This is a genomic window from Pseudomonas sp. GL_135, from assembly GCF_057834665.1.
This window is the reverse complement of the sequence record NZ_CM174408.1, coordinates 4823014-5053699: the sequence shown is the minus strand read 5'-3', so window position 1 is coordinate 5053699 and position 230686 is coordinate 4823014. Positions and strand designations below refer to the sequence as shown.

Sequence of the window (230686 nt, the reverse complement as noted above, 5' to 3'; positions counted from 1 at the left end):
CGGCTGGCGGTCTGGTGGACGTAAGCATCGAAGTCGATGACCTGCGTGTGCGGAGCGGCCTGGTAGATTTTACCCGCCGCCACGAGCGCATCTTCCAGTGCCACCATTTGCTGACGCTGCTCGGCCGATGCCCGCAGGAACCAATCCGGAGTGTGCAGCCGTTGCTCGGAGAGCATGACGTCAACGCGCGCGGACACCAGTGTACGCAAGCCACTGTTGTAATCGGGGAGGGTTGCGTAGCTGAGCCATCCCTGAGCAGGCGCCGGCTTTTCGCTTAAATCATGCAACTGGTCTTTCAGGGCGTCCCTTCTGTTCGCGGTGATCTGTCCCAGCAGGAAGTGGCTCATGTCGGCGGATCGGCTCCAGCTCACAAGCTCGCCAAGCAACTGACGTTCGTTGTCGAAGCGCTGAAAATGCTGATGCCGAGGGCTGTCCGGGGTGAACATCAGCAGTCCGTCCGGCAGACCCGATGCATCGAGCTTGCGCAATAGCAGCACGCTGCTCAAGGTGTCATGGCCATTCAGCTTGATCTGCTGCACGGCAACGGCCGGATTTCGCGGCGCGACGGTATCTGGGTTCAGCGACTCGATGAGCGCCAGGTCCGAGGCCTGGATATGGCCTTGCAGCTCGGCTCCACGGGCCTGCGCGATGAGCTGATGGTGCATCGCTTCGCTCATCAGGCGCTGAGTGGTTGGCGAGCCGAGGGCCTGGCGTTGCGCAGGGGCGAAACGGCTTCGCAAGTCCAGCTCGTTGATGACATGGGCGAGGTAGGCCGGGGTCAGCCCGCTGTGTTCGGGCTCAAGCGGCTGGTCAGCGTAGGTGATATGGCTTTGGGTCTGGAAGGCCGAATGCTGCGCCGTGTCGCCCGGATGCAGGCCGTACAGTGCCAGTTGCGTCAGTGATCGGCTGACGGTGTAGGTTTCAGCCGTCATTGGCAGAGCGCGTTCGGTGCTGATCAGGACATGATCGGGATTGATATCAATGCCCAGCTCATTGGCCAGCCGCGTACGGAGATGGCTTCGCGCGAACTGTTCCGGCGACGCGGCGCTGTCCATTACGCTCAGCAAGGCACTGCGTGCGCGCTCGTAATCCATCATCCCGGCCGCGTATCGCTCGCGCTGTTCGGCGCTGGCCATTTCCAGCCAGTCGGGGCGTGCGCGGCGCTCGTCGCGGCCGGCGCGACGATCCTGCGCAGCGGCAACAGCACTGTCTGGGCCCCAGGATTTCGGCTGGCGGAGCAGGTCTTCGAGTCGCGTCTGGAGGGTTTGAGTCGATAGGCCGGGCGCCGCCTCGAACAGCTCGTCGATGTCCACACGCTGCTTTGCCAGCAAGCGATCAAAGACGTGATCGTAGGGCGAACCTTTGATGGGGATGAGCTGGAAGTCCGAAGGGGTCGACGGCTCCAGAAACACGTCGCCGCCGGAGGCAATTTCGAGCCAGGCGTCGCGCGTGCTGTCTTGCATCAAGCGCAGCAAAGGCAGGCGCAGGAATGGGTGATTGACGCGACGGGCGAGTTCTTGCTGCAAATCCGCGTTTGACACAAAGCCTTCTACGGCCTGTCCGGGCAACCAGAGCAAGGTCTGCCCCGGTTGAGCGGTTGCAACAAGCGCCCCGGCCAGTTCGACACCACGCTGTGCATCGAGTCGAAGTTCAAGCGCGCTGAATACGACGTGCTCCTGGGCATCCATGCCCGGCAGACAGCGCCCATAGTCGCGGTGCAGTTCGCCTTCTTCGATGTTCAGCAGCAGGTCATCGCGAAGGGTCAATTCGAGGCAGGTCACGAAGAGCTCGCGCCGCGAAATCTCACGCGCGCTCGCCTCGCCCCAGAAGCGGGTGATTGCCGAGTGCAAAAGCGCTTTCCGGGCTGGGTTCACTGGCTGTGGCGGGGTATTGAGATACGCCTCTGCATCCGGAAGATGCTGGAGCTCGGCGTCGAGTACGGTCGTCAGCGTTGTCAGCCGATCAAGCGCAGGCGGGTTGGGTGAAAATGTTTCCATGGCGTACAGCATTCCTGAGTGATCTCCGCGCAATGAGGTTGCGCGAGAGCGGGCAAGCAGCCCGATGATTCGTTGAGCGATCAATCAATCAGAACGCCAGGGCGCGTGGTGCCAAATAGTTAACGCACGAGGTGAGGCGCAAACGTGTAGGACCGGCCTCAGCCGGGAAGGCGTCATTCGCCACGCCGCAAGATTGAGGGCGCTCACACTGGCCTCTTCCCGGCTAAAGCCGGTCCCACCGAGGCATGGCGCGGCACTTCATTCCCTGCGACCACTTCCAGAGCCATTACGCTATAATCCCGCCCTTTAGCTGTCTGCCGCCTTTGCGCCAGACACACCTTATTTGTCAGGCGCGTGATGCCTGCATGCAGACTTAAGAGGCTAGACCCTAGTGGCATTGACGATCCTTGGCCTGTCCGGCGCCCTTAGCCATGATCCTTCCGCAGCCCTTTACATCGACGGCAAGCTGGTTGCTGCGGCCGAAGAAGAGCGTTTCGTTCGCGACAAGCATGCCAAGAACCGCATGCCCTATGAATCAGCGAAGTTCTGCCTCGAACAAGCAGGCATCAAGCCTTCGGATGTCGATGTCGTCGCCATTCCTTTCGCACCCATCAGCCTGTTCGGCGAAGCGCGCTGGCACTACGCCAAACGCTATTGGTATGCACCGGACCGCGCCCTCGACGCGATTCTGATGGGCAACCGCCGCTACAAGCGCTATCGCAACAAAATCGTCTGGTGCCTGGAGCAGCTGGGTTTTGATCCGAAAAAGATCAAAATCGAGCCTGTCGAGCACCACCTGGCCCACGCCTCCAGCGCTTACCATTGCTCCGGTTTTCAGGAGAAAACCGCGATCCTCGGGATCGACGGCAAGGGTGAGTACGCCACTACCTTCTTCGGCTATGGCGAAAACGGCAAGATCCACAAGATCAAGGAATTCTTCGATCCGGATTCCCTCGGTGGCCTGTATGGCGCAATCACCGAATTCCTCGGCTTCGAGATGCTCGACGGCGAATTCAAAGTCATGGGCATGGCGCCTTACGGCGACGCGACCAAATACGATTTCTCGCGCCTGGCCACCTTTGAAAACGGCGAACTGGTGATCAACACCGAATACGCCAACGTCATCGGCCTGCGTCGTTACAAAGAGAAGGGCAAAGGCTTCTACTTCTCGCCGAAACTGATCGAGTGGCTGGGTCCCAAGCGCGAAGGCGATATCGCCGACGAGCCGTACATCCATTACGCCGCCAGCATGCAGGCGCTGTTCGAGAAACTGTCGCTGCAGATGATCGACCACTATCTGGGTGACATCCTCAAGGAAACCGGCAAGCTCGCCTTCGCCGGCGGCTGTGCGCTGAACGTCAAACTGAACCAGAAGATCATCGCCCGGCCTGACGTCAAAGAGCTGTTCGTTCAGCCAGCGTCGGGTGATGCCGGCACTGCTGTCGGCGCCGCCGCCTACGTTTCCCACGCGCGTGGCGTGCCGGTCGAGAAGATGGAGCACGTCTACCTCGGCCCGTCCTACAGCAACGAGGACGTTATCGCTGCCTGCGCCCGCCACCCGAGCAAGCCGGCCTGGCGCCAGATCGACAACACCCCCGAGCGCATCGCCAAAATCATGGTCGAGGGCAACCCGGTCGCCTGGTTCCAGGGGCGCATGGAATTTGGTCCTCGCGCCCTCGGTGGTCGTTCGATCATCGGCTGTCCGAGCATTGCCGGCGTTGCCGATCGCATCAACCATCAGATCAAGTTCCGCGAGCGCTGGAGGCCTTTCTGCCCGTCGATGCTCGACACCGTCGCCCCTCAGATGATCAAGATCGATCACCCGGCGCCGTTCATGACCTTCACCTTCGAAGTGGCTGAAGAGTGGAAAACCCGTGTGCCGGAAGTCGTCCATGAAGACGGTACCTCCCGCGCCCAGGTGCTCAAGCGCGAATACAATCCGCGTTACTACGACATGATGAAGGCGCTCGAAAACCTGACGGGCAACGGCGTTTCGCTCAATACTTCGCTTAACCGCCGCGGCGAGCCGATGATTTGCTCGCCGACCGATGCGTTGAACATGTTCTTCGGCTCTGACCTCGAGTACCTGATCATGGAAGACATCCTGGTAGTCAAAGACGGCGTGGAAGGGTCTGGACTTGACTGAAACACTGATCAGCGTCGTCATTCCCGCATACAACTATGCCCACTCCCTGCGTCGCGCAGTGGATTCGGTATTGGCGCAAATCGACGACGCTGCTGCTGATCTATTGGTGATAGATGACGGTTCAACCGACGATACATTAGAGGTGCTCGCGAGGCTTTCGGCTGAGAACCCCGGGCGCTTTCGGGTACTGCACAAGCTCAATGGTGGCTTGTCATCAGTGCGCAATCTCGGGATAGAAGAAGCCACGGGTCGATACCTCGTGTTTCTTGACGCAGACGATGAAATGGCGCCCGGCGCATTGGCGGGGATTACCCGTCATATCGCACGCCACCCCGACACTCATTTAGTGATCGGCGCGCACTGGTCGGTATTCGTCGATGGCCGACGCAGTTTGCAGGTTGCCAGGCCACTACCGGCGACTGCGCGACAGAGAGTCAAAGGCTACTTGCTGGACAAGACAATCTCCATTTCAAACGGTGCCTGTGCCATGCATCGTGACGTCTTTGCGCCGGGTAACTATCCTGAGCATCTGCGTAATGTCGAAGATCTTCCCGTCTTCGCTCAGGTCTTGGCCCGCTTTCCTTGCACGGTGCTGGATCAGCCGCTGGCGTTCATTCACAAACACCCCGACAGCATGCGTCATGACTTGCGTCAGAGCCTTGCGGCCGGCGCCGTGCAAGTGGTGTGCGAGGTGTTCTCGGCCCAGCGGATGCCCGTTGAGTTTCACGACCTGCGTCAGGCATTCATGGCGCAGCGTTGCCTTTCATTGTTTCGCGACTGTTATTCCCACGGCGAGTACACGCTGGCCAGGAAGTTTTATTTCATGGCGTTGAAGGCGCACTGGCGTACGTTCGCGCGCTGGTCATATACACGCAAAGCCTTGCGTTCGTTGTTTCGATAACCGGTTTCAGTTTTGCGCATGTAGCTGAGGAAAGGTAATGAAAGCGGCAGTTGTTAAAACCGGCGCCCATGTCTCTGGGTGGGTCCGCGAGCATCCGGTTCGGCTGGCATTCCTGGGCAGCATCCTCCTTTCGTTGATTGCAGTCCTGGGCACCGCAACAGTCGGCCGTGACGCAGCCCTGTACATCGATACCGCGCAACGAGTCGCCGAGCACGGCACTCAAGCTGCCTGGCAATCCTTTGACTGGCCGTGGTTCTCCCTCCTGCTGGCCGGCACCCACAGCGTGCTGCACCTGCCTCTGGAACTGAGCGCCTACCTCTGGTGTGGCCTTTTCTTCGCCGGCGTCAGCGCTTTGATGGTGGATTGTGTTCGTCAGCGTTCGGCAGCGCTCGCCCCTTGGGCCTGCCTGGTGATGCTGGCGATGCCAGCCGTTAACTCGTTTCGCAACGACATCATTCGTGAATGCGGGTTCTGGTTTTTCTGCACGCTTGCGATCTGGCTCGCACTGCGTTGGGATGCCCGTGGCGGCTGGCTGCGCGCAGCTTTTGTCCACGTGGCTATCCTCTGCGCCATGCTGTTCCGGCTTGAGGCACTGCTGCTGATTCCGGCATTGGCGCTCTGGCAATTGCCGAGATTAAGGGATAGCGCCAGCCGCAAGCAGGTGTTTCAGTTTGCACTGCTGCCAGCGCTTGGCTTAATCGCGGTCGCGGTCTCAGGCGCGTTCCTGTCCGGACGTCTGATGATCTATCTGGATATGCTCAATCCCCACACTGTCCTGGCGTCCTTTGATCTGCTGTCGAACCAGTTTGCCAACTCGCTGATCAACAAGTATTCGCAGGATGAAGCGGGACGCATCATTTTCTTCGGCATCCTGGCCTCCATGCTGATCACTTTCGTCAAACTGATGGGCCCCTTCGCGTTGCCGTTCGTGCTGCGCAGGAACTGGGGCGTGCTGAGTGCATACTGGCGCGATTATCGGCCGTTCGCGTGGGCGGCGCTGCTCTACCTGATCGTGCTGGTGCTGTTTTATGTCAAAGAGCAGTTCATGAACAGCCGCTACATGAGCTTTCTGAGTCTGCTTTTTGTGCCGTTGATGGCAATGGGATTGGCATCGTTTGTTGGGCAGTTCCCGCGCCTCGGCAAGGCGCTTGTCGTTGTAGCGCTGCTCGTGATGCTCTCAAACGTGATAACGACCGGTGCCGGGAAGACCCATTACGTGGAGGCAGGCCGCTGGATGTCGACCCACGTCGAGGCGAGCGCTCCGGCCTTCTTTGACGACGGGCGCATCAGCTATTACGCCGGCCGAGGTTATGTGATTCCTGGATTGACTCGGGAGCAAGCGATGTCCCCGCAGCACGCGGACGAGTATCAATACTTCCTCATCGACGCCAAAGGGAACGAGCCATGGCTCGTCGAGTGGCTAGAAGCACGCCATCTCAGGGTGTTGGCGCACTTTGCCAATCGCAAGGGCGCAACCGTTCTGGCTATCGGTCGATAGGGGCGGTCAGTAACAGTTGCAGGCGCTCGGTCATCGTCGACTGTCTGTCAGTCGGCATACCCTGGGTATAACCCTGCAAAAACGCCGCGCCCTGATCACTGCCAAGCAGCCACTGCTTGTCCTGTTCGTAACGTAACAGGTGGGCGAAGTTGCGCAGGCGCTTGCTGTCACTCATCGCGAGTTTCTGGCAGCGCAGGTCCGCGATGTCGATCAAGCCGAGTTCATTGGCCGGCGTGAGCACTACGTTCCCCAGGTGCAGCGAGCGAAAGTAAACGCCGCGATCGTGCAGGTGAGCGATAAACGTACCCAGCTCAGCCCGCAGCGGCGCGCTTTCACCGTGCTCTTTCAGTACCTGGCGGATGGTCAGGCCGGGCAACGGCGTGTAGCGCACGGCATCGCGGCTGATGCTGGCAATTCGGTAAGTGGCGATAACGTCGGGGCAGGGAATGCCGCGCTTCTTGAGGGCGTCGATGTTGTCGGCGAAGCGTTGCGCATAGGGGAACAGCAAGGCCGAGCTGATCAGGCGCTTGCGGCGGAACAGTTTGAGAATGGTGCCGTCCTCAAGCAACAGAACCTTGTCCCCGGATCCGTCCGCTTCGAGCACGGTGGCGTTTTCTCGCAAGGCCAGATAGGCGCTGTGTTCCATTGGGTGCATCGGCATACTTACCTGAACAAATGCGGCATGTTACCCGAGTCGGCCCCGCTTGGGTCGCGGCAGGGGTCGACAAATATGGGTTGTGCTACCATGCCCGCCTAATTTTTTCGTGCGGATTCCCATGAGCAGTCCTGATCCTCAAGCTAAAACGACCCTGGCGATTTACTTTCGTCTATTGACCTATGTGCGGCCGTACATCGGCCTTTTCTGCTTGAGTATTGTCGGCTTTCTTATCTTTGCATCCACCCAGCCGATGCTCGCCTATATCCTCAAATACTTCGTTGATGGCCTGGCCAATCCCGAAGCCAGTCTGTTCCCCGGCAACCCTTATATTGGCCATCTGCAGTTGCTGCAGGCGGTACCGCTGATGATCGTGCTCATCGCAGCTTGGCAAGGTGCCGGCTCGTATCTGGGCAACTTCTTCCTGGCCCGTGTCTCCCTCGGGCTGGTGCATGACCTGCGTGTCGTGCTGTTCAATAAACTGCTCACGCTGCCCAACCGCTTCTTCGACAACAGCAACTCCGGGCACCTGATCTCGCGCATTACCTTCAACGTGACCATGGTCACCGGCGCTGCCACTGACGCGATCAAGGTCGTGATTCGCGAAGGCATGACGGTCATCTTCCTGTTTGGCGCGCTGCTGTGGATGAACTGGAAACTAACCCTGGTGATGCTGGCGATACTGCCGCTCATCGCGGTCATGGTGAACAGCACCAGCAAGAAGTTTCGCAAACAGAGCAAGAAGATTCAGGTGGCCATGGGCGACGTCACCCACGTGGCGTCCGAGACCATTCACGGCTACCGGGTAGTCCGCAGCTTTGGCGGCGAAGACTACGAAAAGGCCCGCTTCGAAAAGGCCAGCCGCAGCAACACCAAAAAGCAGTTGGCGATGACCAAGACCGGCGCGGTTTACACGCCGATGCTGCAGTTGGTGACTTACAGCGGCATGGCTATTGTGATGTTTCTCGTCCTTTATCTGCGCGGCGATTCCTCGGCGGGCGATCTGGTGGCCTACATCACCATGGCCGGCCTGCTGCCCAAGCCGATCCGTCAGTTGTCTGAAGTCAGTTCGACTATCCAGAAAGGCGTCGCCGGTGCTGAAAGCATTTTCGAGCAACTGGACGAACCGACTGAACAGGACCTGGGCACCGTAGAGCGCGACAAGGTTTCCGGCCGTCTGGAGGTCAAAAACCTTACGTTCACCTACCCGGGGACGGAAAAGCGGGTGCTCAACGACGTCAGTTTTGTCGCCGAAGCCGGCCAGATGGTCGCGCTGGTGGGGCGCTCCGGCAGCGGCAAATCTACTTTGGCGAGCCTGATTCCGCGTTTCTACGATCACGTGCAGGGCCAGATCCTCCTTGATGGCGTCGAAACTCAGGACTACACCCTGCGCAGCCTGCGTCGTCAGATCGCGCTGGTGAATCAGAACGTCACCCTGTTCAACGACACCATCGCCAACAACATCGCGTATGGCGATCTGGCGGGCGTGCCGCTGGAAGAGATCAAGAAAGCCTCGGCCGATGCTTATTCCGACGAGTTCATCGACAAGTTGCCTCAGCAGTACCAGACCCTTGTCGGCGAGAACGGCGTGCTGCTGTCCGGCGGCCAGCGTCAGCGTCTGGCGATTGCCCGCGCGCTGCTGAAAAACGCGCCGCTGCTGATTCTCGACGAAGCCACCTCGGCGCTGGACACTGAATCCGAGCGCCATATCCAGAAAGCGTTGGAGAAGGTCATGCAGGGCCGTACCACGCTGGTGATCGCCCACCGCCTGAGCACCATCGAAAAAGCCGACGTCATTCTGGTGATGGACGAAGGCCGCATCGTCGAGCGCGGCTCCCATGAGGAGCTGCTGTCGCAGAACGGTTACTACACACGCCTGCACGCCAAACAGTTCGAAGAAGACGAGCCTGCCGAAATCGACCGGGCAGTCGATGCATGCTGAGTCACTTGCGCGCATGGCGTGAGCGAGGCTGGACCCCGATCGATGCAACGACCTACGCCACCGCGTGGCAGCAGTTCGGCGGCAGCGTTGCCACGCATCCGCACGTGATCGAGCGTCTGGCCGGGCTGGCTGACATTCCGGTTCGGTATCTGGGGTGGCTGCAAGACGGCAACGTTGTCGCTGCCGTTGCCTGCTGGGGCCGGGATCTGGCGCTGGCCAAGAAAGTGCTCAAGCAGCGTGATCGGCGGGTGTTCGATCTGGGCAACGCGGAAATCATTTTGCCGATCGCCCCGGGCGTGACAGTGCCGGTGCGCCAGCGCATGGGCTATGTGTCCGAGTTGAACGCCAATCAGATCGACACCCTCAAGCCGCAAGCCGAGAGCCTGGCGATCGCCCGCGCGCCTGAGGACTATTCCAAAAAATTCCGCTACAACCAGCGCCGTGAGCAGCGTTTGCTTGAGGAGGCGGGCGGGGTCGTGCAGCCGATGCTGGATTTCACCTCCGAGGAACAAGCCCGCATTTACTCCGGCCTGTTTCATGCGCGCTGGGGCTTCGACGTGCCGGGCAAGGATCACCTGGTCAACGTGTTCGAGCTGATGCGCGAGTTCATGACCGGCTCGATGATCCTGCTGGAGGGCAAGCCCATCGCCGCTCAGGTCCTGTACAGGGTCGAGTCGCCGCACTGGGTGTCCGTCGAGTACATCAATGGCGGTGTCGATCCGGCCCACCAGGCGTTGAGCGCCGGCAGCGTGCTGAGCTTCGTCAACACCCAGAATGCCTGGGCCGATGCGAGGGCGGTGAACAAGCCGTTGCGCTATTCCTTCGGCCGCTCTGATCGCGAATACAAAGATCGCTGGTGCCAGACGGTGCCTGTCTACAAGGTTGGATGACATGTCCGGGCGCAAGCAGCAGCTTCTGAAAAGACATCGGCGCAACAAGCGTCTGGCGCTGATCATCGGTCTGGTGCTGCTGATCGGCATTGGTATCTGGGTCGCGTGGTGGCTGGTGCCGTTGCTGATCGTCGCCGCCTGGATCGCCCACGAAGCCTGGTTCTCCGATCATCTGTTTTATTCGCCCAAGAGCGATTACCACTATCAGTTTCCCGACGCGGCCCAGGCGCAGCCGGTATCTGTCGTCAACGGCATGCTGCAACTGAGCGAGCCGTTGGGCGAGGGCGAAACCTTGCTGCTGGAGCTCGATTTGCGCAGCACCTGGCTGGGTCGCTGGTTGGACCCGTATGTGTTGGCAGGTGACGATCGCCAGGATTTCGAGCGGGGTTTTGCCGGGCGTCGCTATGTGAACCTCACCGGTCAGCGAGACGTGGTCGCAGACAGCACGCTGCGCCTGAAAGGCGGGTTCTGCCGCATCTCCAGCGCCGCGCGTCTGTACGTGCTGAGCAACCCGGATTACCGCCAGCAACGGTTGATGATCCTTGCGCCCCACGCGGACGACGCCGAGCTGGCAGCGTTTGGCCTGTACAGCCAGGCCGCCGATTGCAGCATCGTCACCCTGACTCAGGGCGAAATCGAGGCCGAACGCTACGAACAATTGGGGATGAACCGCGCCGATGCTGCGCGGCTTAAGGGGCGCCTGCGCACCTGGGACAGCCTGGCGATTCCGCTGTGGGGCGGTGTGCCCCAGAGCCAATGCGTGCAACTGGGTTACTACTGCCTGCAACTGCCGGCCATGGCCCAGTCGCCGGACCAGCCGTTTGGTTCTCGCGATTCGGCAGAGACCGACATCCGCAGTGCGCGGCAGTACAACCCTTTGCCGTTGCCGGGGGATCAGGACGGCGCGCCCACCTGGAACAATCTTGTGGCCGATCTCGCGGCGCTGCTCGACGCTTATCGGCCTGACGTGATCGTCATGCCGCACCCGGAACTCGACCCTCACGCCGACCACATCGCCACGACTCAAGCGCTGTATGAGGCGGTAAACAGAAGCGCACATACGCCCCAGGTGGCGCTGTTCTACGCCAACCACCTGCACGACAACGATCGCTGGCCCATGGGGCTGGCCGGTAAAGGTGTCGCCCTGCCGCCATTCGTTGAAGCACCGTCGGTTGATCAGCTCTGGAGTACGTCGCTCAGTTCGGACGTGCAGCTTGATAAGGCCATGGCGCTGGGGATGCAGCATGACCTACAGGGCCTGCCACCCCTGAAGAAGCGCCTGCGTCGGCAGATTCAACGCTGGCTGGCCGGTCGCGAATGGCCGCTGACGGGAGACGACGAATTCTTCCGCAAGGCCGTGCGCCGGCATGAGGTGTTCTGGGTCCGCCGCTTTCCGCGCCCCTGATGGCTCCAGTCGACACACCGTTTGTTGCACCCTTTGAAGCGCCATTTGAAGCGCTGTTTTAAGCACTAAGGGATTCGAGGCCAACCGGCCAGCCAGCGCTGATCGCTGTGCTAAGATTCCGTCCTTGTCCATTTCTGCCACGGGTTGTTCGATGAAGTTGTCCATGCCGCGTTTTGATCAGGCTCAAGTGTTAGTTGTCGGCGACGTCATGCTCGACCGCTATTGGCACGGTGGCACTTCCAGAATCTCCCCTGAAGCGCCGGTTCCGGTGGTCAAAGTCGACCAGATCGAAGACCGTCCGGGCGGTGCTGCCAACGTGGCGTTGAACATTGCAGCGCTGGGCGCCAAGGCGTCCCTGGTCGGTGTCACCGGCACCGACGAAGCCGCTGACAGCCTGAGCAACAGCCTCAAGGCCGCTGGTGTCACCGCTTGCTTTCAACGCATCGCCCACCAGCCCACCATCGTCAAATTGCGCGTCATGAGCCGGCACCAGCAGCTCCTGCGTATCGACTTCGAAGAACCCTTCGCCACCGACCCCGACGCCCTGAGTCGTGAGGTCGATGCTTTGCTCGACGGCATCAAAGTGCTGGTCCTGTCCGATTACGGCAAAGGTGCACTGAAGAACCATCAAGTCCTGATCAAGGCAGCCCGGGACCGTGGTATCCCCGTGCTGGCCGACCCCAAGGGCAAAGACTTCGCGATCTATCGCGGCGCCAGTCTGATCACCCCCAACCTCAGTGAATTCGAAGCGATCGTTGGCCACTGCGTCGACGAGGCAGAGCTGGTCGCCAAAGGCGCCGCGCTGATGAAGGACCTTGATCTCGGTGCGCTGCTGGTCACCCGTGGCGAACACGGCATGACGCTGTTGCGCCCGGACCAGCCGACGCTGCACCTTCCGGCCCGCGCCCGGGAAGTCTTCGACGTGACCGGCGCCGGCGACACGGTTATTTCCACCCTGGCCGCGGCCATCGCAGCGGGTGAGGAATTGCCTCACGCCGTCGCCCTGGCGAACCTTGCAGCGGGCATCGTCGTAGGCAAGCTTGGTACTGCCGCGATCAGCGCGCCCGAATTGCGTCGCGCCATCCAGCGTGCCGAGGGTTCCGAGCGCGGCGTGCTAACGCTCGATCAGTTGCTGCTTGCCATCGACGACGCCCGTGCCCACAAAGAAACCATCGTCTTCACCAACGGCTGCTTCGACATCCTCCACGCCGGCCATGTCACCTACCTGGAGCAGGCCCGCGCGCAGGGCGATCGTCTGATCGTGGCGGTCAATGACGATGCGTCGGTGAGTCGCCTGAAAGGTCCGGGCCGCCCGATCAACAGCGTTGATCGGCGCATGGCCGTGCTGGCCGGTCTGGGCGCTGTGGATTGGGTCATCAGCTTCCCGGAAGGTACCCCGGAAAACCTTCTGGCCCATGTGCGTCCGGACGTGCTGGTGAAAGGCGGGGACTACTCGGTTGACCAGGTCGTCGGCGCTGACATCGTCGCCTCTTATGGTGGCACCGTGAAAGTGCTGGGACTGGTTGCCAACAGCTCGACGACAGCCATCGTCGACAAGATCCGCAGCCAAGACTGATCCGACGCCCGCAGCGCAGAGTGGCACCCCTTGCCGCTGCCATTTTTGTATTCGCAGTTCGGTATATGAACGTATGAAAGTCATGTTACTGGTGATGGATGAACAGCGCGTCATACTGGACGGTTTGTACGAGACCGTGCGGCAGCATTGCGACGACTGCGTCATCTTTCGCCTGAGCAAGCAACAGCAGCTGAATCTCGGGCCATTTCTCGCCTCGGTCGACTATCAGCGCTACGACCGGGTGGTGATCTTCTCCCGGGTCAAACGGCTTGCTCGCCAGCGCGCGGTGCTCAAATGCATTCCGGGGCTGATTTTTCTTGAGCACGATGCTTATCAGAACTACATGGACGCCAGCAAATACCACGGCATGTATTCACGCTTGTACCGGCAGCTACCGTGGAGTCGCGCACTGGTTTCCGGTGCGGTGGTTGCGCGGCGTATGCGCGGCGAAGGCCTTGATGCGGTGTTCGTGTCCAAGGGGTACGACCAGGAAATGCTGCGCAACCTCGGCCAGCCCCGGGACATTCCGGTGGGCTTTCTGGGCAGCCTGAAAAGCCGCGAATATTCACAACGTAAACAGCTGGTGGAAAACCTTGCGCAGCGCGCCGGCATGCTGGTGACGCGCACGGCCTCTGGCGCCGAATACCTCGAAACCCTCAATCGCATCAGGATTTTCGTCAGTGCCGACATCGGCATGGGCGAGTTCATGATCAAGAACTTCGAAGCCATGGCCTGCGGTTGCGTGCTGCTCGCATGGAGTCAGGGCGAAGAGGACGAGCTGCTGGGTTTCGAAGAGGGGCGCAATGTCATGTTCTATCGCTCCGAAGACGAAGCCGTCGAGAAGATCCGCTTGCTGCAGAGCGATCCCGAGCTTGCCGCGCGCATCGCCAGCGAAGGGCAAAGATTCGCCGAAGAACGCTATGCCTTTGCCCGCGTGGGTCGCGATCTGGCCGATGAAATTCAGCGGCCTATGCGCCCGTGGCAACGTCCATCCGCGCTGATCCGAGCCTGGGTCAAGTTACGCCATGGCATGCAGGTGCCGGCCTGATGACGTTACCGTCGGACCACGACCTTATCGCGCCGAATGAACCCTTTGTATTGCCGGGCGCCGATCAGGACGCGTTCGGCGCGCTTCCCGCTGCACTGCGCCAGTGCCTGGCGAACGCTTCACGGGTCATCCTGATCGCCAACAATCCAGCCATCACCCCAGCCGATTTCGATGCCTTGGGCGTAGGTGCTGACGATGTGGTGGTCAGTTTCAATCTGTGCACCAAGGCCGCTCTGCTGAAGCCAGAAAGCGTCAACCTGTTCGTCCACGGCTTCAATGCGCCGGACCGTTACTTCTTCGGCCTGCCCGCAACCGCTGAGGTGCAAAGGTTCGCTGCCCAGCCCGGCGCGCGCTGTTTCACGCTGTTGGTGGGCTGTGCCGTGCCGCTTTGCCCCTTGCCTGACGTTGCGCTGTACTGGGACCGCATCCCGCTGCCCGCGCTGGCCGAGCATTACCCGGTCGACCGCCCCAACGGCAAACGTTTCGTCGGGCCCTCCACGGGGTTCAACGTGCTGGTGCTGCTCGACTGGCTGCGCGCCCATTCCGGTTACCGCTACAGGCTCATGACCCTGGGCTTTTCCAACGAAGCCGGCAAGCTCTGGGGCGGCCACGCCTGGGACTATGAGCGCGACTGGCTGCTGGGCGCAGACGTCGAAGTGATCGCCCTCAAGTCCCGCAGTTGGTGGCGCAAGCTGCTATTTAGCAAATGAACGAGGCCGTCCGCCGCTAGCGCGCGCATGTACAGGCGCATCGCCATTGATCCCGGAGAGTTTGTCAGTGCTGAACATTGCGGTCGCGTTTTTTGGTATCCCGCGCAACTCGGAAATCTGTTTTCCCTCCATCGAGGAAAACATCCTTGGCCAGTTGCCGAAGGGCAGCAACGTCAAATGCTTTTACCATCTCTACAAGATCGACGAAGTGCACAACCAGCGTTCGGCGGAGAAGGGCGAGCTCAAAGCGCAGAATTACGACGTTTTCCAGCCAATGACAGGGGTTCTCGAATCCACTGAAGGCGTGCTGGATCGCTGGGATTTCGAGCGGGTCAAGACGATGGGCGACACATGGGGGGACGAGCACGTTTCCCTGCGCAACCTGATCTATCAGCTCAATTCCCTGCACACCGTGACGGGCATGATGGAGTCGTTCGATCCAGACTTCGTGGTGTTTGTGCGTCCGGACAATTTCTTCCATTCGCCGTTGCCGGGTTATGTCTTTCATTCGCCTCAAGTCCGGCGGCTGAATGCCTATATCCCGGACTGGCAGTGGTGGGGCGGGCTGAATGACCGCTTCGCCATTTGTGGCCGCGACGTCTACCGGGCCTATGGCAAGCGGATTGAGCGCATCTTCGAATTCTGCGAGGCGACGGGCCGTAAGCTGCACTCGGAGCGATTGCTCAAATACGCGCTACTTAAGGCAGATGCCCGGGTGTGCACGCTGCCGACCACTGCCTCACGAGTGCGCATCACCGGTGCCTTCGCCGAGGAGTCGTTCTCACCGAAGCGCGGGATGGGCAAACGCGAAAACCGCTATTTCCACTTCTTCGCCCGGCTGCGCACCTGGCGTGACAAACGCCTCACCGAGAAGGGCTAAGCAGCGGCTATTTGTGCAGGCCGCTGCGAACCAGTCTGACCAGCCGCCGTGCCTTGATTCGCAGCTTGGTCAGACCTGACTTGGGCTTCTTCTTCGGCGTCAGGCCCTGCTGCACCAGCCAGTCCTGCCAGCGAATTCGCTCCTCGCGCACCACCCAACCTTCTTGCGGAGCGAAGCTTTCGGCCAGATAAAGCCCTCGCGTCCCGGCGGGCGAAAGCTTGTCGTTCTTCAGGGTGTACAGCTCGGGCAGGGGCGAGCCGTTTTCCAGCGGCATCAGGTACAGATCCGGTTTGCTGCGATTGAGGCGCGCCACCAGCTCGTTGTTCTCCAGGCTCTCATCGACGTGGAACAGGCTCAGCGGACGAGCCTCTTTCGGCACCTCCAGGCGCATGTCGTAGATCAACTGCAATGACGCGGTCGGTAAGTGCACGTAGGCGCGGGGACTTTCAATCAGGGTCAGGCTGCCGCAGCGTACCGGGAGCGCCGCGCCGGACAGCGGCGTGAGGCGAAAGGGCATCGCTTCGCGGTAATGCAGTGCTGCCGCGTAGGGGGCTGGCAGCCAGGTTTCATTGAAACGCCCGCCGAGCCAGCCCTGGGGCGTCTCGATCAGGCATTCCTCGGCGACTTCCTGCACTGCCGTGTGCAACGGCAGGTTGAGTTCGTGGGCGGGCACGTAGCCGGAAATCAGCTTGAGCACCACATCGCCACGGTCCTGACGGCGCTGGCGAACCAGCACCCAGTAATCGCGGTTCTGCCAGCGCAGGGTCAGCCGCACCGAGACGCCGAGGTTGGCCAGTTCGGTGGAGAACCGCTCGCTGTTCTCCACGTCGATCTTGCGACGCCGGGCCAAGGTCTGGGTGAAATTCAGCGGCATCCCGATGCTCTGGTAGGTCAGGCTTTCGGGGGTGGCTTCGACGAATAACGGCAGGGTCTTGAAGTTGCTGGGGTTTTTCCGAATCAGGGTTCGCGGCATATCGGCTCCTTCTTGCGTTGGGGTCGGCCGTACGTCTCAGGGCTGACGACGGATCACGGCAGCGGCGGTTGCCACGTTATGGGCCAGATGCAGCGGATTGATGGTGCCGACGATAGCACCGGTGACGCCGGGGTGGTCAAACAGCAACTCGAAACTGGCACGCACAGGGTCGACACCGGGGCTCAGGCAAACGTGCCCGCTGGCCAGCGCTTTTTTGACCAATACCCCTTTGCCGTGTGCAGCAGCGTAGTCGAGGACCGGTTTTTCGCCCTGTTCGTTGAGGTTGTACGTGACCATCGCGCAGTCGCCGCCCTGCAAGGCCTGCAGCCCGCCTTCGACGGTTTTGCCGGAGAAGCCGAATCCGCGAATCTTGCCCTCGCGCTTGAGCGCGTCCAGCGTTTGATAGACGGCGCAATCGTTGAGCACGTGCAGGTCGTTGCCGTCGGAATGCACCAGCACCAGATCGATGAAGTCGGTTTCCAGGCGCCGAAGGCTGCGCTCCACCGACAGGCGCGTGTGGGCGGCGCTGAAATCGTGGCGAGACTGGCCCGCTTCAAATTCTTCGCCGACTTTGCTGACGATCACCCAGTCCTTGCGCTGCCCGCGCAGCAGCGGGCCGAGGCGCTCTTCGCTGCGCCCGTACGCCGGGGCGGTGTCGATCAGGTTGATGCCCAGATCCCGCGCCAACTTCAGCAGCATCTGCGCTTCGGCGTCGTCGGGAATGGTGAAGCCATTGGGGTACTTCACGCCCTGATCGCGGCCCAGCTTCACCGTGCCCAGGCCCAAGGGGGAAACGTTGATGCCGAGGGTGCCAAGCGGCCGATGCAAATCGTGCAGAGTCTTCATGGCAGCAGTTGATCCCAGACAGGAATGGCCAGTGGCGGCTTGGGGAAGTCAGTGTGCGGTGGTTGCGGCGTGGGGTGGATGTCATCCCGGGACAACGACGCCAGCACGCGATCGGCGAAGTCGGGCGCGAGCGCCAGCTTGGTGGGCCAGCCGACCAGTAACCGGCCCTGCTCGTCGACAAAGGCATTGTCCGGACGAACCAGACCGCTTTGCTGAGGCTCGGCGCGGTCCACGCGCAAGGTTGCAAACTGCGCCTGACTGAGGTCGACCCAGGGCAGCAGGTTCGCAAGTTCTTTTTTCGCGGCGGCGATCTGTTCGGCGGGATTGCGGGCAACACCTTCGGCTTCGGCGATGTCGCCGCCCAAGTACCAGACCCACTGGCCGTCGGCCGCCGGGTGGGTCGTGACAGTGATTCGCGGCTTCGGCCCGCCACCCAGGCAATGGGCGTACAGCGGTTTGAGCGTCGGGCCCTTCACCAGCACCATGTGCAGCGGCCGGCGTTGCATGGCCGGCTGGCTCACGTTCAGCGCCTTGAGCAGATCGGCCATGCCTTCGCCGGCACTGAGCACCACTCGCTGGGCGTGGATGTCGCGGCCGTCAACGCACAGGCCGACCAGTTCGCCGTCATGGCGCAGCGGCTCAATGTTCTGACCCGCCAGCAGGCTGTCGCCCGCCAACTCCGCCAGTTTTTTCACCAGGCTGGGGATGTCGATAACCAGCTCGGCCAAACGGTACACCTTGCCTTTGAAGCGCGGATCCTGAAGCGCAGGTGGCAGGTCGCTGCCCTTGACCTGATCAACGCGCCCGCGCACGGCTTTGCTGGCGAAGAAGCTGGTGAGATTGCCGGCGATGGTGCCGGGCGACCACAGGTAGTGAGCTTCGGACAGCAGGCGTACGCCCGACAGGTTCAGCTCGCCTTTACCGGCCAGGGCCTCACGCCAGCGACGAGGCATGTCGGCGATGGCTTCGGACGCACCGGACAGCGCGCCGTGCAACGCGTACTTGGCGCCGCCGTGAATGATCCCCTGGGATTTGAATGTCTGGCCGCCACCGAGGCTGGCCTTTTCCACCACCACCGTCGAAAAGCCCTGATGCCGCAGCCGCGCGTTGAGCCAGAGACCGGCAACGCCCGCGCCGACAATCAGGACGTCAGTGGAAATAGCAGATGACATGGGCACCTCAAATGGCGAAACGAATGCCGGCATTATAGGGGAAGGCACTTTTCCGTAACCCCCTTAATGACCGGCCGTCTTCGAGAACAGCTGGATGACCACGACACCTGCGACGATCAGACCCATGCCGGCGATGGCAGGCAGATCCAGTTTCTGGCCGTAGATAAACAGCGCGGCGATGCTGACCATGACGATGCCCATGCCCGCCCACACGGCGTATGCCACGCCAACCGGGATGGTGCGCACCACCAGCGTGAGCATCCAGAACGCAATGCCGTAACCGACGATCACCAGCAGCAGCGGGATCGGCGTGCTCAGGCCTTTGACGGCTTTCATGGACACGGTGCCGATGACCTCGGCACAGATGGCGATGGCCAGCAGGTAGTACGCAGACATGGTGTCGCTCCTTTTCAATGGCCGTCATTAAAGCGGCTTACCCGGCGTGTAACAACCGAACCCCCATGTGGGGAGTGGTGGTGGCTGGCGGAATGCGCCGGCCAAGATATGTGCGAAGCTCGATGGAAATCTGACAGCAATTGGCTGATAAACTCCGCGCCCATGAATAGAACCCTCTATAGCATCCTGTTTCATCTCGGCCTCCCTTTGATCGCCCTGCGCCTGCGGCTGCGTTCGCGCAAGGCCCCGGCCTACGCGCAACGGGTCGGTGAGCGCTTCGCCATGGGCTTGCCTGCCATGCATCGCGGCGGGATCTGGGTACATGCGGTGTCGGTGGGCGAGAGCATCGCCGCAGCGCCGATGATTCGTGCCTTGCTGGCCCGCTATCCGCAACTGCCGATCATCATCACCTGCATGACGCCGACCGGCTCGGAGCGCATTCAGTCGCTGTTCGCCAACGAGCCGCGCGTCCAGCATTGCTATTTGCCCTACGACTTTCCGTGGGCAGCCGGGCGGTTTCTCGATCACATCCAGCCGAAGATCGGCGTGATCATGGAAACCGAGCTGTGGCCCAATCACATTCACCAGTGTGCGAAACGCGGCATTCCAACGGTGCTGGCGAACGCACGACTGTCGGAGCGTTCCGCTCGTGGCTACGGACGCTTCGCCGGGTTGACTCGGCCAATGCTCGCCGAGATGAGCCTGATTGCCGTGCAGACCGAAACCGAGGCCCAGCGCTTCCGTGATCTGGGCGCTCGGCCCGAGTGCGTCACTGTGACGGGCTCGATCAAGTTTGACCTGACCATTGATCCGCAATTGCTGGAGCGTGCCGCTCAGCAGCGTGAGCAATGGCAGACCTTGCAGCGTCCGGTCTGGATTGCCGCCAGTACCCATGCGGGCGAAGACGAGGTGGTATTGGCGGCCCATCGCACTGTGATGGAGACCCATCCCGATGCGCTGTTGATCCTCGTGCCCCGCCACCCCGAGCGGTTCAATAGCGTGTTTGAGCTGAGCCAGCAGCAAGGATTCGCCAGCGTTCGTCGTTCGACGGCCGAGCCGGTGACGCCGCAAGCCTCGGTTCTGGTGGGCGACACCATGGGCGAGTTGCTATTTCTGTATGCGCTGGCCGACATCGCCTTTGTCGGCGGCAGCCTGGTGCCTAATGGTGGCCATAACCTGCTGGAGCCAGCGGCGCTGGATAAGCCCGTTCTCAGCGGTCCGCACCTGTTCAACTTCCTCGAAATCGCCGCAATGCTGCGTCATGCCGGCGCGCTGAAGGAAGTCAGTGATGCGACCGCACTGGCCGCGACGGTGCGTGACTTGATCGACCATCCCGCGAAAGCAAAGGCGATGGCCGATGCCGGATTGGCCGTGATAAAGGCCAATCAGGGGGCGTTGCAGAGGTTGCTGGATGGGATCGGGCGGTTGTTGGGCTGATTGATGCACCGCCGTCCGCGTTCAATGGATAGGCACGACATTTATAAAAACCGGCAATCCGGCTTTCATCAACTGTGCCGACACCTCCGTGGTGTCTGCCGACAGACCAACTGTGGGACCGACCGGGGTGGCGCTCCACCTTGCTCGGGAAGAGGCAGGTACATCCGCCAAATCTTCAGCGGCTGGAATATCGTCTTCGTGAGCAAGCTCACTCCCACAAGTACGTCATTCACCACGCTACTGCGCGGTTTCAGGGCACAGCTCACTGACTACGAATCAAGCGCAGTAATTCCCCTTTCAATGCATTACATCCTTTCAGTGAATCCGCTCACCGCTCCGTCGGCCGCTCAAAATTCTTCGCCGCTTCTTTCGCCAGATCCGGCGGCAGGAAGTCTTTGTCCGGGTTGTAATCGGCTTTCAGGAAGCGCGACAGATCCTGCAAATCCCCAGGGCTCAGCGTGCCGGCGGCTTGTTTCAGGCGCAGGTTGTCGAGGATGTAGTCGTAACGGGTGTTGTTGTAGTCGCGCACCGACGCGTACAGCTGGCGCTGTGCATCGAGCACGTCGACGATGTTGCGCGTCCCCACCTGATAACCGATCTCCGTCGCTTCCAACGCGCTCTGGTTGGAGATGATCGACTGTTTGCGCGCCTGCACCTGCTCGACATCAGTGTTCACCGCGCGGTGCAGGTTGCGGGTGTTTTCCACCACCTGACGGCGCAGGCCTTCACGTTGCTGCTCGCTTTGACCAAGACGGGCATAAGCTTCGCGGACCTGGGAACTGGTCAGCCCGCCGCTGTAAATCGGGATGTTCACCTGCAGGCCGATGGTGCGTTGCTCGACGCTGCCGTGGAAACTCTGGCCGGTGTAGTTGGGGTTGGTGAAACCCAGCGGATCGTTGTCGCCTTTCTCGTACTGCGCCACCGCATCGACGGTAGGCGCGTGGCCTGCCTTGCGCTGACGCAGGGTTTCTTCCGCGGCGCTGACGGCGTAGTTGCTGGCCAGCAAATTCAGGTTCTGCTGCGTTGCCGTGTCGACCCAGGCTTTCGCGTCGTTGGGTGTGGGCGCGAGCACCGGCAAGGTGTGCACGATGCCTTCGATGGAGTTGTAATCGCGGTTGGTCAGGGTGATCAGCGCCTGAAAGGCGTCATCGACCTGGCGCTTGGCGACGATCCGCGCAGCGCGGGCGGTGTCGTAGCTGGCTTGCGCCTGAAGCACATCGGTCTTGTCCGACAGGCCGACATCGAAGCGTTCATTGGCTTGATCAAGCTGGCGCTTGAAGGCCGCTTCCTCTGCCTTGGTCGAGGCCAGATTGTCCTGTGCGCGGAGCACGGCGAAGTAGTCTTCGGCACTTTGCAGAATCAGGTTCTGCTCGGTGGCCGAGAGCTGCAGAATGGCCTGCTCGTTGACGTCCTTCGCGGCTTTGAGCTGGAACCAGCGGTCAGCGCGGAAGATCGGCTGACTCAACGTCGCGCGATAGACCGTGCCGCTGCGGCTGATAACGGCCGAGGGCTGGTCGATCGATGTGCGGGTGTCATTGATGTCGGCGCCACCGGAGATGTTCGGCAGCAGGCCGGCGCGTGCCTGAGGCACGATTTCCTTCTGCGCGTCGTAGCTGGCGCGGGCTGCCGCCAGGTCGGCGTTATTGTTGACCGCTTCCTGATACACACTGACCAAACCGGTCCTGGTGGGCAGCGGCATGTCTGCTGCCCCGGCCATCGCACTCGAAGCACACGACACGGCAATGGCCAGTGAAAGTTTGCGCAGCATAGACATTCCCTAGTAATTCAAACGGTATGAAGACGGTGACGTTGCGTCCGATCCAGATGGCTTTGGCGACGCGTAGCGAGTGTAGTTCCAGCGGGTAGGGACAACAATCGGGCAAATCAGCCATTTAACGCGCGTTTGAATTTGACGCTTGGCGTTGGGCCTGCGCCGCGACTAGACTGACGCCGTTCTTGTCGGGGTGCCTTGATATGAGGCTGAGATCGGATAATCCGGATCCCGTTGAACCTGATCAGGTTAACGCCTGCGTAGGGAACAAGATTTCTCGTCTCCCGGCGAGTCCTCTTGAGTGTCGTCCGGGGTCGTCTTTGTTCAAAATCTGAACAGTCCGTGCCTCTTCGATTCTCAGCATCCATGCCGTCTCAGGGTGCATCCGTCCGTATTCATCAGGCTCAAGCTCCGACAATTCATTCCGCTGCTGGATGATGTCTGGAGAGCCCGTGATGAGTACAACACTAAAAAACGCCAATCTGAGTGAATCCGCCCAAGTCGATTCGGGGTCGGTTCAACCGTTTACCCGCTCGCAGAAAATCTATGTTCAGGGCTCGCGTCCTGACATCCGTGTGCCCATGCGTGAGATCAGCCTGGACGTCACGCCTACAGGGTTCTCTGGAACAAACAGCGGCGGCGAGTTCAACGCACCGGTCTGCGTGTACGACACCTCCGGCCCGTACACCGACCCGAACGTCATCATCGACGTGCGCAAAGGCCTGGCCGACGTGCGTTCGGCATGGATCGAGTCCCGCGCCGACACCGAACGCCTGCCGGGACTGACCTCGAACTTCGGCCAGCAGCGCTTGGCCGATGCCGAGTTGACCAAGCTGCGTTTTGCCCACGTGCGCAATCCGCGTCGGGCAAAGGCGGGCTCCAACGTCAGCCAGATGCACTACGCGCGTCAGGGCATCATCACGGCCGAGATGGAATACGTCGCCATCCGCGAAAACATGAAGCTGCAGGAAGCCCGCGCCGCCGGTCTGCTCACCCAGCAGCATCCCGGCCAGAGCTTCGGTGCGAGCATTCCGAAAGAGATCACCCCCGAGTTCGTGCGCGAAGAAATCGCCCGTGGCCGCGCAATCATCCCCGCCAACATCAACCACGTTGAGCTTGAACCGATGATCATCGGGCGCAACTTTCTGGTGAAGATCAACGGCAACATCGGCAACAGCGCGCTGGGCTCGTCCATCGAAGAAGAAGTGGCGAAACTGACCTGGGGCATTCGCTGGGGTTCGGACACGGTCATGGACCTGTCCACCGGCAAGCATATTCATGAAACCCGCGAGTGGATCATTCGCAATTCGCCGGTGCCCATCGGCACCGTGCCGATCTATCAGGCGCTGGAAAAGGTCGGTGGCGCCGCCGAAGACCTGACCTGGGAGCTGTTCCGCGACACGCTGATCGAACAGGCGGAGCAGGGGGTCGACTATTTCACCATCCACGCCGGCGTGCTGTTGCGTTACGTGCCGCTGACCGCCAAGCGCGTGACCGGGATCGTCAGCCGCGGCGGTTCGATAATGGCCAAGTGGTGCCTGGCCCATCACCAGGAAAACTTCCTCTACACCCACTTCGACGATATTTGCGAAATCATGAAGGCCTATGACGTCAGCTTCTCCCTCGGCGACGGGCTGCGCCCGGGCTCGATTGCCGACGCCAACGACGAAGCGCAGTTCGGTGAGCTGGAAACCCTCGGCGAGCTGACCAAGATCGCCTGGAAACACGACGTGCAATGCATGATCGAAGGCCCGGGCCACGTGCCGATGCAGTTGATCAAAGAGAACATGGACAAGCAGCTGGAGTGCTGCGACGAGGCGCCGTTCTACACCCTCGGCCCACTGACCACCGACATCGCGCCGGGTTACGACCACATCACGTCGGGCATTGGCGCGGCCATGATCGGTTGGTTTGGCTGCGCGATGCTCTGCTACGTCACGCCCAAGGAACACTTGGGATTGCCGAACAAGGACGACGTCAAGACCGGGATCATTACCTACAAGATCGCCGCCCACGCAGCGGACCTCGCGAAAGGTCATCCCGGTGCCCAGATTCGCGACAACGCCCTGAGCAAGGCACGGTTTGAATTCCGCTGGGAAGACCAGTTCAACCTCGGGCTGGACCCGGACACCGCGCGCGCCTACCACGACGAGACGCTGCCGAAAGACTCGGCCAAGGTCGCGCATTTCTGCTCCATGTGCGGGCCGAAATTCTGCTCGATGAAAATCACCCAGGAAGTGCGCGAATACGCCGCCAACCAGAAGATCAGCGCGGTAGACGTGTCGGTGGACCAAGGCATGCGCGAGCAGGCCGAGCGGTTCAGGCAGGAAGGCAGTCAGCTTTATAAAAAGGTCTGAGCGATAAGCGGCAAGTCACAAGCTGCAAGGAAAAGCAGGCGGCGATCGTTCCCACGCTCTGCGGGGTAATGCCGCCCCTGACGCTCTGCGTCACTTAGGACGCAGAGCGTCCAGGCATGCGTGCTCACGCAGAGCGTGGGTACGATCAACCATAAGTTTCAGCGAGACACAAACGTGAACACACCCGGCACCTATTCACCCGACGCCCCCGTGCCCGCTGCCAAGCGGGTTTTTGGCGGGCGCGATCTTTTCTCTCTGTGGTTTTCCCTCGGCATCGGCCTCATGGTCCTGCAGACCGGCGCGTTACTGGCGCCGGGGCTGGGCATGTCCGGCTCCATGCTGGCGATTCTTCTTGGCACGCTGGTCGGCGTCTTGCTGCTCGCTGCTGTTGGCGTCATTGGCAGCGACACGGGTCTGTCGTCGATGGCGGCGCTCAAGCTTAGCCTCGGCAGCAAGGGCGCAGGCGTTCCGGCGATCCTCAATCTGCTGCAACTGGTGGGCTGGGGCTCGTTCGAAATCATCGTCATGCGCGACGCCGCCAGCCTGTTAGGCGCGGGCGCTTTCTCCGAAGGCAGCCTCTGGGCCAGCCCGATGCTCTGGACAATCGTGTTCGGCGCCCTTGCGACCTTGCTGGCCGTGAGTGGTCCGTTGGCCTTCGTCCGGCAAATCCTGCGCAAATGGGGCATCTGGCTGCTCTTGGCCGCGTGCGCCTGGCTAACGTTCAACTTGTTCAGCAAGGCTGATTTGACGGCGCTGTGGTCACGCGCGGGCGACGGTTCGATGCCATTTGCCGTGGGCTTCGACATTGCCATCGCCATGCCGCTGTCGTGGCTGCCGCTGATTGCTGACTATTCCCGCTTTGGCAAGCGCGCCGCCGGCGTGTTCGGCGGCACCGCGCTGGGCTTCTTGATCGGAAATGTCTGGCTGATGGCCCTTGGCGTGGCGTACACCCTGGCCTTCGCGCCGAGCGGTGAAGCCAATGCGCTGTTGCTGGCGCTCGCGAGTGCGGGAATGGGCATTCCGTTGCTGCTGATCCTGCTGGATGAGTCGGAAAATGCGTTCGCCGACATTCACTCCGCTGCCGTGTCGAGCGGCCTTCTGCTGAAGGCCAGAGTCGAGCACCTGGCGCTGGCCATCGGCATCATCTGCACGCTGATCGCCTGCTTTGCGCCGCTGGCGCAGTACCAGAACTTCCTGCTGATGATCGCTTCGGTGTTCGCGCCGCTGTTCGGCGTGGTGCTGGTGGATCACTTCATCCTGCGCCGCCGCCGCCGCCGTCACGGCATTGCGACTGCGGGCTTGCGCTGGATGACGCTACTGGCCTGGATCGGCGGGATTTTTACCTACCATCTGCTGGCGAACCTGTATCCGGACATCGGTGCAACGCTGCCAGCGCTGGTTGTCGCTGGCGTGTTACAGCTGACATTCAATAAGGCAATCAGCTCCGGCCAGGAAACAGCTCAGGCTTGATGATGCCGTTCAGCTGCGGATACGGGATCTTCAGCTCGATGTGGCCCATGGCGTAAGGGGCGATGGTTGTCACCGGGTACTTGAGAATCACCGCACCGTACGTCAGGGCGATGTTTGAAGTTTGCTTGAATGCCCACATGTTCTGGAACTCGGTGTCCTTGTCCAGCTTGCTGCTGATCAGCCAGGCCTGATGCGCCAGACGGGCCTTGTCCCAGAAGGCAGCTTCCTGACCCGGGACCAGCATGTCGGCCAGTGTCAGTACGCGCTGCTGCTGGCGGGAGTAGTTGATGAACGCGCGACCCGGATTACCCTGGCCGCTGCCGGAATCAACGTAGCTGGACAGTTCGACGACCACGATTCCGTCATGCTGCTCACGTACCTTGGCCTGAAGGTAGCTGCTGTTGCGCGCTGGCGCTCGGCTCAGGTATTGCTCCTGATACGCCTTCAGTGTCGGCGGCACCGGACCATCGCTGTCGCTGCGGGTCAGTTGCAGCAGCGTGCGCTGGACGATCTCGTCAAGCTTCGGCTCGTCGGGGAAATGCACGGTGTCGATGTTCACCAGCGGGCAATCATCGGTGGTGCAGCCGGGCTTGATCAGCTCGGAGGCGTCACGCTGAACGGTCAGCGGACTGCGCAGATTGGGTTGGAACAGGCTTTGGCAGGCGCCCAAAATCAGGGCCACGCAGGCCAGTGAAATGATCTTCAGAAAAGACATGTTGATCCTTGGCATCGGCATAAGGGGGCGTCACGTGGGAGGTAACGGCAACGTCCTTCGACTGTGGGTGGCGCAATCAGTTCGCCATCGGGCGGATTAGAGTGCTTTCCCCGGCAGTCGTCTACCCCGATGACCGGTTTTGCGAATTCAAAGGGCTGCATCCCGCACCACAGCGCGTTAGGATGGGCCCGGACACAGTGCTCAAGCAGTGAGAAATCTATGACGGATAGCAGCAGATCAACACCGACGAAGCACGAAATTACACACCGTGAGACCTGCTTCAAGGGGTTTTACCAGCTCGACCGTCTTCAGTTGCGCCATGAGTTGTTCGCGGGCGGCATGGGCCCGGAAATCAAGCGCGAGCTGTTCGTTCGCCATGATGCGGTGTGCGTGCTGCCCTACGACGCCAAACGCGATGAAGTGGTGCTCATCGAGCAGTTCCGCGTCGGCGTTATCGGCAAGCACGACAACCCATGGCTGATTGAAATGGTCGCCGGCCTGATCGATAAAAAAGAGGAGCCCGAAGAGGTTGCTCACCGCGAGGCACAAGAGGAAGCTGGGCTAACGTTCAACGCCCTTTGGCCGATCACCAAATACTTTCCATCGCCGGGCGGCAGCAACGAGTTCGTGCATCTGTACCTGGGAAAATGCGACAGCGAGGGGGCAGGTGGGTTGCACGGTCTGGTAGAAGAGGCCGAGGACATCCGGGTCTCGGTCTGGTCATTCGACGATGCGATGCAAGCCGTCAAGGACGGGCGCATCGTCAACGCCGCAACTATCATTGCAATGCAGTGGCTGGCGCTCAATCGCGCCGAAGTAAGGGGGCTATGGTCGTGAATCTTCTGCGCGAGCGCTATCGTGTCGACCTCGCCGGGCTGCAAGCCGCCTGCGAGGCGAACTACGCGCGCTTGATGCGTTTGCTGCCCGATATGCGCAATCAACAACGCTCACGACGTGTCGCCGTCACCCAAGGCGACCAGATGCTGGGCGTGCTGGCGGTCGAGGTCATCCTCGATTGCCCCTACACCACCACGCTGCAAGTCCGTCAGGAACACAGCCTGCCCTGGCTGCCAGTGCCCGTGCTCGAAGTGCAGGTCTACCACGACGCGCGCATGGCCGAAGTCATCGGCGCCGAACATGCACGCCGCTTTCAGGGTATCTATCCCTATCCCAATGCCGACATGCACCAGCCCGATGAAAAGGCCCAGCTCAATGTGTTTCTGGGTGAATGGCTGAGCCATTGCCTGGCCTGCGGGCATGAGTTTGAAGCGGTACGCTGATCTAATCCCTTCACCGCTTATGTTGCTGTAGGCAACGTCCGAAGGGCATTTCTGAAAATTCGCTTCTTCACGGCTTTGCCCTTTTCATAATGTTTTCCTGAGGTTAGGTTCTGCCGACTTAACTTTCAGGAAGAAAACATGAGCTATATAGGCGTCCATCTCGAGGTCTGTGGGGTGATCCCCTTCAATTGGGATCATACGTCCTTGGTTGTGGTAAGCGGCGATGGCCCAAATGTCTGCGGCCACGCTTTGATCAAGGTCGGCTTTTACTATTTCCATATTGCAGGGCTAGCGTCCAGACCGTACTTCATGCCGGAGCAGGGTTATAGGCGCTACCTGGATGAATCAGGGAAAACCGAATTATTCAGCCGCCCTGTTTACCTACCCGACCCAGAGGGAGCAGAGCGCAAGTTGAATGAGCTGAGTGTGGATCCGTGGTACTGGTTTGGTATCCCAAACAACTGCGTCAGCTTTGTCGAAGAACTCTTTTCCGCAGGCGGAGCCGATGAGTCAATTCTGAGCAATTGTCCGGTCCGGTGGCGATGAAACTGCGGCAGCTGATTTTTTGGAGCGTTCGGCTGACAGGTAGTTGTGCCGGTGCAATTCTTGGCTTCTACCTTCCTATGTCGCTCATGGTCGCATTCCTTGAAATCGGCTACGAACAAGCGCTCCCATGGTTACTACTGAGCGCGGTAGGTGGTCTGTTTGCAGGAGGCTTTGCTGTGGGCAAACTGCTCAGAGTGCATCGCAAGCGCTGACGCATGCCAGCCGAATGTTCCAAATGGTATACACCACTCATTTCCAGGTTTGCCGCCGCACCGATCTCACACCATAATCCGGCCACATCCGCTCAAGGAGATGGCCATTGTCGAGCCCATCCTCTCATTCCTCATCCGTGCTGGTCGTCCAATTGACCGACAGCCATCTGTTCGCCGAAGCGGACGGCGCGCTGCTGGGCATGCCCACGCGCGCCAGTCTCGATGCGGTTGTTGAACGTGTGCTCGGCGAGCAGCCGGCGATCGATCTGGTGCTGGCGACCGGCGATTTGTCTCAGGACGGCACGGTTGAGTCGTATCAGGCGTTCCGCGACGCGAGTAATCGGCTGAGTGCCCCCACGCGTTGGATTCCGGGGAATCACGACGAGTTGAGGGAGATGGCGATTGCCGCGCAGAACAGCGACTTTCTGGAGCCCGTCGTTGACATCGGGCACTGGCGGATCACGATGCTGGATTCCGCTGTTTCCGGGTCTGTTCCCGGTTATCTGCAAGACGGCCAGCTTCAGCTGCTCGCCCAGGCCTTGAGCGAAGCGCCGGAGCGGCATCATCTGGTGTGTCTGCATCATCACCCGGTGCCTATCGGGGCGGCGTGGATGGAGCCCATCGGTTTGCGCAATCCCGAGGCGCTGTTTGCTGTGCTGGAGCGGTTTCCCCAGGTGCGTGCGGTGCTGTGGGGGCACGTGCATCAGGAATTCGATCAGCTTCGCAACGGCGTGCGGCTAATGGCGTCGCCTTCAACCTGCATTCAGTTCGCGCCGAACAGCGTGGATTTCGGCCTGGATGACCTCGCGCCGGGCTACCGCTGGTTGCGTCTTCACGACGACGGCCGGATCGACACCGGTGTTTCGCGCATCGCCCCTGACCTATTTGACGTCGACATCAATGGCGCGGGCTATTGAAAGACATTTCCTTAATGCGCAGCGATTCATCAACAGGCGAGTCTTCGCGCAGTTGACCCTGTAAACTGCGTGGCTTTGCCCTGATGAGCGCCGACAGGCCAGCCCGTCCGGGATGTATCGATTGCCGTTTGGGAGGCAACTGCGTGAACCAGGATCAATCGACGCTTCTTTATATTCACGGCCTGAACAGCTCGGCCCAGTCGCAGAAAGCCACGCAGCTGACGACGCTGATGGCGCGTCTGGGTCTGAGCGAATACTTGCGCGTGCCCGAGCTTCATCACCATCCGCGTCAGGCGCTGGTTCAACTGGAGGCCGCGATCGAGGAGCTCGGTCGGCCGCTGCTGGTAGGCAGCTCGCTCGGCGGCTACTATGCGACTCACCTGGCTGAGCGCCACGGCCTCAAGGCTGTGCTGATCAACCCGGCGGTCAATCCGCATCAGCTCTTCGATGGTTTTCTCGGCACCCAACAAAACCTTTATACCGGCGAGAGCTGGGAGCTCACGCACGACCACGTGACGGCTCTGGCCGAGCTGGAAGTGCCTGCTCCACAGGATCCGCAGCGGATTCAGGTGTGGCTGCAAACGGGCGACGAGACGCTGGATTACCGCCGTGCCCAGAGCTTCTATCGGGCCTGTGCATTGCGCATCGAAGCGGGTGGCGATCACGGGTTTCAGGGTTTCGCTGCAAAGATGCCAGCGCTGTTGAGCTTCGCCGGGTTCGCGCCCGCATTGCTCCAGGGCGTCGACCTGACCAGGCTCTGACCCGGGCCATTGCTGCAATAGATCTGTAGAACATTCTTGTAGAACACCCTTTTAGAACATTGACACTCCGAAATTTCATGAACGACTTGATGACGAGACCCCATGGCCAATCCCAGCGCTAGCTCTTATAACGCAGACGCCATCGAAGTCCTCTCGGGCCTCGACCCGGTCCGCAAACGGCCGGGCATGTACACCGACACCTCACGGCCCAACCACTTGGCGCAGGAAGTCATCGACAACAGCGTCGACGAAGCGCTGGCAGGCCACGCTCGCTCCGTGCAGGTCATTCTGCATGCCGACAATTCGCTGGAAGTCTCCGACGACGGCCGCGGCATGCCCGTGGACATCCACCCGGAAGAGGGCGTATCGGGCGTCGAGCTGATCCTCACCAAGCTCCACGCCGGCGGCAAGTTCTCCAACAAGAACTACCAGTTCTCCGGCGGCCTTCACGGCGTCGGGATTTCCGTGGTCAACGCGCTCTCGACCCAGGTACGGGTACGGGTCAAACGCGATGGCAATGAATATGAGATGACTTTTGCCGACGGCTACAAGGCCAGCGAACTGGCGGTGATTGGCACCGTCGGCAAGCGCAATACCGGCACCAGCGTGTACTTCGCGCCGGACCCCAAATACTTCGACACCCCGAAATTCTCGGTCAGCCGCCTCAAGCACGTGCTCAAGGCCAAGGCCGTGCTGTGCCCGGGTTTGCTGGTCAGTTTCGAGGACAAAGGCACCGGCGAAAAAGTCGAGTGGCATTACGAAGACGGCCTGCGCTCGTACCTGCAGGATTCGGTGTCTGACTTTCTGCGCCTGCCCGATGAGCCGTTCTGTGGCGTATTCGCAGGCAACAAAGAGGCCGTCGACTGGGCGCTGCTGTGGTTGCCTGAGGGCGGCGACAGCGTTCAGGAAAGCTACGTCAACCTGATCCCGACCGCCCAGGGCGGCACCCACGTCAATGGGCTGCGTCAGGGCCTGCTGGACGCGATGCGTGACTTCTGCGAGTTCCGTAACTTGCTGCCGCGCGGCGTGAAGCTGGCGCCCGAAGACGTCTGGGAGCGCATCGCTTTCGTGCTGTCGATGAAGATGCAAGAGCCACAGTTCTCCGGCCAGACCAAAGAGCGGCTGTCGTCCCGTGAGGCGGCAGCGTTCGTCTCCGGTGTGGTCAAGGATGCCTTCAGCCTGTGGCTCAACGCGCACCCGGAAATGGGCATGCAACTGGCCGAACTGGCGATCAGCAACGCCGGCCGTCGTCTCAAGGCCAGCAAGAAGGTTGAGCGCAAACGCATCACGTCAGGTCCGGCACTGCCGGGCAAACTGGCGGATTGCGCGGGTCAGGACCCGATGCGCTCCGAACTGTTTCTGGTCGAGGGTGACTCTGCAGGCGGCTCCGCCAAGCAGGCTCGGGACAAGGAATTTCAAGCGATCCTCCCGTTGCGCGGGAAGATCCTGAACACTTGGGAAGTCGACGGCGGCGAAGTGCTCGCCAGCCAGGAAGTGCACAACATCGCCGTGGCGATCGGGGTTGATCCGGGCGCCGCGGACATGAGCCAGCTGCGCTACGGCAAAATCTGCATCCTCGCCGACGCCGACTCCGACGGCCTGCACATCGCGACGCTGCTGTGCGCCTTGTTCGTCCAGCATTTCCGCCCGCTGGTGGATGCGGGTCACGTCTATGTCGCCATGCCGCCGCTGTACCGCATCGACCTGGGCAAGGACATTTATTACGCCCTGGACGAAGCCGAGCGCGACGGCATCCTCGACCGGCTCGTGGCCGAGAAGAAACGCGGCAAGCCCCAAGTCACCCGATTCAAAGGTCTGGGTGAGATGAACCCGCCGCAGTTGCGCGAAACCACCATGGACCCGAACACCCGTCGCCTGGTGCAGTTGACCCTGGATGACTTCGCAGCCACATCGGAAATGATGGACATGCTGCTGGCCAAGAAACGCGCAGGCGACCGCAAGAGCTGGCTCGAATCCAAGGGCAATCTGGCCGAGGTGCTGGTCTGATGCGGGGTTGGTTTGCAGCGCTGTTGTTGATCGCCACGCCTGCTTTCGCTGCGCCGTTGCCCGAGCTCAAGCTGCTGTCGGAGCACCCGGTCGACGACATGATCGGCGGCAACCTGTCCGGGCTCGCGTCCTGCAATGGCGTGCTGTGGACCGTTTCGGATCGCGACGACACGCTGCTCTATAGCCTCGACACCTCGGCAACGGTCTGGAAAGCCAAGGCGCAGACGCTGCAAATCCCGCCGATCCCGGACAGCGGCCTTTCCGCGACCCTGCGCAACATGGCCAAGGCCTCGGCGCTGATCCGGGGCGGCGATCTGGATTTCGAAGGCGTGAGTTGCGACGCGGCGGGCAACCGTTACATCGTCAGCGAAGCCTATGCCGCCGTCCTGAAAGTGCCGGTTGAAGGCGCGCCGGTCTGGCTGGACCTGCCCAGAAAAGTCATTGAGGAAGCGCAGTCGGCCGGGATGTTGCAGCATTTCAACGCCATCTTCGAAGGCATCGCGGTCAATCCGGGAGGCGATCAACTATGGCTCGCCGCCGAGCGTGACAAGCGTGGCCTGTTGACCGCCAGGCTCGGCAAGGACGGCTGGGCCTGTGACGCCAGCTGCATTCTGCGGGTCGAGTCCGGCAATGATATTTTGCCGCCCGAGTTGGGTGGCAAACCCGTCTCCAAGGACTTTGCCGACATCTCGCTGTACAAGGGCAAGCTGTACACCCTGGAGCGCGCGGCTTACCGAATCTGCCGCCGCACGCTGGCGACCGGTCAGCTGGAAGCCTGCTGGTCGTTCGCCAAAGAGGCACTTCAGCCCAACCGACTGTATGACCAGAAATACGGCCTGACCGAAGCGCTGATCGTCGACGAAAAAGGCGCATGGGTGGGCACGGACAACAACTTCGGTGTCCGCGCCGATGGCGAAAAACGTCCCGTCGTCTGGCGGTTTGCCCCGCCCGAGGGTGGCTGGAGCGGCAAGCCTTGACCCAGGGCCCCCCCGGCAAACGCGCCGGGCGGCTGATGCTGATCATCGCCTGGGCGGCGGCGCTGTTTCTGGCGACGCGGTTTTTTGGCGAGTGGGAGCAGCGTCAGGAAAATCCGAATACCATCGTCGCCTCCGAACACGGAGACGGTTACGTCGAGGTGAAACTGGCGAGCAATCGTGACGGACATTTCGTCATGACCGGGCAGATCAATACCCGCCCTGTGCAGTTTATGCTCGACACCGGTGCGACCAATGTCGCCGTGCCGGAGAGCGTCGCGCAGACGCTGCGCCTTGAGCGGGGCGAGCGCGTTCAGGTGAGCACGGCCAACGGACGCACCGATGCATTCCGGACCACCCTGCAACGGTTGCAGATTGGCGACATCGTTCTGAACAACGTGCGCGCCCTGGTGGTGCCCGGTCTGGACGGTGAACAGGTGCTGCTGGGCATGAGCGCCGTGAAACAACTCGAATTCACACAGCGCGGCGGCACATTGCTGCTGCGCCAGACGACAAAATGATGAGGCCCGCATGAGCGACTCCCTTGACCTCAGCCTGGATGGCGTAGAACGCCGATCGCTGGCTGACTTCACCGAACAGGCCTATCTCAACTATTCCATGTACGTGATCATGGACCGGGCATTGCCGCATATCGGTGATGGCCTGAAGCCCGTGCAGCGACGCATTGTCTACGCGATGAGCGAGCTGGGCCTGGACGCCGATGCCAAGCACAAGAAATCGGCGCGTACCGTCGGTGACGTGCTCGGCAAGTTCCACCCCCACGGCGACTCGGCCTGCTACGAAGCGATGGTGCTGATGGCGCAACCCTTCAGCTATCGCTACACACTGGTCGACGGCCAGGGCAACTGGGGTGCCCCGGACGATCCCAAGTCATTCGCGGCCATGCGCTACACCGAGGCGCGACTGTCACGTTACTCCGAAGTACTGCTTTCCGAGCTGGGACAGGGCACCGCGGACTGGGTGCCGAACTTCGACGGCACGCTGGACGAGCCTGCTGTTTTGCCGGCGCGCCTGCCGAACATCCTGCTCAACGGCACTACCGGCATCGCTGTCGGCATGGCCACCGACGTACCGCCGCACAACCTGCGGGAGGTCGCTACAGCCTGCGTGCGTTTGCTCGATGAGCCCAAAGCAACGGTCGAACAGCTCTGTGAGCACATTCAAGGCCCGGACTACCCGACCGAAGCGGAAATCATCACGCCCCGCGCCGACCTGCTGAAAATGTACGAAACCGGCAAGGGCTCGGTGCGTATGCGCGCCGTGTACCACATCGAAGACGGCGACATCATCGTCACCGCGCTGCCGCATCAGGTGTCCGGTGCCAAGGTGCTGGAGCAGATCGCGGCGATGATGCAGGCCAAGCCGTCCAAAGCGCCGCAGATCGCTGACCTGCGTGACGAATCCGACCACGAAAACCCGTGCCGGATCGTGATCATCCCGGGTGCCCGCAAGCATTTCGACCACGATGCGCTGATGCAGCACCTGTTCGCCAGCACTGAGCTGGAGTCGAGCTACAGGGTCAACATCAACATCATTGGCCTGGACGGCAAGCCGCAGCTGAAAAACCTGCGCGCATTGCTGGTCGAGTGGCTGGCGTTCCGGGTGCAGACCGTGCGTCGTCGCCTGCAATTCCGCCTCGACAAGGTTGAGCGTCGCTTGCACCTGTTGGACGGTTTGTTGATCGCTTACCTCAACCTGGATGAAGTGATCCACATCATCCGCACCGAAGAGCACCCGAAAGCCGCGCTGATCGCTCGTTTCGCCCTGAGCGAAATCCAGGCTGACTACATTCTCGACACCCGTTTGCGTCAGTTGGCGCGACTGGAAGAAATGAAGCTGCGTGCCGAGCAGGATGAATTGCTCAAGGAACAAGCCAAGCTGCAAGCCCTGCTGGGCAGCGAGGCCAAGCTGAAGAAACTGGTACGCACCGAGCTGATCAAGGATGCCGAAACCTATGGCGACGACCGCCGTTCGCCTATCGTCGAGCGCGCCGAAGCCAAAGCCCTGACCGAACACGATCTGCTGCCGAACGAGAAAGTGACGGTCGTGCTATCGGAAAAAGGCTGGGTTCGTTCCGCCAAAGGTCATGAAATCGATGCCACCGGGCTCTCTTATAAGGCCGGGGATGGCTTCAAGGCCCTGGCGCCGGGTCGTTCCAACCAGTTTGCGGTGTTTATCGACTCCACCGGTCGCAGTTATTCGGTGCCGTCGCACACCTTGCCATCGGCCCGTGGCCAAGGCGAACCACTGACCGGTCGTCTGACGCCGCCGCCCGGTGCGACATTCGAATGCGTGCTGTTGCCCGAAGATGACGCGCTGTACGTGGTTGCGTCCGATGCCGGCTACGGTTTCGTGGTCAAGGGTGAAGACCTGCAGGCTAAGAACAAAGCAGGCAAGGCGTTGTTGAGCCTGCCGGCCGGGGCCAAGGTGATCCTGCCGCGTCCGGTGCCGGATCGTGAACACAACTGGCTCGCCGCCGTGACCACCGAAGGCCGTTTGCTGGTGTTCAAAATCAGCGATCTTCCGCAGTTGGGCAAGGGCAAAGGCAACAAGATCATTGGCATTCCGGGCGAGCGCGTTGCCAGTCGAGAAGAGTACGTGACCGACCTGGCCGTTGTTCCTGACGGTGCCACGCTGGTGCTGCAGGCCGGCAAACGCAACCTGTCGCTCAAACCCGACGACCTGGAGCATTACAAAGGCGAACGCGGACGACGGGGCAACAAACTTCCGCGTGGATTCCAGCGCGTCGATGCACTGTTGGTGGAAACCGCAGGCTAAAGCGGTTGGTTTGGCGGTCGCTCTTCGTTTCGTCACGAGAGCGACGCAGAATCGCTGGAGTCAACGCGCATATTCACGGATGATATGACGTCCTCCGGCGCCGCCATGGCGGAATGCCTTCATGTTTTCAAAGTATTTAGCAGCGTGGACGCGTTACACGGCGTCCACTTGGACGGGATGATGAATTTTCTACGTGTTCCCTGTGTTCTGTTGTTGACCGGCGTTCTGGGTTTGGCCGGGTGCAGCGTTCATCAGCCCACGTCGCTCTATCAACTGGACAGCGGCGATCCTGGGCAACCGAAACACAGCGGCGGGGTCGCCGTTGTGCTGGGGCCTGTGACAGTTGCCGACTATCTGCAACGTGAAACATTATTGCAGCGCCAACCCGATGGCAGCCTCAAGGCATCCACCGATGGTCGCTGGGCTGGCAGCCTGTCTGCTGACATCGATCAACTGCTTCTGCGCCAACTGGCCTGGAAACTCGACAGTCAACGTGTGGTCATGGCCCCCGCAGCGGCCAGCTTCACGCCGGATGCCCAGGTGGTGCTATCCATCACTCGTCTGGATTCGGGCGAGAAGCAGCCAGCGGTACTGGATGCACAGTGGCGTTTGCTCGACCGGCGCGGAAACGTTCGCGACAGCAAGCTGATCCATCTGGAAGAACCGCACGCAGGCTCTTCAGCTGCACAGGTCAGGGCGCAAGGGATTTTGCTGCAGCGCCTGGCGGACAAGCTGAGCGTGGCCGTCAAGCCAATCGCCAATCAACCCTGGGTGGCGGATGTGCCTAAAAAGGCCACAGCGCCGGCGAAAACCCGCACCGATCAGGACAAGCCCAAGATCCCGATGGCATCACCGATCCGCACCGATCTTGAAGTGTTCCGCTTCTAAGATTGGCCCACAAAAAAGCCCGCAGCAATGCGGGCTTTTTTGTGGGTGACGCTTAGGCCTTGCGCGCCTCGTGCATGCGCGCCAGTTGGCGTTCCAGCATCGATGGGTACGGCTCCATCAGACGCTCGACACAGCTTGCACCTTCCGGGCTTGCAATCGGGCGGATGCGGGCGCGCTGGCGGATGGTCGGGTCTTCGCTGATCTTGCGCTCCACCAACAGCAGATTGCGGCTGTGCTGCGACAGTGCCAGGGCGTCCTGCGCGGTTTCAGTCAGCAGCAGATCGATCTGGTTCATGCCGTGCAAGCCTTCGCCCAGCGTCAGGCCCAGCTGCAATTGCAGGGTAATGCCACTGTCAGCGACTTCGATCTGCAACGCGTGGCTCAATGCGCGCAGCAACTCGCCGCAGCAGATCGCATTGGTCAGGTAGTCATCGCCGCTGTCCTGAGTGCTGAAAACCATCAGTGAACTGCCATCGTTCAAGGTGTGCAGCTCGCTGTCATAAAGAGACGCGGCCTGATCAATGCAGTCACGATAGCGCTCGAGCAGCTCGGTCAGGCGTGTGCGCGGCAGACGGCGCAGTTGCTCCTGCGAACCCAGCTGCACGGCCAGCACGGCGCTGTACTGCGGCTGCGATGGAACGACCGGAAGGATCGGACGCGGTGCGGGTTTTGGTGCGGCAGGGGAGTGGTCGCGAAGGTCCGCAAACGGATCCTCTTCGTCTTCCTCATCTTCCTCGGCGGCGATGCGTCGTGCCGGGATCACCGTGGCGCGCGGCTTTGGCACGTCATCGAAGTCAGGGTCGCTCAGGTCACTGCTGTCGAACTCCGGCGAAGCGTCTTCCTCGTCCTCGACCTGTGCAGGCTCGGGAATGGGCGCCGGTTCCGGTTCTGGCGGCGCGTAGGAAGTCTTCAACTGACGCGCCAGATCGCCGATCTCGTCCTGACGATCAGTGGCCGGCGTGTACGGATCTATGTAGCGCAGCCACATGCGCAGCTGCAGCATCGGCGTGGAGATATGACGCCCAAGGCGCAGACTCAAGGCGAGTGCCAGTGCCAGCAGGATACCGGCAAGAATCGCCATGCTCTGCAAGCTGATGGTCAGCGGCTGTTGGAACTGGGCCATGTCCAGGCTGATACGCAGCGTGCCGGCGACCACATCCTGGAAGGTGATCTTGATCTCGTAGAGACCTTCCGCCTCACCCAGCAAGCCATTCTTCGGACGCTGACCGGCTTCGGCAAGAATGCGGTTGTCGGGGCTATAAATAGCCGCGTGGGCCACCAGCGGATTCTTCACCAGATTGCCCAGCAGCACATTGAGGCTGAGGATGTCGTTGGACACCAGCAATTCGGTGGCGGACGTGGCGGTCTGCGTGGTCAGGGCTTGCCCCAATGCGTCGGCCTGTTCGTGCATGGCTTGCTTGAATTGCAAACCCATGACGCAGGCGTAGATCACCAGAGCCAGCGCGACGAGGATCACGTTATGGCTGGCGATGCGCAAAGCAATCGGTACACGTCGATGACGCAATGCCCGGAAGATCAGCAAGAAGAAATTATCGGTTTTTACTGGCGTGGGCCGGTTCACTGAGCACGGCTCTCGTGGTGAAGTTGGGGCGCAGTATAGCGAGCGACCCTGTGGCGGCAAAGCGCTGGCTGTGCCCGGCGGTCACTGAAAGTGCGTAGAATGCGGTTTTTTTCCACTGCGGGGGTGCGCCTTGCGCGAAATCGTCCTGATAAACATCACCGGTGAAGACCGTCCGGGTCTCACTGCGGCCATCACCGGTGTGCTGGCCCAAGGCGGCGTGAACATTCTCGACATCGGTCAGGCGGTGATTCACGACGCGCTGTCATTCGGCCTTCTGGTCGATATCCCCGACACCGAAGCAGGCGCGGCAGTGCGCCAGAACGTCCAAGCGACAGTCGACCAACTGGGACAGCAAGTGCGCTTTACCCACGTGTCAGAAGCTGATTATCAGCACTGGGTCGACGGCCAGGGCAAGGCGCGGCATATCGTAACGCTGCTGACCCGCAAGGTCACCGCCGAGCAACTGCAGACGGTCAGCGCGATCACTGCCAAGTATGGCTTGAACATCGACCGCATCGACCGTCTTTCCGGGCGTATGCCGCTCGACATGCCCACCGAGAAGAGCAAGGGTTGCATCGAGTTTTCCGTGCGCGGCGAGCCAGTCGATCCTCAGCAGATGCAGGCCGAATTCCTCCATGTTGCCCAGGAGCTGAACGTCGATATCGCGTTCCAGCAGGATTCACTGTTCCGCCGCAACCGTCGTCTGGCGGTGTTCGACATGGATTCGACGCTGATCGAAGCCGAGGTCATCGACGAACTGGCCAAAGCCCACGGCGTCGGTGAGCGCGTATCGGAAATCACCGAGCGCGCCATGCGTGGCGAACTGGATTTCCGCGCCAGTTTCAAAGAGCGACTGGCGCTGCTCAAAGGCCTGGATGTGAAGGTGCTGGACGAGATCGGCGCATCGTTGCGTTTGACGGAAGGCGCTGAAACGCTGTTCGCCGAACTCAAGCGGCTGGGTTACAAGACCGCGATCCTGTCGGGCGGTTTTACGTACTTCGCTCGCCAGCTGCAGGCCAAACTGGGCATCGACTACATCTTCGCCAACGAGCTGGAGGTGGTAGACGGCAAGTGCACGGGTAACGCGATCGAGCCGATTGTCGACGCCCAGCGCAAGGCCGATCTGTTACGCGAGCTCGCCGGCAAGGAAGGGTTGAGTCTGGAGCAGACGATCGCAGTGGGCGATGGCGCCAATGACTTGCCGATGCTCGCGATAGCCGGACTGGGTGTGGCGTTTCGTGCCAAGCCGCTGGTCAAGCAGTCGGCGAAGCAGGCCATCTCCACGTTGGGTCTGGATGGCGTGCTGTATTTGCTGGGATTCCGCGACCGGGAAGGGCGCAGCGCTTAAAAGCGTGGACGTTGAGGCATCTGCAAGGGATGCCTCGATGGCTTACAGCACCGTCCACAGCGAGTCGAATTCCTGCTCAGGGCCCCCGCCGTCTGGCGCGGCGGCCTTTTTCGGCCCCTCAAGAATCTGATACTCAAACTGGTTGTAGCTGCCCGTCGTCGCACGGCGATTGCTCAGGCTCGCGCGTCGCTGTTCGCCACTGGTATTGATCAGCACCTTTGAGCCATCCTCGAACGGCAGCCTGGGTGCGATCACCGTTGCGGGTACATCGATGGCGCGAACTTCCGGCAACAGCAGCGCGCGCAAAAACTGACTGCTCTGCTCAGCGCGTGTCAGCTGCATGCCGCAGGCCTGGGCGAAGGGCGCGATCAGTTCAACGCCCATCTGCATGCCACCGCCACGGACCTGCCGCACCCAGCGCACCACTGCGATGCTCCAGCCGTGGCCATGGTCCTGAATGCCGATCATCTCACCGGCCTGAAGTTGGTCAGGTACTTCTTTCGGCCAGGCGAGACAGTAGCCGCCAGGGCTGTGATTGACGATATGCAGGGCGTACGTCGGGAAACTCTTTTGCCCGTCGGACGCTGCATTGCCTTCAGCGTCATCGCGTTTGTATTCGATTTCCTCGAACGGCAGCATGGTGTTCGATGTGCCATCGCGTTGCGCGTCCGCTGTTTGCGCCCATGGATCGTGCTTCGCCGGTTTGAGGGGCTGCAGCGTGTATTCAGCCACTCGGGACAGGGTCGACATTTGCAGCAGGTCGCTGAAGGACTGCTGGCCGCCGACGTAATAGTGCAAAGCGCTCATGCCCACGCAAACGGTCACGGTCCCTTGCCCTGGCGTGCGCTGAAACGCGCGTTCCGACACATCGCCCCAAGCGGCCGCGAGGTGTTGCAGGACGTCGATGGACAACCCTGCCGGGACTTTCAGCGCAAACTTGGGGCGCTCTTCGACGGCTGTTTCGGTGTAGCGCTCCAGTGCAGCCGACAGAGGGCGGGGGTCGATGCCGAGCAAATTCGGGCGCTGATTGTCGTCGTACAGTGCGGCGTAGCGCGGCGCCGTGTCCGTGCCTGGCGACACCGCGTACAGGCTGTCGCTGGTCAGCGGCTGCTGCAGCGTGACCATCGCGCTCCACGCATCCAGCGCCTCGGCCAGCTTGCCGATGTTGTGCTGGCGCATCTGATTGCAGCGCGAACAGCCCATCAGCAGCGCAACCGTGTACGTCTGTTCCACGCTCATCGCCTGGGTGTTGTGGGCGAGGCTGTCGGCAACCGGCACGTTCTGCAATTGATGCTGGCGGGCGATCTGGTAGATCTGATGCATCTCCAGCCACAGGCCGTCCTGCACCGGGCAGTAAAGCTGGTTGGCGCGGATAAGCGGGCCGTTCAGGCAGCTGAGTGCGCGCTGAAGGGCAGTGGTCAGCAAGCTGATGCGATCCTTGGTGAGCTTTACGGCGACTCGCGCGATGATCTGTTTGTAGCCAATGGCAAGGTGGTTCTGCAGGGCCTGGCACAGGTTGGCGACCTTGCGCGGACGCTCTTCGAGAACGACCGACTGGTTCAGGAAGTGACGCTCCAAGTGCTTGCACACGAAAAAGACTTCCGGGCGAAGCAGTTCAAGGAGCTGCATGCGGTTGTCGCTGGGGGTGAGCAACTGGTTCAGCTCGCCGAGCCCTTGATAGAGCTGGCGTGCCATTTCACCGAGATTGGCCTTGGGCAGCGTGGCGATCCAGCGCTTCATGTCTTTTGGCGTCGCGTCACAGAACGACAGGCTCGACTGCGTCGGCACAGGTGCGCGCAACAACAGTGGGAGGCTTAAATAACTCATGTGACAGGCAAACTCCAACAAACACAGGCCTGAACGGCGGCGTCGAACTCTAGGTCAAGGACCCTCGCCGAGCGAAAAAAGCACGTTTACGTCCACTGAAAGCGAAGTTTCCTACAGCACTGACAGGGGACTCTAGCAGCATCCTGCAACTGTCGCAGTCTGGGACGGTGTACTCCGGCCAGACGCAGCATCCTGAGTGAGGCGTGATAACGCGACTGTCGATGACAGTTCGCGCCAGAAAAACAGCATCACGCCCCTCAGGTATGAGTTAAGGCAAGAATCAGGCCTGCAATGGCAGCGCGAGGCCCTGACCCATCTGAACGGGCGAACCGGCGGCCAGCAGTTCGGACCATTTCACCTGGTTTGGTCCGAACAGCACGATGGCCGTGGAGCCCAGTTTGAAGCGACCCAGCTCGGCGCCTTTGTCCAGGTGGATGGGTGCGCGCGCTGCTTCGTCGTAGCGGAAAGTCTTGAGCTCGCGCTTGTACGGCGTGACCAGGCCCGCCCACACGGTTTCGATCGAGGCAACGATCATGGCGCCGACCAGCACGACGGCCATAGGACCGCGCTCGGTGTCGAACAGGCACACGACGCGTTCGTTACGGGCGAACAGCTCCGGCACGTTTTCCGCCGTGGTCTGGTTCACCGAGAACAAACGGCCCGGTACGTACACCATTTCGCGCAGGGTGCCGGCGAGCGGCATGTGGACGCGGTGATAATCCTTTGGCGACAGGTAAACCGTCGCGAACTCGCCACCCATGAACGGCGCGGACAGACGCGCATCGCCGCCCAGCAGCTCCAGCACGCTGTAGCTGTGGCCTTTAGCCTGGAAAATTCGGCCGTGTTCGATCGGGCCCAGCTGGCTGACCGCACCGTCCGCAGGGCAGAGGATCGCGCCCGGTGTCGCGTCCAGGGGGCGAGCGCCCGGCTTGAGGGCACGGGTGAAGAAGTCATTGAAGTGCTGATATCCCGTGATGTCCTCGACCTGAGCTTGGGACATGTCGACCTGATAGCGGCGCGCAAACCATTGGGTAAACGTGTTTTTGAACCAGCGAACGCGGCATTCGGCCACGCAGCCCGCCAGTTGCGACAGCAAATGATGGGGAAGCAGATACTGGAAAAGGATAAATAGACGCTGTTTCATCAAAATTCCTAAAACGTTTGAAAAAGGGAATACGGATCGACGCGACGTGGGCGCCGATTTTATTTTTCGACCGGGGTGTCCGGATGGTTGCCCCACTCGCCCCACGAGCCTGCATAGCCCTTGACCCTCGGGTAACCCAGCGCCTTGGCCACCAGATAGGTGAAGCCCGAGCGATGATGGGTCTGGCAGTGGGTAATGATTTCTTTCTCCGGGGTAATGCCCAGGTTTTCAAGGATCTGCGGCATGTCCTTGCGGATGCGCAGGTTGCGCGCCTGATCCATGCCGGCGGTCCATTCGAAGTTCACGGCACCGGGAATGTGGCCTCCCTTCGCAGCGACGACTTTTTCGCCTGAGTACTCCGTAGGCGCTCGCGCATCCCAGATCGCCAGGTCAGCGGCGCCCAGGCGGCTTTGCAGGTATTCGCGTGTAGCGGTGGGCTCATCGTGCAAGGTCAGCGAAACCGGACCGCCGACGGCTTTTGGCACCTCTGTCGACAGTGGCAGGCCCTCGGCTTGCCAGGCGAGCAGGCCGCCGTCGATATAGTGATACTTTTTGTGTCCGATGACGTCCAGCAGCCAGATGAACCGGCCGGCCCAGCCACCGCCTTCGTCGTCGTAGACCACGTACACAGCGTCGGGATTGTGCCCCAGTTCGCCGAACAGCGCTTCGAGCTGCGTGTGCGAGGGCAGCAGCCCCGGCGCAGGCGGCAGGCCCAATTGCGTACGTTTCGGATCGACGAATCGCGCGCCGGGAATGTGGCCGGCCTCATAGCGGGCCGGGCTGGTCAGGTCGACCAGGATAAGCTCTGGCGCGCTGAGGCGTGCTTGCAGGTCTGCGGGCTCGATGACCAGCGGCAAGCTTGAAAAGGCAGACATCTAGCGTCTCCGGATCGCGAAAAGGTTGCGAATTGTAGCTCAGCCGTCAGCCATTGCGATGGCTAAAGGTGGTGAGTGCTTTCTCGATGCACTGGCCGGTTTTGCCGAAAGCCTGGACGGAAACTTCGGAAAACGGTCCGCCGCCCTGATCGGCCATCACCATCATCACCACGCGTCCATTACTGGTGAGCGAGCGGATCAACAGATTTTCGCCGCTGAACAAATTGCGCAGTTGCGCCGGGAGCAACGCAGAAAACTGGGCGTTGTTGGCCGGCGTCACGCGCAACTGCGTTGGCTGGGCTAACAGACGTTGCAACACAGTGCTGTCCTTGTAGGGGACCAGCAGCGCAGCGGCCGACTTGTCTACACCCGCGATCTGATGCACACGCAGGCTGTCGGTCTTGCGATCGGTCATCAACAGCACCACCCGCTGCATGCCTGCCGCCACCAGCGCATCCCGGGCGCAGGTGGTCAGGTGCATCGCGTTGATGAAAATGCCGGGTTCTTTCAGCAGATCGGCGCAGTGCTTGCGCCACAGCTGCAAGGCATCGGGCGATGGCGGCGGGGCGGGCAACAGGCCTTTATGAACCCGACGGCTATTCCACGGCCAGAGCAACGCCTGCGCCGGGTGCCAGATATCCGGGCCGGAATGCTGGCGAGCGCTGGCCGCCGCGTTCTGATGAACCTGCTGCTGAAGCTCGTCGAGTGGCTGCTGCAGGTACAGGCTGGTCAATAGCTGCCAGCGCAGACTATGCGGCGTGTCCCAGGCCTGGTGCGCCGATAGCGCGAGACCGTTGGCCAGCAGAATTGTATTCGCGGGCTGGTTCAGCCAGCGCCGCAGCGGGAGGTCGGCGTCGAGTTGCTGTTGCTGCTTGAGCGGATCGTCGTTGCTGTGGGCAATGCGCAGCACGCTTACCAGACTGCGTTGCTGTGAAGTCAGCAGTTCGTAACCCTGGGTCACCCAGACCGGCAGGCGCCAATGCTGTGCCAGCCCCAGACACAAATCCACCAGCCGCGCGCCAAACAGCGTGTTTTCCACAGTCTTCGCGCACTCACCCTTGTGGATAACCCGCAACTCCCACGCTTCCAGCAATGTGGGGTGCGCCAGCGCCATCGGCCAGAGCGGCGACAGAAACAGCAGGCTGCCCAGATGGATGTCCTGCCACAGCCGGGCCAGTTGATTGGCGAACAAGCCGTAAGCCTGTTGCATGGCGTGTTGACTGATCAGCTGTATTTGACGCAACGCCACCGGAATATCCCGTGCATCGACGCAAGGTAGCCGCGCCAGCAGCGCTTCAGTGCGCGCCAGACCCAATCGGTTGATGGCGACTTCCAGACTCTCCGCAGTCTGAGCGGTGGCGGGGCTGTTCAAGTTGGCTTCGCGCAATACATTGAGCACCAGCGCCGGGCTGTCCTGCATGAGGTCGGCAATATCGCGCAGCGAGCGGCGGCTATCGGTCAAGGCCGCCTGCACGCGTTTATACGCCACGGCGGGCACCGGCAAGGCGATGCCGTCGAGCTGCTTTATCCAGGTATCGAGGGTGCGCGGAACAGGGAGCGAAGAAGCTTTATCTGATTGCATTCACAACACCCGTACGGCTGGGAGGTTTTGATCAATGTAGGGTACTGGCATCATGCTGGCCCTCATGGACGCAACGTCCTGGGCCATGCATCGATCAGCATTTTCCTGTGATCTGACTATAGTCTGGCGCATTCATGCCGATAAGCAGGACAAGAGTTTCAAGCGCTTCTCGCACAATGACCATGAACCCGACTCAGTAAGTATTTTCTACCTATGGCAAAAATTATCGGCATCATCGTCGTTTTCGCGAGCGTTCTCGGCGGATACGTACTGTCCCACGGTCAGATCGCTGCGTTGATCCAGCCTTTCGAGGTCATGATCATCGGCGGTGCGGCGCTGGGTGCATTCCTGCAAGCCAACCCGGGCTATATGACCATGCTGGTCATCAAGAAGTCTTTGAAGATGTTCAGCACCCGGTTCACCCACGGCTACTACCTCGAAGTGCTGGGCCTGGTCTACGAGATCCTCAACAAAAGTCGTCGCGAAGGCATGATGGCCATCGAAGGCGACATCGAAGAGCCCGAGAACAGCCCGATCTTCGCTAAATACCCTGGCGTGCTCAAAGATACCCGCATGATCGCCTTCATCTGCGATTACCTGCGCATCATGTCCTCCGGCAACATGGCGCCCCACGAGCTGGAAGGCTTGTTCGACATGGAATTGCTGAGCATGAAAGAAGAGCTTGAGCACCCTTCCCACGCAGTGACCGGTGTCGCCGATGCCATGCCGGGCTTCGGTATCGTTGCTGCAGTATTGGGTATCGTCGTGACCATGGCCTCCCTGGGTTCCGGCGACAAGGCAGCGATCGGCATGCACGTAGGTGCTGCTCTGGTGGGTACGTTCTTCGGTATTCTCGCGGCTTACGGTTTCTTTGGCCCGTTGGCCACTTCCCTGGCCCACGACGCCAAGGAAGAAATGAACGTCTATGAATCGATCAAGGCGTCGCTCGTAGCGTCGGCGTCCGGCGTGCCGCCTTCGCTGGCCGTGGAGTTCGGTCGCAAGGTTCTCTATCCGGCCCATCGCCCCAGCTTCAGCGAGCTGGAACAAGCTGTTCGCGGTCGTTGATCCATGGAAAATAATCAGCCAATCATCATCAAGCGCGTAAAGCGCTACGGCGGAGGGCATCACGGCGGCGCCTGGAAAATCGCATTTGCCGACTTCGCGACGGCGATGATGGCGTTCTTCCTGGTGCTTTGGCTGATGTCGTCGGCCACGCCCGAACAATTGATCGCCATCGCCGGCTATTTCAAGGACCCTGTGGGGTTCTCCGACAGTGGCTCGCCCTATGTGATTGATCTGGGGGGGTCGCCGGAAATGTCCCCTGACCAGACGCTGAACCCGGAGGTGAAATCCACGCCTGCGCCGGATCGCGTGCCGGTCGACGCTGATCAGCAGGACGCCGCCGCCGAGCAGGTTGAGCAGGACCGTCTGGAGATGCTGTTGCAAGAGTTGCAGACCAAGATCAACGAGAATCCGCAACTGGCAAAATTCAAGGACCAGATTCTGTTCGAGATCACTCAGGACGGATTGCGTATCCAGATCACGGACGCCGAAAACCGCCCGATGTTCGACATCGGCAGTGCGAAGCTCAAACCGTATTTTGAAGACATCTTGCTGGCCATGGCCGACACCATTAAAGCGGTGCCGAACAAAGTCAGCATCAGTGGTCACACCGACGCGACGCCTTTTGTCGGCAACAACGGCTTCGGCAACTGGGAGCTGTCGTCGGGTCGGGCGAACGCCGCTCGCCGGGCGTTGCTCGCGGGAGGGTATCCGGATCAGCAGGTGGCGCGCGTAGTGGGTTATGCGTCTTCGGCACTGTATGACAAGGAGCACCCGCAAAATCCGATCAATCGTCGCATCGACATTGTGGTGATGACCAAGAAAGCGCAGCAGCGTATCGAGGGTGCGCAGAATTCAGGTGAAGCACCGCAAACGCCGGATGCACCGGGAGCCGCTTCGCCAGCGCCAGCGCCTGTGCCTGGCGCTGCCGGACCGGCCAACCCGCCGGGGGCATCGACCTCCACACCTGCAGTTGATCCGCAGGCTTACGCCCAGCCCCACGAGATTCGGCAGAAGCTGAACATCTTCGATCAGGGCCAGCTGAAGATCGACGAAACAAAGAACTGATACTGGGTTGCAGACACGAAAACGCCGCGATGATCGCGGCGTTTTTGTTTGCGCAGTTCAAGCGCTGGGACCGCAGTCAGCCGGGAAGGCCTAAATCGGATTGGCCACTACCGCTGAATCAGTAACTGCTTTCCGGCAAGCTCGCGATGATCGAGCGATAGCTGTTCATGCGCTGCTGCTGCACGCGGCCGTCTGCCAGGCCCTGCAACAAGGCACAACCGGGTTCGCGGTCATGTTTGCAGTCGCGAAAGCGGCATCGGCCGAGCAGATCGTTGAATTCGATAAAGCCCGCTTCGACGTCGGCACGGCTGACGTGGCCGAGGCCGAATTCGCGAATGCCCGGAGAGTCGATCAGGTCGCCGCCGCGCGGGAAGTGAAACAGGCGCGCAGTGGTGGTGGTATGCGTGCCTTGGCCCGAATACTCCGACAGCGGCCCGACGCGGGTGCCGACTTCCGGCAGCAGGCTGTTGACCAGCGAGGATTTACCGACGCCGGACTGACCGACGAACACGCTGATGTGGCCATCCAGCTGGTCCTGCAACTGCTGCATACCGTCGCCGTGGTGGGCCGACACTTCCAGCACCGGATAACCCAGCGTGCGATAAACGGCCAGCAGCGCATTGAGCGCAGGCGCGTTTTGATCGTCGATCAAGTCAAACTTGTTCAACAGCAACAGCGGACGAATCCCCGCGTGCTCAGCGGCAACCAGATAACGATCAATCAGGTTGGCGTGGGGCTCGGGCATCGGTGCGAAAACGATGACGATCAAATCAACGTTGGCGGCGACCGGCTTCAACTGGCCTCTGCTGTCCGGGCGGCTCAGCTCGGTATCGCGGGGCAACTGCGCAACGATGACGCCGATGCCCTGATTGCCGGCGCGCCAGACGACACGGTCGCCGGTCACCAGCGCGGGCAGGTTGGCGCGCAAGTGGCAGCGGAAAACCTGGCCCTGCAGCTCGCCGTCCTGCGCTTCGACTTCTACCTGCACGCCAAAGTGCGCGATAACCAGGCCCGTTTGCTCGGGGCCGAGATCGCCGCCTTCCAGCGTTTCGAGAGCGGTTGATTCACGTTTGGCGGCACGCGCTGCGCGTTCGCCCTGAATCTTTTCGATGCGCCAGTTCTGGCGGCGATTGAGTTGGCGTTTGGCCATGGGTGTTCAGTGTTCCGTTTGAAGACGCATAAAGGTGCTGATTTGATAAAGCGCGGGCGAGTCTAGCACGCCCGGGTGGGCTAAACTGCGCGCCAACGCTGAGGAGCCGACATATGCAGAACAAACAGAATCTGATCTGGATCGACCTGGAAATGACCGGTCTGGACCCTGATAACGACGTCATCATCGAGATGGCAACCATCATCACCGACAGCGAGCTCAACACCTTGGCCGAAGGCCCGGTCATTGCGGTTCACCAGAGCGACGAGCTTCTGAACGGCATGGACGAATGGAACACCCGTCAGCACGGTGGCTCCGGCCTGACTCAGCGCGTGCGCGAAAGCAAAATCTCCAACGACGAAGCTGAGGCCATGACGCTTGAGTTCATCAAGCAGTGGGTGCCCGAGCGCAGTTCGCCTATCTGCGGCAACAGCATCTGCCAGGACCGTCGCTTCCTGTACAAGCGCATGCCGACACTGGAAAACTATTTCCACTACCGCAACCTCGACGTTTCAACTCTTAAGGAACTGGCCGCACGCTGGTCGCCGGATCTCAAGTTCAAGAAGGGCAGCACGCACCTGGCGCTGGACGATATCCGTGAGTCGATTGCCGAACTGCGCTTTTACCGCGAGCATTTCATCAAGTCTTGATGAAAGGACGCCGGCGGCCGAGCACGGTCGCCTGGAGAGGGCGCAGGGCTAAACGCTCTCTGTTGGTGCCTGGGTCGAGTGGTTAGACTGCGCCCCTTTCTCGCAGGGACTGCCGCCATGTTGTTGATGCTCTACTTGATCGCTATTACGGCCGAAGCGATGACCGGCGCGCTGTCCGCCGGCCGTCGCGGCATGGACTGGTTCGGCGTGGTGCTGATCGCGTGCATCACGGCGTTGGGCGGCGGATCGGTTCGCGACGTGCTGCTGGGGCATTACCCGCTGACGTGGGTCAAGCACCCGGAGTATCTGATCCTCACCAGCGTCGCGGCGCTGGTGACGATTTTCATCGCTCCGCTGATGCGTCATCTGCGCTCACTGTTTCTGGTGCTCGATGCATTGGGGTTGGTGGCGTTCACACTGATCGGCTGCATGACCGCGCTGGACATGGGCCTGAGCATGACCGTCGCCGCCGTGAGCGGGGTGATTACGGGCGTGTTTGGCGGGATCCTGCGGGACATTTTCTGCAACGACATCCCTCTCATCTTCCGCCGTGAGCTGTATGCCAGCGTGTCGTTTGCCGCCGCGTGGTGTTTTTTGCTGTGTCAGTACGCCGGCTTGCCGGTGGAGCAGGGCACGCTGATCACGCTGTTTGGCGGGTTGTTGCTGCGGTTGCTGGCGATTCGGTTTCGCTGGGAAATGCCCAAGTTTGTTTACAAGGACGGGCATTGAGCCGGCGCGCTATGACGGCAAACGCGCTGCGGACCTGGCTTCATGTTGCCGCAGCGCCCATTCCACATGTTCACGCACCATCTCTGACGGATGCTCCAGCCGTGCCTTCAGCGCTTCGATCACCGCAATGGTAGACGGCGCGTTGCCCAGTCCCACGGCCAGATTTCTCAACCAGCGCTCATACCCGGCACGCCGCAATGGTGAGCCTTCGGTGTTGTTCAGGAATGTCGTTTCATCCCACAAAAACAGCGTCGTCAATTCGGCGTTATCAAGACCGTGGCGGGGTTTGAAGTCTGTTTGATCGGTCGGACGGGCGAAGCGATTCCACGGACAGACGATCTGACAGTCATCACAGCCGAACACCCGATTGCCGATCAGCGGGCGCAAGTCTTCGGGGATCGACGTCTTCAACTCGATGGTCAGGTAGGAAATGCACTTGCGCGCATCCAGCACGTAGGGCCCGACGAACGCATTGGTCGGGCATACGTCAAGGCACGCCGTGCAGCGCCCGCAATGCTCGGTGGTGTGTGGCGCGTCCACCGGCAGCGGCAGGTCGACAAACAGCTCACTGAGGAAGAAATAACTGCCGGCCTTGCGATTGAGCACCAGGGTGTTTTTGCCGATCCAGCCCAGCCCAGCCTGTTCGGCGATGGCCTTTTCCAGCACCGGTGCGCTGTCGACGAATGCGCGAAACCCGAAAGGCCCGATCGCCTGCTGAATGCGCTCCGCGAGTTGCTGCACGCGCTTGCGGATCAGCTTGTGGTAATCACGGCCCAGCGCGTAACGGGACACGTAGGCTTTCTCGGGCTGCCCCAGTAACTGAGCCATCTGCGTGTCGCCGGGCAGATAGTCCATGCGCAACGACACCACGCGCAACGTTCCTGGCACCAGCTCGTCCGGGTGCGAACGTTTGCTGCCATGCGCTGCCATATAGTCCATCTCGCCGTGATACCCGGCGTCGAGCCAGCGCTCCAGGTGCTGCTCGTGCTCAGCCAGGTCCAGTCCCGAGATCCCGACTTGCTGAAAGCCGAGCTCGCGCCCCCATGCCTTGATCGATTGGGCAAGGTCTGTCAGCCCGGCTGCCGTTAAAGGCACTGAGGCTGTGGATGGATCTACAGTTATCGCGGACATGCAAAGAGGACACCGGGGCGCAGGTGCGTATAATTCTGCCAGACATCGGAGCCCAAAGACGCATGTTGCACAGCAAACCCTCATTTCCCGACGCACTGTACAGCGCTGCCCAAGTGCGCGACCTCGACGCGCGCCTCATTGCCGCCGGCACACCCGGCTTCGAGCTGATGCAGCGCGCCGCCCATGCCGCATGGCGGGCAATACGCCGCCGCTGGCCCGAGGGCAGGCAACTGACCGTGATGGCCGGTCGCGGCAATAACGCTGGCGACGGCTATCTCATTGCTGCGCTTGCCCGGCGTGCCGGCTGGCACGTTATCGTGTTGGCCGTGGGTGATAGCGATGCGCTAGCCGGCGATGCCCGCTCCGCCTATGAAGAGGCGGTTGCTGCCAACGTCGATATCCAGCCATGGCAACAGCAGGCGCTGGACGGCATTGTCATCGACGCGCTGCTGGGGACCGGACTGACGGGCGACGTGCGCGCGCCTTATGCTGCGGCCATTGACGCCATCAACGACAGTGGATTGCCGGTCGTGGCCGTCGATCTCCCTTCCGGATTGTGCGCGGATACGGGGCGAACCCTCGGTTGCGCAGTCCGCGCCGATCTGACCGTCACCTTTATCGGCCTCAAGGTCGGGCTGTTCACCGGCGATGCGCCCGAGCGGGTGGGCGAGTTGGTGTTCGATGACCTGCAGGCGGACGCCGAGCTCATTCGGCAGACCCCTATCAGCGTCAAACGGCTGGACACTTTCAACCTGCCCACTTTGGCGCCTCGCTCACGCACGGCGCACAAGGGCATGTTCGGCCGCGTGCTGGTGGTGGGCGGCGATCGGGGCTTCGGCGGCGCTGCGTTGCTTGCCACCGAAAGCACGCTGCGCACCGGCGCCGGCATGGTCACGCTGGCAACACGGCCGGAACATGTCAGCGCCGCGCTGACGCGCTTTCCCGAAGTCATGAGCGCCGGCATCAGCTCGGCCAATCAGCTCCGCGCGTTGATCGAGCCCGCGTCGGTACTGGTCGTCGGTCCGGGCCTCGGCCAGCACAGTTGGGGGAAAAGCCTGTTGTCCGCGGCTGCCAACGCACCGTTGCCGCAGGTATGGGATGCCGACGCGTTGAATGAGCTGGCGACCGGCGCGGTGCAATTGCCCGAGGGCTGCGTGATCACCCCGCACCCTGGCGAAGCCGCGCGGCTGCTGGGCACCGACACCAAACAGATTCAGGCCGATCGTCCGACTGCGGCGCGGGCGCTGGCTAAAAAATTCAATGCCGTGTGCGTTTTAAAAGGCAGCGGCAGCCTGATCGCCAACCCTGCCGGTGACCTCGCACTGGCCGATCACGGCCATCCGGCGATGGCCACCGGCGGGCTGGGCGATGTGTTATCGGGTGTCATCGGCGCCTTGATGGCGCAAAAGATGAGCGCCTACGACGCTGCCTGTCTGGGCGTCTGGCTGCACGCCCTCGCCGGTGAGCAATGCGGCGCCAGCGGGCGAGGGCTCGTTGCCGCTGATCTGATTCCTGCTATTCGCCAGCTTCTGGAGGAGCACCAACCGTGTCTGAGCTAACTCTGAAGCTCATGGGTGAAGAGGCCATGACCCATTTCGGCGCACGCATAGCCCAAGTAACTGAAAGCAATGGGATTATTTTTCTGGAGGGCGATCTGGGGGCGGGTAAGACCACCCTGTCCCGAGGGATCATTCGCGGCCTTGGGCATACTGGCGCGGTAAAAAGTCCGACGTTTACGCTGGTAGAACCTTACGAAATTGGGAGAAACCGCGCGTATCACTTTGATCTCTACCGACTTGTTGACCCAGAAGAGCTAGAATTCCTCGGCATCCGGGACTATTTCGAAGGCGATGCCCTTTGTCTCATCGAATGGCCCAATCTGGGTGCAGGCTTTTTGCCAAAGCCTGACCTGATCATTACCATAAGGCCGCTCGATGAAGGTCGAGCGTTGACGCTGAGCCCGAAAAGCTCGCGTGGCGAGATGTGGTGTGCAGCTTTGGCGCCTTCGTTTAAATAGACATTCAATAGATATGGGGTTTGGTATGCGCATGCGCGCGCTGGTTACTGTGATTGGACTGCTGCTGGCGACACTGGCTGTCGACGCGTTGGCCGCTTCACAGGTACGAAGTGTCCGCTTATGGCGTGCTCCGGATAACACTCGACTGGTTTTCGACCTGTCTGGCCCCGTTCAGCACAGTGTCTTCACGCTGCAGTCCCCTGATCGTCTGGTCATCGACATCAACGGCGCCACCCTGGGCGGCGCGTTAAATGTGCCGACGGCCAACACGCCAATCACCAGCATGCGCTCGGCGCAACGCACACCTGACGACCTGCGCGTGGTCATCGACCTAAAAAAGGCGGTGACGCCCAAGAGCTTCACCCTCGCGCCGAACCAGCAATACGGCAACCGTCTGGTGGTCGACCTTTACGACAACGCCGCCGATGCCAATCCTCCGCCGTCTGTTGCCGATACCCCGGCCACCGCCGCGCCTGCGACGCCGGCGGTGGTGCCGATCAGTCCGTCCAAGCCTGAGATCAAACTCACCCCTGTGCCAAACGGCAAGCGCGACATCGTCGTCGTTATTGATGCCGGTCACGGCGGTGAAGACCCGGGCGCGTCCGGCGGCCGTGGTGAGAAAGAAAAGAACGTCGTGCTCGCGATTGCCAAGGAGCTTCAGCGCCAGATCAATGGCGAAAAGGGCTATCGCGCTGAATTGACCCGTACCGGCGATTACTTCATCCCGCTGCGTAAGCGCACGGAAATCGCGCGCGCCAAGGGGGCTGACCTGTTCGTGTCCATCCATGCCGACGCCGCGCCTTCATCGGCGGCCTTCGGGGCTTCTGTGTTTGCCTTGTCCGAGCGCGGCGCAACCTCGGAGACAGCACGCTGGCTGGCGGACAGTGAAAACCGTTCCGACTTGATCGGTGGCGCCGGGGCCGTGAGCCTCGATGACAAAGACCGCATGCTCGCTGGCGTACTGCTCGATCTATCGATGACTGCGTCGCTGACCTCAAGCCTGAACGTCGGCCAGAAGGTGCTGACCAACATCGGCCGCGTGACCTCGCTGCACAAGTCTCGCGTTGAACAGGCCGGCTTTATGGTGCTGAAGTCGCCGGATATTCCTTCGATTCTGGTTGAGACCGGTTTTATCTCCAACGCGGCGGAAGCGAACAAGCTGGAAGGCGCAAGTCACCAGCAGGCGCTGGCGCGCTCCATCACCGCGGGCGTGAAGCAGTTCTTTCAGCAGAATCCGCCCCAAGGCACCTACATCGCCTGGCTACGGGACAACGGCAAGCTGGCCATGGGTGCCCGTGAGCACACGGTCCGCCCCGGCGAATCGCTCAGCATGATCGCGGCGCGCTACGACATGACCATGCCAATGCTGCGTACAGCCAATCATCTAAGCTCTGACGAATTGAAAGTCGGCCAGCAATTGAGAATCCCCAGCGCAGAACTGGCAGGTGAGCCGTGACCGACCTGTTGCTCGGTGATCAGGAACTGGATGTCAGCGTAATCTCCGATATACCTGCGGCAGAAGCCGCGCGTATCCAGCTGTTGAGCCCGCGGCTTGCCAACCAGATTGCAGCGGGCGAGGTCGTCGAACGGCCTGCGTCGGTGATCAAAGAGCTGCTCGAGAACAGCCTTGATTCCGGCGCGCGTCGCATCGATGTCGACGTTGAACAGGCCGGCATCAAGCTGCTCCGTGTTCGCGACGACGGCGGCGGCATTTCTTCGGATGACCTGCCCCTGGCGCTGGCCCGACATGCCACCAGCAAGATCCGCGATCTGGAAGACCTTGAGCGAGTCATGAGCCTTGGCTTTCGGGGCGAGGCGCTGGCGTCGATTAGCTCGGTGGCCCGTTTGACCCTGACATCGCGCACACGCGACGCTGATCAGGCGTGGCAGGTCGAGACCGAAGGCCGCGACATGGCTTCTCGGGTTCAGCCCGCTGCGCACCCGGTCGGCACCTCCGTGGAAGTCCGCGACCTGTTCTTCAACACCCCGGCGCGACGCAAGTTTCTCAAAGCCGAGAAAACCGAGTTCGATCATCTCCAGGAAGTAATCAAGCGCATGGCGCTGGCGCGTTTCGACGTGGCCTTTCATTTGCGCCACAACGGCAAGACCGTCCTGAGCCTGCACGAAGCTCGCGACGACGTTTCGCGCGCGAGAAGGGTGTCGGCCATTTGCGGGCCCGGTTTTCTGGAGCAGGCGCTGCCGATCGAGGTCGAGCGCAACGGGTTGAGGTTGTGGGGGTGGGTGGGACTGCCGACGTTCTCGCGCAGCCAGGCCGATTTGCAGTATTTCTTCGTCAACGGCCGTGCGGTGCGCGACAAGCTGGTTGCCCACGCGGTGCGTCAGGCTTACCGCGACGTGCTGTTCAACGGCCGACATCCGACCTTCGTGCTGTTTTTTGAAGTCGATCCGGCGGTCGTCGACGTTAACGTCCATCCGACCAAGCACGAAGTTCGGTTCCGCGACGGACGCATGGTGCACGATTTTCTCTACGGCACCCTGCATCGGGCCCTCGGTGATGTGCGACCTGAAGATCAGCTCGCTGGCACCACATCGGTCACCGCGCTGGTGCGCCCAACTGGCCCGGATGCCGGCGAGTTCGGGCCCCAGGGCGAAATGCGTCTGGCCAATAACGTGCTGGAAACACCACAGGGTCAGGCCTGGAGTCCGCCCGCCGGATCTGCGCCCGGCTCTGGCAGTGGTGCGGGTTACCAATATCAATACACGCCGCGGCCGTCGTCGGTGCTTCCGGCTGAAGAGGCGCGTGCCGCTTACACCGAATTCTTTGCCCCGCTGCCCGGCGCGCAGTCTCCGGCGGGCGCAGTTATGGTTTCGTTGCCCGAATCTCAGGGCGACGTTCCGCCTTTGGGTTATGCCCTCGCTCAGCTCAAGGGCATTTATATCCTCGCGGAAAACGCCCACGGCCTGGTGCTGGTGGACATGCACGCGGCCCATGAGCGAATCATGTATGAGCGCTTGAAAATAGCCATGGCCAGTGAAGGCCTGAGCGGTCAGCCGCTGCTGGTGCCGGAGTCCATTGCGGTCAGCCAGCGTGAGGCCGACTGCGCCGAGGAACATATGGCGACTTTCCAGCAGCTGGGCTTCGAATTGCAGCGCCTCGGCCCCGAGACTCTCGCGATCCGGCAGATCCCCGCGCTGCTCAAACAGGCTGAGGCGAATCGACTGGTCCACGACGTGCTGGGCGATCTGATGGAGTACGGCACCAGCGATCGCGTTCAAGCGCACATGAATGAACTGCTCGGAACCATGGCGTGCCACGGCGCGATTCGCGCCAATCGCCGGCTGGCCATTCCGGAAATGAACGGCCTGCTGCGTGACATGGAAAACACCGAGCGCAGCGGTCAATGCAACCATGGACGTCCCACCTGGACCCAGCTGGGTCTGGATGATCTGGACAAACTGTTCCTGCGCGGTCGCTGATGAGTGCGCTTCCTCCCGCCATCTTTCTGATGGGGCCCACCGCCGCCGGGAAAACCGATCTCGCCATCGAACTGACCAAAGTGCTGCCGTGTGAGCTGATCAGTGTGGATTCCGCGCTGGTTTATCGGGGCATGGACATCGGCACCGCCAAGCCATCAAAGGCGCTGCTGGACGCGTATCCGCACCGTCTCATCGATATCCTCGACCCGAGCCAGAGCTACTCTGCAGCGGATTTTCGAACCGATGCCTTGCAGGCCATGGCGGAAATTACTGCCCGGGGAAAAATTCCCCTGCTGGTGGGCGGCACGATGTTGTATTTCAAGGCTCTACTGGAAGGCCTGGCCGACATGCCCGCGGCGGATGCTGAGGTTCGGGCGCAAATTGAAGCACAAGCGGCCAGTCAGGGTTGGAAGGCGTTGCATGATGAGCTCGCGAGCATCGATCCGGTGTCGGCAGCGAGAATTCACCCCAACGATCCTCAGCGGCTGGTTCGCGCGCTGGAAGTCTTTCGGGTGAGCGGAATGAGCATGACCGCGCACCGTGAACAACAAAGTGCGCAAAGTGCTCAAGCGAGCGCTTCGGGGCGTCATCAATTGCCCTATACTGTCGCAAATCTCGCGATCGCACCGACGGATCGCAAGGTGCTCCACGACCGAATTGCTGTGCGTTTCAGGCAAATGCTTGATGAAGGATTCGTTGAAGAAGTCGTAGCGCTACGTTCGAGGGGTGATCTGCACTCGAATTTACCGTCTATAAGAGCTGTAGGGTATCGCCAGGTCTGGGATCATCTGGACGGCAAGCTGACTTGGGATGAAATGCAGGAGCGCGGCATCATTGCCACGCGCCAGTTGGCCAAGAGGCAGTTCACCTGGTTACGCAGTTGGCAGGATTTGCACTGGTTGGACAGCCTGGCTTGCGACAATCTGCCGCGCGCCTTGAAATACCTGGGGTCGGTCTCCATATTGAGCTGAGTCCTTGCAATAGCCGTCTATCCTTGGGGGATAGCCTTCGGGAGGTAGCGGCCCAAGCCAATGTTTTCGAATTTATTCTATTGATCCTTAAAGGAGTGCGGCACATGTCAAAAGGGCATTCGCTACAAGACCCTTACCTGAACACTTTGCGTAAAGAAAAGGTTGGGGTTTCGATCTACCTGGTAAACGGTATCAAGCTGCAAGGCACCATCGAATCCTTTGACCAGTTCGTTATTTTGCTGAAGAACACTGTCAGCCAAATGGTCTACAAACACGCCATCTCGACTGTCGTTCCCGTTCGCCCGATTCGTCTGCCTAGCGCTACCGAATCCGAGCAGGCTGACGCCGAGCCAGGTAACGCCTGATAGGAGTCTGCTTTGTTCTTTGAGCGCCACAGTGGTGGTGAGCGGGCGATACTCGTTCACTTGGATGGTCAGGACCCTGAGGCGCGCGAAGATCCGCAGGAGTTCAGGGAGCTGGCGGTGTCGGCTGGCGCCGACATTGTCTCGTTCGTCAACGTGCCAAGGCATCGGCCAACGGCCAAGTATCTGGTAGGCAGCGGCAAGGTCGAGGAATTACGCGACCTGGTCAAAACCGAAAAGTCAGATATCGTCATCTTCAATCATGTCCTTACACCCAGTCAGGAACGTAACCTCGAACGTGTTTTCGAGTGTCGCGTGCTTGATCGTACGGGCCTGATTCTCGACATCTTCGCCCAACGGGCACGCACCCATGAAGGCAAGCTGCAGGTCGAACTGGCCCAGCTTGAGCACATGAGTACGCGGCTGGTACGTGGCTGGACTCACCTTGAGCGTCAGGGCGGCGGTATCGGTCTGCGCGGTCCGGGTGAAACCCAGCTCGAGACGGACCGACGCCTGTTGCGGGTACGCTTGCGTCAGATCAAGGGCCGGCTCCAAAAAGTCCGCAGTCAGCGTGATCAGGCCCGTCGTGGCCGCTCCCGCGCTGACATCCCTACGGTTTCGATCGTTGGCTACACCAACGCCGGCAAGTCAACGCTGTTCAATGCGGTGACCGACTCCGACGTCTACGCGGCCGATCAGCTGTTCGCAACCCTTGACCCGACCCTGCGCCGCCTTGAACTCAAAGACCTTGGGCCGATTGTGCTGGCTGATACGGTGGGTTTCATCCGCCATTTGCCGCATAAGCTGGTCGAGGCCTTTCGGGCTACGCTCGAAGAGTCAAGCAACTCCGATCTGCTCTTGCATGTGATCGACGCTCATGAGCCCGATCGCCTCGAGCAGATCGAGCAGGTCATGGTGGTGCTGGGCGAGATTGGGGCCCAGGACTTGCCGATGCTCGAGGTGTATAACAAACTCGATCTGCTCGAAGGAGTTGAGCCGCAGATTCAACGCGATGCCGACGGCAAGCCGCAGCGGGTCTGGGTCTCTGCCCGTGACGGGCGCGGTCTGGATTTGCTCAAGCAAGCCATCGCCGAAGTGTTGGGCAATGACCTCTTTGTGGGGACGCTGCGCCTCACGCAGGAGTTCGCCCGGTTGCGTGCCCAGTTTTTCAATCTGGGTGCGGTGCAGAGCGAAGAGCATGACGAAGAAGGCCAGAGTCTTCTGGCTGTACGGTTACCCCGAGTTGAATTCAATCGCCTGGTGAGTCGCGAAGGACTGCAGCCGCTGGAATTCATCGAGCAACACACTTTGCAATAAAAGCCTGACAAAGCGGTTGTACCGCTTCGACGGGCATTCTGTAGCATTGGTCGGCGCGCCGTGGGCGCGTCTTTGCTTTATCAGATGGAGAGCGCTATGGCTTGGAATGAGCCGGGTGGCAACTCGAATAATCAGGATCCTTGGGGTGGTAAGCGCAAGGGCGGCGACCGCAAGGGGCCACCGGATCTCGACGAGGCCTTCCGTAAGCTGCAGGAAAGCCTGAATGGGTTGTTCGGTGGTGGTAAAAAACGCAGTGGCGATGGTGGCGGCAGCGGCGGTGGATCGAGCAAGGGCGGTGGCCTCGGCCTGCTCGGCATCGGTCTGGTCGTGCTGCTCGCCATCTGGCTGTACAACGCAATTTATGTGGTCGACGAACAGGAGCAGGCCGTTGTGCTGCGCTTCGGCAAGTACTACGAAACCGTCGGGCCGGGTCTGAACATCTATTTCCCGCCGTTCGATCGCAAGTACCTCGAAAACGTGACCCGTGAACGTGCGTACAGCAAGCAGGGCCAGATGCTCACCGAAGACGAGAACATCGTCGAAGTGCCACTGACTGTGCAGTACAAGATCACCAATCTGCAGGATTTCGTGCTGAACGTTGATCAGCCCGAAGTCAGCCTCCAGCACGCAACCGAAAGTGCCTTGCGCCATGTGGTCGGTTCGACCGCCATGGATCAGGTGCTGACTGAAGGTCGTGAGTTGATGGCCAGCGAAATCAAGGAGCGGTTGCAGCGCTTCCTCGATACCTATCGCACCGGTATCACCGTGACTCAGGTCAACGTGCAGAGTGCTGCGGCGCCGCGCGAAGTCCAGGAAGCGTTCGATGACGTGATCCGCGCCCGTGAAGACGAGCAGCGCTCACGCAACCAGGCTGAAACCTATGCAAACGGTGTAATCCCGGAAGCGCGCGGTCAAGCTCAGCGTATCGTCGAAGACGCCAACGGTTATCGTGACGAAGTGGTCTCCCGGGCCAAGGGTGAGGCGGATCGCTTTACCAAGCTGGTTGCCGAGTACCGTAAAGCGCCGGAAGTCACGCGTGAGCGTCTGTATCTGGACACCATGCAGGAAGTCTTCAGCAACACCAGCAAGGTGCTCGTGACTGGCGAGAAAGGTCAGAACAACCTTCTTTATCTGCCGTTGGACAAAATGATCGATAGCAGCCGTAACGGTTCCAGCTCTTCTGCCACTGGCGGCGCTGCCGCTGCACCGGCAGATCCGGGCTCGCGGGCAGCGGACATGCAACAACAACGCGACACGCGCACTAGGGAGACTCGCTGATGAGCAATAAATCTCTGGTTGCCCTGATTGTCTGCGTCGTGTTGGCCGTGGTCGCATGGAACAGCTTTTACATCGTCGCCCAGACCGAGCGCGCGGTGCTGCTTCAATTCGGTCGCGTGGTTCAAGCGGATGTTTCGCCGGGCCTGCACGTGAAGATTCCTTACGTGAATCAGGTGCGCAAGTTCGATGGTCGGTTGATGACCCTGGATGCGCCGACTCAGCGTTTCCTGACGCTGGAAAAGAAAGCCGTGATGGTTGATGCCTATGCCAAGTGGCGCGTGAAGGACGCTGAGCGTTTCTACACCGCGACATCAGGTCTGAAGCAAATCGCCGATGAGCGTCTCTCCCGTCGTCTCGAGTCCGGTCTGCGTGACCAGTTCGGTAAGCGCACGCTGCACGAGGTGGTTTCGGGTGAGCGTGACGCGTTGATGGCTGACATCACTGCGTCGCTCAACACCATGGCTGGCAAAGAGCTGGGCATCGAAGTTGTCGATGTTCGGGTCAAGGCTATCGATCTGCCGAAGGAAGTGAACCGCAGCGTGTTCGAGCGCATGAGCACCGAACGTGAGCGTGAAGCTCGTGAGCACCGCGCCAAGGGTAACGAGTTGGCGGAGGGCATCCGTGCCGACGCCGATCGTCAGCGTCGCGTTCTGTTGGCTGAAGCCTATCGCGAGTCTGAAGAGGCACGCGGTGATGGGGATGCTCAAGCGTCTGCGATCTACTCCAAGGCCTACGGTCAGGATCAGGAGTTCTACGCGTTTTACCGTAGCCTGCGCGCCTACCGTGAAAGCTTCGCTAACAAAAGCGACGTGATGGTGCTGGACCCAGGCAGCGAGTTCTTCCGCTACCTGCAAAAATCCAAGCCGTAATCGCATCGGCACCTGATCACTCCGCCGGGCGGCAAAACAGCCCGTCGGGGTGATCGCGCGACAAAACGTGTGTATGATGCGGCAGCCGGGAAATTCCCGGCTTTTTTGCGTCTGCACGATTGATTGGCCGTGGCGTGTTCCGTGCGCGGCAGTTTTTTCGAGGACGGTGTTCACGATGGTGCGGCGCATCGGGCAGGGGGGCACTCCCTTGCACTGCGTCCGCAGAATGCTGTCTGCTTCACTCAAGGCTTGCCCAAGGGCTGGCCGCCCGGATCATAGGGGAAAGGCGTAATGGCAACGGTTGACCGCTGGCTGCTGCCGGATGGCATCGAAGAAGTACTGCCGCCGGAAGCTGCGCGCATTGAAGTCGCGCGTCGTCAGGTGCTGGATCTGTTTCAGAGCTGGGGCTACGAGTTTGTCGTGACCCCGCACATCGAATACCTCGAATCACTGCTCACCGGTGCGGGCCAGGATCTGGATCTGCGCACCTTCAAAGTGGTCGACCCGCAATCGGGGCGGCAGATGGGTTTCCGCGCGGACATCACGCCGCAGGTCGCCCGCATCGACGCCCACACCCTGCGTCGCGAAGGCCCAAGCCGTCTCTGCTACGCTGGCAGCGTGCTGCATGCCCAGCCGCGTGCGCTGTCGTCCTCGCGCAGCCCGATCCAGCTGGGCGCCGAGCTGTACGGCGACGCAAGCCCAAGCAGCGACGTCGAAGTCATCAGCCTCATGCTGGCAATGCTGCAACTGGCTGATGTGCCGGACGTCCATATGGACCTTGGCCACGTCGGGATTTACCGCGGTCTTGCCCGCGCTGCCGGGTTGTCCGGTGAAGTCGAGCAACAGCTGTTTGATGCACTGCAGCGCAAAGCCATCGACGAGGTCATAGCATTGACCGAAGGTCTGCCGGCCGATCTGGCCAGCATGCTGCGCGCGCTGGTGGATCTGTGTGGCGACCGTACCGTGCTGGCACAGGCCCGCGACCGTCTGGCGAATGCGCCGGCGCCGGTCATCGAAGCGCTGGACGATCTGCTGGAAATCGCCGAACGTCTGTCGGCACGGTTTCCTGAGCTACCGTTGTACTTTGACCTTGGCGAGCTGCGCGGCTACCACTACCACACTGGTGTGGTGTTTGCGGTTTTCGTTCCGGGTGTTGGTCAGTCGATTGCCCAGGGCGGTCGGTACGATGACATTGGTGCCGACTTCGGTCGCGCGCGCCCGGCGACGGGGTTTTCCACCGATTTGAAAACCCTGGTGACACGCGGTCAGGCGCAGATCGAGCTACCGTCTGGCGGTATCTGGATGCCGGACAGTACTGATGCAGCGCTGTGGCAAAAGGTCTGTCAGCTGCGCGCAGAAGGTCAGCGTGTGGTTCAGGCCTTGCCAGGCCAACCGGTTTCAGCGGCGCAAGACGCTGACTGCGATCGGCAATTGATTCAGCAGGGCGAGCGTTGGCAGGTAATGCCGCTGGCCTCTTGAGTTTCCCCGCCGGCCGCTGCCGGCACCAAGTTTGCGCGAATGAGGACAAGTGTTATGGGTAAGAATGTCGTAGTCCTGGGCACCCAATGGGGTGATGAGGGCAAAGGCAAGATCGTTGATCTGCTGACCGAACATGCAACCGCGGTAGTGCGCTATCAAGGTGGCCACAACGCTGGCCACACACTGGTCATCGACGGCGAAAAAACCGTCCTGCACCTGATTCCGTCCGGCGTCCTGCGCGAAGGCGTGCAGTGCCTGATCGGCAACGGTGTGGTCGTCGCGCCTGATGCACTGATGCGCGAAATCACCAAGCTGGAAGAGAAGGGCATTCCGGTGCGCGAGCGTCTGCGCATCAGCCCGTCCTGCCCACTGATCCTGTCCTATCACGTGGCCCTTGATCAGGCCCGCGAAAAAGCCCGTGGCGAGCACAAGATCGGCACGACCGGTCGCGGCATCGGCCCGGCTTACGAAGACAAGGTTGCGCGTCGTGGCCTGCGCATTGGTGATCTGTTCCACCGCGAGCGCTTCGCCGCCAAGCTGGGCGAACTGCTGGATTACCACAACTTCGTCCTGGTCAATTACTACAAAGAGCCAGCGATCGACTTCCAGAAGACACTCGACGAGTGCATGGAATACGCCGAGCTGCTCAAGCCGATGATGCTCGACGTGACCGCCACGCTGCACGAAATGCGTCGCGCCGGCAAAGACATCATGTTCGAAGGTGCCCAGGGTTCGCTGCTGGACATCGACCACGGTACCTACCCGTACGTCACCAGTTCGAACACCACTGCGGGCGGCATCGCCACTGGTTCGGGCATGGGCCCGATGTACCTGGATTACATCCTTGGCATCACCAAGGCCTACACCACTCGCGTGGGTTCGGGTCCGTTCCCGACTGAGCTGTTCGACGACGTCGGCGCGTTCCTGGCCAAGCGTGGTCACGAGTTCGGTGCAACTACCGGGCGTGCGCGCCGCTGTGGCTGGTTCGACGCCGTTATCCTGCGTCGCGCCATCGACGTCAACAGCATCTCGGGCATCTGCCTGACCAAGCTGGACGTGCTGGACGGTCTCGAGACCATCAACATCTGCGTGGGCTACAAGAACGAGAACGGTGCAGTGATCGACGCCCCGACCGACGCCGACAGCTACATCGGCCTGGAGCCGGTGTACGAAGAAGTGCCGGGCTGGTCCGAGTCGACCCTGGGTGCCAAGACCCTGGAAGAGCTGCCTGCCAACGCTCGCGCTTACATCAAGCGCCTTGAAGAGCTGGTCGGCGCACCGATCGACATTATTTCGACGGGCCCTGACCGCAACGAGACGATCGTTCTGCGTCATCCGTTCGATTGATAAGTCGTTGAAACACAAACAAAGGGTCGCCTCGGCGGCCCTTTGTTTTGCGCCCTGAAAACTGCCGGGCACTGCGGCACGACCCTTGCTGTGATTCCACGTATAAAACGATGCCAGCATTTTAGTGGCGTGTGTTGTGGGGGAATTCCTGTGTCGGCTGTTACTTCTCTTCTACGCAGTCGCTTGCTGCGACCCGTATTCATTGCTCTTGGTATCGCCCTTCTGGTGCAGGTGCTGGTTGCCGTCGCCCTCACTCGGAGCACCGTCACTGCGCTTGAGGCTGAGCTGGCGGCGCGGCTGAGTGTAGATTCGCAACACTTGACAGGCGAGCTGGAGCAGGCGAGCCGCGACGTAACGTCCAGCCTGGACAGTCTTTCGCAAAATACACGTCAGCGCTTGAGCGCCGGCCTGTCGACGCGTCTGAAAGATGAACAGAAGCAACTGCGTGCGACGCTGGAGAAAGACCTCCAGGATTCAGCGACGGACATGGCCGAGCTATTGGCGGCTGTCGCGCCACGGGCGATGTGGGATGGCGATACGCCGACGCTGTCGGAGTTCGCGCGCCGTGCGCAACGCAATCCGAACGTGCTGTTCGTGGTCTATGACGATGCTCAGGGCGAACACCTGACGCGTTACCTGAACCGTGAGAACGAATCGGTCAAGGCGCTGCTGGCGAAAGGCGAAGGCGAGCGCGCCATGGATAAGGTCCTGAATGCGGCGCGCAAAGACCCTTCGGTGTACTACGTCGAAGCGTCGATCAGCCCCAATGGTGTCGAAATCGGCAAAGTCCGCATGGGCGTATCTACCGGGTCGGTGGAAGAGAATCTGGCGGCGCTGGACAAGCGCTTCGTTGCGTTGATCGGCAGCGGTGATCAACTGGTCTCTGAAAGCCTGGGCGGCGCTGCGGCGGAGAGCTCTGCCGCATTGCGCTCGCGTCTGCAGACGGCGCAATCGTCGGCCACTGCGATGGCGACCAATACCAGCTCCGCTGTGCAGGAGGCCGCGACCACGCTGCGCTGGAGAATCGGTGTCGGGCTGTCTCTGGTGGGGCTCGGCGTGCTGGTGGCGTTGGCCATCGTGCTGGGGCGCCGCGTTGTACTGCGCTTGCAGTTGCTCAACCGTGCGCTGGACGATCTGGCGGCAGGCGAAGGCGATTTGACCAAGCGCGTCAAACTCAACAGCAACGATGAGATAGGCGACATGGCCGCGGCTGTAAACCGCTTCGTTGACAAGTTGCAGCCGATTGTTCGAGAAGCGGGAGATGTGGCGCAGCAGACGGGCGTCGAGATTGGCGCCATGAGCAAGCGCAATGCGGGTGCCGGCGCTGCAGCCGAGTTGCAGCGCGATGAGGTGGCTGCCAGCCTTCAAGCGCTGGCGCAAATGGCTGACGAGGCGCAGGCCGAGAGCCAGGCGATGCAGGCAGCATTGCGGCAGGTGGTGGACATTCGCCAGGCGACCGATGAAAACACGCGCACCTCCAATCAGGTGGGCAGTTTGATCGAGGCGCTGGCCGGGCAGGTGGAGACGGGTGCCCAGGTCATCGAGCGGCTGGCGCAGCAAAGCCAGCAGATCGAAGTGGTGCTGGAAGTGATCCATGGCATCGCCGAGCAAACCAACCTGCTTGCCCTCAACGCTGCCATTGAGGCAGCGCGCGCCGGCGAAACCGGTCGGGGTTTCGCGGTTGTCGCCGATGAGGTGCGCGCGTTGGCGAGCAAGACGCAAAGCTCAACGGGCGATATCCAGGAGCATATCGCCAAGCTGCAGTCCGGGGCGCGCGAAGCAGTGGCAACGATTGGTCTTGCCGGGCGTCAGGCAAAGGAAGGGCTCGCGGTGCTGAAGGACAGCGCTCGGCTGCAGCAATCGGTGCAGGTGTCTGTCGAGCAGGTGCATGCGGCGATTGGCCTGGCGACCCGAGCGGCAGAACATCAGGCTCAGGGCGCGCAAGCGGTGCGGGGGCGTGTAGAAGTCATTCACGCTCAAGCCGAGAAGGCTGCCCAGGCCGTGGTCGAGACGACCGCCAGCGGCAAGACGTTGGACAGGCTCGCCGCGCAGCTCAAAGCCAGTCTCGGGCAGTTCCGCGCCTAGGCACCTGCACGGATGGGGGTTATTGCAGCCCCCCGGAAAACAAAAAAACCGAGCACTTGGCTCGGTTTTGTTTGTTTGGTGCCCAGAAGAAGACTCGAACTTCCACGACCTTGCGGTCACCAGCACCTGAAGCTGGCGTGTCTACCAATTTCACCATCTGGGCATGGCGCTGATTTAATTAGATTTTTCGCGGGAGTGCAACTGAATTTTTGAATTTGTTGGAGGCGCGGCGGGGGATGCATTTGCAGCGAGGGGCAGGGTACGAGAAGTGATCTACGCTAACCGATATTTTTACTACGCTTGACTTTTCAAACCACAAAATGCACAAAACCGAGCCTAAGCTCGGTTTCGTTGAATTGGTGCCCAGAAGAAGACTCGAACTTCCACGACCTTGCGGTCACCAGCACCTGAAGCTGGCGTGTCTACCAATTTCACCATCTGGGCAGTTCGTTGATTTCATTCGATATTTCGTTTGATTTCAACTACAACTTGGCAGTGCCGTCGTTGTGGGGCGCATCTTACGGAGGAGATTGAGGGCTGTAAAGCCCCCGTGCGAAAATAATTTGAAATAGCGAAAAGCCCCAGCAAATGCTGTCTTCGCGTTTCAATCTGGTATATGCCAAACTAATTACATACAGATAAGGTGAATTCATTCTAATGGCCGATTGGCAGTCCCTCGATCCCGAGGCCGCTCGTGAAGCGGAAAAATACGAAAACCCCATCCCTAGCCGTGAGCTGATTCTGGCGCACCTCTCCGAGCGCGGTTCGCCTGCTGCCCGGGAGCAGTTGGTGGAAGAGTTTGGCCTGACGACTGAAGATCAGATCGAGGCCTTGCGGCGTCGGCTCCGTGCCATGGAGCGCGATGCCCAATTGATTTACACACGCCGTGGCACGTACGCACCGGTCGACAAGCTGGACCTCATCCTGGGTCGCATCAGCGGTCACCGTGACGGCTTTGGTTTCCTGGTCCCGGATGATGGCTCCGACGACTTGTTCATGAGCCCTGCGCAGATGCGTCTGGTGTTCGACGGTGACCGCGCACTGGCGCGCGTCTCGGGTCTGGACCGTCGCGGTCGACGCGAAGGCGTGATTGTCGAAGTCATTTCCCGCGCGCACGAAACCGTAGTGGGTCGCTATTTTGAAGAAAGCGGCATCGGTTTCGTTCAGCCGGACAATCCAAAAATCCAGCAAGAAGTGTTGATCACCCCTGGCCGTAACAACGGCGCCAAGGTCGGTCAGTTCGTCGAGGTGAAAATCACCCACTGGCCCACCCCGCGTTTCCAGCCGCAGGGCGACGTGGTTGAGGTGGTGGGCAATTACATGGCGCCCGGCATGGAGATCGATGTTGCGCTGCGTACCTACGACATTCCTCACGTCTGGCCAGAGGCAGTGCTCAAAGAAGCCGCGAAGCTGAAGCCGGAAGTGGAGGAGAAGGACAAGGAAAACCGCGTCGATCTGCGCCACCTTCCATTCGTCACCATCGACGGTGAAGACGCCCGCGACTTCGACGATGCTGTTTTCTGCGAAGCCAAGCCCGGCAAGCTGCGCCTGTTCTCCGGCGGCTGGAAGCTCTATGTGGCGATCGCCGACGTATCAAGCTACGTGAAGCTCGGCTCGGCGCTCGACGCTGAGTCTCAGGTGCGCGGCAACTCCGTGTATTTCCCTGAGCGCGTGATCCCGATGCTTCCTGAGCAGCTGTCCAACGGGCTGTGCTCGCTGAATCCGCTGGTTGATCGTCTGGCAATGGTTTGCGAGATGACTATCTCCAAAACCGGCGAGATGACCGACTACGTTTTCTACGAAGCCGTGATCCACTCCCATGCACGCCTGACCTACAACAAGGTCAGCTCGATGCTGGAGCATCCCAAAGCCGCCGAAGCCAAGCAGCTGCGCGAGCAGTATGGCGACGTCGTGCCGCACCTGAAGCAGCTTTATGCGCTGTACAAAGTGCTGTTGGGCGCCCGGCATGTTCGCGGTGCCATCGATTTTGAAACCCAGGAAACCCGGATCATTTTCGGCACCGAGCGCAAAATCGCCGAGATCCGTCCGACCACTCGAAACGATGCGCACAAGCTGATTGAAGAATGCATGCTCGCTGCGAACGTGGCGACTGCTGCGTTTCTCAAGAAGCACGAGATCCCTGCGCTGTACCGCGTCCACGACGGTCCGCCGCCTGAGCGCCTGGAAAAGCTGCGTGCCTTCCTCGGCGAGTTGGGTCTTTCCCTGCACAAGGGCAAAGACGGCCCGACGCCGAAGGACTATCAGGCGCTGCTCGAAACCATCAAGGACCGTCCGGATTACCACCTGATCCAGACCGTTATGCTGCGTTCGTTGAGCCAGGCGGTGTACAGCTCGGATAACCATGGCCACTTTGGTTTGAATTACGAGGCGTACACCCACTTCACCTCGCCGATTCGTCGCTACCCGGACTTGCTGACTCACCGCGCGATCCGCAGTGTGATCCGCTCCAAGCAGGAAACACCGCACGTTCGCCGTGCTGGCGCCGCAGCGATTCCGAAAGCCCGCATTTACCCATACGACGAAGCGATGCTTGAGCAACTTGGCGAACAGTGCTCGATGAGCGAGCGCCGTGCCGATGAGGCAACCCGCGACGTCACGAACTGGCTGAAATGCGAGTTCATGAAGGACCGCGTTGGCGAGTCGTTCCCGGGCGTGATCACAGCTGTCACCGGCTTTGGTCTGTTCGTCGAGCTGACCGATATCTACGTTGAAGGCCTGGTGCACGTCACCGCATTGCCGGGTGACTACTACCACTTCGATCCGGTCCATCATCGCCTGGCCGGCGAGCGCACAGGCCGTAGCTTTCGCTTGGGCGACACCGTTGAAGTACGCGTCATGCGTGTTGATCTTGACGAGCGCAAGATCGATTTCGAAATGTCCGAGAAAACCACCAGCGCGCCGATCGGCCGTAAGCGTCGGACGTCCGAGCCTGCCGCGGCAGAGAAGGGCAAGGATTCCAAGGAATCGTCGTCTGCTTCCAAGTCCGGTCGCCGCACTGCGAAAGAGTCTGTTGCCGAGGCTTATCGGCCTGGTGATGCGGCTGCCAAGAACGCAGAAGTGCGCAAAAGTCGTGAAATGAAAAAAGCCCTGCTGACTGAAGCCAAGGGTGGTAGCAAGGCATCGTCGGGAAAGTCGACGAGTGATGCCGCTGGCGCTTCCGGTAAAACCAGCAAACATCGCAAGGGCTCGTCCAAGTCGGGTTCGGCCTCTGCTTCAGGCGGTGGTAGCGTGCGCAAACCTAAGGCCAAGTCATGAGTCAGCTGGAAAAAATCTACGGTGTTCATGCTGTGGAGGCGCTGTTGCGTCATCACCCCAAGCGGGTCAAGCAGATCTGGCTGGCTGAAGGGCGCAGTGATCCGCGCGTTCAGGTCCTCATCGAGCTTGCCTCGCAGAACCGCGTGTCGGTGGGGCAAGCCGAGCGCCGCGAAATGGATGCCTGGGTAGAAGGTGTTCACCAGGGCGTGGTAGCGGATGTCAGCCCGAGCCAGGTCTGGGGCGAGGCGATGCTCGACGAACTGCTCGACCGTACTGAAGGTCCGCCACTGATCCTGGTTCTGGATGGCGTCACCGACCCCCATAACCTCGGCGCATGTCTACGGACGGCCGATGCAGCCGGTGCTCTGGCGGTGATTGTGCCCAAGGACAAGTCTGCGACATTGACGCCGACCGTTCGGAAAGTGGCATGCGGTGCAGCGGAGGTCATTCCTCTCGTCGCCGTGACCAACCTGGCGCGCACGCTGGAAAAACTCCAGCAACGTGGGCTGTGGGTCGTCGGCACTGCGGGTGAGGCCGAGCAGGAGTTGTATCAGCAGGATCTGACGGGCCCGACCATCCTGATCATGGGCGCCGAAGGCAAAGGCATGCGCCGCCTGACCCGCGAGCATTGCGACTACCTGGTGCGCCTGCCAATGGCTGGCAGCGTCAGTAGCCTCAACGTCTCGGTCGCGACAGGCGTCTGCCTGTTCGAAGCCCTGCGCCAACGCGCAGCTGCCAAGAAGTAGCTGTCAGTGGCAAGCTGCAAGCCTCAAGCTCGAGCCAATCACGCTCCGGCTTGTAGCTTGTAGCTTGTAGCTTGTAGCTTGTAGCTTGTAGCTTGTAGCTTGTAGCTTGTAGCTTGTAGCTTGTCGCCATTGTTCAAATATTCACCAATCTCCTTGCGCCCCTCCGACCCCTTCTCTACAATTGCGCCCCTTGCTGTCATGGCAGGCGCTCATGTGCCTGTCCCTGTGCAAGATAAACCAGTGTTATTCACTCCTTGTCTGACCGCTTTGGCGGCAGGCTACAACCCGTAAGGAGCATTCATGCGTCATTACGAAATCATCTTTCTGGTTCACCCGGACCAGAGCGAGCAAGTCGGCGGCATGGTAGAGCGTTACACCAAGCTGATCGAAGAAGACGGCGGCAAGATCCACCGTCTGGAAGATTGGGGCCGTCGTCAACTGGCCTATGCAATCAACAATGTTCACAAGGCTCACTACGTGATGCTGAACGTTGAGTGCACTGGCAAGGCTCTGGCCGAGCTGGAAGACAACTTCCGTTACAACGATGCCGTGATCCGTAACCTTGTCATCCGTCGCGACGAAGCTGTTACTGGCCAGTCCGAAATGCTCAAGGCTGAAGAAAACCGCAGTGAGCGCCGTGAGCGTCGCGACCGTCCTGAGCACTCCGACGCCGATGGCGCCGATGGTGATGACAGCGACAACAGCGATAACGCTGACGAGTAATCCACGGACCTTTTGAGGAGCCCATTACATGGCACGTTTCTTCCGTCGTCGTAAATTCTGCCGCTTCACAGCTGAAAATGTGAAGGAGATCGATTACAAAGATCTCAACACCCTGAAAGCCTACGTATCTGAAACCGGCAAGATCGTTCCTAGCCGCATTACTGGTACCAAAGCTCGTTATCAGCGTCAGCTGGCTACCGCTATCAAGCGCGCCCGCTTCCTGGCCCTGTTGGCCTACACCGACAGCCACGGCCGCTGAGACCAGGTAGTCGACAAACGCAGTAAGGGATAGATCGCATGCGCGCCATGGCTGAATTCATCATGCGCGGCCGCATGCAGGCCACTCTCGTAGTGGTTGGATGTGCGGCATTGCCGCTGTTGTTCTGGTTGAGTGCTGCTGCAGGTTGCCTTGTGCTCCTGCGGCGCGGGATGAGTGACGCGTTAGGCGTCCTTGCCTGGGCTCTGCTGCCGGCTTTGGTCTGGTGGTATTTCGGTGAACCCCGCACCCTGATGGTGTTGCTGGGTTCCTGGGGGTTGGCCGCCGTGTTGCGTGCCAGCGAGTCCTGGGTCCGCGTGCTGCTGGTCAGCGTGGCGGTTGGATTGTTGTATGCAGTGGTTCTGGGCGCAGTGTTTCGCGAGCCCATCGAAGCCATGGCGGGGGAGTTGCAAAAGCTCCTGCCCCACGTCTTCGGTGATGTCTACCAGCAGATGTCGGTAGAAGAGCGAGCGCGTCTGGGGGCACTGATTACTCCCGTCCTCAATGGCCTGATTGCAGCGTTGTTGCAGATCGTCAGCGTGGTATGCCTGCTCCTTGGGCGGTACTGGCAGGCGTTGTTGTATAACCCGGGCGGTTTCGGACGCGAATTTCGCAGCCTGAAACTCCCGCGGGCACCGATGCTGGTGCTGCTGGTGTGCATGTTGGTGGGGCCGAATTTCGGTCCTCAACTGGCGATGCTGACACCGTTGTGCAGCGTGCCGCTCATGTTCGCGGGGCTGGCCCTGATTCACGGTCTGGTGGCTGCAAAGCGCCTGGCACGGTTCTGGCTGGTAGGGTTGTACGTCACGCTACTGCTGTTCATGCAGCTGATCTATCCGTTGCTGGTGGTGTTTGCCATTGTCGACAGCCTGATTGATTTTCGCGGCCGTCTGGCGTCGAAAGACGCTGATAACGGTTCTGCGAACGGTGAAGGTTAAAGTTAAGAGGTTTTACCAAATGGAACTCATCCTGCTGGAAAAAGTCGCCAACCTGGGCAACCTGGGCGATAAAGTAAACGTTAAGGCTGGCTACGGTCGTAACTTCCTGCTGCCTTTCGGCAAAGCAACCGCTGCAACCGCTGCCAACGTGGCCGCGTTTGAAGAGCGTCGTGCAGAGCTGGAAAAAGCTGCCGCCGAGAAGAAAGCGTCTGCTGAAACTCGTGCTGCTCAACTGGCTGAGCTGGAAGTGACTATCACTGCCACCGCTGGTGACGAAGGCAAGCTGTTCGGTTCGATCGGTACTCACGACATCGCTGACGCACTGACCGCCTCTGGCGTTGAAGTGGCCAAGTCTGAAGTTCGTCTGCCGAACGGCACCATCCGTAACGTTGGCGAATACGACGTAGCCGTGCACCTGCACAGCGACGTTGAAGCTACCGTACGCGTTGTTGTTGTAGCTGCTTAAGCAGTATGGTTTCTGCGCTTCGGTGCAGAAGTCTGACTGGCTGATGACTCGCTCCTCGGTCGGTTAGCATTGGGCACGTTCCTGTTCGCAGGTCGTGCCCTTTGTCATTTCTGAGTATCCTGATTCAACCCCCTGATTTCCGTGTGGCCATGAACGACATCTCCGCTCCCGAGCAATATGACCTGCAAACCGCTGCCCTGAAGGTGCCGCCGCATTCCATTGAGGCCGAACAGGCCGTGCTCGGTGGTCTGATGCTGGACAACAATGCCTGGGAGCGCGTGCTTGATCAGGTGTCGGATGGCGATTTCTATCGTCATGACCACCGTCTGATATTCCGCGCCATTGCCAAGCTGGCGGATCAGAACCAGCCGATCGACGTCGTGACCCTGGCAGAGCAGCTCGACAAGGAAGGCCAGACTTCACAAGTCGGAGGCCTCGGTTACCTGTCTGAGCTGGCGAAGAACATCCCGTCTGTCGCGAACATCAAGGCCTATGCCCAGATCGTTCGTCAGCGCGCGACGCTGCGCCAGTTGATCGGCATCAGCACCGAGATCGCTGACAGTGCATTCAACCCGGAAGGGCGTACCGCCGAAGAAATTCTTGACGAGGCCGAACGGCAGATCTTCCAGATCGCCGAGGCGCGGCCCAAGACAGGCGGCCCGGTCAGCGTCAACGACCTGCTGACCCGGGCGATTGACCGCATTGATACGCTGTTCAACATCGGCGACGGTATTACTGGCCTTTCCACTGGCTATGCCGACCTGGATGAAAAAACCAGCGGTCTGCAGCAGTCTGACCTGATCATCGTGGCGGGCCGTCCGTCGATGGGTAAGACCACCTTCGCGATGAACCTTGTGGAAAACGCGGTGCTGCGCAGCGACAAGGTGGTGCTGGTCTACTCGCTGGAGATGCCAGGCGAATCGCTGATCATGCGTATGCTGTCGTCGCTGGGCCGTATCGACCAGACCAAGGTGCGTTCCGGTCAGCTCGATGACGATGACTGGCCGCGTCTCACATCGGCGGTCAATCTGCTCAACGATCGAAAGCTGTTCATCGACGACACGGCCGGCATCAGCCCCTCCGAGATGCGAGCGCGTACGCGGCGTCTGGTCCGCGAGCACGGCGATATCGGCCTGATCATGATCGACTACCTGCAATTGATGCAGATTCCTGGCTCCAGCGGCGATAACCGGACGAACGAGATTTCCGAAATCTCCCGTTCCCTGAAAGCGCTCGCCAAGGAATTCAATTGCCCGGTGGTTGCGCTCTCCCAGCTCAACCGCTCCCTCGAACAGCGTCCCAACAAGCGCCCGGTGAACTCCGACTTGCGGGAATCCGGAGCGATCGAGCAGGACGCCGACGTCATCATGTTCGTGTACCGGGATGAGGTGTACCACCCCGAGACCGAGCACAAGGGCATCGCCGAAATCATCATAGGCAAGCAGCGGAACGGCCCGATCGGTTTCATTCGGCTGGCGTTTATCGGCAAGTACACCCGCTTCGAGAACCTCGCGCCGGGTAGCTACAACTTTGATGATGATGAATAAGTAGGGCTCTGGACCGGGACTTTGATGCCGGAAAGGCACCAGAGTCCAGAGTCATGCCGATCATTAATCCGACTACTGTCGTCGGACTTGATCAAAATTTGTGCTATTCTCCGCGACCGCGAATTTCCAAGCGAAAGTCGCCCCCTGACACGAACACTGGTCATCGATATGCAAGCAGCCAAGCCGTTATTTGACTATCCGAAGTACTGGGCCGAATGTTTCGGACCAGCGCCTTTCCTGCCCATGAGCCGGGAAGAAATGGATCAGCTTGGCTGGGATTCCTGCGACATCATCATTGTCACGGGTGACGCCTATGTCGATCACCCTTCGTTTGGCATGGCGATCATCGGCCGGCTGTTGGAGTCCCAAGGCTTCCGCGTCGGGATCATTGCGCAGCCTGACTGGAAGTCAAAAGACGACTTCATGAAGCTCGGCGAGCCGAACCTGTTCTTCGGCGTCGCGGCCGGCAACATGGATTCGATGATCAACCGTTACACCGCCGACAAAAAGATCCGCTCCGATGACGCCTACACCCCAGGCGGCATGGCGGGCAAGCGTCCGGATCGTGCGAGTCTGGTCTACAGCCAGCGCTGCAAGGAAGCCTACAAGAACGTGCCGATCGTTCTGGGTGGCATCGAAGCATCGCTGCGCCGCATCGCTCACTATGACTACTGGCAGGACAAGGTTCGCAATTCGATCCTGATCGACGCCTGCGCTGACATCCTGCTGTACGGCAACGCCGAGCGGGCCATTGTCGAGGTTGCTACCCGTCTGTCCTATGGCGAAACGATCGAAAGCATCACTGACGTGCGCGGCACGGCATTCATTCGTCGTGATACGCCGGAAGGCTGGTACGAAGTCGACTCTACGCGTATTGACCGTCCAGGCAAGATCGACAAGATCATCAACCCGTACGTGAACACTCAAGACACCCAGGCCTGTGCCATCGAGCAGGAAAAGGGTGACGTCGAGGATCCGAACGAAGCGAAGGTCGTGCAGATCCTGGCGAGCCCGCGCATGACCCGCGACAAGACGGTCATCCGTCTGCCGTCGATGGAGAAAGTGCGTGGGGACGCGGTTCTGTATGCTCACGCCAACCGCGTGCTGCACCTGGAAACCAACCCCGGCAACGCCCGCGCGTTGGTTCAGAAGCACGGCGAGGTGGACGTCTGGTTTAACCCGCCGCCGATTCCGATGACCACCGAAGAAATGGACTACGTGTTCGGCATGCCTTACGCGCGCATTCCGCACCCTGTGTACGGCAAGGAGAAGATTCCGGCCTACGACATGATCCGTTTCTCGGTGAACATCATGCGCGGGTGCTTCGGCGGCTGTACGTTCTGCTCGATCACCGAGCATGAAGGCCGGATCATTCAGAACCGTTCCCATGATTCGATCATCCGCGAGATCGAAGAAATCCGTGACAAGGTCCCCGGCTTCACCGGCGTGATCTCCGACCTTGGCGGTCCGACGGCGAACATGTATCGCATCGCCTGCAAGAGTCCGGAAATCGAGTCCGCGTGCCGCAAGCCGTCCTGCGTGTTCCCGGGTATCTGCCCGAACCTGAACACGGATCACTCGGCATTGATTCAGCTTTACCGCAGTGCCCGTGAACTGCCCGGCGTGAAGAAAATTCTGATCGCGTCCGGTCTGCGTTACGACCTTGCGGTGGAATCGCCCGAGTACGTCAAGGAACTGGTGACCCACCACGTCGGGGGTTACCTGAAGATTGCGCCTGAGCACACCGAAGAAGGTCCGCTCAACCAGATGATGAAGCCGGGCATTGGCAGCTACGACAAGTTCAAGCGCATGTTCGAGAAGTACTCCAAGGAAGCGGGCAAAGAGCAGTACCTGATTCCTTACTTCATCGCGGCCCACCCCGGCACGACTGACGAGGACATGATGAACCTCGCGTTGTGGCTCAAGGGCAACGGCTTCCGCGCGGATCAGGTGCAGGCGTTCTATCCGTCGCCGATGGCCAGTGCGACGGCCATGTACCACTCTGGCAAGAACCCGCTGCGCAAGGTCACGTACAAGAGCGATTCGGTCACCATCGTCAAGAGCGAAGAGCAGCGCCGTCTGCACAAGGCGTTCCTGCGCTATCACGATCCGAAGGGCTGGCCGATGCTGCGTGAGGCACTGGAGCGTATGGGCCGTGCCGATCTGATCGGACCGGGCAAGCATCAGCTGATTCCGCTGCATCAGCCGGAAACCGACACCTATCAGAGCGCGCGCCGCAAGAACTCGACGCCGGCTGGTAGCCACAAGGTTGCCAGGACCACCAAGATCCTGACGCAGCACACCGGCTTGCCTCAGCGCGCAAGCGACGGCAGCAAGCCTTGGGACAAGCGCGAAGAGGCCAAGGCTGCGGCGGCTGCTCGTAACAAGCAGGCTGCCAAGGATCGTTCGGATGCGGCCAAACCCGGCAAAGGCAAGAAGCCTTCGCGCCAGCCGGTTTTCCCACGGTAAGGTCCCGCGCTAAGCGACACCGAACAACAAAACGCCAGCTTTCGAGCTGGCGTTTTGCATTCCAGTGCAAATAACCCCACCCGCCTCATTTCCGTGCGACCCTTGCACCATTCGTTGAAGCGGGCGCGATTTTGGTGCTGTGCTTGGCTGAACATGCTACCTCCAGGCCGGAGGCGCCTGATTTGCCGGGGTGGCATAAGTCTTGCGCAGCTCCGTTACCGTCCAGGCTCGCAGGAGGCACGCCGTGTCGATTCAAATTGCCTTGCACCATGTCACGCATTACCGCTACGAACGCGCGGTAGAGCTGGGGCCGCAAATCGTCCGCTTGCGCCCGGCGGCTCACAGCCGTACGCGGGTATTGTCGTATTCGCTGAAAGTCCTTCCTGAAAACCACTTCATTAACTGGCAGCAGGACCCGCAGGGTAATTACCTGGCGCGGTTGGTGTTCCCGGAAAAGACCAGCGAGCTCCGCATCGAAGTGGACCTGGTCGCCGAAATAGCAGTGTTCAATCCCTTCGACTTCTTCCTTGAGCCCTACGCCGAGAAGATCCCGTTCACCTATGCCCGCGAAGAGCATCACGAGCTGCAGCCCTATCTGGAAAAGCTGCCGCTGACCCCAAGGTTTCAGGCGTACCTGGACAGCATCGACCGCACGCCGATTCCGGCGATCGACTTTTTGGTCGGCCTTAATCAGCGTCTGGCCAACGATATCGGTTACCTGATCCGCATGGAACCGGGCATTCAGACGCCTGAATACACCCTCGAAAACGCTTCTGGTTCCTGCCGTGATTCGGCGTGGCTGCTCGTGCAGTTGCTGCGTCATCTGGGGCTGGCTGCGCGGTTTGTGTCCGGGTATTTGATTCAGCTCAAGGCTGATGTCAAAGCGCTGGATGGACCCTCCGGCACCGACGTCGATTTCACTGACTTGCACGCCTGGTGTGAGGTGTATCTGCCGGGCGCTGGCTGGGTGGGCCTTGACGCGACGTCCGGCTTGTTTGCCGGTGAGGGGCACATTCCGCTGGCGTGCAGCCCCGAGCCGTCTTCGGCGGCGCCGATCAGTGGCATGGTCGAGCCCTGCAACACCGAGTTCACCCACAAGATGTCTGTGGAGCGTATCTGGGAGGCGCCGCGCGTCACCAAGCCGTATACCGAAGAGCAGTGGCAGGACATTCAGGCGCTGGGCCGGCAAATCGATAACGACCTGATGGTACACGACGTGCGCCTGACCATGGGTGGCGAGCCGACCTTTGTGTCCATCGACGACCGTGATGGTGATGAATGGAACACCGCCGCACTGGGTCCGAAGAAGCGCCTGCTCTCGGCCGAGTTGTATCAACGCATGCGGGACCATTACGCGCCCCAGGGCATCGTTCATTTCGGTCAGGGCAAGTGGTATCCCGGCGAGCAACTGCCGCGATGGTCACTGAACTGCTTCTGGCGCCGAGATGGACAGCCCGTGTGGCGCAACAATGCGCTGGTCGCTGACGAAACCCGGGACTACGGAGCCGACAGCGAGATGGCGGGCAGTTTCCTGCGCAGCGTGGCCGAGCGGCTGAAGCTGCCGACGCGCTACGTTTTCCCGGCTTACGAAGACCGTTTCTATTACCTGTGGCGTGAGGGCGCGCTGCCCAAAAATGTCAGCGCCGAAGCCTCGCGCCTTGAAGACCCCCTTGAACGTGCGCGCCTGCGCAACGTGTTTTCCCAAGGGCTGGACACCATCATTGGCCACGTTCTGCCACTGGCGCGAACCGCTGCCGACGATCAATGGCAGAGTGGTCGCTGGTACCTGCGCGACGAGCATTGCCGTTTGGTGCCGGGGGATTCCGCGCTGGGCTATCGCTTGCCGCTGGCCTCGCAGCCGTGGGTCAAAGCGGCCGAGTACCCCTACATCCATCCGACCGACCACAACCAGGCATTTGCCGAGTTGCCCGACCGAGACGAGGTTGAGTCGCGACTGGACAGCCTGGCAGAGCAGGGCGATCCGGGCGTCGACCGCGAACCCGAGATCGACGAGTCCGCTGATTGGCTGACCCGCACCGCATTGAGCGCCGAAGCGCGGGGCGGACGGTTGTATCTGTTCATGCCGCCGCTGCAATCCCTTGAGGCCTATCTGGAACTGGTCGCCGCCATCGAAGCGACGGCTGAAGACATGCGCTGCCCGGTGTTGCTGGAAGGGTACGAGCCGCCGAGCGATCCGCGTCTGGCGAACTTCCGCATCACCCCGGATCCGGGCGTGATCGAAGTGAACGTACAGCCGTCCTCCACATGGGACGAGTTGGTCGAGCGCACAGAGTTTCTCTACGAGCAGGCGCGCCTGACTCGGCTGACCACCGAGAAATTCATGATCGATGGGCGCCACACCGGCACCGGCGGCGGCAACCATTTTGTCCTCGGTGGCGCGACGCCGGGCGATTCGCCCTTCCTGCGTCGGTCGGACCTGCTGCGCAGCCTGTTGAGCTACTGGCATAACCACCCGTCGCTGTCCTACCTGTTCTCCGGATTGTTCATCGGGCCGACCTCACAAGCACCGCGTGTCGACGAAGCACGCAACGACTCGTTGTACGAGCTGGAAATCGCCTTTTCACAAATGCCCAAGCCGGGCGAAGAATGCGCGCCGTGGCTGGTGGACCGGCTGCTGCGCAACCTGCTGATCGACGTGACCGGCAACACCCACCGCGCGGAATTCTGCATCGACAAGCTGTATTCGCCCGATGGTGCTACTGGCCGGTTGGGCCTGCTGGAGCTGCGCGCGTTCGAGATGCCGCCGCACGCCCGGATGAGCCTGGCGCAACAGCTGTTGCTGCGGGCACTGGTCGCGCGGTTCTGGCGCGAGCCTTATGCACCGGCGAAACTGGCGCGCTGGGGCACCGAGCTGCACGACCGCTTCATGCTGCCGCACTTCATCCAGCAGGATTTCGCAGACGTCATCGCCGAGCTCAACAGCGCCGGTTATCCCGTGCGCGCGGAGTGGTTCGCGGCGCATCTGGAGTTTCGCTTCCCAAAGGTTGGCGACTACGCCGTCAGCGGCATCGAGCTGGAACTGCGTCAAGCGCTGGAGCCGTGGCACGTGCTGGGCGAGGAGGGTGCAGCGGGTGGCGCGGTTCGGTATGTGGACTCGTCACTTGAGCGCTTGCAGCTGAAGGTCACCGGCCTGCCGCCGCAGCGTTACATGCTCACCTGCAACGGCGTGCCGGTACCCCTGCGACCGACCGGGCGCGTGGGGGAATTCGTCGCAGGGGTACGTTTCCGCGCCTGGCAGCCGACCAATGCCTTGCAGCCGACGATCCCTGTTCATGCGCCGCTGGTCTTCGACATCCTAGACACCTGGATGCAGCGCTCGCTGGGGGGCTGCGAGTACCATGTCGCCCACCCTGGCGGGCGCAATTACGAAACCCTGCCGGTGAACGCCAATGAGGCGGAAAGCCGACGTCTGGCGCGGTTCTTCCGGGTCGGCCACAGCCCCGGCAAACTGCAGGTTCCTGCACTGACCCTCAACGATGAACTGCCGATGACCCTGGATTTACGCCTGCATCGGTAGCCGCGCCGGCGACCTGACGTGAGATCAGGTCGCCGCGCCGCACGTATAAAACGTGGAAAGCGGCGCCTGCGTGTCATGTTGTCTGCGCTACTCTGAGCGCAGTTGATTCGAGTCCCTTTGTTGTCTGCCGAGCCTTCCATGCCTGACCTGCTTGACCACTATCCGCTCACCCCGGGTACCTACCACGAGATGCTGGATGCCAGCGGCGCCGTTCGGCCCCATTGGCAGCGTTTATACGAGCATCTCCAGCGCAGCACACCTGCGCAGCTGATCCAGCGTCAGGCGCTGCTCGCCCGGCAGATTCAGGAAAACGGCGTCACCTACAACGTCTACGCCGACCCCAAGGGTGCCGATCGGCCCTGGGAACTGGACATGCTGCCCCATGTGATTCCAATGGAAGAATGGCAGCCATTGGCGGCCGGCATCGCCCAGCGCGCGCGTCTGCTCAATGCCGTGCTGGCCGATCTCTACGGCCCGCAGGAACTGATCGCCGAAGGTCTGCTGCCATCGGAACTGGTGTTCGGCCACAACAATTTTCTCTGGCCATGCCAGGGCGTAAAGCCGCCTGAAGGCACTTTTCTGCATGTGTACGCGGTTGACCTGGCGCGCACGCCCGATGGCCGCTGGTGGGTGACCGCCGACCGGACTCAGGCGCCGTCGGGTGCCGGTTATGCGCTGGAAAGCCGTCTGATCGTGTCGCGGGCATTCCCCGAGCTGTACCGGGATCTGCAGGTCCAGCACCTCTCGAATTTCTTTCGGTCGCTGCAGGAAACCCTCGCGCGTCAGGCACCGACCAGCCACGAAGCCCCGTTGGTGGTGTTGCTGACGCCCGGGCGTTTCAACGAGAGCTATTTCGAGCATCTTTATCTGGCCGGTCAGCTGGGCTATCCACTGGTGGAAGGCAGCGACCTGACCGTACGCGACGCCACGGTGTACCTGAAAACCCTCAGCGGCCTGCGTCGTGTACACGCGATCATGCGCCGTCTGGACGACGACTTCTGCGATCCGCTGGAGCTGCGCACGGATTCGGCGCTGGGCGTGCCGGGCCTGCTGCAAGCCGTGCGTCAGGGCCGGGTGCTGGTCGCCAATGCCCTTGGCAGCGGCGTGCTGGAATCGCCCGGGTTGCTCGGGTTTCTGCCAAAGATCAACGAACACCTGTTTGGCGAAGAGCTGCTGCTGCCGTCGATCGCCACATGGTGGTGCGGTGAGCCGCCGGTGCTGGCGCAGGCGCTGGAGAAGATGCCCGAGCTGCTCATCAAGCCTGCGTTCCCGTCCCAGAGTTTCGCTCCGGTGTTCGGCCGTGACCTCAGCGACGAACAGCGCAAGGCCCTGGCCGCGCGCATGCAGGCCCGGCCTTATGCCTACGTCGCGCAGGAACTGGCGCAGTTGTCCCACGCGCCGGTCTGGCAGGGCGAGGACCGTCAGCTGCAGCCCCGCGCCATCGGTATGCGCGTGTACGCAGTGGCGACGGCCGATGGCTATCGCGTCCTGCCGGGCGGATTGACCCGTGTGGCCGCCGACGCCGACGCGGACGTGGTGTCGATGCAGCGCGGCGGGGCGAGTAAGGACACCTGGATTCTCGGCGAGCGCCCACTGGGCAGCGAACCGTGGAAAAACCGCCACTCGCTGGGGGTGCACGACCTGATTCGTCGCGACCCGTATCTGCCGTCGCGTGTGGTGGAAAACCTGTTCTGGTTCGGCCGCTACTGCGAGCGCTGCGACAACAGCGCGCGCCTGCTGCGGATCATGCTCACGCGCTATGTCGACGGCGATGATCCGGTCGCCTTGCAAGCAGCGGTCGAGCTGGCCGAGCGACTTAATTTGCTTCCTCTCAAAGACGAAGAGGAGCCGCGCGAGCTACATGAACGTCTGCTTGAAGCGTTGTTGGGTGACGACTGGCCGTTCAGCCTGCGCTCCAACTTGCAGCGCTTGCAGTGGGCGGCGTCCCAAGTGCGCGGCAAGTTGTCCCGCGAGAACTGGCAGGCGCTGGTGGAATTGCAGCGCGAAGCCATGAATCTAGAAACCGAGAGCCCTGATTTCGGCGAGCTGCTGGACTTTCTCAACCGCCTGGTGATGTCACTGGCGGCGCTGTCCGGTTTCGCCCTGGACGACATGACCCGCGACGAGGGCTGGCGCTTCTTGATGATCGGGCGGCGCATCGAGCGCTTGCAGTTTCTCTGTACGACGCTGGCAGCATTCCTGCGCAGCGAGGCAGTGTTTCATCAGGACGCCCTGGACGGGCTCCTGGAACTGGGCAACAGCGGCATCACTTACCTCTCGCGTTATCTGGCCCTGCCGCAGCTGATCCCGGTGCTCGACCTGTTGGTGCTGGACGATCAGAACCCCCACGCGGTGTTGTTTCAGCTCAAGTTGGTGGCCCGCTCAGTGAAACGCATGAATGAGGATTTCGGCGTGCCTCAGGACAACGGCCTCACGGCGCTCATTCAGCGGCTGGCGGTGTTCGATCTGGGTTGCCTGGAAGATGGGCTGTTCGGTGAGAGCAGCGTCAAGGCAGCGTTGGACGGCTTGGCGGATCTGCTGCAGACCATCGGCGACACCAGCGGCCATGTTTCTGACCGGCTTGCGCTGCGTCATTTTGCCCACGTCGACGATGTCAGTCAGCGCACGGTGTCGGTCTGATGAACAGTGCCCATTATCAGATCCTCCACGACACGCACTACAAATACGACAGCCCGGTATCCCTGGCCCAGCAGCTTGCCCATCTGTGGCCGCGGCGCAGTCCCTGGCAGCGTTGCCTGGAGCAGCACCTGATCATCAGCCCGACGCCCACCATGCGCCGCGATGAGCTGGACGTGTTTGGCAATCCGCTGACGCGCCTGGCATTCGAACGCCCGCACGATGAGCTTCAGGTCAACGCGCGCCTGCGTATTGAAGTGCTGGAACGGCCGCGGCTGGATTTCAATGCTTCCGCTTCCTGGGATGAGGCGCAGCATCGGCTGACCTATAGCGCTTCGAGAATGGCGCCAGACATCCTTGAGGCCTGTCGCTATCGATTCGAATCCCCGTACGTTCACCTGAAGCAGACGTTCGTCGAGTTTTCCGCCAGCTGCTTTCCCGCCGGGCGGCCGATGCTGCTGTGCGCGCAGGCGCTGATGGAGAAGATATTCGAAGAATTCACCTTTGATGGCGAGGCGACTCAAGTGGCCACGCCGCTGGTGGAGGTGCTGGAAACCCGCCGTGGCGTCTGTCAGGACTTCGCTCACCTGATGCTGGCGTGCGTACGCTCGCGCGGTCTGGCTGCGCGGTATGTCAGCGGCTATCTGCTCACCCAGCCGCCGCCCGGGCAGCCACGGCTGATTGGTGCCGATGCCTCACACGCATGGGTGTCGGTGTTCTGTCCGGTGCTGGGTTGGGTGGATTTCGATCCGACCAACAACGTTCAGCCTGCGCTTGAGCACATCAGTCTGGCGTGGGGGAGGGATTTTTCGGACGTGTCGCCGTTGCGGGGGGTGATTCTGGGAGGCGGGAGCCACGACCCGGAAGTGCGCGTGACGGTAATGCCGATTGCGAAATAGGCGGATGAAGACGCCGTTGGGGGAGGTGAGCACGCGCGCCATGTCGTGCGAGCAGGATTGTCAGCCAATGGATGGATCACGGTAAAAGCCTCGTCGGGAGCAAGCTCACGCCTACAGGCTTTCGCGTTCATCCATCCCATTGCGCTGAATCAGACGATCACTCGGCAGGCTTTTCTTCAGCGGAGCCTTTTACTTCGACGGAGTCTTCAGCTTCGGTAGCGCCTTCAGCGTTTTCGCCGTCTACGGCTGCACCTTCTCCAGCCTCTGCTTCAGCCTTCTCGGCCTGCTTGCGCTGTGCTTTTTCCTCTTTCTTTTGCTCTTTGGCCAGATCACGTTGGCGTTTGGCGAAGGAATAGTTGGGTTTGGCCATGGGCAGTCCTCGAGGCAGACGATAAGTCAGCACATTCTGCCTGAGAATGGTGCAAAACCGGCGTGGTATTTTTCCTCACCCGGTCATCGATGCCGGTCAGTCCCCCGGCATTACAGGTCTCAGCCGTTGGAAACAGCGCGTTGATAGACGCCGTAAGCCTGGCTGGCGCGGTCGTAACTACCCGATGCGCCACAGGCGTAAGCGGCAAGCAGGCTGCGGAAAATGCTGGAAAGTTGCATGGGATCGTCCTGAAGGTGGGTGACAGGGCGATCTTATGCAGCCATCTTAGCGCTGACTGTTTGATTGTCTCGATGGCCCTGATAGAGGCCGCGCAGAGATGACCGGCAATAACGGTCGTTGAATTGTTCTAATTCAGGGCTGTCCTTGTATACGAAATCAAAGGCTACCCCACCTGGAGACGCACCATGATTCGCAAGCTTGTCGCTGCATCCGTTCTGACTTTGGCCAGTGGGCACCTGCTGGCGGCCGAATGCTCGGTTGAGGTCGATTCCACCGATCAAATGACGTTCACCACCAAGGCCATTGAAATCGATAAGAGCTGCAAGCAGTTCACCGTCAACCTGAAACACTCCGGCAGCCTGCCGAAGGCAGTCATGGGCCACAACGTGGTCATCAGCAAATACGATGACATGTCGCAGATCGCCACTGACGGCATGAGCGTTGGCATCGATAAGGATTATCTGAAGGACGGTGACACGCGCGTCATTGCCCACACCAAAGTCATCGGCGGAGGCGAGTCGGATTCGGTCACCTTCGACGTCTCCAAACTGGACCCGGCCGAGAAATACGGCTTCTTCTGCTCCTTCCCCGGCCACATCGGCATGATGAAAGGCACTGTCACGCTGAAGTGATCACTGGGCCTGCTTCGAGTCTGTCATCTTGAAGATGCCTTGGGCGTTGCTGCTGTCGAAGTTGAGATCGATCTTGCCGTTGTCAGGGTCGATCTTGCGCTGAATGAATTCGACAAATGAGCCCGGCACCTTGTGCGCCACGACGACACCCTCGGCATTCAGCAGCCCTCGACTCACCGTGCAGGCCTTGTACGCGGTCTGCATGACCCTGCCCGAACCTGACACCTCGATGCTGTCCTTCATCGGCCGCTCGCGCCGATTCTGTTCGGTAACCGTCGCTTCCAGATCCACCACCCGATCCGTCAGGTGATTGAAGCTGTTGCCTTCGGTGGCGATCCACGCCATTTCCGCGCTTTCGCTCAGCAGTTGGCGATAGTCATCTTCCCGAACGACGCCGTGCTGGCGGTCAAATGCTCGATACAGCGCCGGCAGCAGACGGGTGGCTTCGGCGACGCTGCAATGCCGGGTGGTGCGCAGGCGATTGAGGATGCTCAGGTCTTCAGGACTCAACGGGTCGCGGCTGGAACCGACGACACGGCTGACCGCCTCTTGGAATGACTGACTGAGTCGGCCGGGGTGCAGCTCGGAAACGAAGAACTGCGCGATGTCTTCCGGCAGGTCCATCTGGCGATAGCCCCAGCCGGTCATGTTCAGTTTGGTCAGCGGGTAAGTGCGCACATCGGTGAAGCCCAGCGGCTCCAGCAGGCGCGAGAAGGCCTGACGCCCGCGTGGCAATTCGCCGTTGTCCGCCCAATCGACGGTGCGAATGGCGCCATGGTCGAACACCACCTTGCGGCCGCCCTCGAATTGCTCGTCCACATAGCGAAGCCCATCGGGTACGGCCTCTACCAGCTTGTGGAACAGGCAGAGGTTTAACGCTTCGGCCAGCCAGGCCCGATGGACCGCCTCGTCAGACCAAGAGAAACCACCCAATGCTTGTGGCACCTCGACGCGATGTTCGAGCCACGCCGCAGCGGGCTGGCCAACGGTGGACGCAACGAGGGAGAAGAGGCCTTGGAAAGCAGTCATGGATAGCGGCTCTGAGCGGGGAAGTCAGAGCGCTATGTAAGCCGTGATGACGAGCGCCATCAAGCGAAAAGAAATAACGGGTTCATTCCGTTTTTGAATGCAGCGCGTTTGCCGCCCGATGAATTTTTTATGCAAAACCCATCGGACGCATTCGTTGCTACGCGTTATGGCGCGTACGGCAGATCCCGTTTGTGCTGGGTCTTGCGGTAGGTGCTGACAATAATCTCGGCGGTTTCCTGCTTTACCGGTTCGCCGTGGAGGAAGGCGTCGATCTCGGCGTAGCTGATGCCGTGGGCCGCTTCGTCGGGTTTGCCGGGGACCAGTTCTTCGAGGTCGGCGGTGGGGACTTTCTCGACCAGGTTGTGCGGCGCGCCGAAGCTGCGCGCGATTGCGCGGACCTGGTTCTTCACCAGACCGCTTAACGGCGCCAGGTCGCAAGCGCCGTCGCCGAACTTGGTGTAGAACCCCATGACCGCTTCAGCCGCATGGTCGGTGCCGATGACCAGACCGCCTTTTACGCCGGCAATGGCGTACTGAGCGACCATCCGCGCCCGGGCCTTGATGTTGCCCTTGACGAAATCCACGGCACTGGCGGCCTGGCCTTCGAAGGCTTTGATCTGATCAACCAGCCCTTTCACCGAGGGCGCGATGTCCACTGTGTGGCGCTCGTCCGGGTTGATGAAATCCACCGATGCCGTGGCTTCATGTTCGTCGTGCTGGATGTGATACGGCAGGCGCACGGCGATGAAGGTGTAGGCATCGTCGCCTGTACTTTCACGCAGCTCGCGGATGGCGCGCTGGGCCATCAAACCCGCTGTCAGCGAATCCACGCCGCCACTGATGCCCAGTACAAGCACTTTCAGGCGGGCGTTATTCAGGCAGTCCTTGATGAATTGCACGCGGCGGCTGACTTCCGCCTGCAGCGCTCCGTCATTGGCGAAAGGCGGCTGGACGTTGAGCTGCCGGGCGATCTCGCGCTGTACGTCTTGCATGATTGACTCCTTGAGCAAAAAAGGAATGGCATGGAAAAGAGGCGGCGGTCGGTGCTCGACTCAGGATGGCACCTTGAATACGTGGAGCAGGTAGGACACGAACTCCGGGTCCTTGCATTGGGTTTTGCCGGGCTCGTCGGAAATCTTGGCGACGGGCTGGCCGGCGCAGGCGGTCATTTTCAGCACGATGCTCATTGGCTGGATCCCCGGGATGTCGGCGGTCAGGTTGGTGCCAATCCCGAAACTGACGTTGATGCGACCACGCAGCGCGCGGAATATTTCCAGCGCCTTCGGCAGGTTCAGGCCATCAGAGAACACCAGCGTCTTGCTCATCGGCTCAATGCCCAGCTTCTGATAGTGCCTGATGCATTTTTCGGCCCACTGCACAGGATCGCCCGAGTCGTGGCGCAGGCCGTCGAAGAGTTTGGCGAAGAACAGGTCGAAGTCGCCGAGGAAGGCATCGGTGGTGATGCAGTCTGTCAGCGCAATACCCAGCAGGCCGCGGTATTCGCGCACCCAGCAATCGAGCGCGGCAATCTGGCTGTCAATCAGGCGCGGGCCAAGTTGCTGATGGGCCATGATCCATTCGTGGGCCATGGTACCGAGGGGTTTAAGGTCGAATTTGCGCGCCAGGTGCACGTTGCTGGTGCCGACGAACTGGCCGGGGAAATCCTTTTTCAACACCGAAACGACGTCCTCCTGCACCGCGTAGGAGAAGCGCCGGCGCGTGCCGAAGTCAGCCACTTTCAATTCCGCCAGTTCGTCGGCAGTGGCGGTTGCATTCAGCCAGTCGAATTTGCGGCACAGCTGGTCGCGGGCCTGACTGAGCAGGGTTTCGGGGTTGCGATGGCGATTGCGGACTTCGCTGACGATGGCCAGGACAGGCACTTCGAAGAGGATCACGTGCAGCCAGGGGCCTGAAAGGCGGATGCACAGTTCGTCGTTTTCAATGGTGGTCTGGACGTAGCGCAGGTTGAAGCGGAACAGCCCGAGGAAACGCAGGAAGTCGGGCTTCATGAAGTTGATGCGTTCCAGGAAACCGGTCTCCTCGACGCTCAGCGACAGTTCGCAGAGCTGCTCGATCTGATGGCGGATTTCGGTCAGGTACGGCCGGAGATCTTCACCGTTGCGGCAGCGAAACTCCCACTCCACTTCGACGTTGGGGTAGTTGTGCAGCACGGCCTGCATCATGCTCAGCTTATAGAGGTCGGTATCGAGCAGGTTCTGCACGATGCGGTCCGCGAAAGCGCTCTCACTCATTGTGTCGCTCCAGCCAGCAGCGGCCGCCAAGGTGCGGCCCGGGATTCAATTGGGTGTCGCATACAACCTTGCGGTAGCGCTGTGGCGGTACGTCCGGTTTGTTATTGACGATGGCCGACATAATGCCAGTCGTCGTGGGAGAGGGGCAGAAATGTTTCAGCGACTGACCGAGTGCATCCCGTTGGAACGGCTGGAACTCCAGCTGTAGGGCTGGCCTGAACTCCAATTGTGGGACTGGCTTTAGCCGGGAATGCGTCGGTGGTCACGCCGCAGAGTAATGGTGAGCAACCGGGCCTCTTCCCGGCTAAAGCCGGTCCCACTAAAAGCCTCGCGTGTACCCAGTGGGGCTGGCTAGACCTCAATCGTGGGATCGCGTGCACTTGTAGGACTGGCTTTAGCCGGGACGCTTTCACTGCGGCGTGGGCTCGTTGAGCTGTTCGAGCATCCACTCCACAAACACGCGAATCTTTGGCACTTCGGCCGCGTGCTCCGGGTAGGCCAGGTAATAGGCGTCCTGGCTCGGCAATGCGTGGGGCCAGGGGATGATCAGTTTGCCGTCCGCCAGCTCTTCTTCCACCAGAAACCGGGGCAGCAGCGCGACGCCGCAACCCACTTGCGCCGCACGAATACACATATAGATCGTCTCGAAGCGGGGGCCGTGATAGCTGTGTTCGGTCTGGTAGCCCTGACTTTCGAACCAGTCATGCCAGGCCTGGGGACGATGCGCGTTTTGCAGCAGGACCAGATCGGTCAGTTGCGTAGGATCGGTGAAGGGCTCTTTGGGCACGCTGCCGGGTGCGCATACCGGCACTAGCTCTTCACTGAACAGCTTCACGCTCTCCGCACCGGGTCGGGCGCCGCCGCCGAAATAGAACGACAGGTCGCAGCGGCTCTGCGCCAGGTCATCGCTCTCCTGTTCGTTGACCAGATCCAGATGAATGTGCGGATGACGCAAGCGCCAGCCCTTCAGCCGCGGCACTAGCCAGCGGGCGCCGAAGGTCGAGGGTGTCGACACGCGCAAGACTTCGGTTTCGCCACCGTAGGAACGCAGGAAGTGCGTCGACATTTCCATCTGCGAGAGCACTTTGCGCACTTCGCCCAGGTACAGCGCGCCGGCTGGCGTCAATTGCAGGCGCCGACGAACCCTTCGAAACAACAGGTGCTGCACCAATTCTTCCAGCTGGGCGACCTGCTTGCTGACGGCGCTCTGGGTGAGGTTCAGCTCCTCGGCCGCGCGGGTGAAACTCAGGTGACGGGTCACCGCTTCAAAACATTGCAGCGCGGTGACCGACGGGAGATGGCGTTTGCTCAGCATAATCGGCTCGTTCAGCATCAGCATGAAAAAACGGAATGATATCTCGCTTAATCGTCGTTTGTTGCAGTGTCGCCGGCCAGCTATTACTAGAGGCTGACGAAATAACCAGTATTTGGCATTCCGCTTTCGCGCTTACGATCAGTTTCAGGAGAAATCATGCTCAACGACCTGCTTACCCGACTCGGTGTCGATGCCGCGCTTTATCAAGAGGGCGACAAGCCTGTTCACACGCCGATCGATGGCAGCCAGGTTGCGTCGGTGAACTGGGAAAGCGCCGCTGAAGTCGAGCAGCGCATCACCCGTGCCGACCACGCCTTCGAAGCTTGGCGCAAAGTGCCGGCGCCCCGTCGCGGCGAGCTGATCCGCCTGTTTGGCGAAGCGCTGCGCAAGCACAAGGCCGACCTGGGCGAGCTGGTGTCGTGGGAGGCCGGCAAGATCACTCAGGAAGGGCTGGGTGAAGTGCAGGAAATGATCGACATCTGCGACTTCGCCGTCGGCCTGTCGCGCCAGATGTATGGCCTGACCATCGCCTCAGAGCGCCCGGGCCACCACATGCGTGAAACCTGGCACCCGCTGGGCGTCATCGGCGTCATCAGCGCGTTCAACTTCCCGGTGGCGGTCTGGTCGTGGAACACCGCGTTGGCGCTGGTCTGCGGTAACTCGGTGATCTGGAAACCGTCGGAAAAGACCCCGCTGACTGCGCTGGCGTGCCAGGCGCTTTTCGATAAGGTGGCCGCTGAATTTTCCGACGCCCCGCAGTACCTCACCCAATGCATCGTCGGCGGCCGCGAAGCGGGTGAGGCGTTGGTCGATGACGTCCGCGTCGCGTTGATCAGCGCCACGGGCAGCACGCGCATGGGTCGCGAAGTGGCGCCAAAACTCGCTGCACGCTTCGCCCGCAGCATTCTGGAGCTGGGCGGCAACAACGCGATGATTCTGACCCCAAGTGCCGATCTGGATTTGGCCGTACGCGCGGTGCTGTTCAGCGCTGTCGGCACGGCCGGTCAGCGTTGCACCACCCTGCGCCGTTTGATCGCGCATTCGTCCGTGAAGGCCGAGTTCGTCGAGCGCCTGAAAGCGGCCTACGCCAAAGTGCGCATCGGGCATCCGCTGGAAGGCAATCTGGTCGGTCCGCTGATCGACAAGCAAAGCTACGAAAACATGCAGGAAGCGCTGGAGCAGGCGTTGAGCGAAGGCGGCAAGGTGTTTGGTGGCAAGCGCCAGTTGCAGGAGAAATTCCCGAACGCTTATTACGTCTCGCCGGCCATCGTCGAGATGCCGGAGCAGAGCGATGTGGTGCGCAGCGAAACCTTCGCGCCGATTCTGTACGTGGCGGGCTACGAGGAATTCAGCGAGGCGGTGCGCCTGAATAACGATGTGCCCCAAGGTTTGTCGTCCTGCATCTTTACCACCGACGTGCGCGAGGCCGAGCAGTTCATTTCGGCGTTGGGCAGCGATTGCGGCATTGCCAACGTCAATATTGGCCCGAGTGGTGCAGAGATTGGTGGTGCGTTCGGTGGCGAAAAAGAAACCGGCGGCGGTCGCGAGTCCGGCTCGGACTCTTGGAAAGGCTACATGCGTCGCCAGACTGCCACGGTGAACTACTCCCGCGAACTGCCGCTGGCGCAGGGTATTACGTTTGATTGATGCCATCTGTTCGAGCGCGTTCTGACAGATGATCGTGCCCACGCTCTGTGTGGGTACGCATCCCCAGGCGCTCTGCGCCCGGTTTCTGTGACGCGGAGCGTCATCGGCTGCATTACCACGCGGAGCGTGGGAACGATCAGCGTGGGAACAATCAGGTCTGGCTGTCTCTTTCCGAGGTTTTGCGATGCCGTTACGCGAAGAATGTCTGTGGGAAACGCTGACGCCGCAAAGGCCCGAAGCGCCTGCGTTGAGCGGGGAAGTGACGGTCGATGTGTGCGTCATCGGCGCAGGCATCACGGGTTTGTCGGCGGCCATTCATCTGCTTGAGCAGGGCAGGACGGTCGCGGTTGTTGAAGCCCATCGCACCGGGCAGGGTGGGTCCGGCCGGAACGTAGGACTGGTCAACGCGGGCCTGTGGATTCCGCCTGACGAAATCGAAGCCGGCTTCGGCGAAAAAGTCGGCAGCCAGCTCAACACCATGCTCGGCAATGCGCCGTCACTGGTGTTCAGCCTGATCGAAAAATACGCCATCGACTGCCAGGCGACGCGCAAAGGCACACTGCACATGGCCCACAACGCCAAAGGCGAGCAGGACTTGCGCAGCCGTGAAGAGCAATGGAAACGTCGCGGCGCGCCTGTGGAATTGCTCACCGGCAAAGCCTGCCAGGAAGCGACCGGCACCACCGAGATTACCTCCGCTTTACTCGATCACCGGGCGGGCACCATCAACCCGATGGCCTACACCAGCGGGCTGGCGGCGGCCGTCACGCAATTGGGTGGCCAGCGTTTCGATCACTCGCCGGTCAAACGCCTTGAGCGACAAGGCGCGCGGTGGTGCGTGGTCACCGAAAACGGCGCGGTGCTTGCCGAGCAAGTCGTCATCGCCTCCAACGCCTACACCGAGGGCGAGTGGACCGAGCTTCGGCGAAACTTCTTCCCCGGCTACTACTATCAAGTGGCCTCGGCGCCCTTGGCCGAAGACGCGGCGCAGCAGATCTTACCGGGCGGGCAGGGCTCCTGGGACACGCGGCAAGTGCTCAGCAGCATTCGTCGCGATGCCGATGGCCGACTGTTGCTGGGCAGTCTGGGCAACGGCAATCAGAAGCCCGGCTGGTTTCTCAAGGCGTGGGCTGATCGGGTGCAGCAGCATTATTTCCCGTACCTCAAACCGGTTGAGTGGGAATGCACGTGGACCGGCTGCATCGCGTTCACACCCGATCACCTGCTGCGAATGTTCGAGCCTGCACCAGGACTGGTCGCTGTCACCGGTTACAACGGCCGGGGCAACACCACAGGGACAGTCGTTGGCAAAGCTTTCGCCGATTATCTGTGCAGCGGCAACGCCAGTGTCCTACCCATCCCCTTTGCGCGAATGCAGCCGCTGGCGGCCGTCGGACTGCGCAGCTCTTTGTACGAGGCTGGCTTCTCGCTATACCATGCGGGCCAATGCCTCAGAATCGTGATCTGAGAAGAATTCTCTCTCCAAAACAACGCTTTCTCCTACATCCACTACCCTCAAATGGTGCGGCCCGTAGCGGAACCGCACCGACGGTGTGCAGTTCGGTGACGCGTGCTGTTACAACAGGGTTGTACAGGTGCGGATGAAGCGGTTGCGCGCCCGTGTCGCCAGGGTTGCTCTTTTGAAGTCGTGAGGTTGCACCTTGCGCGGTTTAGACGGTTGCACGCCCTATGAAAAAGGGCAGAAATCAGTCGGATAGCAACAAAACGACCAGTTTCTCAAGAATAAAAAACCGATGGCACGCCACTTGCTCGCAGCAGCTCTGTGGTCGCAGTGCTAATTAAAAAACCCAGGAGCACCAACTCATGTCGCAGACGTTCTACAGAAAAGGCTTTCTCGCACTCGCAGTGGCTACTGCCCTGGGTGCGGCTTCATTTGCACAGGCAGCCGACATCAAGATCGGCGTTGCGGGTCCGATGACGGGCGCCAACGCCTCGTTTGGCGAGCAATACATGAAGGGCGCTCAAGCAGCTGCCGATGCCATCAACGCTGCGGGCGGCGTCAACGGCGATAAGATCGTCCTGACCGCCTACGACGATGCGTGCGAACCGAAACAGGCCGTTGCCGTTGCCAACAAGGCCGCGTCCGACAAAGTTGCCGGCGTTGTCGGTCACTTCTGCTCCTCCTCGACCATTCCTGCTTCGGAAGTCTATGACGAAGCCGGCATCATCGCGATCACCCCTGGCTCCACCAACCCGACCGTGACCGAGCGCGGCCTGAGCGCCATGTTCCGTATGTGCGGCCGTGACGATCAGCAAGGCATCGTGGCCGGCGACTACATCGTCGACGTGCTCAAGGGCAAGAAAATTGCCGTCATCAACGACAAAGACACCTACGGCAAAGGCCTGGCAGACGCCACCGCCAAGCAGCTGACCGCTCGCGGCGTGAAGCCGGTGCTGGAAGAAGGTCTGACCCGTGGCGAGAAAGACTTCAGCGCCCTGGTCACCAAGATCCGCTCCGTTGGCGCTGACGTCGTTTACTTCGGCGGCCTGCACCCGGAAGCCGGTCCACTGGTCCGCCAACTGCGTGAGCAAGGCCTGAAAGACGTCAAGTTCATGTCCGACGACGGCGTTGTGACCGACGAGCTGGTGACCACCGCTGGCGGCGCGCAATACGTCGATGGCGTGTACATGACCTTCGGCGCCGACCCGCGCATGCTGCCAGACAGCAAGGCCGTGGTTGAGCAGTTCCGCAAATCCGGCTACGAGCCAGAAGGCTATACCCTCTACGCTTACGCTTCGGTTCAGGCCCTGGCCGCTGGCTTCAACGGCGCCAAGTCGAACAAAGGCGAAGACGCTGCCAAGTTCCTCAAGGCTCACCCGGTCAAAACCGTCATGGGCGAGAAAGCCTGGGACACCAAGGGCGACCTGAAAGTCTCTGACTACGTGGTTTACCAGTGGGACAAGGACGGCAAATACCACCAGCTCGAAAAGCAGAAGTGAGTTGAGCGCTTAGTCGGATCTGCTGTTTCCCGGGGGTGAGCCGGGAAACAGCCTGATCCGGTAATCGGCGCTGTCTGACGGCGGCGCCGGATTTCTTCTGTTGCCACTGTGTGCGCCGCTCTATTCCTCACGAGGGAATGGTCGCGCGCGCCAGGTCGGCCTTTCAAGTTCGTGAGCGTGCGTGATGGACGGTATTTTCCTGCAGCAAATGGTCAACGGCCTGACACTGGGCTCGGTCTATGGCCTGATCGCCATCGGTTACACGATGGTCTACGGCATCATCGGCATGATCAACTTCGCCCACGGCGACGTTTACATGATCTCCGCCTACCTCGCAGCCATCGGTCTCGCCGTGCTGTCGTTCTTCGGCGTTGAGTCATTCCCCTTTCTGATTCTCGGCACACTGATCTTCACCATTGTGGTGACCGGTGTGTACGGCTTCGTCATCGAGCGAGTGGCGTACAAACCGCTGCGTAACTCGACCCGGCTGGCGCCGCTGATCAGTGCGATCGGCATCTCCCTGATTCTGCAGAACTACGCGCAGATCGCTCAGGGCCCACGCCAGCAAGGCGTACCGACCCTGCTCGAAGGCGCCATGCGCTTCGATGTCGGCAGCGGTTTCGTACAGATCACCTACACCAAAATCTTCATTCTGATCGCCGCCTTCGTCGGCATGGGCGTACTGACCTACATCATCAAGTACACCAAGCTGGGCCGGATGTGCCGCGCCACGCAGCAGGATCGCAAGATGGCCTCGATTCTGGGCATTAACACCGACCGAGTCATTTCCTACGTGTTCGTCATTGGCGCGGCCATGGCGGCACTGGCTGGCGTGCTGATCACCATGAACTACGGCACATTCGACTTCTTCGCCGGCTTCGTCATTGGCATCAAGGCGTTCACCGCAGCGGTACTCGGCGGCATTGGTTCGTTGCCGGGCGCCATGCTCGGCGGGCTGATCCTCGGGGTTGCCGAGTCGCAGTTCTCCGGTTTGATCAATTCCGACTACAAAGACGTGTTCAGTTTCGGCCTGCTGGTAGTGATTCTGATCTTCCGTCCCCAAGGCCTGCTGGGTCGCCCACTCGTGGCGAAGGTATAACCATGTCTGCACCTACTAAACCCATTGATATCAAACAAAGCCTGATCGACGCGGTGATCGCCGGCTTGCTGGCGCTGATCGTGTTCGGTCCGATCGTCGGCATCGTGCTGGACGGCTATGGCTTCAACCTGCAGCCAGGACGCGTGGCCGTGCTGGTGGGCGTGGTCGTTGTCGGTCGTTTCTTCATGAGCCTGTTCCTGCAGACACCAAAAGGCGTGGCCATTGCCCAAAGTTTTGAAAGCTCGGGCTCCGGCGTGCACGTGCTGCCGCCGGGGTACAAGACGCGGCTGCGCTTTATCATTCCGCTGATGATCCTGATCGCGGTGATCTTCCCGATCTTCGCCGACAAGTACGTGCTGACCGTGGTGATCCTCGGCCTGATCTACGTGTTGCTGGGCCTGGGCCTTAATATCGTGGTGGGCCTCGCCGGTCTGCTCGATCTGGGGTACGTGGCCTTCTATGCAATCGGCGCATACGGCCTGGCGCTGGGTTATCAGTATCTGGGCCTGGGGTTCTGGTCGGCGCTGCCGCTGGCAGCGATTGCGGCGGCGCTTGCCGGGTGCATCCTCGGCTTTCCAGTGCTGCGCATGCATGGGGATTACTTGGCGATCGTGACCTTGGGCTTCGGCGAGATCATTCGTCTGGTGCTCAACAACTGGCTGTCGTTCACCGGCGGACCCAACGGCGTGGCAGTGCCTTCGCCGACCTTTTTCGGCCTGGAATTCGGGCGTCGTGCAAAAGACGGCGGCATCCCGATCCACGAGTATTTCGGCTTCGAATACAACCCGGATCTGAAATTCATCTTCATCTATACCGTGCTGTTCCTGGTCGTGCTGGCTGTGCTGTACGTCAAGCACCGCCTGACCCGTATGCCGGTCGGCCGCGCGTGGGAAGCCCTGCGTGAAGACGAAATCGCCTGCCGCTCCATGGGCCTGAATCACGTGCTGGTCAAGCTGTCGGCCTTCACCATCGGCGCGTCGACGGCCGGTCTGGCAGGGGTGTTCTTCGCCAGCTATCAAGGCTTCGTCAACCCGACCTCGTTCACCTTCTTCGAGTCGGCGCTGATCCTCGCCATCGTCGTGCTGGGCGGTATGGGCTCGACCGTCGGTGTGGTCATCGCGGCATTCGTGCTGACGGTCGCACCGGAACTGCTGCGCAGCTTCGCGGAGTATCGCGTTTTGCTGTTCGGCATCCTCATGGTGCTGATGATGATCTGGCGTCCCCGTGGCCTGATCCGCATCAGCCGTACCGGTGTGCAGCCACGCAAAGGCGTGCTGGCCAAAGTGGAGGGCGCGTGATGAGCGACGAAATCGTTCTGTCCGTCGAAAACCTGATGATGCACTTCGGCGGCATCAAGGCCCTCAGCGACGTCAGCCTGCAAGTGCGGCGCAACTCGATCTTTGCCCTGATCGGCCCGAACGGCGCCGGCAAGACCACCGTGTTCAACTGCTTGACCGGCTTCTACAAAGCCACCGGCGGGCGTATCGAGCTCAATGCGCGAGGCAAGAAAACCAACGTCATTCAGTTGCTCGGCGAGCAATTTCGCGCCGCGGACTTCGCGTCGCCGAAGCGCTTCGGCAGCCGGCTGTACTACAAAATGTTTGGCGGCACCCACCTGGTAAACCGTGCAGGGCTGGCGCGTACCTTCCAGAACATTCGCCTGTTCAAGGAAATGTCCGTCGTCGAGAACCTGCTGGTCGCACAGCACATGTGGGTCAACCGCAACATGCTCGCCGGCATCCTCAACACCAAGGCCTATCGCAAGGCCGAAGACGACGCCATGAGCACCGCGTTCTACTGGCTCGAAGTGGTGGATCTGGTGGACTGCGCCAACCGTCTGGCCGGTGAGCTTTCCTACGGCCAGCAACGCCGTCTGGAGATCGCGCGGGCGATGTGCACGCGTCCGCAGGTCATCTGCCTGGACGAGCCGGCAGCTGGTTTGAACCCACAGGAAACCGAGGCGCTGAGCGGCATGATTCGCCACCTGCGCGACGATCACGACATGACCATCGTCCTGATCGAACACGACATGGGCATGGTCATGGGCATTTCCGACGACATCGTCGTGCTCGACCACGGCAACGTGATCGCCAAAGGCAAACCGGAGCAGATCCGCAACGATCCGAAAGTGATCGCGGCGTATCTGGGCGCAGATGAAGAGGAGTTGGTATGAGTAAGCCGATCCTCGAACTGAAAGAGATCGATGTGTATTACGGGCCGATCCAGGCCCTCAAGAAAGTCTCGATGCACATTGATGAGGGCGAGACGGTCAGCCTGATCGGCTCCAACGGCGCGGGCAAGTCCACGCTGCTGATGTCGATCTTCGGCCAGCCGCGCGCGGCCAGTGGCCAGATCATCTATCAGGGCACTGACATCACCCACAAGTCGTCCCACTACATCGCGTCCAACGGTATCGCTCAGTCGCCGGAAGGCCGTCGCGTGTTCCCGGACATGTCAGTGGAAGAAAACCTGATGATGGGCACTATCCCCATTGGCGACAAACATGCCAGCGAAGACATGCAGCGTATGTTCGAGATGTTCCCGCGGCTCAAGGAGCGTCGCAATCAGCGGGCGATGACTATGTCCGGCGGCGAACAGCAGATGCTCGCCATCGCACGTGCGCTGATGAGCCGTCCCAAGTTGCTGCTGCTGGACGAGCCGAGCCTGGGTCTGGCGCCGATCATCGTTAAACAGATCTTCGCGACGCTCCGTGAGCTGGCGCAGACCGGCATGACGATCTTCCTGGTCGAGCAGAACGCCAACCATGCGCTGAAGCTGTCGGACCGTGCTTACGTGATGGTCAACGGCGAGATTCGCCTGACGGGCACGGGTAAGGAATTGCTCACCAATGAGGAGGTCAGGAACGCCTATCTTGGCGGGCACTGATTCCTGATCACTGTTGTAAAAACACGCCCCGGGTGGATAACTTCCGGGGCTTTTTTATGGCATAGCCGAATTGTGGAAAACAATTTTGGAGAGCAGTGAAAACGCGACATATAGCCGCTGCAAATCGCTGTTTTGTCACGCTTTTGACTTGTTCAGTTTTACTGTGGAAGTGACTGTGAATAAGTTGGGAGCAGCTAGCTGGAGGCCTTTATTTGCGGGGCTTACAGCCTGTTGATCAATATTTGATCAGTTGTTTCGGCCGGTATTTTAATGGGGTTTGTCAACGTTCTTGTGGCTGTTTTTTTATACAGTCTTTATCAGGCGCCTGCCTGTGGATAAGTCTGTGTGCAACCGTTGGAAAGACCGCCGCAGGTAGCGCAATCTGTGGCCTCGGACGTGCATTCCTGTCCATGCACCCAAGTCTTGCGCGAAGTCGACGGCAGATGGCCCATGACCGGTCAAGTAAAAACATCGTTCAAGTTGCCCACACGTCCCGTATGCCGGGACTCTTGGCGTTTTGAGTTGCCCCCAGAAAAAGGTTGCCTGACTGTGGATAAGGTGGGCAAAAGTGTCTGTAGGCCAGACGGTATAAGGCTTTGGAGCAGTTGGTTGTTTTTTATACAGAAAAGCAGTTGTATGACGATGTTGCTGATGGTGCTTGATCCCGGCCTGTCTGCGCGGGCATTCTCCAGAACCTTCCTACACGCAACGCTGCTTGCGTGACATTCCCGCTTGGCTTGATAAGCCCGCATCGTTAGTCAGGAGAAAGAAATGACCTCTACCGTATTCATTACCGGGGCCACTTCCGGGTTTGGCGAAGCCTGCGCCCGTCGTTTTGCAGAGGCGGGCTGGTCGCTGGTGCTGACCGGTCGCCGTGAAGACCGCTTGCAGGCGCTGAGCGCCGAACTGTCGAAGCAGACCAAGGTGCACACGCTGACGCTGGACGTGCGCGATCGCGCAGGCGTGGAGCGCGCTGTGGAAAGCCTGCCGGCGGAGTTCGCGAAGATCCGCGGCCTGATCAACAACGCGGGTCTGGCGCTGGGGATCGATCCTGCACCCAAGTGCGATCTGGATGACTGGGACACCATGATCGACACCAACATCAAAGGGCTGGTGTACACGACGCGCACGCTGCTTTCGCGTCTGATCGCTTACGGCCGCGGTGCCAGCATCGTCAACCTCGGCTCGGTAGCGGGGAATTATCCGTACCCGGGCGGTAACGTTTACGGCGGCACTAAAGCATTCGTCGGACAGTTCTCGCTGAACCTGCGCAACGACCTGGTCGGCACCGGCGTACGCGTGACCAACCTTGAACCGGGGTTGTGCGAGAGCGAGTTCTCGCTGGTGCGTTTCGGTGGCGATCAGGCCAAGTACGATGCGACCTATGCAGGTGCAGAACCTATCCAGCCTCAGGACATTGCCGACACCATTTTCTGGATCATGAACACGCCGGCCCACGTCAACGTCAACAGCCTGGAACTGATGCCCGTGAGCCAGACCTGGGCCGGGTTCGCGATTGATCGCAGTCGTGGTGAGAAGTAAATAGTTTCACTGGTGTTGATCGTTCCCACGCGCCGCGTCGGGACGATCATTGCCGGGCTGAGTAAGGCGCAGAATCAGGTGCCGAACGCGATCAAATTGTGGGAGTGAGCTTGCTCACGAAGACGGCATTTCAACCGCTGAATCTTTAGCGGATGTACCTACCCATTCGCGAACAAGCCCGCTCCCACCGTTCGTTTATCTGCGGGAAGATCGGAGGCCGCATTTTGGCGGCTGCCAGTGAGTAGACATTCCAGGAAAATCAGATCAGCCGCTGAAGTACTCGGCCAGCCCGATGTAGCAGGTCGCCAGGTGATACGGCGTCGTCGACGGCATGTCGCTGCGGCTGATCTGCCCCTGGCTGTCGAGGCACTCGTTCCAGCCGGTGGGGTGCAGGAACTGCGCTTGCAGCGCCTTCAACTGACGCGCCAGCAGGTGCTCGCTATCAGGCCGCAAGGTCAACGCGCGCAGGTATTCCGCCTGGGCCCAGATGCGCTGCGTGCCGTCTTTCACCGAACCGTCCACTTCCAGCATTGCCGCCACGGCGCCAGTGGTGTGATCGACGCCCTGTGCCTCGGCGTGGGCGAACGCAGTCTCCAGCGAACGGTAAAGCGGCGTGCCCCGCAGACGCGCGGACGACGCCAGCAAGTAGAACCACTCAAACTGATGACCCGGTTCGGACCAGTTATCCACAGCGTCCAGCGGTTTCTCCAGCATTACCCCGTGTTCGACATCCACAAAACGTCGCTGCATGCCTTCCACCAGCGCATCCAGCGCCGCCTGCGTGTCAGCGTCATCACGTACGGCCAGCGTGCCGAGAAATGCTTCGGCCAGGTGCATCAGCGGGTTTTGCAGCGGGCCGGCGTTCAGCGAAGTCCAATCCTCGGCCAGCACGGACTCATACAGGCCATCGCCATCGGCGAAGCGTTCGGCGACCACGTTCAGCCCGGCGTTGAGCACTGATTCCACCAACGGCTCGCGGACCTTGCCCCAGTAATGCGCGCAGGCAAAAACGATGAACGCGTGGGTGTAGAGATCCTTGCGACGGTCCAGCGGCGAGCCCTGTGGATCGATGCTGTAGAACCAGCCGCCGTGCTCGGCATCGTGAAAATGCTGTTGCAACGAACGAAACAGCGCAGCCGCGCGGGTGGCGGCGTCGGGCACGTCAGGGTGATCGATCAGACTTGAAAACAGAAACAGCTGACGCGCACAGGCCATGGCCCGGTAGCGCTGGGGCGGCAGAGGCCGATGCTGAGCGTCGACCGCCTCGAACGGCAGCGCCATCTCGGCATTCCATCCCGGGCCCTGCCACAACGGCACGACCACGCGCATGAAGTGCTGCTGCAGCTCAGTGAACAGGGCGGACAGTTCAGACTTGGCGGTGGGAAGGGAAGCGTCAGGCATTGGATGGCGTCACGGCAGTGGCAAATTGCGCGACATGGTAGCAGGAGGTGAGGCGGGCGGGGCAGCGGGGATCGATTGATCCCCGCTCGAGCGCAGCAGACGCTGACTTACCCCGCGAATAACCAGACGCCGGTGGCGGCCGAGAGTGCGCCTGCGATCCGAACAACCGGCGCCGCCGCTGTCGGCAGAAACCGCACCACGGCGTAACCCGCCGCATGCAGCGCCGCGGTCGCGCCGACGAATCCGAGCGCATAGCCCCACGGGCTCGACATCTCCGGCAGTTCCAGACCATGGGCCACGCCGTGGAACAGCGCAAACAGCGCCGTCGCCGCCACGGCCACGAACAGCGGCGGACGCACCGCCAGTGCCACCGCCAGGCCCAACGCAAACACCGAAGCAGCAATCCCGCTTTCCAGTGCAGGCAGTTCCAGGCCTTCAAATCCGAGCAAGCCGCCGAGCAGCATGGTGCCGACGAATGTGCACGGCAGCGCCCAGCGCGCGGCGCCTTTTTGCTGTGCAGCCCACAGCCCGACAGCGATCATCGCCAGCAGGTGATCGATGCCGCCCAAGGGATGGCTGATGCCGGCCACAAGACCGCTTTCATCGTGGCCGGGGTGAGCGAAGGCGATTGCCGGTACGAGGAGCAGCGCCAACGCGCCGAATACTTTTTTGCCGTTCATGAATGAATTCCTTGAGTCCTGTGGAGGTACGAATCAGGCAGCAGTCAGCAGGCCCTGACGCTCGATGAACGAAATAATCTGCTCCAGGCCGTGACCGGTTTTCTGGTTGCTGAACACGAACGGCTTGTCGCCGCGCATCTTCTTCGTATCGCGGTCCATCATCTCCAGCGATGCCCCCACCAGCGGCGCGAGGTCGATCTTGTTGATCACCAGCAGATCGGATTTGCAAATGCCGGGTCCGCCCTTGCGCGGCAGCTTGTCGCCTGCCGACACGTCGATCACGTAAATGGTGAGGTCCGACAGCTCCGGACTGAACGTGGCGGACAGGTTGTCGCCACCGGATTCGACGATGATCAGGTCCAGCCCCTCGAAGCGACGATTAAGCTGGTCGACGGCTTCCAGATTGATCGAAGCGTCTTCGCGAATCGCCGTGTGCGGGCAACCGCCGGTTTCCACGCCGATGATGCGCTCGGGTGCCAGGGCTTCGTTGCGCACCAGAAAGTCGGCGTCTTCACGGGTGTAGATATCGTTGGTGACCACTGCCAGGTTGTAGCGATCGCGCAGGGCCAGGCACAACGCGAGGGTCAGCGCGGTTTTGCCGGAACCGACCGGACCGCCGATGCCGACGCGTAAAGGTTGGCTGTTCATTCGTTCTCTCCGTTAAGCATGTTGTGCGGTTCAAGGTGCTGCGCCGATGGCGGCCACCTCATGATCGGAACAGGCGGCTGTACTGCCGCTCATGGTTCATGCTCGCCAGCGCCAGACCAAATGGCGCGCTGCCGATGTGGTCAGGGTTCAGTGCAGTTGCGTGTTGCTGGGCGTTCTGCAGCAACGGCAATAATTCGCTGGTGAGGCGCTGCGCGGCTTGCTGCCCCAGCGGGAGGGTCTTCATCAGCACTGCCAACTGATTTTCCAGCCAGCTCCAGAGCCAGGCGGCGAGGGCGTCCTGAGGCCCGATCTGCCAGGCTCGCGCAGCCAGTGCCCAACCCAGCGCCAGATGTGGCTCGCCCACACGCTGCAGGAAGTCCCGCGCGGGCTGATCCATTTCCGGCAGGCCGTTGAGCAGTTGCTGCAGCGAATAGCCCATCTGTCGGCTTTCCAGGTGCAACTCACGGGTCTCGCGGCTGGCGCGGTGTGCCTCGCTCAATTGCAGCAAGGCCACCCAGTCGTTTTGGGCAGCCGCCGTGCAGTGCGCCAGTAAAAGCGGCGCTTCGAATCGCGCGAGGTTGAGCAGCAATTGATCGCCGATCCAGCGGGCGGCGCTGGCCGAATCGTGGACAGTCGATTGCTCAACCGCCATTTCCAGGCCCTGGGAATAGCTGTAGCCGCCGATTGGCAGCTGGGGGCTCGCCAGACGCAGCAGCGCCCAGGCCGCATTCACGTGCGTACGCCAAACTGATGAATGCGTGGGGCGTAGTTGAAGTCTTCCTCTCCGGCGCGGGAGTGATGATGGCCGCCACCGTAGGCGCCGTGCTCGGGCTGGAAGGGCGCTTCGAGGGATTCGGTGGTGGCGCCCAGTTGATCAAGCATGGCTTTGAGCACGTAGTCGTCGAGCAGGCGCAGCCAGCCATCACCCACTTGCAGCGCCACATGGCGGTTGCCCAGGTGATACGCCGCGCGGGTGAGCTCGAACGCGCTGCTGCACGTCACGTGCAGCAGCTGCTCAGGGCGCGCGCAGACGCGGACGATTCGGCCGTCTTCAGCCTTGAGAAAGTCGCCGTCACGCAACGGCGGCTGACCCCGCTCGAGGAAAAGCCCCACGTCTTCGCCCTCGGCACTGAAACAGCGCAGTCGGCTTTTGCTGCGCGCCTCAAATATCAAATGCAGTTCTGCGGCCCATTCAGCCTGAGGTTCGGTCCGTTGATGAATCACCAGCATCAGAAAGCTTCCAGCAATGTGCGATGCAAGGTGCTAGAGCAAGTGGCTTGCCAACAGGCACGCAGGACAGAAATTGCCAGAATACGGTGCAGTCAGGGGAGGGCTGATCGCGGGGATGCGATTTATCGGTGCGCCGGTTGTGGCGATGCACCGCCGTGGTGCGGGGATGCGCTGATCAGAGCCTGACGCAGCGCCCTGACGCAGCGCCCTGAAGCTTCGCGATTCACTCGGTACTGCCCAAGCCCTGCCAGCGCTTGGCGCCAATGAAAATGAAGCGAAGCTGCTGGGTTATTTTCGCCCGGGGAGTGAGGTGCTTGGCCAGGGCCGGGGGCGGCGGGTCGATCAGTTCCGGAAGCATGGCGAACACGCTCTTCACCACCAGGTCGGCCATGACCGAGAGGTCGTCGGTGTTCAGGTGCTGGAATTTGGGCATCGATGCCAGGTCGGTCGCGAGGTCGGCGATGATGCCTTCGCGCAGCGCGCCGAGTGCCTGGCGGACTTTGAGCGAGCCGCCGTATTGCTCGCGCGCCAGAAACAGAAACTGCGAGCGGTTGGCAGCGACCACATCCAGAAAGATGCGGATAGACGCGTCGATGATGCCGCTGTCGATGTTGTGGTTGTGGCGCACGCGGCGGATGGTTTCGCGGAAGGTTTGGCCAACTTCACTGACCAGCGCCAGGCCCAGGTGGTCCATGTCATCGAAATGCCGATAGAAACCGGTGGGCACGATGCCGGCGGTTTTCGCCACTTCGCGCAGGCTCAGACTGCCGAAACCCCGCCCGCTCTCCATCAGGCCCCGGGCTGCATCAAGCAGGGCGTGGCGGGTCTGCTGTTTCTGTTCGGCACGGGGCAGCATGGGGCGTGTATCTGATGAAGGCATGGGTCGCAACTTTAGCAAATGCGTTTGCGTGACGTCGAACCCGGTTTTGCGTCGGGCAATAAAAAGCCCGGCGATCAGGGCCGGGCTGTTCTCATGCTCATGCCGGCAGATTGAGGTCGCTCAAACCGGCTCTTCCCGGCTAAAGCCGTCCCACTAATCAAGCGCCGCGTTGTTTCCGTAGGACTGGCTTTAGCCGGGAAGCTTTTGATCCCAGCGGGTCTCGTTCAGGAAACGCGCTGATACTGCTGAATGAGCCGATCCGGCCCGTTGTCGGCGACGCGCTGGTATTGATTGATCAAGCGATCCGGGCCGTCCTGCGCAACGGTCGGCAAACCGGAATGCTGCGTCGCCTTCGCCTCGCCGAGGATCGCTTGTTCGCTGGCAGGCATCGCGAACGCACTCGAGGCAATTAGGGAAAGGGTCAGGGCAATCAATTGGCGTTTCATGGAAGGATGCTCGGGTGTAAAGGGTTGTGTGAACGTGCTGCCGATTTTACCCCTGCCCCCTCGATAAAGAAGTTCAGCGGGCTGATGGTGACCATCGACAGAAATGATGCGAATTACGACCCCTTGCACGGCGGGCCTTTCAACGTGTTTCAGGTCGATCGCTGAGCCCGTCTGGACGTACGGTATGGGCAGGGGGCGGAACTTTTCTGACCCTGAATACAGATTTCATCAAACCCACGCGGGTTTTCTTAGTCGAACCGTTACGACGTACGAGACGCGCCCTGGACGGCGCGTCGGTTTTGGGGAGACAACGCAATGACGCGAGGCCGTAAAATCTTTGCCTGGACAGCCGCAATCCTGCTGCTGTTGCTGGTGATTCTGATCATTGTGATCGCGACTTTCGACTGGAACCGGCTCAAGCCGACCATCAACGAGAAGGTGTCTGCCGAACTGCATCGCCCCTTTGCCATCAACGGCAATCTGGCCGTGAGCTGGCACCGTGAGCCGGATGAAGGCGGCTGGCGCGCCTGGGTGCCGTGGCCGCACATGTCGGCGGAAGACATCGCACTGGGCAACCCGGAATGGTCGAAGACGCCGCAGATGGTCACGCTTAAACGCGTCGATCTGCGCTTGTCTCCCTTGCCATTGCTCGCCCACCGCGTCGTCATTCCGCGCATCAACCTGACCGAGCCCAATGCGAAAATCGAGCGTCTGGCCGATGGCCGCGCCAACTGGGTGTTTGATCTGCCCAAGAGCGATCCGAACGCCGAGCCATCGAGCTGGGTGATCGACATCGGCACGATCGGATTCGATAGAGGCTTCGTGAGCTACAACGACCAGAAGATCAACACGGCCGTGGATGTCGTTATTGAGATGCTGGGCAAGCCGATTCCGTACAGCGACATTGTCGGCAGTAGCGAGGCGAAGAAGGTCCAGGACAAGGGCGCTTCGGCGCAGGACTACGCCTTCGGCTTCACCGCCAAGGGCCAATATCACGGCCAGAAACTCAACGGCAGCGGCAAGGTGGGTGGGCTGCTGGCGTTGAAAGACGCAGCTTTGCCATTCCCGGTGCAGGCGGACGTCAGTGCAGGGGCCTTGCGTGTTGCCGTCGCGGGCACCGTGACCGATCCGCAGAATCTGGGAGAACTGGACCTGCGCCTGAAACTCTCCGGCGACAGCCTCAGCAATCTGTATCCGCTGACGGGCGTCACTTTGCCGGATTCCCCGCCGTACTCCACTGATGGCCGTCTGATCGCCAAACTGCACGACCCTGCGGGTGCGTCGTTCCAGTACAAGGGCTTCAACGGCAAGATCGGCGACAGCGATATCCATGGCGACCTGGGCTTTATCGCCAGCGAACCCCGTCCCAAGCTCACCGGCGCGCTGGTGTCCAATCAGTTGCTGATGGCGGACCTCAAGCCGCTGATCGGCGCCGACTCCAATGCCGAGCAGAAAACCCGGGGCGGCGAGAGCAAGCAACCCTCGGACAAAGTGCTGCCGGTTGAGGAGTTCAAGACCGATCGCTGGGCGGCCATGGACGCCGATGTAGAGTTCACTGGCAAGCGCATCGTGCAGAGCGCCGACCTGCCGTTCACCGACCTTTATACCCATGTGGTGCTTAACGACGGCGTGTTGAGCCTGGAGCCTCTGCGTTTCGGTGTGGCGGGTGGCAAGCTCGACGCGGATATCAAGCTCAACGGTCACACCCAGCCACTGGAAGGACGCGCAAAGCTGTCGGCACGCGGCTTCAAGCTCAAGCAATTGTTCCCGACCTTCGAACCGATGAAGACCAGCTTTGGCGAGCTAAACGGTGACGCGGACCTCAGCGGTCGTGGCAATTCGGTGGCAGCGTTGCTGGGCACGTCCAACGGCGAGCTGAAGATGCTGATCAACGACGGCGCCGTCAGCCGTGGCCTGATGGAGATTGCGGGGCTGAACGTTGGCAATTACGTCGTAGGCAAGCTGTTCGGCGACAAGGACGTGAAGATCAACTGTGCGGCCACCGATGTCGGCTTCAAGGACGGCTTGGCGAGCACCAAGGTGTTTGTGTTCGATACCGAGAACGCGATCATTTACGTCGATGGCACGGCGAACCTGAAGACCGAGCAACTGGACATGAAGGTGACGCCGGAGTCCAAAGGCTTCCGGGTCTTCTCCCTGCGTTCGCCACTGTATGTGCGCGGGCCGTTCAGCAAGCCCAATGCGGGTGTCGAGTCAGGTCCGCTGTTGCTGCGCGGCGCGGGCATGGTGCTATTGGGAGCGGCCGTCGGACCTGCGGCGGGATTGCTGGCACTCGTAGCGCCCAGCAGCGGGGATGCGCCTAACCAGTGCACCGCATTGCTGGAGCAGATGCGCTCGGGCAAAGCGCCGAAGACGGTGAAATAAGTACGGCAGATGATTCCGCGCCATAGTCCGCTCGTGTAGGAGTGAGCTTGCTCGCGAAGACTGCATTCCAGACACATGAGATGTCCGGGGTGTACTGGCCTCTTCGCGAGCAAGCTCACTCCCACCCTTCCAGCGGCACGCCCGGGATATCGAGTCAACCAGTGCCCTGTGGGAGCAAGTTTGCTCGCGAATGAACCCTTGAATCCTACACATCCCGCCTGAAAGTCACCCACAAAAAAGCCAGGGCATGAGCCCTGGCTTTTTGCATTGCGTGGTGCGTATCAGAGGCCGTCGAGCAGGTCCGCCATGTCGTCGGCATGCTCTTCTTCCTGCGCCAGGATCTCTTCGAAGATGCGGCGGGTGGTCGGGTCTTGGTCGCCGATGTACTGAATGATTTCGCGGTAGCTGTCGATTGCGATGCGCTCGGCGACCAGGTCTTCAGTGATCATCTCTTTCAGCGTGTTACCGGCCACATACTGCGCATGTGAGTTCTGGCTCAGCAGGTCCGGGTTGAATTCCGGCTCGCCGCCCAGTTGCACGATGCGCTCGGCCAGCTTGTCTGCGTGTTCGAGTTCTTGATTGGCGTGTTCCAGAAACTCATCCGCCGCAGCGTGGGACTTGATGCCCTTGGCCATGAAGTAGTGACGCTTGTAACGCAGGGTGCAGACCAGTTCAGTCGCGAGCGACGAGTTCAGCAAACGCAGGACCTCTTCACGGTCAGCGTTATAGCTTTCAGTGACGGCGCCGTCTTCGACGTTTTTGCGCGCGCGCTCTCGCAGGGTAGCGACGTCGGTCATTGGGTGCAGATTGATCATCAGATTTCTCCAGGGCTTTTACGGTTTTTTCCGTCGCGCTCTGTTGCGCCATGCATAGAGCAGGCGCCCGGCAGGATCGGGTCTTAAGGTGTGAGTGGTGGGAACTGGCAAAAGTTTGATTTTTGTTCGAGGACTTTTTGACGCGGGGGGCAGGTTGTCGCTGGAGCCGGGAAGGGGTCCCTTACACCGGACCGCCCGCGTTCATAGCCATACCAGGCATCCTTGCGATGCCCCGGCGCTCGTGATCGCGGGCGGGATCAACCATTCAAACGAATGGCATCAGATCACATGGCGCGTTCGTTGGTGTCACGCTGCTCGCAGGTCATGAAACCCTTGCTGTTGACGCGGCCATTGTTGTCGAAGGTAACGTAGTAAGCCTGCTGATGGCCTTCGCGATTCAGCACGTAGTTGTTGCAGGTGCCTGGGTGGGCGCGACGCTGAACAGTCGTTGATGGCGTACCGCCGATGGTCAGGACTTGTTCCTTGGTCATGCCTTCTTCAACTTGCTTGACCAGCGGCTCATTGCGATAGGTCGCGTAATCAACCGGGTTCGGCAGGGTGGTCGATGCACAACCAGCCAATGCGGCCATGGAAATCACTACTGCCAGGGATTGCTTGAACATTCGAATCGCTCCGCGAAAAGGCCATTGTTGGCCCGTTGCTGTTAGGAGCGTTGAAGTGGCAAAAGAGTTCGATCAAATTGATGGCGATGGGGCATTACCGTTGGTTGTCATGTTCCATGAATGTTTCCCGGCTACCGTCACCTGACTGCCTTGATCAACGATACCCCCCAGGAATCGCCTCTCTCATGCCGCAAGAACAGGCCACGCGTTACCCGATCGTCCTGGTGCCGGGATTAATGGGTTTCGTGAAGTTGGTGATCTATCCCTATTGGTTTGGCATCGTACCGGCGCTGCGTCGGGGCGGCGCGCAGGTGATTCCGGTTATGGTCTCGGCGGTGAATTCCACCGAGATTCGCGGAGAGCAACTGCTGGCCCGCGTCGAAGAAATCCTCGCGCAAACCGGCGCGGCCAAGGTCAACCTGATCGGTCACAGTCAGGGTGCGCTGACCATTCGGTATGTCGCGGGCGTTCGTCCGGACCTGGTCGCCTCAGTCACCTCAATCGCCGGGCCCAATCATGGTTCCGAACTGGCCGATTACTTCGAGGAGCATTACCCGGCCCATACCATGAAAGGGCGTGCGGTCAACGCTGCCATTCGTCTCACGACCCTCATCACCAGCCTGCTCGACACCGGTTATCGCGGCTCGCGCCTGCCGGTGGATGTCAACGCCGCGCACCATTCGCTGACCACCAGCGGCGTAGCGCGCTTCAACCGGCTGTTCCCGCAAGGACTCCCTGAACACTGGGGCGCGGAGGGCGATGAAGAGGTCAACGGCGTGCGCTATTACTCGTGGTCCGGGACACTGCAATCAGGACGCACCAACCGGGGCAAAAACCTCTTCGATACGTCAAATCTCACCTGCCGAATATTTGCTCGCACGTTCACGAAAGAGCGAGGTCAATCTGATGGCATGGTCGGGAGATTCAGTTCTCACCTGGGCAAAGTCATCGGTGACGACTACCCCCTCGACCATTTCGACATCGTCAACCAGCACTTCGGTCTGGTGGGCAAGGGAGCCGATCCCGTGGGGTTGTTCCTTGAACATGCCGTGCGCCTCAAAGCCGCCGGTCTTTGACTTATTTGGCCGTAGTTCGTGATCTGTCGACCCGTGAGGTCGCGTAGGAAGTGATGCGATGAGCGATAAAGAGCTTTATGAAATCGAGTACACGCTGGCCGGTGAGCACCATGTCGATCTGATTGAAAACCTCGACGTGCCAATCATCGAGGTCGTGCACGAGCTGGCGCTCAAGCACAACGTAGCCGTTGAAGATGATCCGTTCGATACCGGTGAAGACACCATCGGTCTGCCCCACGTGCTGGGCATTACCGATGTGTCGATTCACGCTGCTGAGGACCACGACAAGGCCTGACGGTCGGGTTCATCCGACGGGCAGGTTTAACGGATCGCGGCCTTGCGCAGCGGTGTGGTCCAGCGTTCTGCCAGGATCACTCCGCCCAGCGTCAGGGCACCGCCGATGAAGTGATACGACGCCAGCTGCTCGCCCAGCGCGAGTGCGGCAACCAGCGCCGTCAAGATCGGCACCAGGTTGAAAAACAACGTGGTACGACTTGGCCCGAGGATGGAAATCGCTTTCATCCACAGCAACGGCGCGAGCATTGAAGTCGGAATACACGCATAGAGCACCAACGGAATGTTGCTCGCGTTCAAACCGGTTTTCGGTGAAATCACGAACAGCGGGAACAGCGCAATGATCGCCACCAGAATCTGCAGATACAGCAGCTGCAACGGCGGCATGCGCAACTGCCATTTCTTCAGCAGCGTGCTGTAGGTCGCATACGCCAGCGTCGCGACAAGCATCATGACATCGCCCACGTTGATGCCATGGGCAACCAGCAAGCTCCAGCTCCCCTGCGACACCACCCACAACACACCGGCGAATGACACGAATGCGCCGACCAGCGCGCCGGCTGTCAGCCGTGTGCCAAGGCTGGCGATCGACATGCCCAGAGTCATCACCGGCACCAGCGACAGAATGATGCCCATGTTCGTGGCTGTGGTGATGTTCGCCGCGTAATACGCCAGGCTCTGATAAATCGCCATGCCCAGCACGCCAAGCACCACGACTTTGCCAATAATCGGCCTGATTTTCGCTCGATTGCGCAGCACGGGGCCGAGCAAAAACGGTGTGAACAGCAAGCCCGCCAACAGCCAGCGATAAAAGCCGATCTCGGCCGGGAAAATACGCCCAGCGGCGGCTTTGGTGATGACGTTGTTGCCCGCCCAGATCATGACGGTGAGCAGTGGATAGAGGTATTGCATGAGCGGACCGGCTGTTAAATGAGGCGCCATTATCGGCCTGCCAGTCCGCACGTCCAGCGTACGCTGCGCATTTGCAGAAATATGCAGCAACATTCTTTGGCTACACTGGCTTTAGAGCCATGCCGGTGCGTGGCGCTTCCGGAGAAAACCGATGACGATGCTGCGTATTCCTCTGCTGGTGATGGGCTTGTTGTTGAGCGCCCAGGGTTTTGCCGCTACCGCGCAACAAAACAAGATGACCACCTGTAACGCCGATGCCTCGGCAAAATCGCTGAAGGGCGATGAGCGCAAGGCATTCATGAGCACCTGTTTAAAGGCCGCGCCTGCGCCTGTTGCGACCCAGCAGGAGAAGATGAAAACCTGCAACGCCACGGCCAGCACTCAGGCGCTCAAGGGCGATGCACGCAAGGCCTTCATGAGCGATTGTCTTAAAAAGAAATAATTTTCCGAGCCAATGGCGGGCGTCGCCTTCCGGCGCCAGCCCCTGCACTTTCAGCGATTGCGGCCGATGATCTGGGCTGCAATCGCAGCCTCCTCACGCTTGAGCTCTCAAGGGCTTTCGCGTCGCTGGTTCTCCACTCAGAACGCTGGCAGACTGCCCATCCTTCACGCCGCTCGTTTTGAGGCTGTATGCCAACGTTTACGCCCCGTCAAGTCTATCTGGCCAGTTGCATTCTCGTGTTCGGCGGGTTGCTGCTGGTGCTGCCGCTCAACCTTCTGCCCAGTCTGCTGGCGGGTTTGCTGGTGTATGAACTGGTCGACATGCTCACCCCGCAGCTGCAACGGCTGATTGCCGGCGAGCGTGCGCGGTGGCTGGCGGTGGCATTGCTGGGCACTCTGGTGGTGACCGTGTTGGCGTTGCTGTTTGCCGGCGCGATCAGTTTTTTGCTGCACGAAGCGGAAAACCCCGGCGCGTCGCTGGATAAATTCATGATTCTGGTGGACCGCGCCCGCGGTCAGCTGCCGCCTTTCATCGACAACTACCTGCCGGCCAGTGCCACCGAGTTTCAGGTGTCGCTCAGCGCTTGGCTGACCAAGCACCTGGGCGAGCTGCAACTGCTCGGCAAAGGCGCGGCGCACATGTTCGTCACCCTGCTGATCGGCATGGTGCTGGGCGCGATCATCGCCCTGCAGCGCATCCCCGATGTCACCAAGCGCAAGCCATTGGCGGCGGCGCTGTTCGAGCGTCTGCACCTGCTGAGTCAGGCCTTCCGTAATATCGTTTTCGCGCAAATCAAGATCTCGCTCCTGAACACGGCGTTTACCTCGATCTTTCTGGCGGTGATCCTGCCGCTGTGTGGCGTGCATTTGCCGCTGACCAAAACCCTGATCGTGCTGACCTTCCTGCTGGGCCTGCTTCCGGTGGTCGGGAATCTGATGTCCAACACGCTGATTTTTATCGTCGGCATGTCGTTGTCGATCTGGGTGGCGATGGCGGCGTTGGGGTATCTGATCGTGATCCACAAGGTCGAGTATTTCCTCAACGCACGGATTGTCGGCGGGCAGATCAGCGCCAAGTCATGGGAATTGCTGCTGGCGATGCTGATCTTCGAAGCCGCCTTCGGCCTGCCGGGGGTAGTGGCTGGACCGATTTATTACGCGTACCTGAAGAGCGAACTGCGCCGGGCGGAATTGGTATAGCGACTGCTGCTCAACAAGGTGTGCCCCCTTTTCACGGCTGCACGCGGTGTTTTTGTGGGACCGGCTTCAGCCGGGAAGAGGCCTTCATGAACTCCCTCGTTTTCGCGGCGTAACACCCGACGCATTCCCGGCTAAAGCCGGTCCCACTAAGTGCACGCGGTCAGTAGGACCGGCTTCAGCCGGGAAGAGGCCGGTTTGAACACCACAGAATTTGCGGCGTGACATCTGACGCCTTCCCGGCTGAAGCCGGTCCCACTAAGGGCATGCGGTCCTGAGGGCAAGACAGCTGCAAATCAGCCGTAGCGCTTTTTCGCTTCGATCGCCAGGCCGCTGCCGATGCTGCCGAAGATGTTGCCTTCGACGTGGCGGGCCTTGGGCAGCATTGCGGCAACGCTGTTGCGCAGGGCCGGGATGCCGCTGGAACCGCCGGTGAAGAACACGGTGTCGACATCGGTGACGCCAACCCCTGCCAGATTCAGCAGGTTCGTCACGCTGCCGCGCACGCGTTCGAGCAATGCATCGATGGACGATTCGAATAATTGACGAGTGAGGTCGACGCTCAGGCCAGGCTCCACGCGGTCCATCGACACCAGACGGCGGTCCGCTTCGGTCAGCTGGATCTTCGTCTCTTCCACTTCCATCGCCAGCCAGTGACCGGCGCGTTGCTCGATCAGCTTGAACAACCGGTCGATGCCCTGGGTGTCTTCGATGTCATAACGCATGCTACCCAGCGCCAGTTGCGACTTTTGCGAATACACCGAGTTGATCGTGTGCCAGGTCGCCAGGTTCATGTGCGTGCTGGTCGGCATGTACGCGCCGCTTTTCATCCGGCTGCCATAACCAAACAGCGGCATCACGCCCTGCAGGCTCAGTTGCTTGTCAAAGTCGGTACCGCCAATGTGCACGCCACCGGTGGCAAGGATGTCGCTATGACGGTCATCGATCAGACGACGTTCCGGCGACAGACGCACCAGCGAGAAGTCCGACGTACCGCCGCCGATGTCGACGATCAGCACCAGCTCTTCACGGTCCAGCGTCGACTCGTAGTCAAACGCCGCTGCAATCGGCTCGAACTGGAAAGAAACGTCCTTGAAGCCGATCTTGCGTGCGACGTCGGCCAGTGTGTCTTCGGCTTCCTGATCGGCGGCAGCGTCGTCATCGACGAAATGCACCGGGCGGCCCAGCACGACTTGCTCGAAGGAGTGGCCGGCAGCGGCTTCGGCGCGCTTTTTCAGTTCGCCGATGAACAGCCCGAGCAAGTCCTTGAACGGCATCGCCGTACCCAGCACGCTGGTGTCGTGCTTGATCAGCTTGGAACCCAGCAGGCTCTTGAGCGAGCGCATCAGACGGCCTTCGTAGCCCTCGAGGTATTCGTGAAGGGCGAGGCGACCGTAAACCGGGCGGCGCTCTTCAATGTTGAAAAACACCACCGAAGGCAGCGTGATCTTGTCGTCTTCCAGGGCGATCAGCGTTTCCACTCCAGGGCGTAGCCAGCCGACCGTGGAGTTGGACGTGCCGAAGTCGATGCCAAGGGCACGGGCCGGGGATGGAGTGCTCATCTGCTTTGCATACCAGTCAAAAAACGGCCGCGCAGTGTATGCGAGTGCGCGCCGGATGCGTAGCGCGAAACGTCGGTTTATCGCCCGCCCGGCATCTATTTCGCGCGCGTGTCTTGAACTGCGGCCCCGAGCCCCAATCTAGCAGGCAACTCTTAATGCTTTTGGCCGGTCTGGACAGCGTCTCATTTCGCGCGACTGCGTGCCGATAACCTTGCAACGTTCAACGCAGCCAGCGTTCACCTGTGAAACGCGGTGCGAACTGGGCTGGATATTCCAGAATTGGGTGACCGTCACATGGACTTCAAAGACTATTACAAGATCCTTGGCGTAGAGCCGACGGCGGACGAGAAGACAATCAAGACCGCCTATCGCAAGCTCGCGCGCAAGTATCACCCCGACGTCAGCAAAGAGCCTGGCGCGGAAGACAAATTCAAAGAAGCCTCCGAAGCGTATGAAGCGCTCAGCGATCCTGAAAAACGTGCCGAATACGACGAGATCCGCAAATACGGCAGTCAGGGCCGGTTCCAGCCGCCGCCTGGCTGGCAGGGCCGCGGTGGTGCGGGCGCAGGGCCGGGCTTTGGTGGCGGTGGCTTCGAGGACGGCGATTTCTCCGATTTCTTCAGTTCCATTTTCGGCAATCGCGGGGGTCAGCAAGGCGGTCGGGGTCAGAGCCCGGGGCGTCGAGGGCAGGACGTGGAGATGGAACTGGCGGTGTTTCTGGAGGAGACGCTCTCCAGCGAGTCCAAGCAGATCAGCTTCAAGGTGCCGCAACACAGCGCCAACGGCCAGCGCATGGCGGACATTACCAAGACGCTGAACGTGAAAATCCCGGCGGGCGTCACCGATGGCGAGCGCATCCGCCTCAAGGGGCAGGGCGCTCCCGGGGTGGCCGGCGGCGAGAAGGGCGATCTGTATCTGATCATCCGTCTGGCGCCGCACCCGATGTTCGACGTCGAGGGCCATGACCTGATCATCACGGTGCCGATCGCGCCCTGGGAAGCGGCGCTCGGCACCAAGGTGGCCGTACCGACGCTGACCGGCAAGATCAACCTGACCATCCGTCCTGACAGTCAGAACGGGCAGCGGCTGCGGGTCAAAGGCAACGGTCTGTTGAACAAGCAGGGCCAGCGCGGCGATCTGTACGCGCAGCTCAAAATTGTCATGCCCAAATCCACCGATGAGGCGACCAAAGCGCTGTGGGAGAAGCTGGCCGCGCAGGCCGCGTTTGATCCGAGGGCTCAATGGAGTAACTGATCATGAGCAACACCCTGGTCATCGACATGCAGGAGTTCTGTCAGGTGGTTGATTTGCCGGCCGCCTTCGTCATCGAGATTGTCGAACACGGCATTCTCGAACCCCAGGGAAGACAGCCGGACGAATGGCTGTTCGACAGTGCTGCGCTGTCGATCGCCAGGCGTGCGGTTAAATTGCATCACGAATTGCAGCTCGAATGGGACGGCGTCGCCCTGGCGCTCAACCTGCTGGAAGAGCTTGAACACGTGAGAGCGGAAAACCGCATGCTCAGGCAGCGATTGGGGCGGTTTCTCGAGTGAAGGGCGGCCACAGGAAGTTTGCGGAGCCGGCCTGGCGCCTGCTATCAGGGATCGGATCGACTCGCTGATTTTCCTGCTGACCACGAACCTGTGGGAGCGAGCTTGCTCGCGAAGAGGCCTTCTCATTCGTTACATCTTCGGCGGCAGGACTGCCGCCTTCGTGAGCAAGCTCACTCCCACAAGTGCTGCGTTTCTGCCAGATAGCGATCTTCCTGCTGACGACGTCATTGTGGGAGTGAGCTTGCTCACGAATAGGCCCTTCCATCCGCTACATCTTCGGCAGCAGGGATGCAGTCTTCGTGAGCAAGCTCACTCCCACAAGTGCTGAGTTTCTGCCAGATAGCGATCTTCCTGCTGACGACGTCATTGTGGGAGCGAGCTTGCTCGCGAAGAGGCCTTCTCATTCGTTACATCTTCGGCGGCAGGACTGCCGCCTTCGTGAGCAAGCTCACTCCCACAGGTATCGAGCGCCCCTGCAACAGCGCGGTGTTTGGCGGATTTCGCGCAGTCGCTTGCTAGCCTTTCTTCGGCAATTCCACGGTAAACGTCGTGCCGTCTCCGACATTCGACACAACAGTGATGCTGCCATCATGGGCGTTCACCACTTCTTTCACGATGAACAGCCCCAGGCCCAGGCTGGTGGACGGGTTGTGAATGCCGGCTTTTTCGTTGGCCGAGCGCACCAGCGGGTCGAATATGCTGCCGATGGCTTCCTCCGCGATAGGCTCGCCGCCGTTGTGCACCGAGAGGCTCACATGGTTTTCGCTGCCGGTGAGCCTCACGGTGACCTGTCGCGTCGCCGCGCCATGCTGCAATGCATTGCCAATCAGGTTCTGCAGTAACTGCGCGATACGTGCCTGATCCCATTCGCCCCGGGTGTCACCGGTGCTGGTGAACACTGCGTTGCAATCGGGTTGCCCCGCCGTGGCTGCATCAATGGCTTCGCGACAGGCCAGGGTCATCTCCATCGGCTTGCGCTCGACCGGCAAGGTGACGCCAAGGCGACTGCGCACGAATTCCAGCAAGTCGCTGATCATCGTCCCCATTAACAGGCTGCTGCTCTTGATACGCTTGATGTAAGCAAGATCGGCCTCTGCCAGCGTGGTCTTGCGCATCAGCACTTCGGACGACATGCCGATGGCCTGCAAGGGGGCACGCAGGTCGTGACCGAGAATGGCGAGAAAGATGTCCCGCGACCGTGTCACGCGATCAGCGTAGGCGGCAGTCGACTCGGCCAGGGCTTCATCGATGGCCTCATTGAAGCGGATCATATCGGTGATGTGACTGGTCTTCGGCTCGATATGGCTTTCTGCCCAAAAGCGCACCACCGTGGCCCGAAGGTGGCGGAATTCAGACGTCATCTGCACCAGATCAAACCCGACGATATGCCGCAGCTCGCCATGGCTGGAGGCGGCCTGATCAAGTGTCGGGGTTTTGCCGATGTCTTCGCCCTGAGCCTTGGCGATGCGCTCGGCTTTGGTCTGGGCGGTGTTCATGTCACGCGCCGCCGCGAGGAGGATCGCCTCGGCATGGTCGCGCAGCTCCATTGAACTCATCTGGGCGGCTGCGGGCGTCAGCGTGGCCGCAAACCGTTCCCACTCATCGACGATGCGATCCACATTCTGAACGATGAAGTCCGAAAGACGCATGGGGAACTACCTTGCTGGCGTGGCGCTGAATGAGAGCGCGCATAGTACCGCCATGTTGTTGCAGGAAACATCACGGATTTGCCTGCGCTTCCTTAAAGCGTCGGCCTGCCGTCCAGTTGGAGCAATGTCGGGCAGCAAACACAGCCATGTGGAGTGAGCGGGCTCTGGAAGACGCCTTTTCAGCCGCTGAGAGAGATGGCGGATGCACCACCTCCTTCGCCAGCAAGCTCGCTCCCGCAAGACATTGAGTTCTGCGCTTAAAACAGAAAATACCGCTGCGCCATCGGCAGCACGTCGGCCGGTTCGCACCACAGCAGCACACCGTCGGCCTTGACCTGATAGGTCTGCGGGTCGACGTCGATGTTCGGCAGGTAGTCGTTGTGGATAAGGTCGGCCTTGGTCACATTGCGGCAGCCCTTGACCACGCCTATCTGTTTCTTCAGGCCCAACTGCTCCGGAACACCCGCATCGAATGCCGCCTGGCTGATGAACGTCAGGCTGCTGGCATGCAATGAGCTGCCGTAGCTGGCGAACATCGGGCGGTAGTGAACCGGTTGTGGCGTGGGGATCGAGGCATTGGCGTCACCCATCAGGCTGGCAGCAATAGAGCCGCCCTTGAGGATCAGCGTCGGTTTCACGCCAAAGAATGCCGGTCGCCAGAGCACCAGGTCCGCCCATTTGCCCACTTCGACCGAACCCACTTCGTGGCTGATGCCGTGGGTGATCGCCGGATTGATGGTGTATTTGGCGATGTAGCGCTTGGCGCGGAAGTTGTCGTTGCCTTCGCCGTCACCCGGCAATGCCCCACGCTGACGCTTCATTTTGTCGGCCGTCTGCCAGGTGCGCATGATCACTTCGCCGACGCGGCCCATGGCCTGGCTGTCGGAGCTGAGCATCGAGAACGCCCCCAAATCGTGAAGGATGTCCTCGGCGGCGATCGTTTCGCGGCGGATGCGGCTTTCGGCGAACGCGACGTCTTCGGCGATGCTCGGGTCCAAGTGATGGCAGACCATCAGCATGTCCAGGTGTTCGTCGATGGTGTTGCGGGTGAACGGCCGGGTCGGGTTGGTCGAACTTGGCAGCACGTTGGGGAAGCCACACGCCTTGATAATGTCCGGCGCATGACCGCCACCGGCCCCTTCGGTGTGGTAGGTGTGGATCGTGCGGTTCTTGAACGCCGCCAGGGTGGTTTCGACGAAGCCGGATTCGTTCAGGGTGTCGGTATGGATCGCCACCTGCACGTCGTACTGATCGGCGACGCTCAGGCAGTTGTCGATGGCCGCGGGCGTGGTGCCCCAGTCTTCGTGCAGTTTGAGACCGATGGCGCCGGCCTTGACCTGCTCGATCAGCGGCTCTGGCAGGCTGACGTTGCCCTTGCCGGTAAAGCCGATGTTCATGGGAAACGCTTCGGCGGCCTGCAGCATGCGCATCATGTGCCACTTGCCGGGCGTGACCGTGGTTGCGTTGGTCCCCGTCGCGGGGCCGGTGCCGCCGCCGATCATGGTGGTGACGCCGCTCATCAGCGCTTCTTCGATCTGCTGCGGGCAGATGAAGTGGATGTGGGTGTCGACGCCGCCGGCGGTGAGGATCATGCCTTCGCCGGCGATGACTTCGGTAGCGGCGCCGATGGCGATGGTCACGCCGGGCTGGATGTCCGGGTTGCCGGCCTTGCCGATGGCCGCGATGCGCCCGTCCTTGAGGCCGACGTCGGCTTTTACGATGCCCCAATGATCGACGATCAGCGCGTTGGTGATCAGCGTGTCGACCACTTCCGCGGCCACGCCCTGGCCCTGGCCCATGCCGTCACGAATGACCTTGCCGCCGCCGAACTTCACTTCCTCGCCATAGACGGTGAAATCCTGCTCGACCTCGATCCACAGCTCGGTGTCGGCCAGCCGCACACGGTCGCCGACAGTGGGGCCGAACATGTCGGCGTAGGCTTGTCTGGAAATTTTCATGGCGATTCCTTGAATTCATAGATCGCTGATCGTTCCCACGCTCTGCGTGGTAACGCCTCGCTGGACGCTCTGCGTCCGATGTGTGACGCGGAGCGTCAGGGGCTGCATTCCCACGCAGAGCGTGGGAACGATCATGGGCGGGCAGTCGCGCGCCACATAAAAGCAGCCTTACAAATCCCCCATCACCCGCCCGGCAAACCCGAAAACCCGCCGCAACCCGGCCAGGTCCACCAGTTCCACTTCCCGCGCCTGCCCCGGCTCGAAGCGCACGGCGGTGCCGGCCGGGATGTTCAGGCGCATGCCCCGGCTGGCGGCGCGGTCGAAGGTCAGGGCGTCGTTGGTCTCGAAAAAATGAAAGTGCGAGCCGACCTGAATCGGCCGGTCGCCGCTGTTGGCGACGCTGAGGGTGATGGTGCGGCGACCGGCGTTGAGCTCGATCTCGCCGGGCTGGATCTGGTATTCACCAGGAATCATGCGCTCTTCCTCGACAGTAACTTGTAGTAAATGGCCGTGGCCTTGTATTCGCCGTCGGGGTTGCACGCGTAGTCCGGCAGCAGGCCAGACAGCTCGTAACCCAGTGCGCGATAGAAGTCTTCCGCATCGGAGCCTGCCAGCGTGTCCAGAAACAACAGCCCGCGCTGATGCTGCTGCGCTGCCTGTTCCACGGCGGTCATCAACTGCGTCGCCAGCCCGCGCCGACGCGCCTGACTGAGCACCAGCAATTTCTGCACCTCGGCGCGGTTCAGGCCATTGGCCTTCTGGCACAGCGCCAGTTGCACCGTGGCCAGCACCTGGTTTTCTTCTGCCACCACCCACAACAGCACATTGCCTCGCTCGACTTCAGCCTTGACGCCGTCCCACCACGTGGCGGCCTCTTCAGCGTCGAGATCGGCCATGAAGCCAACCGAGGCCCCGTGGTGTACGGCGTCCAGCAACAGCGCCACAAGACCTGAGCGGTAGTGCGCGAAGCTTTCTGACGTGACACGGCGTAAGTGGGCGGCATTCATGGGCGAAATCCTTTCAGAATGAACATTCAGGCGACAGGCGTGATGCCGGGCGCTTGCGACGGTGGAGCAGAGGCGCCGGGCGACAGGTCCAGCTGCATAAAAGTCAGGTCCAGCCAGCGACCGAACTTGGTGCCGACCTGAGGCATTTGCCCGGTAGTGATGAACCCCTCGCGCGCGTGCAGGTGAATCGACGCCGCGTTTCCGCTTTCGATGGCCGCGACCATCATGTGCTTGTCGCAGGCACGGGCGCGTTCGATCAGCGCTTTCATCAGCAGCGGACCCAGGCCGTTGCCGCGTTGATCGGCACGCACGTAAACCGAGTGCTCGACGGTGTGGCGAAACCCTTCGAACGGCCGCCAGTCGCCGAACGACGAATAGCCCAGCACCTGATTGTCGGCATCGACCGTCACCAGAATCGGGTACGCCTGGGCCTGGCGCGCAGCGAACCAGGTTTCGCGGTTGGCAAGATCCACCGGCTGCTCGTTCCAGATCGCCGTAGTGTTGAGCACGGCGTCGTTGTAGATGGCCAGCACGGCTGGCATGTCAGTCAGCAGTGCGTCACGAATCGAATAGGTCATGTTCGTTTCCACGTGTTCCTGTGTGGCTGTTTCAGTGGACATCTCAGGTTCAATGGGCAGCTCAGGCGATGGGCTGATGCACGGTGACCAGCTTGGTGCCATCCGGAAAGGTGGCCTCAACCTGGATTTCCGGGATCATTTCCGGGATGCCTTCCATCACTTGGTCACGGGTCAGCAGGGTGGTGCCGTAGTGCATCAGGTCGGCAACGGTCTGGCCGTCCCGCGCACCTTCCAGCAAGGCGGCGGAAATAAAGGCCATCGCTTCCGGGTAATTGAGCTTCACACCGCGTGCCAGCCGCCGCTCGGCGACCAGACCTGCGGTGAAGATCAGCATCTTGTCTTTTTCGCGTGGGGTCAGATCCATGGGTTTTGTCCGTTTCAAATAACTGAATGAGTCAGCGCTGCAATGTATTCGTAGGAGTGTGCCGAGGGCGCGGATCGGGCAACGCGGCCCATCATGTACTCCAAATTCTCGGCGCCACCGCTTCCCGGCCCAGCAGGGCAGGGCGCAGCAGTTTCCATAATTCGATCAGCCAGGCCCGCGCGTGCAGTGCTTCGTCTGCCAGACAGCGGGCGATGATCAGGCCGGGCAACTGGCTCAGGTCGCCGCGCACGGGTGAATGCTCCGCCAGCTCGCGGCAGCGCTCCATCAATACAGCGTCGATTTCTCCGGTCACGATCAGCGTCGCGAACACTGGCTTGCCGTCCAGGCCGATGGGCGAATCCAGCAAGCCGTCATTGCCGACGATGCGCTGGCGCTCGTGCCACAGCAGGCTGCCGTCACGCCGAATGTCCAGATGCGCCTGAAAATGCCCCTGATCAAAACGCTCGCCGCTGGCCGGCCGGCCCAGTGCAACCACGTCCCAGTAGAACAGCCGGGCGTCGCCTTCCAGATCGATCCGCGTGGTCAGTTCAGCCTTGGCCTCGCTGAATACGATGCTCTCCTGCGGCAGCCACTCCAACGTGCCGCCTGCAGCGACCTTGATGTCCAGCTGTTGATAAGCCGGCCCTGCCGCGCGGTACCACTTCGCGGCGCCGGGGCTGGTCAGTTGCGCCCAGGCATTGGCGCCGACGCTGGCGCTGATGTCCAGACGATCGCCGCCGGCAATGCCGCCCGGCGGGTGAACGATGATGTGCTGGCAGACCTGCGGGCCTTCGGCGTAAAGATGCTTTTGCACCCGCAACGGACCTTTGTGGCGTCGCTGGGTCGGGCGCGTACTGTCGCCGAAACGCCCATACGCCAGCTCCAGCTCGGCATGCCAGCTGGGGGTGAACAGGGCGGTGTGGGCAGGAAGATTCATAAGTCGATTATCGTTTTATCGAAGGTCAGTACCTTAGCTGATCGGCGCATTAATTAAATGGTGACCAGACCCCGAACGCCTTCGGCCTCCATGTTTTCGCCGCGCCCCTGCTGCACGATCTCGCCGCGGGACATGACGATGTACTGATCCGCCAGCTCGGCGGCAAAGTCGTAGAACTGCTCGACCAGCAGGATCGCCATGTCACCCCGGGCCGCGAGCTTTTTGATCACCGCGCCGATTTCCTTGATCACCGAGGGCTGAATGCCTTCAGTGGGCTCGTCGAGAATCAGCAGGCGGGGGCGACTGGCCAGGGCGCGACCGATCGCCAGTTGCTGTTGCTGGCCGCCGGACAAGTCACCGCCGCGCCGATGCTTCATCTGCAGCAACACCGGGAACAGCTCGTAAATGAAGGCCGGAACTTCCTTGGCCTCTGAGCCCGGGAACCGCGACAGGCCCATCAACAGGTTTTCTTCAACGGTCAGTCGGCCGAAAATCTCCCGGCCCTGGGGCACGTAGGCGATCCCGGAATGCACGCGCTGGTGAGGCTTGAAGCCGGTGATCGGCTTGCCGTCCCACTGCACCACGCCTTCTTTGGCCGGTAGCAGCCCCATCAGCACCTTCAACAGCGTGGTCTTGCCCACGCCGTTACGACCGAGCAGGCACGTGACCTCGCCGATTTTTACGTCAAACGACAGGCCTCGGAGGATGTGGCTGCCGCCGTAGAATTGATGGAGCTTTTCGACTTGGAGCATGGCCAGTTTCTCAAGAAATCCTATGATCGTTCCCACGCTCTGCGTGGTAACGCCGCATCAGACGCTCTGCGTCTGCCTGGTGACGCGGAGCGTCATCGGATGCATTCCCACGCGGAGCGTGGGAACGATCATCGCGAGCAAGCTCACTCCTGCAAGGGGAGCGCATTACCGCCCCAGATACACCTCAATCACCCGTTCATCCGCCTGCACGTCTTCCAGCGATCCTTCCGCCAGCACGCTGCCCTGGTGCAGCACGGTGACGTGGTCGGCGATGGTGCCGACGAAGCCCATGTCGTGCTCGACCACCATCAGCGAGTGTTTGCCGGCCAGGCGCTTGAACAGCTCGGCGGTGAATTCGGTTTCGGCGTCGGTCATGCCAGCGACGGGCTCATCGAGCAGCAGCAGTTGCGGGTCCTGGACCAGCAACATGCCGATCTCCAGAAACTGCTTCTGACCGTGGGACAACAGCCCGGCGGGGCGCGCCATCGATGCCGTCAGGCGAATGGTTTCCAGCACCTCGTCGATGCGGTCGCGCTGTTCGCCATTGAGCTTCGCCCGCAGGCTGGCCCATACCGACTTGTCGGTCTTCTGCGCCAGCTCCAGGTTCTCGAACACGCTCAGCGCTTCGAACACCGTGGGCTTCTGGAACTTGCGGCCTATGCCGGCCTGGGCGATCTGCACTTCGCTCATCTTGGTCAGGTCGAGGGTTTCGCCGAACCAAGCCTTGCCGTGACTGGGGCGGGTCTTGCCGGTGATCACGTCCATCAGCGTGGTCTTGCCCGCGCCATTGGGGCCGATGATGCAACGCAGCTCGCCGACGCGGATGTACAGATTCAGATCATTGAGAGCCTTGAAGCCGTCGAAGCTGACGCTGATGTCTTCCAGGGTCAGGATGGTGCCGTGCAGGGTGTTCAGCCCCTTGCCCGCGGCCTGTCCGAGACCGATGGCGTCGCGGCTGGTGCCGGCATCGCTGTTCGGGTCGAGCACTGGATCGAATGCGGGCGTCGGAGTGCTTTTCATTGGTCGCCCCTTTTCTTGATCAGACCGATCACGCCTTTGGGCAGGTACAGCGTCACCACGATGAACAGCGCGCCGAGGAAGAACAGCCAGTATTCAGGGAAAGCCACGGTGAACCAGCTCTTCATGCCATTGACCACACCGGCGCCGAGCAGCGGGCCGATCAGCGTGCCGCGACCGCCCAAGGCGACCCAGACGGCCGCTTCAATAGAGTTGGTCGGCGACATTTCGCTGGGGTTGATGATGCCCACCTGCGGCACGTACAACGCCCCGGCCAGGCCGCACAGCACGGCGCTCAACACCCACACGAACAGCTTGAAGCCGCGCGGGTCGTAGCCGCAGAACATCAGGCGGTTTTCGGCGTCACGCACGGCGGTCAACACGCGCCCGAACTTGCTACGCGCCAGACGCCAGCCGACGAACAGGCTGCCCGCGAGCAACGCTACCGTGAGCAGAAACAACACCGCGCGGGTGCCCTGGGAGGTGATGCTGAAACCCAGAATGCTGCGAAAGTTGGTGAAGCCGTTGTTGCCGCCGAAGCCGGTTTCGTTGCGGAAGAACAGCAGCATGCCGGCGAAGGTCAGGGCCTGGGTCATGATCGAGAAATACACGCCCTTGATCCGCGAGCGGAAGGCGAAGAAGCCGAACACTAGCGCCAGCAACCCCGGCGCCAGCACCACCAGGCACATGGCCCAGAGGAAATGCTGCGTGCCGACCCAGTACCACGGCAGTTCGGTCCACGACAGAAAGGTCATGAACGCCGGCAGGCTATCGCCCGACGCCTCGCGCATCAGGTACATGCCCATCGCGTAGCCGCCCAGGGCGAAGAACAGCCCGTGGCCCAGGGACAGCAGACCGGCGTAACCCCAGACCAGATCCAGTGCCAGCGCAACGATCGCGTAGCAGAGGATTTTGCCTACCAGGGTCAGCGTGTAGGCCGAGACTTGCAGACTGTTGCTTTCGGGCAGCAGGGAGAGCAGCGGCAAAGCGATCAGCAGGGCAAGGATCACCACGCCGACCGCGACCGTAACTTGGGTGCCGACGCGTTGCGCGGCAGTGACCATCAGTGGCTGATTCATCAGTCGATCACCCGTCCTTTGAGTGCGAAGAGGCCTTGCGGACGTTTCTGAATGAACAGAATGATCAGCGCCAGGATCAGGATCTTGCCCAGTACGGCGCCGATCTGCGGTTCGAGAATCTTGTTGGCGATGCCCAGCCCGAAGGCCGCCGTGACGCTGCCGGCCAGTTGACCGACGCCGCCGAGCACGACCACGAGGAAGGAGTCGATGATGTAGCTCTGGCCCAGGTCAGGACCGACGTTGCCGATCTGGCTCAGCGCCACGCCACCCAGCCCGGCGATCCCCGAGCCTAACCCGAAGGCCATCATGTCGATGCGCCCGGTGGGCACGCCGCAACAGGCGGCCATGTTGCGGTTCTGAGTGACGGCGCGCACGTTCAGGCCCAGGCGGGTTTTGTTCAGCAGCAGCCAGGTCAGCACAACGACGAACAGCGCAAAGGCGATGATGACGATGCGGTTCCAGGGCAGCACGAGATTGGGCAGCACTTGAATGCCGCCCGACAACCATTCCGGGTTCGCCACTTCGACGTTCTGCGCGCCGAACACCACGCGAATCAGCTGAATCAGCATCAGGCTGATGCCCCATGTTGCCAGCAGGGTTTCCAGCGGGCGACCGTACAAATGGCGAATGACCGTGCGCTCCAGCGCCATGCCGATGCAGGCGGTGACGAAAAACGCGATCGGCAGCGCCACCAGCGGATAAAACTCAAGGGCGCCGGGGGCGTAGCGCTGGAACATCATTTGGACGACGTAGGTGGCGTAGGCGCCGAGCATCAGCATCTCGCCGTGGGCCATGTTGATCACGCCGAGCAGGCCGAAGGTGATCGCCAGTCCCAGCGCCGCCAGCAGCAGAATCGAACCGAGTGACAGGCCGGCGAAGGCTTGCCCGAGGACCTCGCCGAACATCAATTTGCGTTTGACCTGAGCCAGACTCGTCTCCGCCGCCAGACGCACGCTGGGGTCAGTTTCGACGTTGGGTTCGAGCAGGGTTTCGAGACGGGTGCGGGCCAGCGGATCACCGGTTTCACCGAGGAGACGCACCGCAGCGAGGCGCACGGTGGGGCTGACGTCGACCAGCTGCAGGTTGGCCAGCGCCAGGTTCAGCGCCGAGTGAACGCTGTCGTCCTGCTCGCTCGCCACTTGTTGCACCAGCAAGGGCAACTGCGCCGGGCGGGCGCTTTTTTGCAGGATTTGCGCGGCGGCCAGGCGAACCTTGGGGTCGGCAGCGAGCAACTGATGGCTTGCGAGCGCGGTGTTGATCAGGCCGCGAAGGCGGTTGTTCAGGCTGATGGCTTGGGGCGCATCGGGATTGGGGGCATCGGCCAGCGCGGGAGCGTCGGGGTCGACGGCGATGAAGCTGTCGCCGTTCTGGATGAACGCCCGGTTGCTGCTGTCGGCAGCGACGCGACCATCCTGAAGGGCCACCAGCAGTTCGACGCGCGCCGGGTCAGGCCTGGCGGCCCAGGTTTCCAGCAGTTGGGCGCGCGCGGAGGAGTCGGCCGCGACAAAGTCGCCGGCATCGCTGGCGTGGGCGGCAAAGGGCAGCCACAGGCACAGCGCGAGAAAAAGGTGGTGGAAGTATCTGGGCATATCATCGGCCTTGGTGTCGGCGTGCAGCGAAGAAACCGCGTTGAGTCATTCGCGAGCAAGCTCGCTCCCACAGGTGCTGATCCGGCTTTGATCGTTCCCACGTTCTGCGTGGTGACGCAGCCCCGGACCCTCCCGCGTCATCCCGTCACGGACGCGGAGCATCCAGAGCGCCATTCCCACGCGGAGCGCGGGAACGATCAGGGTCAGGGATAGGTTCAGCCGGAACATTTCAGCCGACCGTTTACCCTGTGTCGCTTAGTTGCTCTTCACCGCATAGTCAGGCTTTTTGTCGTTGCCCGGAATGAACGGACTCCAAGGCTGGGCACGAATCGGCTCTTTGGTCTGCCAGACCACGTTGAACTGACCGTCGGCCTTGATCTCGCCGATCATCACCGGCTTGTGCAAGTGGTGGTTGGTCTTGTCCATGGTCAGGGTGAAGCCCGACGGCGCGGCGAAGGTCTGGCCGGCCATGGCTTCGCGGACTTTATCCACATCGGTGGACTTGGCTTTCTCGACCGCTTGGGCCCACATGTGGATACCCACGTACGTGGCTTCCATCGGGTCGTTGGTCACGGCCTTGTCGGCGTTCGGCAGGTTGTGCGCCTTGGCGTAGGCCTTCCAGTCGGCGACGAACTTGGTGTTGACGGGGTTCTTCACCGATTCGAAGTAGTTCCACGCCGCCAGGTTGCCCACCAGCGGTTTGGTGTCGACGCCGCGCAGTTCTTCTTCGCCGACCGAGAACGCCACCACCGGTACGTCGGTGGCTTTCAGGCCCTGATTGCCCAGCTCTTTGTAGAACGGCACGTTGGAGTCGCCGTTGACCGTGGAGATCACCGCCGTCTTGCCGCCTGCCGCGAACTTCTTGATGTTCGACACGATGGTCTGGTAATCGCTGTGACCGAACGGGGTATAGACCTCTTCGATGTCCTTGTCCGCGACACCTTTGGAGTGCAGGAAGGAGCGCAGAATCTTGTTGGTGGTGCGCGGGTAGACGTAGTCGGTGCCCAGCAGGAAGAAGCGCTTGGCCGCGCCGCCGTCTTCGCTCATCAGGTATTCAACCGCAGGAATGGCCTGCTGGTTAGGCGCGGCGCCGGTGTAGAACACGTTCGGCGACATCTCTTCGCCTTCGTACTGCACCGGGTAGAACAGCAGGCCGTTCAGCTCCTCGAAGACCGGCAACACCGACTTGCGCGACACCGAGGTCCAGCAACCGAACACCACGGCCACCTTGTCCTGGGTCAGCAACTGTCGACCCTTTTCCGCAAACAGCGGCCAGTTAGACGCCGGGTCGACCACCACCGGCTCCAGCATCTTGCCGTTGACGCCGCCCTTGGCGTTGATTTCATCAATGGTCATCAGCGCCATGTCCTTGAGCGACGTCTCGGAGATGGCCATGGTGCCGGACAAAGAATGCAGAATGCCGACCTTGATGGTCTCGGCCGCTTGAGCGGTCCAGGTCAAACCCATCGCTGCGATCGATGCAGACAAAGTGAACGCTTTCAGCAAACTACGACGCTTCATTGGCTAGCTCCATTCTTTGATTTTTTTAGATGACGGCTGTTGGCGGTGCAGAGTTGAGTCTGCTTAGGCTTTAGCAAACGCTGGGCCAAGGCTGCTTACGTCGCAAAATGGAATGAAAACGTCGCCTGCAACGGGCGCCGCGCACCAACGTGGATCGGTGTACGGCGGCTGGTGCGTCCTGCGCGCTCAAGTGGTGCGACACCGTTCGGTGCCGCGGGGTGGGGGTTGAGGCACCCGGATAACGCGGCTATCTCACGAAAAGCTCGCGCTCCCCGGTAAATAGATCAAAGGTTTCGTACACCATCGTGTCCGGCGCGGTGAAGTAGGCAAACGCTTGTCCGTTCACTTCGTGTAATGCCCTGAGTTGCAGGCGGGTGCCGGGCGGGATAGCGACGTGGTCGGCAAGAAAGCCCGAGAACATGTTCTTCTTCGGTACAGACGGCGCAAAGATCAGAAACACTGGATGCGTATTGCTCGGTGCCTGGTCCGTCACGAATGCGTCAAGGCTCCATCGCACGGCATTTCCCCGGCTGATGGAAGCCGACTGCACCCCCGCGTCGACAAACACCGCACCCAGCTCGCGGCGCAGCTGCTGCAGACCCTCGTCCGTGATGCGCGCGGCACGAAACGCATCGCCTTTCCAGGACCGCAGGCGGTAGAACTGGTTGAGAAACGCTTTCGTCTTGGGCGTTCGCGCTCCGCTTCTCAGGAGTTGGTTGATCTCTGCAGAACCGCCTTCTATGTAGTCCAACAAGTCGGGGTACAGCTCTGCTCGCGCTCGCTCGGCCAAGGCCAGGAACCGGGGTTCATCAAGGGATGGCTCAACGAGGGTGATGCCTTCAGACGGGAACGGCCATCCGGTGAGCAACAGCCTCAGCTCACGCCGGGCCTGTCGATCGGCCTGCGGGCTCAGGCGAGCGAACGGCTGCGAAAGTTTCCTCCAGCTACCGGCGCTTGATCGCACGACGTACTCGTCTTCATGGATCAGCAGCGCGGGGTCCCGAGGATGGAGGCGATACAGGCGAGACCGTCCGAACAGGTTGAAGCGTCGACTCACGTAACCCGTTTCGGAACCGAGGGTAATCTCGGTGAATTTATTCGGGTCCAGCCGCGTGATCATGCCGGACTCGGCAAAGTAGGGCGCTCCGGCGGGGGACATCAGATAGCCGATCTGCACCTGTCCACCGCGTCCGGTGCGACGGACCAAATGCGGACGTTTTATCATCCCCAGTTGACGGCCCTTCAAGGCCGCACCACCTGCCCTGCCGAGACCCGCCGTCAGCAAATAACCGGCGGCGTCGAGGAATTCCTGTGCGGCACCGTCCCAGTCATTTTCGTTCACTTTCTGAAAGCCGCTCCAGGCATTCGCCAGTCCCATTCCGAGGGCGAGGGGAATCATGATCGGGGCGGGCAACAGCAACAGCGACACGCTCACGGCCATGTCGAAGTTTTGCCAGCGGGACCCGCCATCGCCGGGCGGGGTCAGCAGCGATTTCGCCTGCTCTTTCAATTGGCGGATCCTGACGGCGAAATACTCGTCCAACAGATCGCCCTTCTGCGGCACAAACACCACGGGGTGCGTCAAGTGGGACGGAACGGGAACCGGCCCCGGCAGCGACGTCAGTACGTCAGGGAGACGCCAGTGCTTGAGCCACTCCTCATAATCGAGCATCTGCCGAGCCTGGCGCCTGTCCGACAGGGGCAGCAGCCTCGCCATGTAGGATTTGTACGTGTCGTGTTCCAGAAAAGTCTGTGTGAGGTGGAACATGCTATTGAAGGCGCGGAACACCACGTTATCTGGCGCATTGAGGGTGCAAAGGGCCAGAGGCCCCTTGTCGAATCTGCCGGCCGGGGCAATCAGCATGACGTCCGGGATCTTGACCCCACCGATGTGCAGTAATCGTACTTCGATGCTGACCCCGTCCACCTTCTGACGCTGCTCCGAATCGGGGCCGTCCAGTGCCGCTTTGATCCAGCGCAGACGATTCTCGGGAAATCCGTTGAGCTGACTCTCCCTATACGCCATGCCCAGTCGTGCCAACAGCAACTCGCGGTGCTGTTGCTTCAACTGCACAGCGTACTCGGAGTGATCAAGGTGTTCGGCAAGGTAGTCATCCAGCCGCTTTGGAATCTCGATTCGCGCCAGTAGTTCTTTCACGAACGCCTCTGAGAGTCCCGGTATCGCTACACCGTGTTCGTCTGCAACCCGCAACTCGCTGGCATCCTGAGCTGTCGCCCGCAGCGTGTTGTCGTGGGCCAGTGCGTGCAGCGAGAAGGTCTGCGAGTGAGTCTCGGTTTCCAGCACGGTGATAGGGTAAAAGCGCGCCGGGATGGGCTGGTGGAACATCGCCGTTACCAGAATCTGTCGGGACGACAGTTGAATGTTTTTCTCTGCCAGTGCGGCGGTGACCGTTGCATCGACGTATGCGGTGATGACGTGGGCGCTGTCAGCTTGCGGCGTGTTGAAGTGGTCCAGGCTGATGCGCCGAATGGACTGGATAGACTGAGCGTAAGCCGTCGCATCGCGGGTCCATTCGACCTGCTGCTCCGCACTCATTTTTCCCCACCAGTCGGGCATCTGCTCGCGGACCACATCACAGTCCAGCTGTTGCTCGATGCGGTGGTTATCGAACAGTTGATCCGATGCCATCAAGTCTAGAATGAGGCGCTGAAAGGACGGTGGATTGAGACTCAGGGACTGAGCGATGTTCACCGCGTGATCGAAATCTGCCTTCTGTTTGATGACCTGCGAGGTCAGCAGCAGGCTCATGAAATTATTGCCCAGCTTTTGCAAGCCCCAGCGTATGGGGGGCTGCTCACTGTCAGGATTGGGAAGCGCCATCGCGACAACGTCGTCCAGCCTGAGATGGCCCAGCAATTGGCGGCGTTGAGCCGTGTCGGCAAGCCGACGGGTGAGGGTGTCGGTGAGCTGATGCACTGAATCGAAACGTTCCAGACTGCCGGCAGGGGTGTAAAGAACGACCTCGCCGACTGACTCGTCGTCGGTTGCCGGCACCTGATCGGTGCGTTGCTCGGTGATCACAAATGCCCCGGTCAGGGGAAAAAGCGCAGTAGAGCTCGTCCCCAGCCACAGGTTGAACACGTCGTGTTTCTGCAGGGGATCAGCCGAGGTGTCCATGCCGTAATCCAGTGTGGCGTTGAGCATGCTGAACAGATGCGGACGAAATTCGCCTTTTTCGACCCGCATCTGGCCTTCCAGCCTGAGCAGTTTGACCCGGTCCGCGAGGAAATCCTCACGCCGGGTTTTTCCGGAGGGCTGAACCTCTGCCCAGTGATCCGAGAGTGTTTGTTTATAGCGATCGGGCAGATCTTGCGCGACGGCTGCATAAAGAGCAGCCAGTGCGTCGCGGTCCAGCCCGCCAATGGGGGACGTTTCAGGCAAAGGAAACTCAGTGGTGTAGAGCCCGGCAGTCACGACGTTCTGCCACTGAAAGTACCCGGTGAAGTGCGCTGTCAGGCTGGCAAGCAGCGGGCTGTGGGTGGTGACTTCCGTGACACCGGATTCAATGCTTCGCTCCTGGCAGACAAGCCATGCACTGGCGTAATCAAACGCGAGCTCGGGGTGTCTCAGGCGAAGGCATTCAGTGAGCGTCTGCTCCAGGGCCTGGTTGAAATCGGGAAGGGTGTAAATCGTCAAGGCAGGGCTGTCGACGTCGAGCAGGGGTGTAGCGGTAACGTTCGTGGAATTCATGGCGCCTGTTCATATACATGAGGGATGACTCGCAGAACCGACGGGTTCGGCGACTCGTTTCATGTAGTCAAGGCGTGAGGCGTGCGTCTGTAGGTGGGGACAGCTCTGGACGCGAAGGAAACGCAACCAGGCAGGTAGGATTTTTCGCGGAGGAGGTGGGCATTTAATGAACAGAAAAAACAGGTGCGGAACCTGGAACCCGAAATGAGGAGGAATTCATCACTAAACCACCCAAAGAGGGTTCCAGGCCCCGCGAGACGCAATCTAAGCTGTTGTTGCTGTTTTGGCAAAGCGCGAACGCACTATTCGATCGAGCAGCCACACCGCCAGCATTGAAACGCCCACCAGCGGAAACGCGAGGCCCAGCAGGATCATCACTACTGTTGCAGTTTTCCAGCGCGGCAGATCATGACGCAACGGCGGAACACCGAAGCCGTTTTGCGGGCGACGCTTCCACCAGATCACGATTCCGCTCACCGAACTCAGCAGCACCATCAGGCAAATGAACAGAATCAGCAGTTGGTTTACCCAGCCGTACATTTTGCCTTCGTGCAGCATCACGCCCAGCTCGGTGGCTTTGGACACGGTGCTGTAATCGCTGTAACGCACATCCGCCAGCACTTTGCCGGTGTACTGATCGACATGCAGCGTGGCGTCGTTGCGCGGGTCATCGGCGAACACGGAAACGGTGAACACGCCGTCAGCCGTCTTCGGTTGGGTGATGCTGTAGCCCGGTTCGACATTGCGCGCCCTGGCGATGTCCACCACTTGCTGAAGGGAAATGCCCGGCGCCGCAGGAGCGCTGGACATGTGCGCGTGATTCATGTGCTCGGCATGATCCCCCGTCGACACCGGCATCGGTGTGTTTTCCATGGCCCACGGAACCGTCTGCACACTGGCACTGTTCAAGGCGCCAGCCTGTTTGTCCGACGTGGGCACGTCATTCCACATGGCCGCCGGAAAGGTGTTCCAGACATCGGCGTAGACCTTTCCCCACATGCCGGTCCAGGTCATGCCGCTCAGCAGCATGAACAACAGCGCCACCGACCCCCAGAATCCGGTCACCGCGTGCAGGTCACGCCAGAGAAGGCGACCTCGCGCACTGACGCGAGGCCAGAGCACGCCGGCCGGTGATCGACCTCGCGGCCACCACAGATACACACCTGAAACCACCAACACGATGCCCCAGCCGGCGGCCAGTTCCACCAGCCGGTCGCCGACCGTTCCGATCATCAGTTCTCCGTGCAATTCGCGCGCGATGGCTTGCAGGTTTTGCTTGGCGTCCTGAGTGCCAAGCACTGTGCCGCTGTACGGATCGATAAATACGTTCACCTCGCGGCCGTCATTTTTGACCACGAACTGCGCGCTGCCCTCGGCATTCAGCGGCGGCAGGTATTTGCTCACCTGGGCCTGCGGATAAGCCGTCAGCACGCGCTTTTGCAAATCATCGGCGCTGAGTGAGTGATGAGCGGGTTTGACCGTCAGCAGGTCGCTGTACATCAGCGCGTCAAGCTGCGGCTTGAACAGGTAGATGATCCCGGTGACCGCCAGCAGGATCATGAATGGCGCGACGAACAGGCCGGCATAGAAATGCCATCGCCACGCCAGGTTGTAGAAAGACACATTCGGTTTGGACATGGTGCAACGCTCCCGTCAAGGAAACACGGCGCAACCCGCGTACGGCCATAAAGCCGTCAGCGGGTCGATTAAATTGGGTATTCAGGCGACTGACGGGAAGGGCGGTGCGCGACTGCGGGCGTTGAGGAAGACGCTGCGCTGGGCGTGGCCGAGTTGGGTGGCCTCGTTGTAGAAGTCAGCGGGTCTCGGCGGGACGGGCGCCAGGACGGCCACGGTTTTGGTCAGCGCCGGGCAGCTGAACAGCAGCGTGCAATACCCGCACTTGGCCCAGATGACGTGGTCGACGCCGGCGCTTTGCCCGGCCTTGGCGTGGCCGCTGTGGTCGCCTGCGCCCATGTCCATCAACGCCGACATGTCCATTTCGCCATGCATCGACATGGAAGTCGGCGCGGGCATCGCCATGCCGCTGTGATGCTCCATGGGCATGGATTGCGAGATCAGCGGGCCGATGAAGATCATCAGCATGGCGAACAGGCTCAGCCAGGCGCCCTGCGGATGACGAGGGGCGGGGGCGGATCTGGCGCGGGTCGCGGGCAGGCGGTTCAAGTGGAGTGGTGTCGGTATTTAGCGGGTCAGTGGGCGTGGGCCGGAGCGGCAGCAACCGGTGGTTGTTTCAGTACCACGACGTCAACGGTCAGGTCGCCCGCTTTTTGAAAGTGCAGGGTCAGCGGGAAGGTCTGTCCGTCGATAAGTCGGGTGCGGTCTTTCAGATCCAGCAGCATGACGTGATAGGCCATGGGGGCGAAGGTCACGGTGCCACCGGCGGGGATATTCACCGTTTCGACGTGCTGCATCTTCATCAGGCCGTCCTGGCTCACGTGTTGATGCAACTGGGCGGCACCGGCGATGGGGCTGTCGACCGCTTCCAGACTGTCGGCGTCAGGACCGTTGTTGGTGATCACAAAATAGGCCGCGACGGTGGGCGCGTTGGGCGGCAGCGCCATGGACCATGGCTGCGCGACGGTCAGTTGCCCCTTGGTGTAATCCTGCGCTTCAACGAAACCGGCTGGCAGCGCGAGGGCGATCAGCAGGAGGATTTTGTTCAGCATCTACGCAGGTCTCCGGTTCATTCAGGTACGCGACGGCACGATCGGGACATCAGACCTTGGGCGATGCGTGAGGATTACGGTCAGGCCAGTGCTGACGGGGTGCCGCGCGCAGCACCAGCACCGCGACAGGGAAACGTACCGGCTCGACCAGGGCGAACAGTCCGAAACCGATGCGAGTCGGCACTGCAACCAATGGCGTGGCGTGTGTGCAGCAGGCGCAGTGCTGCATGAATGCGATGTCGGGGTGATAGGGCGATTGTCTGTCGATGACTTCAACGGGCGTCATGGCCAGTGGTGACGCGGCGCCAGTGCAGGCGCTTCCCCAGACCAGCCGCTCACCCTCGGGGCGCGGCATGGTGGGTGTCATCGGCATCGCCAGTACGCCGAACAGCAACGCGAAACAGGCCACCCAGGCAAAGGCCCGGCGCCGCTTCTGCGTGATGATTTGATCTTGTTGTTTTTTCATGTCGGCCATTTAGCCTGATCGGCCGCCAGATGTAAAAAGCCCGCCCGCGACGTTATGTCGCGCGGCGGGTTTGGTTCAGTCAGGGTTCAGCAGGGGTTCAGGCGGTGGAGGCGTGGAGTTTCAGGCCAAGGGCTTTGATGACTTTCATGATGGTGGCGAATTCGGGGTTGCCGCCTCTGCCTAATGCCTTGTACAGACTTTCGCGGCCTAAACCCGTGTCGCGTGCAATCTGCGTCATCCCATATGCGCGCGCAATGTCTTTCAGGGCCAGTCGGACTAGCATGCCGTCACCGGTGTCCTCATCGAGACAGGCATCGAGATAGCCCGCCATGTCTTCAACCGTCTCCAAGTATTCCGCTGCGTCGAACGGTTTGAATTCTTCTTTCATCATTGTTCCCTTGCCGTGAGCCGCTCCGCAAAACACACGGGAAGGTATACCGGAGAGCACATTTCCGATGTCAGGCGAGTCAGACGGTGGAAGTCGGACCGATCCGCAAACCCGGACGATTTTCACGGCATCTTTGGCAGGCGTCAGCCAACGTCCCGCAACGCATCCAGCACCTCGCCCACACTCCACAACGCCCGATCCACCTCCGGCAGCACCGGCCGTTTCAACACCAGCACCGGCACCCCGCGCTGCCGTGCCACTTCCAGCTTCGGCTCGGTCGCCGTGCTGCCGCTGTTCTTGCTGATGAGGACATCAATGTTGCGAGTCTCGAACAGCTCGCGCTCTTCTTCGAGAAGAAAAGGCCCACGCGCGCCGATGACTTCACAGCGTTCATTGCCGGGGTAAATGTCCAGGGCCCGTAGCGTCCAGAACTGATGGGGTGGAATCTCGTGCAGATGCTGCAAAGGCTCGCGGCCCAGGGTAAACAGGGGGCGCTGAAAGGGGGCGAGGGCGGCGATCAGTTCTGCCCAGTCCGCGACTTCGCGCCAGTCATCGTCCGGCCCTGCCTGCCACGCGGGGCGACGCAATGCCCAGCAGGGGACACCGGTCATCTTTGAAGCAGCCACTGCGTTCTGGCTGATCTGCGCAGCGTAAGGGTGAGTCGCATCCAGGATCAGATCGATGCCTGTCTGCTGTACGAAGTTTGCCAACCCTTGAGCGCCGCCGAACCCGCCGACACGGACTTCGCAGCGCAAGTCGGTGGGCACGCGGCCCACGCCTGCCAGGCTGTAAATATGCTGAGGGCCAAGTGTGCGGGCGATCGCCAGTGCTTCGGTGACGCCGCCGAGTAACAACACGCGTTTTATGGTGTGTGGTCTCAAATGAAGCCTCCTGCGTGGCCGACAATCCCGCCCTGTCGGTCGATGGCAAAGACCTCGACCTGAACCTGTGTCGGCACCACGCTGCGGGCGAAATTCAGCGCGTGCTGACACACCGCATCACCCAGCGCGATGCCGACGGCCGAGGCCATGGCCAGCGCTTGCTGACTGGTGTTGGCCTCGCAGATGTTTTGCTGCAGCTCGGCGTCAGCGCCCACGTCGGCAGCCCATCGCGCGAGCTGATCCAGATCAATGCTGGAGTGGCGGCTGTGCAGGTCCATGTGGCCCGCTGCGAGCTTGCTGATCTTGCCGAAGCCGCCGCAGACGCTGAGCCGCTCCACCGGGGTTTTGCGCAAGTGCTTGAGGACGGCGCCGACAAAATCCCCCATCTCGATCAGTGCGATGTCGGGGATTTGATACACCCGACGCATCGTGTCTTCGCTGGCGTTGCCGGTGCAGGCGGCGATGTGCTGGTAACCGTTGGTGCGGGCGACGTCGATGCCCTGGTGAATCGACGCGATGTACGCCGCGCAGGAGAAGGGTCGGACGATGCCGCTGGTGCCCAGAATCGACAGGCCGCCGAGAATTCCCAGCCGAGGGTTCATGGTTTTCAGCGCCAGCGCGCTGCCGTTTTCGACGCAAACCGTCACTTCAAACCCGCCGCTATAGCCGACGTCTTGGGCCAGTTGTGTGAGGTGTTCGGCCATCATCCTGCGCGGCACCGGATTGATCGCAGGCTCGCCAACCCCCAGCACCAGACCCGGTCGGGTGACGGTACCGACGCCTTCGCCCGCCACAAACCGCACGCCGGGCTCCGGGATCAGCCTGACTTGTGCAGACACCAGCGCGCCGTGGGTCACGTCCGGGTCATCCCCGGCATCCTTGAGCGTGCCGGCCTCGGCGCCGCCCGCAATCAGGCGGCAGAATTCCAGGCGCATCTGCACGCACTTGCCTTTGGGCAGCGTGATTTCGATCGCATCGTTGGTTTCGCCGGCCAGCAACAGGCGCGCAGCAGCGAGGGACGTCGCCGTGGCGCAGCTGCCGGTGGTCAAGCCGCTGCGCAGTGGAGCGGGTTGTTCGGCGGTTTCGTCGCGCATCAGGGTTTGATCGCTTCGAGCAGGGTGATCGGCAGCGCCTGACGCCAGGTATCAAACTCGCCCAGCGGTTTGGCGTGGGCCAGATGAATGCGGGTCAGTTCACCGCCGTATTGCTCGCGCCAGTTCACCAGCATCGCCTCGCTTTGCAGCGTGACGGCATTGGCCACCAGTCGACCGCCCGAGCGCAGGTTTTGCCAGCACGCGTGCAGCACACCTTCGCGCGTCACGCCGCCGCCGATGAAGATGGCATCCGGTTGCTCAAGGCCCTCAAGCGCATCGGGCGCACGTCCACGAATCAGTTGCAGGCCGGGCACGCCCAGCGCATCCCGGTTGAATTCGATCAAGTGCTGCCGGCTCTCATCGGCCTCGACAGCGATGGCGCGGCAGGTCGGGTGCGCGCGCATCCACTCGATGCCGATGGAGCCGCATCCCGCGCCCACGTCCCACAGCAATTCTCCGGGAACGGGCGCGAGGCGAGCCAAGGTAATCGCGCGCACGTCGCGTTTGGTGAGCTGACCGTCATGCCGAAACGCCTCGTCCGGCAGACCGCCGAGTGGCGACAGACGCAGTGCATCAGGCTGGGCGCGGCATTCAATGGCGACCAGGTTCAGCGCAGCGATATCTGTGGCGTTCCACTCGCCGGCGGTGCCTTCGATCTGTCGCTCGGCGCTGCCGCCCAAGTGTTCGAGGACGCTCATACGGCTCGGGCCAAAGCCGCGGTCGCGGAGCTGCGCCGCGATGGCCGCCGGGCTGGAGCCGTCGTTGCTCAGCACCAGCAGGCGCAGCCCGTTTTGCAGGTGGGCATTCAACGCGGCGACGGGACGGGCAACGACTGACAGCGTTACCACGTCCTGCAACGCCCAACCCAGACGGGCCGCCGCCAGCGAATAAGAAGAGGGCGCGGGAATTACCCGCATCTCAGCGAGGGGGACGTGTTTCGACAGGCTTGCGCCGACGCCGAACAACATGGGATCGCCGCTGGCCAGCACGCAGACCGAGGCGCCGCGTTGTTCCAGCACCGGGCTCAGGGAAAACGGGCTCGGCCACTGGCGCTGCTCGGCCTGGATGCACGGCGGCAGCAAGGCCAGCTGCCGTGCGCCGCCGAACACCTGCCGCGCCTGCAACAGCGCGTGCCGAGCGTTTCGGCCCAGACCTTTGTAGCCGTCCTCACCGATTCCCACGACTGTCAGCCACGGTGACATGAATTGCCCTCCACCAAATACGTGCGACAGGCCTGTCATATCGGCCCGTGAAAGTGGCCGGCATGATACCGCGCTGGCGGGCCCGGTTCGTATGGCTTTATGAATCCGACAGACCGTCTTTTCATGCCCGCCGCCAAAGCAGGCATAATACGACCCCTGTAACTTTTCGTTTCTCTACGCGTCCGCCCGTTCGCACCAGGTGACCCATTGACCGAGCCGTTGTCCGCTCGCCCGTCCGCTACGCCCATTCGCCCCTCGGCTTGTCCGGGGTTGCTGCGTATCGTCCCGGCGCTGGATGGCGGGATCTGCCGGATCAAGCTGCCGGGCGGGGTGCTTTCAGCGGATCAGGCGCTGGCCGTGGCAAGTGCCGCCGAGCGGTTCGCAGGTGGCGTGATCGAGGCGACCAATCGCGGCAATCTGCAGATTCGCGGCATCGGCGCCGACCACGACGGGCTGATTGCCAGCCTGCTCGATGCCGGTCTGGGGCCGAGCAACCCGGCCAGCGACGACGTACGAAACTTGATGCTCAGCCCGACCGCAGGCATTGATCCGCAGCAACTGCTGGATGTGCGTCCGCTGGCCGGGCAGATTCTGCATTCCCTTGAGCACCACCCGCGTTTCCATGAACTGTCGCCCAAGTTCGCGCTGTCGCTGGATGGCGGTGAGGGATTGGCGATGCTTGAGCATCCCCATGATCTCTGGCTGTCCGCGTTGCAGGTCGACGGCCAGACGCTGCTGGGATTTGGGCTGGCGGGCTGTCCGGCTAGCGATTCCCCGGTGGCTGCGGTGGCGCCGGATGCAGCGCACGCATTGGTCGTTGCGGTACTGGAAACCTTCCTGGCTCTCGCTCGCCCCGATCAGGCGCGCATGCGCGATCTCCTGAAGGAAATGCCCGTCGCCCGATTCCTCGAACACATCGCCCCACGTTTGCCGCAGCGACTGGTGGTTGATCGAAAAGTAACCGACTGGCGGCGCGCGCCTGTACGGTCTTTTGCGCACATCGGCACGTATTCCCAGGCATCCGCCGGCATCGTGGCGGTGGGCGCGGCCGTGCCGTTAGGGCGTTTGCGGCCGTCCATGTTGCGTGAAGCCGCCCGATTGGCGACTGCGTTTGGCGACGGTCAGTTGTGCATGACCCCTTGGCAAAGCCTGATGTTGCGAAATGTCCCGACAGCCAAGTCGGCAGCCGTGATGGATGGCTTGAGCAACGCGGGCTTGCTCGTCGATGCTGCTCAGTCGCTGTCGAAAATCGTGGCCTGCACCGGCTCCGCGGCCTGCGCAAAAGGCTTGGCCGACACCAAGGCCGACGGGCTGCGTCTGGCCGCATTGCTGCAAGAAAACGCCGTCAGCCGCGCAGTGCATCTGACCGGCTGCGTGCGTTCATGCGCCGCTGCGCACGTGATGCCGGTGACCTTGCTGGCAGCGTCGCCCGGTCGGTACGACCTTTATTTTCGTCATGCAGGAATGTCCGGGTTCGGCGATCTGCATGCACGTGACCTCACTATTGAAGCAGTCGGCGCGTTGTTGACCGCCGACTCACGGAGCAACACCCATGATTGATTACATCCGCGACGGCCAGGAGATCTACCGCAACTCCTTCGCGATCATTCGTGCCGAAGCCCGGCTCGATTCCATCCCGGCCGACCTGGAAAAACTCGCCGTACGGGTGATTCATGCCTGCGGCATGGTCGATGCCGTCGAAGGCCTGCGCTTTTCGCCCGGTGCAGGCACGGCAGGTCGCCGCGCGCTGGCCGCCGGTGCGCCGATTCTGTGTGATGCGCACATGGTGGCCGAAGGGGTCACGCGCACGCGCCTGCCCGCCAACAACCAAGTGATCTGCACCCTGAAAAACGAGCGTGTGCCCGAGATGGCCCGTGAGCTGGGCAACACCCGCTCGGCGGCGGCGCTGGAGCTCTGGCGCCCGCACCTGGAAGGGGCGGTTGTGGTGATCGGCAACGCACCGACTGCGCTGTTCTATCTGCTGGAAATGCTCGACGCCGGCGCGCCGAAACCTGCGCTGATCCTGGGTTTCCCGGTGGGTTTCGTCGGCGCCGCTGAATCCAAGGACATGCTCGCTGCCGACAGTCGCGGCGTGCCTTACGTGATCATGCAGGGCCGTCGCGGTGGCAGCGCCATGGCTGCCGCGGCGGTCAACTCACTCGCCACGGAGATCGAATGATGGCACCACGCGGTCGTCTGATTGGCCTGGGCGTGGGGCCGGGTGATCCGGAACTCATTACCGTCAAGGCGCTGCGCCTGCTGCGAGAGTCGCCGGTGGTCGCGTACTTCGTCGCCAAGGGCAAGAAGGGCAACGCGTTCGGCATCATCGAAGGCCATTTGCAGCAGGCTCAGACGCTGATGCCGCTGGTGTACCCGGTGACCACCGAGGCGTTGCCGGTTCACATGTCTTACGAGCAAGTGATCAGCGATTTCTACGACCGCAGCAGCGCCGAAGTGGCGGCGCATCTGGACGCCGGACGCGACGTGGCGGTGATCTGCGAAGGCGACCCGATGTTCTATGGGTCCTACATGTATCTGCACGATCGTCTCGCTGATCGCTACGACGCCGAAGTGATTCCCGGTGTCTGTTCGATGCTCGGCGGCGCGTCGGTGCTGGGTGCGCCGCTGGTGTACCGCAATCAGAGCCTGTCGGTGCTGTCCGGCGTGTTGTCTGCCGAAGAGCTGAAACGCAAGCTTCAGGATGCCGACGCTGCGGTGATCATGAAGCTGGGGCGCAACCTGCCGAAAGTGCGTCAGGTGCTGGTTGAAACCGGGCTGGCGGATCGCGCGCTGTACGTCGAGCGCGCGACCATGGCCAATCAGAAGATCGTGCCGCTGGCCGAGGTTGACCCGATGTCGTCGCCCTATTTCTCGCTGATCATTGTCCCCGGCGAACGGTGGCAAGGCTGATGGGCACAACCAACATCAAGGCCCCGGCGATTGTCATTCTGGGCAAAGGCGCGCTGGCGACCGCGCAACGTATCCAGCAGATGTACCCCCAAGCGCTGATTTACGGGCTGGCCGGACGCGTCGAAGACGCCGACCGCAGCTACTCGGAATTTGGCGCGACGCTGCGCCAGTTGTATCAGCAAGACACGCCGATCATCGCGTTGTGCGCAGCGGGCATCGTCATTCGCACGCTGGCGCCGGTGCTGCTGGAAAAGGGCGTCGAGCCGCCGGTCCTGGCCGTCGCTGAAGATGGCAGCGCAGTCGTGCCGCTGCTGGGAGGACTGGGGGGCGTTAATGTGATGGCCCGGGAAATCGCGGCCGCGCTGAACACTGCAGCGGCTATTACCACCAGCGGCGAGTTGCGTTTCGGCACCTGCCTGCTCAATCCGCCTGCTGGCTATGCGTTGGGCGATCTGGAGCTGGGCAAGCGCTTCGTCAGCGACTTGCTGTCGGGTGAAAGCGTGCGCGTCGAGGGCGCGGCGCCGTGGTTGGCGCAAGCGCAGTTGCCTGAGGATGATCAGGCGCAGTTGACGATCCACGTCGGCTATGCCGAGCGAGAGCTCAGCGACCACGAATTGCTGATCTACCCACGCAACGTGCTGGTGGCGCTGAGCGGGGATCTGGCCGATTCCGGCGAGGCAGTGGCCGATGCCGTGAAAGCTGCACTGCATGATTCGCGCATTGCCGTGCAGGCGCTGGGCTGCCTGCTGGCCAGCAAGGCCGAAATGGCCAATCGTTCGCTGCACGCGGCTGCCGAATCACTGGGCGTTGCGCTGCGTTTCACCGCCGGCGGTACTCCTGCGGAAATGACCCAGCAGGTATTGCCGCAGCTGTTGCCACCGCTCACCCCGGCGGCGGGCATCGCCATTGCCGTCGCGCCGCAACCTTTGGATATTTCACACATCGGCTGTGCACGGGGGCGGCTGGCGGTCATCGGCCTTGGTCCGGGCGCTACCGACTTCATGATTCCCGCCGTAAAGGCCGAGCTGGCACGCGCAAACGACGTGCTCGGCTACGAGACTTACGTGCGCATGGCCGGGCCGTTCCGCGCCGACCAAGTGTTGCACTGCACCGACAACCGCGAAGAAATGCTGCGCGCCCGGCACGCCTTCGAGCTGGCCGCTGAAGGCCGTTCGGTGGTGGTGGTTTCATCGGGCGACCCCGGCGTATTCGCCATGGCTGCTGCGGTGCTGGAAGCGCTGCACGAATCGGATAATCCCGACTGGCACCGGGTGGACTTGCACATACTGCCGGGCGTGTCGGCATCGCTGGCAACCGCAGCGCTGGCGGGGGCGCCGTTGGGCCACGACTTCTGCGTCATGTCCCTGTCGGACAACCTCAAGCCCTGGGAGATCATCGAGAAGCGCCTGGATCTCGCTTGTCAGGCCGACCTGGCCCTGGCGTTCTACAACCCGATCTCGCGCTCCCGCCCATGGCAGTTGGGGCGTGCGCTGGAAATCGTCCGCCAGCATCGCAGCCCGGAAACCCCGGTGACCCTGGGACGTGATGTGGGTCGGCCGGCGCAGACGTTGCGGGTTATCACCCTTGGCGAGCTGAAGCCGGAACACGTCGACATGCGCACGATGGTGCTGGTGGGGTCGTCGTTGACCTGTGTGTTCCCGCGCGCCAATGGTGAGCCGTGGGTCTACACGCCGCGCTGGTATGGCGCCAAGCCAGCTTGAGCGAGGGTTCGGTTTGCGCTGTGGGATTTGTCTCATAGCTGACGCAGACCAATCAGCCAGTCGATGGCGAAACCGATCCAGCCGCTTGCAGAAGCGTCAGGCGGGAGACGACTGTGCGCGTCGCCCGCTTCTGCAGCTTCCCATGGCGCCTTTCCTAACCCTTTGCTTTGATTGAATTTTGCTTCTCCCAGGCTTAGGGCACGGTGCAGCCGCTCCGTATCAACACTTGTCTGAATGTGCCGAACCGTCTCCCGTACCACGGGTGGCGCGCCGGGAAATGTTCGTTAATCTCGGAGGTGTCCACGACGGACCTACCCATCAGTTAAAGGATTGACGAATGAAACACGAAACAAGCATGACCTCCGCTGAACGTACCGCTTTCATCAACCATTGCGAGGTGGACAACTGCACCCACTCGTTGATCGAGCACGTCTCGGCAATGGATGTCCCGGTGCCACGCCTGCTGGAAGAGCCGGGCCAGGCTGCAGTTGTAGGCAGCAACTTGTTGGCCTTCGCAGAGGGCGTTTCGCGGCAGAACAAAGAAGACGTCATGGACTCCCTTCTGTTCGCGACGCTGGTCGCCAACAAAGCGTTCAACCCGGAGAAGCAAAGCGAGCAGTGGTACAAGCAGTACAACGATGTGTTGACGGCGCTGGGCTGGTTTTCCACCAACTGGAGGTACAGTCGCTATTACTCGACGCACCGTCGATTCAGCATGGAGCAAGCGGGGCTTGAGATCATCTCTTCCGCCATCGCAGCCGCGGCGCTGCCAGGTCCCGCTTCCGTCGCCATGTTGAAAGTCGCGGGTGATGCCGTGGCCGCGCTGAAGGCTCAGGAAAAACCGCTGCGAATTTTCGAGCGTCAGACCAAGACCCACCGTGGCGCGAATTTCCGCATCGGCGCCTGTTCCGAATCCAGCGACGGCACTGTCAATCTGGCAATGGGTGCGGTCAGTTTCTCCACCGATTCGGCCGTCACCAACGTCCTCTTCTGGGAATGGAACAGTGCTGAAGTCACCGCTTTCCGGGGTGAGAACCATCTGGTGCTGGACACACGCCTCTACGCGTCACTGCGTACACAGATCCGGCAGCGTTTGAACAAGAGCGCCTCCGCCGCCATCGAGGAATTCGAGATTTGATCAGTTGGCAGGAGGCGCTCGTCGCCTCCTTCTCAAGGAGATGTGCCATGCATCAGGGAATGATCGAAACGCAGGTCAGCGCAGGATGCTTGTTGTTCATGCACCGTGCCTGCACTGATCTACAGAAAAGTGACGCAGCTGATTGCGCACTCTATGCACAGCTTGCAGCGACCAAAAAACACCCCCGCTTCGCAGCATCCTCCGCGTGGAGCGACACCTGGCTGGCTGCCTTCATCCGCTTCGGCTGGGCGCTGAACACCCATGAAACGCTGAGTTGCACAGCGCTGGAGCTCGGGCCGGGTTCGGTGTGGACATGGGTGAAGAGCAACTGGCCGCTTTTCATGCCCAACGACATGTTGGTTGACGGAGAGTCTGTCCTGAAGCGCTCATTCTCAAGCCAGCCCATTCAGCCAGCGGTCGAACTGCTTGCCGGTCATGCGCTTGAACCGATCGTTCCGAAATCCGGCGATGTGCAACGTGGGCAGAAGGTGGTGCTGCAGATCGCTTTCCTGAACGAGAACGCAGCGCTGTCCGTTGTCCTCATCAGCTTTGCTCACCGGACTGCACTGAAGAATGACTTTCTGTTCGAAACACTGCATCCCGCCGACATCGTTGGCAATATCGACCTGCGCTTCTATTCGCTGCGGCTGATGGACCTGGTTTACACGCCCCTGCGCAAAAACGTCAGCCAGGCACTGGAAGACCGTCGCCCCACGTTAGTGTGTGCATTGGCAGGAGATGACACATGAGCGCTACAGGCGCGGTGGTTGGTAACGGTCTGGTGTCGTTGTCCGCCGATATCAAGAAGCAGGACCGCGCGGATCTATTTGACTGCCTGCTGCGAGCCGAGCGTGTGGCGGGTAAAGTCAGTCGGGATGAACATTTCACCTACTGGGCATACCGGTATGGCAAGGCACTGGAGCAGCGAAGCTTCAGGAAACTGAGCCCGATCATTCATGAACCGATGGTGATCGGGAACGCATCGGAACTGGAGGAAATCAGCTTCAGTGTTATCGAATCACGCGGCTCCGCTCGGTTGGCGCGACAGGCGAAGGCGTCGCTTCAGGCGATGCAGATTCACCACTACGCGGAGCACTTTTTTGAAAGCATCAACGGAAGCAGCGTCATCGCAGGTTTCCAGGTCATACCGTGCGCAGTGGATTCAACAGGTGCTGTGATGGTGCTGCTGTGCGGCATCCAGATGACAGGAATCGTCGAGACGCGGGATTTCGACTTCTGGTCTGACTCACGCAGTGAGCTGACATTGCGCATCACGGGAGGGGCCTATCGTTTTGATCGTAGAGACTATGCAAAGCATCGCGATGCGGTGGCAAGGGAGCTGGATGCCAATGGCGCGCGGGCTATCCAGACGTTTGCGCTTTGAGCGCGTCTCAGGTCAGCAGATAGCCTTTGATGCCCGTAAAAATGATCTGCGCAGCCAGTGCGCACACAAATAACCCCATCAGGCGGCTGACAATCTGTAGCCCCTGATCCCCCAAAATCCGCTCGATGCTGTTGGACAGATAAAGAATGACGCCGACGGTCAGACTGGCCAGCGCGATGCTGACGATGGCGGTGAGTTTGTCATCCCAGTGCGGCTGACTGATGCCCATGACCAGCAGCGCGCCAATGGTGCCCGGACCGACGGTGATGGGGATGGTCAGCGGCACGATGGCGACGTCCTGCTGAACGTTGTCGGTCTGCACGCCGGATTTGCCCTGGGCCATGGCCAGGGCTGAGATGAACAGCACGCTGCCGGCGCCTATTCTGAAGGCGTCGGCGGTGATGCCGAAGACCCCGAAAATCACCCGTCCGAACAGGTACAGCAAGACGCTGGAAACCAGAGTCGCCAGGGCGATTTTCCACGCCAGGTGCCGACGTTCCTTGCGCGAATAACCGCGGCTCAGGGAAATGAAACAGGACAGGACGAAGAATGGGCTATAGAGCACCAGCATCTTCAGGTAAACGCTGAACAGCACGTGAAGCATGGTTTGAGCTCATGGCAGCAGACTGGGACGGCGCCAAGTCTATCAGCCCGTCACGGCGACTTGGCGGTCAGTTTTGCTCATAACGGTCTTCGCCGCGGGTGGCCTCATCCCGAGCGCGTTGCTCCACCCAGTATTCGACCAGATCGCGTAGCTGTGACATCTCCACCGGCTTGGACATGTGGCCATCCATGCCGGACTGGCGTGCGCGATCCTTGTGCTCCGCCAGAATGTGCGCGGTCAAAGCCACCACAGGGGTGCGGATGCGTTGGTTGCCGGTTTCCCAGGCGCGGAACTGCTGCGTCGCCGAAAAGCCGTCGAGGATCGGCATTTCGCAGTCCATCAGCACCAGGTCATAGCGCTGGGTCTTCATCGCCAGCAGCGCTTCTTCGCCGTTGCTGGCGGTGTCCGGCTGCAGGTTGAGCTTGCCGAGCATGCCCCGAATGACCTTGGTGGAAATGCTGTTGTCTTCGGCGACCAGAATGCGGAAGTCGCTGGGCACGTTAATATCGCTGGTCAACCCGGGTACGACAGAGAAGGGCGCATTGCCTTTGTTGCGTTGATTGAGCTCGTCCGCCAGTGTCGTCTTCAACGTGTACCCGGCAACCGGTTTGGCGAGGATGCGTTTGACCCCTGCATTGCGCGCGATGATCTTGCTCGGCGCGTTGCTGATGCCCGTGAGCATGATCAGCAGAATGTCGTGGTTCAGGCTCGGGTCTTCCTTGATCTTGGCGGCCAGTTGCATGCCGGTCATGCCGGGCATGTTCTGGTCGAGCAGGACAATATCGAAATAGTCGCGCAAGTGAGCTTTTGTGCGCAGCAACGCCAGGGCCTCCTTGCCGGATGGCACTGCGCTGACGTTCAGCCCCCAGGCGCTGCACTGCTGGACCAGTACCTTGCGACAGGTGTCGTTGTCGTCGACCACCAGAACCCGCGCCCCTTGGAGCGGGCTGTCCAGATCAGCGGGCGGCTGCTCCAGTCGTTCGGCATCCAGAGGCAGGCTCAGCCACAGCGTGCTGCCCTGATTAGTGCCGCTCTGGATGCCGAACTCGCCGTTCATCAACAGGATCAGTTGCCGGGCAATGACCAGCCCCAAGTGACCGCCGACCTTGCTGGCCGCCAGGAAGTTCTTGCTATGCAGCTCGGCGTGCAGCAGCGCGTCCCGTTCCTTGGGCGTCAGCGGCGTGCCGCTGTCCTGCACGGCGATGCGCAGTCGTGGCTTGCCACCGCGAGAGTCGAGGGCGACGACCAACAGGATCTCGCCCTCGTCGGTCTTCTTTAATGCGTTCTCCAGCAAACTGAGCAGCGTCTGCCGCAGGCGTGTCGGGTCGCCGCTGATGACGCGCGGTACCTGGGGCTGGATGAAGCTGATCAACTCGACACTTTGCTGCTCGGCCTTGGCGCGGAAGATACTCAGGCAGTCTTCGATCATTGCGTTGAGATCGAACTGCACGTCGTCCAGCTCGATCTGCCCGGACTCCAGTTTGGTGATGTCGAGGATTTCGTTGATCAGGGTCAGCAGTTCATTGCCGGCGCTGTGAATGGTCTGCACATAATCGCGCTGTTTGACCGACAACGGCGTGCCCAGCAGCAGCTCGGTCATCCCCAGAACGCCGTTCATGGGGGTGCGAATTTCGTGACTGATCTTCGCCAGAAACTCGGCCTTGGCATTGATTTCTGCCGTGCTCGCCGCCAGCTCACGACTGATGCTGAAGTTGTCTTCGGTGATGCTGCGATGACGCTCGCTGAGGGCGATGCTCATCAGCAAGCCGCACAGGCAAAACACCGCCAGCACCCCGATGATCAGGGTCTGCGCAGGAATGCTCGTCAGCCAGAGCATGGCCGGCAGCACCACCAGGTTGCCGAGATTGAACGCGATCATGGCGATCACGAACGGCCGGGCAGGGGAGTAACCCTTCTGCAGGTGGTAGATCGAAACCAGCGTGATGCTGACCGTGGTCAGTGCCACCAGCAGGAACGTCATGATGTTCAGCGGCAGCGTTTCAACGAACAGCACCAGCAACGCGCCAAAGCCGACCACTAGCAGCACGCCCATCAGCAGCCGGTTGAGCATCTCGACCCCGCGCTGAATGAAGAAACAGTACGTGTACATCAGCCCCGTCGCGGCAGCGAGGAGCAGGGCGAGGTGAGCGCTTGGGGTCTGCGCCAAGTGCCAGCGCGGCAGCCACGGCGCCTGAAGGTTGAGCAACAGCAACGCGCTCAGCCCCAGAAACGCTTCACAGGCTGCCAGCCACAAGCTGCTGATCGAGCGGGACTGGGCGAACCGCGTTATGTTCTGCACGATCAACATGGCCAGTGAGCCGAAGAACAGACCGAGCAGCAGCGGTCGGCGCTCGTCTGCAGCGCTGGAGACCGCTGACTGCAAGGTGATGTTCGGGCGCAGTTCCTGCTCGGACCTGAGGCGCAAATACAGGTCGAGCGGCTTGTCGCTGTGGGGCACTGGCAGCAGAAAGTCCAGTGACGGCAGGGGCTGGGCTTCTCGCGGCACCCGGTTACCGGAGCGCGAGTGATCGATCAGGCTGTCGCCGTCGAGCACGTACATGTCCACGGTTGCCAAGTCCGGCGCGAAGATCCGCACCAGTTGTTCATGGGTGATCGGGGGCAGGCGATAGTGCAGCCACAGGGCGGCGTCGCGGTTGGTCGCGCGCACCTTGTCGAGTTCGACCGGGCTGAACTGTGATTCGTAATGGGGGGAGCGGATGTCGCTGAGATTCAGGTTCGCCTGATCGTCGACAAGGGTTGACCAGCCTGCACTGACCTCGGCGGTGGCCGAGGATATCCAGAGCAGGGTCAGCAATGTGACAGTCAAACGAGTGGCAATCCTGAGCCAGCGCACGGCGAAATCCCTTCGTGAATGAAGCCTGTTTAACTCTGGCGCACTGGCTGATTGCTCATCCTGGCCCTACCCGGCTAAAGCCGGTCCCACTGGCTGCCCCAGAGGAGCCGCCAGTGGGCCGAGATTCACGCCAGATCGTCGCCGCGTTCCCGGGCAATGGCGCGGTAGCCAATGTCCTTGCGGTAAAAACAACCTTGCCAGTCAATCTTTGCAGCCAGTGCATACGCTTGTTTCTGGGCATCGCCAACGGTGTCGCCCAGCGCTGTCGCGCACAACACCCGACCCCCGGAGGTCACGATGCGGCCATCCTGCAACGCCGTGCCGGCGTGAAACACTTTACCGGGCAACGCGGCCGCAGCGTCCAGCCCGTGAATCTCGTCGCCCTTGGCGTAGTCGGCCGGGTAACCGCCAGCTGCCAGCACAATCCCCAGACTCGGTCGCGGGTCCCAATGAGCATCCACTGTATCCAGCGTTTGCGCCAGAGCGGCTTCGACCAGCGCCACCAGGCTCGATTGCAGACGCAGCATCACCGGCTGGGTTTCAGGATCGCCAAAGCGGCAGTTGAACTCGATGACTTTGGGGTTGCCAGCCTTGTCGATCATCAGACCAGCATAGAGGAAACCGGTGTAAATGTTGCCCTCGGCAGCCATGCCCCTGACGGTCGGCCATATGACCTGATCCATCACGCGTTGGTGGACCTCGGCGGTGACCACCGGTGCCGGGGAGTACGCGCCCATGCCGCCGGTGTTCGGGCCGCTGTCACCGTCGCCGACGCGTTTGTGGTCCTGGCTGGTGGCCATGGGCAGCACGTTCTTGCCGTCGACCATGACGATGAAGCTGGCTTCTTCGCCATCGAGAAATTCTTCGATCACCACGCGTGAACCTGCGTCGCCGAAGGCATTGCCGGCGAGCATGTCACGCACGGCGTCTTCCGCTTCCGCGAGGGTCATTGCGACGATGACGCCTTTGCCCGCAGCCAGGCCGTCGGCCTTGATAACGATCGGCGCGCCTTTTTCCTGCAGGTACGCCAGAGCAGGTTCGATTTCGGTGAAGTTCTGGTAGTCGGCAGAGGGAATGTTGTGGCGCGCCAGGAAATCCTTGGTGAATGCCTTGGAGCCTTCCAGCTGCGCGGCGGCCTTGGTCGGCCCAAAGCACTTCAGGCCACGGGCGCGGAACAGATCAACGACACCGGCCACCAGCGGGACTTCCGGACCGACGATGGTCAGCGCGACGTTCTTCTCGGCGAAATCCGCCAGTTGCTCCAGCGCCAGTACGTCGATGGCAACGTTTTCGCACTTGGCTTCAGTGGCAGTGCCAGCATTGCCCGGGGCGACGAAGACTTTCTCGACACGAGCGTCCTGCGCGACCTTCCAGGCCAGAGCGTGTTCACGGCCACCGCTGCCAATGATTAAAATATTCAAAGAAAGACTCCTTCGGAGAAGCTGCAAGCTACAAGCGGCAAGTAAAAGCGAATAGCACAACTCTTAATCACGGCTCATTGCTCTGAATTAATAAGACTGCAAGGGCGAGTAAAGCGACGCGACTCTGCTTTTACTTACCGCTTGCAGCTTGATGCTTGCCGCTGCACTCAGTGCCTGAAATGGCGCATGCCGGTGAAGACCATCGCGATACCGGCTTCGTCCGCTGCGGCGATCACTTCAGCGTCGCGCATCGAGCCGCCTGGCTGGATCACTGCCGTGATGCCGACCTTGGCCGCGTTGTCGATGCCGTCGCGGAACGGGAAGAACGCATCGGAAGCCATGACGGCCCCCTGCACCTGCAAACCGGCGTGTTCGGCCTTGATCGCGGCAATGCGCGCGGAGTTCACGCGGCTCATCTGGCCCGCGCCGACGCCGATGGTCTGGCGATTCTTGGCGTAGACGATGGCGTTGGACTTCACGTACTTGGCGACTTTCCAGGCGAAGATCAGGTCGTGGACTTCCTGCTCGGTCGGCGCGCGCTGGGTGACCACTTTAAGGTCGTCGGCGCCGATCATGCCGATGTCGCGGCTCTGCACCAGCAGGCCGCCGTTGACCCGCTTGTAATCCCAGGCTGGCGCGCGTTCTGCGTCCCACTGGCCGCTGGTCAACAGGCGCACGTTGGCTTTGCTGGCAATGATGGCCTGGGCTTCGGCGCTGACGCTCGGGGCGATGATCACTTCGACGAACTGACGCTCAACGATGGCCTTGGCCGTCTCGGCATCCAGTTCACGGTTGAAGGCGATAATGCCGCCGAACGCCGATTCGCTGTCAGTGGCATAGGCCAGCTCGTAGGCCTGACGAATGCCGCCTTCCGCGTCCGGGCTTACTGCAACGCCGCACGGGTTGGCGTGCTTGACGATCACGCACGCGGGTTTGACGAAGCTCTTCACGCACTCAAGCGCCGCGTCGGTATCGGCGACGTTGTTGTAGGAAAGCTCTTTGCCTTGCAGTTGGGTCGCGGTGGCGATACCCACTTCGGCAGGCTTGGCTTCAACGTAGAACGCCGCGCTCTGATGCGGGTTCTCGCCGTAGCGCATTTCCTGCGCCTTGACGAACTGAGTGTTGAAGGTGCGCGGGAATTCACTGCGGCCTTCGGTGCTCAGGGTTTCAGCGGATTGGTCAACGCTGCCCAGGTAGTTGGCGATCATGCCGTCGTAGGCTGCGGTGTGCTCGAAGGCCTTGAGCATCAGGTCAAAGCGCTGCGCGTAGGTCAGACCGCCGGCCTTGAGGCTTTCCAGCACGTTGGTGTAATCGCTGGCGTTGACGACGATGGCAACGTCTTTATGGTTTTTAGCGGCGGAGCGCACCATGGTCGGGCCGCCGATATCGATATTTTCGATGGCGGTCGGCAGGTCGCAGCCCGGCTTGGAAACTGTCGCTTCGAACGGATAGAGATTCACGGCGACCAGGTCGATCGGCTTGATGCCATGTTCGCTCATGATGGCGTCGTCGATGCCGCGACGGCCCAGGATGCCGCCGTGGATCTTCGGGTGCAGTGTCTTGACCCGGCCGTCCATCATTTCAGCGAAGCCCGTGTAGTCGGCGACTTCTACTGCGGCAACGCCGTTGTCCTTGAGCAGCTTGAACGTACCACCAGTGGAGAGGATCTCGACACCGAGGGCTTCGAGTTCACGCGCGAATTCAAGAATACCGGTCTTGTCGGATACGCTGATCAAGGCGCGGCGGATCGGCAGGCGGGTCGTCTGGTCGGTCATCTCAACTTCCATCAAAAGCAAAAGAATTTTGCAAAAAAAACGACCGCATTGAGGTGAGGTCGCTTGTTTTTCGGATGCTTACAGCAGGTCGTACTGCTTGAGTTTCTTGCGCAGGGTGCCGCGATTCAGCCCCAGCAGCTCGGAGGCCTTGGTCTGATTGCCCTTCACGTAGTTCATTACGCACTCGAGCAACGGCGCCTCGACTTCCGAGAGCACCAGGTTGTAGACATCAGTGACGGCCGCACCTTCCAGATGAGCGAAGTAGTTGTGCAACGCCTTCTCGACGCTTCCGCGCAGGGTCTGACCCTCTTCGCTCGGCGTATTGAGGTGTTGTTTCAAATTGACGTTGTCGCTCACGGGTGTTGTTCCACTCACTAAAGTCTCAGTCATCATCGTCATGCGGCCACCTCTTCTTCGTTCCCTGCTGGGCGGGATTTATCGCGCTGGGAAAAGAACTCCCGAACGTTGGCGCACTGTGCTTCTGTATCGTCCAAACGGTTGAAAAGGGCGCGAAACTCCCTGGCGCCCGGCAACGTTGCGAGGTACCAGCCGACGTGTTTGCGGGCGATTCTCACGCCCATCACGTCGCCATAGAACGTGTGAAGCGCAGCCAGATGCTCTAGCAGAATGCGTTCCACTTCACCGACAGGCAGGCCCGGAAGTTTTTCCCCGGTCTGCAGGTAGTGTTCTATCTCGCGAAAAATCCATGGGCGCCCCTGGGCAGCCCGGCCAATCAACAGCCCGTCGGCGCCGGTCGCGTCAAGGACGTAGCGGGCCTTTTCCGGTGAATCGATGTCGCCGTTGGCAAATACCGGGATAGACACCGCCTGCTTGATGGCGGCGATGGTGTCGTACTCGGCTTCACCAGTGTAGAGATCGGCACGGGTTCGCCCGTGCACCGCCAGTGCCTGAATGCCGGCTTGTTCGGCAATTCTGGCGACGGTCAGACCGTTCTTGTTCGCCCGGTCCCAGCCGGTGCGAATCTTCAGCGTGACCGGTACCTCGACTGCCGCAACCACTGCGTGCAGGATTTCGGTCACCAACTGTTCATCTTTCAACAGCGCTGAGCCGGCGGCCTTGTTGCAGACCTTTTTTGCCGGGCACCCCATGTTGATGTCGATGATCTGCGCGCCGAGTTCGACGTTGGCGCGTGCTGCGTCCGCAAGCATCTGCGGGTCCCCGCCAGCGATCTGTACCGAGCGGGGCTCGGGATCGCCTTCGTGAATCATGCGCAACCGCGACTTGCGGCTGTTCCAGAGGCTCATGTCGCTGGTGACCATTTCCGAGACCACCAGGCCTGCGCCGAGCTGGCGACAGAGTTGTCGGAAGGGCTGGTCCGTGACACCCGCCATCGGGGCGAGAATCAAGCCGTTTTGCAATGTGTAAGGGCCGATGCGTACCGCCGACATAGGGTGACCTGTTGTGGGGCCGAATCACGAGGTCTGGTCCGAAAAGTGCTTCAGCGCCAATTCAGACGGGACCCAGAGTATGAAAAAGGGTGGGCATGATACCCGCTCTCGATGACTGGATAAAGGCTGATATTGGATAAAATCTGAACAGCTCCGTTCTTATCGCAAACGTTTAGGTTTAGACCGGAATTGTCATAAAAGCGTCGTCGAAATTCGGGCATCTCCTCCCGCGCAGGGTGCTGCATTTCGGTGCGGAGAAACCGGTGTGCGTGACGTCTTTACTCCGGCGAGCGGAAGCTGAGGCTGTAGTTCGCCGCTTTTGGGCCCGGGTCGAGGATGTCCAGTGCGATGTGAATCGGCGTCTGCGGCGGCATCTCGTCCTTGCCCGCCAGCTCTCCGCTCAGGTACTCGCCCGGTTTGAATCGACGGCTGGCGATCAGTTGACCGCTCGCATCGGCAAAGCGCAGTTCCAGCAGCGGGAAGGGCTGTGAAAAGGACGCTCGGTTATAGATGATCGCGTCGACGACCAGAGCCCCCTGAAATTCGGGGTGGCTACGCACGACAAGGTTGCTGCTCTTGAGCAGTTTGATATCGACCTTGGACGGGACCTTGCAGCCGAGGGTCGGGCACAGCTCCATGAAGAGGGGACGGTACTGATCCTGCCGCGCCAGTTCTTCGAAGTGGTACGCAACGTACTGCCCGGCCAGTGCGCCCAGCGCAATCAGGATGAACAGCACCCACAGCAGACGTCGACCCCGGCGCGGTTTGGGCTTTTGCCAGGACAGCTGCAGCGGGTCATCCGTAATGTCGACCAGCGCTCTGTCCCGCAGGCCCGGTTCGTTGCGGCCGCCACGCTTGCCGTCGGTAGCAGCGCGCGGGGCCTCGTCGTGCTCATCATCATCGTGACGTGCGCTGAGGTGATCCTGATCGTCGTGGGTATCCAGGGCGGAAAAGCGTTCCGACGACGGTTCATCGTCGGGTTCTGTTTGATGCTTGAACGAGTGGGGGCGAGCCGGTTCGTCATTCAGGTCGTCCAGATCGTCCGGAGTCCGCGAGAATGATGGCTCGGTACGATGGCGGTCGTGCTGATTGACGGGCTCTTCCAGCGGGCCTTCGTCTATCGAGTGGTCGGTATGCTCCTCGCGGTCCTCGACGACTTCGGCGCGCAGTTCGGGCAGCCGGTCGACATCGTCGTGGCTCATGCCGTGGGCCCACGACTCCTGCGCGACGTCAGGCTCGTCGCGCCGGGCGCTGAAGGACTCGACTTCGTCGTGATCACGCGTCTTGCTGACCCGCCCGAAAGACTCGGGCCGCTGAATCTCGCGCTGTTCGAGACGAGCCAGTTCCACGTCAAGATCGTCCAGATCCAGGCTGTCCAGGTCCACATCACGCTCTTCACGCCTGACCGGCAGCGGCGCTGGCTGGGTCACGACGAGTGACTGAGGCGCCAGGATTTCAGGTTTTTTCTCGGCGCTCTCGGGGTTGGGTCCCGACGTCAGCGGCGCTTCCGGTGTCTTCCCGCCGCGTTGTTCCAGCAACTGTTTCGCGGCGTTGAACACCTGCAGGCATGAGCCACAGCGCACCATGCCTCGGGCCACGCTCAACTGAGCGTGGCTGACGCGGAAACTGGTCTGGCAATGCGGGCACTGAGTGACGAAGCTGTCGGTCATGCGGGTATCCGGGTTAAAGAGCGCCTGATGGTTGGATCTTAGGGCAACTGGCTGTCAGCGGCGACGACCGGTGATCCGTACCCAGCCCTCGCGGTTGGCGATCGGGTCCAGTTCGAACGCGTCGGCGTAAGCAGCAGCGACTTCTTCGCCTTGCTCGGCAAGAATGCCTGACAGCGCCAGGCGGCCACCGGTTTTGACCAGGCTCGCCAACTGCGGCGCCAGAGAAACCAGCGGACCCGCCAGGATGTTGGCCACCAGCACGTCGGCCTGTACCTGGGGCAGGTCTTCAGGCAAGTACAGTGGGAATTTCTCGGCCGGGACGTTGTTGCGACCGGCGTTGTCGCGCGAGGCTTCGAGGGCCTGGACGTCGATGTCGGTGCCGACCGCCTGTTCGGCGCCCAACAGCAGCGCGGCGATGGCGAGGATGCCGGAACCGCAGCCGAAATCCAGCACGTTGCAGCCGGCGAGGTCCTGGCCGTCCAGCCACTCAAGGCACAGCGCGGTGGTCGGATGGGTACCGGTGCCGAACGCAAGGCCCGGATCGAGCAACAGATTCACCGCTTCGGGTTCCGGCGCGGCGTGCCAGCTCGGTACGATCCACAGGCGCTGGCCGAAGCGCATCGGGTTGAAGTTGTCCATCCAGCTGCGTTCCCAGTCCTGATCTTCGATCACTTCATGGGTGTGTTCCGGCAGCTCGGCGTCGGTGAGCAGCCGCAGGTGAGCGAGCACGTGATCGGCATCTGTATCGGCTTCGAACAATGCCAGCAGGTGCGTGTGCGACCACAGCGGCGTGGTGTTCAGCTCTGGCTCGAAGATCGGCTGGTCTTCAGCGTCCATGAACGTCACCGATACGGCGCCGACTTCGAGCAGGGCGTCTTCGTAGGTTTCGGCTTGTTCTGGGCTAATGGCGAGACGGACTTGCAGCCAAGGCATGGCGGATGACCTTCGAGTTGAAAAATTGAAAGGCGGCCGACGGCCACGAAAGACCGGCAAGTTTACGGGGTTCGCGGGGAAACAACAAAGAGGGTGTGGCGATCTGTGGCGTGCCTGTGATTCTGGTGGGGTGTTGAATCGGTAGGACCGGCTTCAGCCGGGAAGGCGTCGGGCGTCTCACCGCAAATGGTATGCCGATCACATCGACCTGTTCCCGGCTAAAGCCGGTCCTACTGAACAACAAAGCCGCTCGAGAGCGGCTTTGTTGATCTGCAGCACTTACTGGCGGATCAATGCTTGTCAGCAGCCAGTTTGTGTTCCAGGTAGTGGATGTTGACGCCGCCTTCGCAGAAGCCTTCATCGCGGGTCAGATCACGGTGCAGCGGGATGTTGGTCTTGATGCCGTCGACCACGATTTCATCCAGGGCGTTACGCATGCGCGCCATGGCTTCATCGCGAGTTGCGCCCCAGGTGATCAGCTTGCCGATCAACGAGTCGTAGTTGGACGGAACCTTGTAGCCGCTGTACAGGTGCGAATCCACACGCACGCCGTTGCCGCCAGGCGCGTGGAAATGCTTGACCAGGCCCGGGCTCGGGACGAAGGTCTTCGGATCTTCGGCGTTGATCCGGCATTCCAGCGCGTGCCCGGTGATGACCACGTCATCCTGGGTGTACGACAGCTTGTTGCCGGCGGCGATGCTGAGCATCTCCTTGACGATGTCGATGCCGGTGACCATTTCCGAAACCGGGTGCTCCACCTGAACACGGGTGTTCATTTCGATGAAGTAGAAGCGGCCGTTCTCGTACAGGAACTCGAACGTGCCGGCGCCACGGTAGCCGATGTCGATGCATGCTTTGACACAGGCCGCGAACACGTCCTTGCGGGCTTGTTCGTCGATGAATGGCGCCGGCGCTTCTTCCAGGACCTTCTGGTGACGGCGCTGCAAGGAGCAGTCGCGGTCGCCCAGATGTATCGCCTGGCCCTGGCCGTCGGAAATCACCTGCACTTCCACGTGACGTGGGTTGGTCAGGTATTTCTCGAGGTAGACCATTGGGTTGCTGAACCAGGCAGCCGCTTCAGCACGGGTCTGCTTGGCCGCTTCGATCAGGTCTTCTTCCTTGTGCACCACACGCATGCCGCGACCACCGCCGCCGCCAGCGGCCTTGATGATCACCGGATAGCCGACTTCGCGGCCAATGCGCAATGCCGTTTCTTCGTCTTCCGGCAGCGGGCCGTCGGAACCGGGAACGGTCGGCACCTTGGCAAGCTTCATGGCGTCCTTGGCGGACACCTTGTCGCCCATCAGGCGAATGGTTTCGGCTTTCGGGCCAATGAACGCGAAGCCGGATTTCTCGACCTGCTCGGCAAAGTCTGCGTTTTCCGCGAGGAAACCGTAGCCCGGGTGAATCGCCGTGGCGCCAGTCAACTCCGCAGCCGAAATGATGGCCGGAATGTTCAGGTACGACAGATTGGCTGGCGCCGGGCCGATGCAGACGGTTTCGTCTGCCAGGCCAAGGTGCATCAGCTCACGGTCTGCCGTGGAATGGACCGCGACGGTCTTGATGCCCAGTTCTTTACAGGCACGCAAGATGCGCAAGGCGATTTCGCCGCGGTTGGCGATCAGGACTTTTTCCAACATCGCAGGCTCTCCCCGGTTCAAACGATGGTGAACAGCGGCTGGTCATACTCAACCGGCTGACCGTTTTCTACCAGGATGGATTCGATCGTGCCGCTGATTTCGGCTTCGATGTGGTTCATCATTTTCATCGCTTCAACGATGCAGATGGTGTCGCCTTTCTTGACGGTCTTGCCGACTTCAACGAACGCTGGCGAGCCAGGCGCCGGGGTGCGGTAGAACGTACCGACCATTGGCGACTTGATGACATTGCCGGCGTGCTGTGGAGCAGCAGGTGCTTCAGCGGCGGCGGCCACTGGCGCTGCAACAGGGGCAGGTGCCGGAGCGGCGACCGGAGCCGGCGCGTAGTACTGCTGTGCTGGAGTCTTGCTGTGACGGCTGATCCGCACGGATTCTTCGCCTTCACGGATTTCCAATTCGTCGATGCCGGACTCTTCCAGCAATTCGATCAGTTTCTTGACTTTACGGATATCCATTAATCATCAACTCCCAAGGGACGGTCAGGGGGATTTGGTAGCCGGTTCCGGCGGTCTGGCTCAGTACGGGACTGTGCCGTTCACGCCTCCGAACGCTTGGCCAATTGTTCCAGGGCGGCCTCCAGGGCCAGTCGGTAACCGCTGGCGCCAAGGCCGCAGATCACGCCTACAGCAACATCTGAAAAGTAGGAGTGATGGCGGAAAGGTTCGCGCTTGTGCACGTTTGACAGGTGCACTTCGATGAATGGGATGCTCACTCCCAGCAGCGCGTCACGTATCGCAACGCTTGTGTGCGTAAAAGCAGCCGGATTGATCAGGATGAAGTCCACGCCTTCATCGCGTGCAGCGTGGATGCGGTCGATCAACTCGTATTCAGCGTTGCTCTGCAGGTACATCAGATGGTGACCGGCTTCGCGGGCACGCTGTTCCAGATCCTGGTTGATGTCGGCCAACGTGATCGAGCCATAGATCCCCGGTTCGCGGGTACCCAGCAGGTTCAGGTTAGGTCCGTGAAGAACCAGAAAAGTCGCCATCGAGTGTTCCTTGTTGTTCGCGTTTTCGACGCTCACGCACAGAGTGAGCCGCTGATGGGCAGCGACTATGCCGGAAAGTACGATGGACTGTCCAGTTACCCACAATATTCAGCACGATGCCCGATGTTCGCGCGAAGTTTGTGACTCCAGCGCTAAATTTGGTCATTTGCTCTAGAAAGCCGCTCTGCGAACGCTTCGACGTCAATTTCGCCGACGACACGCGCGTTTCGAAGCTCGTTGCCGTTTTTTCCGAAGAACAGCAGTGCGGGAGGGCCAAACAGTTTGTAGCGATCCAGCAAGGCGCGTTGCTCGGCGTTGCTGTCGGTCATGTCGAAGCGGATCAGCCTGAAACCGCTCAACTGACTGACGACTTTCGGATCAGGGAGAACCTCGTGCTCGATGACCTTGCAACTGATGCACCAGTCGGCGTACCAGTCGACCAGAACGGGTTGGCCCGCGCTTTTGGATTCCGCAAGGATTTGGTCCAGTTCACTGGGCTGAGTCACGGTCTGCCAGTGGCTTTCTGACGCAGGTGGAGCAGAGGCAGAAATGATCCGGGATTGACCCAGCGGTCGCAGCGGGTCCGTCTGACCACTCAGTGCCCCGTACCAGCACGCGAGGGCGTAAACCAGCAAGAACAAGCCGAGCAATTGAGCGAGGCGCGCGCGTGTGGTCTTTTCGCCGAACTCCAGCGCGCCTAGGAAGATCGCAACGCCGGCCCCCAGTAGCCCGATCAACAGCAGCGTGGCTTGCCCCGGAATCACCCGACTGAGCAAGCCGATTGATAGCGCCAGCAACAGCACGCCGATCGCATTCTTCACCGAGACCAACCACGGTCCGCTTTTCGGTAGCCACGCCGCGCCGCCCGTTGCCACCAGCACCAGCGGCGCACCCATGCCCAGGCCCAGGACGAACAGCTTCAGAGCACCACCCGCCGCATCGCCGCTGGCGCTTATATAAAGCAGCGCACCGGCCAGTGGCGCCGAGACACAGGGCGACACCAACAGGCTCGACACCACGCCCAGAACTGCCGCTCCCCACAGAGACCCGCCTTGGGTATTGCCAGCGATGCGGTCCAGCCGGTCATTGAGGGCACGGGGCAGGCGCAGCTCGAACGCGCCGAACATGGCGATAGCGAAGAGCGCAAAGAACCCGGCAAACGGCACGAGGACCCACGCCGATTGCAGACGTGCTTGCAGATTGAGGCTGGCGCCAAAGATGCCCATCAGTGCGCCGAGGATGGCGAAGCAGATCGCCATCGGCAGCACGTAGGCCAGGGACAAAGAGAAACCGCGCAGCCCGCCGATCTGCCCACGCAGGACGACACCCGACAGAATCGGCAGCATCGGTAACACGCACGGCGTGAATGTCAGACCGACGCCGGCGAGGAAAAACAGGGCCAGTTGTTTCCAGCTGAATTCGACGTTGGTGACATCGCCCGCGAGTGGGGTATCGGACGCTGCGGGGCTCGCGCCGCCAATGCTCAGTCGCTCGGTTTCGGGCGGGTAGCAGAGCCCTTTGTCTGCGCAGCCCTGGTAGGTGACGACAAGCGTGAAAGGGCGGGTGTCCCCGGCTTTGCGCGGCAGGTTGACGTCGAGGATGCCGTGATAGACCTCGACGTCGCCAAAATACTCGTCGTGTTTCTTTTCGCCATCAGGCAGTTGCGCGGCGCCGAGGCCGATGTCGGCGGGTTCGGTGCGGAACTGAAAGCGATGGCGATAAAGGTAGTAGCCTTCGGTGGCGACGAACTGCAGCTTGATAGACTCCGGAGTGGTGTCGCTGAGGTTCAACTGGAACGCCTGGCGAACCGGGAGAAAATCCTTGCTGTTGTCGACTGATGCGCTGCCCAGTGTAGGACTTGATCTGTTCTCCAGAAAGCTCGCGCCGACGGCGGGCAGGGCACAGATCAGCAGTAACAGACAAAGCAGGCGGCGCATGGCGGTCTCGCATCACAGAAGTCCGCGCATGATAGCGGAGTGGCTGCGGGCGTGCAGGGAGGGCTAGCGTTCTTCGGTCTGAACTTCGGTCTGAAAATGAGGTAGGAAGCAGCAGTCAAACAGTGTCCGGCTGGGGGTGTTTGCTTGATGGCGACGCTGCAACGCGCTCCGTCAGCCCATGCACTTGATTGCGGCCTGCCTTTTTTGCGCGGTACAGCGCTTCGTCTGCCTGCGACGCCATCATCAGCGCGTCGTCGTCTTCTGCGATCTCCACGACCCCGGCGCTGAACGTGCAGAACAGATCCACAGGTTGCGCAGGGTAATGAATTTCGGCGAAACGCTGGCGGATTTCGTCGAGCAAACCGTGGGCGTCTGCCAGATCAGTGTCCGGCATGACCACGGCAAACTCCTCACCACCGTAGCGACCGATGTAGTCGGTTTTGCGCAGGCGCTGCTTGAGGAACAGCGCCAGGCTTTTGATGACGCGGTCGCCCATGGGATGGCCGTGGCTGTCGTTGACCCTCTTGAAGTGGTCGATGTCCAGCATGGCAAAGCTCAAAGGCTTGTTCTCACGCCGCGCGCGGAAGCTGGAATCTTCGAGCAATTGCAGGATGTGGGTGTGGTTGTACAGGCCGGTCAGGCTGTCGCGGACCATGCGCGCTTTAAGGCTGCGCGCCCGTGCCGCGCGATTGCGCACGGTGGTGATCAAGTGGCGAGCCTTGATCGGCTTTGTGAGAAAGTCGTCGCCGCCCTCGCTCATCGCATCCAGCTGTTTATCCAGATCGTCTTCGGCCGAAAGGTAAATGATCGGCACACTGACGTAGCGGTCATTGTGGCGGATCACCTTGGCCAACTCGGTGCCGGTGCAGGCTGGCATGTACATGTCGAGGATGATCAGGTCAGGCTGAAAGTCGGCCAGCTCTGACATGGTCTTGATCGGGTCGAGCAGGGTGCGGGTGACGATGCCGGCGCCGTTGAGCAAGCGCTCGGTGTGCGTCGCCTGGGCGCGCGAGTCGTCGATGATCAGCACCTTGTACGGTGCGTATTGCGCGACCCGGGTCAGGATTTCGATCTTCTCCAGCAGACTGGACGCCTCAAGCGTGCCGGTCAGGAACTCTTCGCCACCGGCGCGCACGGCGGCAAGGCGCGTGGGCGTGTCCGTCTCGTGATGGCTGAAAAACAGCAGCGGTAGTTTTTGCTCCAGTCCTTCCTGCATCCGGGTAGCGAGCTTCAGGCCCTGGCCCGCGCCACCGAAGTCCACATCCATGACGACGGCGGCGGGCAAGCGTTCGGCCATGGTCATGTGGAAGGCCTCAATGCTTGCGAAGGACTGCGCGCTCAAGCCGAAGAATTCCAGCTGCCTGGCCAGACGCTCGCTGCGTTCATGATCCTGCAGCGCGAGGTAGATTGGCTTTCGCAGGGGCGGCAGGGCGGTCTGCTCCAGACGGTCGCCATGCCGGAGGCCGGTGCGGGACAGACGTTGCATCAGGCGATTGAGGTCGGTAATCAGGGCGCTGCTCAACCGTCCACGGTTGGCCTCGACGTCGAGCAATGCCAAGTCGATCGCGGTAGCCAGTTGCGTGTGTTCGGCTTGCTCGAAACGTTCGGCGAATCGCAGCAGCCGCCGGTTGGCCTCGATGAGTTCAGCCATGTCCGCTGCCGACCATTCACTTTGCTGCAGGCGTTGCCACACCTCAAGAATCTGGCGAGCCTGATGAATTACCCGCTGGGCAAAGTGGTGTTTGAGCCGGTCCCGGCTTGGATCTGCTGCTTCGGTCATGCTCTGACTTCTTGAATGGGGAAACCCCAATACCAATGCTGGCGCTATGCTAGCACTAGTTTTCTCCAGTCAGGATGCCGCAAGTCAATTTCTCGTTATTTTTGACGGTTATGACCGTCAAATATTTAGCTTTTGAAGTACCTGGTTAGTTTGCAGCCAATGCGAACCGCCGGGTGGAAGGCAGGACCGGCATAGGCCCGGGAGGCATCGGAAAAGGCGATGCAGGATTCAGAGTCCGATTGACTCGATTGCTAAACAAATGCACTTGCCACCACATTCCTGCCAAACGCACCTTGCTGTAAGGTTGCGGTCAGAAGCACTGAATTCCGTGATTGAAAGGACAAGGCCATGCTGGATTGGAAGAAGCGCTCGGGCAGCGCGGGAACTGAACGCGCTGACGAAAAGCCCATGGGCAAGGCGCCGCGCGGTTATTGGGGCGGCCTGTTGTTCAGTCGCGCCGTCGGGGCGGTGGTGGGTATTTATCTGGTTATCACTGTGGTGCTCGGCATCTGGTGGAGCAGCGAGCCGCCCCTGTTTCCGGTCCAGCAGCAAGCCCAGGCTGCTGCGCAAAGTGAAGGCAAGCAGATGGTGCTGGGCTACACCACCGTCGAAACCCTCAAGACCGTCGCGTCTACCCTGCTGGATAAACCGGGCGGTTACATTTCCAACGATCGTTCGCCGCCTGGCCTGTGGATGGACAACATGCCGAGCTGGGAATACGGCGTGCTGGTTCAGGTCCGCGACCTGAGCCGTGCCTTGCGCAAAGACTTCGCTCGATCTCAGTCCCAATCCGCCGAAGATGGCGACCTGGCGCGCGCCGAGCCGTTGTTCAACTTCGACAACAAAAGCTGGGTGCTGCCTTCCAGCGAGTCCCAATACCGCGACGGCATCGCTGCGTTGAGCCGCTACCAGGCGCGTCTGTCTGACCCGAATCAGAAGGGCGCACTGTTCTACACACGTGCCGACAACCTGAATAACTGGCTGGGCGACGTCGGTACACGTCTGGGCTCCTTGTCCCAGCGGCTGTCCGCCAGCGTGGGTCGGGTCAAACTGAACAGCACCCTGAAAACCGAGGCGCAGTCCACGGTCACGGTCAAGCCGGGAGAAGTCCCGCAGGTTGACGAAGAAATCGTCGAAACCCCATGGATGCAAATCGACAACGTGTTCTACGAAGCACGCGGTCAGGCTTGGGCGCTGTCGCACTTGCTGCGCGCGATCGAGGTCGATTTTGCCGATGTTCTGGCGAAGAAGAATGCAACCGTGAGCGTGCGTCAGATCATTCGTGAACTGGAGGCCTCGCAAGAGCCGATCTGGAGCCCAATGATCCTCAACGGCAGCCCTTTCGGTATCTTCGCCAACCACTCGCTGGTCATGGCCAACTACCTGTCCCGTGCCAATGCGGCGGTGATTGACCTGCGTCAGCTGCTGTCCCAAGGCTGATCGGTGAATGTTTCCAATCAAGAGGCTGCGCACCGTGCGGCCTCCGATGCCGAGCTGATTGCCTGGGTTGATCGTCACGATCAAGTCCTCGGCGCGCTGCCCCGGGCAGAGCTGCGTGAGCGCGGACTTATCGGCCGTGGCACCTACATCCTTCTGTTCAATTCGGCGGGCGAGCTGTGTGTGCATCGACGCACGCTGAGCAAGGCGATCTATCCCGGGTATTGGGATGTGGCGGCGGGCGGCATGGTGCAGGCCAATGAAAGCTACGAGCTGTCGGCGGCGCGCGAGCTCGAAGAAGAACTGGGCGTCTCTGGCGTGCCGCTTACCCCTCACGAACGTTTCTTCTTCGATCAACCGGACAACCGACTGTGGTGCGCCGTGTTCTCGGCGGTCTGGGACGGCCCTTTGAAACTGCAGCCGGAAGAGGTGCTGGAAGCGCGCTTTCTGCGCATCGAGCAAGTACTGCGCGAAACCACTGAAAAGCCCTACTGCCCGGACTCGCTGGCTGCCTTCAAGCGCTATTTGGAAGGCGTCGCAAATGTCCCGTAAATTGGCGCATATTTGCACTTAGCATCTGCGACATTTGCCGTTACACTGCGCGACTTTTCACGCCGGACCGCCCTCGCGATCCGGTTGCGCTGCCCCTGCCTGAGTGGGGCTTCGCGGTCGGCTCCCGTCGGCCAGACTTCGCTCCTCAACAAGAGGATTGCCGGTGGCCAAAAAAGCCGCATCCTTCGCCGCCCTCGGTGGCCTGGTATTTTCAACCGACGCCGGTCGGCATTGTCCCGACTGCCGTCAGCCCGTCGACGCCTGCACCTGCAAACGCACGCTCATCCCGGAAGGTGATGGCATCGCTCGCGTGCGCCGTGAAAGTAAAGGCCGTGGCGGCAAGACCGTCACGACTGTCACCGGCGTTCCGCTGGCCGAAGACGCGCTCAAGGACCTGGCAAAGACCCTCAAGCAACGTTGCGGAACTGGCGGCTCTCTGAAGGATGGCGTGATCGAGATCCAGGGTGACCACGTCGAAACGCTGTTGGCCGAGTTGGTCAAGCAGGGTTTCAAGGCGAAAAAGTCAGGCGGTTGAGCCACGGTTTCAAGCCCGTTTATTTTGTCGTCGGTCTGGCCGCAGTCATCCCTGCAAACTCTGCTGCGCAATGCGGGTCTATTGCCCCACAGCGAGCAGGCGCCAAAACGTCATTTCCACGCTCTACACTGCGCCCAGCCGGTCAGGCCGGGGCTTTATGACTTTTCTATAGGGGACTTTGATGTCCGTACGACGCACACGCAAAGACGATGGCAGCCAATGGACCGTGGCAGACAGCCGCAGTGTCTACGGGATCCGTCATTGGGGGGCCGGTTATTTCGCAATCAATGAGGCCGGCCGCGTTGAAGTTCGCCCCAACGGGCCGACCAGCTCGCCCATCGATCTTTACGAGCAGGTCGATCAGCTGCGCAAGAGCGGCTTGTCCCTGCCATTGCTGGTGCGTTTCCCTGACATTCTGCAGGACCGGGTGCGCCAACTGACCGGTGCATTCGACGAGAACATCGCCCGCCTGGAATACCAGAGCAAATACACCGCGCTGTACCCGATCAAGGTCAACCAGCAAGAGGCGGTGGTGGAAAACATCATCGCCACGCAAAACGTTTCCATCGGCCTCGAAGCCGGCTCCAAGCCTGAGCTGATGGCCGTGCTGGCCCTGGCGCCGAAGGGCGGCACCATCGTCTGCAACGGCTACAAGGACCGCGAGTTCATCCGTTTGGCCTTGATGGGTCAGAAGCTGGGCCACAACGTCTTTATCGTCATCGAGAAAGAATCCGAAGTCGAACTGGTCATCGAAGAAGCCGCCGAGCTGAAGGTCGCGCCGCAAGTGGGTCTTCGCGTGCGCCTGTCGTCGCTGGCGTCCAGCAAGTGGGCCGACACCGGTGGCGAGAAATCCAAGTTCGGGCTGTCAGCCGCGCAATTGCTGTCCGTCGTCGACCGCTTCACCAAGGCAGGGCTCGATCAGGGCATTCGTCTGCTGCACTTCCACATGGGTTCGCAGATCGCCAACCTGGCTGACTACCAGCATGGTTTCAAGGAAGCGATTCGTTATTACGGCGAGCTGCGCAACCTTGGCCTGCCGGTGGACCACATCGACGTGGGGGGCGGTCTGGGTGTCGACTACGACGGCACGCACTCGCGCAACGCCAGTTCGATCAACTACGACATGGATGATTACGCCGGTGTCGTGGTCGGGATGCTCAAGGAGTTCTGCGACGCGCAGGGCCTGCCACATCCGCACATTTTCTCGGAAAGCGGCCGCTCGCTGACCGCGCACCACGCCATGTTGGTGATCCAGGTCACCGACGTCGAGCGTCACAACGACGAAGTGCCTGAAATCACCGACAAGGAAAGCCTGCCGGAAACCCTGCAGTGGCTGATCGACCTGCTCGGTCCGACCGACATCGAAATGGTCACCGAGACTTACTGGCGCGCCACGCACTACATGAGTGACATCGCGTCGCAGTACTCCGACGGCAAGATCACCCTGGCGCAAAAGGCACTGGGCGAGCAGTGCTACTTCGCGGTGTGCCGCCGTTTGCACAACTCGCTGAAAGCCCGCCAGCGTTCCCATCGTCAAGTGCTCGACGAGCTCAACGACAAGCTGGCCGACAAGTACATCTGCAATTTCTCGGTGTTCCAGAGCCTGCCCGACACCTGGGCGATTGATCAGGTGCTGCCGATCATTCCGTTGCATCGTCTGGACGAAGAGCCGCTGCGTCGTGCCGTGCTGCAAGACCTGACCTGCGACTCCGACGGCAAGATCAATCAGTACGTCGACGAGCAGAGCATCGAGACCAGCCTGCCGGTTCACGCCTTGAACGAAGGCGAGGATTACTTGCTGGGCGTGTTCCTGGTCGGCGCCTATCAGGAAATTCTGGGCGACATGCACAACCTGTTTGGTGACACCGACTCGGTGAATATCTATCAGAACCAGGATGGCAGCGCGTATTCGGCCGGGATCGAAACCCACGACACCATCGAAGACATGCTGCGCTACGTGCACTTGTCGCCGGAAGAACTGATGACCCATTACCGGGACAAAGTCGCCAGCGCCAAGATCACCCCGCGCGAGCGCACCCAGTTTCTGGACGCCTTGCGTCTGGGCCTGACGCGGTCGTCCTACCTGTCCTCGTGATGATGTAGCGACCCCCAAAAACGGGCCCTTGTGGCCCGTTTTCGTTGTCTGCACAGCAAGGCGTCCTCCACTAGTTCGGGAGCATGAACGATGATCAAACTGGCGCTCAAAGCAGTGTTCGCCGCCTGGTTGATGACCTTGTTAATGGCCTGCTCGCCGTTGAAGGTGCTCAACGCGTTTACCCCGAGCAGCACGTTCAGCAGAACGTCTGACTTGGCGTACGGCCCGGACCCGCGTAATAAGCTCGATATCTACACCCCCAAAGATGCAGCGCCGGACGCGCCCGTCGTCGTGTTTTTCTATGGCGGCAGCTGGGTCAGCGGATCGCGGGGTGATTACGCCTTCGTCGGTGAGGCGCTGGCGTCTCGGGGCATTGTTGCGGTACTTGCCGATTACCGGTTGTACCCGCAAGTGCATTATCAGGAGCTGCTGCGGGACAGCGCCCAGGCGGTGGGCTGGACCCGCGCGCACATTCGTCAGTACGGCGGTAATCCGGGGAAGTTGTATGTGATGGGCCACAGTGCCGGGGCCTATAACGCCGCGATGCTTGCTCTGGACCCAAAATGGCTGGCGGCAGCAGGTACGACGCCTTCCATCATCAAGGGCTGGATCGGTCTGGCCGGGCCCTATGATTTTCTGCCCATCGAAGACGCGGAGGTGAAGCCGGTGTTTTACTTCCCGAATTCGCCACCCGACTCGCAGCCGATCAACCATGTCAGCGTAGCGTCACCGCCGGCGCTGCTGATCGCTTCCGTCGATGACACGGAAGTGAACCCGCAACGCAACACGGGGGGCATGGCCAATCGGTTGCGCGCTCAGGGCGTGTCAGTGCGCGAGGTGTATTTTTCCCGCACCAGTCACCGCACATTGGTGGGTGCACTCGCCCGCCCGTTACGTAGCCTGGCGCCGGTGCTGGAGGAGGTCGCAGCGTTTATCCACGCCCAGGATCAGGCGCAGGTTTCCAGCGTCTCGATCAGCCGCTGAACCAACCGCCACTGCGGTTGAGCTTCAACGCCAGATACCCCAGCGTCAGCGCCCTTAATGCCATGAACAGCAAGAACACCAGCCACAGCCCGTGGTTGCCGAATCCGCTTGCCAGCCAGGCGAACGGTGCGGTGATCAATGCCGTGACGACCATCGCGTTGCGCATCTCGCGGGCACGGGTGGCGCCGATGAACAGGCCATCGAGCAAATAGCTCCAGACCGCGATAAAGGGCAGCACGGCGAGATAAGGCAGATAGACGAAAGCGATGTCACGCACTGCAATGATGTCGGTTTGCATCTCGATGAACAGGTGCCCGCCCAGTAGAAACAGTCCCACGAACGCGACGCTGCAGATCAGCGACCAGCCTCCGGAGACATTCAACGAGCGCCGCAGCGCGTCGCGATCACGTGCGCCGATGGCGTGCCCGCAGAGGGCTTCGACGGCATGGGCCAGTCCGTCCAGCGCGTGGGCCATCAGCAGCAGCCCATTAAGCAGCAGCGCATTGGCGGCCACAGTGGCATCGCCCAGTCGCGCGCCTTGCACCGTGATCAGGAAGAACACCGATTGCAGGATCAGGCTGCGAATGAAGATGTCGCGGTTGACCGTGAGCAGTGGTCGCCAGCTCTGCCAGCGCTTGAGTGCGGACACTGCCAGCTGTCCCGGATACGCGCGCAGGCCTTTGTGGGTGAGGGCGAGACCAAGGAGGGCGCCGGTCCATTCGGCGATGACCGACGCCCGTGCGCTGCCGACCACGCCCCAGTCCAGGCCCATGACGAACCACAGGTTCAGCCCAATGTTGACCAGGTTGGTGGTCAGCAGAATCGCCAGCGGCGCCCGGGCGTTTTGCAGCCCGAGGAACCAGCCCACCAGCGCGTAACTGGCCAGCGCGGCAGGCAACCCGAACAGGCGGGTGTGGAAAAAGTCGCGGGTCAGGTCGTTGAGATCGTCCGAGGGCTGCATCATTTCCAGCGCCAGGTGCTGGAAGGGCAGGCCGATCAACCCGAGCAGCGCCGAAAACCCCATCGCCAGCAGCAAGCCCTGCAACAGCACTTGGCGCAGCGCCGCGCCATCATTGCGCCCGGCGGCCTGGGCGGCGAAACCGGTCGTGCCCATGCGCAGGAAACCCATGGCCCAGGCGAGAAAGCTGTACAGCGTGCCGCCGACCGCCACCGCGCCAAGTTGGTGGGCGTGGGGCAGGTGACCGATGACCGTGCTGTCGACCAGCGAAACAAGGGGCACGGAGATATTCGACAGGATCATCGGCGCCGCCAGCGCCCACACCTGTCGATGCGTCGCGCGCTGACGCCAGTCGTTGAAGAAGTTGGACATGAAGGCTCCCGGGCAAGCGCGCGAGTGTAGCGATGACGACGCGTGAATGCAGGACTTCTGCATTCCCGTGCACCAGCCTCGGGGCGCGCCCTGTTTTTGAGTCGACCCCGGTCACTCCCACCCGTCCCCGAGCGTGCCGAGAACTCGAGCCGAAACCCGATAGTGTGGGAGTGAGCTTGCTCACGAAAGCGTCAGTACATTCAGCGCATCTCCATCGGGAGCGAAAATGCCTTCGCGAGCAAGCTCGCTCCCACCGGTCCTGGGGCGTGATTGAGAACTCGAGCCGACCCCCGATAGTGTGGGAGTGAGCTTGCTCACGAAAGCGTCGGCACATCCGCCGCACCTTCATCGGGAGTGAAAATGCCTTCGCGAGCAAGCTCGCTCCCACCAGTCCTGGGGCGTGATTGAGAACTCGAGCCTACTCCCACCAGGGTTGGCTGCAGCCATCGTTGCGTTTCCCCCTTGAGAACAAACGCACAAACCCACGGTCTATCTGCGCGCCGCGCTTTACGATTGCCAAAGCGGTGCTATAACTTCTGCTCCCTCATCGCTGTCGTCCAAATGAGTGCCTCATGCTAAACAAAGGATTGTTCCTGGCCTGCGCGCTGGTACTGCTCAGTGCCTGCGATTCCTCTTCCTCCGACAAACCCGCGCCTGCCTCGGCAACCCCTCCGGTTGCAGCTGCCTCATCAAGCGGCGCCGAGTCCGCGAAGCCCAAGCCTGCGGTGGACATTCCCGCGCTAAGCAAGCGTTACGCCGGGCGCGAGTTGACGGTGGTGGACGTTTCCGAAGTTCAGCTCGATGGCGCCAGCACGCTGTCGTTGAGCTTCTCGGTGCCGTTGAACCCCGATCAGAAATTCGCTGAAAAAGTGCATCTGGTCGACAGCAAGGACGGCAAGGTGGATGGGGCCTGGGAGCTGTCGGACAACCTCATGGAGCTGCGCCTTCGTCACCTCGAGCCCAAGCGCAAGCTGGTGCTGACCATCGACCCGGGTCTGGTGGCGGTGAACAACAACACCTTGGCAGCCGAGTATTCCGCGCGGATCGAAACGGCTGACCTGCAAGCGACCGTGGGATTCGCCAGTCGCGGCAGCCTGCTGCCGACCCGGCTCGCGGAAGGCCTGCCGGTGATTGCCCTCAACGTCGATAAAGTCGACGTCGAATTCTTCCGCATCAAGCCTGAGTCACTGCCGGCGTTTCTTGGCTCCTGGGAAGGCTCGTCCAGTCTTAAGAGCTACCAATCCAAAGAACTGCTGCCCCTGGCCGATCTGGTTTACAGCGGCCGTTTCGACCTGAACCCTGCGCGCAACACTCGCGAGACCGTGCTGCTGCCGATTTCGGGCCTCAAACCGCTGCAGCAACCGGGCGTTTATCTGGCCGTGATGCGCGCCTCCGGTACCTACAACTACACCCAGCCTGCCACGCTGTTCACCCTCAGCGACATCGGCTTGTCCGCGCACCGTTACGCCAATCGTCTGGACGTGTTCACCCAGGCGCTGGAAGGCGGCAAAGCCCTGAGCGGCGTCGACGTCGAGCTGTATGACGAGAAGGGCCGTGTGATCGGCCAGGGCAAGACCGACAACGCCGGCCACGCCGAGCTGCCATTGCCGGCCAAGGCCCAAGTGTTGCTGGCCCATCAGGGTGAGCAGACCAGCATGCTGCGCCTGAACAGCGCTGCTTTGGATCTGGCCGAATTCGACATCACCGGCCCCAAGGCCCACCCGCTGCAATTCTTCATCTTTGGCCCGCGCGATCTCTATCGTCCGGGCGAAGTGGTGCTGCTTAACGGCTTGCTGCGTGACAGCGACGGCAAGAGCGTGAAGCCTCAGCCGATCACCGTGGAAGTGCGTCGCCCGGATGAGCAGGTCAGTCGCAAATTCGTGTGGGACGCTGATGCCACCGGGCTGTATCAGTATCAATTGCAGCTGTCGGAAGAAGCGCCGACGGGTCGCTGGCAGCTGGTGTTTGATCTGGGTGACGGCAAGCCGCAATTGTATGAATTCCAGGTTGAGGATTTCCTGCCCGAGCGCATGGCGCTGGAGCTCAAGGGCAGCGACACCCCGCTGGCCCCCGATGCGCCGTTCGATGTGGCGATCACCGGGCGATACCTCTATGGCGCGCCCGCGTCGGGCAATCGCCTGAACGGTCAGCTCTATGTGCGCCCGCTGCGTGAAGCGGTGCCCGGCCTGCCGGGTTATCAGTTTGGTTCGGTGACCGAGGAAGACCTCAAGCAGGACCTGGAAATCGAAGACAGCACGCTGGATGCCAACGGCAAGCTCGACCTGAGTATCGACAGCCAGTGGGCCAAGGCCCGTTCGCCGCTGGAGTTGGTGCTGCAGGCCAGTCTGCAGGAATCGGGAGGGCGTCCGATCACGCGGCGTCTGACCCAGCCGGTCTGGCCCGCTGACGCAATGCCGGGCCTGCGTGGTTTGTTCGACGGTGAAGCCACCGACGGCGACGGCCCGGTTGAGTTCGAAGTGCTGATGGCCGACGCCCAAGGCCACAAGCTGGCCGCCGACAACCTCAAGGTGCGGCTGGTGCGCGAGCGCCGCGATTACTACTGGAACTACTCCGACAGCGATGGCTGGAGCTACCACTTCAACGAGAAGTTTCTCAACCTGTCCGAAGAAACCCTCAGCGTGAAGAAGGACTCGACGGCGAAAATCAGCTTCCCGGTCGAATGGGGCCCGTACCGCGTCGAAGTCGAGGATCCTGCCACTGGCCTGATCAGCAGTGTGCGTTTCTGGGCCGGTTACCGCTGGCAGGACAACGCCGAAGGCGGCGCCGTGCGTCCCGATCAGGTCAAGCTGGCGCTGGACAAACCGGCCTATGCCGACGGCGACACCGCGAAAGTGACAGTCACGCCGCCGTCTGCGGGCAAGGGCTATCTGTTGGTGGAATCGAGCGAAGGGCCGCTGTGGTGGCAAGAGATCGATGTTCCCGCCGAGGGCAAAACCTACGACATCCCGATGGACAAGAAGTGGGCGCGACATGACCTCTACGTCAGCGCGCTGGTGATTCGTCCGGGTGAGCGCAAAGCCAACGTCACGCCGAAACGCGCCGTGGGCGTGCTGCACCTGCCGCTGGACCGCTCGCAGCGCAAGCTGGCGCTGACCGTCACGGCACCCGAAAAAATGCGGCCCAAGCAGCCGCTCAAACTGAAGGTCAACGCGAAGAATGCAGACGGCACGATCCCGAAGAGCGTGCATGTGCTGGTCGCGGCCGTGGACGTGGGCATTCTCAATATCACCGAGTACGCCACGCCGGATCCGTTCGCAGCGATGTTCGGGCGCAAGGAATATGGCGCCGATCAACTGGACATTTACGGGCAGTTGATCGAGGCCGGGCGTAATCGTCTCGCCAGCCTGGCCTTCGGTGGCGACGCGGCCCTGGCCAAAGGTGGCAAGCGGCCGGAAACCAGCGTCACCATCGTCGCTTTGCAAAGCGCGCCGGTGACCCTGAACGAGCAGGGCGACGCGGAAGTGAGCGTCGACATCCCGGATTTCAACGGTGAGCTGCGGATCATGGCCCAGGCCTGGACCGACGAGCGCTATGGCATGGCCGAAGCCAAAACCGTGGTGGCGGCGCCGCTGATTGCCGAGCTGTCGGCACCTCGATTCCTGGCGGGTGGCGACCAGACCAAGGTGGCGCTGGACCTGTCGAACCTGTCCGGCAAGGCTCAGAAGCTCAACGTGCAAGTCGTCGCAGAAGGGCAGTTGAGTCTGGCCGAAGGCGAGAGCGCCAAAGCCATCAGCCTGAATCAGGGGCAACGCACGACGCTGCAGATTCCGGTCAAGGCACTGGGCGGATTCGGTCAGGGCGTCATTCGGGTCACGGTCAACGGTCTGGACCTGCCGGGCGAGAACCTGCCAGCCTTCAGCCGCGAATGGACCATCGGCGTGCGCCCTGCGTACCCGGCGATGCTCAAGCAATACCGCGCGGTGCTCAAGGATCAGGCATGGAGCCTGCCGGACGGCGCCCTTGAGGCGTTCGAGCCAGCAGGGCGCGAGGCGCTGCTGTCGGTGTCGAGCCGTCCGCCGCTGAACCTCGGCGAGCAGATCCGCGCATTGAAAGCCTATCCCTACGGCTGCCTGGAGCAGACCGCCAGCGGTTTGTACCCGTCGCTGTACGCCGACGCCGCAACCCTCAAGCGTCTGGGCCTGGAAGGCGAATCCGACGCCGATCGCAAGCGCAAGATCGAGCTGGGCATCGAGCGACTGATCGGCATGCAGCGCTACAACGGCAGCTTCGGCCTGTGGGCGGCGGACGGTGAGGAGGAATACTGGCTGACCGCGTACGTCACCGACTTCCTGCTGCGCGCCCGCGACCAAGGCTTTGCCGTGCCGCCGGATGCGCTGAAGAAGGCCAACGAGCGGCTGCTGCGTTACTTGCAGGAGCGCAATCAGATCGAGGTCAATTACAGCGAAAACGCCGATCACACCCGTTTCGCTGTGCAGGCCTACGCTGGTCTGGTGCTGTCGCGCAGTCAGCAGGCACCGCTGGGTGCGTTGCGCAGTCTGTTCGAGCGTCGCAGCGATGCGCGATCGGGCCTGCCGCTGGTGCAGCTGTCCATCGCGCTGGAAAAAATGGGCGACAAACCCCGCGCCGATCAGGCTTTGCTTGCCGGGCTCGCGGCCGGTCGCAAAGCCAACGACTGGCTCGCCGATTACGGCAGCCCGTTGCGTGATCAGGCGTTGATTCTGTCACTGCTGGAAGAAAACAAACTGGCACCGGAGAAGGTCGAGGAGCGGCTGTTTGCGCTGTCCGATCAGGTCGCGGCGAACCGTTATCTGTCGACCCAGGAGCGCAACTCGCTGTTCCTCGCCGGTCGCGATCTGCTTGGCAAGCCGGAAGGCAAATGGGCGGCAACCTTGACCAGCGGCAGCAACAATCGCGAGCTGAGCAACGATCAGCCGGGCGTCAAACTCGACAGTTCAGTGCTGGCCGCGCCATTGACGGTGCAGAACACCGGTGGCGACACGTTGTATCAGCAGATGACGATTTCCGGTTATCCGTCGCAGCCGCCTGCGGCCGGGGGCGAGAACCTGTCGATCAGCCGTGATTACCTGGGTATGGACGGGGAGGCACTGAACCTCAATGGGCTGAAAAGCGGCGAACTGGTGTTGGTGCATCTTGAGATCAAGGCCAAGGAGCGTGTGCCTGACGCATTGGTGGTGGACCTGCTGCCGGCCGGTCTGGAGATCGAAAACCAGAACCTGGCGCAGAGTTCGGCCAGTCTGGAGGACGCCAGCGAGTCGGTGAAACAGTGGCGCGAATCGATGGAAAACGCCGGGGTGAAGCATCAGGAATTCCGTGGCGATCGTTATGTGGCGGCGGTGGATCTGGAGGGCTTCAACACGGTGCACCTGCTGTATCTGGCGCGAGCTGTGACGCCGGGCGTGTACCGCGTGCCGCCGCCGCAAGTGGAGTCGATGTATCGGCCGAACTGGCAGGCATTGGGCGAAGCGCCGGCGCAGTTGGTGGTGAAGGGCAAGAAGTAGAAATTACGCTGATGATCGCTCCCACGCTCTGCGTGGTAGCGACTCGTTCGACGCTCCGCGTCGGGTGACGCGGAGCGTCTGAGGCTGCATTCCCACGCGGAGCGTGGGAACGATCAGCGCCGCTCGGGAACGATCGGCATCAAGCGATCAATGAATAATCCAGCTCAGCAGCCACAACCCCAGAAACAGCCAGATGATCCCCATGATGATCGAGGCGCGCATGAAGGCGCGGATCGCTGAATACAGCAGCATCAACCCGACGACCAGGGCCACGATGCTGACGATTGAAGTGTCCATGCCCAGCGTGCGCGACAGGCCATCAACGAAATTGCCGCCCGCGTGAGTGAACATGTTGAACAACCAGCTTAAGCCGTCGACGACGAAGCGGATCACGGCGCCAATCACTTGGCCGAGCCATTCGAAAACGCTTTCTACCTGCATATCTGCTTCCTGATGAGGGACGTGGACCAAAAACGGCACTGCTCGCTTTGGCTGTCGATTGTCCGGGCGAGTTCCCCGTCGGGTAAAGGCTTTCTGTGAAGATCAGGCGATTATTGCTACGGCCGACCTGCTCAGGATTGTGGGAGCGAGCTTGCTCGCGAATGGGGCGACGGTTTACGCGCGTTTTGGCCTGGCTCATCGGCAGCCTGCTTATCATGGTTCTGCTGCTCTGGCTCGCCGACCGGATCTGGCCGCTGCCCTTGCCCAAGGACGATCTGGCCCGCGTGGTGCTCGCCGAAGACGGCACGCCGCTGTGGCGATTCGCCGATGCCAATGGCGTCTGGCGCTACCCGGTGACGGTCGATCAGGTGTCGCCGTATTACCTTGAAGCGCTGCTGACCTACGAAGATCGCTGGTTCTATCAGCATCCCGGCGTGAACCCCATGGCGCTGGCGCGTGCCGCCTGGCAAAACCTCCGCGGCGGCCACGTGGTGTCCGGGGGCAGCACGCTGTCGATGCAGGTGGCCCGTTTGCTCGACCCGCATTCGCGCACGCTGGCGGGCAAACTCCGACAGCTCTGGCGCACCGCGCAGCTGGAATGGCACCTGTCCAAACAGGACATCCTCGTGCTGTACCTCAATCGCGCGCCGTTTGGCGGCACCTTGCAGGGCGTGGCCGCCGCCAGTTGGGCCTACCTGGGCAAGTCCCCGCAACAACTGACCCGTGCCGACGCGGCGCTGTTGGCGGTGCTGCCCCAGGCGCCGAGTCGTCTGCGTCCGGATCGCCACGCGCAACGCGCTCAGGTTGCACGGGACAAAGTGCTGCGGCGTCTGGCCGAGTTCGGCACCTGGCCGCAGGGTGCGGTTGACGAAGCGCTGGAAGAACCGCTGCTGCTCGCGCCTCGTCAGGAACCAAGCCTGGCGCCGTTGCTGGCTCGGCGCCTGAACCGTCCGAACAGCCCGCCGCTGATCCGTACCACGCTGGACGCCGGTCTGCAGCGACGTCTCGAAGACCTGCTGCTCGGCTGGCGTGCGCGTCTGCCTGAGCGCACGTCCGCCGCGATTCTGGTGGTGGAGGCGCAGAACATGGCCGTGCGCGCCTACGTCGGCTCGGTGGACATCGGCGATGCAAAACGCTTCGGTCATGTCGACATGGTCAGCGCGCTGCGATCCCCCGGCTCGACGCTGAAACCCTTTCTCTACGGCAAGGCCATCGACGCCGGCCTGATCCATTCCGAGTCCTTGCTGCAGGACGTACCGCGGCGCTATGGCGACTATCGTCCCGGCAATTTCTCCTCAGGTTTCAACGGTGCGGTGGCGGCGAGTTCGGCGCTGTCCATGTCGCTCAATCTGCCGGCGGTGCAGCTGCTGGAAGCCTACGGCCCGAAACGCTTCGCGGCGGAGTTGCGCAATGGCGGCGTGCCGCTGACCCTGCCGCCTCTGGCCGAACCCAATCTGGCGCTGATTCTGGGCGGTGCAGGCAGTCGGCTGGAAGACCTGGTCGGCGGCTACAGTGCTTTTGCGCGGGGCGGGCGCAGTGCGGACATTCGCTTGCAGCCCGATGACCGTCTGCGTGACCGGCCGATGATGTCGCCGGGCGCGGCGTGGATCATCCGACGCATTCTCAGCGGCCAGTCGCGGCCTGATCTCGATCCCCATGCCGAGCTTGTGCAGCGTCCGCAACTGGCCTGGAAAACCGGCACCAGTTACGGCTTTCGTGACGCGTGGTCGATTGGCGTCGGGCCGAGGTTTCTGATCGGCGTGTGGATCGGCAGGCCCGACGGGACGCCGGTGCCGGGGCAGTTCGGGCTGGCCTCAGCGGCGCCGCTGATGCTACAGGTTCACGATCTGCTGGTGAATCGCGACGCCCAGCGCAACATCCTGCCGCCCGTATTGCCGGTGCCGCTCAACGTCGGCGTTGCGGCGATCTGCTGGCCGTTGGGGCAGCCGATGAGCAAAAGCGATCCGAACTGCCGGCGTCAGCGTTTCGCCTGGACTCTGGATGGCACGACGCCGCCGACCTTGCAGGCGACCGATCAGCCGCTGGGGTTGGGGCTCACGGAGAAAGTCTGGCTGAACGATAAGGGCCTGCGGGTCGCGGCAAGTTGTCCACAGGCTCAACCCAAAGAAATTGCCCTCTGGCCTGCGCCGCTTGAGCCCTGGCTGCCGAAGAACGAGCGGCGCGAGGCGCGTTTGCCAGACGTCGACCCGTCATGCCCGCCCCAAGGACTGAGCCTGGCGCCGCCGTTGTCGGTGGTGGGGGTGCGAGAGGGCGATCAGTTGCGCTTGCCGGCCGGCAGTCAGCAGCTGTTGCGGCTCACGCTTTCGGCGCTGGGGGGAAGCGGCCGGCGCTGGTGGTTCATCGACGGCACCCCGGTCGGCGACACCGCCAGCCAGGACAGCTACACCCACACCTTCACCCGCTTGGGGCGCTACCAACTCAGCGTGCTGGATGAAAGCGGGCAGACTGCCAGGGTGGAATTCAGTGTGGTGGATTGAGGCAGGGTTTTGACTCCATTTCCGTCTTCGTGAGCAAGCTCACTCCCACATGCGATGTGTCGGGTGCGAGATAGCGCGGTGTCAGAGGACGCCGCAGATGTGTCTGTTCAAACACGGATTGTGGGAGCGAGCTTGCTCGCGAATGGACCAACCCTCAATGCGGCGGATATTGCTGCAGGATCTTCTGCACCGTCTGGCGCAACGCCTGTTCGCGCGCAGCAGGATTGGCGTTGCTGTCGCTCACCATCTGTTCAGTGCTGCCACGCCAGACCAGCTTGCCGTCCTTGCCGTCGAGCATGTCGATCTGCAGGGTCGACACCTTGTAATCGACATTACGCGTCTCGGTGCCAATCGGGCCGCCCCAGTAGCCGCCCCACGGGTTGCCCCAATAACCGCCACCGCCGCCATAGTTGGTGGTGACCGTCTGCTGGCGGTTTTCAACGACCAGCCATGCCTGTAGTTGGACGTCCGCTTTCACGCCGGGCGCTGCCATGCGCAGGCCGCGCTGCTCCAATTGATCGCCGACTGCCTGGCGGATTCGCTGCTCGGTGAGGTCACTCTTGATGCGCGGATCGTTCGGTTGATATTGCAAGCCGGGCTCTTTCCACGCCCAAGAGCGGTAGGCGCCGAAATCGCGCTGGGCGTCGAAGTCGCGGTTGACTCGATCGGTCTGGCAGGCGCCGAGCAGCAGGGCGACACAGAGGACAGCAATGCGGCGATACATGGGATTTCTCCAGCGTGAAAACAAAACGCCAATGGGCGCGAAATCAGGACGGCGGGTAAGCCGTCAGGGCTTGTTGAACGGCCTGGCGCAGGGCTTTGGCGCGGGCCGACTGATCGCCGCCGCCCGCGGTTTCGGCGCTCGCGCTCCAGACCGGCTGGCCGCTGCGGGCATCGAACAGACTGATGCGCACCACAACCACCTGCTCTTGATACGTGCGCACGATCGGGACGCTGGCATAACCGCCGTAACCGTTACGGTAGCCATTGCCACCGTAATAGCCCACGCCTGAACCGCCATAGTACGGATCGTAGTAATCATCGCGCACCTGGCGAATGCGGGTTTCGGCGTGTGCATCGGCGGCCACGCGCAGGTCTGCCGCCTGCGGGTTCTGCGAAGGCCGCAAGCCGCGCTGATCCAGCCCGTTGCTGACGGCTTCGGCCAGTTGAGCAGAGTCAGCCCAGAGCGTGCCTGGCGGCAACTGGCCGTTGAGCCAGGCCCAGTTGCGATAGCGGCCATAATCGCGCGGCGCCGCAGGGTAGGCGCTCATGTCGATAGCATTGGCGGCGTGAGGCGGCGCCGGTGGAATGGCCGCGGACACGGCGCGATAAGGGTTGGGGCTCTGGCAGGCGGCGAGGCCCAGGCAGAGGGAAAGCAAAGCGAGACGGCGTTTCATGAGGGTCTCCGCAGCGTGCGTTAAGCAGCGAGTAAACCAGCGTCTGTTATAAGGGGCGGCACATCCAGTGCAGGTAGCGTCCCAGTCCGGCGAATGCCGGGTGGCGACGATGGGCGAGCTCCATTTCCAAGAGGTCCGCAAGGTCGGCTCTGGCCTGAAACTCGACCGGCATGTAATCGTGAAAAACCCGAACGCCACTCTGGGTTTCGACTCGCCACAAGGTGCCAAGTTGCGCCGCCAATTCGCGGGGATCAAGAGGCTCCTGGGGCGTCAGGCTCTGTTTTTCGCCGGCCAGGGTGTTCTTGCGCATTTTGCGGAAGTGGCCCTTGAGCAGGTTGCGGTAAATCAGCGCGTCGCGGTTGTAGAACGCCAGCGACAGCCAGCCTTCGGGCTTGGTCAACTGATGCAGCACCGGCAGAATCGTGAACGGCTCGTCCAGCCATTCCAGCACTGCATGGCAGATCATCAGGTCGTACCGCTCGGTCAGAATGTCGGGCAGTGCTTGCCACGGCGCCTGAATGAAGTTCGCCGTCTGCCCCGCGTCGGCAAAGCGCTGACGCGCGCCTTCAAGCATAGGGGCTGCGGGTTCGGCGAGCGTCACGTCATGCCCGCGCTCGGCCAGCCACAGCGACATGTGCCCAAGCCCGGCGCCGATGTCCAGCACGCGCAACGGACGGTCCGGCAGGCTTTCGGTAAGGTCAGCTTGTAGCACCGCCAACCGGATTGCGCCTTTGGCGCCGCCGTAGATTTTTTCAGCGAAGCGCGTCGCCAGTTGATCGAAATGACGGTCACTCATTGGCTGAACCGCCGTTCGCTGTCGGTCAGTTTCGCGCGCACCACTTCATCCATGTCCAGCCCCAACTCGCTGCACAACAACAGCAGGTAAAGCACGATATCCCCGACTTCCTGCCCGGCGTGGGCCAGCTCATCAGCAGGCAGCTGACGCGACTGATCCTCGGTCTTCCACTGGAATATCTCCACCAGCTCGGCCATTTCCACGCTGGCGGCCATGGCCAGGTTTTTCGGGCTGTGAAATTGCCGCCAGTCGTTGTTATCGCGGATGCGATGCAGGCGTTGGGTAAGTTCGTCGAGGTTCATGGGGGTCTCCTGAAGGTGCGTAGCTTCAGGGGGATAAGAGATAGACGCAAGGGGGCGCGCTGCTCCGGGACGCAGGTTTAATACCCGCTACGGCGGTGCGCCGATTCCCGGCTGAAGCCGGTCCTACAGTCGGCGTACTTAGTGGGACCGGCTTTAGCCGGGAAGGCGTCAGATGTCACGCCGCAAAAGTAAGGGTGTATTGAGGCGCAGTCATCACTCCGAGGCAGGCTGCCAATTCCCCAGCATATGCACGATCCCTTCCGCCCCTTCCAGCTTGAACTGCCCGTGCGACCCCGCCGCGCTGGCGGACAACGTTACCCCGCTGGGCAGTCGCACCGGTTTGTGAAATTCCACCGATATCTCCACATTCGACGCCGGCAGATGATCTTCAAGGGCAGCCAAGGCACGGCTTTTTATCCACAGCCCGTGGGCAATCGCCTTGGGAAAACCGAACAGCCTGGCGCTGCTGTCACTCAGGTGAATCGGGTTGTAATCGCCACTGACCTTTGCGTACTGACGACCGATGTCAGACGCCGCTGACCACGTCGCCAATTCCGTCATCGGCAGCGGCGCGGGTTCGTAATCGCCTTCGATCTCGCCGTCCACGTGGACGCCCTGGCACAGCATCGTGCTCTCTTCCTCCCACAGCAGGCCCAGCGCATCCTCGATCTGTGTGATCAGACTGAACGTCGCGCCTTTGGCGTGGGGCTTGAGACGGTCGACACGCACGCTGACCTGCACCTTGATTACGCTGCCGAGGGGCCGACGAATGCTGATCCGGTTACGCAGGTGCACCAGCCCGAGGAGCGGGAAGGGGAAGTCCTTGTCGGTGAGCAGCTTCATCTGCAGCGGGAAGGCCAGCACGTGGGGGTAAGTGGGCGGCAACAGGCTGCCGGGCACGAACCCGCAGACGTCGGCAAACGCCTTGACCTTGTCGGGGTCCACCGACATCCAGCATCGCAAACCCTGATCCGGCAATTGCGTCCCGCTGACCTTGCGCCGCAGCGCCGCTTGCATGAACAGGCCGGGCAGGGCCGGGGGCGTGTCCAGATACCGCCAGTGCGCACTCATCGAACTTCTCCTGTGGTCATGCTGCAGATCAGGCACGCCGCCATTAGTCGGCGCAACTGTTCAAACGCTGATCGTGTCGACCCTCACTCAGGCGCCAAGCACACTCTGGCCGCACACCCGCAGCACCTGGCCGCTCATTGCGCCGGAACCCGGTTGACCCAGCCAGGCCACCGCTTCCGCCACGTCTTGTGGCTGACCGCCTTGGCCCAGCGAGCTCATGCGTCGACCCGCTTCGCGCAGGGCAAAAGGCATGTGCGCCGTCATGCTCGTTTCGATAAAACCCGGCGCCACGGCGTTGATACTGATGCCCCGCGCTTTGAGCGTCGGCGCCATGGCTCGGGCATAGCCGATCAGGCCGGCCTTGCTGGTGGTGTAGTTGGTTTGCCCACGATTGCCCGCCAGCCCGCTGATGGACGCCAGCAGAATCACACGGCCGTTTTCATGCAGCGCGCCGCTGTCGATCAGCGCCTGAGTCAGCACCTGCGGCGCCTTGAGGTTGACGTCGAGCACCGAGTCCCAGAAGTCCGCCGGCATGTTGGCCAGCGTCTTGTCCCGGGTGATGCCGGCGTTGTGCACGACGATATCGAGGCCGCCGGGCAGGTGTTCAATCAACTGAGCCGCCGCGTCCGGCGCGCAGATGTCCAGCACCAGCGCCTGTCCACCCAGACGCGCCGCCAGCGCATCGAGATCGGATTTGGCTTGGGGCACGTCCAGCAAGACGACCTCTGCACCATCGCGGGCGAGGGTCTCCGCAATGGCCGCGCCGATGCCTCGGGCTGCGCCGGTCACCAGCGCTTTGCGTCCGGCCAGTGGGCGGGTCCAGTCCTGAACCTGCTGATGGCAGGTACTCAGACGAATGACCTGGCCGGAGATGAACGCGCTCTTTGGCGACAGGAAAAACCGAAGCGCACCTTCCAGTTGGTCTTCGGCACCGTCCTCTACCTGCAAGAGCTGAACCGTGCCGCCGTTGCGCATTTCCTTGGCCAGCGAGCGGCTGAACCCTTCGATGGCTTGCTGCGTGCTCGCGGCCAATGGATCGGATAGGACCTCCGGCGCGCGCGAAAGAATGACGACGTGGGCGCTGTTATCCAGATGACGCAGGATCGGCTGAAAGAATTCGCGCAACTGACTCAGTTCGGAGGTGCGCAGCAGCGCGCTGGCGTCGAACACCACGGCCTTGATCTTCGCGCTCTGCTCGGCAGTCCAGGGGTGAGCGCCAGTGACTTCGCCGCCGGCACTAAGAAGCACGTCGGTCAGGCGCGGCGCAAAGTTGCTGACCCGCTCGGCCAGCGGCCCTGAGCTCAGCAACAACGCGCCCTCCACCGGACGCAACCGACCCGCCTGCCAGCGCTCCAGACGTGCGGGAGCAGGCAAACCGACGGCGCCGACCAGCTTGCGGCCGAGGTCAGAGTTGACGAAGTCAATGTAGCGATCGGATGCCATGGAACACTCTCCTTGCGTCTGGGTTCGAATCAGTGGACCGCGTGGGTGGGTAATAGGTCCTACGCTGTTAGACGGCGCTTCTCAAACGATAGACGCATTCAGGGCAGGGAGATTTCGATGACTCAGACACGACGCGTGGCCATTGTCGGCGGCAACCGCATACCGTTCGCACGCTCCAACGGCGCATATGCCACCGCCAGCAATCAGGACATGCTGACTGCCGCGCTGGAGGGTCTGATCGAGCGTTTCAATCTGCATGGCCTGCGCATGGGCGAAGTCGCCGCCGGCGCGGTACTCAAGCACTCCCGAGATTTCAACCTCACCCGTGAATGCGTGCTCGGCTCAAGGCTGTCGCCGCAAACCCCGGCCTACGACATTCAACAGGCTTGCGGCACCGGTCTCGAAGCGGCGCTGCTGGTGGCGAACAAAATCGCTCTCGGCCAGATCGACTGTGGCATCGCTGGCGGCGTCGACACCACGTCTGACGCGCCCATCGGCGTCAACGAAGACCTGCGGCAGATCTTGTTGCAGGTCAATCGCAGCAAAACCACGGCCGACAAGCTCAAGGCGCTGACGCAATTGCGCCTGCATAACCTCAAGCCGGAACTGCCGCGCAATGGCGAACCGCGCACCGGTTTGTCGATGGGCCAGCACTGCGAACTGATGGCGCAAACCTGGGGCATTCCTCGCGAGGCGCAAGATCAGTTGGCCTTGGAGAGCCACCAAAAAATGGCTGCGGCGTATGCTGAAGGCTGGCAGGACGATCTGCTTACGCCTTTCCTCGGCCTGACGCGGGACAACAATTTGCGGCCCGAAGCGAGCCTGGAAAAACTCACCTCGCTCAAGCCTGCTTACGAGCGCAGCGCCAAGGGCACACTGACGGCGGGCAACTCGACACCGCTGACCGATGGCGCCTCGCTGGTGTTGCTCGCCAGCGAAGAGTGGGCCCATGAGCGGGGCTTGCCGATTCTGGCCTATTGGCGGGATGGCGAGTCCGCCGCCGTGGATTTCGTACGCGGCGAGGAGGGCCTGCTGATGGCCCCGGTCTACGCCGTCCCCCGTTTGCTTGCGCGTAACGGTTTGACGCTGCAGGACTTCGATTACTACGAGATTCACGAGGCCTTCGCCGCTCAGGTGCTGTGCACGTTGAAGGCGTGGGAAGACCCCGAATACTGCAAAACTCGTCTGGGCCTTGATGCGCCGTTGGGAGCGATTGATCGCAGCAAACTGAATGTGAAAGGCAGCTCGCTGGCAGCGGGGCATCCTTTTGCTGCGACGGGTGGGCGGATTGTGGCGAACCTAGCGAAACTGCTGAGCAAGAAAGGGGGAGGGCGCGGGTTAATCTCCATCTGCGCCGCGGGTGGCCAGGGCGTCACGGCCATCATCGAGCGGTGAAGTTGATCCTGGATTGATCGTTCCCGCGCTCCGCGTGGTTACGCCGCCCATGACGCTCCGCGTCACCGTATGGACGTGTTCAAAGGGGACTGATTTATTTACAACGCTTCACCGTAAATCAATCTGTCCCCGTTCCTTGCAAACCAGATAACCACCCACCATTAATCCCCTCGCTGCGGCAGCCCGATTTTGCGTAAGCTGTCACCCCCACAAGACTCCAGCGATGCCAATAGACAAACATCCCTCACGCAGTCCCGACACCCAGCGTCAAATCCCGACGCTGGAGTACCTCCCGCGTGCGCTTTACGCCCGAGCCGAAAGTCTGAGCCAAGGCTCATGGACCCCGACGCACCGCCACGACTGGGTGCAGTTTTCCTACGCGATCAGCGGTGTACTCGGTGTGCACACACCCCACGGCAGTTTCTTCGCGCCACCGCAGTGGGGCGTGTGGATCCCGGCCGGGCTCGACCATGAGGTGGTCACGTCAACGCGGGCCGAGATGCGCAGCCTCTACGTGCGCAAAGAGGATTGCGATTGGGGGCCGGACCGCTGCCGGGTGCTCGAAGTCACGCCGCTGGCAAGGGAATTGATCAAAGCGTTCTGCCAACTTCCGGCGGATTATCCACAGGCCGACACCCGAGAAACGCGCCTCGTGCAGGTGCTGCTCGATCAATTGGCAAGTCTGCCCGAGGTTGGGTTTTCACTGCCGCTGCCAAGGCATGGGCGCCTGCTCGGTCTTTGCAACGAACTGATCGAACAACCCGACCAACTCATCACCCTGACCGAGTGGGCGGCGCGGCTGAGCGTGTCCGAAAAAACCCTCATGCGCTTGTTCCAGCGCGAGACCGGTCTGAGCTTTCGAGGCTGGCGACAACGGGCCCGATTGCTTTCCTCACTTAACGCGCTGGAAGAGGGCGCAAGCGTGACCAGTACAGCGCTGGCCTCCGGTTACGACTCGACATCCGCATTTATAGCTGCATTCAAAAGCCTGTTCGGACTCACCCCCGGCGAGCTCTTCCGCAGCCACTAGCAGTGGAAAGGGGACTGATTTATTTACACGCTTCACCGCAAATTAATCTGTCCCCGAGTGCCGCGCGTGCCAAATCCGATCTGATCCATCCCTGATCAAGTACCCAATACACCCTGAGGCCGACCAAGCTGTGTCAGCCCCAACGCCTCGTAACAGGAATGAACATCCAGCCAGTCATCCTGCGCATTCGTGGTGAACCGCAACCCAAAACTCGACCATCGATAATCTTCCACGCGTTCAACCATTCCGGCCCGCACAGGATTGAGTTCGATATACCGACTGCACGCCAGCAAATATCCATGGTTTAAATTAATCAGACCCCTTTATCGGAATCCATGCATAGTCAAATGTTTAGGCGTCCGTAAGTACCGGGTGATAGGGGGCTGATCTGTTAAAAAACGGCAGAGTAAATTGATTCAATGATCAGCCCCTTTGTTTAAATCTCAGGTATGTCGTTAACGCTCGAGCCGAAACCAGTCCAGCACTACCCAGTCCCACGTCTGATCATGGCCTCTGTTTGAGATATTTATGCCAGCCATATCCCTATGGTTAAATATTATTTCGTTAGGGGTGTATCCTTCATTTTTAGGGCCTACCTGGCTTGAGAGAATATTGCCGTCTTGATCGAATACACTAAAATCTACACACTCGCGGGCCCATATGTAAAAAAAGCTCAATTTTGAATACGTCTCTCGAAAAGTGATGGTGAGGGTATGTTCAAACGCTGCATATTGGTGGTTTAGATGAAGTGCCATCGTTTCGATTTTCCCTGGTACAGTAGGGAAAGGTAAAGGTATGCCAGGGTCGTGTATATCCCATATTGCGGCGAGACCCCAGTTTGGGGAAAGGTGAATGGAAAAAACAGGCGTATCTACTGTATCTCCAGGATTTAAGTATTGGTTTGGCATCGAATCAAAGTTTTCAATGATCAGTGTTGTCAGCACTTTCAGGGATAGTGTCACGGTCGGAAACGTCAATGCCGCTGCTTCATCTTGAGCTCCCTCCAACCCCACTTTACACACAATCTGCATGTCACTCCCATCCTCAAACGTCTTCAGCTCCGCCCGTTTGATGGCGACGTTTAGCCCGTCGGCTATCTCACCGGACCGAATTACATAGCCCTCCAATAACTTGATAGTCGGCACTCCGCTTGGACCGGTCAACGTCAACCAAATCGTTTGGCCCAGCGCAATAAATGGCCAAGGGTCAACAGTGACATGCGCGTCCCCTTCAAACTCATTCAAATCCAGCACCTTTGTGGCTTGATCGGCCTCTGGTACCACGGGGGCGGGCAAACTTTCTGATGGTATTGCCTCAACCATCAGCTTCAAAACATCTGACCAGCAATCCTGTCCGTTGCGTTGTACTTGATAACGCACGTCAATCGTTTTGCCGATTGCGGCGCCAATTATGTTGGGGGGGACAGTTGACTCGACCGTTCCATCCGCCTCTCCCGGCCGCCAGCGGATAGCGCTGGAAATGTCATTCCACACCGGAACAATAATGTCGGACGTTTGCATGCCGGGATAGGTTGCCCTGAAGGTAGCGCCGGCCAGCACATCCATTGGCTTCAAGATGCCCGCGGGTGCTTCCGTGATGAGTGGAGCCGGAAATACCAACGCTGCAGCCGTAACGCTGTACGCCGTGACGGGCGAGGTTTGCGAACTGCCCGACGCCTTGAACACCACCTGATAACTGACCTGCAACGTCCCGCCACCCAGCGGCGTGAGGTGCTCCAGCGGTACGCTAAACGTGATCGGGCTCTGCTCTCCGCCAGGTTGAACCACGTACTCATCGGTGTAGTTGACCGGGGCGAATGGGGTCGCGGAACCGAACACCGGCGGTGTACCTGCCCAGTTAAGAATCACTCTGTCGCCAGCACGTTGGCCGACCCAGGCCGCAATCATGACGGTAACGGCGCTGCCACTGATCTGCGCGAGATCCAGCACCAGGGTTCCATTGGCTTCCACCACGAGAGGCGCGGTCAGTACGACGGGCAGACTCGTAATGGTGACGTTGGTGGTTTCGGACTCTCGGTTTGCAGGCGCTCCGTTCTGGACAAGGGTATAGCGCAATGCGGCTGAGCCACCAGCGATGCTTTTGAGGTGAGCGTTGGGGATGACGAACGTTGCCTGCTCAGACGTTGGATTGGTGACGTTCTGCGGCGGTAATGTGAGGGGAATATCGCCCGATGGTGTTTTACCGGTCCACCCCAGCGTGACGCTGTAGGGCTGTCCGTTACCGGGAAAGGTGGGGATGAGCACATGGCCGTCATTGTCGCCCAGTGCTGCGAGGTCGAGGGTAAGTGTCATGAGAATTGCCTCCCGTCCTGTTCCTTTTTCAGTGTGCTTCGTACGTTCATCCGATGACTCCTTGTCAACAGTCGTGCAGGCTTGCAGTGCAGTTTCAGGCTAGCGGCCAACCACCGACTTTGACACTGTCACAAATGACAGTAGGCGACTAAGTACCTGAAAAACATGAATAGACTGTTTCGCGATAGGGGATGTCAGCCATTAGCTCAACCCGAGCCGCAGGGCTGCTAAGCAAAGATAAATCTTCTTTATGTGTTGCCTTGGACCGTGTTCGGGCCCATGCGCGCGCCCCGACGTCGGTCTCTTTGTCGGAGAACTCGAGGTGGACAGCTCCGGATTTACCCAATCGGAGCGACGGCCAACCGGCACTCAATCGCCCTACCCTCAGATGAAAATGGACTGATTTATTACGCTTCCCCGTAAATTAACCTGTCTCAGGATTTACAGTTTTAAATAAATCAGACCCCTTTATCAGGTGGCACCCGCAAGAACGACCCTGAAGAAACCGGCCTCGTCAGTTTGGCGAATGTTGCCAACATGTTGGCAAGACAGCTGCGACATGCTTGAATCCATGGATAGTCAAATGTCCAGTCGTCCGTAAGTTACCGGGTGATAGGGGGCTGATCTGTTAAAAAACGGCAGAGTAAATTGATTCAATGACCAGTCCCTTTGTTTTAGAATTCTCAGGTATGTCGTTAACGCTCGAGCCGAAAACAGTCCAGCACTACCCAGTCCCAGCTCTGATCATGGCCATGGCCTCTGTTTGAGATATTTATGCCAGCCATATTCCTGTGGCTAAATATTATTTCGTTAGGAATGTAGCCTTCATTTTTAGGGCCTACCTGGCTTGAGAGAATATTGCCGTCTTGATCGAATACACTAAAATCTACACACTCGCGGGCCCATATGTAAAAAAAGCTCAATTTTGAATACGTCTCTCGAAAAGTGATGTTGAGAGTATGTTCATACCCTGCATATAGGTGGTTTAGATGAAGTGCCATCTTTTCGATTTTCCCTGGTACAGTAGGGAAAGGCATAGGTATGTCAGGGTCGTGTATATCCCATATTGCGGCGAGGGCCGAGTCTGAGGAAGAGTAAATGGAAAAAACAGGCGTATCTACTGTATCTCCCGGATTTAACCATTGGTTTGGCATCGAATCAAAGTTTTCAATGATCAGTGTTGTCAGCACTTTCAGGGATAGTGTCACGGTCGGAAACGTCAATGCCGCTGCTTCATCTTCTGCTCCCTCCAGTCCCACTTTACACACAATCTGCATGTCACTCCCATCCTCAAACGTCTTCAGCTCCGCCCGTTTGATGGCGACGTTTAGCCCGTCGGCTATCTCACCGGACCGAATGACATAGCCCTCCAATAACTTGATAGTTGGTACTCCGCTTGGACCGGTCAACGTCAACCAAATCGTTTGGCCCAGCGCAATAAATGGCCAAGGGACAACGGTGACATGTGCGTCCCCTTCAAACGCATTCAGATCCAGCACCTTTGTGGCTTGATCCGCCTCTGGTACCACGGGGGCGGGCAAATTTTCCGATGGTATTGCCTCAACCATCAGCTTCAAAACATCTGACCAGTAATCCTGTCCGTTGCGTTGTACTTGATAACGCACATCAATCGTTTTGCCGATTGCGGCGCCAATTATGTTGGGGGGGACAGTTGACTCGACCGTTCCATCCGCCTCTCCCGGCCGCCAGCGGATAGCGTTGGAAATGTCATTCCACACCGGAACAATAATGTCGGACGTTTGCATGCCGGGATAGGTTGCCCTGAAGGTAGCGCCGGCCAGCACCTCCATTGGCTTCAAGATGCCCGCTGGTGCTTCCGTGATGAGTGGAGCCGGAAATACCAACGCTGCAGCCGTAACGCTGTACGTCGTGACGGGCGAGGTTTGCGAACTGCCCGACGCCTTGAACACCACCTGATAACTGACCTGCAACGTCCCGCCCCCCAGCGGCGTGAGGTGCTCCAGCGGCACGCTAAACGTGACCGGATTCTGCTCTCCGCCCGGTTGAACCACGTACTCATCGGTGTAGTCGACCGGGGCGAATGGGAACGCTGGATTGAACGCTGGCGGTGTGCCTGCCCAATCAAGAATCACTTTGTCGCCAGCACGTTGGCCGACCCAGGCCGCGATCATGACGGTAACGGCGCTGCCACTGATCTGCGCCAAGTCCAGCACCAGGGTTCCTTTGGCTTCCACCACCAGAGGCGCGGTCAGTACGACGGGCAGACTCGTGACGGTGACGTTGGTGGTTTCGGACTCTCGGTCTGCGGGCGCTCCGTTCTGGACAAGGGTATAGCGCACTGTGGCTGAGCCACCAGCGATGCTTCGGAGGTGGGCATTGGGGATGACGAACCTTGCCTGCTCCGACACTGGATTGCTGACGTTCTGCGGCGGTAATGTGAGGGGAATATCGCCCGATGGTGTTTTACCGGTCCACCCCAGCGTAACGCTGTAGGGCTGTCCGTTACCGGGAAAGGTGGGGATGAGCACATGTCCGTCATTGTCGCCCAGTGCTGCGAGGTCGAGGGTAAGTGTCATGAGAATTGCCTCCCGTCCTGTGCCGCTTTCAGTGTGATTCGTACGTTCATCCGGTGACTCCTTGTCAGCGGTTGCGAGGCCTTGCCATGCAGTTTGAGGCTAGCGGCCAACCACCGACTTTGACACTGTCACAAATGACAGTAGGCGACTAAGTACCTGAAAAGGTTGAATAGACTGTTTCGCGATAGGGGATTTCAGCCATTAGCTCAACCCGAGCCGCAGGGCTGCTAAGCAAAGATAAATCTTCTTTATGTGTTGCCTTGGACCGTGTTCGGGCCCATGCGCGCGCCCCGACGTCGGTCTTTTTGTCGGAGAACTCGAGGTGGACAGCTCCGGAATTTACCGGGAGAAGTGGGCCTTTGCCCCTGACGGCACGAATGCTGCTTGGCCAAATGTGAGGGATATCGTGAGACAACCGGCATACAGTCAATCGACCTGACCCCCTACTCGCTGGCAGAGGATTGCCGTATAACGAGCAACAATCGCGTGTTTGGCAACGAAGGACCCCCAATAAAAGCTGATGAAGACTCCTAAACGCATTGAACCCTTGATCGAAGACGGTCTGGTGGACGAGGTGCTGCGCCCGCTCATGAGCGGTAAAGAGGCAGCTGTTTATGTGGTGCGCTGTGGCAATGAGCTGCGGTGTGCCAAGGTTTACAAGGAGGCCAACAAACGTAGTTTCCGTCAGGCAGCGGAATATCAGGAAGGCCGCAAGGTCCGTAACAGCCGACAGGCCCGCGCCATGGCCAAGGGGTCGAAGTTCGGCCGCAAGGAAACCGAAGACGCGTGGCAGAACGCCGAAGTCGCGGCGCTGTTCCGTCTGGCAGGCGCCGGCGTGCGAGTGCCCAAGCCGTTCGACTTCCTTGAGGGCGTGCTGCTGATGGAGATGATCTGCGACGAGTATGGCGATGCGGCGCCGCGTCTGAATGACGTGACGCTGGAGCCGGATCAGGCGCGCGAGTACCACGCGTTCCTGATTCAGCAGATCGTTCTGATGTTGTGTACCGGTCTGGTGCACGGTGACCTGTCCGAGTTCAACGTGCTGCTCACGCCAACCGGGCCGGTCATCATTGACCTGCCGCAGGCCGTGGACGCTGCGGGGAACAACCACGCATTCAGCATGCTGGAGCGCGACGTCGGCAACATGGCATCGTACTTTGGTCGTTTTGCGCCAGAGCTCAAGAAGACTCGCTACGCCAGGGAAATGTGGTCTTACTACGAAGCTGGCACCTTGTCGCCCGCAACAGTGCTGACCGGCGAGTTTGACGAGCCGGAAGAGGACGCTGACGTCGGGGGTGTGCTGCGCGAGATTGAAGCGGCACGGCTGGATGATGCAAGGCGTCAGGCAGCACGTGCTGCAGACGACGCGCCACCTGGAAAAACCGAAGAACCGCCTCCGCCCTGGATGCAGTGATCGACTCAGAAAAAACCCGGCTCAGGCCGGGTTTTTTCGTTGTACGCTAATAATTCAAATCTGCTTTCTTCAGGTACATCCCGTTTGGCCCGGATGCGATGCGGTACTTCAGAACGTCCCCCGCGTTGATGTGCAGACGCGTGTTGTTCTGCGCCTCGATGCCCGGCGAGCACCCCGGCGTCTGGCCCGGGAGCACACGCAAGCGCACGGACAGGTCGCCGGCTGGCAGATTGAATGAGCGCGACTCCTCCTGATACAGGCGGCCGACCAGTTGGTCCTGCATGAAGATTCCGATTTCGCAGGAAGTGGAAACCTCCAGGCGCTCGCGGGAAATGATCAGCACGCCATAGTCCTGATCGGCGTGGGCCCAGGATGCGCACGCCAACAGGCCGGCAAAACCTGCAATACGAAAGGCTGACCAGCGCATGGCTGAATCTCCTGATATGACGGTTGTAGTCGCACTCTGGCGCAGAGTGCAGATGAATGCCAGCCCGGCAGATCTCCCGGAAACTTGACCTTGCCCCGACGGGAAGGTCTTAGATAGCGTCATCGCGTGTTTTCGATGAGAAGAGGAGTCAGCACATGCAGGTATTCAAGGTCCAAGGCATGACCTGCGCGCATTGCGTGCGAGCCGTCACCAATGCCATCCAGGGGCAAGACCCCACGGCACAGGTGCAGGTTGATCTGGCCAAAGGCGAGGTGAAAGTCCAGAGCCAGCTTGGCGCCGAGCAGATTGTGGAATTGATCGAAGAAGAAGGTTACGCCACGACGCGCACATAGCAGGGCTGGCCTCTTCCCGGCTAAAGCCAGTCCTACAGAACCGTCGCGCGCATCGTAGGACCGGCTTCAGCCGGGAAGGCGTCCGGCATCACATTGAATAATTCAGGCGCCTGCTACTCAATAGTGATACCACTTCAGCTCCAGCATCACCTCATTCACCGGCGAAGTCAGCTGGCTGAAATCCCGCTGCGCGCTGAGCCGCAGGCCGAGGTTGCGCGACAGCTCCCATTGCTGGTTAAGGCTGATATTGCGCCGCACCTCACCGTTGGTGAAGTAATCGCCCTTGGTTTCCAGGCTGAAATTACCCAGCGGATTGCGCCACAGCACGCCGGTATTAAAACCCGCCGCCGGCGAAATCAATGCGGAGAAATCGTTGTTGTGCTCCACCCGCACCGTTCCCATCGCAAAGCCCAGCACGTCATCACCCAATTTCCACGTGCCGCCCGCGCCGCCGTTGACGTGACTGACCAGATTCTCGTCGCCATGCTTGCCGAGCACACGCTCAAGACCGCCCGCCACTTGCCATGACCACGGCTGCAATAGCTCACTGCGCGGTGTCAGCGAGCGGATGGTCGCCAGATCGAGCCGCTGCACCTGCCAATGGTTGTCTTCATACTGGCGCAGCTTGAGCTGCAGGATTTCGATCTGCGCACCCAGCGGAAAGCCGTACGCGTTGTCGTTCAAATCGTGGTACGCCATGCGCAGGCCGTATTCGGCGAACGCCTTGTCATCCCGAGTGCCGGCACCCAGTTGCCATGTACGCGACTCATGACCGTCTTCCGGCAGCCCCGGGCGCTCAATCTCCAGCGCAGGCGGCGGATTGGTGCTGATGGCGCGCAGCAGGTCATAGCTGCGTTGTGCGCTGGTCGGATCACGTTCCTGGCCGTTGGCGCGGTACCGCTCCAGCCTGTAGGCCGCGTCTTGAATCAACGCACGGCGATCTTTCGGCAGGGCGACGTAATCGGCGCTCTGCATCTGCTTTTGATCGGCACTGACTTTCAAAACCCACTGCTGCTCGTCGTGACTCAACGGCTCGGCGCGGCTCAGCAGTTCGCGCTCCCGGGACGGGCGATACTCGATCTTCTCTACAAGCCCTGCCTCTTTCACCGCACGCACGGTGTCCGTGGGAATGGCCGTCAGACGAAATTGCGGCGTCAGGTCCAGGCTCGGGCGAGCCACTTGAAGCAGCTCAAGCAGACGATAGGAACAGTTTTCGTCGAAGAAGAAATACCCGAAGCGAATCTGTTTGAGTTCCCACACGTGCTCGACCATGCGCCGGGTCTCTTCCGGGGTCAGGTTGAGGCGGTACTCCCACAGGTCCCGATTCTCAAGACTCCGGTACTCGGAAAGCTTCTCCTGATACGGCACCAGCGCGAACAACCCGGGGTAGCCGCCCGCCAGGCCTTTCCACGCATACAGAATGCTGTTGTCGGAGCCTTCGATGTACGCGCCGAAATTGATCGCGTAGCTGAGCAAGGCGGTCTTGTTAGCCTGCACGTCAGCCTGATCGATGCGCAGCAGCGTGTGGCCGAACATGGACGACGGGCTGTTGAGGTACGCCGCCGGGAAAATCAGCACCGTGCTGTCCGGGGCCACATCGGAAAACCATTTGTTGAATTCTGTGCAGTCAACGGCAGGCAGATCGGTCAGCTTCAGTTCGTCACGCAAAAATCGCGTGCGAGAGGGGTAAACGCATTGCGGGTGTGCGTTTTCCTGGCCCTGGGTGACGGGGCGGTAGATCGCCTCAAGCGTCGCCGCCAGCTCGGCTTTGGGGTCATGAGCGCCGTTCTGGGCGAGGAAGAATTTCGGATCATCGACATAGCTGCGCCAGCCACCCAGCTTGCCCGCTTCGTAGTGCCCGATGGAGATCCAGAACCTGGAACTGGCCAGCTGTTGCAAACGATCATTGTCGACGTGAGGCGCGGCGGACAGCGGGGCGCAGACACACAGCACCAGCCAGGCAAGGCGTTTGAGCATAGATAGGCAACTAGTCAGAAATGGGCAGGGCGGAGAACCTGCCTTCCGGGGAGGAAGGCAGGCGGCACGACTTTAAGCTTGGGTCGCGTATTTAGCCAGTGTCGGATCGTTCTTCAGGACGTCGATGGTGTTGGTGTGAACATCTTCAGCAGTGGCGTCGGCCTTGGTGAAGATCTGCTGGTAGTGCTCATGGGTGACTGCGGCGAAATGCGCACGGTCTTCCGGTGCAACGCCCAACACGACCGCGTAGGTGGTCAGTGCTTCGCCTTGGCCCATGGCCATGTCTTTGGAGAGCTCATCCATCATGCCGTTCATGGCAATCCAGGATTTGCCGCCGTAGGTCAGCGCGCTGTTGGTGGAGCAACCGTTGGTGCCCGAGGTCATGCCGAAGGTGGCGTTGCCCGAAGTACCGTTGGTGGTGGAAGCGAGGAAGTGAGCGGGAGTGCCGCGTTGACCTTCAAACAGCATGTTGCCCCAACCGCAGTCCGGACCGCCAGGCGCTTGAGCCATGGCGTTGATGGACACAGCGGCGAAGAGAGTACCAAGAAGAATCCGTTTCATAGCTTTAGTCTCTGTTGTTTCAACCAAGGGTCGGATTCCTGGCCGGTAGGGCGCCAGGGCGGACCGGTTATTTAAATTGTTACCGGTCGCGCAAGTTGGAGTTTAGGCACGATATGAACGTTCCGTCAGCTATTGCAGATTGTTGCGTGTAATCCGCCTCCGCCGGGTGTGTAGGCCGGTTCCTCATACGGAAAAGCGATCAGGTGGTTCATGCCTTGCCAGTGCGGTGCGGCGAGCGCCAGAATGCGCCCATCTGCCCCGCCTGATGTAAGGATGTCCGATGCCCGATTCTGTTGCTGCCAGCTTGCGACTCGCGCCCGAAGCGCTGACCCGTCCCTTTTCCGCTGAACAGTTCAGCTTCACGACAACCAACGATCTGGAACCCTTTCGCGGCGTGCTCGGCCAGGAACGAGCGGTCGAAGCCCTGCAGTTCGGCGTCGCCATGCCGCGCCCCGGCTACAACGTCTTCGTGATGGGCGAGCCCGGCACCGGACGCTTTTCCTTCGTCAAGCGCTACCTCAAGGCCGAAGCCAAGCGCATGCAAACGCCGTCGGACTGGGTGTACGTCAACAATTTCGACGACGCCCGTGAGCCGCGCGCCCTGGAACTGCCGCCCGGCAGCGCCAGCGCTTTCATCGCCGACATCAACGGACTGATCGACAACCTGCTGTCGACGTTTCCTGCGGTGTTCGAACATCCTTCCTACCAGCAGAAGAAGAGCGCGATCGACCGCGCCTTCAATCAGCGCTACGACCGCGCCCTCGATGTCATTGAGCGTCTTGCGCTGGAAAAGGACATCGCGCTGTACCGTGACAACACCAACATCGCCTTCACGCCGATGCTCGAAGGCAAGGCGCTGGACGAGGCCGAGTTTTCGCAACTGCCGGAAGCCGAGCGCGAGCGTTTTCACACTGATATTTCAGCGCTGGAAGAGCGGTTGAATGAAGAACTCGCCAGCCTGCCGCAGTGGAAACGCGAGTCCAACAACCAGATGCGTGAGCTCAATGAAGAGACCATCATCCTCGCGCTCCAGCCGCTGCTGGCACCGTTGTCCGAGCAGTACGCCGAAAACGCCGCGGTGTGCGCCTACCTTCAGGCCGTGCAGGTCAACCTGCTTAAAACCGTGGTCGAGCAACTGGTCGACGACAGCAAAACCGATGCACAGGCGCGCAAGCTGCTTGAAGAGCAGTACTGCCCAAGCCTGATGGTCGGCCATTCCGCCAGCGGTGGCGCGCCGGTGGTGTTCGAACCGCACCCGACCTATGACAACCTCTTCGGCCGCATCGAATACAGCACTGATCAGGGCGCGCTTTACACCACCTACCGTCAGCTGCGCCCCGGCGCTTTTCACCGCGCCAACGGCGGCTTCCTGGTGCTGGAAGCCGAGAAAATGCTCAGCGAGCCGTTCGTGTGGGACGCCCTCAAGCGCTCCCTTCAATCGCGCAAGCTGAAGATGGAGGCGCCGCTGGGCGAGCTGGGTCGTCTGGCCACCGTGACCCTGACCCCGCAGACCATCCCGTTGCAGGTCAAAGTCATCATCATTGGTGCGCGGTCGCTGTATTACACGCTGCAGGACCTCGATCCGGACTTCCAGGAGATGTTCCGGGTGCTGGTGGACTTCGACGAAGACATTCCGATGGTCGACGAGAGTCTGGAGCAGTTCGCCCAGTTGCTCAAAACCCGGACCTCGGAGGAGGGCATGGCGCCACTGACGGCAGATGCGGTCGCGCGGCTTGCCACGTACAGCGCGCGTCTCGCCGAGCACCAGGGGCGTTTGTCTGCGCGCATTGGCGATCTGTTTCAGCTGGTCAGTGAGGCCGACTTCATCCGCAGCGTCGCCGGTGACGAACGCACTGACGCCGGGCACATCGAGCGCGCGCTGAAGGCAAAGGCCACGCGCACCGGTCGTGTGTCGGCCCGAATTCTCGATGACATGCTCGCTGGCATCATTCTGATCGACACCCACGGCGCGGCGGTCGGCAAATGCAACGGCCTGACAGTGCTGGAGGTGGGTGATTCGGCGTTCGGAGTACCAGCGCGGATCTCTGCGACGGTTTACCCGGGCGGCAGCGGCATCGTCGACATCGAGCGTGAGGTCAACCTGGGCCAGCCGATCCACTCCAAGGGCGTGATGATCCTCACCGGTTATCTGGGCAGTCGTTACGCCCAGGAATTCCCGCTGGCCATTTCCGCGAGCATCGCGCTGGAACAGTCCTACGGCTATGTCGATGGCGACAGCGCTTCACTCGGCGAGGTCTGCACACTGATTTCCGCACTGTCGAAAACCCCGCTCAAACAGTGCTTCGCCATCACCGGCTCGATCAATCAGTTCGGCGAAGTTCAGGCGGTCGGCGGCGTCAACGAGAAGATCGAAGGCTTCTTCCGACTCTGTGAAGCCCGAGGTCTTACCGGCGATCAAGGCGCAATCATCCCCCACGCCAACGTCGCCACGCTGATGCTCGACGAGCGCGTGCTGCAAGCCGTGCGTGCCGGGCAGTTCCACGTGTACGCCGTGCGTCAGGTGGATGAGGCGCTGAGCCTTCTGGTGGGTATGCCGGTGGGTGAAGCAGACGAGGACGGTCAGTTCCCCGACGATTCGGTCAACGGCAGGGTAGTGGATCGTCTACGCGACATCGCTGAAATGCTCAGCGACGACGACCTTAAAGAGCTAGAAAAGGAGGCGCCACAATTACAGCCCGAGCTGAAAAGCTAGGCCTTTGACGTCAATGAAACGGGGCGCTTGATGGCCAAATGACCATTCGGCGCCCTTTTCGTTTTCGCGCTTTTCCAACGGGGTATTTGTTCGATATTGTCGGGTTGCAGCAGTTGTCAAAGGGACTGACGCGTTTCCCTCGCTATGCGAAGGAGATGAATACTGCAATCAATGAGGAGCTCGCCATGCCGCGCAGCCTCTGTCTTACCCGCCAATGCCTGGGTCTGGTGACCCGAATCGAATGTGTTGTACGCCCGCTGTCAGGGGATAAAGGAATGTGGACCTTGTTGTTCGCCGCCGGGATGTCTGGCGAACAGCCCTCCGCACTCAAGGCTCAGGGGCCTTTTCATGGACCGGTTGCTGCTGAATCGGTGCTTGATGCGATTGCCGAAAGCCTCCTGATGCATGGTTATCAAACGGCGGAGGAGATCCCGATCTGGGGCCTTCACCTTCAGGGGGAGCTGCGAAGAATCAACAGCGACGCCGCCGTGGGTCAGCGGACGTCTCCCGCCAACTGACCCCTGCGTTTCGATGCATTCCGCGTTTGCTTTGTGCTACCTGCAGACGCGGATCGTCCGGCGCTTCCGGCGTCGGATCTGGCGTTATTGTTTCAACTCTTTTCACCGTGGGTTGTGCTAATCGGCCTTCGCCCTATACTCGCGGGCTTTTAAATTATCTGTGAGCTTCAATGGAACGTTTTATCGAAAATGCCATGTACGCATCGCGCTGGTTGCTGGCGCCGATCTACTTTGGTTTGTCTCTGGGGCTTCTGGCGCTGGCGCTGAAGTTTTTCCAGGAAATCTTTCACATCATCCCCAATGTATTCGCGCTGGCGGAGTCTGATCTGATCCTGGTGCTGCTGTCGTTGATCGACATGGCGCTGGTCGGCGGGCTGCTGGTTATGGTGATGATCTCCGGGTACGAGAACTTCGTGTCCCAGCTGGATATCGACGAAGGCAAAGAAAAGCTCAACTGGCTGGGCAAGATGGATTCTTCGTCCCTGAAGATGAAGGTCGCCGCGTCCATCGTCGCGATTTCGTCCATTCACCTGCTGCGCGTGTTCATGGACGCCAAAAACATCGAGCCGCAGTACCTGATGTGGTACGTGATCATCCACATGACCTTCGTGGTCTCGGCCTTCGCAATGGGCTATCTGGACAAGCTGACCAAGCACTGATCGACCTCCTGCAACTTGCGAGGATTTGCCATGAACCTTCAGGAACTCATTTCCTACTCCGGCGCCGGTGCTGTTGACGAGCTGAATCTGATCTCCATCGAAGGCGGCATTTACTTGCTGGAGGCGAGGATGCAGGGTGTCGCGCATCGTTTGGTCGATGCGCAGAACAAGGCTTTGCACCTGCGCTCAGTCGAGCACGCGCGCGAACTGCTGCAGCCGGTTGCGCCGATGCCGTTCCATCTGGTCCACGCCGTGGTTCACGACGAAATGTGCGGTGTGCACGACAACCTGAATCAGGACGTCAAAATCCCTCTGGCCTTTCGATCCGCCTGGTAATGGTTACGGGTATTACGCTTTGTGCTAGGCTGCCCGGCCTTTAAATACGGGCGCCCGAGGGCGCTCTTCAGCGGAGCAGTCTCATGTCCGAAGTCAATCTGTCCACCGACGAAACCCGCGTCAGCTACGGTATTGGCCGTCAATTGGGCGACCAACTGCGTGACAACCCGCCGCCGGGCGTCGACCTGGACGCTATCCTGGCCGGTCTGACCGACGCCTTCGCCGGCAAGCCGAGCCGTGTTGGCCAGGAAGAAATGGGCGCGAGCTTCAAAGTCATCCGTGAAATCATGCAGGCCGAAGCAGCTGCCAAAGCTGAAGCAGCGGCTGGCGCTGGCAAGGAATACCTGACCGAGAACGCCAAGCGTGACGGCGTGACCACTCTGGCCTCCGGTCTGCAATATGAAGTGATCACGGCAGGCGAAGGCGCTCAGCCGACCCGCGAAAGCAACGTGCGCACCCACTACCACGGCATGCTGATCGACGGCACCGTGTTTGACAGCTCCTACGATCGTGGCGAGCCAGCTGAATTTCCGGTCGGCGGCGTGATTCCAGGCTGGACCGAGGCCCTTCAGTTGATGAAGGCCGGCAGCAAATGGCGTCTGTACGTTCCTAGTGAACTGGCCTATGGCGCTCAGGGCGTTGGCAGCATTCCGCCGCACAGCGTTCTGGTATTCGACGTCGAGCTGCTCGACGTTCTGTAAGGTTCTGTAGCGACCGCATCATGCCTCGACATATGCCGAGTCAGCCCCGCGCTGGCTCGGCATTGTGGTTTTAGCCGTTCCATCAATGCAGTTCACTGCCCGGACGCAATGCCCGCGCATAACAGAACAGAAACAGACTTCGCACCATCTCCTTCTGAATGCCGGGTTCGCTTGAGCTCAGGCTGCTGACATCCAGATCACCCTGATCGCGTAATTCGTCGAGCGCCTCTTCCTCCAGCACCGCGCACACTTGGCCTGTCTCACGATCGAGGATGCGCAGGTAGGGCTGTGGCCGATCTAGCCAGGCATCAATCAGATACGTCATGGGATTCTCCTCAAAATGTTTCAATGAGAATAATTCTTATCTGAGGAATAGCAAGGATCTATTTGAGATTAATTCGCATTGGCTGTGCGCGGTGGGCGGGGCTGGATCGCAGGCAACAAAAAGCCCGTCACGTAGACGGGCTTTCGGTGGGGCAGGGCGGCGATCAGTGCGTGCGAGCGACCGCAAATTCACTCAATTCGATGAGAGCGTCGCGATAGATGCTCGGAGGCAGCACATCCAGGCAGGCAATGGCGCGAGCGATGTAGTCGCGTGCGAGCTGGGCGGTGTACTCGAGGGAACCTGACTGTTCCACTGCATTGCGGATGCTTTCGAGATCTTCCAGGCCGCCCTTCTGAATGGCCTGACGGACCAGCGCGGCTTGTTCAGGAGTGCCTTCGCGCATGGTGTAGATCAGCGGCAGGGTAGGCTTGCCTTCGGCGAGGTCGTCGCCGACGTTCTTGCCAAGGGTTTCAGCATCGCCGCGATAGTCCAGCAGGTCGTCGACCAGCTGGAATGCCACGCCGAGATGATCACCGAAGGTGCGCAGGGCTTCGCTCTGCTCCGGACCGGCTTTGGCCAGAGCAGCTGCGCTGTGGGTCGACGCTTCAAAGAGCATCGCGGTTTTGCCGCGGATGACTTCCATGTAGGTTTCTTCGGTGGTGCTGGCGTCGCGCACCTTGGACAGCTGCAACACTTCGCCTTCTGCGATGACCCGAGTGGCCTTCGACAGGATCTGCATCACTGGCATCGATCCGAGTTCGACCATCATCTCGAATGAACGCGAATACAGGAAGTCACCCACCAGCACGCTCGGCGCGTTGCCCCACATTGCATTGGCAGTTGAGCGACCACGGCGCATACCGGACATGTCCACCACGTCGTCGTGAAGCAGGGTCGCGGTGTGCAGGAATTCAATGGTCGCCGCCAACAGGCGCAGGTCATCACCGCCAGAGCCCAGCGCTTTGCCGCACAACAGAACGAGCAACGGGCGCAGGCGTTTACCGCCAGCAGAAGTGATGTAGTCGCCGATTTTGGAGACCAGCGGCACGCGCGATGTCAGCTGCTTCTTGATAATGTGGTCGACGGCTGTAAAGTCGTCCGCCACAGCGGTGTAGAAGGCTTGGGGTTGCATCAGCGAGACGTGCTCCAGAAGGGTTGCGCGGCATGCTAGGTTGCAGGCCCAACCCTGTCAAGGCGTGACATAACGCAGCTTGCAAGGCGTTGATCGCTTGCGTACAATCGCGCACCCTAACTTCCTGGGCAGCACCTGCCTTACGCAATTGCATGTCGGCCTTCCAGCCTTGTGCAGCCATGCCAGCCAATACCTCTTCCTATAAAGAGCTGGGTGAGCAGGATTATCGGAGATACACCATGTCTTATGCAGTAATCGTTACTGGCGGCAAGCAATACAAGGTCGCCCCAGGTGAATACCTGAAGATTGAAAAACTGGAAATCGCTACCGGCGAATCCGTTACTTTTGATCGCGTTCTGTTGGTTGCCAATGGCGACGACGTGAACATCGGCGCTCCAGTTGTTGCAGGCGCTACCGTTGTGGCTGAAGTGATCTCCCAAGGTCGTCACGATAAAATCCGCATCATCAAGTTCCGTCGTCGTAAGCACCACATGAAGCGTATGGGCCACCGCCAGTGGTACACCGAGATCAAAATCACCGGTATTCAGGCTTAATTTCAGCCTAATCCTCACTAGGAGAATTGACTCATGGCACACAAAAAAGCTGGTGGTAGTACCCGTAACGGTCGCGACTCAGAAGCCAAACGCCTTGGCGTGAAGATGTATGGCGGCCAGGTTATCGTTCCGGGCAACATCATCGTGCGTCAGCGCGGCACCCAATTCCACGCTGGCTACGGCGTTGGTATGGGCAAGGATCACACCCTGTTCGCTAAAGTCGAAGGCGTGATCAAGTTCCAGGTTAAAGGCGCCTTCGGTCGTCGCTATGTAAGCATCGTGCCAAAGACTGAAGTCGCGGCATAATCTTGCGTTCAGGGGGTGTGAGGGCCTCGCCTTCACGCCTCCTGAGCTGAAAAGCCCTGTCGATGACAGGGCTTTTTCGTTTGTAGATGGTCCTGTTTCTGGTGAGTCTCTTGCAAAGCTGTTTGTGTGGGCCGTTGTGGTGTGAAGTCGCTGGTTTTTGATCGGTATCGCAACGCTCATCTTTGCAAGAGCCTTATGAATTTATGTTGTTTGCTCGTCTTTGTGACGGGAGGCGTGCGCTATGAAATTTGTTGATGAAGTATCCATTCGAGTAAAGGCCGGTGATGGCGGTAACGGTTGCATGAGCTTCCGTCGCGAAAAATTCATCGAGAACGGTGGCCCCAACGGCGGTGATGGCGGTGACGGCGGCTCGATCTACATGGTCGCCGACGAAAACCTCAACACCCTGGTCGACTACCGCTACACCCGCCATTTCGACGCCGAGCGCGGTTCGAACGGCGGCAGCACCGACTGCACCGGTCGCAAGGGTGAAGAGCTGGTACTGCGCGTGCCGGTCGGCACTACCGTAATCGACGCCGGTACCCAGGAAGTCATCGGCGACCTGACCAAGGCGGGTCAGCGTCTGCTGGTTGCCCATGGCGGCTGGCACGGTCTGGGTAATACGCGCTTCAAATCCAGTACCAACCGCGCACCGCGTCAGACCACGCCGGGCAAGCCGGGTGAGCAGCGTGACCTCAAGCTTGAGCTGAAAGTACTGGCTGACGTCGGTCTGCTCGGCTTGCCGAACGCTGGCAAGAGCACCTTCATTCGTTCAGTGTCGGCTGCCAAGCCCAAGGTTGCTGATTACCCGTTCACGACTCTGGTGCCGAACCTGGGTGTCGTCAGTGTTGATCGCTGGAAAAGCTTCGTCGTTGCCGATATTCCCGGCTTGATCGAAGGCGCCTCCCACGGCGCCGGCCTGGGGATTCGTTTCCTCAAGCACTTGGCGCGTACGCGTTTGTTGCTGCACCTCGTCGACATGGCGCCGCTGGACGACAGCAGTGCGCCGGATGCGGCTGAAGTCATTGTCACCGAGCTGTTCAAGTTCAGTCCTGCGCTGGCCGATCGTGATCGCTGGCTGGTGCTGAACAAGTGCGACCAGATCCTCGAAGAAGAGCACGAGGCCCGCAAGCAGGAGATCATTGATCGCCTGGAGTGGACCGGCCCTGTCTACGTGATCTCGGCCATCGCCAAAGAGGGCACCGATCGCCTGACCCACGACATCATGCGCTATCTCGAAGACCGCGCTGATCGCCTGGCTAACGACCCGGCCTACGCCGCCGAGCTGGCTGAGCTGGATCAGCGCATCGAAGACGAAGCCCGCGCCCAGTTGCAGGCGCTGGATGATCAGCGTGCCTTGCGCCGCAGCGGCGTGAAAAGCGTCCATGACATCGGTGACGACGATTGGGATGAGGAAGACGTGGAAGACGAAGATGGTCCGGAAATCATTTACGTCCGCGACTGATCGACTGAAGTAAACTACGACGCCGCTCTTGAAGCGGCGTTTTAGTATCTAGAATTCGGACTCTCTGGCTTAAGGTTGAAAGATCATGCGGAGCAAGGTGACAGGTGCCCAGCGTTGGGTGGTGAAGATCGGAAGTGCGCTGCTGACAGCAGACGGCAAGGGTCTGGATCGCAACGCGATGGGTGTTTGGGTTGAGCAGATGGTCGCCCTGCATGAAGCAGGTGTTGAACTGGTCCTGGTGTCATCCGGCGCGGTAGCGGCCGGTATGAGCCGTCTGGGCTGGACTGCGCGACCGAGCGCCATGCATGAGCTCCAGGCGGCCGCCGCGATTGGTCAGATGGGCCTGGTGCAAGCGTGGGAATCCAGCTTCGCCGAGCATCAGCGGCACACTGCGCAGATTCTGCTGACCCACGACGATCTGTCTGACCGCAAGCGCTATCTGAATGCCCGAAGCACCTTGCGCACCCTGGTTGAGCTGGGTGTCATCCCTGTCATCAATGAAAACGACACGGTCGTCACCGACGAAATTCGGTTCGGCGACAACGACACGCTGGCGGCGCTGGTTGCCAACCTGGTTGAAGCTGATCTGTTGGTCATCCTGACCGACCGCGATGGCATGTTCGATGCCGACCCTCGCAACAATCCCGAGGCGCAGCTCATCTATGAAGCGCGCGCCGATGACCCTGCCCTTGATGCCGTGGCCGGCGGCACCGGCGGTGCGTTGGGTCGTGGCGGCATGCAGACCAAATTGCGTGCTGCGCGACTCGCCGCCCGTTCCGGCGCGCACACCGTGATTGTGGGAGGGCGCATCGAGCGTGTTCTGGCGCGTCTGAAAGCCGGTGAGCGCCTGGGAACGTTGCTTTCCCCAGAGCGCGAAATGCTCGCCGCTCGCAAGCAGTGGCTGGCCGGGCATCTGCAGACCCGTGGCACGCTGGTGCTGGATGAGGGGGCGGTGAAGGCATTGACCGAAAGCCACAAGAGCCTGTTGCCGGTCGGCGTCAAGCTGGTGCAAGGCAGTTTCCGTCGTGGCGAGATGGTGGTGTGCGTGGCGGCTGACGGTCGCGAGATTGCCCGGGGTCTCAGCAATTACAGCGCCCTGGAAGCGCAAAAGATCATTGGCCTGCCTTCCGACGCTATCGTCAGGGAACTGGGTTACATGGCTGAGCCTGAGCTCGTGCACCGTGACAACCTGATTCTGGTCTGAAGTGCATCATCAAAAGAAGGAAGCATACATGCGAGTCATGAAAGGGCTGGTAGGCGCGTTGCTGATGTTGCCGTTACTGGCGTCAGCTGAAGAGATCGGCCAGGTATCGACCGTGTTCAAGATGGTGGGGCCTAACGATCGGATCGTGGTCGAAGCCTTTGACGACCCCAAGGTCGACGGCGTGACCTGCTATCTGTCCCGTGCGAAGACCGGTGGGGTGAAGGGCGGCCTGGGTTTGGCTGAAGACCGTGCAGAGGCGTCCATCGCATGCCGGCAGGTCGGTCCCATTTATTTCAAAGAGCAATTGAAAGACGGTGACGAGGTGTTCAAGGAACGGACCTCGCTCGTGTTCAAAACCATGCAGGTCGTGCGATTCCTGGACAAGAAGCGCAATACGCTGGTGTACCTCGTCTACAGCGACAAGGTCATCGAAGGCAGTCCGCAGAATGCCGTGACCGCGATCCCGATTCTGCCATGGACCCCAGCTCCGGCGCCTTGATGCTGAAGCGCTAAATCGAAGGCAATAAAAAACCGACCCTGAGGTCGGTTTTTTAATAAGCGAATCGCTTAGGCTGCAGCAGCAAGGTTCAGAGCCTTGATGTGGCCATTCAAGCGACCTTTATGGCGAGCAGCTTTGTTCTTGTGGATGATGCCTTTATCGGCCATACGGTCGATAACTGGCACGGCCAGAACATAAGCAGCTTGCGCTTTTTCAGCGTCTTTAGCGTCGATGGCTTTAACTACATTCTTGATGTAGGTACGAACCATGGAACGCATGCTGGCGTTGTGGCTGCGACGCTTCTCAGCCTGTTTTGCACGTTTTTTGGCGGAAGGTGTGTTGGCCACCGTCGAGCTCCTCGAAAGACTTGGGAAATAGCTAACAAAATAGGCCGCGAATCATGCCGATGAGATTGACGCTTGTCAAGGGCAGTTGATGCGTTCCGCTGAGTGGTCGCCGTGTGGTGCCGAGGTGATTTCTTTCCGGCGTGCGACCTGTAAACTCGCGGGCTTTGGCTCTGAGCTGTTTTGCGGCGCGGAGTATCGCATATATGGAACGCGCTTTGGCGCTTCCTTTGGTCAGGCGCACAACCTTTCGATGAATCTACTCAAATCGCTTGCCGCCGTTAGCTCTATTACGATGCTTTCGCGGGTGCTGGGCTTTGTCCGCGACACCATCATCGCGCGCGCATTCGGCGCCGGCATGGCTACCGATGCTTTCTTTATTGCCTTCAAACTGCCCAATCTGCTGCGCCGGATCTTCGCCGAAGGCGCTTTCTCCCAGGCGTTCGTGCCGATCCTTGCTGAATACAAGAGCCAGCAGGGCGAAGAGGCAACCCGCACGTTTGTCGCGTATGTCACCGGTCTGCTGACGTTGGCGCTGGCTATCGTCACTGTACTGGGCGTCGTGTTCGCTCCTTGGGTCATTTGGGCAACTGCGCCGGGGTTTGCCGACACGCCCGAGAAATTCCAGCTGACTTCAGACCTGTTGCGGGTGACCTTTCCTTATATATTGCTCATCTCGCTGTCGTCGCTGGCTGGCGCGATCCTCAATACGTGGAATCGCTTTTCCGTTCCGGCATTCGTGCCGACGCTGCTCAATCTGGCGATGATCTTTTTCGCCCTGTTTCTCACGCCTTATTTCCACCCGCCCGTGATGGCGCTGGGGTGGGCGGTGCTGGCGGGCGGGTTGCTGCAGCTTCTTTATCAAATGCCGCACCTGAAAAAGATCGGAATGCTGGTGCTGCCGCGCCTGAATCTTCGCGACACCGGTGTCTGGCGAGTGATGAAGCAAATGCTGCCGGCCATGCTCGGCGTCTCTGTCAGTCAGATTTCGCTGATCATCAACACGATATTTGCGTCGTTTCTTGTTGCCGGATCAGTGTCGTGGATGTACTACGCCGACCGTCTGATGGAGTTGCCTTCCGGTGTGCTCGGCGTGGCATTGGGGACGATTCTTCTGCCAATTCTCTCGAAAACCTACGCCAGTCGGGATCGCCAGGAGTATTCGCGCATTCTCGACTGGGGCCTGCGTCTGTGTTTTCTGCTGGTGCTGCCTTGCATGCTGGCGCTCGGACTGCTCGCCGAGCCGCTGACCGTCTCGCTGTTCCAGTACGGCAAGTTCGACGGTGAAGATGCCGCGATGACCCAGCGTGCGCTGGTCGCGTATTCGGTGGGGCTGCTGGGCATCATCGTGATCAAGGTGCTCGCGCCGGGCTTTTATGCTCAACAAAATATCCGCACGCCGGTAAAAATCGCGATCTTCACCCTCATAGTGACTCAGCTGTTCAACCTGCTTTTCGTCTACGTCATTCACTTGGCTCATGCCGGTCTGGCGCTGGCGATCAGTGTGGGCGCATGCCTGAACGCTTTGCTGTTGTTCTGGCAGCTGCGCAAGCAGGACCTGTTTCAGCCGCAGCCGGGGTGGCCGGTGTTCCTGGGCAAGCTGATTGTCGCCGTGGCCATCATGTCCGCGGTGCTGCTGGGCCTGATGCATGTGATGCCGGCCTGGTCGGACGGTGAGATGCTGCAGCGATTCCTGCGCCTGGGTGCGCTGGTGCTGGCAGGTGTTGTGGCGTATTTCGGCTCTCTGCTGGTGTTGGGTTTCCGGGTCAGGCATTTTGCTCGCAAGGCGATCTTGTAGGATCAGTCGTCGTTTTCTGCCGGTTAACGTCGATTGTTGTGGTTTGCCCGGATGTGTCGCCTGTCGTTGACGGCGGTGTGTGGTTATAATCGGCCACTTTATGAGCAAGAAGCGCGTTATGCAGCTGGTTCGAGGCCTTCACAATCTGCGCCCGCAGCACCGGGGCTGCGTCGCCACTATTGGCAATTTCGACGGTGTACACCGGGGTCACCAGGCTATCCTGGCGAGACTGCGTGAGCGTGCCGTTGAGCTGGGCTTGCCCAGTTGTGTGGTGATCTTCGAACCGCAGCCGCGCGAGTTCTTCGCGCCCGAAACGGCGCCGGCCCGTCTGGCCCGATTGCGCGACAAGCTCGATCTGCTCGCCGCCGAGGGTGTTGATTTGGTGCTGTGTCTGGCATTCAACCAGCGCTTCAGCAAGCTCAGTGCATCGGAGTTTGTCGACACCGTGCTGATCGATGGCCTGGGCGTGAAGCATCTGGAGGTCGGCGACGACTTCCGCTTTGGCTGCGACCGGATCGGTGATTTTGATTTCCTGCAAAAGGTAGGTGCCGAGAAGGGCTTTACCGTCGAGGCGGCACAGACTGTCGAGATCGACGGCTTCCGCGTCAGCAGCACCAAGGTGCGCACCGCGTTGGCCGCCGCAGACTTCACCCTTGCCGAGCATTTGCTGGGCCGTCCGTTCGAGATATCCGGCCGCGTGCTGCATGGCCAGAAACTGGCGCGTCAGTTGGGTACACCCACCGCCAACGTGCAACTCAAACGTCGTCGTGTGCCATTGACCGGTGTCTATCTGGTCAGCGCGCAGATTGACGGAGAGCTATGGCCGGGCGTTGCCAACATTGGCGTGCGTCCCAGCGTGGCGGGCGATGGCCGTCCCCACCTGGAGATTCACCTTCTGGATTTTACCGGCGATATCTATGGCCGGCGTTTGACGGTGGTATTCCACCAGAAGCTGCGTGATGAGCAGCGCTTTGCCTCCCTTGAGGCGCTCAAGACGGCGATCGATGCGGATGTCGCTGCCGCTCGTGCCCACTGGCACGATCAACCGCTAAACTTTAGAGCCTGAAATGACCGACTACAAAGCCACGCTTAATCTTCCGGACACCGCCTTCCCGATGAAGGCCGGCCTGCCCCAGCGCGAGCCGCAAACTCTGCAGCGCTGGGACAGCATTGGCCTGTACCAGAAGCTGCGCGAAATTGGCAAGGATCGGCCCAAGTTCGTGCTGCACGACGGGCCTCCTTACGCCAACGGCAATATCCACATCGGTCACGCGGTCAACAAGATTCTCAAGGACATGATCGTGCGCTCGAAGACCCTGTCGGGCTTCGACGCGCCTTACGTTCCGGGCTGGGATTGCCACGGTCTGCCGATCGAGCACAAGGTCGAAGTCACCCACGGCAAAAACCTGCCTGCGGACAAGACCCGCGAGCTGTGCCGTGCGTATGCGGGCGAACAGATCGAAGGACAAAAAGCCGAGTTCATTCGTCTGGGCGTGCTCGGCGACTGGGACAACCCGTACCGCACCATGGACTTCGCTAACGAGGCCGGAGAAATCCGCGCGTTGGCCGAAATGGTGAAGAACGGCTTCGTGTTCAAGGGCCTTAAGCCAGTCAATTGGTGTTTCGACTGCGCCTCGGCACTGGCTGAAGCGGAAGTTGAATATCAGGACAAAAAGTCGTCCACCATCGACGTGGCCTTCCCGGTTGCTGATGCCGACAAGCTCGCCGCCGCCTTCGGTCTGCCAAGCCTGGGCAAACCTGCTGCCATCGTGATCTGGACCACCACCCCGTGGACCATCCCGGCAAACCAGGCGCTCAACGTTCACCCGGAATTCACCTACGCGCTGGTTGATACCGGCGAGCGTCTGCTGGTGCTTGCCGAAGAGCTGGTTGAGTCCTGCCTGAAGCGCTGGAACCTCGAAGGTTCGGTGCTGGCGACCGCCGAGGGTTCAGCACTTGAGCTGATCAACTTCCGTCATCCGTTCTACGATCGTCAGTCGCCCATCTATCTGGCCGACTACGTGGAGCTGGGCGCGGGTACCGGCGTCGTTCACTGCTCGCCGGCCTATGGCGTCGACGACTTCGTGATCTGCAAAGCCTACGGCCTGACCAACGACGACATCATCAGCCCGGTGCAGAGCAACGGCGTGTACAGCCCGTCGCTGGAGTTCTTTGGTGGCCAGTTCATCTTCAAGGCCAACCAGCCCATCATCGACAAGCTGACCGAAGTCGGCGCGTTGCTGCACACCGAGACCATCACCCACAGCTACATGCATTGCTGGCGCCACAAGACCCCGCTGATCTACCGCGCCACCGCGCAGTGGTTCGTCGGCATGGACAAACAACCGACTTCGGGCGATACCCTGCGCAATCGCGCCGTTAAAGCCATCGAAGAAACCAAATTTGTCCCAGCGTGGGGGCAGGCGCGCCTGCACTCGATGATCGCCAACCGCCCTGACTGGTGTATCTCCCGTCAGCGCAACTGGGGCGTGCCGATCCCGTTTTTCCTGAACAAGGAAAGCGGCGAGCTGCACCCGCGAACCGTCGAACTGATGGAAGAAGTCGCTCAGCGTGTGGAGCAGGAAGGCATCGAAGCCTGGTTCAAAATGGACGCTGCCGAGCTGCTGGGTGACGAAGCGCCGCACTACGACAAGATCTCCGACACTCTGGACGTCTGGTTCGATTCCGGCACCACGCACTGGCACGTCCTGCGCGGCTCGCACCCCATGGGCCACGAAACCGGCCCACGCGCCGACTTGTACCTGGAAGGCTCGGACCAACACCGCGGTTGGTTCCACTCATCGCTGCTGACCGGTTGCGCCATCGACAATCACGCGCCGTACCGTGAATTGCTCACCCATGGTTTTACCGTGGATGAGAACGGCCGTAAGATGTCCAAGTCGCTGGGTAATGTCATCGCGCCGCAGACCGTCAACGACACGCTCGGCGCCGACATCATGCGTCTTTGGGTTTCGGCGACTGACTATTCCGGCGAAATGGCCGTCTCCAACACCATTCTGCAACGCAGCGCCGATGCGTACCGTCGCATCCGCAACACCGCGCGCTTCCTGCTCTCGAACCTGACCGGCTTCAACCCGGCCACCGACTTGCTGCCCGCTGAAGACATGCTGGCGCTGGATCGCTGGGCCGTGGATCGCGCGTTGCTGCTGCAACGTGAGCTGGAAGAGCATTACGGCGAGTACCGTTTCTGGAACGTCTACTCAAAAGTGCACAACTTCTGCGTGCAGGAGTTGGGCGGCTTCTACCTCGACATCATCAAGGATCGCCAGTACACCACCGGCGCCAACAGCAAGGCACGTCGCTCTTGCCAGACTGCGCTGTTCCATATCTCCGAAGCGCTGGTTCGCTGGATCGCACCGATCCTGGCGTTTACCGCCGACGAGCTGTGGCAGTACCTGCCGGGCGAGCGTAACGAGTCGGTCATGCTCAATACCTGGTATCAGGAGCTGAGTGAGCTGCCGGAAGGCTTCGAGCTGGACCGCGCCTACTGGGAGCGGATCATGGCGGTGAAGGTGGCGGTCAACAAGGAAATGGAAAATCTGCGCGCGGCCAAGGCCATCGGCGGCAACTTGCAGGCCGAGGTCACGCTGTACGCCGAAGACGCGCTGGTAGCGGATCTGTCCAAGCTGAGCAACGAGCTGCGTTTCGTGCTGATCACCTCAACGGCCAGCGTCGCGCCTTTCGTCAGCGCGCCTGCCGATGCCGTGGTTACCGAAGTCGCCGGTCTGAAACTCAAGGTCGTTAAATCCGGCCACGCCAAGTGCGCGCGCTGCTGGCATCACCGCGAGGACGTCGGCGTCAATCCCGAGCATCCGGAGATCTGCGGCCGTTGCGTCGACAACATCAGCGGCGCAGGCGAGGTTCGTCACTATGCCTAATGCATCGGCTGGCCGTATGGGCCGACTGGGTTGGTTGTGGCTGAGCGTGCTGGTGGTGGTCATTGACCAGGCCAGCAAGTTCTACTTCGAAAACCGCCTGGAGTTGTACGAGCAGATCGTCATCCTTCCCGACTACTTCAGCTGGATGCTGGCCTATAACACTGGCGCTGCGTTCAGTTTTCTGGCCGACAGTTCCGGCTGGCAGCGCTGGTTGTTTGCGTTGATTGCGGTCGTAGTAAGCGTTGTGCTGGTGGTCTGGCTCAAGCGGCTCGGGCGCGACGAAACCTGGCTGGCGATTGCCCTTGCCCTTGTATTGGGCGGGGCGCTCGGCAATCTGTATGACCGAATCGTCATCGGCCATGTCATAGACTTCATCTTCGTGCATTGGAAAGAACACGGCTTCCCGGCCTTCAATGTCGCGGACAGCGCCATTACCGTTGGCGCGATCATGCTGGCTCTGGACATGTTCAAGAGCAAGAAAACCGGAGAAACCGTCAATGACTGATCAGTTGGTGACCGAACAGGGTACTCAGGAAACACGCATCGGTCAGAACACGGAAGTCACTCTGCATTTCGCGCTGCACCTCGAAAACGGTGACACCGTCGACAGCACCTTCGACAAGGCGCCGGCGACCTTCAAGGTCGGCGATGGCAGCCTGCTTCCGGGCTTCGAAGCGCTGATTTTCGGTTTCAAGGCCGGTGATAAGCGTACGCTGCAGGTGCCGCCGGAAAACGCTTTCGGTCAGCCGAACCCGCAAAACTTGCAGGTCATGCCGCGTTCGCAGTTCCAGAACATGGAGCTGTCCGAAGGGCTGCTGGTGATCTTCAACGATGCGGCTAATACCGAACTGCCGGGCGTGGTGAAAGCAATAGACGATGATCATGTCACCGTCGATTTCAATCACCCGCTGGCGGGAAAGACGTTGACCTTCGAAGTTGAAATTTTCGAGGTCAAGGCACTCTGAGCATCGCCAGAGCGCCTGGCCCCGGCATTGCTCGGGGCCTTTTCGTTTATATGTTTCATTGCGCGTAGACACGAGGCACATCATGCAAATCAAACTCGCCAACCCACGCGGCTTCTGCGCCGGGGTGGACCGTGCGATCGAAATCGTCAATCGCGCGCTGGAAGTGTTTGGCCCGCCGATCTACGTGCGCCATGAAGTGGTTCATAACAAATTTGTCGTCGAAGACCTGCGCAGCCGTGGCGCGATCTTCGTCGAAGAGCTCGAGCAGGTGCCGGATGACGTCATCGTGATCTTCAGTGCCCACGGCGTGTCGCAGGCGGTGCGTACCGAGGCGGCAGGGCGCGGCCTGAAGGTGTTCGACGCCACCTGTCCGCTGGTGACCAAAGTGCATATCGAGGTCGCGCGCTACAGCCGCGACGGCCGCGAGTGCATCCTGATCGGTCACGCCGGCCACCCTGAGGTCGAGGGCACGATGGGTCAGTACGACGCGAGCAACGGTGGCGCGATCTATCTGGTCGAAGACGAAGCCGACGTCGCCAACCTGCAGGTGAGCAATCCCGAGAACCTGGCTTTCGTGACCCAGACGACGCTGTCGATGGACGACACCAGCCGTGTGATCGACGCCTTGCGCGCACGGTTTCCGGCTATTGGCGGGCCGCGCAAGGACGACATCTGCTACGCCACCCAAAACCGTCAGGACGCGGTCAAGGTCCTGGCCGATGAGTGCGACGTGGTGCTGGTGGTGGGCAGCCCGAACAGTTCCAACTCCAATCGCCTGCGTGAACTGGCCGAGCGCATGTCGACCCCGGCCTATCTGATCGACGGCGCTGAAGACATGCAGCGCAGCTGGTTCGACGGCGTTGGCCGCATCGGCATTACCGCCGGTGCGTCGGCGCCTGAAGTCCTGGTGCGCGGCGTGATTCAGCAGCTGCACGCATGGGGCGCGACCGGCGAAGACGAGTTGGCCGGGCGCGAGGAAAACATCACCTTCTCGATGCCCAAAGAATTGCGCGTCAAATCGCTGCTGTAATCCGGTCATCCTGTCACCGCATCATGCACAGGGCTCGCTGCCGAATCCTTCGGATCGCAGCGTGACCCTGCCGGTCACCGCAATCGCCAACTGATAACGACTGACCGGTAAGTCTTTGAGGCACACTGCCAGTGTGCCGTTGGCGTTGTTCAGCAGCCGCCCCGTGTTATCAAAACCAATTCGCGCCGCCACTTTGCTGTTGCCGACGACCCTGACATTTCGGTGGCTGGCGAACTCGGCCAGTGAGAGCTCGCCCTCGTCCCTGAACTGGTTTCGGTTGCTGTCCACGAACACGTTCCAGCCTCGGCTCCAGTCATTGTCCAGCGCCTGCATCACCACCGGTTGACTGCGCAGAATCGCCTCCGTGCGAGCCATTCGCAGCCCACTGGCCAGTTGCTGAGCCGTGTCCTGACGGCGTTGAGAATCGATCAGTTGCCCGAAGGCGGGGATCGCCAGCGTGGCGACGATGCCGACAATCACCAGCCCTGCCAGCAGTTCTATCAGCGTCAATCCTTGCTGTTTCACGAGCGTCTTCCGTTGAGTGCGGCGCTAAAGCAAACACCCGCTTAGCCGCGCTGACAACCGGGTCGATTGTCAGCCGGTATGTCCGCAAGCCGCCGTTACACATCCTCCGGGCAAACCGCTGCGCATCGGCTTCACTGGTGGCTGCATGGCAATGGCAGAGGTGGGTGATGGGGGCGAAGACGATGCAATCAGGGATGACATTGATCGAAGTGCTGGTCGCGTTGCTGATCTTCAGCGTTGGCATATTGGGCGTGGCGATGTTGCAGCTCAGCGCGCTGAAATACACCGACAGTTCGATGCGCAGCATGCACATCAGCTTCATTGCCCATGATCTTTTCGAGCGCATCCGCGCCAATCCTGGCACCCGCTACGCGCTGTCTTCTCTGAGTCAGGCGCCGACCTCCGGCAGTCTCGCCGTGCCTCGCCAGCAAGACCTGTACGACTTCGCGACCCAGTTGAAACGCGCGGTCGGTGATGACGCCGAGGCATCGATAGCGGTGGCGGGATCGAGCGTGACCCTCACGCTGACGTGGGACGATTCCCGTGCCAGCCAGGAGGCCGCGCAGAAGCAAACGCTCACGCTGACCGCAGATGTCTCTGCCGAGCGGGTCGCACGACCATGAGGCCTCTGGAGAAGGGCTTTGGCCTCGTCGAAGTCATGCTGGCGCTGGTGTTGGGATTGGTGATGTCGCTGGCCTTGGCGCAGATATTCATCAGCTCGAAGAGCAGCTATGCCAGTCAGACATCGTCCGCCAGCCTGCAGGAAGACGCACGATTCGTGCTCAGCAAAATGGTCCAGGAAGTGCAGCTGGTGGGCATGTTCGGCTGCCTGGGGAAGGTCGAGGATGCCAGTGCCGGCAAAGGCTTTTCCAAGGCGTTTCAAGACCCCATCACGTGGGACGCCAATTCGAAAACTCTGACCCTCGCCACGGCCGGGACCGGGGAGGGCGGCGGCTGGTCAACCTGGGTTATTCACACTGACTGCGTGTCGTCCGCCACCGCGTACACCAACGGCCGGGCGCCTCGGCTTTCCGCAGATGAGACCGCGATGCCCATTCACCGGCAGGTCTATCGCTTCAACAAGGCACGCAATGAGCTGTCCCTGAACGGCCAGCCTCTGGTCAGCAACGTGGGCGCGTTCGATGTGCTGTTCGGCGTCGCCGGATCGCTCAACGATCGCTCCATCGCGCGGTACGCTGCCACTGCCGAACCCTCGTTGATCCGCAGCGTACGGCTGACCCTCACTCTGTTCGACCCCGCAGACCGGGCGCAGGAGCAGACCATCGATGTTGTTGCTGCCATCCGTAATCGGCTGTGGTGAGGGCATGAAGATGAATGCACAACGTGGTGCGGTGTTGATTGTCAGCCTGGTGTTTCTATTGATGCTGACTTTGTTGGCGACATCGTCGATGCAGAACGCCACGCTCCAGGAAAAAGTGGCAGGCACGCTGAGGCTGCGAGATGCCTCGTTTCAATCCGCCGAGACAGCGCTGCGCATCGCGGAAGCGAGAATCGTGACAACGGGTTTTTCCCTGCCAGCTTGTTCGTCGCCAGCCAAATGTGTGCCACCGCCTGAAGCGCTGACCCTTTCAAACAGCGGCGCCGGCGGGCCTTCAGGAGTGAATTGGGTCGCAACGCGGGGTGGTTTCTACGGCATTCAGCATGTCGGCCAAACCGACCAACCTGCCGGTGGCGCAGATGGTCAACTCCTGACCTTGTACCGCGTGACGGCCATTGGCATCGAAGGCGACTCACGCACCGTGCTCGAAAGCATCCACACCGAGGAGCGTCGTGTCATGTGGCGGCAGCGGCAATGAACAGGACGGGTAGAGGCTTCACCCTGATTGAGTTGCTGATTGCCATCGCCATCGTCGCGATACTCGCCACCGTCGCGTACCCGCAGTACAGCGAATACACCCGGAAAACCCGTCGCTCGGAGATCGCTGGGGTGCTGGTTGAAGAAGCGCAGAAACTGGAGCGGTTTCATTCGCGGGCAGGGCAGTATTCGGATGTCAGTGGGCCGCCGGCTTTCAGTCATGAGGTGTCGGTTGGGAATGGGTTTTATCGGATTGGGGCTGAGCGGAAAGAACGGACGTTTACGCTGACCGCGTCGCCGATTGGCGGGGGGATGATGGCGGGCGATGCCTGCGGCAGCTTTGTGCTGGAAAACACTGGCAGGCGCGACAATCTCGGGATGTCGGGGGCTGCCAGTGTGTCGGGGTGTTGGGGGCGCTGATATGAGATATGAGGCCTGCGGCACAAAGCGTCAGGGCATTCGTCCGCCGAAAACAGCCACACATCCCCCCGACAAATATTGAAACAACCGGTTGCTATATAGTTTCTCCATTAAGGAGAGATTAAATGCCCAAACGGTGTCGGGGTTTTACGCTGGTCGAGTTGCTGGTGACTATCACATTGGTCGGCATCCTCGCCGCGATCGCCATTCCGAGTTTCAGCACGGCGATTCAAAACACCAAGGCAGATACGGAGGTCAGTGACTTTCAGCGTTTCCTTAATTACGCCCGCCAACAGGCTATAAACAGCGGCACTGTCATTCGTGTAACGCCATCGGTGGCGGGCACTGCCTGGAATACTCAGCTGAGTGCCGTTGATCCTGCGGTAACGGCGCCGATTCCCATTCTGCGAGTTTTGCCAGCGATGGACTCTGCATCAGTGCTCACAGTGAGCGGAAATCCTACTGCGATTGACTTCAACAACCTGGGCGGCTTGTCTGCCCCCGTGCCGGTGCCGGCGGGTGCATTGAGCATCACCTATACCCGCGGCAGCATTACCAGAGTGATCAACATATGCCTGAGCGGTCGTATCGCATTGGGCGCTTGCATATGAGCGCCAAAATTGGTCACAGGCAACAAGGCACGACGCTCATTGAAGTATTGGTTGCCCTGCTCGTTTTGGCCATTGGACTGTTGGGCGCAGCGGCGCTCCAGTTGAATGCGTTGAAGTACACCGACAGCTCAAGAACGAGCAGTCAGGCCAGCTTTATTGCGTACGACATGATGGACCGGATCCGGGCCAATCCGGATGCTGACTATAGGCTGGCTGCTCTGGCAGCAGCGCCTCCTGCTGGCGATTTGAATACTCCGCGCACGCAGGACCTCTACGATTTCAAGACCAATATTCAAACTCTCGACCCCGTTACCGGCGATGGGAAGATTACGGTGGATGCGGCGAATAAGCGGCTGGTCACCATTACTGTGAGCTGGAGCGATGCCCGGGCTGCCAACACGGCAGCTTTTTTGCAGACCTTTACCGTGAAGAGTCGTGTGGCGATAGACGCGAAGGTGACGCAATGAAGCACCGCGCCCGAGGCTTCGGTCTGATCGAGATCATGATTTCGCTGCTATTGGGTCTACTCATTGTGGCGGGCGTTATTCAGATTTTCATTTCTGCCAAAAATACCTACCTGTCGCAAAACGCCTCGGCGGTCATGCAGGAGGATGCGCGTTTCATCCTCACCAAGATGGCTCAGGAAATACGCATGGTGGGAATGTTTGGCTGTCTGGAGAATGTCGATGACGCCAGTGCGAAGGGTGATTTCCAGGCCGCGAAAAAAACTCCGGTCCAGTGGGACAACGCTACAACAAAGCTGACACTGGTGACAGCCGATATAGGCAACAATGGGGGCGTTCCGACTTGGACCGTTGTCTCCGACTGCAAGTCGGGAGCGACCGCGACATCCGGAGCGGCTACGCCCGCCGGCAATCAGATCGCGTTTCCCATACGTCAACTTGTTTACCAGTTTTCGAATAAACAAATCCTGCTAGGCGGCGCACCGATCGTCAGCAACGTGAACAACTTCAAAGTGATGTTCGGCACTGCCAATACTGCCTCGGACATGACCGTTACGGGGTACACCGCGACGCCCGCCAGTACAAATCTAATACGCAGCGTTCGACTGACCCTGGAGATGACAGACGCAACCGGTCGAGTCAAAAACCAGACCTTCAGCGTTCTCATCGCTCTACGTAACCGCCTCTATTAGGTGTTGCCTTCATGAACGCAGCCAGAAACAAAACAATTCAACTTGCCCGGGCCGGAGAGCGCGGAATGGCGCTGATTGTCAGTCTGGTATTTCTTCTGCTGTTGACGTTGATCGGGATTTCATCGATGCAGAACGCGACGCTTCAGGAAAAGATGTCCGGCAGCGTCAAGTTCCGCAATGAGTCCTTTCAGATTGCGGAGGCGGCTGCGCGGATGGGGGAGTCTGCAGTTCAGGCCAGTAATTACAAGCTGGCGACGTGCACAAAATGCGCCCCACCTCCGGAAGCCGCGACCGTAACGGTAGCGGGTGCCAACAGTACCTCGGGAGTGACATGGTTCGCGACACCGGAGATGCCCGGCGGTTTTTGGGCTGTGCAGAAAATCGCGACAACGAAGGACCCGGTCAACATTAATTCAGTCGGGATGGATACAAGTAATTCATGGACGCTGTATCGCATCACCGGCGTTGGGCTGTCCGGCAACTCAAGAACTGTAGTGGAAAGTATCTATGCCAAACGTTGAGTGGTGCCGCAGAGCGAGGCTTTATTTGGGCAGGCTGTTAATGGGTGCACTGCTTGGCCTTTATGGCTCGGCCACCGCGTTCGCCGCGTTTGTGCCGTCTGACTCCCCTTTGTTAACCGTGGGGTCAGTGACGCCGAACGTCATGCTGCTGGTCGATGACTCCGGGAGTATGAACAGTATAATCTGGGCCTCGGGGTTTGATCCCAACGCGGATCCGGTTCAAGTGTACAGCTGCAATTCGGATTTCAACTGCAGTAATGTCACTGCAATGGATATGACGGACACCAATTTTTTTGTAGGGAATCTGCGCGCTGGCGGGTGCGATGCTGGATATGACGGTTTCTACAAGTTCACCACACGTACGCGCGTCTGTCTCAAACTCCCCGACCCGGTGGGCAACGGGAATACTCGGTACACCACTGCTTACATCAGCTATTTGCTTTACGCCACGTCCTTGTCCAAAAAAGACTACACGGATGATTCGATTCCCGATGATTACAGAATCAATGTCGCGCGCACGGTGTCTGCCGCGCTGGTGGCCAGCAATCGAAATCTGCGCATTGGCCTGGCCACCTTCAATCCCCCTACGAGCGGAAACGCCGGGCCTGGCGGCAACATCGCGAGGGCGATCAGCGATCTGTCCCAGACAACCGCTACAAGCGCCGCGCAAGCCAATGCCAACTACAACTCGTTGATCTCGTCCATCAATAGCCTTGGAGCCATCGCCAACACGCCACTGGCCGAAGCCTATTACGAGGTGACCCGCTACTTTCGCGGAATGACGCCCTATTACAATACAACGCCTTCAACCTACACCAGCCCGATTCAGTACCGTTGCCAGCGCAACTATGGCGTCGTTATCACCGATGGTCTGCCGACCTACGACCGGACCTTTCCCACTAGTGATCCTTTGGGCGGTGCCAATCTGCCTAATTGGGACGGCAAGAATAACGACGGTGATAACCTCAATGGCGATGGAGAGGGTGACACCCTTTACCTGGACGATATCGCGAAATTCGCCTACGACATCGATATGCGAACGGGCGGGACCGATGCCGCCAACAAGGGGTGGGATGCCACCGATTTCCCCAAGCAGAATATGTTTACCTACACCGTTGGATTCACAGCCGCTAATGCCATGCTTTCCGACGCAGCGGTTTACGGAAAAGGTATCTACTATCAAGCGACTGACAGTGCGGGTTTGAATACGGCTTTGTCCGCAGCCCTGAATGACATCACGTCTCGCGCAGGAACCGGGGGAGGTGTAGCGTCTAACTCGTCTTTGACGACCAGTTCTGTTTATTTCCAGACTCAATACGATCCGACTGATTGGCGCGGTACGATCAAGGCTTTTCCCATTACGACTGATGGAACGGTCAATACCACGACGCCTATCTGGTCCACTGACAAGCAGATCGTTCCGGGCATTACTCCTACTTATGAGTCTTGGAACTCTCTGACCAATGCCGTTATTCCGCTGTCTTTTCTCAACTTTTCACTGCCGCAGCAGCTCGTGCTCAGCGCCAATTTGCCACTCGGAATTTCTGGACTGGACTTGGTGCAATGGAGTAAAGGGACGAACAAGACAGGATTGAAAACGCGTACGGTGTTGCTCGGTGATGTAATCAACTCGCCCTTGGCGTACGCTTCACCTACCGATAATCCAGCGTCGGATCCGGCCTCTGATAATAGCTATTCTACGTATCTGGATATCAAATCAAACTCAATGAACCCTACTCTCGTGGTCAACGCCAACGATGGGTTGGTCAACGTGATAGACCCGTCGACGGGTAAAAGGCTGTATGCGTATATGCCTTCCACGGTGCTCTCGAACCTGCATTACGTCGCTGATCCCAATTACATCAATGGTGTTTCTCACAAATTTTTGGTGGATGGGCAAATTTCTATTGTAGATGTGCAGTTTGCTTCGTCCTGGAAAACTTTAGCCATCGGGGGCGCGGGCTCCGGCGGCAAGGGGTTCTATGCGCTACAGCTGTTCAACACGGGTACCTATAATATAGTTAAAGCGCTTTGGGACATCAGCAGTGTGACTGCGGGTTTTGCCAATATGGGCTACGCCTATGCCAAGCCGGAGGTGGCTCAATTGCCAGATGGCAGATGGGCAGCCTTCATCTCTAATGGCTATGGCAGCACCAATGGCGTGGCGTCACTCTTTGTCGTCGATGTCAGCAATGGGGCCCTGATAAAAGAGATTGCCGTCGATACCTCAGGCAACAATGGATTGTCTTCAGTCAAGCTACGCGTCAATGCTCAGAGCGTTGTTCAGTACGCTTATGGCGGTGATCTGAAGGGTCAGATGTGGAAGTTTGATTTTACGGGACAAACCGCATCCACCTGGAAAGTAGGACTGGGTGGAAGTCCACTGTTCACTGCTTCAGGAGGGGCGAATCAGCCAATCACTGCTCAGCCGGTCGTGGGAAATAACCCGAATGGCGGCAAAATGGTTTATTTCGGCACTGGTAAAATGCTTGAAGCTGCGGACAAAACCACGACTGCCACCCAGGCGTTTTATGCGGTTTGGGACAATGACGGGACGAGCGCCAACTACCGTGAGAGTGACCTGGTGGCGCAAGCCATCACATCCTCAGCGCAATTTTTTACCACCACTCAAAACGATGTGAATTACGCCGCCAAGAAAGGTTTTTACCTTCCGCTGTTTTACAACAACTTCGCGACGGGGGAGCGGATTATCTATGCTGCCGTACTCGCATTCGGCCGTGTTCAGTTCACTACTGCGATTGTGGACACTACGGATCCCTGCTCAAGTTCGGGGTCCGGTAGGTTCGGTGACCTGGATGCCTTGAACGGGAAAATGCTCAGCTACCCGGTTCTGGATACAAACGGTGACGGGCAGATTAACAGCAGTGACGCTACCTCAAGCGGCTACCTGGTAAGCGGCGGCGTGCCTTCGGTTGTCAGGCTTGATAAAGCTAATGGTAATCAGGCTATTGTGACGGGGGGGCTGGCAATTCCTCCGACAGGCCTCGAGTTAGGCGGCCCGTCTGACCGACGGATCATGTGGCGACAGATCAGATGAGGAAAGAAAAAATGTTGGGCAGTAAAACGAAGGGATTCACCCTCATAGAGCTGATGATCGTGGTGGCCATTGTGGGTATTCTCGCGGCGATCGCCTATCCGAGTTATACCGAGTACGTGCGGCGCACTCATCGGACCGAGATTGCCGGAGTCCTGATGGAGCAGAGCCAAGCTTTAGAGCGTTTCTATACCAAGAACGGTACCTATGTCGCTGCGCCGGTCGCAGGCTCCAATGACTGGTACACCGTTGCGGTAGCGCCCACCGCTACAGACTTCATTTTGACGGCAACACCGATCCCCGGCTCCATGATGAACGGCGACAAGTGCGGCAATTTCCAGATCACCAATACCGGCGCGCGCACCAACTCCACCGGCCTGTCGAACAAAGACTGTTGGGGCCGTTGAATCCATGCAGATGAACAAGTCGTGGCCGCTGTGCTAAATCAAAACATAGTCATCATCGGCGGCGGCGTCATCGGTCTCCTGACCGCCTTCAACCTTGCCTCCAAAGGCCGAAATGTAACCCTGATCGACCGCTCCGAAGTCGGCCAGGAATCCTCATGGGCCGGCGGCGGCATCGTGTCGCCGCTTTACCCATGGCGCTACAGCCCGGCCGTAACAGCACTCTCACACTGGTCGCAGGATTTTTACCCACAGCTCGCCGAGCGCTTGCTGGCAATGACCGGCATCGATCCCCAAGTGCACAAGACTGGCCTTTACTGGCTGGACCTGGATGACGAAGCAGAAGCGCTCCAGTGGGCGACGCGGGTGAATCGCCCGCTGAGGTCGGTGGATATCTCTGCGGTCTACGACGCCGTGCCCGTCATGGGCGGTGGCTATTCACGTGCGGTGCACATGGCTGACGTCGCCAACGTGCGCAACCCGCGTCTGGTCAAGTCGCTGAAGGCTGCGTTATTGGCGTTGCCCAATGTGGTCATTCGAGAGCACTGCCAGGTCATCGACTTCCTGCGCGAGGGTGATCGCGTACTGGGCGTGACGACGGGAGAGGGCGATGTGCTCGGCGACAGCGTGGTGCTGGCCGCAGGTGCATGGAGCGGCGATCTGCTCGGCAAATTGGGGTTGGCGCTGCCCGTTGAGCCGGTAAAAGGTCAGATGATTCTCTACAAATGCGCCGCTGACTTTCTGCCGAGCATGATCCTCGCGAAGGGTCGTTACGCCATCCCCCGGCGCGACGGACATATCCTCATCGGCAGCACGCTCGAGCACGAAGGGTTTGATAAGACACCCACCGAAAATGCTCTGGACAGCCTGAAAGCTTCGGCGATTGAATTGATCCCCGCGCTGGCGGATGCACAGGTAGTCGGGCACTGGGCGGGTTTGCGACCGGGCTCGCCGGACGGCATTCCTTTCATCGGCCCGGTGCCGGATCATCAAGGCTTGTGGCTGAACTGCGGCCACTACCGCAACGGCCTGGTGCTGGCGCCGGCTTCATGTCAGTTGTTGACGGATTTGCTGGTGGGGGATGAGCCAATTATTGATGAAGCGCCTTATGCGCCTGCGGGAAGGCTTAACGCTTGAGTGGCCATGCCGAATAATAGGTCCCTCTTTGGGACCTATTATTCGGCATGGCGGAACCCTTCACTCCAACCCCAGCTTCTTCAGTCGATAGCGCATCGACCTGAACGTCAAATTCAAGCGCTGCGCAGCCGCCGTACGATTCCAGCGAGTTTCCTCCAGCGCCTGCAGGATCAGCTTGCGCTCGATGCTCTCCAGATAGTCTTCCAGGTTATCGATGTTGGCCAGGCTCGGGCCGTCCTGCTCGGTAGGGCGTGACGGCTCAGCAAGGCGCAGGTCCTCGATATTGATCTGATCGTTATCGCAGAGTGTGTATGCCCGTTCCAGCATGTTTTCCAGCTCGCGCACATTGCCGGGAAAACGATAACCCTTGAGGGCCGCCAGCGCGTGGGGCGGGAGGAGGGTAGCAGGCTCTCCGGCGGATTCGGCCAGGCGGCGCAGCACGCTGTTGGCGATCTCTTCGATGTCTTCGCGGCGCTCGCGCAGGGGCGGGACGCGCAATTCGATGACGTTCAGCCGGTAATACAAATCCTGCCGAAAACGCCCTGCGGCTACTTCCTGACTAAGGTCCTTGTGAGTCGCGCACAGCACGCGAACGTCCACCACTTGCTCCTGCTGGCCGCCAATCGCGCGGACGGATTTCTCCTGGATCGCGCGGAGCAGTTTCACCTGCATCGCCAGCGGCAGATCAGCCACTTCATCCAGAAACAGCGTCCCGCCATTGGCCACCTGAAACAGCCCGGGTTTGTCTTCATGGGCGCCAGTGAAACTGCCTTTGCGGTGCCCGAAGAATTCGCTTTCCATCAGTTCCGACGGGATCGCGCCGCAGTTGACGGGTACGAACGACCGCTCGGCGCGCGGGCCTTGCTCGTGAATCAAGCGTGCGACCAGCTCCTTGCCGCTGCCCGACTCGCCGCTGATATAGATCGGCGCCTGGCTACGCGCCAGTTTGGCGATTTGTTTACGCAGTGCCTGCATCGGTGGAGAGCTGCCCAGCAAGCGATGGTCGATGCGGTTGTCTTCGGCAGGGGCGGTGCGCAGGCGCAGGGCGCTGGACACCAACTCACGCAAACGCGTCAGATCAACCGGCTTGGTCAAGAAGTCGAACGCGCCGGCTTTCAGTGCATGGATCGCCGTGTCGAGGCTGCCGTGGGCGGTGATCATCGCCACCGGTACCTGGTTGTGGCGCTTCTGAATGTGCTGCACCAACTCCAGGCCATTGCCATCCGGCAGACGCATGTCGGTCAGGCACAGGTCGAATGGCTCGCGCGCCAGCCACTCCTGGGCTTCCTTGACGTTGCGCGCGCTGCGAGTGTCCAGTTTCATACGTCCGAGCGTGATTTCCAGCAACTCACGAATGTCCGGCTCATCGTCGACGATCAGGATCTTTTGCCGTTGGCTCATGTTCAGCTCAGCTTGAACGGATGGGCGAAGGTAATTCGCATGCAGCTTCCGCCACCTTCCCGTGGTGTGTAATTGAGGCTCGCCTGATTGCTTTCGCACAGTTCGCGCGACAGGTACAGGCCCAGGCCGGTTCCTTTGCTTTCGGTGGTGAAGAAGGGCTCGAAGATTTTCGCGAGATGCTCTTCGGCAACGCCCGGCCCGTCGTCAAGAACTTCCAGCGTCGGCAGTTCGCTGAACGGTGCTTGAAACAACCTTAGCCAAACTTGCGCGTGTGCGTGCACCTGGCCGCTGTAGCGCAAACCGTTTTGCACCAGATTGCTCATCACTTGCTGCAACTGTTCCGCGTCCATCTGCGTACTGAGCACGCCTGCGCCGATGTCCAGATGCACGCTTTGCCCCGTCGTCAGCTCATCGCGAAGGTTGCGGACGAACGCCTCGAGCCACTGCTTGAGGTCGAGCAGATGGGGTTCGGTCTGACGTCGACGAGACAGCTGCAGCACGTTCTCGATCACCAGATTCATCCGCCGCGATTGATCGTGAATGATTTGACTGAGACGACGGTCCGGCGCGGTCAGTTCCTCGGATTCCAGCAGCAACTGTGCGGCATGACTGATGGCGCCCAGCGGGTTGCGGATCTCGTGGGCGATACCAGCGGTCAGTCTGCCCAGCGCGGCGAGTTTAAGCTGTTGGGCCTGCTGGGAAATCTGGGACAGGTCATCGAGAAACACCAGGGTGTGGCGATGGCTGCCCCGCGCCAGTGCGATGAACCCCGGACGCAGCACCGGCCCTATAACCGAGGTCGTGATGCTGCGCGGTGCCATGGACGGGTTGGCCATCCACTGACCCAGTCGCTCGACCAGTTGTGGCGAGTAGGCGTCGACGATTTCGCCGAGCAAGCGCTCGTGGCCCAGCAGATTCAGCGCGCTCTGGTTGGCGAGCAGAACTTTGTGATCTTCGTCGAGCACCAGAATGCCGGTCCGCATACGTTGCAGGATCAGCGCGTTGAGCTCTTCAAGATTGTCGACATCGGCGGCACGACGTTCGGCGATGTCTTCGCTGAGCTGCAGGCGCCGTGCGAGGGCCTGAACCAGCAGCGCTGCTGCGAAGCACAGGGCACCGAGGGAGCCGGCCTGTACGAAATGATTGGAAGCAGAGGGCTTGTGATAGCTGATGTAGAAGGTCAGATAAATGATGCCGATGGCTGAGAGCGCGGCAATCAGCAGCCCGGTTCGCTTGCGCAGCAGCACGTTGCTGATCGCCACGGAGGCAATGATCAAATTGCCAATCCCGCTCGGTGCACCGCCCCCGGCGTAGAACAGCGCCGCCAGCATCAGCGTGTCGGCCATGGCCAGGGAGAACAGTTGACCCTGGCGGCTTGGGCGTTCGAGCAGCACCACCACGAGGATATTGAACACCAGATACAGCCAGCAGCCGATCCGGAACAGCTCGATATCGGCCAGCTCCAGCAACTCGGCGTCCAGGCTGCTGGAAATCAGCAGCACCAGCAGGACGCCGATGCTCAGACGGTACAGGTGATACAGCCGCAGGATGCGTTGGGCCTGAGGCGTGGTCAGCGACAGGCTGTCAGCGGTCACGTGTGGCGGGGCCCTGCAAACGGTGTGCTTCGGTGCAATACCATTGCTGGCTCTGGCTCAGCGCGCGATCGCGCGGGACATGCACGCCACATTGCGCGCACCGCACCATGGGCGCAGCGTCGAGTTCCGGCGTTGAGGGTTTCGGGCGTGGGGCAGGGCCTTTCACCAGGCGTTTGAAAAACCAGATGGCCGCCACGATCAGGGCGATCCACATAATCAAGCGAATCATGTCTGTCAGCTTATGAAGTGAAGAGCGCGCAGTGTAGCCAAGCGGCTGTCGGGCGCACAGTCATCTCCATCGCCGAATGCTGTCGGAAAACGGTCGGGCATTAAAAAAGGCCCCGAAGGGCCTCTTTTAGCTGACGTTTGGCAGGGACTGAATCAGTCAAAAAGGCCAAAGGTCATGTAGCTGAAGATCGAGCGGCTTTTCGGCGTGCCGTCGTCGTCATCGTTTTTCTTCTCTTCGTCAGCCGACTGGTTCTCAGGCAGCAGGTCGGCAGGGATGGCTTCCTTGGCGTCCTGGTACTGCTTGATCACGTCCTGGTTGGCGCGGGTTTGCCCTGGCGGCAGCGGCGGACGGCTTTCGATCAGGCCCAGCGTCGCCTTGGACAGCCACGAGCGGTTGTCGGCCTCGGCCGTGCGCGCTTCGAACTTGCCGTCTACCAGCTGCGGGTGATCCGGGTAGTTGGTTTTCAGGACTTGCAGGCTGGTGTCAGCCAGATCGTCCAGGTGCAGACGCTGATAAGCCTCAACCATGACCGCCAGGCCGTCACCGACCGATGGGGTTTCCTGGAAGTTTTCGACTACGTAGCGACCGCGGTTGGCCGCTGCCACGTAGGCCTGACGGGTCAGATAGTAGTCGGCAACGTGGATCTCGTAGGCCGCCAACAGGTTGCGCAGATAGATCATGCGCTGCTTGGCGTCGGGTGCGTAGCGGCTGTTCGGGTAGCGGCTGGTCAGCTGGGCGAACTCGTTATACGAATCGCGAGCAGCGCCCGGGTCACGCTTGGTCTGATCCAGCGGCAGGAAGCGGGCGATGATGCCGACGTCCTGGTCGAACGAGGTCAGGCCCTTGAGGTAATAGGCGTAATCGACGTTCGGGTGTTGCGGGTGCAGACGAATGAAACGCTCGGCGGCCGACTTGGCAGCTTCCGGCTCGCCATTCTTGTAGTTGGCGTAGATCAGCTCGAGTTGCGCCTGGTCAGCGTAGCGACCGAACGGATAACGCGACTCCAGCGCCTTGAGCTTCTCGGTGGCGCTGTTATAGCTATTGTTGTCCAGATCGGCCTGCGCCTGCTGGTACAGCTCGACTTCACTGAGGTTTTCGTCGATGACTTCTTTCTTCGAAGAACAGGCAACAGTAAGTCCGAGGATGGCTATCAGCAGCAGGTGTTTCACTTGCATGGCGGCTTGCGTCCCTATAACGGCCTGCTGTCTTGCGCAGGACCGTCCTGTTATGATGGGCGCCCCGTGGAACCCCCGGGACAAAAGACGCCGTATTTAACCACAAGCGCACAGCCGAAACCAAAGGCCAGTGCCACCTCCTAGTTTGAGCATGTCTGAGATCATAGAACTCCGCGCAGAGGTGCCGTCCGAATTGGGCGGTCAACGCCTCGACCAAGTCGCCGCCCAACTATTCGCAGAGCACTCGCGCTCGCGCCTTTCCGCCTGGATCAAAGACGGTCGCCTGACAGTGGACGGTGGCGTTTTGCGCCCGCGTGACATCGTGCATGGTGGCGCCGTTTTGCTCCTCAAAGCCGAGCAGGAAGCCCAGGGCGAGTGGATCGCGCAGGACATCGAGCTCGATATCGTCTACGAAGACGACCAGATCCTGGTCATCAACAAGCCTTCCGGCCTGGTTGTACATCCGGCAGCCGGTCACGCCGATGGCACCCTGCTCAACGCCTTGCTGCACCACGTGCCGGACATCATCAATGTCCCGCGTGCCGGCATCGTGCACCGCCTGGACAAGGACACCACCGGTCTGATGGTCGTCGCCAAGACCATTCAGGCCCAGACCCAACTGGTCACTCAACTGCAGAACCGCAGCGTCAGCCGCATCTATGAGTGCATCGTTATCGGGGTGGTGACTGCCGGCGGCAAGATCAACGCACCGATCGGTCGTCATGGTCAGCAGCGACAGCGCATGGCAGTCATGGAAGGCGGCAAGCCAGCGGTCAGCCATTACCGGGTTCTGGAGCGTTTTCGTTCCCACACCCATGTGCGGGTCAAGCTGGAAACCGGGCGTACTCACCAGATTCGTGTGCACATGGCCCACATCAACTTCCCCCTGGTAGGCGATCCCGCTTACGGCGGCCGTTTCCGAATCCCGCCTGCGGCCAACGTCAACATGGTCGAATCGTTGAAACATTTCCCGCGTCAGGCGCTGCATGCGCGTTTCCTTGAACTGGATCATCCGACGACCGGTAAGCGCATGAGCTGGGAATCGCTGTTGCCGGACGACTTTGTCTGGCTGCTGACCCTGCTCAAGCAAGACCGCGAAGCCTTCATCGGATGACTGAGGGCGTGACGGACTGGCTGATTCCCGACTGGCCTGCGCCACTGGGTATCAAAGCCTGGGTCACGACGCGGTCGGGCGGTGTCAGTGTGGCGCCGTTCGACAGCTTCAATCTGGGCGACCACGTTGACGACGATCCAGCGGCCGTAGCGCATAACCGTTCATCACTGACCTCGCGCCTGCGCAGTCAGCCTGCATGGCTGAAGCAGGTTCATGGCACTGACGTCGTCGAGGCCACGCCCGCAGAAGTGCTTGAGGCTGATGCCAGCTGGAGTCAGACCCCGGGCGTGGCCTGCACCATCATGACGGCCGATTGCCTGCCCGCACTGTTCTGCAATAAAACGGGCACTCAGGTTGCCGCTGCCCATGCGGGCTGGCGCGGTCTGGCGGCGGGTGTGCTTGAGGCGACGGTGGACAGTTTTGCCGATGCGCCCTCCGACATCCTTGTCTGGCTCGGCCCTGCCATTGGGCCCCAGGCATTTGAAGTGGGTACCGAGGTGCGCGAGGCCTTCATGGCTTCGCACCTAGAGACAGCCGATGCATTCGTGCCAGGCGCCAACGACGGCAAATTCATGGCTGACATTTACCAATTGGCGCGTCTGCGTCTCGCCGCTCACGGCGTCACAGCGGTGTATGGCGGCGGTCTCTCGACCTACGACGATGAGCGATTCTTCTCTTATCGCCGTGGCGCGCGCACCGGACGGTTCGCGTCTCTCATCTGGATCGAAGCCCGGTAGCCTTCGCTGCGCTTCTGCACTAATTCCTCGCCAATTCCCTCCTTCAAGCTAATGTTGATCCACGTCAACCCGTCAGCGCTTGAATCCTGCCTAATCGACCGCATCTAAAGAACCATCTGGCAGGTTTTCTTTATTAGGTGTGTTCATTGCTCCGGCCTGCCCATATAGGAAGGTGACGAATGCGTATTGACCGTTTAACCAGCAAATTACAGCTCGCTTTATCAGATTCCCAATCACTGGCGGTGGGCCTTGACCACCCGGCCATTGAGCCCGCGCACTTGATGCAGGCATTGCTTGAGCAGCAGGGCGGTTCGATCAAGCCTTTGCTGCTGCAAGTGGGCTTTGACGTCAACAGCCTGCGCACTGCGTTGAGCAAAGAGCTCGATCAACTGCCGAAGATCCAGAACCCGACTGGCGACGTGAACATGTCCCAGGACCTGGCGCGCCTGTTGAACCAGGCTGATCGACTGGCTCAGCAAAAAGGCGATCAGTTCATTTCCAGTGAGTTGGTGTTGCTCGCCGCCATGGACGAGAACAGCAAACTCGGCAAGCTGCTGCTCGGTCAGGGCGTCAGCAAGAAAGCTCTGGAAAACGCCATCAGCAACCTGCGTGGCGGCGATGCTGTCAACGACCCAAACGCGGAAGAATCCCGTCAGGCGCTGGACAAGTACACCGTTGACCTGACCAAGCGCGCCGAGGAAGGCAAGCTCGACCCGGTGATCGGCCGCGACGACGAGATCCGTCGGACCATCCAGGTGCTGCAACGCCGGACCAAGAAC

At 60.6% G+C, this 230686-nt stretch carries 200 protein-coding genes, 2 tRNA genes, 2 pseudogenes and 1 riboswitch (2 of these 205 running past the window's edge); of the genes and pseudogenes, 115 read left to right on the top strand and 89 right to left on the bottom strand.

Annotation, left to right across the window (positions count from 1 at the left end):
• On the bottom strand, window positions 1–1997 hold the beginning of the coding sequence (locus AC3ISG_RS22380) for a dermonecrotic toxin domain-containing protein (protein ID WP_489297991.1). 4051 nt of this gene lie to the left of the window's left edge; only the first 1997 of its 6048 coding nucleotides appear in the window; it begins with the start codon at window positions 1995–1997; its stop codon lies off the left edge, out of view.
• Between the two features lie 391 nt (window positions 1998–2388).
• Here AC3ISG_RS22380 and AC3ISG_RS22375 point away from each other — a divergent pair, with 391 nt between their 5' ends.
• Genes AC3ISG_RS22375 through AC3ISG_RS22365 form a run of 3 tightly spaced genes read left to right on the top strand, consistent with a single transcriptional unit; the run spans window position 2389 to window position 6542 of the window.
• Window positions 2389–4143 (top strand): carbamoyltransferase family protein, encoded by a 1755-nt coding sequence (locus tag AC3ISG_RS22375; RefSeq protein ID WP_122533857.1) that lies wholly within the window; start codon window positions 2389–2391, stop codon window positions 4141–4143.
• Window positions 4136–5044: a glycosyltransferase family 2 protein gene (locus AC3ISG_RS22370; protein ID WP_172610503.1), complete on the top strand. Its 909-nt coding sequence runs from the start codon at window positions 4136–4138 to the stop codon at window positions 5042–5044. Before AC3ISG_RS22375 ends, AC3ISG_RS22370 begins: the two co-directional genes overlap by 8 nt.
• A 37-nt stretch (window positions 5045–5081) precedes the next feature.
• Complete coding sequence (locus tag AC3ISG_RS22365) at window positions 5082–6542, top strand: hypothetical protein (RefSeq protein ID WP_489297990.1); 1461 nt, start codon at window positions 5082–5084, stop codon at window positions 6540–6542.
• On the opposite strand, the gene AC3ISG_RS22360 is transcribed toward AC3ISG_RS22365, so the two are convergent.
• Window positions 6529–7197, bottom strand: a complete 669-nt coding sequence (locus AC3ISG_RS22360; RefSeq protein WP_272633132.1) for a BUD32 family EKC/KEOPS complex subunit — start codon at window positions 7195–7197, stop codon at window positions 6529–6531. The genes AC3ISG_RS22365 and AC3ISG_RS22360 overlap by 14 nt on opposite strands.
• Window positions 7198–7318: 121 nt before the next feature.
• Here AC3ISG_RS22360 and msbA point away from each other — a divergent pair, with 121 nt between their 5' ends.
• The 7 genes from msbA to AC3ISG_RS22325 all read left to right on the top strand — a co-directional run bounded on the left by msbA (window position 7319) and on the right by AC3ISG_RS22325 (window position 15648).
• Window positions 7319–9139 carry a lipid A export permease/ATP-binding protein MsbA gene (msbA, locus tag AC3ISG_RS22355; protein ID WP_122625601.1) on the top strand — a complete coding sequence of 607 codons (1821 nt, stop codon included), beginning with the start codon at window positions 7319–7321 and terminating at the stop codon, window positions 9137–9139.
• Window positions 9133–10029 (top strand): GNAT family N-acetyltransferase, encoded by an 897-nt coding sequence (locus AC3ISG_RS22350; RefSeq protein WP_122625602.1) that lies wholly within the window; start codon window positions 9133–9135, stop codon window positions 10027–10029. Before msbA ends, AC3ISG_RS22350 begins: the two co-directional genes overlap by 7 nt.
• Window position 10030: 1 nt before the next feature.
• The gene (locus tag AC3ISG_RS22345) at window positions 10031–11434 is read left to right on the top strand and encodes a PIG-L deacetylase family protein (RefSeq protein WP_489297989.1); all 1404 of its coding nucleotides are present in this window, start codon (window positions 10031–10033) and stop codon (window positions 11432–11434) included.
• 151 nt (window positions 11435–11585) lie between these two features.
• On the top strand, window positions 11586–13010 hold the full coding sequence (hldE, locus tag AC3ISG_RS22340; RefSeq protein ID WP_122533850.1) for a bifunctional D-glycero-beta-D-manno-heptose-7-phosphate kinase/D-glycero-beta-D-manno-heptose 1-phosphate adenylyltransferase HldE: 1425 nt from the start codon (window positions 11586–11588) through the stop codon (window positions 13008–13010).
• A 73-nt stretch (window positions 13011–13083) separates the two neighbouring features.
• Window positions 13084–14058 (top strand): glycosyltransferase family protein, encoded by a 975-nt coding sequence (locus AC3ISG_RS22335; protein ID WP_122533849.1) that lies wholly within the window; start codon window positions 13084–13086, stop codon window positions 14056–14058.
• Window positions 14058–14768 carry a hypothetical protein gene (locus AC3ISG_RS22330; protein WP_489297988.1) on the top strand — a complete coding sequence of 237 codons (711 nt, stop codon included), beginning with the start codon at window positions 14058–14060 and terminating at the stop codon, window positions 14766–14768. Before AC3ISG_RS22335 ends, AC3ISG_RS22330 begins: the two co-directional genes overlap by 1 nt.
• 67 nt (window positions 14769–14835) lie before the next feature.
• Window positions 14836–15648, top strand: coding sequence for a hypothetical protein (locus AC3ISG_RS22325; RefSeq protein ID WP_489297987.1), 813 nt, complete (start codon window positions 14836–14838; stop codon window positions 15646–15648).
• Window positions 15649–15655: 7 nt separating this feature from the next.
• Here AC3ISG_RS22325 and AC3ISG_RS22320 read toward each other — a convergent pair whose 3' ends face one another.
• From AC3ISG_RS22320 to AC3ISG_RS22305, 4 genes are all read right to left on the bottom strand, one after another.
• Window positions 15656–16621: a metal ABC transporter ATPase gene (locus tag AC3ISG_RS22320; RefSeq protein WP_489297986.1), complete on the bottom strand. Its 966-nt coding sequence runs from the start codon at window positions 16619–16621 to the stop codon at window positions 15656–15658.
• Between the two features lie 36 nt (window positions 16622–16657).
• Entirely contained in the window at window positions 16658–17467 is an 810-nt protein-coding gene (locus AC3ISG_RS22315) for an aldo/keto reductase (protein ID WP_489297985.1), read from the bottom strand.
• The gene (locus tag AC3ISG_RS22310) at window positions 17464–18639 is read right to left on the bottom strand and encodes an NAD(P)/FAD-dependent oxidoreductase (RefSeq protein ID WP_489297984.1); all 1176 of its coding nucleotides are present in this window, start codon (window positions 18637–18639) and stop codon (window positions 17464–17466) included. The genes AC3ISG_RS22315 and AC3ISG_RS22310 overlap by 4 nt, the downstream gene beginning before the upstream one ends.
• 63 nt (window positions 18640–18702) lie before the next feature.
• Window positions 18703–19035 carry a DMT family transporter gene (locus AC3ISG_RS22305; RefSeq protein WP_122533844.1) on the bottom strand — a complete coding sequence of 111 codons (333 nt, stop codon included), beginning with the start codon at window positions 19033–19035 and terminating at the stop codon, window positions 18703–18705.
• A gap of 162 nt (window positions 19036–19197) precedes the next feature.
• Between AC3ISG_RS22305 and waaA the strand changes: the two genes are divergently transcribed.
• The gene (gene waaA / locus AC3ISG_RS22300) at window positions 19198–20472 is read left to right on the top strand and encodes a lipid IV(A) 3-deoxy-D-manno-octulosonic acid transferase (protein ID WP_489297983.1); all 1275 of its coding nucleotides are present in this window, start codon (window positions 19198–19200) and stop codon (window positions 20470–20472) included.
• Window positions 20473–20800: 328 nt separating this feature from the next.
• On the opposite strand, the gene AC3ISG_RS22295 is transcribed toward waaA, so the two are convergent.
• Window positions 20801–22240 carry a TolC family outer membrane protein gene (locus AC3ISG_RS22295; RefSeq protein WP_122625610.1) on the bottom strand — a complete coding sequence of 480 codons (1440 nt, stop codon included), beginning with the start codon at window positions 22238–22240 and terminating at the stop codon, window positions 20801–20803.
• A gap of 182 nt (window positions 22241–22422) precedes the next feature.
• A riboswitch (TPP riboswitch) is annotated at window positions 22423–22527 on the top strand.
• Window positions 22528–22698: 171 nt separating this feature from the next.
• On the opposite strand from AC3ISG_RS22295, the gene thiC reads away from it, so the two are divergent.
• Window positions 22699–24600: a phosphomethylpyrimidine synthase ThiC gene (gene thiC / locus AC3ISG_RS22290; RefSeq protein ID WP_205484926.1), complete on the top strand. Its 1902-nt coding sequence runs from the start codon at window positions 22699–22701 to the stop codon at window positions 24598–24600.
• 174 nt (window positions 24601–24774) lie between these two features.
• Window positions 24775–26070: a putative hydroxymethylpyrimidine transporter CytX gene (gene cytX / locus AC3ISG_RS22285; RefSeq protein ID WP_489297982.1), complete on the top strand. Its 1296-nt coding sequence runs from the start codon at window positions 24775–24777 to the stop codon at window positions 26068–26070.
• On the opposite strand, the gene AC3ISG_RS22280 is transcribed toward cytX, so the two are convergent.
• Window positions 26039–26785, bottom strand: a complete 747-nt coding sequence (locus tag AC3ISG_RS22280) for an RsiV family protein (protein WP_074891465.1) — start codon at window positions 26783–26785, stop codon at window positions 26039–26041. The genes cytX and AC3ISG_RS22280 overlap by 32 nt on opposite strands.
• Window positions 26786–27004: 219 nt before the next feature.
• Here AC3ISG_RS22280 and AC3ISG_RS22275 point away from each other — a divergent pair, with 219 nt between their 5' ends.
• The 10 genes from AC3ISG_RS22275 to AC3ISG_RS22230 all read left to right on the top strand — a co-directional run bounded on the left by AC3ISG_RS22275 (window position 27005) and on the right by AC3ISG_RS22230 (window position 37169).
• Complete coding sequence (locus tag AC3ISG_RS22275) at window positions 27005–27622, top strand: NUDIX domain-containing protein (protein WP_074891462.1); 618 nt, start codon at window positions 27005–27007, stop codon at window positions 27620–27622.
• Window positions 27613–28065, top strand: a complete 453-nt coding sequence (locus tag AC3ISG_RS22270; protein ID WP_065987826.1) for a DUF1249 domain-containing protein — start codon at window positions 27613–27615, stop codon at window positions 28063–28065. Before AC3ISG_RS22275 ends, AC3ISG_RS22270 begins: the two co-directional genes overlap by 10 nt.
• Window positions 28066–28203: 138 nt before the next feature.
• Window positions 28204–28611 (top strand): hypothetical protein, encoded by a 408-nt coding sequence (locus tag AC3ISG_RS22265; RefSeq protein ID WP_489297981.1) that lies wholly within the window; start codon window positions 28204–28206, stop codon window positions 28609–28611.
• A 319-nt stretch (window positions 28612–28930) separates the two neighbouring features.
• A complete protein-coding gene (cpdA, locus tag AC3ISG_RS22260) occupies window positions 28931–29740 on the top strand; it encodes a 3',5'-cyclic-AMP phosphodiesterase (protein ID WP_489297980.1) in 810 nt (269 codons plus the stop codon).
• A 143-nt stretch (window positions 29741–29883) separates the two neighbouring features.
• Window positions 29884–30501 (top strand): YqiA/YcfP family alpha/beta fold hydrolase, encoded by a 618-nt coding sequence (locus AC3ISG_RS22255; RefSeq protein WP_272633101.1) that lies wholly within the window; start codon window positions 29884–29886, stop codon window positions 30499–30501.
• Between the two features lie 102 nt (window positions 30502–30603).
• On the top strand, window positions 30604–32508 hold the full coding sequence (parE, locus tag AC3ISG_RS22250; RefSeq protein ID WP_122533837.1) for a DNA topoisomerase IV subunit B: 1905 nt from the start codon (window positions 30604–30606) through the stop codon (window positions 32506–32508).
• Window positions 32508–33485: an esterase-like activity of phytase family protein gene (locus AC3ISG_RS22245; protein WP_489297979.1), complete on the top strand. Its 978-nt coding sequence runs from the start codon at window positions 32508–32510 to the stop codon at window positions 33483–33485. Before parE ends, AC3ISG_RS22245 begins: the two co-directional genes overlap by 1 nt.
• A gap of 35 nt (window positions 33486–33520) precedes the next feature.
• Entirely contained in the window at window positions 33521–34003 is a 483-nt protein-coding gene (locus tag AC3ISG_RS22240; RefSeq protein ID WP_237251992.1) for a retropepsin-like aspartic protease family protein, read from the top strand.
• A 10-nt stretch (window positions 34004–34013) separates the two neighbouring features.
• The gene (gene parC, locus AC3ISG_RS22235) at window positions 34014–36281 is read left to right on the top strand and encodes a DNA topoisomerase IV subunit A (protein ID WP_122625618.1); all 2268 of its coding nucleotides are present in this window, start codon (window positions 34014–34016) and stop codon (window positions 36279–36281) included.
• A 180-nt stretch (window positions 36282–36461) separates the two neighbouring features.
• Window positions 36462–37169 (top strand): PqiC family protein, encoded by a 708-nt coding sequence (locus AC3ISG_RS22230; RefSeq protein ID WP_489297978.1) that lies wholly within the window; start codon window positions 36462–36464, stop codon window positions 37167–37169.
• 52 nt (window positions 37170–37221) lie between these two features.
• On the opposite strand, the pseudogene AC3ISG_RS22225 reads toward AC3ISG_RS22230, so the two are convergent.
• A pseudogene (locus AC3ISG_RS22225) lies at window positions 37222–37926 on the bottom strand (histidine kinase); the annotation flags it as partial.
• Between the two features lie 102 nt (window positions 37927–38028).
• Window positions 38029–38751, bottom strand: a pseudogene (locus AC3ISG_RS22220) (AhpA/YtjB family protein); the annotation flags it as partial.
• Window positions 38752–38881: 130 nt separating this feature from the next.
• Between AC3ISG_RS22220 and serB the strand changes: the two are divergent.
• A complete protein-coding gene (serB, locus tag AC3ISG_RS22215) occupies window positions 38882–40099 on the top strand; it encodes a phosphoserine phosphatase SerB (RefSeq protein ID WP_122533832.1) in 1218 nt (405 codons plus the stop codon).
• A gap of 42 nt (window positions 40100–40141) precedes the next feature.
• Here serB and AC3ISG_RS22210 read toward each other — a convergent pair whose 3' ends face one another.
• From AC3ISG_RS22210 to AC3ISG_RS22195, 4 genes are all read right to left on the bottom strand, one after another.
• Window positions 40142–41926 carry a molecular chaperone gene (locus AC3ISG_RS22210; RefSeq protein ID WP_489297977.1) on the bottom strand — a complete coding sequence of 595 codons (1785 nt, stop codon included), beginning with the start codon at window positions 41924–41926 and terminating at the stop codon, window positions 40142–40144.
• Between the two features lie 280 nt (window positions 41927–42206).
• Window positions 42207–43076, bottom strand: coding sequence for an archaetidylserine decarboxylase (asd, locus tag AC3ISG_RS22205; protein ID WP_489299575.1), 870 nt, complete (start codon window positions 43074–43076; stop codon window positions 42207–42209).
• Window positions 43077–43129: 53 nt separating this feature from the next.
• Window positions 43130–43945 carry a rhodanese-like domain-containing protein gene (locus AC3ISG_RS22200; RefSeq protein ID WP_272633090.1) on the bottom strand — a complete coding sequence of 272 codons (816 nt, stop codon included), beginning with the start codon at window positions 43943–43945 and terminating at the stop codon, window positions 43130–43132.
• A gap of 46 nt (window positions 43946–43991) precedes the next feature.
• Complete coding sequence (locus AC3ISG_RS22195) at window positions 43992–45527, bottom strand: HDOD domain-containing protein (protein WP_489297976.1); 1536 nt, start codon at window positions 45525–45527, stop codon at window positions 43992–43994.
• Between the two features lie 213 nt (window positions 45528–45740).
• Here AC3ISG_RS22195 and motA point away from each other — a divergent pair, with 213 nt between their 5' ends.
• A complete protein-coding gene (motA, locus tag AC3ISG_RS22190; RefSeq protein WP_037015764.1) occupies window positions 45741–46592 on the top strand; it encodes a flagellar motor stator protein MotA in 852 nt (283 codons plus the stop codon).
• A 3-nt stretch (window positions 46593–46595) separates the two neighbouring features.
• Window positions 46596–47657, top strand: a complete 1062-nt coding sequence (gene motB, locus AC3ISG_RS22185; protein WP_122533827.1) for a flagellar motor protein MotB — start codon at window positions 46596–46598, stop codon at window positions 47655–47657.
• A 118-nt stretch (window positions 47658–47775) separates the two neighbouring features.
• On the opposite strand, the gene rsgA is transcribed toward motB, so the two are convergent.
• Complete coding sequence (gene rsgA, locus AC3ISG_RS22180; RefSeq protein ID WP_065987812.1) at window positions 47776–48807, bottom strand: small ribosomal subunit biogenesis GTPase RsgA; 1032 nt, start codon at window positions 48805–48807, stop codon at window positions 47776–47778.
• Window positions 48808–48920: 113 nt separating this feature from the next.
• On the opposite strand from rsgA, the gene orn reads away from it, so the two are divergent.
• Together orn and AC3ISG_RS22170 are read left to right on the top strand one after the other, a co-directional pair.
• Window positions 48921–49457 carry an oligoribonuclease gene (gene orn, locus AC3ISG_RS22175; protein ID WP_065987811.1) on the top strand — a complete coding sequence of 179 codons (537 nt, stop codon included), beginning with the start codon at window positions 48921–48923 and terminating at the stop codon, window positions 49455–49457.
• A 117-nt stretch (window positions 49458–49574) separates the two neighbouring features.
• Complete coding sequence (locus tag AC3ISG_RS22170) at window positions 49575–50186, top strand: trimeric intracellular cation channel family protein (RefSeq protein ID WP_122533826.1); 612 nt, start codon at window positions 49575–49577, stop codon at window positions 50184–50186.
• A 9-nt stretch (window positions 50187–50195) separates the two neighbouring features.
• Here AC3ISG_RS22170 and queG read toward each other — a convergent pair whose 3' ends face one another.
• The gene (queG, locus tag AC3ISG_RS22165) at window positions 50196–51317 is read right to left on the bottom strand and encodes a tRNA epoxyqueuosine(34) reductase QueG (RefSeq protein ID WP_489297975.1); all 1122 of its coding nucleotides are present in this window, start codon (window positions 51315–51317) and stop codon (window positions 50196–50198) included.
• A 62-nt stretch (window positions 51318–51379) separates the two neighbouring features.
• On the opposite strand from queG, the gene AC3ISG_RS22160 reads away from it, so the two are divergent.
• The 12 genes from AC3ISG_RS22160 to AC3ISG_RS22105 all read left to right on the top strand — a co-directional run bounded on the left by AC3ISG_RS22160 (window position 51380) and on the right by AC3ISG_RS22105 (window position 66480).
• Window positions 51380–52876 carry an NAD(P)H-hydrate dehydratase gene (locus AC3ISG_RS22160; protein WP_489297974.1) on the top strand — a complete coding sequence of 499 codons (1497 nt, stop codon included), beginning with the start codon at window positions 51380–51382 and terminating at the stop codon, window positions 52874–52876.
• Window positions 52864–53334, top strand: a complete 471-nt coding sequence (gene tsaE, locus AC3ISG_RS22155; RefSeq protein ID WP_122533823.1) for a tRNA (adenosine(37)-N6)-threonylcarbamoyltransferase complex ATPase subunit type 1 TsaE — start codon at window positions 52864–52866, stop codon at window positions 53332–53334. The genes AC3ISG_RS22160 and tsaE overlap by 13 nt, the downstream gene beginning before the upstream one ends.
• Before the next feature lie 13 nt (window positions 53335–53347).
• Entirely contained in the window at window positions 53348–54790 is a 1443-nt protein-coding gene (locus AC3ISG_RS22150; protein WP_205484910.1) for an N-acetylmuramoyl-L-alanine amidase, read from the top strand.
• 50 nt (window positions 54791–54840) lie between these two features.
• A complete protein-coding gene (mutL, locus tag AC3ISG_RS22145; RefSeq protein WP_489299574.1) occupies window positions 54841–56772 on the top strand; it encodes a DNA mismatch repair endonuclease MutL in 1932 nt (643 codons plus the stop codon).
• Window positions 56772–57743, top strand: a complete 972-nt coding sequence (gene miaA / locus AC3ISG_RS22140; protein ID WP_489297973.1) for a tRNA (adenosine(37)-N6)-dimethylallyltransferase MiaA — start codon at window positions 56772–56774, stop codon at window positions 57741–57743. The genes mutL and miaA overlap by 1 nt, the downstream gene beginning before the upstream one ends.
• A 104-nt stretch (window positions 57744–57847) precedes the next feature.
• Window positions 57848–58108, top strand: coding sequence for an RNA chaperone Hfq (hfq, locus tag AC3ISG_RS22135; RefSeq protein WP_019691505.1), 261 nt, complete (start codon window positions 57848–57850; stop codon window positions 58106–58108).
• Window positions 58109–58120: 12 nt separating this feature from the next.
• A complete protein-coding gene (gene hflX, locus AC3ISG_RS22130) occupies window positions 58121–59422 on the top strand; it encodes a ribosome rescue GTPase HflX (RefSeq protein ID WP_489297972.1) in 1302 nt (433 codons plus the stop codon).
• A gap of 96 nt (window positions 59423–59518) precedes the next feature.
• Window positions 59519–60700, top strand: a complete 1182-nt coding sequence (hflK, locus tag AC3ISG_RS22125; protein WP_122533819.1) for an FtsH protease activity modulator HflK — start codon at window positions 59519–59521, stop codon at window positions 60698–60700.
• Entirely contained in the window at window positions 60700–61569 is an 870-nt protein-coding gene (hflC, locus tag AC3ISG_RS22120; protein ID WP_122533818.1) for a protease modulator HflC, read from the top strand. Before hflK ends, hflC begins: the two co-directional genes overlap by 1 nt.
• 291 nt (window positions 61570–61860) lie before the next feature.
• Complete coding sequence (locus AC3ISG_RS22115) at window positions 61861–63048, top strand: ATP phosphoribosyltransferase regulatory subunit (protein WP_122533817.1); 1188 nt, start codon at window positions 61861–61863, stop codon at window positions 63046–63048.
• A 54-nt stretch (window positions 63049–63102) separates the two neighbouring features.
• Window positions 63103–64395 carry an adenylosuccinate synthase gene (locus tag AC3ISG_RS22110; RefSeq protein ID WP_122533816.1) on the top strand — a complete coding sequence of 431 codons (1293 nt, stop codon included), beginning with the start codon at window positions 63103–63105 and terminating at the stop codon, window positions 64393–64395.
• A gap of 150 nt (window positions 64396–64545) precedes the next feature.
• On the top strand, window positions 64546–66480 hold the full coding sequence (locus tag AC3ISG_RS22105) for a methyl-accepting chemotaxis protein (RefSeq protein ID WP_122625628.1): 1935 nt from the start codon (window positions 64546–64548) through the stop codon (window positions 66478–66480).
• A 76-nt stretch (window positions 66481–66556) separates the two neighbouring features.
• On the opposite strand, the gene AC3ISG_RS22100 is transcribed toward AC3ISG_RS22105, so the two are convergent.
• Window positions 66557–66643 (bottom strand) — tRNA-Leu (locus tag AC3ISG_RS22100).
• 194 nt (window positions 66644–66837) lie between these two features.
• A tRNA-Leu gene (locus AC3ISG_RS22095) sits at window positions 66838–66924 on the bottom strand.
• A 213-nt stretch (window positions 66925–67137) separates the two neighbouring features.
• Here AC3ISG_RS22095 and rnr point away from each other — a divergent pair.
• The 11 genes from rnr (at window position 67138) to AC3ISG_RS22040 (ending at window position 83975) form a co-directional block, all read left to right on the top strand.
• Window positions 67138–69756 carry a ribonuclease R gene (rnr, locus tag AC3ISG_RS22090; RefSeq protein ID WP_489297971.1) on the top strand — a complete coding sequence of 873 codons (2619 nt, stop codon included), beginning with the start codon at window positions 67138–67140 and terminating at the stop codon, window positions 69754–69756.
• Window positions 69753–70502, top strand: coding sequence for a 23S rRNA (guanosine(2251)-2'-O)-methyltransferase RlmB (gene rlmB / locus AC3ISG_RS22085; RefSeq protein WP_489297970.1), 750 nt, complete (start codon window positions 69753–69755; stop codon window positions 70500–70502). The genes rnr and rlmB overlap by 4 nt, the downstream gene beginning before the upstream one ends.
• Before the next feature lie 300 nt (window positions 70503–70802).
• A complete protein-coding gene (gene rpsF / locus AC3ISG_RS22080; protein ID WP_065987796.1) occupies window positions 70803–71225 on the top strand; it encodes a 30S ribosomal protein S6 in 423 nt (140 codons plus the stop codon).
• Between the two features lie 28 nt (window positions 71226–71253).
• The gene (rpsR, locus tag AC3ISG_RS22075) at window positions 71254–71484 is read left to right on the top strand and encodes a 30S ribosomal protein S18 (protein WP_037015707.1); all 231 of its coding nucleotides are present in this window, start codon (window positions 71254–71256) and stop codon (window positions 71482–71484) included.
• Between the two features lie 38 nt (window positions 71485–71522).
• Window positions 71523–72419 (top strand): hypothetical protein, encoded by an 897-nt coding sequence (locus tag AC3ISG_RS22070; protein ID WP_489297969.1) that lies wholly within the window; start codon window positions 71523–71525, stop codon window positions 72417–72419.
• A gap of 19 nt (window positions 72420–72438) precedes the next feature.
• Entirely contained in the window at window positions 72439–72885 is a 447-nt protein-coding gene (rplI, locus tag AC3ISG_RS22065) for a 50S ribosomal protein L9 (RefSeq protein WP_122533812.1), read from the top strand.
• Window positions 72886–73034: 149 nt separating this feature from the next.
• Window positions 73035–74432: a replicative DNA helicase gene (gene dnaB / locus AC3ISG_RS22060; protein ID WP_065987793.1), complete on the top strand. Its 1398-nt coding sequence runs from the start codon at window positions 73035–73037 to the stop codon at window positions 74430–74432.
• A gap of 168 nt (window positions 74433–74600) precedes the next feature.
• A complete protein-coding gene (locus AC3ISG_RS22055) occupies window positions 74601–76901 on the top strand; it encodes a YgiQ family radical SAM protein (RefSeq protein ID WP_122533811.1) in 2301 nt (766 codons plus the stop codon).
• Window positions 76902–77145: 244 nt separating this feature from the next.
• Window positions 77146–80439 carry a transglutaminase family protein gene (locus tag AC3ISG_RS22050; RefSeq protein ID WP_489297968.1) on the top strand — a complete coding sequence of 1098 codons (3294 nt, stop codon included), beginning with the start codon at window positions 77146–77148 and terminating at the stop codon, window positions 80437–80439.
• 138 nt (window positions 80440–80577) lie between these two features.
• Complete coding sequence (locus AC3ISG_RS22045) at window positions 80578–83079, top strand: circularly permuted type 2 ATP-grasp protein (RefSeq protein WP_489297967.1); 2502 nt, start codon at window positions 80578–80580, stop codon at window positions 83077–83079.
• The gene (locus AC3ISG_RS22040; protein WP_489297966.1) at window positions 83079–83975 is read left to right on the top strand and encodes a transglutaminase family protein; all 897 of its coding nucleotides are present in this window, start codon (window positions 83079–83081) and stop codon (window positions 83973–83975) included. Before AC3ISG_RS22045 ends, AC3ISG_RS22040 begins: the two co-directional genes overlap by 1 nt.
• A 157-nt stretch (window positions 83976–84132) precedes the next feature.
• Here the strand turns inward: AC3ISG_RS22040 and AC3ISG_RS22035 are convergent, their stop codons facing one another.
• The gene (locus tag AC3ISG_RS22035; protein ID WP_272633052.1) at window positions 84133–84345 is read right to left on the bottom strand and encodes a hypothetical protein; all 213 of its coding nucleotides are present in this window, start codon (window positions 84343–84345) and stop codon (window positions 84133–84135) included.
• Between the two features lie 425 nt (window positions 84346–84770).
• Between AC3ISG_RS22035 and azu the strand changes: the two genes are divergently transcribed.
• Window positions 84771–85217 carry an azurin gene (gene azu, locus AC3ISG_RS22030; RefSeq protein ID WP_122533806.1) on the top strand — a complete coding sequence of 149 codons (447 nt, stop codon included), beginning with the start codon at window positions 84771–84773 and terminating at the stop codon, window positions 85215–85217.
• Here azu and AC3ISG_RS22025 read toward each other — a convergent pair whose 3' ends face one another.
• The 4 genes from AC3ISG_RS22025 to AC3ISG_RS22010 all read right to left on the bottom strand — a co-directional run bounded on the left by AC3ISG_RS22025 (window position 85218) and on the right by AC3ISG_RS22010 (window position 89813).
• Window positions 85218–86246, bottom strand: a complete 1029-nt coding sequence (locus tag AC3ISG_RS22025) for a DUF1338 domain-containing protein (protein ID WP_489297965.1) — start codon at window positions 86244–86246, stop codon at window positions 85218–85220.
• 164 nt (window positions 86247–86410) lie between these two features.
• On the bottom strand, window positions 86411–87238 hold the full coding sequence (gene nadE, locus AC3ISG_RS22020; RefSeq protein ID WP_489297964.1) for an NAD(+) synthase: 828 nt from the start codon (window positions 87236–87238) through the stop codon (window positions 86411–86413).
• A 60-nt stretch (window positions 87239–87298) separates the two neighbouring features.
• Window positions 87299–88498, bottom strand: a complete 1200-nt coding sequence (pncB, locus tag AC3ISG_RS22015) for a nicotinate phosphoribosyltransferase (RefSeq protein WP_489297963.1) — start codon at window positions 88496–88498, stop codon at window positions 87299–87301.
• A 409-nt stretch (window positions 88499–88907) separates the two neighbouring features.
• Entirely contained in the window at window positions 88908–89813 is a 906-nt protein-coding gene (locus tag AC3ISG_RS22010) for a LysR family transcriptional regulator (RefSeq protein WP_122625701.1), read from the bottom strand.
• Between the two features lie 156 nt (window positions 89814–89969).
• Here AC3ISG_RS22010 and amaB point away from each other — a divergent pair, with 156 nt between their 5' ends.
• From amaB to AC3ISG_RS21970, 8 genes are all read left to right on the top strand, one after another.
• On the top strand, window positions 89970–91460 hold the full coding sequence (gene amaB, locus AC3ISG_RS22005; RefSeq protein WP_489297962.1) for an L-piperidine-6-carboxylate dehydrogenase: 1491 nt from the start codon (window positions 89970–89972) through the stop codon (window positions 91458–91460).
• 184 nt (window positions 91461–91644) lie between these two features.
• Window positions 91645–92928: an L-pipecolate oxidase gene (amaA, locus tag AC3ISG_RS22000; RefSeq protein WP_122533801.1), complete on the top strand. Its 1284-nt coding sequence runs from the start codon at window positions 91645–91647 to the stop codon at window positions 92926–92928.
• A 356-nt stretch (window positions 92929–93284) separates the two neighbouring features.
• Window positions 93285–94421 carry an ABC transporter substrate-binding protein gene (locus tag AC3ISG_RS21995; RefSeq protein ID WP_489297961.1) on the top strand — a complete coding sequence of 379 codons (1137 nt, stop codon included), beginning with the start codon at window positions 93285–93287 and terminating at the stop codon, window positions 94419–94421.
• 184 nt (window positions 94422–94605) lie between these two features.
• On the top strand, window positions 94606–95520 hold the full coding sequence (locus AC3ISG_RS21990) for an ABC transporter permease subunit (RefSeq protein WP_037015668.1): 915 nt from the start codon (window positions 94606–94608) through the stop codon (window positions 95518–95520).
• A gap of 2 nt (window positions 95521–95522) precedes the next feature.
• The gene (livM, locus tag AC3ISG_RS21985; protein WP_369303838.1) at window positions 95523–96818 is read left to right on the top strand and encodes a high-affinity branched-chain amino acid ABC transporter permease LivM; all 1296 of its coding nucleotides are present in this window, start codon (window positions 95523–95525) and stop codon (window positions 96816–96818) included.
• Window positions 96818–97693, top strand: coding sequence for an ABC transporter ATP-binding protein (locus AC3ISG_RS21980; RefSeq protein WP_122533798.1), 876 nt, complete (start codon window positions 96818–96820; stop codon window positions 97691–97693). The genes livM and AC3ISG_RS21980 overlap by 1 nt, the downstream gene beginning before the upstream one ends.
• On the top strand, window positions 97690–98406 hold the full coding sequence (locus tag AC3ISG_RS21975) for an ABC transporter ATP-binding protein (RefSeq protein ID WP_065987777.1): 717 nt from the start codon (window positions 97690–97692) through the stop codon (window positions 98404–98406). The genes AC3ISG_RS21980 and AC3ISG_RS21975 overlap by 4 nt, the downstream gene beginning before the upstream one ends.
• Window positions 98407–99177: 771 nt before the next feature.
• Complete coding sequence (locus tag AC3ISG_RS21970; RefSeq protein ID WP_065987776.1) at window positions 99178–99948, top strand: SDR family oxidoreductase; 771 nt, start codon at window positions 99178–99180, stop codon at window positions 99946–99948.
• A 264-nt stretch (window positions 99949–100212) separates the two neighbouring features.
• Here AC3ISG_RS21970 and AC3ISG_RS21965 read toward each other — a convergent pair whose 3' ends face one another.
• The 7 genes from AC3ISG_RS21965 to AC3ISG_RS21935 all read right to left on the bottom strand — a co-directional run bounded on the left by AC3ISG_RS21965 (window position 100213) and on the right by AC3ISG_RS21935 (window position 105233).
• Complete coding sequence (locus AC3ISG_RS21965; protein ID WP_489297960.1) at window positions 100213–101349, bottom strand: AGE family epimerase/isomerase; 1137 nt, start codon at window positions 101347–101349, stop codon at window positions 100213–100215.
• A gap of 107 nt (window positions 101350–101456) precedes the next feature.
• Window positions 101457–102029 carry a HupE/UreJ family protein gene (locus AC3ISG_RS21960; protein WP_489297959.1) on the bottom strand — a complete coding sequence of 191 codons (573 nt, stop codon included), beginning with the start codon at window positions 102027–102029 and terminating at the stop codon, window positions 101457–101459.
• A gap of 33 nt (window positions 102030–102062) precedes the next feature.
• Window positions 102063–102677 (bottom strand): urease accessory protein UreG, encoded by a 615-nt coding sequence (gene ureG / locus AC3ISG_RS21955; RefSeq protein ID WP_122533795.1) that lies wholly within the window; start codon window positions 102675–102677, stop codon window positions 102063–102065.
• A gap of 58 nt (window positions 102678–102735) precedes the next feature.
• Window positions 102736–103410, bottom strand: a complete 675-nt coding sequence (locus tag AC3ISG_RS21950; RefSeq protein WP_122625641.1) for an urease accessory protein UreF — start codon at window positions 103408–103410, stop codon at window positions 102736–102738.
• Window positions 103407–103907, bottom strand: a complete 501-nt coding sequence (gene ureE, locus AC3ISG_RS21945; RefSeq protein ID WP_122533793.1) for an urease accessory protein UreE — start codon at window positions 103905–103907, stop codon at window positions 103407–103409. Before ureE ends, AC3ISG_RS21950 begins: the two co-directional genes overlap by 4 nt.
• Before the next feature lie 223 nt (window positions 103908–104130).
• The gene (locus tag AC3ISG_RS21940; RefSeq protein ID WP_122533792.1) at window positions 104131–104763 is read right to left on the bottom strand and encodes a TetR family transcriptional regulator; all 633 of its coding nucleotides are present in this window, start codon (window positions 104761–104763) and stop codon (window positions 104131–104133) included.
• Between the two features lie 248 nt (window positions 104764–105011).
• A complete protein-coding gene (locus AC3ISG_RS21935; RefSeq protein WP_205484891.1) occupies window positions 105012–105233 on the bottom strand; it encodes a hypothetical protein in 222 nt (73 codons plus the stop codon).
• Window positions 105234–105548: 315 nt separating this feature from the next.
• On the opposite strand from AC3ISG_RS21935, the gene AC3ISG_RS21930 reads away from it, so the two are divergent.
• Entirely contained in the window at window positions 105549–107618 is a 2070-nt protein-coding gene (locus AC3ISG_RS21930) for an AsmA family protein (RefSeq protein WP_489297958.1), read from the top strand.
• Window positions 107619–107899: 281 nt separating this feature from the next.
• On the opposite strand, the gene AC3ISG_RS21925 is transcribed toward AC3ISG_RS21930, so the two are convergent.
• The gene (locus AC3ISG_RS21925; RefSeq protein ID WP_122533788.1) at window positions 107900–108433 is read right to left on the bottom strand and encodes a ferritin-like domain-containing protein; all 534 of its coding nucleotides are present in this window, start codon (window positions 108431–108433) and stop codon (window positions 107900–107902) included.
• Window positions 108434–108717: 284 nt separating this feature from the next.
• Window positions 108718–109056 (bottom strand): osmotically-inducible lipoprotein OsmE, encoded by a 339-nt coding sequence (gene osmE, locus AC3ISG_RS21920; protein WP_122533787.1) that lies wholly within the window; start codon window positions 109054–109056, stop codon window positions 108718–108720.
• A 185-nt stretch (window positions 109057–109241) separates the two neighbouring features.
• On the opposite strand from osmE, the gene AC3ISG_RS21915 reads away from it, so the two are divergent.
• A complete protein-coding gene (locus tag AC3ISG_RS21915) occupies window positions 109242–110132 on the top strand; it encodes an esterase/lipase family protein (RefSeq protein WP_489297957.1) in 891 nt (296 codons plus the stop codon).
• A gap of 58 nt (window positions 110133–110190) precedes the next feature.
• Complete coding sequence (locus tag AC3ISG_RS21910) at window positions 110191–110427, top strand: hypothetical protein (protein WP_037015625.1); 237 nt, start codon at window positions 110191–110193, stop codon at window positions 110425–110427.
• A 26-nt stretch (window positions 110428–110453) separates the two neighbouring features.
• Here AC3ISG_RS21910 and AC3ISG_RS21905 read toward each other — a convergent pair whose 3' ends face one another.
• Entirely contained in the window at window positions 110454–111338 is an 885-nt protein-coding gene (locus tag AC3ISG_RS21905; RefSeq protein ID WP_489297956.1) for a DMT family transporter, read from the bottom strand.
• A gap of 151 nt (window positions 111339–111489) precedes the next feature.
• On the opposite strand from AC3ISG_RS21905, the gene AC3ISG_RS21900 reads away from it, so the two are divergent.
• Both AC3ISG_RS21900 and AC3ISG_RS21895 read left to right on the top strand, forming a co-directional pair.
• Entirely contained in the window at window positions 111490–111780 is a 291-nt protein-coding gene (locus AC3ISG_RS21900; RefSeq protein ID WP_427683480.1) for a PsiF family protein, read from the top strand.
• 188 nt (window positions 111781–111968) lie between these two features.
• The gene (locus AC3ISG_RS21895; RefSeq protein WP_122625647.1) at window positions 111969–112979 is read left to right on the top strand and encodes an AI-2E family transporter; all 1011 of its coding nucleotides are present in this window, start codon (window positions 111969–111971) and stop codon (window positions 112977–112979) included.
• Window positions 112980–113272: 293 nt separating this feature from the next.
• Here AC3ISG_RS21895 and AC3ISG_RS21890 read toward each other — a convergent pair whose 3' ends face one another.
• Window positions 113273–114538 carry an Hsp70 family protein gene (locus AC3ISG_RS21890; RefSeq protein ID WP_489297955.1) on the bottom strand — a complete coding sequence of 422 codons (1266 nt, stop codon included), beginning with the start codon at window positions 114536–114538 and terminating at the stop codon, window positions 113273–113275.
• A gap of 294 nt (window positions 114539–114832) precedes the next feature.
• On the opposite strand from AC3ISG_RS21890, the gene cbpA reads away from it, so the two are divergent.
• Both cbpA and AC3ISG_RS21880 read left to right on the top strand, forming a co-directional pair.
• On the top strand, window positions 114833–115792 hold the full coding sequence (gene cbpA / locus AC3ISG_RS21885) for a curved DNA-binding protein (RefSeq protein WP_122625649.1): 960 nt from the start codon (window positions 114833–114835) through the stop codon (window positions 115790–115792).
• A 2-nt stretch (window positions 115793–115794) separates the two neighbouring features.
• The gene (locus tag AC3ISG_RS21880; protein ID WP_122625650.1) at window positions 115795–116091 is read left to right on the top strand and encodes a chaperone modulator CbpM; all 297 of its coding nucleotides are present in this window, start codon (window positions 115795–115797) and stop codon (window positions 116089–116091) included.
• Window positions 116092–116606: 515 nt separating this feature from the next.
• Here AC3ISG_RS21880 and AC3ISG_RS21875 read toward each other — a convergent pair.
• The 21 genes from AC3ISG_RS21875 to cbiE form a co-directional block, all read right to left on the bottom strand.
• Window positions 116607–117740, bottom strand: coding sequence for a sensor histidine kinase (locus AC3ISG_RS21875; RefSeq protein ID WP_122533779.1), 1134 nt, complete (start codon window positions 117738–117740; stop codon window positions 116607–116609).
• Window positions 117741–117997: 257 nt separating this feature from the next.
• Window positions 117998–119698 carry an urease subunit alpha gene (gene ureC, locus AC3ISG_RS21870; protein ID WP_122533778.1) on the bottom strand — a complete coding sequence of 567 codons (1701 nt, stop codon included), beginning with the start codon at window positions 119696–119698 and terminating at the stop codon, window positions 117998–118000.
• Window positions 119699–119866: 168 nt separating this feature from the next.
• Window positions 119867–120172: an urease subunit beta gene (locus AC3ISG_RS21865; RefSeq protein WP_122625653.1), complete on the bottom strand. Its 306-nt coding sequence runs from the start codon at window positions 120170–120172 to the stop codon at window positions 119867–119869.
• Window positions 120169–120705: a GNAT family N-acetyltransferase gene (locus AC3ISG_RS21860; protein ID WP_122533776.1), complete on the bottom strand. Its 537-nt coding sequence runs from the start codon at window positions 120703–120705 to the stop codon at window positions 120169–120171. The genes AC3ISG_RS21865 and AC3ISG_RS21860 overlap by 4 nt, the downstream gene beginning before the upstream one ends.
• Before the next feature lie 26 nt (window positions 120706–120731).
• A complete protein-coding gene (locus AC3ISG_RS21855; RefSeq protein WP_489297954.1) occupies window positions 120732–121283 on the bottom strand; it encodes a GNAT family N-acetyltransferase in 552 nt (183 codons plus the stop codon).
• 61 nt (window positions 121284–121344) lie between these two features.
• A complete protein-coding gene (locus AC3ISG_RS21850) occupies window positions 121345–121647 on the bottom strand; it encodes an urease subunit gamma (protein WP_065987752.1) in 303 nt (100 codons plus the stop codon).
• Window positions 121648–121738: 91 nt separating this feature from the next.
• Window positions 121739–122584, bottom strand: coding sequence for an urease accessory protein UreD (locus AC3ISG_RS21845; protein WP_489297953.1), 846 nt, complete (start codon window positions 122582–122584; stop codon window positions 121739–121741).
• Window positions 122585–122637: 53 nt separating this feature from the next.
• Window positions 122638–123336: an urea ABC transporter ATP-binding subunit UrtE gene (gene urtE, locus AC3ISG_RS21840; RefSeq protein ID WP_205484880.1), complete on the bottom strand. Its 699-nt coding sequence runs from the start codon at window positions 123334–123336 to the stop codon at window positions 122638–122640.
• 165 nt (window positions 123337–123501) lie between these two features.
• Window positions 123502–124356, bottom strand: coding sequence for an urea ABC transporter ATP-binding protein UrtD (gene urtD, locus AC3ISG_RS21835; protein ID WP_489297952.1), 855 nt, complete (start codon window positions 124354–124356; stop codon window positions 123502–123504).
• Window positions 124353–125432, bottom strand: coding sequence for an urea ABC transporter permease subunit UrtC (gene urtC, locus AC3ISG_RS21830; protein ID WP_489297951.1), 1080 nt, complete (start codon window positions 125430–125432; stop codon window positions 124353–124355). Before urtC ends, urtD begins: the two co-directional genes overlap by 4 nt.
• Window positions 125432–127021: an urea ABC transporter permease subunit UrtB gene (urtB, locus tag AC3ISG_RS21825; protein WP_489297950.1), complete on the bottom strand. Its 1590-nt coding sequence runs from the start codon at window positions 127019–127021 to the stop codon at window positions 125432–125434. Before urtB ends, urtC begins: the two co-directional genes overlap by 1 nt.
• A gap of 255 nt (window positions 127022–127276) precedes the next feature.
• Entirely contained in the window at window positions 127277–128542 is a 1266-nt protein-coding gene (urtA, locus tag AC3ISG_RS21820; protein WP_122533769.1) for an urea ABC transporter substrate-binding protein, read from the bottom strand.
• Between the two features lie 247 nt (window positions 128543–128789).
• Window positions 128790–132254, bottom strand: coding sequence for a dermonecrotic toxin domain-containing protein (locus tag AC3ISG_RS21815; protein WP_489297949.1), 3465 nt, complete (start codon window positions 132252–132254; stop codon window positions 128790–128792).
• A gap of 264 nt (window positions 132255–132518) precedes the next feature.
• Window positions 132519–133892 (bottom strand): PepSY-associated TM helix domain-containing protein, encoded by a 1374-nt coding sequence (locus tag AC3ISG_RS21810; protein ID WP_489297948.1) that lies wholly within the window; start codon window positions 133890–133892, stop codon window positions 132519–132521.
• Between the two features lie 81 nt (window positions 133893–133973).
• A complete protein-coding gene (locus AC3ISG_RS21805) occupies window positions 133974–134429 on the bottom strand; it encodes a DUF2946 domain-containing protein (protein ID WP_489299573.1) in 456 nt (151 codons plus the stop codon).
• Between the two features lie 35 nt (window positions 134430–134464).
• A complete protein-coding gene (locus AC3ISG_RS21800) occupies window positions 134465–134941 on the bottom strand; it encodes a copper chaperone PCu(A)C (protein WP_205484875.1) in 477 nt (158 codons plus the stop codon).
• Window positions 134942–134990: 49 nt separating this feature from the next.
• Window positions 134991–135407 (bottom strand): DUF2946 domain-containing protein, encoded by a 417-nt coding sequence (locus AC3ISG_RS21795; protein ID WP_489297947.1) that lies wholly within the window; start codon window positions 135405–135407, stop codon window positions 134991–134993.
• Between the two features lie 97 nt (window positions 135408–135504).
• On the bottom strand, window positions 135505–135795 hold the full coding sequence (locus tag AC3ISG_RS21790) for an addiction module antidote protein (RefSeq protein ID WP_122533764.1): 291 nt from the start codon (window positions 135793–135795) through the stop codon (window positions 135505–135507).
• A gap of 143 nt (window positions 135796–135938) precedes the next feature.
• The gene (locus AC3ISG_RS21785) at window positions 135939–136661 is read right to left on the bottom strand and encodes a cobalt-precorrin-6A reductase (RefSeq protein ID WP_489299572.1); all 723 of its coding nucleotides are present in this window, start codon (window positions 136659–136661) and stop codon (window positions 135939–135941) included.
• 11 nt (window positions 136662–136672) lie between these two features.
• Window positions 136673–137770 (bottom strand): cobalt-precorrin-5B (C(1))-methyltransferase, encoded by a 1098-nt coding sequence (locus AC3ISG_RS21780; RefSeq protein ID WP_489297946.1) that lies wholly within the window; start codon window positions 137768–137770, stop codon window positions 136673–136675.
• The gene (gene cbiE / locus AC3ISG_RS21775; protein WP_489297945.1) at window positions 137770–138972 is read right to left on the bottom strand and encodes a precorrin-6y C5,15-methyltransferase (decarboxylating) subunit CbiE; all 1203 of its coding nucleotides are present in this window, start codon (window positions 138970–138972) and stop codon (window positions 137770–137772) included. The genes AC3ISG_RS21780 and cbiE overlap by 1 nt, the downstream gene beginning before the upstream one ends.
• A 207-nt stretch (window positions 138973–139179) precedes the next feature.
• Here cbiE and cobG point away from each other — a divergent pair, with 207 nt between their 5' ends.
• The 7 genes from cobG (at window position 139180) to AC3ISG_RS21740 (ending at window position 146125) form a co-directional block, all read left to right on the top strand.
• Window positions 139180–140532, top strand: a complete 1353-nt coding sequence (cobG, locus tag AC3ISG_RS21770; RefSeq protein ID WP_489297944.1) for a precorrin-3B synthase — start codon at window positions 139180–139182, stop codon at window positions 140530–140532.
• Window positions 140525–141151, top strand: a complete 627-nt coding sequence (locus AC3ISG_RS21765; RefSeq protein WP_108119017.1) for a precorrin-8X methylmutase — start codon at window positions 140525–140527, stop codon at window positions 141149–141151. The genes cobG and AC3ISG_RS21765 overlap by 8 nt, the downstream gene beginning before the upstream one ends.
• The gene (locus tag AC3ISG_RS21760; RefSeq protein WP_122534348.1) at window positions 141151–141882 is read left to right on the top strand and encodes a precorrin-2 C(20)-methyltransferase; all 732 of its coding nucleotides are present in this window, start codon (window positions 141151–141153) and stop codon (window positions 141880–141882) included. The genes AC3ISG_RS21765 and AC3ISG_RS21760 overlap by 1 nt, the downstream gene beginning before the upstream one ends.
• The gene (gene cobJ, locus AC3ISG_RS21755; protein ID WP_489297943.1) at window positions 141882–143603 is read left to right on the top strand and encodes a precorrin-3B C(17)-methyltransferase; all 1722 of its coding nucleotides are present in this window, start codon (window positions 141882–141884) and stop codon (window positions 143601–143603) included. The genes AC3ISG_RS21760 and cobJ overlap by 1 nt, the downstream gene beginning before the upstream one ends.
• Before the next feature lie 337 nt (window positions 143604–143940).
• Entirely contained in the window at window positions 143941–144741 is an 801-nt protein-coding gene (locus tag AC3ISG_RS21750; RefSeq protein WP_489297942.1) for a hypothetical protein, read from the top strand.
• A complete protein-coding gene (locus AC3ISG_RS21745; protein ID WP_489297941.1) occupies window positions 144738–145490 on the top strand; it encodes a hypothetical protein in 753 nt (250 codons plus the stop codon). The genes AC3ISG_RS21750 and AC3ISG_RS21745 overlap by 4 nt, the downstream gene beginning before the upstream one ends.
• Window positions 145487–146125, top strand: coding sequence for a hypothetical protein (locus AC3ISG_RS21740; RefSeq protein WP_489297940.1), 639 nt, complete (start codon window positions 145487–145489; stop codon window positions 146123–146125). Before AC3ISG_RS21745 ends, AC3ISG_RS21740 begins: the two co-directional genes overlap by 4 nt.
• A gap of 7 nt (window positions 146126–146132) precedes the next feature.
• Here the strand turns inward: AC3ISG_RS21740 and AC3ISG_RS21735 are convergent, their stop codons facing one another.
• From AC3ISG_RS21735 to AC3ISG_RS21675, 13 genes are all read right to left on the bottom strand, one after another.
• On the bottom strand, window positions 146133–146729 hold the full coding sequence (locus AC3ISG_RS21735) for a MarC family protein (protein WP_122625668.1): 597 nt from the start codon (window positions 146727–146729) through the stop codon (window positions 146133–146135).
• A gap of 67 nt (window positions 146730–146796) precedes the next feature.
• Window positions 146797–149583, bottom strand: coding sequence for a hybrid sensor histidine kinase/response regulator (locus AC3ISG_RS21730; protein ID WP_489297939.1), 2787 nt, complete (start codon window positions 149581–149583; stop codon window positions 146797–146799).
• Between the two features lie 125 nt (window positions 149584–149708).
• A complete protein-coding gene (gene purD, locus AC3ISG_RS21725; protein ID WP_489297938.1) occupies window positions 149709–151004 on the bottom strand; it encodes a phosphoribosylamine--glycine ligase in 1296 nt (431 codons plus the stop codon).
• 167 nt (window positions 151005–151171) lie between these two features.
• Window positions 151172–152779, bottom strand: a complete 1608-nt coding sequence (gene purH, locus AC3ISG_RS21720) for a bifunctional phosphoribosylaminoimidazolecarboxamide formyltransferase/IMP cyclohydrolase (RefSeq protein ID WP_205484859.1) — start codon at window positions 152777–152779, stop codon at window positions 151172–151174.
• A 78-nt stretch (window positions 152780–152857) separates the two neighbouring features.
• Window positions 152858–153178, bottom strand: coding sequence for a DNA-binding transcriptional regulator Fis (gene fis / locus AC3ISG_RS21715; protein ID WP_007907419.1), 321 nt, complete (start codon window positions 153176–153178; stop codon window positions 152858–152860).
• Complete coding sequence (dusB, locus tag AC3ISG_RS21710; protein ID WP_122533752.1) at window positions 153175–154188, bottom strand: tRNA dihydrouridine synthase DusB; 1014 nt, start codon at window positions 154186–154188, stop codon at window positions 153175–153177. The genes fis and dusB overlap by 4 nt, the downstream gene beginning before the upstream one ends.
• A 278-nt stretch (window positions 154189–154466) precedes the next feature.
• On the bottom strand, window positions 154467–155858 hold the full coding sequence (locus tag AC3ISG_RS21705) for a DUF3426 domain-containing protein (RefSeq protein ID WP_489297937.1): 1392 nt from the start codon (window positions 155856–155858) through the stop codon (window positions 154467–154469).
• Between the two features lie 54 nt (window positions 155859–155912).
• Window positions 155913–156791 carry a 50S ribosomal protein L11 methyltransferase gene (gene prmA / locus AC3ISG_RS21700; protein ID WP_122533750.1) on the bottom strand — a complete coding sequence of 293 codons (879 nt, stop codon included), beginning with the start codon at window positions 156789–156791 and terminating at the stop codon, window positions 155913–155915.
• 290 nt (window positions 156792–157081) lie between these two features.
• Window positions 157082–158431: an acetyl-CoA carboxylase biotin carboxylase subunit gene (gene accC, locus AC3ISG_RS21695; protein ID WP_172610592.1), complete on the bottom strand. Its 1350-nt coding sequence runs from the start codon at window positions 158429–158431 to the stop codon at window positions 157082–157084.
• Window positions 158432–158448: 17 nt separating this feature from the next.
• Window positions 158449–158904: an acetyl-CoA carboxylase biotin carboxyl carrier protein gene (gene accB / locus AC3ISG_RS21690; protein ID WP_122533748.1), complete on the bottom strand. Its 456-nt coding sequence runs from the start codon at window positions 158902–158904 to the stop codon at window positions 158449–158451.
• An 80-nt stretch (window positions 158905–158984) separates the two neighbouring features.
• A complete protein-coding gene (gene aroQ / locus AC3ISG_RS21685; RefSeq protein WP_065987726.1) occupies window positions 158985–159437 on the bottom strand; it encodes a type II 3-dehydroquinate dehydratase in 453 nt (150 codons plus the stop codon).
• Window positions 159438–159589: 152 nt separating this feature from the next.
• Window positions 159590–161374, bottom strand: coding sequence for a protein-disulfide reductase DsbD (locus tag AC3ISG_RS21680; RefSeq protein WP_489297936.1), 1785 nt, complete (start codon window positions 161372–161374; stop codon window positions 159590–159592).
• Between the two features lie 115 nt (window positions 161375–161489).
• Complete coding sequence (locus AC3ISG_RS21675; protein WP_122533746.1) at window positions 161490–163154, bottom strand: response regulator; 1665 nt, start codon at window positions 163152–163154, stop codon at window positions 161490–161492.
• Window positions 163155–163562: 408 nt separating this feature from the next.
• On the opposite strand from AC3ISG_RS21675, the gene AC3ISG_RS21670 reads away from it, so the two are divergent.
• The 5 genes from AC3ISG_RS21670 to AC3ISG_RS21650 all read left to right on the top strand — a co-directional run bounded on the left by AC3ISG_RS21670 (window position 163563) and on the right by AC3ISG_RS21650 (window position 168757).
• The gene (locus AC3ISG_RS21670; RefSeq protein ID WP_420793090.1) at window positions 163563–164594 is read left to right on the top strand and encodes a DUF2333 family protein; all 1032 of its coding nucleotides are present in this window, start codon (window positions 163563–163565) and stop codon (window positions 164592–164594) included.
• A gap of 3 nt (window positions 164595–164597) precedes the next feature.
• Window positions 164598–165143 (top strand): NUDIX hydrolase, encoded by a 546-nt coding sequence (locus tag AC3ISG_RS21665; RefSeq protein WP_489297935.1) that lies wholly within the window; start codon window positions 164598–164600, stop codon window positions 165141–165143.
• A 163-nt stretch (window positions 165144–165306) separates the two neighbouring features.
• Window positions 165307–165678, top strand: coding sequence for a translation initiation factor Sui1 (locus AC3ISG_RS21660; protein WP_489297934.1), 372 nt, complete (start codon window positions 165307–165309; stop codon window positions 165676–165678).
• Between the two features lie 181 nt (window positions 165679–165859).
• On the top strand, window positions 165860–167773 hold the full coding sequence (gene speA / locus AC3ISG_RS21655; RefSeq protein ID WP_489297933.1) for an arginine decarboxylase: 1914 nt from the start codon (window positions 165860–165862) through the stop codon (window positions 167771–167773).
• A gap of 90 nt (window positions 167774–167863) precedes the next feature.
• Window positions 167864–168757, top strand: coding sequence for an alpha/beta hydrolase (locus AC3ISG_RS21650; protein ID WP_489297932.1), 894 nt, complete (start codon window positions 167864–167866; stop codon window positions 168755–168757).
• Here AC3ISG_RS21650 and AC3ISG_RS21645 read toward each other — a convergent pair.
• Complete coding sequence (locus tag AC3ISG_RS21645) at window positions 168747–170087, bottom strand: MATE family efflux transporter (RefSeq protein WP_489297931.1); 1341 nt, start codon at window positions 170085–170087, stop codon at window positions 168747–168749. The genes AC3ISG_RS21650 and AC3ISG_RS21645 overlap by 11 nt on opposite strands.
• A 572-nt stretch (window positions 170088–170659) precedes the next feature.
• Here AC3ISG_RS21645 and AC3ISG_RS21640 point away from each other — a divergent pair.
• Window positions 170660–175588: an alpha-2-macroglobulin family protein gene (locus tag AC3ISG_RS21640; RefSeq protein ID WP_489297930.1), complete on the top strand. Its 4929-nt coding sequence runs from the start codon at window positions 170660–170662 to the stop codon at window positions 175586–175588.
• A gap of 147 nt (window positions 175589–175735) precedes the next feature.
• Here AC3ISG_RS21640 and AC3ISG_RS21635 read toward each other — a convergent pair whose 3' ends face one another.
• The gene (locus AC3ISG_RS21635; RefSeq protein ID WP_122535324.1) at window positions 175736–176029 is read right to left on the bottom strand and encodes a hypothetical protein; all 294 of its coding nucleotides are present in this window, start codon (window positions 176027–176029) and stop codon (window positions 175736–175738) included.
• Between the two features lie 161 nt (window positions 176030–176190).
• On the opposite strand from AC3ISG_RS21635, the gene pbpC reads away from it, so the two are divergent.
• Window positions 176191–178527, top strand: coding sequence for a peptidoglycan glycosyltransferase PbpC (gene pbpC / locus AC3ISG_RS21630; RefSeq protein WP_489297929.1), 2337 nt, complete (start codon window positions 176191–176193; stop codon window positions 178525–178527).
• A 154-nt stretch (window positions 178528–178681) separates the two neighbouring features.
• On the opposite strand, the gene AC3ISG_RS21625 is transcribed toward pbpC, so the two are convergent.
• The 6 genes from AC3ISG_RS21625 to AC3ISG_RS21600 all read right to left on the bottom strand — a co-directional run bounded on the left by AC3ISG_RS21625 (window position 178682) and on the right by AC3ISG_RS21600 (window position 183536).
• A complete protein-coding gene (locus AC3ISG_RS21625) occupies window positions 178682–179251 on the bottom strand; it encodes a DUF4136 domain-containing protein (protein WP_489297928.1) in 570 nt (189 codons plus the stop codon).
• A 43-nt stretch (window positions 179252–179294) separates the two neighbouring features.
• Entirely contained in the window at window positions 179295–179924 is a 630-nt protein-coding gene (locus AC3ISG_RS21620; protein WP_122625684.1) for a DUF4136 domain-containing protein, read from the bottom strand.
• A gap of 46 nt (window positions 179925–179970) precedes the next feature.
• The gene (locus AC3ISG_RS21615) at window positions 179971–180720 is read right to left on the bottom strand and encodes a methyltransferase domain-containing protein (protein WP_489297927.1); all 750 of its coding nucleotides are present in this window, start codon (window positions 180718–180720) and stop codon (window positions 179971–179973) included.
• Entirely contained in the window at window positions 180717–181022 is a 306-nt protein-coding gene (locus tag AC3ISG_RS21610; RefSeq protein WP_122535334.1) for a MazG-like family protein, read from the bottom strand. Before AC3ISG_RS21610 ends, AC3ISG_RS21615 begins: the two co-directional genes overlap by 4 nt.
• Window positions 181023–181235: 213 nt before the next feature.
• On the bottom strand, window positions 181236–182093 hold the full coding sequence (locus AC3ISG_RS21605) for a MaoC family dehydratase (RefSeq protein WP_489297926.1): 858 nt from the start codon (window positions 182091–182093) through the stop codon (window positions 181236–181238).
• An 87-nt stretch (window positions 182094–182180) separates the two neighbouring features.
• Entirely contained in the window at window positions 182181–183536 is a 1356-nt protein-coding gene (locus tag AC3ISG_RS21600; RefSeq protein WP_489297925.1) for a 3-oxoacyl-ACP reductase, read from the bottom strand.
• A gap of 117 nt (window positions 183537–183653) precedes the next feature.
• Between AC3ISG_RS21600 and AC3ISG_RS21595 the strand changes: the two genes are divergently transcribed.
• Window positions 183654–184931: an acetyl-CoA C-acetyltransferase gene (locus AC3ISG_RS21595; RefSeq protein ID WP_489297924.1), complete on the top strand. Its 1278-nt coding sequence runs from the start codon at window positions 183654–183656 to the stop codon at window positions 184929–184931.
• 223 nt (window positions 184932–185154) lie between these two features.
• Window positions 185155–185961 carry an AraC family transcriptional regulator gene (locus AC3ISG_RS21590; protein WP_489297923.1) on the top strand — a complete coding sequence of 269 codons (807 nt, stop codon included), beginning with the start codon at window positions 185155–185157 and terminating at the stop codon, window positions 185959–185961.
• A 455-nt stretch (window positions 185962–186416) separates the two neighbouring features.
• Here the strand turns inward: AC3ISG_RS21590 and AC3ISG_RS21585 are convergent, their stop codons facing one another.
• Entirely contained in the window at window positions 186417–188273 is a 1857-nt protein-coding gene (locus AC3ISG_RS21585; RefSeq protein WP_489297922.1) for a hypothetical protein, read from the bottom strand.
• Between the two features lie 695 nt (window positions 188274–188968).
• Complete coding sequence (locus AC3ISG_RS21580) at window positions 188969–190831, bottom strand: hypothetical protein (RefSeq protein ID WP_489297921.1); 1863 nt, start codon at window positions 190829–190831, stop codon at window positions 188969–188971.
• A 520-nt stretch (window positions 190832–191351) separates the two neighbouring features.
• Between AC3ISG_RS21580 and AC3ISG_RS21575 the strand changes: the two genes are divergently transcribed.
• Window positions 191352–192245: a PA4780 family RIO1-like protein kinase gene (locus tag AC3ISG_RS21575; protein ID WP_205484845.1), complete on the top strand. Its 894-nt coding sequence runs from the start codon at window positions 191352–191354 to the stop codon at window positions 192243–192245.
• A gap of 46 nt (window positions 192246–192291) precedes the next feature.
• Here the strand turns inward: AC3ISG_RS21575 and AC3ISG_RS21570 are convergent, their stop codons facing one another.
• Window positions 192292–192672, bottom strand: a complete 381-nt coding sequence (locus AC3ISG_RS21570) for a hypothetical protein (RefSeq protein WP_205484840.1) — start codon at window positions 192670–192672, stop codon at window positions 192292–192294.
• 155 nt (window positions 192673–192827) lie between these two features.
• On the opposite strand from AC3ISG_RS21570, the gene AC3ISG_RS21565 reads away from it, so the two are divergent.
• Window positions 192828–193025 carry a heavy-metal-associated domain-containing protein gene (locus AC3ISG_RS21565; protein WP_489297920.1) on the top strand — a complete coding sequence of 66 codons (198 nt, stop codon included), beginning with the start codon at window positions 192828–192830 and terminating at the stop codon, window positions 193023–193025.
• A gap of 117 nt (window positions 193026–193142) precedes the next feature.
• Here the strand turns inward: AC3ISG_RS21565 and AC3ISG_RS21560 are convergent, their stop codons facing one another.
• Together AC3ISG_RS21560 and AC3ISG_RS21555 are read right to left on the bottom strand one after the other, a co-directional pair.
• Window positions 193143–195002: an Lnb N-terminal periplasmic domain-containing protein gene (locus tag AC3ISG_RS21560; protein ID WP_489297919.1), complete on the bottom strand. Its 1860-nt coding sequence runs from the start codon at window positions 195000–195002 to the stop codon at window positions 193143–193145.
• A 72-nt stretch (window positions 195003–195074) separates the two neighbouring features.
• Entirely contained in the window at window positions 195075–195563 is a 489-nt protein-coding gene (locus tag AC3ISG_RS21555) for a DUF3015 domain-containing protein (protein WP_122535346.1), read from the bottom strand.
• Between the two features lie 280 nt (window positions 195564–195843).
• On the opposite strand from AC3ISG_RS21555, the gene AC3ISG_RS21550 reads away from it, so the two are divergent.
• From AC3ISG_RS21550 to bamJ, 5 genes are all read left to right on the top strand, one after another.
• Window positions 195844–198276 (top strand): Lon protease family protein, encoded by a 2433-nt coding sequence (locus AC3ISG_RS21550; protein ID WP_122535347.1) that lies wholly within the window; start codon window positions 195844–195846, stop codon window positions 198274–198276.
• A gap of 185 nt (window positions 198277–198461) precedes the next feature.
• Entirely contained in the window at window positions 198462–198794 is a 333-nt protein-coding gene (locus AC3ISG_RS21545) for a PA4575 family protein (protein WP_122535444.1), read from the top strand.
• A gap of 170 nt (window positions 198795–198964) precedes the next feature.
• On the top strand, window positions 198965–199453 hold the full coding sequence (locus AC3ISG_RS21540; RefSeq protein ID WP_065987683.1) for a TIGR00645 family protein: 489 nt from the start codon (window positions 198965–198967) through the stop codon (window positions 199451–199453).
• 30 nt (window positions 199454–199483) lie between these two features.
• Complete coding sequence (locus AC3ISG_RS21535) at window positions 199484–199789, top strand: DUF6482 family protein (RefSeq protein ID WP_122622721.1); 306 nt, start codon at window positions 199484–199486, stop codon at window positions 199787–199789.
• An 83-nt stretch (window positions 199790–199872) separates the two neighbouring features.
• Window positions 199873–200490, top strand: a complete 618-nt coding sequence (gene bamJ / locus AC3ISG_RS21530; protein WP_122535350.1) for a BamJ family beta-barrel-assembly machinery protein — start codon at window positions 199873–199875, stop codon at window positions 200488–200490.
• Window positions 200491–200572: 82 nt separating this feature from the next.
• Here bamJ and AC3ISG_RS21525 read toward each other — a convergent pair whose 3' ends face one another.
• The gene (locus tag AC3ISG_RS21525) at window positions 200573–200815 is read right to left on the bottom strand and encodes a PA4570 family protein (protein ID WP_122535351.1); all 243 of its coding nucleotides are present in this window, start codon (window positions 200813–200815) and stop codon (window positions 200573–200575) included.
• Between the two features lie 163 nt (window positions 200816–200978).
• A complete protein-coding gene (locus AC3ISG_RS21520) occupies window positions 200979–201947 on the bottom strand; it encodes a polyprenyl synthetase family protein (RefSeq protein WP_122535352.1) in 969 nt (322 codons plus the stop codon).
• Between the two features lie 239 nt (window positions 201948–202186).
• Here AC3ISG_RS21520 and rplU point away from each other — a divergent pair, with 239 nt between their 5' ends.
• The 5 genes from rplU to AC3ISG_RS21495 all read left to right on the top strand — a co-directional run bounded on the left by rplU (window position 202187) and on the right by AC3ISG_RS21495 (window position 205975).
• Window positions 202187–202501 carry a 50S ribosomal protein L21 gene (gene rplU / locus AC3ISG_RS21515; protein WP_003230856.1) on the top strand — a complete coding sequence of 105 codons (315 nt, stop codon included), beginning with the start codon at window positions 202187–202189 and terminating at the stop codon, window positions 202499–202501.
• A 33-nt stretch (window positions 202502–202534) separates the two neighbouring features.
• Window positions 202535–202807, top strand: coding sequence for a 50S ribosomal protein L27 (rpmA, locus tag AC3ISG_RS21510; protein WP_037015434.1), 273 nt, complete (start codon window positions 202535–202537; stop codon window positions 202805–202807).
• Window positions 202808–203048: 241 nt separating this feature from the next.
• On the top strand, window positions 203049–204272 hold the full coding sequence (cgtA, locus tag AC3ISG_RS21505) for an Obg family GTPase CgtA (protein WP_122535353.1): 1224 nt from the start codon (window positions 203049–203051) through the stop codon (window positions 204270–204272).
• 85 nt (window positions 204273–204357) lie between these two features.
• Window positions 204358–205476 (top strand): glutamate 5-kinase, encoded by a 1119-nt coding sequence (gene proB, locus AC3ISG_RS21500; RefSeq protein ID WP_122535354.1) that lies wholly within the window; start codon window positions 204358–204360, stop codon window positions 205474–205476.
• A 28-nt stretch (window positions 205477–205504) separates the two neighbouring features.
• Window positions 205505–205975, top strand: a complete 471-nt coding sequence (locus tag AC3ISG_RS21495; RefSeq protein ID WP_489297918.1) for a CreA family protein — start codon at window positions 205505–205507, stop codon at window positions 205973–205975.
• 68 nt (window positions 205976–206043) lie between these two features.
• Here AC3ISG_RS21495 and rpsT read toward each other — a convergent pair whose 3' ends face one another.
• Window positions 206044–206322 carry a 30S ribosomal protein S20 gene (rpsT, locus tag AC3ISG_RS21490; protein WP_037015424.1) on the bottom strand — a complete coding sequence of 93 codons (279 nt, stop codon included), beginning with the start codon at window positions 206320–206322 and terminating at the stop codon, window positions 206044–206046.
• Window positions 206323–206572: 250 nt separating this feature from the next.
• Between rpsT and murJ the strand changes: the two genes are divergently transcribed.
• The 6 genes from murJ to ispH all read left to right on the top strand — a co-directional run bounded on the left by murJ (window position 206573) and on the right by ispH (window position 214011).
• Window positions 206573–208117: a murein biosynthesis integral membrane protein MurJ gene (gene murJ / locus AC3ISG_RS21485; protein ID WP_489297917.1), complete on the top strand. Its 1545-nt coding sequence runs from the start codon at window positions 206573–206575 to the stop codon at window positions 208115–208117.
• Between the two features lie 118 nt (window positions 208118–208235).
• Window positions 208236–209183 (top strand): bifunctional riboflavin kinase/FAD synthetase, encoded by a 948-nt coding sequence (gene ribF / locus AC3ISG_RS21480; protein ID WP_272632745.1) that lies wholly within the window; start codon window positions 208236–208238, stop codon window positions 209181–209183.
• A 1-nt stretch (window position 209184) separates the two neighbouring features.
• Window positions 209185–212016: an isoleucine--tRNA ligase gene (ileS, locus tag AC3ISG_RS21475; protein WP_489297916.1), complete on the top strand. Its 2832-nt coding sequence runs from the start codon at window positions 209185–209187 to the stop codon at window positions 212014–212016.
• Complete coding sequence (gene lspA, locus AC3ISG_RS21470; RefSeq protein WP_122535359.1) at window positions 212009–212521, top strand: signal peptidase II; 513 nt, start codon at window positions 212009–212011, stop codon at window positions 212519–212521. Before ileS ends, lspA begins: the two co-directional genes overlap by 8 nt.
• Window positions 212514–212981: an FKBP-type peptidyl-prolyl cis-trans isomerase gene (fkpB, locus tag AC3ISG_RS21465; protein ID WP_122535360.1), complete on the top strand. Its 468-nt coding sequence runs from the start codon at window positions 212514–212516 to the stop codon at window positions 212979–212981. Before lspA ends, fkpB begins: the two co-directional genes overlap by 8 nt.
• Before the next feature lie 82 nt (window positions 212982–213063).
• The gene (gene ispH / locus AC3ISG_RS21460) at window positions 213064–214011 is read left to right on the top strand and encodes a 4-hydroxy-3-methylbut-2-enyl diphosphate reductase (protein ID WP_122622728.1); all 948 of its coding nucleotides are present in this window, start codon (window positions 213064–213066) and stop codon (window positions 214009–214011) included.
• Window positions 214012–214032: 21 nt separating this feature from the next.
• On the opposite strand, the gene AC3ISG_RS21455 is transcribed toward ispH, so the two are convergent.
• Window positions 214033–214536 (bottom strand): GspH/FimT family pseudopilin, encoded by a 504-nt coding sequence (locus AC3ISG_RS21455; RefSeq protein ID WP_489297915.1) that lies wholly within the window; start codon window positions 214534–214536, stop codon window positions 214033–214035.
• Window positions 214537–214703: 167 nt separating this feature from the next.
• On the opposite strand from AC3ISG_RS21455, the gene pilV (AC3ISG_RS21450) reads away from it, so the two are divergent.
• The 11 genes from pilV (AC3ISG_RS21450) (at window position 214704) to thiO (ending at window position 223656) form a co-directional block, all read left to right on the top strand.
• Window positions 214704–215159, top strand: a complete 456-nt coding sequence (gene pilV, locus AC3ISG_RS21450) for a type IV pilus modification protein PilV (RefSeq protein WP_489297914.1) — start codon at window positions 214704–214706, stop codon at window positions 215157–215159.
• Window positions 215156–215857, top strand: a complete 702-nt coding sequence (locus tag AC3ISG_RS21445) for a PilW family protein (protein ID WP_489297913.1) — start codon at window positions 215156–215158, stop codon at window positions 215855–215857. The genes pilV (AC3ISG_RS21450) and AC3ISG_RS21445 overlap by 4 nt, the downstream gene beginning before the upstream one ends.
• Window positions 215823–216353: a pilus assembly PilX family protein gene (locus AC3ISG_RS21440; RefSeq protein ID WP_489297912.1), complete on the top strand. Its 531-nt coding sequence runs from the start codon at window positions 215823–215825 to the stop codon at window positions 216351–216353. The genes AC3ISG_RS21445 and AC3ISG_RS21440 overlap by 35 nt, the downstream gene beginning before the upstream one ends.
• Complete coding sequence (locus AC3ISG_RS21435; protein ID WP_489297911.1) at window positions 216350–216772, top strand: type IV pilin protein; 423 nt, start codon at window positions 216350–216352, stop codon at window positions 216770–216772. The genes AC3ISG_RS21440 and AC3ISG_RS21435 overlap by 4 nt, the downstream gene beginning before the upstream one ends.
• A gap of 125 nt (window positions 216773–216897) precedes the next feature.
• Window positions 216898–217383 (top strand): GspH/FimT family pseudopilin, encoded by a 486-nt coding sequence (locus AC3ISG_RS21430; RefSeq protein WP_489297910.1) that lies wholly within the window; start codon window positions 216898–216900, stop codon window positions 217381–217383.
• A complete protein-coding gene (pilV, locus tag AC3ISG_RS21425; protein ID WP_489297909.1) occupies window positions 217380–217850 on the top strand; it encodes a type IV pilus modification protein PilV in 471 nt (156 codons plus the stop codon). The genes AC3ISG_RS21430 and pilV (AC3ISG_RS21425) overlap by 4 nt, the downstream gene beginning before the upstream one ends.
• Window positions 217847–218539 (top strand): prepilin-type N-terminal cleavage/methylation domain-containing protein, encoded by a 693-nt coding sequence (locus tag AC3ISG_RS21420; protein WP_122622735.1) that lies wholly within the window; start codon window positions 217847–217849, stop codon window positions 218537–218539. Before pilV (AC3ISG_RS21425) ends, AC3ISG_RS21420 begins: the two co-directional genes overlap by 4 nt.
• An 11-nt stretch (window positions 218540–218550) precedes the next feature.
• On the top strand, window positions 218551–219060 hold the full coding sequence (locus tag AC3ISG_RS21415; protein ID WP_122622736.1) for a PilX N-terminal domain-containing pilus assembly protein: 510 nt from the start codon (window positions 218551–218553) through the stop codon (window positions 219058–219060).
• Window positions 219061–219100: 40 nt separating this feature from the next.
• Window positions 219101–222118, top strand: a complete 3018-nt coding sequence (locus AC3ISG_RS21410; RefSeq protein WP_489297908.1) for a pilus assembly protein — start codon at window positions 219101–219103, stop codon at window positions 222116–222118.
• Between the two features lie 14 nt (window positions 222119–222132).
• Complete coding sequence (locus AC3ISG_RS21405; RefSeq protein ID WP_489299571.1) at window positions 222133–222522, top strand: type IV pilin protein; 390 nt, start codon at window positions 222133–222135, stop codon at window positions 222520–222522.
• 30 nt (window positions 222523–222552) lie between these two features.
• Complete coding sequence (gene thiO / locus AC3ISG_RS21400) at window positions 222553–223656, top strand: glycine oxidase ThiO (RefSeq protein WP_489299570.1); 1104 nt, start codon at window positions 222553–222555, stop codon at window positions 223654–223656.
• 60 nt (window positions 223657–223716) lie between these two features.
• Here the strand turns inward: thiO and AC3ISG_RS21395 are convergent, their stop codons facing one another.
• From AC3ISG_RS21395 to AC3ISG_RS21380, 4 genes are all read right to left on the bottom strand, one after another.
• Window positions 223717–225057, bottom strand: coding sequence for a sigma-54-dependent transcriptional regulator (locus AC3ISG_RS21395; RefSeq protein WP_489297907.1), 1341 nt, complete (start codon window positions 225055–225057; stop codon window positions 223717–223719).
• A 2-nt stretch (window positions 225058–225059) separates the two neighbouring features.
• Window positions 225060–226652, bottom strand: a complete 1593-nt coding sequence (locus AC3ISG_RS21390; RefSeq protein WP_489297906.1) for a sensor histidine kinase — start codon at window positions 226650–226652, stop codon at window positions 225060–225062.
• Window positions 226642–226881 carry a PP0621 family protein gene (locus AC3ISG_RS21385; RefSeq protein WP_489297905.1) on the bottom strand — a complete coding sequence of 80 codons (240 nt, stop codon included), beginning with the start codon at window positions 226879–226881 and terminating at the stop codon, window positions 226642–226644. The genes AC3ISG_RS21390 and AC3ISG_RS21385 overlap by 11 nt, the downstream gene beginning before the upstream one ends.
• A gap of 152 nt (window positions 226882–227033) precedes the next feature.
• Window positions 227034–228056, bottom strand: a complete 1023-nt coding sequence (locus AC3ISG_RS21380) for an outer membrane protein assembly factor BamD (protein ID WP_122535375.1) — start codon at window positions 228054–228056, stop codon at window positions 227034–227036.
• Window positions 228057–228207: 151 nt separating this feature from the next.
• Here AC3ISG_RS21380 and rluD point away from each other — a divergent pair, with 151 nt between their 5' ends.
• The 3 genes from rluD to clpB all read left to right on the top strand — a co-directional run.
• Window positions 228208–229170, top strand: coding sequence for a 23S rRNA pseudouridine(1911/1915/1917) synthase RluD (gene rluD, locus AC3ISG_RS21375; RefSeq protein ID WP_489297904.1), 963 nt, complete (start codon window positions 228208–228210; stop codon window positions 229168–229170).
• Window positions 229171–229178: 8 nt separating this feature from the next.
• Window positions 229179–229907, top strand: coding sequence for a peptidoglycan editing factor PgeF (gene pgeF, locus AC3ISG_RS21370; protein ID WP_489297903.1), 729 nt, complete (start codon window positions 229179–229181; stop codon window positions 229905–229907).
• 179 nt (window positions 229908–230086) lie between these two features.
• Window positions 230087–230686 carry the start of an ATP-dependent chaperone ClpB gene (clpB, locus tag AC3ISG_RS21365; RefSeq protein WP_122535376.1) on the top strand. The gene runs 1965 nt beyond the window's last position, so only the first 600 of its 2565 coding nucleotides appear in the window; its start codon is at window positions 230087–230089; its stop codon lies beyond the right edge, outside the window.

What these genes read in the sequence shown, in the direction of transcription:
- AC3ISG_RS22365 (WP_489297990.1), top strand. Translation starts at nt 5,082, where the DNA reads ATGAAAGCGGCAGTTGTTAAAACCGGCGCCCATGTCTCTGGGTGGGTC.
- AC3ISG_RS22360 (WP_272633132.1), bottom strand. Translation starts at nt 7,197, where the DNA reads ATGCACCCAATGGAACACAGCGCCTATCTGGCCTTGCGAGAAAACGCC.
- msbA (WP_122625601.1), top strand. Translation starts at nt 7,319, where the DNA reads ATGAGCAGTCCTGATCCTCAAGCTAAAACGACCCTGGCGATTTACTTT.
- AC3ISG_RS22350 (WP_122625602.1), top strand. Translation starts at nt 9,133, where the DNA reads ATGCTGAGTCACTTGCGCGCATGGCGTGAGCGAGGCTGGACCCCGATC.
- AC3ISG_RS22345 (WP_489297989.1), top strand. Translation starts at nt 10,031, where the DNA reads ATGTCCGGGCGCAAGCAGCAGCTTCTGAAAAGACATCGGCGCAACAAG.
- hldE (WP_122533850.1), top strand. Translation starts at nt 11,586, where the DNA reads ATGAAGTTGTCCATGCCGCGTTTTGATCAGGCTCAAGTGTTAGTTGTC.
- AC3ISG_RS22335 (WP_122533849.1), top strand. Translation starts at nt 13,084, where the DNA reads ATGAAAGTCATGTTACTGGTGATGGATGAACAGCGCGTCATACTGGAC.
- AC3ISG_RS22330 (WP_489297988.1), top strand. Translation starts at nt 14,058, where the DNA reads ATGACGTTACCGTCGGACCACGACCTTATCGCGCCGAATGAACCCTTT.
- AC3ISG_RS22320 (WP_489297986.1), bottom strand. Translation starts at nt 16,621, where the DNA reads ATGCCGCGAACCCTGATTCGGAAAAACCCCAGCAACTTCAAGACCCTG.
- AC3ISG_RS22315 (WP_489297985.1), bottom strand. Translation starts at nt 17,467, where the DNA reads ATGAAGACTCTGCACGATTTGCATCGGCCGCTTGGCACCCTCGGCATC.
- AC3ISG_RS22310 (WP_489297984.1), bottom strand. Translation starts at nt 18,639, where the DNA reads ATGTCATCTGCTATTTCCACTGACGTCCTGATTGTCGGCGCGGGCGTT.
- AC3ISG_RS22305 (WP_122533844.1), bottom strand. Translation starts at nt 19,035, where the DNA reads ATGTCTGCGTACTACCTGCTGGCCATCGCCATCTGTGCCGAGGTCATC.
- waaA (WP_489297983.1), top strand. Translation starts at nt 19,198, where the DNA reads ATGAATAGAACCCTCTATAGCATCCTGTTTCATCTCGGCCTCCCTTTG.
- AC3ISG_RS22295 (WP_122625610.1), bottom strand. Translation starts at nt 22,240, where the DNA reads ATGCTGCGCAAACTTTCACTGGCCATTGCCGTGTCGTGTGCTTCGAGT.
- thiC (WP_205484926.1), top strand. Translation starts at nt 22,699, where the DNA reads ATGAGTACAACACTAAAAAACGCCAATCTGAGTGAATCCGCCCAAGTC.
- AC3ISG_RS22280 (WP_074891465.1), bottom strand. Translation starts at nt 26,785, where the DNA reads ATGTCTTTTCTGAAGATCATTTCACTGGCCTGCGTGGCCCTGATTTTG.
- AC3ISG_RS22275 (WP_074891462.1), top strand. Translation starts at nt 27,005, where the DNA reads ATGACGGATAGCAGCAGATCAACACCGACGAAGCACGAAATTACACAC.
- AC3ISG_RS22270 (WP_065987826.1), top strand. Translation starts at nt 27,613, where the DNA reads ATGGTCGTGAATCTTCTGCGCGAGCGCTATCGTGTCGACCTCGCCGGG.
- AC3ISG_RS22265 (WP_489297981.1), top strand. Translation starts at nt 28,204, where the DNA reads ATGAGCTATATAGGCGTCCATCTCGAGGTCTGTGGGGTGATCCCCTTC.
- parE (WP_122533837.1), top strand. Translation starts at nt 30,604, where the DNA reads ATGGCCAATCCCAGCGCTAGCTCTTATAACGCAGACGCCATCGAAGTC.
- AC3ISG_RS22245 (WP_489297979.1), top strand. Translation starts at nt 32,508, where the DNA reads ATGCGGGGTTGGTTTGCAGCGCTGTTGTTGATCGCCACGCCTGCTTTC.
- AC3ISG_RS22240 (WP_237251992.1), top strand. Translation starts at nt 33,521, where the DNA reads ATGCTGATCATCGCCTGGGCGGCGGCGCTGTTTCTGGCGACGCGGTTT.
- parC (WP_122625618.1), top strand. Translation starts at nt 34,014, where the DNA reads ATGAGCGACTCCCTTGACCTCAGCCTGGATGGCGTAGAACGCCGATCG.
- AC3ISG_RS22230 (WP_489297978.1), top strand. Translation starts at nt 36,462, where the DNA reads ATGAATTTTCTACGTGTTCCCTGTGTTCTGTTGTTGACCGGCGTTCTG.
- AC3ISG_RS22210 (WP_489297977.1), bottom strand. Translation starts at nt 41,926, where the DNA reads ATGAGTTATTTAAGCCTCCCACTGTTGTTGCGCGCACCTGTGCCGACG.
- AC3ISG_RS22200 (WP_272633090.1), bottom strand. Translation starts at nt 43,945, where the DNA reads ATGTCTGCCTTTTCAAGCTTGCCGCTGGTCATCGAGCCCGCAGACCTG.
- AC3ISG_RS22195 (WP_489297976.1), bottom strand. Translation starts at nt 45,527, where the DNA reads ATGCAATCAGATAAAGCTTCTTCGCTCCCTGTTCCGCGCACCCTCGAT.
- motA (WP_037015764.1), top strand. Translation starts at nt 45,741, where the DNA reads ATGGCAAAAATTATCGGCATCATCGTCGTTTTCGCGAGCGTTCTCGGC.
- motB (WP_122533827.1), top strand. Translation starts at nt 46,596, where the DNA reads ATGGAAAATAATCAGCCAATCATCATCAAGCGCGTAAAGCGCTACGGC.
- rsgA (WP_065987812.1), bottom strand. Translation starts at nt 48,807, where the DNA reads ATGGCCAAACGCCAACTCAATCGCCGCCAGAACTGGCGCATCGAAAAG.
- orn (WP_065987811.1), top strand. Translation starts at nt 48,921, where the DNA reads ATGCAGAACAAACAGAATCTGATCTGGATCGACCTGGAAATGACCGGT.
- AC3ISG_RS22170 (WP_122533826.1), top strand. Translation starts at nt 49,575, where the DNA reads ATGTTGTTGATGCTCTACTTGATCGCTATTACGGCCGAAGCGATGACC.
- queG (WP_489297975.1), bottom strand. Translation starts at nt 51,317, where the DNA reads ATGTCCGCGATAACTGTAGATCCATCCACAGCCTCAGTGCCTTTAACG.
- AC3ISG_RS22160 (WP_489297974.1), top strand. Translation starts at nt 51,380, where the DNA reads ATGTTGCACAGCAAACCCTCATTTCCCGACGCACTGTACAGCGCTGCC.
- AC3ISG_RS22150 (WP_205484910.1), top strand. Translation starts at nt 53,348, where the DNA reads ATGGGGTTTGGTATGCGCATGCGCGCGCTGGTTACTGTGATTGGACTG.
- miaA (WP_489297973.1), top strand. Translation starts at nt 56,772, where the DNA reads ATGAGTGCGCTTCCTCCCGCCATCTTTCTGATGGGGCCCACCGCCGCC.
- hfq (WP_019691505.1), top strand. Translation starts at nt 57,848, where the DNA reads ATGTCAAAAGGGCATTCGCTACAAGACCCTTACCTGAACACTTTGCGT.
- hflK (WP_122533819.1), top strand. Translation starts at nt 59,519, where the DNA reads ATGGCTTGGAATGAGCCGGGTGGCAACTCGAATAATCAGGATCCTTGG.
- hflC (WP_122533818.1), top strand. Translation starts at nt 60,700, where the DNA reads ATGAGCAATAAATCTCTGGTTGCCCTGATTGTCTGCGTCGTGTTGGCC.
- AC3ISG_RS22115 (WP_122533817.1), top strand. Translation starts at nt 61,861, where the DNA reads ATGGCAACGGTTGACCGCTGGCTGCTGCCGGATGGCATCGAAGAAGTA.
- AC3ISG_RS22110 (WP_122533816.1), top strand. Translation starts at nt 63,103, where the DNA reads ATGGGTAAGAATGTCGTAGTCCTGGGCACCCAATGGGGTGATGAGGGC.
- rnr (WP_489297971.1), top strand. Translation starts at nt 67,138, where the DNA reads ATGGCCGATTGGCAGTCCCTCGATCCCGAGGCCGCTCGTGAAGCGGAA.
- rlmB (WP_489297970.1), top strand. Translation starts at nt 69,753, where the DNA reads ATGAGTCAGCTGGAAAAAATCTACGGTGTTCATGCTGTGGAGGCGCTG.
- rpsF (WP_065987796.1), top strand. Translation starts at nt 70,803, where the DNA reads ATGCGTCATTACGAAATCATCTTTCTGGTTCACCCGGACCAGAGCGAG.
- rpsR (WP_037015707.1), top strand. Translation starts at nt 71,254, where the DNA reads ATGGCACGTTTCTTCCGTCGTCGTAAATTCTGCCGCTTCACAGCTGAA.
- AC3ISG_RS22070 (WP_489297969.1), top strand. Translation starts at nt 71,523, where the DNA reads ATGCGCGCCATGGCTGAATTCATCATGCGCGGCCGCATGCAGGCCACT.
- rplI (WP_122533812.1), top strand. Translation starts at nt 72,439, where the DNA reads ATGGAACTCATCCTGCTGGAAAAAGTCGCCAACCTGGGCAACCTGGGC.
- dnaB (WP_065987793.1), top strand. Translation starts at nt 73,035, where the DNA reads ATGAACGACATCTCCGCTCCCGAGCAATATGACCTGCAAACCGCTGCC.
- AC3ISG_RS22055 (WP_122533811.1), top strand. Translation starts at nt 74,601, where the DNA reads ATGCAAGCAGCCAAGCCGTTATTTGACTATCCGAAGTACTGGGCCGAA.
- AC3ISG_RS22045 (WP_489297967.1), top strand. Translation starts at nt 80,578, where the DNA reads ATGCCTGACCTGCTTGACCACTATCCGCTCACCCCGGGTACCTACCAC.
- AC3ISG_RS22040 (WP_489297966.1), top strand. Translation starts at nt 83,079, where the DNA reads ATGAACAGTGCCCATTATCAGATCCTCCACGACACGCACTACAAATAC.
- AC3ISG_RS22035 (WP_272633052.1), bottom strand. Translation starts at nt 84,345, where the DNA reads ATGGCCAAACCCAACTATTCCTTCGCCAAACGCCAACGTGATCTGGCC.
- azu (WP_122533806.1), top strand. Translation starts at nt 84,771, where the DNA reads ATGATTCGCAAGCTTGTCGCTGCATCCGTTCTGACTTTGGCCAGTGGG.
- AC3ISG_RS22025 (WP_489297965.1), bottom strand. Translation starts at nt 86,246, where the DNA reads ATGACTGCTTTCCAAGGCCTCTTCTCCCTCGTTGCGTCCACCGTTGGC.
- nadE (WP_489297964.1), bottom strand. Translation starts at nt 87,238, where the DNA reads ATGCAAGACGTACAGCGCGAGATCGCCCGGCAGCTCAACGTCCAGCCG.
- pncB (WP_489297963.1), bottom strand. Translation starts at nt 88,498, where the DNA reads ATGAGTGAGAGCGCTTTCGCGGACCGCATCGTGCAGAACCTGCTCGAT.
- AC3ISG_RS22010 (WP_122625701.1), bottom strand. Translation starts at nt 89,813, where the DNA reads ATGCTGAGCAAACGCCATCTCCCGTCGGTCACCGCGCTGCAATGTTTT.
- amaB (WP_489297962.1), top strand. Translation starts at nt 89,970, where the DNA reads ATGCTCAACGACCTGCTTACCCGACTCGGTGTCGATGCCGCGCTTTAT.
- amaA (WP_122533801.1), top strand. Translation starts at nt 91,645, where the DNA reads ATGCCGTTACGCGAAGAATGTCTGTGGGAAACGCTGACGCCGCAAAGG.
- AC3ISG_RS21995 (WP_489297961.1), top strand. Translation starts at nt 93,285, where the DNA reads ATGTCGCAGACGTTCTACAGAAAAGGCTTTCTCGCACTCGCAGTGGCT.
- AC3ISG_RS21990 (WP_037015668.1), top strand. Translation starts at nt 94,606, where the DNA reads ATGGACGGTATTTTCCTGCAGCAAATGGTCAACGGCCTGACACTGGGC.
- livM (WP_369303838.1), top strand. Translation starts at nt 95,523, where the DNA reads ATGTCTGCACCTACTAAACCCATTGATATCAAACAAAGCCTGATCGAC.
- AC3ISG_RS21980 (WP_122533798.1), top strand. Translation starts at nt 96,818, where the DNA reads ATGAGCGACGAAATCGTTCTGTCCGTCGAAAACCTGATGATGCACTTC.
- AC3ISG_RS21975 (WP_065987777.1), top strand. Translation starts at nt 97,690, where the DNA reads ATGAGTAAGCCGATCCTCGAACTGAAAGAGATCGATGTGTATTACGGG.
- AC3ISG_RS21970 (WP_065987776.1), top strand. Translation starts at nt 99,178, where the DNA reads ATGACCTCTACCGTATTCATTACCGGGGCCACTTCCGGGTTTGGCGAA.
- AC3ISG_RS21965 (WP_489297960.1), bottom strand. Translation starts at nt 101,349, where the DNA reads ATGCCTGACGCTTCCCTTCCCACCGCCAAGTCTGAACTGTCCGCCCTG.
- AC3ISG_RS21960 (WP_489297959.1), bottom strand. Translation starts at nt 102,029, where the DNA reads ATGAACGGCAAAAAAGTATTCGGCGCGTTGGCGCTGCTCCTCGTACCG.
- ureG (WP_122533795.1), bottom strand. Translation starts at nt 102,677, where the DNA reads ATGAACAGCCAACCTTTACGCGTCGGCATCGGCGGTCCGGTCGGTTCC.
- ureE (WP_122533793.1), bottom strand. Translation starts at nt 103,907, where the DNA reads ATGCTGGTGATTCATCAACGGACCGAACCTCAGGCTGAATGGGCCGCA.
- AC3ISG_RS21940 (WP_122533792.1), bottom strand. Translation starts at nt 104,763, where the DNA reads ATGCTGCCCCGTGCCGAACAGAAACAGCAGACCCGCCACGCCCTGCTT.
- AC3ISG_RS21935 (WP_205484891.1), bottom strand. Translation starts at nt 105,233, where the DNA reads ATGAAACGCCAATTGATTGCCCTGACCCTTTCCCTAATTGCCTCGAGT.
- AC3ISG_RS21930 (WP_489297958.1), top strand. Translation starts at nt 105,549, where the DNA reads ATGACGCGAGGCCGTAAAATCTTTGCCTGGACAGCCGCAATCCTGCTG.
- AC3ISG_RS21925 (WP_122533788.1), bottom strand. Translation starts at nt 108,433, where the DNA reads ATGATCAATCTGCACCCAATGACCGACGTCGCTACCCTGCGAGAGCGC.
- osmE (WP_122533787.1), bottom strand. Translation starts at nt 109,056, where the DNA reads ATGTTCAAGCAATCCCTGGCAGTAGTGATTTCCATGGCCGCATTGGCT.
- AC3ISG_RS21915 (WP_489297957.1), top strand. Translation starts at nt 109,242, where the DNA reads ATGCCGCAAGAACAGGCCACGCGTTACCCGATCGTCCTGGTGCCGGGA.
- AC3ISG_RS21910 (WP_037015625.1), top strand. Translation starts at nt 110,191, where the DNA reads ATGAGCGATAAAGAGCTTTATGAAATCGAGTACACGCTGGCCGGTGAG.
- AC3ISG_RS21905 (WP_489297956.1), bottom strand. Translation starts at nt 111,338, where the DNA reads ATGCAATACCTCTATCCACTGCTCACCGTCATGATCTGGGCGGGCAAC.
- AC3ISG_RS21900 (WP_427683480.1), top strand. Translation starts at nt 111,490, where the DNA reads ATGACGATGCTGCGTATTCCTCTGCTGGTGATGGGCTTGTTGTTGAGC.
- AC3ISG_RS21895 (WP_122625647.1), top strand. Translation starts at nt 111,969, where the DNA reads ATGCCAACGTTTACGCCCCGTCAAGTCTATCTGGCCAGTTGCATTCTC.
- AC3ISG_RS21890 (WP_489297955.1), bottom strand. Translation starts at nt 114,538, where the DNA reads ATGAGCACTCCATCCCCGGCCCGTGCCCTTGGCATCGACTTCGGCACG.
- cbpA (WP_122625649.1), top strand. Translation starts at nt 114,833, where the DNA reads ATGGACTTCAAAGACTATTACAAGATCCTTGGCGTAGAGCCGACGGCG.
- AC3ISG_RS21880 (WP_122625650.1), top strand. Translation starts at nt 115,795, where the DNA reads ATGAGCAACACCCTGGTCATCGACATGCAGGAGTTCTGTCAGGTGGTT.
- AC3ISG_RS21875 (WP_122533779.1), bottom strand. Translation starts at nt 117,740, where the DNA reads ATGCGTCTTTCGGACTTCATCGTTCAGAATGTGGATCGCATCGTCGAT.
- ureC (WP_122533778.1), bottom strand. Translation starts at nt 119,698, where the DNA reads ATGAAAATTTCCAGACAAGCCTACGCCGACATGTTCGGCCCCACTGTC.
- AC3ISG_RS21865 (WP_122625653.1), bottom strand. Translation starts at nt 120,172, where the DNA reads ATGATTCCTGGTGAATACCAGATCCAGCCCGGCGAGATCGAGCTCAAC.
- AC3ISG_RS21860 (WP_122533776.1), bottom strand. Translation starts at nt 120,705, where the DNA reads ATGAATGCCGCCCACTTACGCCGTGTCACGTCAGAAAGCTTCGCGCAC.
- AC3ISG_RS21855 (WP_489297954.1), bottom strand. Translation starts at nt 121,283, where the DNA reads ATGACCTATTCGATTCGTGACGCACTGCTGACTGACATGCCAGCCGTG.
- AC3ISG_RS21850 (WP_065987752.1), bottom strand. Translation starts at nt 121,647, where the DNA reads ATGGATCTGACCCCACGCGAAAAAGACAAGATGCTGATCTTCACCGCA.
- AC3ISG_RS21845 (WP_489297953.1), bottom strand. Translation starts at nt 122,584, where the DNA reads ATGAATCTTCCTGCCCACACCGCCCTGTTCACCCCCAGCTGGCATGCC.
- urtE (WP_205484880.1), bottom strand. Translation starts at nt 123,336, where the DNA reads ATGCTCCAAGTCGAAAAGCTCCATCAATTCTACGGCGGCAGCCACATC.
- urtD (WP_489297952.1), bottom strand. Translation starts at nt 124,356, where the DNA reads ATGAAAAGCACTCCGACGCCCGCATTCGATCCAGTGCTCGACCCGAAC.
- urtC (WP_489297951.1), bottom strand. Translation starts at nt 125,432, where the DNA reads ATGAATCAGCCACTGATGGTCACTGCCGCGCAACGCGTCGGCACCCAA.
- urtB (WP_489297950.1), bottom strand. Translation starts at nt 127,021, where the DNA reads ATGCCCAGATACTTCCACCACCTTTTTCTCGCGCTGTGCCTGTGGCTG.
- urtA (WP_122533769.1), bottom strand. Translation starts at nt 128,542, where the DNA reads ATGAAGCGTCGTAGTTTGCTGAAAGCGTTCACTTTGTCTGCATCGATC.
- AC3ISG_RS21815 (WP_489297949.1), bottom strand. Translation starts at nt 132,254, where the DNA reads ATGAATTCCACGAACGTTACCGCTACACCCCTGCTCGACGTCGACAGC.
- AC3ISG_RS21810 (WP_489297948.1), bottom strand. Translation starts at nt 133,892, where the DNA reads ATGTCCAAACCGAATGTGTCTTTCTACAACCTGGCGTGGCGATGGCAT.
- AC3ISG_RS21800 (WP_205484875.1), bottom strand. Translation starts at nt 134,941, where the DNA reads ATGCTGAACAAAATCCTCCTGCTGATCGCCCTCGCGCTGCCAGCCGGT.
- AC3ISG_RS21795 (WP_489297947.1), bottom strand. Translation starts at nt 135,407, where the DNA reads ATGAAAAAACAACAAGATCAAATCATCACGCAGAAGCGGCGCCGGGCC.
- AC3ISG_RS21790 (WP_122533764.1), bottom strand. Translation starts at nt 135,795, where the DNA reads ATGAAAGAAGAATTCAAACCGTTCGACGCAGCGGAATACTTGGAGACG.
- AC3ISG_RS21780 (WP_489297946.1), bottom strand. Translation starts at nt 137,770, where the DNA reads ATGCGCGACGAAACCGCCGAACAACCCGCTCCACTGCGCAGCGGCTTG.
- cbiE (WP_489297945.1), bottom strand. Translation starts at nt 138,972, where the DNA reads ATGTCACCGTGGCTGACAGTCGTGGGAATCGGTGAGGACGGCTACAAA.
- AC3ISG_RS21765 (WP_108119017.1), top strand. Translation starts at nt 140,525, where the DNA reads ATGATTGATTACATCCGCGACGGCCAGGAGATCTACCGCAACTCCTTC.
- AC3ISG_RS21760 (WP_122534348.1), top strand. Translation starts at nt 141,151, where the DNA reads ATGGCACCACGCGGTCGTCTGATTGGCCTGGGCGTGGGGCCGGGTGAT.
- cobJ (WP_489297943.1), top strand. Translation starts at nt 141,882, where the DNA reads ATGGGCACAACCAACATCAAGGCCCCGGCGATTGTCATTCTGGGCAAA.
- AC3ISG_RS21750 (WP_489297942.1), top strand. Translation starts at nt 143,941, where the DNA reads ATGAAACACGAAACAAGCATGACCTCCGCTGAACGTACCGCTTTCATC.
- AC3ISG_RS21740 (WP_489297940.1), top strand. Translation starts at nt 145,487, where the DNA reads ATGAGCGCTACAGGCGCGGTGGTTGGTAACGGTCTGGTGTCGTTGTCC.
- AC3ISG_RS21735 (WP_122625668.1), bottom strand. Translation starts at nt 146,729, where the DNA reads ATGCTTCACGTGCTGTTCAGCGTTTACCTGAAGATGCTGGTGCTCTAT.
- purH (WP_205484859.1), bottom strand. Translation starts at nt 152,779, where the DNA reads ATGACCGACCAGACGACCCGCCTGCCGATCCGCCGCGCCTTGATCAGC.
- fis (WP_007907419.1), bottom strand. Translation starts at nt 153,178, where the DNA reads ATGACGATGATGACTGAGACTTTAGTGAGTGGAACAACACCCGTGAGC.
- dusB (WP_122533752.1), bottom strand. Translation starts at nt 154,188, where the DNA reads ATGTCGGCGGTACGCATCGGCCCTTACACATTGCAAAACGGCTTGATT.
- AC3ISG_RS21705 (WP_489297937.1), bottom strand. Translation starts at nt 155,858, where the DNA reads ATGACCGACAGCTTCGTCACTCAGTGCCCGCATTGCCAGACCAGTTTC.
- prmA (WP_122533750.1), bottom strand. Translation starts at nt 156,791, where the DNA reads ATGCCTTGGCTGCAAGTCCGTCTCGCCATTAGCCCAGAACAAGCCGAA.
- accC (WP_172610592.1), bottom strand. Translation starts at nt 158,431, where the DNA reads ATGTTGGAAAAAGTCCTGATCGCCAACCGCGGCGAAATCGCCTTGCGC.
- accB (WP_122533748.1), bottom strand. Translation starts at nt 158,904, where the DNA reads ATGGATATCCGTAAAGTCAAGAAACTGATCGAATTGCTGGAAGAGTCC.
- aroQ (WP_065987726.1), bottom strand. Translation starts at nt 159,437, where the DNA reads ATGGCGACTTTTCTGGTTCTTCACGGACCTAACCTGAACCTGCTGGGT.
- AC3ISG_RS21680 (WP_489297936.1), bottom strand. Translation starts at nt 161,374, where the DNA reads ATGCGCCGCCTGCTTTGTCTGTTACTGCTGATCTGTGCCCTGCCCGCC.
- AC3ISG_RS21675 (WP_122533746.1), bottom strand. Translation starts at nt 163,154, where the DNA reads ATGACCGAAGCAGCAGATCCAAGCCGGGACCGGCTCAAACACCACTTT.
- AC3ISG_RS21670 (WP_420793090.1), top strand. Translation starts at nt 163,563, where the DNA reads ATGGGCAAGGCGCCGCGCGGTTATTGGGGCGGCCTGTTGTTCAGTCGC.
- speA (WP_489297933.1), top strand. Translation starts at nt 165,860, where the DNA reads ATGTCCGTACGACGCACACGCAAAGACGATGGCAGCCAATGGACCGTG.
- AC3ISG_RS21650 (WP_489297932.1), top strand. Translation starts at nt 167,864, where the DNA reads ATGATCAAACTGGCGCTCAAAGCAGTGTTCGCCGCCTGGTTGATGACC.
- AC3ISG_RS21645 (WP_489297931.1), bottom strand. Translation starts at nt 170,087, where the DNA reads ATGTCCAACTTCTTCAACGACTGGCGTCAGCGCGCGACGCATCGACAG.
- AC3ISG_RS21640 (WP_489297930.1), top strand. Translation starts at nt 170,660, where the DNA reads ATGCTAAACAAAGGATTGTTCCTGGCCTGCGCGCTGGTACTGCTCAGT.
- AC3ISG_RS21635 (WP_122535324.1), bottom strand. Translation starts at nt 176,029, where the DNA reads ATGCAGGTAGAAAGCGTTTTCGAATGGCTCGGCCAAGTGATTGGCGCC.
- pbpC (WP_489297929.1), top strand. Translation starts at nt 176,191, where the DNA reads ATGGGGCGACGGTTTACGCGCGTTTTGGCCTGGCTCATCGGCAGCCTG.
- AC3ISG_RS21625 (WP_489297928.1), bottom strand. Translation starts at nt 179,251, where the DNA reads ATGTATCGCCGCATTGCTGTCCTCTGTGTCGCCCTGCTGCTCGGCGCC.
- AC3ISG_RS21620 (WP_122625684.1), bottom strand. Translation starts at nt 179,924, where the DNA reads ATGAAACGCCGTCTCGCTTTGCTTTCCCTCTGCCTGGGCCTCGCCGCC.
- AC3ISG_RS21615 (WP_489297927.1), bottom strand. Translation starts at nt 180,720, where the DNA reads ATGAGTGACCGTCATTTCGATCAACTGGCGACGCGCTTCGCTGAAAAA.
- AC3ISG_RS21610 (WP_122535334.1), bottom strand. Translation starts at nt 181,022, where the DNA reads ATGAACCTCGACGAACTTACCCAACGCCTGCATCGCATCCGCGATAAC.
- AC3ISG_RS21605 (WP_489297926.1), bottom strand. Translation starts at nt 182,093, where the DNA reads ATGAGTGCGCACTGGCGGTATCTGGACACGCCCCCGGCCCTGCCCGGC.
- AC3ISG_RS21600 (WP_489297925.1), bottom strand. Translation starts at nt 183,536, where the DNA reads ATGGCATCCGATCGCTACATTGACTTCGTCAACTCTGACCTCGGCCGC.
- AC3ISG_RS21595 (WP_489297924.1), top strand. Translation starts at nt 183,654, where the DNA reads ATGACTCAGACACGACGCGTGGCCATTGTCGGCGGCAACCGCATACCG.
- AC3ISG_RS21590 (WP_489297923.1), top strand. Translation starts at nt 185,155, where the DNA reads ATGCCAATAGACAAACATCCCTCACGCAGTCCCGACACCCAGCGTCAA.
- AC3ISG_RS21585 (WP_489297922.1), bottom strand. Translation starts at nt 188,273, where the DNA reads ATGACACTTACCCTCGACCTCGCAGCACTGGGCGACAATGACGGCCAT.
- AC3ISG_RS21580 (WP_489297921.1), bottom strand. Translation starts at nt 190,831, where the DNA reads ATGACACTTACCCTCGACCTCGCAGCACTGGGCGACAATGACGGACAT.
- AC3ISG_RS21575 (WP_205484845.1), top strand. Translation starts at nt 191,352, where the DNA reads ATGAAGACTCCTAAACGCATTGAACCCTTGATCGAAGACGGTCTGGTG.
- AC3ISG_RS21570 (WP_205484840.1), bottom strand. Translation starts at nt 192,672, where the DNA reads ATGCGCTGGTCAGCCTTTCGTATTGCAGGTTTTGCCGGCCTGTTGGCG.
- AC3ISG_RS21565 (WP_489297920.1), top strand. Translation starts at nt 192,828, where the DNA reads ATGCAGGTATTCAAGGTCCAAGGCATGACCTGCGCGCATTGCGTGCGA.
- AC3ISG_RS21560 (WP_489297919.1), bottom strand. Translation starts at nt 195,002, where the DNA reads ATGCTCAAACGCCTTGCCTGGCTGGTGCTGTGTGTCTGCGCCCCGCTG.
- AC3ISG_RS21555 (WP_122535346.1), bottom strand. Translation starts at nt 195,563, where the DNA reads ATGAAACGGATTCTTCTTGGTACTCTCTTCGCCGCTGTGTCCATCAAC.
- AC3ISG_RS21550 (WP_122535347.1), top strand. Translation starts at nt 195,844, where the DNA reads ATGCCCGATTCTGTTGCTGCCAGCTTGCGACTCGCGCCCGAAGCGCTG.
- AC3ISG_RS21545 (WP_122535444.1), top strand. Translation starts at nt 198,462, where the DNA reads ATGCCGCGCAGCCTCTGTCTTACCCGCCAATGCCTGGGTCTGGTGACC.
- AC3ISG_RS21540 (WP_065987683.1), top strand. Translation starts at nt 198,965, where the DNA reads ATGGAACGTTTTATCGAAAATGCCATGTACGCATCGCGCTGGTTGCTG.
- AC3ISG_RS21535 (WP_122622721.1), top strand. Translation starts at nt 199,484, where the DNA reads ATGAACCTTCAGGAACTCATTTCCTACTCCGGCGCCGGTGCTGTTGAC.
- bamJ (WP_122535350.1), top strand. Translation starts at nt 199,873, where the DNA reads ATGTCCGAAGTCAATCTGTCCACCGACGAAACCCGCGTCAGCTACGGT.
- AC3ISG_RS21525 (WP_122535351.1), bottom strand. Translation starts at nt 200,815, where the DNA reads ATGACGTATCTGATTGATGCCTGGCTAGATCGGCCACAGCCCTACCTG.
- AC3ISG_RS21520 (WP_122535352.1), bottom strand. Translation starts at nt 201,947, where the DNA reads ATGCAACCCCAAGCCTTCTACACCGCTGTGGCGGACGACTTTACAGCC.
- rplU (WP_003230856.1), top strand. Translation starts at nt 202,187, where the DNA reads ATGTCTTATGCAGTAATCGTTACTGGCGGCAAGCAATACAAGGTCGCC.
- rpmA (WP_037015434.1), top strand. Translation starts at nt 202,535, where the DNA reads ATGGCACACAAAAAAGCTGGTGGTAGTACCCGTAACGGTCGCGACTCA.
- cgtA (WP_122535353.1), top strand. Translation starts at nt 203,049, where the DNA reads ATGAAATTTGTTGATGAAGTATCCATTCGAGTAAAGGCCGGTGATGGC.
- proB (WP_122535354.1), top strand. Translation starts at nt 204,358, where the DNA reads ATGCGGAGCAAGGTGACAGGTGCCCAGCGTTGGGTGGTGAAGATCGGA.
- AC3ISG_RS21495 (WP_489297918.1), top strand. Translation starts at nt 205,505, where the DNA reads ATGCGAGTCATGAAAGGGCTGGTAGGCGCGTTGCTGATGTTGCCGTTA.
- murJ (WP_489297917.1), top strand. Translation starts at nt 206,573, where the DNA reads ATGAATCTACTCAAATCGCTTGCCGCCGTTAGCTCTATTACGATGCTT.
- ribF (WP_272632745.1), top strand. Translation starts at nt 208,236, where the DNA reads ATGCAGCTGGTTCGAGGCCTTCACAATCTGCGCCCGCAGCACCGGGGC.
- ileS (WP_489297916.1), top strand. Translation starts at nt 209,185, where the DNA reads ATGACCGACTACAAAGCCACGCTTAATCTTCCGGACACCGCCTTCCCG.
- lspA (WP_122535359.1), top strand. Translation starts at nt 212,009, where the DNA reads ATGCCTAATGCATCGGCTGGCCGTATGGGCCGACTGGGTTGGTTGTGG.
- fkpB (WP_122535360.1), top strand. Translation starts at nt 212,514, where the DNA reads ATGACTGATCAGTTGGTGACCGAACAGGGTACTCAGGAAACACGCATC.
- ispH (WP_122622728.1), top strand. Translation starts at nt 213,064, where the DNA reads ATGCAAATCAAACTCGCCAACCCACGCGGCTTCTGCGCCGGGGTGGAC.
- pilV (WP_489297914.1), top strand. Translation starts at nt 214,704, where the DNA reads ATGGGGGCGAAGACGATGCAATCAGGGATGACATTGATCGAAGTGCTG.
- AC3ISG_RS21445 (WP_489297913.1), top strand. Translation starts at nt 215,156, where the DNA reads ATGAGGCCTCTGGAGAAGGGCTTTGGCCTCGTCGAAGTCATGCTGGCG.
- AC3ISG_RS21440 (WP_489297912.1), top strand. Translation starts at nt 215,823, where the DNA reads ATGTTGTTGCTGCCATCCGTAATCGGCTGTGGTGAGGGCATGAAGATG.
- AC3ISG_RS21435 (WP_489297911.1), top strand. Translation starts at nt 216,350, where the DNA reads ATGAACAGGACGGGTAGAGGCTTCACCCTGATTGAGTTGCTGATTGCC.
- AC3ISG_RS21430 (WP_489297910.1), top strand. Translation starts at nt 216,898, where the DNA reads ATGCCCAAACGGTGTCGGGGTTTTACGCTGGTCGAGTTGCTGGTGACT.
- pilV (WP_489297909.1), top strand. Translation starts at nt 217,380, where the DNA reads ATGAGCGCCAAAATTGGTCACAGGCAACAAGGCACGACGCTCATTGAA.
- AC3ISG_RS21420 (WP_122622735.1), top strand. Translation starts at nt 217,847, where the DNA reads ATGAAGCACCGCGCCCGAGGCTTCGGTCTGATCGAGATCATGATTTCG.
- AC3ISG_RS21415 (WP_122622736.1), top strand. Translation starts at nt 218,551, where the DNA reads ATGAACGCAGCCAGAAACAAAACAATTCAACTTGCCCGGGCCGGAGAG.
- AC3ISG_RS21410 (WP_489297908.1), top strand. Translation starts at nt 219,101, where the DNA reads ATGGGTGCACTGCTTGGCCTTTATGGCTCGGCCACCGCGTTCGCCGCG.
- AC3ISG_RS21395 (WP_489297907.1), bottom strand. Translation starts at nt 225,057, where the DNA reads ATGAGCCAACGGCAAAAGATCCTGATCGTCGACGATGAGCCGGACATT.
- AC3ISG_RS21385 (WP_489297905.1), bottom strand. Translation starts at nt 226,881, where the DNA reads ATGATTCGCTTGATTATGTGGATCGCCCTGATCGTGGCGGCCATCTGG.
- AC3ISG_RS21380 (WP_122535375.1), bottom strand. Translation starts at nt 228,056, where the DNA reads ATGCAAGTGAAACACCTGCTGCTGATAGCCATCCTCGGACTTACTGTT.
- rluD (WP_489297904.1), top strand. Translation starts at nt 228,208, where the DNA reads ATGTCTGAGATCATAGAACTCCGCGCAGAGGTGCCGTCCGAATTGGGC.